This is a genomic window from Streptomyces sp. NPDC005263 (assembly GCF_042872365.1).
Taxonomy (GTDB): Bacteria; Actinomycetota; Actinomycetes; order Streptomycetales; family Streptomycetaceae; genus Streptomyces.
The window spans coordinates 686,350-887,313 of record NZ_JBIAKJ010000004.1 but is presented as its reverse complement, the minus strand read 5'-3'; the positions used below and the strand labels follow the sequence as shown (position 1 = coordinate 887,313).

The 200,964-nt window shown below is 70.4% G+C and carries 202 protein-coding genes, 1 tRNA gene and 1 riboswitch (1 of these 204 only partly in view); of the genes, 101 read left to right on the top strand and 102 right to left on the bottom strand.

What is annotated here, in order from left to right; translation table 11 throughout:
- Window positions 1-144: 144 nt before the first annotated feature.
- A complete protein-coding gene (locus ACFYRY_RS22645) occupies window positions 145-819 on the bottom strand; it encodes a response regulator (protein WP_389148313.1) in 675 nt (224 codons plus the stop codon).
- Window positions 816-2,099 (bottom strand): sensor histidine kinase, encoded by a 1,284-nt coding sequence (locus ACFYRY_RS22640; RefSeq protein ID WP_389148311.1) that lies wholly within the window; start codon window positions 2,097-2,099, stop codon window positions 816-818. Before ACFYRY_RS22640 ends, ACFYRY_RS22645 begins: the two co-directional genes overlap by 4 nt.
- 85 nt (window positions 2,100-2,184) lie before the next feature.
- On the opposite strand from ACFYRY_RS22640, the gene ACFYRY_RS22635 reads away from it, so the two are divergent.
- Window positions 2,185-2,739 (top strand): GNAT family N-acetyltransferase, encoded by a 555-nt coding sequence (locus tag ACFYRY_RS22635; RefSeq protein WP_389148308.1) that lies wholly within the window; start codon window positions 2,185-2,187, stop codon window positions 2,737-2,739.
- Between the two features lie 24 nt (window positions 2,740-2,763).
- Here ACFYRY_RS22635 and ACFYRY_RS22630 read toward each other — a convergent pair whose 3' ends face one another.
- The 10 genes from ACFYRY_RS22630 to ACFYRY_RS22585 all read right to left on the bottom strand — a co-directional run bounded on the left by ACFYRY_RS22630 (window position 2,764) and on the right by ACFYRY_RS22585 (window position 13,379).
- Window positions 2,764-4,401, bottom strand: coding sequence for a type VI secretion protein (locus ACFYRY_RS22630; RefSeq protein WP_389148305.1), 1,638 nt, complete (start codon window positions 4,399-4,401; stop codon window positions 2,764-2,766).
- Window positions 4,402-4,430: 29 nt separating this feature from the next.
- Window positions 4,431-5,846 (bottom strand): ATP-binding protein, encoded by a 1,416-nt coding sequence (locus ACFYRY_RS22625; protein WP_389148302.1) that lies wholly within the window; start codon window positions 5,844-5,846, stop codon window positions 4,431-4,433.
- Window positions 5,847-5,856: 10 nt separating this feature from the next.
- A complete protein-coding gene (locus ACFYRY_RS22620) occupies window positions 5,857-7,416 on the bottom strand; it encodes an SCO6880 family protein (RefSeq protein ID WP_389148300.1) in 1,560 nt (519 codons plus the stop codon).
- Complete coding sequence (locus ACFYRY_RS22615) at window positions 7,413-8,750, bottom strand: hypothetical protein (protein WP_389148297.1); 1,338 nt, start codon at window positions 8,748-8,750, stop codon at window positions 7,413-7,415. The genes ACFYRY_RS22620 and ACFYRY_RS22615 overlap by 4 nt, the downstream gene beginning before the upstream one ends.
- Entirely contained in the window at window positions 8,740-9,546 is an 807-nt protein-coding gene (locus ACFYRY_RS22610) for a hypothetical protein (protein WP_389148294.1), read from the bottom strand. The genes ACFYRY_RS22615 and ACFYRY_RS22610 overlap by 11 nt, the downstream gene beginning before the upstream one ends.
- Window positions 9,547-9,747: 201 nt before the next feature.
- Window positions 9,748-10,056, bottom strand: coding sequence for a hypothetical protein (locus ACFYRY_RS22605; RefSeq protein ID WP_356777353.1), 309 nt, complete (start codon window positions 10,054-10,056; stop codon window positions 9,748-9,750).
- Between the two features lie 421 nt (window positions 10,057-10,477).
- Complete coding sequence (locus tag ACFYRY_RS22600) at window positions 10,478-11,812, bottom strand: peptidase S8 (RefSeq protein ID WP_389148291.1); 1,335 nt, start codon at window positions 11,810-11,812, stop codon at window positions 10,478-10,480.
- Window positions 11,813-12,072: 260 nt separating this feature from the next.
- Window positions 12,073-12,342 (bottom strand): DUF397 domain-containing protein, encoded by a 270-nt coding sequence (locus tag ACFYRY_RS22595; protein ID WP_389148288.1) that lies wholly within the window; start codon window positions 12,340-12,342, stop codon window positions 12,073-12,075.
- Window positions 12,335-12,523 carry a DUF397 domain-containing protein gene (locus ACFYRY_RS22590; RefSeq protein ID WP_389148285.1) on the bottom strand — a complete coding sequence of 63 codons (189 nt, stop codon included), beginning with the start codon at window positions 12,521-12,523 and terminating at the stop codon, window positions 12,335-12,337. Before ACFYRY_RS22590 ends, ACFYRY_RS22595 begins: the two co-directional genes overlap by 8 nt.
- Before the next feature lie 10 nt (window positions 12,524-12,533).
- Entirely contained in the window at window positions 12,534-13,379 is an 846-nt protein-coding gene (locus tag ACFYRY_RS22585; RefSeq protein ID WP_389148282.1) for a helix-turn-helix domain-containing protein, read from the bottom strand.
- 154 nt (window positions 13,380-13,533) lie between these two features.
- Between ACFYRY_RS22585 and ACFYRY_RS22580 the strand changes: the two genes are divergently transcribed.
- Window positions 13,534-13,950 (top strand): ATP-binding protein, encoded by a 417-nt coding sequence (locus tag ACFYRY_RS22580; protein ID WP_389148279.1) that lies wholly within the window; start codon window positions 13,534-13,536, stop codon window positions 13,948-13,950.
- Window positions 13,951-13,961: 11 nt separating this feature from the next.
- Here the strand turns inward: ACFYRY_RS22580 and ACFYRY_RS22575 are convergent, their stop codons facing one another.
- Both ACFYRY_RS22575 and ACFYRY_RS22570 read right to left on the bottom strand, forming a co-directional pair.
- The gene (locus tag ACFYRY_RS22575; protein ID WP_389148276.1) at window positions 13,962-19,283 is read right to left on the bottom strand and encodes a caspase family protein; all 5,322 of its coding nucleotides are present in this window, start codon (window positions 19,281-19,283) and stop codon (window positions 13,962-13,964) included.
- Complete coding sequence (locus ACFYRY_RS22570) at window positions 19,280-19,642, bottom strand: hypothetical protein (protein ID WP_389148273.1); 363 nt, start codon at window positions 19,640-19,642, stop codon at window positions 19,280-19,282. The genes ACFYRY_RS22575 and ACFYRY_RS22570 overlap by 4 nt, the downstream gene beginning before the upstream one ends.
- A gap of 190 nt (window positions 19,643-19,832) precedes the next feature.
- Here ACFYRY_RS22570 and ACFYRY_RS22565 point away from each other — a divergent pair, with 190 nt between their 5' ends.
- The 3 genes from ACFYRY_RS22565 to ACFYRY_RS22555 all read left to right on the top strand — a co-directional run bounded on the left by ACFYRY_RS22565 (window position 19,833) and on the right by ACFYRY_RS22555 (window position 22,584).
- Window positions 19,833-20,672, top strand: a complete 840-nt coding sequence (locus tag ACFYRY_RS22565; RefSeq protein ID WP_389148419.1) for a trypsin-like peptidase domain-containing protein — start codon at window positions 19,833-19,835, stop codon at window positions 20,670-20,672.
- Window positions 20,669-21,676, top strand: coding sequence for an NlpC/P60 family protein (locus ACFYRY_RS22560; protein ID WP_389148271.1), 1,008 nt, complete (start codon window positions 20,669-20,671; stop codon window positions 21,674-21,676). The genes ACFYRY_RS22565 and ACFYRY_RS22560 overlap by 4 nt, the downstream gene beginning before the upstream one ends.
- Window positions 21,677-21,876: 200 nt before the next feature.
- Entirely contained in the window at window positions 21,877-22,584 is a 708-nt protein-coding gene (locus tag ACFYRY_RS22555) for a phosphatase PAP2 family protein (RefSeq protein ID WP_389148268.1), read from the top strand.
- A gap of 39 nt (window positions 22,585-22,623) precedes the next feature.
- Here ACFYRY_RS22555 and ACFYRY_RS22550 read toward each other — a convergent pair whose 3' ends face one another.
- The gene (locus ACFYRY_RS22550; protein WP_389148265.1) at window positions 22,624-24,189 is read right to left on the bottom strand and encodes an FAD-binding oxidoreductase; all 1,566 of its coding nucleotides are present in this window, start codon (window positions 24,187-24,189) and stop codon (window positions 22,624-22,626) included.
- A 403-nt stretch (window positions 24,190-24,592) separates the two neighbouring features.
- Between ACFYRY_RS22550 and pstS the strand changes: the two genes are divergently transcribed.
- The 4 genes from pstS (at window position 24,593) to pstB (ending at window position 28,738) form a co-directional block, all read left to right on the top strand.
- Window positions 24,593-25,717, top strand: a complete 1,125-nt coding sequence (pstS, locus tag ACFYRY_RS22545; RefSeq protein WP_389148262.1) for a phosphate ABC transporter substrate-binding protein PstS — start codon at window positions 24,593-24,595, stop codon at window positions 25,715-25,717.
- A 144-nt stretch (window positions 25,718-25,861) separates the two neighbouring features.
- Window positions 25,862-26,866 carry a phosphate ABC transporter permease subunit PstC gene (gene pstC / locus ACFYRY_RS22540; RefSeq protein ID WP_389148259.1) on the top strand — a complete coding sequence of 335 codons (1,005 nt, stop codon included), beginning with the start codon at window positions 25,862-25,864 and terminating at the stop codon, window positions 26,864-26,866.
- Window positions 26,863-27,921, top strand: a complete 1,059-nt coding sequence (pstA, locus tag ACFYRY_RS22535) for a phosphate ABC transporter permease PstA (protein ID WP_389148257.1) — start codon at window positions 26,863-26,865, stop codon at window positions 27,919-27,921. Before pstC ends, pstA begins: the two co-directional genes overlap by 4 nt.
- A gap of 40 nt (window positions 27,922-27,961) precedes the next feature.
- A complete protein-coding gene (gene pstB / locus ACFYRY_RS22530) occupies window positions 27,962-28,738 on the top strand; it encodes a phosphate ABC transporter ATP-binding protein PstB (protein WP_389148254.1) in 777 nt (258 codons plus the stop codon).
- 342 nt (window positions 28,739-29,080) lie between these two features.
- Here pstB and ACFYRY_RS22525 read toward each other — a convergent pair whose 3' ends face one another.
- Window positions 29,081-30,079: an anion permease gene (locus ACFYRY_RS22525; protein ID WP_389148251.1), complete on the bottom strand. Its 999-nt coding sequence runs from the start codon at window positions 30,077-30,079 to the stop codon at window positions 29,081-29,083.
- A 7-nt stretch (window positions 30,080-30,086) separates the two neighbouring features.
- Window positions 30,087-30,707: a DUF47 family protein gene (locus tag ACFYRY_RS22520; RefSeq protein ID WP_356767878.1), complete on the bottom strand. Its 621-nt coding sequence runs from the start codon at window positions 30,705-30,707 to the stop codon at window positions 30,087-30,089.
- A gap of 211 nt (window positions 30,708-30,918) precedes the next feature.
- Between ACFYRY_RS22520 and ACFYRY_RS22515 the strand changes: the two genes are divergently transcribed.
- Window positions 30,919-31,278, top strand: a complete 360-nt coding sequence (locus tag ACFYRY_RS22515; protein WP_356767876.1) for a metal-sensitive transcriptional regulator — start codon at window positions 30,919-30,921, stop codon at window positions 31,276-31,278.
- A 74-nt stretch (window positions 31,279-31,352) separates the two neighbouring features.
- On the opposite strand, the gene ACFYRY_RS22510 is transcribed toward ACFYRY_RS22515, so the two are convergent.
- The 6 genes from ACFYRY_RS22510 to ACFYRY_RS22485 all read right to left on the bottom strand — a co-directional run bounded on the left by ACFYRY_RS22510 (window position 31,353) and on the right by ACFYRY_RS22485 (window position 37,186).
- Complete coding sequence (locus ACFYRY_RS22510) at window positions 31,353-31,517, bottom strand: hypothetical protein (RefSeq protein ID WP_356767874.1); 165 nt, start codon at window positions 31,515-31,517, stop codon at window positions 31,353-31,355.
- Window positions 31,518-31,626: 109 nt separating this feature from the next.
- Complete coding sequence (locus tag ACFYRY_RS22505) at window positions 31,627-32,460, bottom strand: hypothetical protein (protein WP_389148247.1); 834 nt, start codon at window positions 32,458-32,460, stop codon at window positions 31,627-31,629.
- A gap of 348 nt (window positions 32,461-32,808) precedes the next feature.
- Window positions 32,809-33,243 carry an NUDIX hydrolase gene (locus tag ACFYRY_RS22500; protein ID WP_389148245.1) on the bottom strand — a complete coding sequence of 145 codons (435 nt, stop codon included), beginning with the start codon at window positions 33,241-33,243 and terminating at the stop codon, window positions 32,809-32,811.
- Window positions 33,244-33,266: 23 nt separating this feature from the next.
- Window positions 33,267-34,364 (bottom strand): CHAD domain-containing protein, encoded by a 1,098-nt coding sequence (locus tag ACFYRY_RS22495; protein ID WP_389148242.1) that lies wholly within the window; start codon window positions 34,362-34,364, stop codon window positions 33,267-33,269.
- Window positions 34,345-36,711: an RNA degradosome polyphosphate kinase gene (locus ACFYRY_RS22490; protein WP_389148239.1), complete on the bottom strand. Its 2,367-nt coding sequence runs from the start codon at window positions 36,709-36,711 to the stop codon at window positions 34,345-34,347. The genes ACFYRY_RS22495 and ACFYRY_RS22490 overlap by 20 nt, the downstream gene beginning before the upstream one ends.
- Before the next feature lie 34 nt (window positions 36,712-36,745).
- A complete protein-coding gene (locus ACFYRY_RS22485; RefSeq protein WP_389148417.1) occupies window positions 36,746-37,186 on the bottom strand; it encodes a GntR family transcriptional regulator in 441 nt (146 codons plus the stop codon).
- A 110-nt stretch (window positions 37,187-37,296) separates the two neighbouring features.
- Between ACFYRY_RS22485 and ACFYRY_RS22480 the strand changes: the two genes are divergently transcribed.
- The 5 genes from ACFYRY_RS22480 to ACFYRY_RS22460 all read left to right on the top strand — a co-directional run bounded on the left by ACFYRY_RS22480 (window position 37,297) and on the right by ACFYRY_RS22460 (window position 42,033).
- Window positions 37,297-37,839 carry an RNA polymerase sigma factor gene (locus tag ACFYRY_RS22480; RefSeq protein ID WP_389148236.1) on the top strand — a complete coding sequence of 181 codons (543 nt, stop codon included), beginning with the start codon at window positions 37,297-37,299 and terminating at the stop codon, window positions 37,837-37,839.
- A gap of 130 nt (window positions 37,840-37,969) precedes the next feature.
- Window positions 37,970-38,806 carry a zf-HC2 domain-containing protein gene (locus ACFYRY_RS22475; RefSeq protein ID WP_389148233.1) on the top strand — a complete coding sequence of 279 codons (837 nt, stop codon included), beginning with the start codon at window positions 37,970-37,972 and terminating at the stop codon, window positions 38,804-38,806.
- Window positions 38,807-38,966: 160 nt separating this feature from the next.
- Window positions 38,967-39,833: an ABC transporter ATP-binding protein gene (locus tag ACFYRY_RS22470; RefSeq protein WP_389148230.1), complete on the top strand. Its 867-nt coding sequence runs from the start codon at window positions 38,967-38,969 to the stop codon at window positions 39,831-39,833.
- Window positions 39,830-41,353, top strand: a complete 1,524-nt coding sequence (locus ACFYRY_RS22465; protein WP_389148227.1) for an ABC transporter permease — start codon at window positions 39,830-39,832, stop codon at window positions 41,351-41,353. Before ACFYRY_RS22470 ends, ACFYRY_RS22465 begins: the two co-directional genes overlap by 4 nt.
- Window positions 41,344-42,033, top strand: a complete 690-nt coding sequence (locus ACFYRY_RS22460) for an ABC transporter (protein WP_389148224.1) — start codon at window positions 41,344-41,346, stop codon at window positions 42,031-42,033. The genes ACFYRY_RS22465 and ACFYRY_RS22460 overlap by 10 nt, the downstream gene beginning before the upstream one ends.
- A 72-nt stretch (window positions 42,034-42,105) precedes the next feature.
- On the opposite strand, the gene mshD is transcribed toward ACFYRY_RS22460, so the two are convergent.
- On the bottom strand, window positions 42,106-43,032 hold the full coding sequence (mshD, locus tag ACFYRY_RS22455; protein ID WP_389148221.1) for a mycothiol synthase: 927 nt from the start codon (window positions 43,030-43,032) through the stop codon (window positions 42,106-42,108).
- Between the two features lie 171 nt (window positions 43,033-43,203).
- On the opposite strand from mshD, the gene ACFYRY_RS22450 reads away from it, so the two are divergent.
- Both ACFYRY_RS22450 and ACFYRY_RS22445 read left to right on the top strand, forming a co-directional pair.
- Window positions 43,204-45,039: a bifunctional metallophosphatase/5'-nucleotidase gene (locus ACFYRY_RS22450; RefSeq protein ID WP_389148218.1), complete on the top strand. Its 1,836-nt coding sequence runs from the start codon at window positions 43,204-43,206 to the stop codon at window positions 45,037-45,039.
- A gap of 92 nt (window positions 45,040-45,131) precedes the next feature.
- On the top strand, window positions 45,132-46,382 hold the full coding sequence (locus ACFYRY_RS22445; RefSeq protein WP_389148216.1) for a DUF2993 domain-containing protein: 1,251 nt from the start codon (window positions 45,132-45,134) through the stop codon (window positions 46,380-46,382).
- A gap of 92 nt (window positions 46,383-46,474) precedes the next feature.
- On the opposite strand, the gene ACFYRY_RS22440 is transcribed toward ACFYRY_RS22445, so the two are convergent.
- Window positions 46,475-46,792 carry a hypothetical protein gene (locus ACFYRY_RS22440; RefSeq protein WP_389148213.1) on the bottom strand — a complete coding sequence of 106 codons (318 nt, stop codon included), beginning with the start codon at window positions 46,790-46,792 and terminating at the stop codon, window positions 46,475-46,477.
- Between the two features lie 215 nt (window positions 46,793-47,007).
- Here ACFYRY_RS22440 and ACFYRY_RS22435 point away from each other — a divergent pair, with 215 nt between their 5' ends.
- Together ACFYRY_RS22435 and ACFYRY_RS22430 are read left to right on the top strand one after the other, a co-directional pair.
- Window positions 47,008-47,841 (top strand): helix-turn-helix domain-containing protein, encoded by an 834-nt coding sequence (locus ACFYRY_RS22435; RefSeq protein ID WP_389148210.1) that lies wholly within the window; start codon window positions 47,008-47,010, stop codon window positions 47,839-47,841.
- Complete coding sequence (locus ACFYRY_RS22430; protein WP_389148207.1) at window positions 47,838-48,056, top strand: DUF397 domain-containing protein; 219 nt, start codon at window positions 47,838-47,840, stop codon at window positions 48,054-48,056. The genes ACFYRY_RS22435 and ACFYRY_RS22430 overlap by 4 nt, the downstream gene beginning before the upstream one ends.
- 387 nt (window positions 48,057-48,443) lie before the next feature.
- On the opposite strand, the gene ACFYRY_RS22425 is transcribed toward ACFYRY_RS22430, so the two are convergent.
- Entirely contained in the window at window positions 48,444-48,575 is a 132-nt protein-coding gene (locus ACFYRY_RS22425) for a hypothetical protein (protein WP_389148422.1), read from the bottom strand.
- A 96-nt stretch (window positions 48,576-48,671) separates the two neighbouring features.
- Between ACFYRY_RS22425 and ACFYRY_RS22420 the strand changes: the two genes are divergently transcribed.
- The 3 genes from ACFYRY_RS22420 (at window position 48,672) to ACFYRY_RS22410 (ending at window position 50,597) form a co-directional block, all read left to right on the top strand.
- Entirely contained in the window at window positions 48,672-49,508 is an 837-nt protein-coding gene (locus tag ACFYRY_RS22420; RefSeq protein WP_389148204.1) for an alpha/beta fold hydrolase, read from the top strand.
- Window positions 49,501-50,088, top strand: coding sequence for a TetR/AcrR family transcriptional regulator (locus tag ACFYRY_RS22415; protein ID WP_389148201.1), 588 nt, complete (start codon window positions 49,501-49,503; stop codon window positions 50,086-50,088). Before ACFYRY_RS22420 ends, ACFYRY_RS22415 begins: the two co-directional genes overlap by 8 nt.
- 68 nt (window positions 50,089-50,156) lie before the next feature.
- On the top strand, window positions 50,157-50,597 hold the full coding sequence (locus ACFYRY_RS22410) for an SRPBCC family protein (RefSeq protein ID WP_389148198.1): 441 nt from the start codon (window positions 50,157-50,159) through the stop codon (window positions 50,595-50,597).
- A gap of 26 nt (window positions 50,598-50,623) precedes the next feature.
- On the opposite strand, the gene ACFYRY_RS22405 is transcribed toward ACFYRY_RS22410, so the two are convergent.
- A complete protein-coding gene (locus ACFYRY_RS22405) occupies window positions 50,624-51,553 on the bottom strand; it encodes a LysR family transcriptional regulator (protein ID WP_389148196.1) in 930 nt (309 codons plus the stop codon).
- Window positions 51,554-51,701: 148 nt separating this feature from the next.
- Here ACFYRY_RS22405 and ACFYRY_RS22400 point away from each other — a divergent pair, with 148 nt between their 5' ends.
- Window positions 51,702-52,613, top strand: a complete 912-nt coding sequence (locus ACFYRY_RS22400) for an SDR family oxidoreductase (protein ID WP_389148193.1) — start codon at window positions 51,702-51,704, stop codon at window positions 52,611-52,613.
- Window positions 52,614-52,688: 75 nt separating this feature from the next.
- Here ACFYRY_RS22400 and ACFYRY_RS22395 read toward each other — a convergent pair whose 3' ends face one another.
- Both ACFYRY_RS22395 and ACFYRY_RS22390 read right to left on the bottom strand, forming a co-directional pair.
- On the bottom strand, window positions 52,689-53,039 hold the full coding sequence (locus ACFYRY_RS22395; RefSeq protein WP_389148190.1) for a hypothetical protein: 351 nt from the start codon (window positions 53,037-53,039) through the stop codon (window positions 52,689-52,691).
- An 813-nt stretch (window positions 53,040-53,852) separates the two neighbouring features.
- On the bottom strand, window positions 53,853-55,046 hold the full coding sequence (locus tag ACFYRY_RS22390; RefSeq protein WP_389148187.1) for an MFS transporter: 1,194 nt from the start codon (window positions 55,044-55,046) through the stop codon (window positions 53,853-53,855).
- A gap of 51 nt (window positions 55,047-55,097) precedes the next feature.
- Here ACFYRY_RS22390 and ACFYRY_RS22385 point away from each other — a divergent pair, with 51 nt between their 5' ends.
- The gene (locus tag ACFYRY_RS22385; RefSeq protein ID WP_389148184.1) at window positions 55,098-55,844 is read left to right on the top strand and encodes an AraC family transcriptional regulator; all 747 of its coding nucleotides are present in this window, start codon (window positions 55,098-55,100) and stop codon (window positions 55,842-55,844) included.
- A 52-nt stretch (window positions 55,845-55,896) separates the two neighbouring features.
- Here the strand turns inward: ACFYRY_RS22385 and ACFYRY_RS22380 are convergent, their stop codons facing one another.
- The 3 genes from ACFYRY_RS22380 to ACFYRY_RS22370 all read right to left on the bottom strand — a co-directional run bounded on the left by ACFYRY_RS22380 (window position 55,897) and on the right by ACFYRY_RS22370 (window position 60,940).
- The gene (locus ACFYRY_RS22380; RefSeq protein WP_389148181.1) at window positions 55,897-57,657 is read right to left on the bottom strand and encodes an Imm49 family immunity protein; all 1,761 of its coding nucleotides are present in this window, start codon (window positions 57,655-57,657) and stop codon (window positions 55,897-55,899) included.
- Window positions 57,658-57,761: 104 nt separating this feature from the next.
- Window positions 57,762-59,858, bottom strand: coding sequence for a pectinesterase family protein (locus tag ACFYRY_RS22375; RefSeq protein ID WP_389148178.1), 2,097 nt, complete (start codon window positions 59,856-59,858; stop codon window positions 57,762-57,764).
- A gap of 119 nt (window positions 59,859-59,977) precedes the next feature.
- The gene (locus ACFYRY_RS22370; protein WP_389148175.1) at window positions 59,978-60,940 is read right to left on the bottom strand and encodes an aminoglycoside phosphotransferase family protein; all 963 of its coding nucleotides are present in this window, start codon (window positions 60,938-60,940) and stop codon (window positions 59,978-59,980) included.
- A gap of 396 nt (window positions 60,941-61,336) precedes the next feature.
- On the opposite strand from ACFYRY_RS22370, the gene ACFYRY_RS22365 reads away from it, so the two are divergent.
- The 7 genes from ACFYRY_RS22365 to ACFYRY_RS22335 all read left to right on the top strand — a co-directional run bounded on the left by ACFYRY_RS22365 (window position 61,337) and on the right by ACFYRY_RS22335 (window position 68,201).
- Entirely contained in the window at window positions 61,337-61,738 is a 402-nt protein-coding gene (locus tag ACFYRY_RS22365) for a hypothetical protein (protein ID WP_389148172.1), read from the top strand.
- 170 nt (window positions 61,739-61,908) lie between these two features.
- Window positions 61,909-62,877, top strand: coding sequence for a hypothetical protein (locus tag ACFYRY_RS22360; RefSeq protein WP_389148169.1), 969 nt, complete (start codon window positions 61,909-61,911; stop codon window positions 62,875-62,877).
- Window positions 62,878-62,934: 57 nt separating this feature from the next.
- Window positions 62,935-64,446 carry a peptidoglycan-binding protein gene (locus ACFYRY_RS22355; RefSeq protein ID WP_389148166.1) on the top strand — a complete coding sequence of 504 codons (1,512 nt, stop codon included), beginning with the start codon at window positions 62,935-62,937 and terminating at the stop codon, window positions 64,444-64,446.
- Window positions 64,443-65,162, top strand: a complete 720-nt coding sequence (locus ACFYRY_RS22350) for an ABC transporter ATP-binding protein (RefSeq protein ID WP_389148163.1) — start codon at window positions 64,443-64,445, stop codon at window positions 65,160-65,162. The genes ACFYRY_RS22355 and ACFYRY_RS22350 overlap by 4 nt, the downstream gene beginning before the upstream one ends.
- Window positions 65,159-66,454, top strand: a complete 1,296-nt coding sequence (locus tag ACFYRY_RS22345) for an ABC transporter permease (RefSeq protein WP_389148160.1) — start codon at window positions 65,159-65,161, stop codon at window positions 66,452-66,454. The genes ACFYRY_RS22350 and ACFYRY_RS22345 overlap by 4 nt, the downstream gene beginning before the upstream one ends.
- A gap of 172 nt (window positions 66,455-66,626) precedes the next feature.
- Window positions 66,627-67,136, top strand: a complete 510-nt coding sequence (locus tag ACFYRY_RS22340) for a SigE family RNA polymerase sigma factor (RefSeq protein WP_389148157.1) — start codon at window positions 66,627-66,629, stop codon at window positions 67,134-67,136.
- 54 nt (window positions 67,137-67,190) lie between these two features.
- Complete coding sequence (locus ACFYRY_RS22335) at window positions 67,191-68,201, top strand: hypothetical protein (RefSeq protein WP_389148155.1); 1,011 nt, start codon at window positions 67,191-67,193, stop codon at window positions 68,199-68,201.
- A 46-nt stretch (window positions 68,202-68,247) separates the two neighbouring features.
- On the opposite strand, the gene ACFYRY_RS22330 is transcribed toward ACFYRY_RS22335, so the two are convergent.
- The 6 genes from ACFYRY_RS22330 to ACFYRY_RS22305 all read right to left on the bottom strand — a co-directional run bounded on the left by ACFYRY_RS22330 (window position 68,248) and on the right by ACFYRY_RS22305 (window position 74,042).
- The gene (locus tag ACFYRY_RS22330; RefSeq protein WP_389148152.1) at window positions 68,248-69,711 is read right to left on the bottom strand and encodes a sensor histidine kinase; all 1,464 of its coding nucleotides are present in this window, start codon (window positions 69,709-69,711) and stop codon (window positions 68,248-68,250) included.
- Window positions 69,708-70,442 carry a response regulator transcription factor gene (locus ACFYRY_RS22325; protein WP_389148149.1) on the bottom strand — a complete coding sequence of 245 codons (735 nt, stop codon included), beginning with the start codon at window positions 70,440-70,442 and terminating at the stop codon, window positions 69,708-69,710. The genes ACFYRY_RS22330 and ACFYRY_RS22325 overlap by 4 nt, the downstream gene beginning before the upstream one ends.
- Window positions 70,443-70,546: 104 nt before the next feature.
- Entirely contained in the window at window positions 70,547-70,729 is a 183-nt protein-coding gene (locus ACFYRY_RS22320) for a hypothetical protein (RefSeq protein ID WP_389148146.1), read from the bottom strand.
- Between the two features lie 28 nt (window positions 70,730-70,757).
- Window positions 70,758-71,966, bottom strand: a complete 1,209-nt coding sequence (locus ACFYRY_RS22315) for a S1C family serine protease (protein ID WP_389148143.1) — start codon at window positions 71,964-71,966, stop codon at window positions 70,758-70,760.
- Window positions 71,967-72,144: 178 nt separating this feature from the next.
- Window positions 72,145-73,167 (bottom strand): LacI family DNA-binding transcriptional regulator, encoded by a 1,023-nt coding sequence (locus ACFYRY_RS22310; RefSeq protein WP_389148140.1) that lies wholly within the window; start codon window positions 73,165-73,167, stop codon window positions 72,145-72,147.
- A 95-nt stretch (window positions 73,168-73,262) separates the two neighbouring features.
- Entirely contained in the window at window positions 73,263-74,042 is a 780-nt protein-coding gene (locus ACFYRY_RS22305) for a winged-helix domain-containing protein (protein WP_389148137.1), read from the bottom strand.
- A gap of 171 nt (window positions 74,043-74,213) precedes the next feature.
- Here ACFYRY_RS22305 and ACFYRY_RS22300 point away from each other — a divergent pair, with 171 nt between their 5' ends.
- The 7 genes from ACFYRY_RS22300 (at window position 74,214) to ACFYRY_RS22270 (ending at window position 79,575) form a co-directional block, all read left to right on the top strand.
- Entirely contained in the window at window positions 74,214-75,134 is a 921-nt protein-coding gene (locus tag ACFYRY_RS22300) for an alpha/beta hydrolase (protein ID WP_389148134.1), read from the top strand.
- Window positions 75,135-75,171: 37 nt separating this feature from the next.
- A complete protein-coding gene (locus ACFYRY_RS22295) occupies window positions 75,172-75,426 on the top strand; it encodes a MoaD/ThiS family protein (RefSeq protein ID WP_389148131.1) in 255 nt (84 codons plus the stop codon).
- Window positions 75,427-75,428: 2 nt separating this feature from the next.
- A complete protein-coding gene (locus ACFYRY_RS22290) occupies window positions 75,429-76,682 on the top strand; it encodes a hypothetical protein (RefSeq protein WP_389148129.1) in 1,254 nt (417 codons plus the stop codon).
- A gap of 190 nt (window positions 76,683-76,872) precedes the next feature.
- Window positions 76,873-77,610 (top strand): DUF2993 domain-containing protein, encoded by a 738-nt coding sequence (locus tag ACFYRY_RS22285; protein WP_389148126.1) that lies wholly within the window; start codon window positions 76,873-76,875, stop codon window positions 77,608-77,610.
- Between the two features lie 428 nt (window positions 77,611-78,038).
- Window positions 78,039-78,878 carry a sulfurtransferase gene (locus tag ACFYRY_RS22280; protein WP_389148123.1) on the top strand — a complete coding sequence of 280 codons (840 nt, stop codon included), beginning with the start codon at window positions 78,039-78,041 and terminating at the stop codon, window positions 78,876-78,878.
- Window positions 78,879-78,918: 40 nt separating this feature from the next.
- Window positions 78,919-79,206: a DUF1416 domain-containing protein gene (locus ACFYRY_RS22275; RefSeq protein ID WP_007382995.1), complete on the top strand. Its 288-nt coding sequence runs from the start codon at window positions 78,919-78,921 to the stop codon at window positions 79,204-79,206.
- Between the two features lie 108 nt (window positions 79,207-79,314).
- Complete coding sequence (locus ACFYRY_RS22270; RefSeq protein WP_389148120.1) at window positions 79,315-79,575, top strand: DUF3099 domain-containing protein; 261 nt, start codon at window positions 79,315-79,317, stop codon at window positions 79,573-79,575.
- 24 nt (window positions 79,576-79,599) lie between these two features.
- Here the strand turns inward: ACFYRY_RS22270 and ACFYRY_RS22265 are convergent, their stop codons facing one another.
- Window positions 79,600-79,962 carry a DsrE family protein gene (locus ACFYRY_RS22265; protein ID WP_389148117.1) on the bottom strand — a complete coding sequence of 121 codons (363 nt, stop codon included), beginning with the start codon at window positions 79,960-79,962 and terminating at the stop codon, window positions 79,600-79,602.
- Window positions 79,963-80,253: 291 nt separating this feature from the next.
- Here ACFYRY_RS22265 and ACFYRY_RS22260 point away from each other — a divergent pair, with 291 nt between their 5' ends.
- Window positions 80,254-80,829: an FABP family protein gene (locus tag ACFYRY_RS22260; RefSeq protein ID WP_389148114.1), complete on the top strand. Its 576-nt coding sequence runs from the start codon at window positions 80,254-80,256 to the stop codon at window positions 80,827-80,829.
- Between the two features lie 57 nt (window positions 80,830-80,886).
- On the opposite strand, the gene ACFYRY_RS22255 is transcribed toward ACFYRY_RS22260, so the two are convergent.
- Window positions 80,887-82,116 (bottom strand): RNA-guided endonuclease InsQ/TnpB family protein, encoded by a 1,230-nt coding sequence (locus ACFYRY_RS22255; protein ID WP_389148111.1) that lies wholly within the window; start codon window positions 82,114-82,116, stop codon window positions 80,887-80,889.
- Between the two features lie 226 nt (window positions 82,117-82,342).
- Between ACFYRY_RS22255 and ACFYRY_RS22250 the strand changes: the two genes are divergently transcribed.
- Both ACFYRY_RS22250 and ACFYRY_RS22245 read left to right on the top strand, forming a co-directional pair.
- On the top strand, window positions 82,343-82,780 hold the full coding sequence (locus ACFYRY_RS22250; protein WP_389148108.1) for a Fur family transcriptional regulator: 438 nt from the start codon (window positions 82,343-82,345) through the stop codon (window positions 82,778-82,780).
- A gap of 10 nt (window positions 82,781-82,790) precedes the next feature.
- Window positions 82,791-83,756 carry a YgfZ/GcvT domain-containing protein gene (locus ACFYRY_RS22245; RefSeq protein ID WP_389148105.1) on the top strand — a complete coding sequence of 322 codons (966 nt, stop codon included), beginning with the start codon at window positions 82,791-82,793 and terminating at the stop codon, window positions 83,754-83,756.
- Window positions 83,757-83,787: 31 nt separating this feature from the next.
- On the opposite strand, the gene dtd is transcribed toward ACFYRY_RS22245, so the two are convergent.
- A complete protein-coding gene (dtd, locus tag ACFYRY_RS22240; protein ID WP_389148103.1) occupies window positions 83,788-84,213 on the bottom strand; it encodes a D-aminoacyl-tRNA deacylase in 426 nt (141 codons plus the stop codon).
- Window positions 84,214-84,372: 159 nt separating this feature from the next.
- Between dtd and ACFYRY_RS22235 the strand changes: the two genes are divergently transcribed.
- The 3 genes from ACFYRY_RS22235 to ACFYRY_RS22225 all read left to right on the top strand — a co-directional run bounded on the left by ACFYRY_RS22235 (window position 84,373) and on the right by ACFYRY_RS22225 (window position 87,631).
- On the top strand, window positions 84,373-84,963 hold the full coding sequence (locus ACFYRY_RS22235; RefSeq protein WP_389148100.1) for an aerial mycelium formation protein: 591 nt from the start codon (window positions 84,373-84,375) through the stop codon (window positions 84,961-84,963).
- Between the two features lie 71 nt (window positions 84,964-85,034).
- The gene (locus ACFYRY_RS22230; protein ID WP_389148097.1) at window positions 85,035-86,039 is read left to right on the top strand and encodes an asparaginase; all 1,005 of its coding nucleotides are present in this window, start codon (window positions 85,035-85,037) and stop codon (window positions 86,037-86,039) included.
- Window positions 86,040-86,368: 329 nt separating this feature from the next.
- On the top strand, window positions 86,369-87,631 hold the full coding sequence (locus ACFYRY_RS22225; RefSeq protein WP_389148094.1) for a GNAT family N-acetyltransferase: 1,263 nt from the start codon (window positions 86,369-86,371) through the stop codon (window positions 87,629-87,631).
- 203 nt (window positions 87,632-87,834) lie between these two features.
- Here the strand turns inward: ACFYRY_RS22225 and ACFYRY_RS22220 are convergent, their stop codons facing one another.
- Window positions 87,835-88,020 (bottom strand): hypothetical protein, encoded by a 186-nt coding sequence (locus ACFYRY_RS22220; protein ID WP_389148091.1) that lies wholly within the window; start codon window positions 88,018-88,020, stop codon window positions 87,835-87,837.
- Between the two features lie 183 nt (window positions 88,021-88,203).
- On the opposite strand from ACFYRY_RS22220, the gene ACFYRY_RS22215 reads away from it, so the two are divergent.
- Window positions 88,204-89,130, top strand: coding sequence for a winged helix-turn-helix domain-containing protein (locus ACFYRY_RS22215; protein WP_389148089.1), 927 nt, complete (start codon window positions 88,204-88,206; stop codon window positions 89,128-89,130).
- A gap of 45 nt (window positions 89,131-89,175) precedes the next feature.
- Here ACFYRY_RS22215 and ACFYRY_RS22210 read toward each other — a convergent pair whose 3' ends face one another.
- On the bottom strand, window positions 89,176-89,364 hold the full coding sequence (locus ACFYRY_RS22210) for a hypothetical protein (protein WP_389148087.1): 189 nt from the start codon (window positions 89,362-89,364) through the stop codon (window positions 89,176-89,178).
- A gap of 171 nt (window positions 89,365-89,535) precedes the next feature.
- Between ACFYRY_RS22210 and ACFYRY_RS22205 the strand changes: the two genes are divergently transcribed.
- From ACFYRY_RS22205 to ACFYRY_RS22185, 5 genes are all read left to right on the top strand, one after another.
- A complete protein-coding gene (locus tag ACFYRY_RS22205; RefSeq protein ID WP_389148084.1) occupies window positions 89,536-90,420 on the top strand; it encodes a GntR family transcriptional regulator in 885 nt (294 codons plus the stop codon).
- 29 nt (window positions 90,421-90,449) lie between these two features.
- On the top strand, window positions 90,450-91,163 hold the full coding sequence (locus ACFYRY_RS22200) for an HAD family hydrolase (RefSeq protein ID WP_389148081.1): 714 nt from the start codon (window positions 90,450-90,452) through the stop codon (window positions 91,161-91,163).
- Window positions 91,164-91,294: 131 nt separating this feature from the next.
- A complete protein-coding gene (locus ACFYRY_RS22195) occupies window positions 91,295-92,404 on the top strand; it encodes a phosphotransferase (protein WP_389148078.1) in 1,110 nt (369 codons plus the stop codon).
- Between the two features lie 53 nt (window positions 92,405-92,457).
- The gene (locus ACFYRY_RS22190) at window positions 92,458-93,063 is read left to right on the top strand and encodes a TetR/AcrR family transcriptional regulator (RefSeq protein ID WP_389148075.1); all 606 of its coding nucleotides are present in this window, start codon (window positions 92,458-92,460) and stop codon (window positions 93,061-93,063) included.
- A gap of 55 nt (window positions 93,064-93,118) precedes the next feature.
- The gene (locus ACFYRY_RS22185; protein WP_389148072.1) at window positions 93,119-95,215 is read left to right on the top strand and encodes a HelD family protein; all 2,097 of its coding nucleotides are present in this window, start codon (window positions 93,119-93,121) and stop codon (window positions 95,213-95,215) included.
- 71 nt (window positions 95,216-95,286) lie between these two features.
- Here ACFYRY_RS22185 and ACFYRY_RS22180 read toward each other — a convergent pair whose 3' ends face one another.
- The gene (locus tag ACFYRY_RS22180; protein ID WP_389148069.1) at window positions 95,287-96,129 is read right to left on the bottom strand and encodes a nitroreductase/quinone reductase family protein; all 843 of its coding nucleotides are present in this window, start codon (window positions 96,127-96,129) and stop codon (window positions 95,287-95,289) included.
- Window positions 96,130-96,335: 206 nt separating this feature from the next.
- Here ACFYRY_RS22180 and ACFYRY_RS22175 point away from each other — a divergent pair, with 206 nt between their 5' ends.
- The gene (locus tag ACFYRY_RS22175; protein ID WP_389148066.1) at window positions 96,336-96,965 is read left to right on the top strand and encodes an RraA family protein; all 630 of its coding nucleotides are present in this window, start codon (window positions 96,336-96,338) and stop codon (window positions 96,963-96,965) included.
- Between the two features lie 34 nt (window positions 96,966-96,999).
- On the opposite strand, the gene ACFYRY_RS22170 is transcribed toward ACFYRY_RS22175, so the two are convergent.
- Window positions 97,000-97,311, bottom strand: a complete 312-nt coding sequence (locus tag ACFYRY_RS22170) for a TetR family transcriptional regulator C-terminal domain-containing protein (protein ID WP_389148064.1) — start codon at window positions 97,309-97,311, stop codon at window positions 97,000-97,002.
- A gap of 28 nt (window positions 97,312-97,339) precedes the next feature.
- Window positions 97,340-98,191 carry a LysR family transcriptional regulator gene (locus ACFYRY_RS22165; RefSeq protein ID WP_389148061.1) on the bottom strand — a complete coding sequence of 284 codons (852 nt, stop codon included), beginning with the start codon at window positions 98,189-98,191 and terminating at the stop codon, window positions 97,340-97,342.
- 81 nt (window positions 98,192-98,272) lie between these two features.
- On the opposite strand from ACFYRY_RS22165, the gene ACFYRY_RS22160 reads away from it, so the two are divergent.
- Together ACFYRY_RS22160 and ACFYRY_RS22155 are read left to right on the top strand one after the other, a co-directional pair.
- Window positions 98,273-98,767 carry a cupin domain-containing protein gene (locus ACFYRY_RS22160; RefSeq protein WP_389148058.1) on the top strand — a complete coding sequence of 165 codons (495 nt, stop codon included), beginning with the start codon at window positions 98,273-98,275 and terminating at the stop codon, window positions 98,765-98,767.
- Window positions 98,768-98,843: 76 nt separating this feature from the next.
- A complete protein-coding gene (locus tag ACFYRY_RS22155) occupies window positions 98,844-99,203 on the top strand; it encodes a DoxX family protein (protein WP_389148055.1) in 360 nt (119 codons plus the stop codon).
- 50 nt (window positions 99,204-99,253) lie between these two features.
- Here the strand turns inward: ACFYRY_RS22155 and ACFYRY_RS22150 are convergent, their stop codons facing one another.
- On the bottom strand, window positions 99,254-100,102 hold the full coding sequence (locus ACFYRY_RS22150) for a helix-turn-helix transcriptional regulator (protein WP_389148052.1): 849 nt from the start codon (window positions 100,100-100,102) through the stop codon (window positions 99,254-99,256).
- A gap of 136 nt (window positions 100,103-100,238) precedes the next feature.
- Here ACFYRY_RS22150 and ACFYRY_RS22145 point away from each other — a divergent pair, with 136 nt between their 5' ends.
- The 4 genes from ACFYRY_RS22145 to ACFYRY_RS22130 all read left to right on the top strand — a co-directional run bounded on the left by ACFYRY_RS22145 (window position 100,239) and on the right by ACFYRY_RS22130 (window position 103,220).
- Window positions 100,239-101,093, top strand: a complete 855-nt coding sequence (locus tag ACFYRY_RS22145) for an NAD-dependent epimerase/dehydratase family protein (RefSeq protein WP_389148414.1) — start codon at window positions 100,239-100,241, stop codon at window positions 101,091-101,093.
- Between the two features lie 251 nt (window positions 101,094-101,344).
- Window positions 101,345-101,911, top strand: coding sequence for a helix-turn-helix domain-containing protein (locus tag ACFYRY_RS22140; protein ID WP_389148050.1), 567 nt, complete (start codon window positions 101,345-101,347; stop codon window positions 101,909-101,911).
- 77 nt (window positions 101,912-101,988) lie between these two features.
- Window positions 101,989-102,753 (top strand): hypothetical protein, encoded by a 765-nt coding sequence (locus ACFYRY_RS22135; RefSeq protein WP_389148047.1) that lies wholly within the window; start codon window positions 101,989-101,991, stop codon window positions 102,751-102,753.
- 131 nt (window positions 102,754-102,884) lie between these two features.
- Window positions 102,885-103,220 carry a DUF2516 family protein gene (locus ACFYRY_RS22130; protein ID WP_389148044.1) on the top strand — a complete coding sequence of 112 codons (336 nt, stop codon included), beginning with the start codon at window positions 102,885-102,887 and terminating at the stop codon, window positions 103,218-103,220.
- A 60-nt stretch (window positions 103,221-103,280) separates the two neighbouring features.
- Here ACFYRY_RS22130 and ACFYRY_RS22125 read toward each other — a convergent pair whose 3' ends face one another.
- The 3 genes from ACFYRY_RS22125 to ACFYRY_RS22115 form a co-directional block, all read right to left on the bottom strand.
- Window positions 103,281-104,864, bottom strand: coding sequence for a SpoIIE family protein phosphatase (locus ACFYRY_RS22125; RefSeq protein ID WP_389148041.1), 1,584 nt, complete (start codon window positions 104,862-104,864; stop codon window positions 103,281-103,283).
- 310 nt (window positions 104,865-105,174) lie between these two features.
- Window positions 105,175-106,266, bottom strand: a complete 1,092-nt coding sequence (locus tag ACFYRY_RS22120; RefSeq protein ID WP_389148038.1) for an NlpC/P60 family protein — start codon at window positions 106,264-106,266, stop codon at window positions 105,175-105,177.
- Window positions 106,267-106,470: 204 nt separating this feature from the next.
- Window positions 106,471-107,283, bottom strand: coding sequence for a class I SAM-dependent methyltransferase (locus ACFYRY_RS22115; RefSeq protein ID WP_389148035.1), 813 nt, complete (start codon window positions 107,281-107,283; stop codon window positions 106,471-106,473).
- Between the two features lie 228 nt (window positions 107,284-107,511).
- On the opposite strand from ACFYRY_RS22115, the gene mshA reads away from it, so the two are divergent.
- A complete protein-coding gene (gene mshA / locus ACFYRY_RS22110) occupies window positions 107,512-108,852 on the top strand; it encodes a D-inositol-3-phosphate glycosyltransferase (RefSeq protein WP_389148033.1) in 1,341 nt (446 codons plus the stop codon).
- The gene (locus ACFYRY_RS22105) at window positions 108,845-109,345 is read left to right on the top strand and encodes a YbjN domain-containing protein (RefSeq protein WP_389148030.1); all 501 of its coding nucleotides are present in this window, start codon (window positions 108,845-108,847) and stop codon (window positions 109,343-109,345) included. Before mshA ends, ACFYRY_RS22105 begins: the two co-directional genes overlap by 8 nt.
- A gap of 15 nt (window positions 109,346-109,360) precedes the next feature.
- On the opposite strand, the gene ACFYRY_RS22100 is transcribed toward ACFYRY_RS22105, so the two are convergent.
- On the bottom strand, window positions 109,361-109,912 hold the full coding sequence (locus tag ACFYRY_RS22100) for a hypothetical protein (RefSeq protein ID WP_389148027.1): 552 nt from the start codon (window positions 109,910-109,912) through the stop codon (window positions 109,361-109,363).
- Window positions 109,913-110,008: 96 nt separating this feature from the next.
- The gene (locus ACFYRY_RS22095; protein WP_389148024.1) at window positions 110,009-110,842 is read right to left on the bottom strand and encodes an AraC family transcriptional regulator; all 834 of its coding nucleotides are present in this window, start codon (window positions 110,840-110,842) and stop codon (window positions 110,009-110,011) included.
- A 49-nt stretch (window positions 110,843-110,891) separates the two neighbouring features.
- Here ACFYRY_RS22095 and ACFYRY_RS22090 point away from each other — a divergent pair, with 49 nt between their 5' ends.
- Entirely contained in the window at window positions 110,892-111,347 is a 456-nt protein-coding gene (locus ACFYRY_RS22090) for a DUF2000 family protein (protein WP_389148021.1), read from the top strand.
- 50 nt (window positions 111,348-111,397) lie between these two features.
- Here the strand turns inward: ACFYRY_RS22090 and ACFYRY_RS22085 are convergent, their stop codons facing one another.
- Entirely contained in the window at window positions 111,398-112,708 is a 1,311-nt protein-coding gene (locus ACFYRY_RS22085; protein WP_389148018.1) for an MDR family MFS transporter, read from the bottom strand.
- A 164-nt stretch (window positions 112,709-112,872) separates the two neighbouring features.
- Here ACFYRY_RS22085 and ACFYRY_RS22080 point away from each other — a divergent pair, with 164 nt between their 5' ends.
- Complete coding sequence (locus ACFYRY_RS22080; RefSeq protein WP_389148015.1) at window positions 112,873-113,634, top strand: phosphoglyceromutase; 762 nt, start codon at window positions 112,873-112,875, stop codon at window positions 113,632-113,634.
- A gap of 829 nt (window positions 113,635-114,463) precedes the next feature.
- Here the strand turns inward: ACFYRY_RS22080 and ACFYRY_RS22075 are convergent.
- From ACFYRY_RS22075 to ACFYRY_RS22060, 4 genes are all read right to left on the bottom strand, one after another.
- Window positions 114,464-115,714 carry a tyrosine-type recombinase/integrase gene (locus tag ACFYRY_RS22075; protein WP_389148012.1) on the bottom strand — a complete coding sequence of 417 codons (1,251 nt, stop codon included), beginning with the start codon at window positions 115,712-115,714 and terminating at the stop codon, window positions 114,464-114,466.
- 91 nt (window positions 115,715-115,805) lie between these two features.
- Window positions 115,806-116,093 carry a hypothetical protein gene (locus ACFYRY_RS22070; RefSeq protein ID WP_389148010.1) on the bottom strand — a complete coding sequence of 96 codons (288 nt, stop codon included), beginning with the start codon at window positions 116,091-116,093 and terminating at the stop codon, window positions 115,806-115,808.
- The gene (locus ACFYRY_RS22065) at window positions 116,090-116,497 is read right to left on the bottom strand and encodes a hypothetical protein (RefSeq protein ID WP_389148007.1); all 408 of its coding nucleotides are present in this window, start codon (window positions 116,495-116,497) and stop codon (window positions 116,090-116,092) included. Before ACFYRY_RS22065 ends, ACFYRY_RS22070 begins: the two co-directional genes overlap by 4 nt.
- On the bottom strand, window positions 116,494-116,742 hold the full coding sequence (locus ACFYRY_RS22060; RefSeq protein WP_389148411.1) for a PadR family transcriptional regulator: 249 nt from the start codon (window positions 116,740-116,742) through the stop codon (window positions 116,494-116,496). The genes ACFYRY_RS22065 and ACFYRY_RS22060 overlap by 4 nt, the downstream gene beginning before the upstream one ends.
- Before the next feature lie 957 nt (window positions 116,743-117,699).
- On the opposite strand from ACFYRY_RS22060, the gene ACFYRY_RS22055 reads away from it, so the two are divergent.
- Entirely contained in the window at window positions 117,700-118,284 is a 585-nt protein-coding gene (locus ACFYRY_RS22055; protein ID WP_389148005.1) for a hypothetical protein, read from the top strand.
- Window positions 118,285-118,582: 298 nt separating this feature from the next.
- Here the strand turns inward: ACFYRY_RS22055 and ACFYRY_RS22050 are convergent, their stop codons facing one another.
- Complete coding sequence (locus ACFYRY_RS22050; RefSeq protein WP_389148002.1) at window positions 118,583-119,218, bottom strand: hypothetical protein; 636 nt, start codon at window positions 119,216-119,218, stop codon at window positions 118,583-118,585.
- Between the two features lie 147 nt (window positions 119,219-119,365).
- Entirely contained in the window at window positions 119,366-120,277 is a 912-nt protein-coding gene (locus ACFYRY_RS22045; RefSeq protein ID WP_389147999.1) for an alpha/beta fold hydrolase, read from the bottom strand.
- Window positions 120,278-120,392: 115 nt separating this feature from the next.
- Here ACFYRY_RS22045 and ACFYRY_RS22040 point away from each other — a divergent pair, with 115 nt between their 5' ends.
- Complete coding sequence (locus ACFYRY_RS22040) at window positions 120,393-121,013, top strand: TetR/AcrR family transcriptional regulator (RefSeq protein ID WP_389147996.1); 621 nt, start codon at window positions 120,393-120,395, stop codon at window positions 121,011-121,013.
- A 155-nt stretch (window positions 121,014-121,168) separates the two neighbouring features.
- Here the strand turns inward: ACFYRY_RS22040 and ACFYRY_RS22035 are convergent, their stop codons facing one another.
- The 8 genes from ACFYRY_RS22035 to phoU form a co-directional block, all read right to left on the bottom strand.
- The gene (locus ACFYRY_RS22035) at window positions 121,169-121,438 is read right to left on the bottom strand and encodes a hypothetical protein (RefSeq protein ID WP_389147994.1); all 270 of its coding nucleotides are present in this window, start codon (window positions 121,436-121,438) and stop codon (window positions 121,169-121,171) included.
- A gap of 271 nt (window positions 121,439-121,709) precedes the next feature.
- Window positions 121,710-122,012: a hypothetical protein gene (locus ACFYRY_RS22030; RefSeq protein ID WP_389147991.1), complete on the bottom strand. Its 303-nt coding sequence runs from the start codon at window positions 122,010-122,012 to the stop codon at window positions 121,710-121,712.
- Window positions 122,013-122,079: 67 nt separating this feature from the next.
- Window positions 122,080-122,769, bottom strand: a complete 690-nt coding sequence (locus ACFYRY_RS22025) for a hypothetical protein (RefSeq protein WP_389147989.1) — start codon at window positions 122,767-122,769, stop codon at window positions 122,080-122,082.
- The gene (locus tag ACFYRY_RS22020; protein ID WP_389147986.1) at window positions 122,766-123,197 is read right to left on the bottom strand and encodes a hypothetical protein; all 432 of its coding nucleotides are present in this window, start codon (window positions 123,195-123,197) and stop codon (window positions 122,766-122,768) included. Before ACFYRY_RS22020 ends, ACFYRY_RS22025 begins: the two co-directional genes overlap by 4 nt.
- Before the next feature lie 18 nt (window positions 123,198-123,215).
- Window positions 123,216-125,690 (bottom strand): glycoside hydrolase domain-containing protein, encoded by a 2,475-nt coding sequence (locus ACFYRY_RS22015; protein WP_389147983.1) that lies wholly within the window; start codon window positions 125,688-125,690, stop codon window positions 123,216-123,218.
- A 176-nt stretch (window positions 125,691-125,866) separates the two neighbouring features.
- Window positions 125,867-127,192, bottom strand: a complete 1,326-nt coding sequence (locus ACFYRY_RS22010) for a serine hydrolase domain-containing protein (protein ID WP_389147980.1) — start codon at window positions 127,190-127,192, stop codon at window positions 125,867-125,869.
- Between the two features lie 116 nt (window positions 127,193-127,308).
- The gene (locus ACFYRY_RS22005) at window positions 127,309-128,316 is read right to left on the bottom strand and encodes a hypothetical protein (RefSeq protein WP_389147977.1); all 1,008 of its coding nucleotides are present in this window, start codon (window positions 128,314-128,316) and stop codon (window positions 127,309-127,311) included.
- Window positions 128,317-128,761: 445 nt separating this feature from the next.
- Window positions 128,762-129,463 (bottom strand): phosphate signaling complex protein PhoU, encoded by a 702-nt coding sequence (phoU, locus tag ACFYRY_RS22000; protein WP_389148408.1) that lies wholly within the window; start codon window positions 129,461-129,463, stop codon window positions 128,762-128,764.
- 234 nt (window positions 129,464-129,697) lie between these two features.
- Between phoU and ACFYRY_RS21995 the strand changes: the two genes are divergently transcribed.
- Window positions 129,698-131,053 (top strand): sensor histidine kinase, encoded by a 1,356-nt coding sequence (locus ACFYRY_RS21995; RefSeq protein WP_389147974.1) that lies wholly within the window; start codon window positions 129,698-129,700, stop codon window positions 131,051-131,053.
- On the top strand, window positions 131,050-131,730 hold the full coding sequence (locus tag ACFYRY_RS21990) for a response regulator transcription factor (protein ID WP_015659563.1): 681 nt from the start codon (window positions 131,050-131,052) through the stop codon (window positions 131,728-131,730). Before ACFYRY_RS21995 ends, ACFYRY_RS21990 begins: the two co-directional genes overlap by 4 nt.
- A 109-nt stretch (window positions 131,731-131,839) precedes the next feature.
- Here ACFYRY_RS21990 and ACFYRY_RS21985 read toward each other — a convergent pair whose 3' ends face one another.
- Entirely contained in the window at window positions 131,840-132,529 is a 690-nt protein-coding gene (locus ACFYRY_RS21985) for a DUF461 domain-containing protein (protein ID WP_389147971.1), read from the bottom strand.
- Window positions 132,530-133,164: 635 nt separating this feature from the next.
- Between ACFYRY_RS21985 and ACFYRY_RS21980 the strand changes: the two genes are divergently transcribed.
- The 6 genes from ACFYRY_RS21980 to ACFYRY_RS21955 all read left to right on the top strand — a co-directional run bounded on the left by ACFYRY_RS21980 (window position 133,165) and on the right by ACFYRY_RS21955 (window position 139,730).
- Entirely contained in the window at window positions 133,165-133,647 is a 483-nt protein-coding gene (locus ACFYRY_RS21980; protein ID WP_003953493.1) for a CarD family transcriptional regulator, read from the top strand.
- 276 nt (window positions 133,648-133,923) lie between these two features.
- Window positions 133,924-134,700, top strand: coding sequence for a 2-C-methyl-D-erythritol 4-phosphate cytidylyltransferase (gene ispD / locus ACFYRY_RS21975; protein ID WP_389147968.1), 777 nt, complete (start codon window positions 133,924-133,926; stop codon window positions 134,698-134,700).
- On the top strand, window positions 134,690-135,193 hold the full coding sequence (gene ispF, locus ACFYRY_RS21970; protein ID WP_389147965.1) for a 2-C-methyl-D-erythritol 2,4-cyclodiphosphate synthase: 504 nt from the start codon (window positions 134,690-134,692) through the stop codon (window positions 135,191-135,193). Before ispD ends, ispF begins: the two co-directional genes overlap by 11 nt.
- Window positions 135,194-135,358: 165 nt before the next feature.
- Window positions 135,359-136,774: a cysteine--tRNA ligase gene (cysS, locus tag ACFYRY_RS21965; RefSeq protein WP_389147962.1), complete on the top strand. Its 1,416-nt coding sequence runs from the start codon at window positions 135,359-135,361 to the stop codon at window positions 136,772-136,774.
- 111 nt (window positions 136,775-136,885) lie between these two features.
- Entirely contained in the window at window positions 136,886-137,827 is a 942-nt protein-coding gene (gene rlmB / locus ACFYRY_RS21960; protein WP_389147959.1) for a 23S rRNA (guanosine(2251)-2'-O)-methyltransferase RlmB, read from the top strand.
- Window positions 137,828-137,945: 118 nt separating this feature from the next.
- Window positions 137,946-139,730 (top strand): DoxX family protein, encoded by a 1,785-nt coding sequence (locus tag ACFYRY_RS21955; protein WP_389147956.1) that lies wholly within the window; start codon window positions 137,946-137,948, stop codon window positions 139,728-139,730.
- 172 nt (window positions 139,731-139,902) lie between these two features.
- Here the strand turns inward: ACFYRY_RS21955 and ACFYRY_RS21950 are convergent, their stop codons facing one another.
- From ACFYRY_RS21950 to ACFYRY_RS21940, 3 genes are all read right to left on the bottom strand, one after another.
- On the bottom strand, window positions 139,903-140,634 hold the full coding sequence (locus ACFYRY_RS21950) for an NDP-sugar synthase (RefSeq protein ID WP_389147953.1): 732 nt from the start codon (window positions 140,632-140,634) through the stop codon (window positions 139,903-139,905).
- Window positions 140,635-140,746: 112 nt separating this feature from the next.
- The gene (locus tag ACFYRY_RS21945; protein WP_389147950.1) at window positions 140,747-141,199 is read right to left on the bottom strand and encodes a hypothetical protein; all 453 of its coding nucleotides are present in this window, start codon (window positions 141,197-141,199) and stop codon (window positions 140,747-140,749) included.
- A 216-nt stretch (window positions 141,200-141,415) separates the two neighbouring features.
- Complete coding sequence (locus tag ACFYRY_RS21940; RefSeq protein ID WP_389147947.1) at window positions 141,416-142,552, bottom strand: ABC transporter ATP-binding protein; 1,137 nt, start codon at window positions 142,550-142,552, stop codon at window positions 141,416-141,418.
- Window positions 142,553-142,793: 241 nt separating this feature from the next.
- Here ACFYRY_RS21940 and ACFYRY_RS21935 point away from each other — a divergent pair.
- Window positions 142,794-142,867 (top strand) — tRNA-Thr (locus ACFYRY_RS21935).
- Window positions 142,868-143,105: 238 nt separating this feature from the next.
- On the opposite strand, the gene ACFYRY_RS21930 is transcribed toward ACFYRY_RS21935, so the two are convergent.
- Window positions 143,106-143,456: a winged helix-turn-helix transcriptional regulator gene (locus tag ACFYRY_RS21930; protein ID WP_389148405.1), complete on the bottom strand. Its 351-nt coding sequence runs from the start codon at window positions 143,454-143,456 to the stop codon at window positions 143,106-143,108.
- A 52-nt stretch (window positions 143,457-143,508) separates the two neighbouring features.
- On the opposite strand from ACFYRY_RS21930, the gene ACFYRY_RS21925 reads away from it, so the two are divergent.
- Window positions 143,509-144,396, top strand: coding sequence for an NAD(P)-dependent oxidoreductase (locus ACFYRY_RS21925; protein ID WP_389147944.1), 888 nt, complete (start codon window positions 143,509-143,511; stop codon window positions 144,394-144,396).
- Between the two features lie 78 nt (window positions 144,397-144,474).
- Here ACFYRY_RS21925 and ACFYRY_RS21920 read toward each other — a convergent pair whose 3' ends face one another.
- Both ACFYRY_RS21920 and ACFYRY_RS21915 read right to left on the bottom strand, forming a co-directional pair.
- On the bottom strand, window positions 144,475-144,960 hold the full coding sequence (locus ACFYRY_RS21920; RefSeq protein WP_389147941.1) for a GNAT family N-acetyltransferase: 486 nt from the start codon (window positions 144,958-144,960) through the stop codon (window positions 144,475-144,477).
- 9 nt (window positions 144,961-144,969) lie between these two features.
- Entirely contained in the window at window positions 144,970-145,857 is an 888-nt protein-coding gene (locus tag ACFYRY_RS21915; protein ID WP_389147938.1) for an aminoglycoside phosphotransferase family protein, read from the bottom strand.
- A gap of 34 nt (window positions 145,858-145,891) precedes the next feature.
- On the opposite strand from ACFYRY_RS21915, the gene ACFYRY_RS21910 reads away from it, so the two are divergent.
- Entirely contained in the window at window positions 145,892-146,545 is a 654-nt protein-coding gene (locus ACFYRY_RS21910) for a rhomboid-like protein (RefSeq protein WP_389147935.1), read from the top strand.
- 36 nt (window positions 146,546-146,581) lie between these two features.
- Here ACFYRY_RS21910 and ACFYRY_RS21905 read toward each other — a convergent pair whose 3' ends face one another.
- The 3 genes from ACFYRY_RS21905 to ACFYRY_RS21895 all read right to left on the bottom strand — a co-directional run bounded on the left by ACFYRY_RS21905 (window position 146,582) and on the right by ACFYRY_RS21895 (window position 150,371).
- Entirely contained in the window at window positions 146,582-148,120 is a 1,539-nt protein-coding gene (locus ACFYRY_RS21905; protein WP_389147932.1) for an MFS transporter, read from the bottom strand.
- On the bottom strand, window positions 148,117-149,127 hold the full coding sequence (locus ACFYRY_RS21900) for a zinc-binding dehydrogenase (RefSeq protein WP_389147929.1): 1,011 nt from the start codon (window positions 149,125-149,127) through the stop codon (window positions 148,117-148,119). Before ACFYRY_RS21900 ends, ACFYRY_RS21905 begins: the two co-directional genes overlap by 4 nt.
- An 83-nt stretch (window positions 149,128-149,210) precedes the next feature.
- On the bottom strand, window positions 149,211-150,371 hold the full coding sequence (locus ACFYRY_RS21895) for an NAD(P)-binding protein (protein ID WP_389147926.1): 1,161 nt from the start codon (window positions 150,369-150,371) through the stop codon (window positions 149,211-149,213).
- Window positions 150,372-150,514: 143 nt separating this feature from the next.
- Here ACFYRY_RS21895 and ACFYRY_RS21890 point away from each other — a divergent pair, with 143 nt between their 5' ends.
- Entirely contained in the window at window positions 150,515-151,210 is a 696-nt protein-coding gene (locus ACFYRY_RS21890) for a pentapeptide repeat-containing protein (RefSeq protein ID WP_389147924.1), read from the top strand.
- A 55-nt stretch (window positions 151,211-151,265) separates the two neighbouring features.
- Here the strand turns inward: ACFYRY_RS21890 and ACFYRY_RS21885 are convergent, their stop codons facing one another.
- Window positions 151,266-151,766, bottom strand: a complete 501-nt coding sequence (locus ACFYRY_RS21885; RefSeq protein WP_389147921.1) for a hypothetical protein — start codon at window positions 151,764-151,766, stop codon at window positions 151,266-151,268.
- A gap of 40 nt (window positions 151,767-151,806) precedes the next feature.
- Here ACFYRY_RS21885 and ACFYRY_RS21880 point away from each other — a divergent pair, with 40 nt between their 5' ends.
- The gene (locus tag ACFYRY_RS21880; RefSeq protein ID WP_389147918.1) at window positions 151,807-153,219 is read left to right on the top strand and encodes a M1 family metallopeptidase; all 1,413 of its coding nucleotides are present in this window, start codon (window positions 151,807-151,809) and stop codon (window positions 153,217-153,219) included.
- A gap of 109 nt (window positions 153,220-153,328) precedes the next feature.
- On the opposite strand, the gene ACFYRY_RS21875 is transcribed toward ACFYRY_RS21880, so the two are convergent.
- Complete coding sequence (locus ACFYRY_RS21875) at window positions 153,329-153,904, bottom strand: TerD family protein (protein ID WP_356767674.1); 576 nt, start codon at window positions 153,902-153,904, stop codon at window positions 153,329-153,331.
- A 147-nt stretch (window positions 153,905-154,051) separates the two neighbouring features.
- Here ACFYRY_RS21875 and arfB point away from each other — a divergent pair, with 147 nt between their 5' ends.
- Window positions 154,052-154,489: an alternative ribosome rescue aminoacyl-tRNA hydrolase ArfB gene (gene arfB, locus ACFYRY_RS21870; protein WP_389147914.1), complete on the top strand. Its 438-nt coding sequence runs from the start codon at window positions 154,052-154,054 to the stop codon at window positions 154,487-154,489.
- Between the two features lie 23 nt (window positions 154,490-154,512).
- On the opposite strand, the gene ACFYRY_RS21865 is transcribed toward arfB, so the two are convergent.
- Together ACFYRY_RS21865 and ACFYRY_RS21860 are read right to left on the bottom strand one after the other, a co-directional pair.
- Entirely contained in the window at window positions 154,513-154,986 is a 474-nt protein-coding gene (locus tag ACFYRY_RS21865) for a GNAT family N-acetyltransferase (RefSeq protein WP_389147912.1), read from the bottom strand.
- A 48-nt stretch (window positions 154,987-155,034) separates the two neighbouring features.
- Entirely contained in the window at window positions 155,035-155,619 is a 585-nt protein-coding gene (locus ACFYRY_RS21860) for a flavin reductase family protein (RefSeq protein ID WP_389147909.1), read from the bottom strand.
- 336 nt (window positions 155,620-155,955) lie between these two features.
- Between ACFYRY_RS21860 and cdgB the strand changes: the two genes are divergently transcribed.
- Together cdgB and ACFYRY_RS21850 are read left to right on the top strand one after the other, a co-directional pair.
- Window positions 155,956-157,611, top strand: coding sequence for a diguanylate cyclase CdgB (gene cdgB, locus ACFYRY_RS21855; RefSeq protein ID WP_389147906.1), 1,656 nt, complete (start codon window positions 155,956-155,958; stop codon window positions 157,609-157,611).
- Between the two features lie 121 nt (window positions 157,612-157,732).
- Entirely contained in the window at window positions 157,733-158,695 is a 963-nt protein-coding gene (locus ACFYRY_RS21850; protein ID WP_389147903.1) for a CBM35 domain-containing protein, read from the top strand.
- Window positions 158,696-158,707: 12 nt separating this feature from the next.
- Here the strand turns inward: ACFYRY_RS21850 and ACFYRY_RS21845 are convergent, their stop codons facing one another.
- From ACFYRY_RS21845 to ACFYRY_RS21835, 3 genes are all read right to left on the bottom strand, one after another.
- Complete coding sequence (locus ACFYRY_RS21845; RefSeq protein WP_389147900.1) at window positions 158,708-159,637, bottom strand: 1-phosphofructokinase family hexose kinase; 930 nt, start codon at window positions 159,635-159,637, stop codon at window positions 158,708-158,710.
- Between the two features lie 113 nt (window positions 159,638-159,750).
- Entirely contained in the window at window positions 159,751-160,881 is a 1,131-nt protein-coding gene (gene nagA / locus ACFYRY_RS21840; protein WP_389148402.1) for an N-acetylglucosamine-6-phosphate deacetylase, read from the bottom strand.
- 77 nt (window positions 160,882-160,958) lie between these two features.
- Window positions 160,959-161,930, bottom strand: a complete 972-nt coding sequence (locus ACFYRY_RS21835; RefSeq protein ID WP_389147898.1) for an ROK family protein — start codon at window positions 161,928-161,930, stop codon at window positions 160,959-160,961.
- A 147-nt stretch (window positions 161,931-162,077) separates the two neighbouring features.
- Here ACFYRY_RS21835 and ACFYRY_RS21830 point away from each other — a divergent pair, with 147 nt between their 5' ends.
- The 3 genes from ACFYRY_RS21830 (at window position 162,078) to otsB (ending at window position 164,712) form a co-directional block, all read left to right on the top strand.
- Entirely contained in the window at window positions 162,078-163,295 is a 1,218-nt protein-coding gene (locus ACFYRY_RS21830) for an ABC transporter substrate-binding protein (RefSeq protein WP_389148400.1), read from the top strand.
- Between the two features lie 61 nt (window positions 163,296-163,356).
- Complete coding sequence (locus ACFYRY_RS21825; RefSeq protein WP_389147895.1) at window positions 163,357-163,596, top strand: DUF3263 domain-containing protein; 240 nt, start codon at window positions 163,357-163,359, stop codon at window positions 163,594-163,596.
- A gap of 207 nt (window positions 163,597-163,803) precedes the next feature.
- Complete coding sequence (otsB, locus tag ACFYRY_RS21820; protein WP_389147892.1) at window positions 163,804-164,712, top strand: trehalose-phosphatase; 909 nt, start codon at window positions 163,804-163,806, stop codon at window positions 164,710-164,712.
- A gap of 111 nt (window positions 164,713-164,823) precedes the next feature.
- Here otsB and ACFYRY_RS21815 read toward each other — a convergent pair whose 3' ends face one another.
- Both ACFYRY_RS21815 and ACFYRY_RS21810 read right to left on the bottom strand, forming a co-directional pair.
- Complete coding sequence (locus ACFYRY_RS21815; protein ID WP_389147889.1) at window positions 164,824-166,212, bottom strand: trehalose-6-phosphate synthase; 1,389 nt, start codon at window positions 166,210-166,212, stop codon at window positions 164,824-164,826.
- A 52-nt stretch (window positions 166,213-166,264) separates the two neighbouring features.
- Complete coding sequence (locus ACFYRY_RS21810) at window positions 166,265-167,209, bottom strand: glucosyl-3-phosphoglycerate synthase (RefSeq protein WP_389147886.1); 945 nt, start codon at window positions 167,207-167,209, stop codon at window positions 166,265-166,267.
- A gap of 178 nt (window positions 167,210-167,387) precedes the next feature.
- Window positions 167,388-167,528, top strand: a riboswitch (SAM riboswitch).
- A 17-nt stretch (window positions 167,529-167,545) separates the two neighbouring features.
- On the opposite strand from ACFYRY_RS21810, the gene thrC reads away from it, so the two are divergent.
- From thrC to ACFYRY_RS21780, 6 genes are all read left to right on the top strand, one after another.
- Window positions 167,546-168,829 (top strand): threonine synthase, encoded by a 1,284-nt coding sequence (gene thrC, locus ACFYRY_RS21805; protein WP_389147883.1) that lies wholly within the window; start codon window positions 167,546-167,548, stop codon window positions 168,827-168,829.
- Between the two features lie 112 nt (window positions 168,830-168,941).
- On the top strand, window positions 168,942-169,217 hold the full coding sequence (locus ACFYRY_RS21800; RefSeq protein WP_164323599.1) for a MoaD/ThiS family protein: 276 nt from the start codon (window positions 168,942-168,944) through the stop codon (window positions 169,215-169,217).
- 430 nt (window positions 169,218-169,647) lie between these two features.
- A complete protein-coding gene (locus ACFYRY_RS21795; RefSeq protein WP_007493268.1) occupies window positions 169,648-169,854 on the top strand; it encodes a cold-shock protein in 207 nt (68 codons plus the stop codon).
- 420 nt (window positions 169,855-170,274) lie between these two features.
- Entirely contained in the window at window positions 170,275-171,900 is a 1,626-nt protein-coding gene (groL, locus tag ACFYRY_RS21790) for a chaperonin GroEL (RefSeq protein ID WP_389147880.1), read from the top strand.
- A 147-nt stretch (window positions 171,901-172,047) separates the two neighbouring features.
- Window positions 172,048-173,220 carry an NADH:flavin oxidoreductase gene (locus ACFYRY_RS21785; protein ID WP_389147877.1) on the top strand — a complete coding sequence of 391 codons (1,173 nt, stop codon included), beginning with the start codon at window positions 172,048-172,050 and terminating at the stop codon, window positions 173,218-173,220.
- Window positions 173,221-173,371: 151 nt separating this feature from the next.
- A complete protein-coding gene (locus ACFYRY_RS21780; RefSeq protein ID WP_389147874.1) occupies window positions 173,372-174,907 on the top strand; it encodes a carboxylesterase/lipase family protein in 1,536 nt (511 codons plus the stop codon).
- Between the two features lie 7 nt (window positions 174,908-174,914).
- Here the strand turns inward: ACFYRY_RS21780 and ACFYRY_RS21775 are convergent, their stop codons facing one another.
- The 4 genes from ACFYRY_RS21775 to ACFYRY_RS21760 all read right to left on the bottom strand — a co-directional run bounded on the left by ACFYRY_RS21775 (window position 174,915) and on the right by ACFYRY_RS21760 (window position 177,278).
- Complete coding sequence (locus ACFYRY_RS21775; protein WP_389147872.1) at window positions 174,915-175,481, bottom strand: hypothetical protein; 567 nt, start codon at window positions 175,479-175,481, stop codon at window positions 174,915-174,917.
- A gap of 156 nt (window positions 175,482-175,637) precedes the next feature.
- Window positions 175,638-176,162: a DinB family protein gene (locus tag ACFYRY_RS21770; RefSeq protein ID WP_389147869.1), complete on the bottom strand. Its 525-nt coding sequence runs from the start codon at window positions 176,160-176,162 to the stop codon at window positions 175,638-175,640.
- Window positions 176,163-176,248: 86 nt separating this feature from the next.
- Window positions 176,249-176,455: a DUF397 domain-containing protein gene (locus ACFYRY_RS21765; RefSeq protein WP_389147866.1), complete on the bottom strand. Its 207-nt coding sequence runs from the start codon at window positions 176,453-176,455 to the stop codon at window positions 176,249-176,251.
- Window positions 176,439-177,278, bottom strand: a complete 840-nt coding sequence (locus ACFYRY_RS21760) for a Scr1 family TA system antitoxin-like transcriptional regulator (protein WP_389147863.1) — start codon at window positions 177,276-177,278, stop codon at window positions 176,439-176,441. Before ACFYRY_RS21760 ends, ACFYRY_RS21765 begins: the two co-directional genes overlap by 17 nt.
- A 119-nt stretch (window positions 177,279-177,397) precedes the next feature.
- Between ACFYRY_RS21760 and ACFYRY_RS21755 the strand changes: the two genes are divergently transcribed.
- Window positions 177,398-177,790: a hypothetical protein gene (locus ACFYRY_RS21755; RefSeq protein ID WP_389148397.1), complete on the top strand. Its 393-nt coding sequence runs from the start codon at window positions 177,398-177,400 to the stop codon at window positions 177,788-177,790.
- Between the two features lie 10 nt (window positions 177,791-177,800).
- Here ACFYRY_RS21755 and murQ read toward each other — a convergent pair whose 3' ends face one another.
- Both murQ and ACFYRY_RS21745 read right to left on the bottom strand, forming a co-directional pair.
- Window positions 177,801-178,736: an N-acetylmuramic acid 6-phosphate etherase gene (gene murQ / locus ACFYRY_RS21750; RefSeq protein ID WP_389147860.1), complete on the bottom strand. Its 936-nt coding sequence runs from the start codon at window positions 178,734-178,736 to the stop codon at window positions 177,801-177,803.
- Window positions 178,737-178,855: 119 nt separating this feature from the next.
- Window positions 178,856-179,785, bottom strand: coding sequence for a MurR/RpiR family transcriptional regulator (locus ACFYRY_RS21745; RefSeq protein WP_389147857.1), 930 nt, complete (start codon window positions 179,783-179,785; stop codon window positions 178,856-178,858).
- Between the two features lie 55 nt (window positions 179,786-179,840).
- Here ACFYRY_RS21745 and ACFYRY_RS21740 point away from each other — a divergent pair, with 55 nt between their 5' ends.
- Both ACFYRY_RS21740 and ACFYRY_RS21735 read left to right on the top strand, forming a co-directional pair.
- Window positions 179,841-180,284 carry a hypothetical protein gene (locus ACFYRY_RS21740; RefSeq protein WP_389147854.1) on the top strand — a complete coding sequence of 148 codons (444 nt, stop codon included), beginning with the start codon at window positions 179,841-179,843 and terminating at the stop codon, window positions 180,282-180,284.
- The gene (locus ACFYRY_RS21735) at window positions 180,281-180,559 is read left to right on the top strand and encodes a DUF4031 domain-containing protein (RefSeq protein ID WP_389147851.1); all 279 of its coding nucleotides are present in this window, start codon (window positions 180,281-180,283) and stop codon (window positions 180,557-180,559) included. Before ACFYRY_RS21740 ends, ACFYRY_RS21735 begins: the two co-directional genes overlap by 4 nt.
- A 39-nt stretch (window positions 180,560-180,598) precedes the next feature.
- On the opposite strand, the gene ACFYRY_RS21730 is transcribed toward ACFYRY_RS21735, so the two are convergent.
- Complete coding sequence (locus ACFYRY_RS21730) at window positions 180,599-181,675, bottom strand: GNAT family N-acetyltransferase (RefSeq protein ID WP_389147848.1); 1,077 nt, start codon at window positions 181,673-181,675, stop codon at window positions 180,599-180,601.
- 27 nt (window positions 181,676-181,702) lie between these two features.
- Window positions 181,703-182,374, bottom strand: a complete 672-nt coding sequence (locus ACFYRY_RS21725) for a hypothetical protein (protein WP_389147846.1) — start codon at window positions 182,372-182,374, stop codon at window positions 181,703-181,705.
- A gap of 106 nt (window positions 182,375-182,480) precedes the next feature.
- Here ACFYRY_RS21725 and ACFYRY_RS21720 point away from each other — a divergent pair, with 106 nt between their 5' ends.
- The 5 genes from ACFYRY_RS21720 (at window position 182,481) to ACFYRY_RS21700 (ending at window position 186,829) form a co-directional block, all read left to right on the top strand.
- Window positions 182,481-183,182 carry a copper homeostasis protein CutC gene (locus tag ACFYRY_RS21720; RefSeq protein ID WP_389147843.1) on the top strand — a complete coding sequence of 234 codons (702 nt, stop codon included), beginning with the start codon at window positions 182,481-182,483 and terminating at the stop codon, window positions 183,180-183,182.
- Window positions 183,183-183,440: 258 nt separating this feature from the next.
- The gene (locus ACFYRY_RS21715; RefSeq protein ID WP_389147840.1) at window positions 183,441-183,962 is read left to right on the top strand and encodes a hypothetical protein; all 522 of its coding nucleotides are present in this window, start codon (window positions 183,441-183,443) and stop codon (window positions 183,960-183,962) included.
- Between the two features lie 83 nt (window positions 183,963-184,045).
- On the top strand, window positions 184,046-184,888 hold the full coding sequence (locus ACFYRY_RS21710) for a DUF4097 domain-containing protein (protein WP_389147837.1): 843 nt from the start codon (window positions 184,046-184,048) through the stop codon (window positions 184,886-184,888).
- A 73-nt stretch (window positions 184,889-184,961) separates the two neighbouring features.
- Window positions 184,962-186,014 carry an ATP-binding cassette domain-containing protein gene (locus ACFYRY_RS21705; protein WP_389147834.1) on the top strand — a complete coding sequence of 351 codons (1,053 nt, stop codon included), beginning with the start codon at window positions 184,962-184,964 and terminating at the stop codon, window positions 186,012-186,014.
- Window positions 186,011-186,829: an ABC transporter permease gene (locus ACFYRY_RS21700; protein WP_389147831.1), complete on the top strand. Its 819-nt coding sequence runs from the start codon at window positions 186,011-186,013 to the stop codon at window positions 186,827-186,829. Before ACFYRY_RS21705 ends, ACFYRY_RS21700 begins: the two co-directional genes overlap by 4 nt.
- 88 nt (window positions 186,830-186,917) lie before the next feature.
- Here ACFYRY_RS21700 and ACFYRY_RS21695 read toward each other — a convergent pair whose 3' ends face one another.
- A complete protein-coding gene (locus ACFYRY_RS21695) occupies window positions 186,918-188,963 on the bottom strand; it encodes a HelD family protein (RefSeq protein ID WP_389147828.1) in 2,046 nt (681 codons plus the stop codon).
- Between the two features lie 376 nt (window positions 188,964-189,339).
- On the opposite strand from ACFYRY_RS21695, the gene ACFYRY_RS21690 reads away from it, so the two are divergent.
- A complete protein-coding gene (locus tag ACFYRY_RS21690; RefSeq protein WP_356767605.1) occupies window positions 189,340-189,525 on the top strand; it encodes a hypothetical protein in 186 nt (61 codons plus the stop codon).
- Between the two features lie 47 nt (window positions 189,526-189,572).
- On the opposite strand, the gene ACFYRY_RS21685 is transcribed toward ACFYRY_RS21690, so the two are convergent.
- A complete protein-coding gene (locus ACFYRY_RS21685) occupies window positions 189,573-191,216 on the bottom strand; it encodes a DNA repair helicase XPB (RefSeq protein ID WP_389147825.1) in 1,644 nt (547 codons plus the stop codon).
- 90 nt (window positions 191,217-191,306) lie between these two features.
- Window positions 191,307-193,952 carry a helicase-associated domain-containing protein gene (locus ACFYRY_RS21680; protein WP_389147822.1) on the bottom strand — a complete coding sequence of 882 codons (2,646 nt, stop codon included), beginning with the start codon at window positions 193,950-193,952 and terminating at the stop codon, window positions 191,307-191,309.
- Window positions 193,953-194,128: 176 nt separating this feature from the next.
- Between ACFYRY_RS21680 and ACFYRY_RS21675 the strand changes: the two genes are divergently transcribed.
- A complete protein-coding gene (locus tag ACFYRY_RS21675) occupies window positions 194,129-195,268 on the top strand; it encodes a hypothetical protein (protein ID WP_389147819.1) in 1,140 nt (379 codons plus the stop codon).
- Between the two features lie 126 nt (window positions 195,269-195,394).
- Window positions 195,395-196,054 (top strand): HAD family hydrolase, encoded by a 660-nt coding sequence (locus tag ACFYRY_RS21670; RefSeq protein ID WP_389147816.1) that lies wholly within the window; start codon window positions 195,395-195,397, stop codon window positions 196,052-196,054.
- On the opposite strand, the gene ACFYRY_RS21665 is transcribed toward ACFYRY_RS21670, so the two are convergent.
- Entirely contained in the window at window positions 196,033-196,281 is a 249-nt protein-coding gene (locus tag ACFYRY_RS21665) for a hypothetical protein (RefSeq protein ID WP_389147813.1), read from the bottom strand. The genes ACFYRY_RS21670 and ACFYRY_RS21665 overlap by 22 nt on opposite strands.
- 162 nt (window positions 196,282-196,443) lie before the next feature.
- On the opposite strand from ACFYRY_RS21665, the gene ACFYRY_RS21660 reads away from it, so the two are divergent.
- On the top strand, window positions 196,444-196,827 hold the full coding sequence (locus tag ACFYRY_RS21660; protein WP_389147810.1) for a cold-shock protein: 384 nt from the start codon (window positions 196,444-196,446) through the stop codon (window positions 196,825-196,827).
- A 75-nt stretch (window positions 196,828-196,902) separates the two neighbouring features.
- On the opposite strand, the gene ACFYRY_RS21655 is transcribed toward ACFYRY_RS21660, so the two are convergent.
- The 4 genes from ACFYRY_RS21655 to ACFYRY_RS21640 form a co-directional block, all read right to left on the bottom strand.
- Window positions 196,903-197,775 (bottom strand): 1,4-dihydroxy-6-naphthoate synthase, encoded by an 873-nt coding sequence (locus ACFYRY_RS21655; protein WP_389147807.1) that lies wholly within the window; start codon window positions 197,773-197,775, stop codon window positions 196,903-196,905.
- Window positions 197,759-198,472, bottom strand: coding sequence for a futalosine hydrolase (locus ACFYRY_RS21650; protein WP_389147804.1), 714 nt, complete (start codon window positions 198,470-198,472; stop codon window positions 197,759-197,761). Before ACFYRY_RS21650 ends, ACFYRY_RS21655 begins: the two co-directional genes overlap by 17 nt.
- Before the next feature lie 19 nt (window positions 198,473-198,491).
- The gene (locus ACFYRY_RS21645) at window positions 198,492-198,986 is read right to left on the bottom strand and encodes a hypothetical protein (protein ID WP_389147802.1); all 495 of its coding nucleotides are present in this window, start codon (window positions 198,984-198,986) and stop codon (window positions 198,492-198,494) included.
- An 85-nt stretch (window positions 198,987-199,071) separates the two neighbouring features.
- Window positions 199,072-200,505 carry an MFS transporter gene (locus tag ACFYRY_RS21640; protein ID WP_389147799.1) on the bottom strand — a complete coding sequence of 478 codons (1,434 nt, stop codon included), beginning with the start codon at window positions 200,503-200,505 and terminating at the stop codon, window positions 199,072-199,074.
- 269 nt (window positions 200,506-200,774) lie between these two features.
- Here ACFYRY_RS21640 and ACFYRY_RS21635 point away from each other — a divergent pair, with 269 nt between their 5' ends.
- Window positions 200,775-200,964: the start of a DUF3027 domain-containing protein gene (locus ACFYRY_RS21635; RefSeq protein ID WP_389147796.1), read on the top strand. The gene runs 737 nt beyond the window's last position; the window shows 190 of its 927 coding nt (coding positions 1-190); the start codon lies at window positions 200,775-200,777; the stop codon falls past the right edge of the window.

The window sequence follows — 200,964 nt, the reverse complement described above, 5'->3', positions numbered from 1 at the left end:
CTGCAGGGGGGACCCTGTGGGAGAGTAGGACGCCGCCGAACAATTTTTGGGAAAACCCCCGTGCCTTGGGCACGGGGGTTTTCTGCGTTCCAGGGTCTTTCAGGGTTCCAGGGTCTTTCAGGACGGAATCAGGACGGAATCAGTTCAGGACGGATTCACCAGTCTTGTGTCGTAGGCCAGAATGACCGCCTGGATGCGGTCCCGGGAACCCGTCTTCGAGAGGACACGGCCCACGTGGCTCTTCACCGTCGATTCGGCCAGGTGGAGCCGAGCGGCTATCTCGGTGTTCGTCCAGCCCAGGCCGATGACGGTGAGGATCTCCCGTTCGCGGTCCGTGAGGGCAGTCAGGCGGGGGTCCGGCAGCTGCGGGGCGTCGGCGTGGGGATCCGGCAGCGGGAGGTGCTGGGCGTAGGCGTCCAAGAGGCGGCGGGTCAGGCTGGGGGCGACCACCGCGTCGCCCGTCGCCACCGAGCGGATGCCGGAGAGAAGATCCTCCGGCTGGGCGTCCTTCACCAGGAAGCCGGAAGCGCCGGCGCGCAGTCCCGCGTACGCGTACTCGTCCAGGTCGAACGTCGTGAGGATCAGGACGCGGGTGCGGTCGCCGACCGCGGTGATGCGGCGGGTGGCCTCGATGCCGTCCAGGCCGGGCATGCGGACGTCCATCAGGACGACATCGGGGTGGAACTCGGCGGCCAGACGGACCGCCTCGCTGCCGTTCGTCGCCTCGGACAGCACCGTCATGTCGTCCTGGCTCTCCAGCAGCATGCGGAAGCCGAGGCGTTGGAGGGGCTGGTCGTCGGCGATGAGGACCGTGGTCACTGCGGGGATTCCTCCGGGAGGTGAAGGTGGACACGCCAGCCCCGGTCGGGGGGTTGGCGGGGGCCGGCCTCAAGTGTGCCGTCGTACAGGGCCGTTCGCTCGCGCATGCCGGGAAGGCCGCGGCCGGTGGTGCCGTTCGGTGCGCCGCCCTGGCCGGTGTCGGTGACCGTGACGGTGACGGCGCCCTGGTCCTCGTAGGACAGCCTGATGTGGGACGTGGCCTCCGGGCCGGCGTGTTTCAGGGTGTTGGTGAGGGCTTCCTGGATGACTCGGTAGACGGTGAGCTGGCGGCCCGGGGGAAGGGTCGGGGTGCCGTGGACGGTGGTGTGGACGGGCAGGCCGGCGGAGCGTACGCCGGCTATGAGGTGGTCGAGGTCGGTCAGGGAGGGTTGCGGGGCGAGCTCAGGGGCGGCGGGGTCCTTGTTGTTGTCGTGCTCGTCGCGCAGGACGTCCAGGAGGCGGCGGAGTTCCGTCAGGGCTTGGCGGCTGGTGGTGGAGATGGCGTTCAGGGCCTCGGCGGCGCGTTCCGGGGTCTTCGTCGCGGCGTAGCGGCCGCCGTCGGCGAGGCCGGTGATGACGGAGAGGTTGTGGCCGATGATGTCGTGCATCTCGCGGGCGATGCGGGCGCGTTCGGCGGCGGCGGCGAGGCGGGCCTGCTGGTCGCGTTCGATCTCCAGGCGGCGGGCGCGGTCCTCCAGGGCCTCGGTGTAGTTGCGGCGGGTGCGGACCGTGATGCCGATCGCCGCGGCCACGATGATCGACATCAGCATGGGGACGATGCGCTGGTCAGGGCTCTCACGGGGGTGGTGCAGGGTCGTCACGGTGTCGATCGTGAGGATCAGGGCCGTCGCCCACCACAGGGTGCGCGGAGGGCGGCGCAAGGCCAGGTGGAAGACGACGAGCATCTGGAGCATGGCGACCTGGAGGGCCGCTCCGGTCCAGGCGTTGACCAGCGCGAACGGGGCCATCGTGAGGAGTGCGGCCCTGGGGTGGGCGCGGCGCTGGAGGAGGGGGAGCGAGAGGCCCAGGCTGAGAGTGAGGAGGAGCCAGCCGGGGAGGTCGGGGTTGCGGGTGACGTTGCGCCAGCCGCCGCCGAGGTAGTCGATCAGGGCCGCCGTCACCCAGAAGCCGGTCAGGTGCAGGTCCCAGAGGAGGGGGTGGCGCCGGTCGAAGGCGCGGACTCGTCGGCTGACGCGCTGGACGTACTCGGTGAGGGGTTCTGCCGCGCGGTCCTGAGCCAGCGGGCTCTGCGTCGCCTGTTCTTCCGCCACGAGATCCATAGTGAGGGGTGCGGTCGGCGTCGGCGCAGGTCCCAGGTCGTATATGCGATGAGCGGTGTAGTACCGAGGTACTAGCGTGGGACGTATGAGTAGCTACGTGATCCGGTCCGTGCGCGCTGACGAGTGGCCCGCCGCCAAGGAGTTGAGGCTTGCGGCGCTGCGGGATCCGGTCGCGCACCTCGCCTTCCTGGAGACCTACGAGGAGGCGGCTGCCAGGCCCGACGCCTTCTGGAAGGAGCGGACGGCCGGTGGCGCCGAGGGGGCGCTCGAGACGCAGCAGATCATCGCAGCTGACCCGGACGGGCACTGGGTGGGGACGCTGACGGTGCTGCTGGAGGAGCGCGGGACGACGGACTGGGCCGGGTTCCCGGTGGAGTTGCGGCAGGGCCACATCGTCGGTGTGTTCGTGCGTCCCGAGGAGCGGGGGAGCGGGCTGACCGAGGTGCTGTTCGACGCCGGCCTGGAGTGGGCGTGGGGGCGGGGAGCTGAGCGGGTGCGGCTCATCGTGCACGAGGAGAACGGGCGGGCGCAGCGGTTCTACCGCCGGGTGGGATTCGTGCCGACCGGGCGTACCGTGCCGTTGACGGCGGCGCCGGGGGAGAACGAGTTGGAGTTCGTGCTGGAGCGGGGCCGGGACTGACGCGGGTGCGTGTGGTGGCGGGGGTTATGCCGGGAGTTCGGCGTTCGGCCAGCGGGTCCTGGCCTGTTCGCGGGAGCGGAGCAGGGCCAGGGTGGGCAGGCCCCGGTGCGCTCCGGTGGCCAGCAGGTCCGGGAGTTGGGGAAGCGGGGCCACCGCGGCGACGTCGTCCAGGACCAGGGTGAGTGGTGGGTCGAGGCGACCGGAGGATGACCGTTCGGCCATGTGCCGGCCGCGCTCGACCACGCTTGAGGTGAGGGCCGTGAGGAGTGGCATCGCACCCGGGTTCGTCCGGGGGTCCTCGATGGATTCACCCACCACGTACAGCGTGCCCCCTTCGTCCACGAAGGAATCCAGGGCGAGGGCATCACTTCGGTTGGGAGTGCAGGCCTCGCGGATGTTGACCGTGGTGAGGGCGGAGAGAGCTCGGGCGGCCAACTCCTGGGCGATGTCGCGGCGTTCGGGGTGGGCGGTGAGAGCGGCCTCGAGTTCCCCCGCGGAGCCGGAGGCCGCCTTGGGGTTGGTACGGAGGGTTCGTACGGCGTCCTGGATCTGGAGGCCCTGGGACCAGCGGTGGACGTGGCGGATCGTGCGGCCGTCGATCGCGGCGGCGTGCAGGTAGCTGCGCAGGAGCGTCTCGGCCACGTCGGTGACGGCCTGGTCGATTTTCGCGGTGGGGCGGATGGGGGCGAGGAGCGCGGTGGCCGTGGCTGCCGCGGTCTGCTTGTTCTCGCAGCCGGCCGTGGGGGACCAGTGGAGGCGGGCCGGGGTGTCGCAGAGGTGGGCGGGGTCGTAGACGTGGACCGGGCCGAGTTTGGCGCGGGCGTCCTTGGTGTCCTGCCACAGGGCCGGGTTCGAGGTCAGGACGAGGGCGGGGCCCTCGGCGTCGCGTACGGCCTGGGTCGCGGTGGTGTGGCGGGCCGCCGGGGGGCCGTAGTGGACCGTGGCTTCGGTGCGGGGGGTTTCCCACGCGCCCGGGTGGTTGCTGGTGGCCAGCGGGGCGAGGGGCTGAGCGGCGAGAGGCTGAGCCGCGAAGGGTTGGGGTGCGAGCGGCTGGGCGGGCGCGGGCGTCGCGGTGAGGGGGGCCGTGGGGTGGGCGCTGGAGGGCTGCGCGGGTCGTGGCTGGTGGGCGTGTTCCTGCGCCATCGGTGCGGCCGGTGTGGGGAAATGTTCCAGCGGTGGCTGGTGGGGGGTGGCGGTGCCGGGATGGAGCGGCTCGGGCATCGGCCGCTGGGCCGGGACGTCGTAGGCGGTGGTGTCCGGTGTCGGTGCCGGGTGCGGTTCCCCTGTCCGCTTCCTCACCCGGACCGCTTTCCAGCGGGCCAGGGTGCCCAGGACGAACACCGTCAGGACGACCAGGATCATCAGCTGGCCGATGAACAGGCCCCAGAAGAGGCCGTAGCCGGAGACGTCGGCGGGGTCGGCGGTGGGCCAGGCGCCGGGGATGTCGTGGGGGCGGGCGATCAGGTGACGCATCGCCAGGGGGGTGCGGGTGAAGGTGACGCCGGTGGGCCAGGCGCCGTGCGCGAACAGGCCGGCCAGGCCGGTGGCCGTCCAGACCAGGACGGTCATGCCGAGGATGAAGGCGAGGATGCCGACCAGCATGCCGTCGGGCATGCCTCCCTGGCCGTCCGGTCGGCGGTAGCGCTCGTCACCCGGTCTCATGGTTGCCCGCTCCCCGCTCGTGCTTCGCCCTACGCCACCGTCGACTCGGAGTCACCGAGGTGCTGTTCCACGAACGCCGCCGCGCGTTCCTCCGCCTCCAGCTCGGCCGCGCGCAGGGCGTCGTCCACCAGCCGGTGGTCGGCGGACGACTCGGTCATGGCGCGGTCGGTGAAGACGAGTGGGCGTTCCGTCTCGGTGACCAGGTGTTTGACGACCTGGACATTGCCGTTGACGTCCCACACGGCGATGCCAGGTGTGAGGGACGGGATGATCTCCACGGCCCAGCGGGGCAGGCCCAGCACCCGGCCCGTCGCCCTCGCCTCGTCGGCTTTCTGGGCGTAGATGGTCCGGGTGGACGCCATCTTCAGGATCGCGGCGGCTTCCTTCGCCGCCGCTCCGTCCACGACGTCCGACAGGTGGTGGACGACCGCGACGAACGACAGGCCGAGGCGGCGGCCGAACTTCAGCAGCCGCTGGAAGAGCTGCGCCACGAAGGGGCTGTTGATGATGTGCCAGGCCTCCTCGACCAGGAAGATGCGCTTCTTCCGGTCGGGGCGGATCCAGGTGTGCTCCAGCCACACGCCGACGATCGCCATCAGGATCGGCATGGCGATGGAGTTGCGGTCGATGTGGGACAGGTCGAAGACGATCAGGGGCGCGTCGAGGTCGATGCCGACGGTCGTGGGGCCGTCGAACATGCCGCGCAGGTCACCGTCGACCAGACGGTCGAGGACCAGCGCGACGTCCAGGCCCCATGCCCGGACGTCCTCTATGTCGACGTTCATCGCCTCGGCCGACTCCGGCTCGGGGTGCCGTAGCTGCTCGACGATGTCGGTGAGGACGGGCTGGCGTTCGACGATCGTCTCGTTGACGAAGGCGTGCGCGACCTTCAGCGCGAAGCCCGACCGCTCGTCCAGGCCGTGCCCCATCGCGACCTCGATGATGGTGCGCAGCAGCGCCAGCTGTCCCGTGGTCGTGATCGCGGGGTCCAGCGGGTTGAGGCGGATTCCGTGGTCCAGGGCCGCCATCGGGTCGAGCCGGATGGGAGTTATCCCCAGCTCCTCCGCGACCAGGTTCCATTCGCCGACGCCGTCCTCGCCCTGTGCGTCCAGGACGACGACCTGGCGGTCGCGGAAGCGCAGTTGGCGCAGGACGTACGTCTTCTCCAGGGCCGACTTGCCGTTGCCGGACTCGCCGAGGACCAGCCAGTGCGGTGCCGGGAGCTGCTGGCCGTACAGCTGGAAGGGGTCGTAGATGTACCCCTTCCCGGAGTAGACCTCGCGGCCGATGATGACGCCGGAGTCGCCGAGGCCGGGGGCGGCGGTCGGGAGGTAGACGGCCTGGGCCTGGCCGGTGGAGGTGCGGACCGGCAGGCGGGTCGTCTCGACCTTCCCGAAGAGGAAGGACGTGAAGGCGTCGGTGAGGATGGACATCGGATCCCGCATGCGGCGGCCCCTACCTTCGAATGCCGGTGGCGAACGGAAGTGTGTTCACGAAGGCGCGATGGTGCTCGCGGTCGCACCACTCCAGTTTCAGGTACGACTTTCCGGCCGAGGCCCTGATGGTCCGCTTGTCGCGGGCCAGGGCCTCGGGGGTACGGGAGGAGACCGTGATGTAGCCGACCAGGTTGACGCCGGCTGCGCCGCTGGCGAGGTCCTCTCCGCGCTGGTCGAGGCGGTTGTGGGAGGCGACGTCGCGGGGGTCGACGGTCCGGTTCATCTTGGCGGCGCGGGACGCCTCGGCCTCGTCGTTGGTCTTCTCGGTGAGCATGCGTTCGATGGCGACCTCGGTGGGTTCGAGGTCCATGGTGACGGCGACCGTGCGGATGACGTCGGGGGTGTGGACCAGCAGGGGCGCCAGGAAGTTGACGCCCACCGGGGTCATCGGCCATTCCTTCACCCAGGCCGTGGCGTGGCACCAGGGGGCGCGGGTGGAGGACTCGCGGGTCTTCGCCTGGAGGTAGGTCGGCTGGGTGGCGTCCAGTTCGGCCGGCCAGGAGTTGCGTTTCGTCATCGCCTGGATGTGGTCGATGGGGTGGTCCGGGTCGTACATGGAGTGGATGAGGGAGGCGAGCCGTCCCTGGCCGAGGGGCTGGCGGACGCGGATGTCCGCCTCCTGGAGACGGGAGCAGATGTCCGTCAGCTCGCGGGCCATGACGACGGCGAGGCCGGCGTCCCGGTCGAGCTTGCGGCCGTTGTGGGGCCGTGCCGCCCGTGCCATGGTGTGCGCCTCGGCGGCCAGTTCCCGGGTGAAGTGCATGCAGGCGACGAGGTACGCGCGGTGCTGCTCGCTGCTGGTCGACACCATCGACTGCAGCTGGTCGTACGACTGCTGGAGCCACGGCGGTGCCTTCTCGTCCCCGCGTACGGCGACGTCCTTGGCGTGGGCGTCAGGGTCGGCGGGGAGGGTGCGGGCGAGCATCTGGAGGCGGGTGACGAAGCCGTCGCCGTTGGCCACGTGCTTGAGGAGGGTGCCGAAGCGGTCGACGAGGGCTTCCTGGTCCTCGCTGTCGCGCAGGCCGACGCCGGGGCCCTCGATCTCGATCGCCGCCGTCACGGTACGGCGGTCCGCGTGCAGCAGTACGGCGATCTCGTCGGGGCCGAACGGGGCGGCCAGCCAGGTGATGCGGCCGATGCCGGGCGGCGGGCCGATCTCCACCTCGCGGCCGTCGAGAGCGGTGCCGGCCTCGACGACGCCGGAGCGGTAGGTGGCGCTCTGCTTGAGGCTGCGCTTGTAGCTGCGGTTGATCTCGAACCACTTGTAGAAGGTGCGGCGCTTGTACGGCACGTAGACCGCGGCCAGCGCGAGCATGGGGAAGCCCGTCAGCAGCACGATGCGCAGTGACAGCACCGGGACGAGGAGCCCGCACATCATTCCGAGGAACGCGCCGCCGATGATGAGCGCGATCTCGCCGGATTCACGATTCCTGCCGACGATCGCGTTCGGCCGGGCGCGGCCGATCAGATATGTACGGCGGGGCGTGACCGGATGGGACACGTGGGACTCGGTCGTCAACGCCCTTCACCTCCCGTGCTGTTGGTGCTGCTGTTGCGGTTGTTGCTGGCGTGCGGGGTGTTCACCGGGCTGCCCGCGCGGGGTGCGGGGGCGGCGGAGGGGACAGATCCGCCGCCTCCGTTCGCGTTGCGCGAGCTGTGCGCGGCGACACCGCCGGACGCCGGGTTGCTCGGGCGCGCGCCGCCCGAGCCGCTCTGGCCGCCGCCGCTGTCGGCGCGGGTGCTGTGGGTCTTGATGCCCTGGGCGACGAAGGTCGCCGGGGAGGTCATGACGGCCGCGGCCTTGCCTTCCGCGCCCCGCATGATGCGGTTGTTGCGGGAGTTGGCGATCTCGTCGCCGAAGCCGGGGACGAAGCGGTAGATCATGCCGCTGGCGAAGATCGCGAGCAGGATGATGGCGAGGCCGGAGACGATCGCGGCGACCGAGTCGGGGCCGCCGTCGGAGGCCAGCGCCCCGGCGAGGCCGAGGACGATCACGATCACCGGCTTGACCAGGATGACCGCGATCATCACGCCCGCCCAGCGGCGGACGTGGCCCCAGAGGTTCTTGTCGACGAGGCCGGCGTAGACGACGACGCCGAGGAGGGCGCCGACGTACAGCAGGACGGCCCTCAGGTACAGCTCCAGGTAGAGGACCCCGGCGGCGACGATGGACACCAGCGACACCAGCATCAGCATGATCGGGCCGCCGCCGATGTCGTCGCCCTTGTCGAGGGCCTGCGAGAACGTGCCGAAGAACGCGTCCGTCTGGTTGCCCGTCGTCTTCGCCAGGACCTCGCTGACGCCGTCCGTCGCGGAGACGACGGTGTAGAGGATCAGTGGCGTGAAGGCGGACGCGAGCACGGTGAGCCAGAGGAAGCCGATCGCTTCGCTGATGGCGGTGGTGAGGGGCACGCCGCGTACGGCCCGCTTGGCGACGGCCAGCAGCCACAGCAGCAGCGTGAGGATCGCGGAGGCGGCGAAGACCACGGCGTACTGCTGGAGGAACTTCGGGTTGGTGAAGTCGACGTTCGCGGTCTCCTTCACGGCCTTGCTGAGCTGGTCGACGGTCCAGGAGGCGGCGTCGGCGCAGCCCTTTGCCAGGGAGGAGAGGGGGTCGAGGGTGTCGGTGAGGGGGTTGTTGCCGGTGGATCGGCGGGCGCCGCCGGAGCCGCTGTCGCCTTCGCAGTACTGCTTGGCGGGGCCGATCAGAAGGTCGCAGGGCTCGTTGCTGGCTGTCGGCGTCGGCGTCGGCGTCGGCGCCGCGAAAGCACGGGTGGCCAGCAGAACAGCACCTGTTTGTACGGCGGCTACCAGGCCGGTGAGCTGGAGCGCGCGGTGACGGCTACCGGGCATACGTGAACCCTCCGTACTCCTCGATGGCCTTGCTGATCTCGTCAGAACTGGCGGCCTTGTCGTCGCCCGGTACGGGAGCGGGCCCGTCTGTCTGCGTGTCCGAGGCGACCTTCCAGTCGCCGTCGACCCACTGCAGGTCGAATGTCCACGTCTTCCAGGTCGAGGTGACTGGATCGGTCGACGCCGTGCCGGACATGCCGATGAGGCCCATGTACCAGACCGCGACCTTCGCGCTGTTGTCACTGAACTGGGAGACCGTGGTGCCCACAGGGATGGTGCGGGACACAAAGGTGCTGCCCTCCGGCGCCTTGCCGTTCGCGTCGAGGCCCAACTTGCTGAGGAAGTCAGCCGAGTACGCCTGGTCCATGGCGTCTTGGAGCTTTGTTGCCGCGGTGGGGGTGTAGAGCGAGGTCACGATGGAGTGCCGGGTGCCCTTGTTGAACATGCCGGTCGAGCCAAGGGTCACCGCGTAGTTCGCTGCCGCGCTCTCCGCCCCCTGCTCATTCTGGGCGAAGCCCGACTTGACCGGCTTCGTTCCGCTTGCCGCCGTGCTGGAGGCGTCCGGCTGGGATCCTGAGGACGATGTCTTGTCGGGATCGTCGCCCCCGCGGTTCGCGAAGGCGATCGCGGCGATGAGGAGGACGACGACTCCGACGACCGTGACCAGGCTTCTTGAGGACGAGCGGCCGCGGCGGGCGCCGCCGTAGACGTCGGCGCCCCGGTCGGGCAGGCGGGTGCGGGTGTGGCCGGTGCCGCCGTAGCCGCCGGAGGTCCCCTGGTCGTCCTCGAGACTCATGCCGCGTACGCCCCCTCGACGTCGTGCGGAAACGCGTAGGAATACGCGTACGAGTACGACGGTAGCCGTGCTGGTTCCCGCGCGGGCGCGGTGTGGTGACTCGACATCAGGGAAACGCAACCTCAGCCGGTGGGCACGACGGACGGGTGGGGGTGGAGGGGGGACCGGGCGGGCGTGCCGCGCAGGGGCGGTGGTCGCCCGCTACACGGCCATGCCGTACACGATGGTGAACAGCGTGCCCAGTGAGCCGATGATGAATACGCCCGTCAGGCCCGCGATGATGAGGCCCTTGCCCTGTTCCGCGCTGAAGGTGTCCCGGAGGGCCGTCGCGCCGATGCGCTGTTTGGCGGCACCCCAGATGGCGATGCCGAGGCAGAGGAGGATGGCCACCGCCATCACGACCTCGATCATCACCTTCGCCTCGTTGCCCAGGCTGCCGAAGGGCCCCCAGTCCGGAGCGATCCCGCCGATGATGGTGTTGATGTCTCCCTTGTCGGCCGCAAAGAACATGTAAGTCACCGCCCCTGGTGGGTAGTTCCGCTCCCCCTGCCTTGGCGCAGAGGTCAGGCCTCATTGTCGCCGACAACGGCGCCGTCGCATGTCGACTTGGCGTCATTGATTGGCGGGTTTCGTACGAATACCTTGCCACTGTTCCGCGTCGGCCCCCAGGGAATCCCTCGAACAGACGTTGGAACGGTAATTAGGGAGTCGTATCGTCACTCTGTGTATCACGGTAGGTTACGCCGGGCAATGAGGACTGGGCGGAACCTGTGGTGTGGTTCCGTCGTTGTCCCCTCTTACGGCATGGTTCGGTGATCGCGCCGGTGTTCTGCGGGTGACCTCGGTGAGTCCCAGGTGAAGGCTAACGCGGGCATGGCGAACGGGCCGCGGCTGGGTGCCGCGGCCCGTTCGCCCATCTGGTGACAGGGGGTCAGCCGGTGAAGGCGCTCACCCCTGCCGGGGTGCCCAGGCCGGTGGGGCCGTCGTAGCCGGCCTTGGCGGTGCAGAAGTAGCTGGTGGTGCAGGTGCCGTTGTTGCCGGAGGTCACGTCGTTGAGGGCGGAGGTGTGCGCGTACGGGAACTGGGCCGGGTAGGAGCCGCTGGACGGGGTGCCGGCGAGGGCGTAGACGCTCGCGATGATGGGCGAGGAGGCGCTGGTGCCGCCGAAGGTGTACCAGCCGGCGGTGACACCGTAGGAGTCGTAGACGGAGACGCCGGTCGCGGGGTCGGCGACGGCCGAGACGTCCGAAATCATGCGCTTGGTGCAGCCGGTGTCGGTCTGCCAGCTCGGCTTGGCGTCGTACGCCGAGCAGCCGGAGCCGGTGCCCTCGGTGCTGCTGGTCTTCCAGACGGACTCGGTCCAGCCGCGGGTGGTGGAGGAGGTGGCGAGCTTGGTGCCGCCGACCGAGGTCACGTACTTGGAGGCGGCCGGGTATTCGGCGCCGTAGCCCTCGTCGCCCGCGCTGACGGTGATGGCGACGCCGGGGTGGTTGAAGTACGAGGAGTCGTACGAGGTGTCCGAGGAGGACTCCGAGCCGCCGTAGCTGTTGGAGACGTACTTGGCGCCGAGGGTGACCGCCTCGTTCACCGCCTTGCCGAGGTTGGCCATGGAGGCTGAGGAGGCCTCGACCAGCAGGATGTTGCAGTTCGGGCAGGTCGCGCTGGCCATGTCCAGGTCGAGGGAGATCTCCTGGCCCCACCCGCTGTCGGCGCTCGGCAGGGAGGTCGTCGAGCCGGTCTGGCCGACCTTCTTGAAGCAGCCGTTGGCGGTGGTGCAGGAGGGGAGGCCGTAGTACGAGCGGTACTTCGCGAGGTCGGCGGCGGCGTTCGGGTCGTCGTACGCGTCGACGATGGCGATGGTCCTGCCGGAGCCGCTGCTCGCTGCCGCGGCGGTCAGGCCGTAGGCGTCCTGGAGGTCGGACGGGCCGTAGCCGGAGGGGGTGGCGGCGTCGGCGGCCTTGGGGGTGACGCCGTCGAGTGCGGCCTGGTGCTTCTGGAAGGCGGTGACGCCGCCGGTGACGCGGACGGAGTTGCAGGCCAGCTCGCCCTTCTTCTTGGGCGTGGCGCAGGGGGTCGCCGCCCAAGTGACCGTGGAGGGAGCGGCCTTCGCGGCGGTGGAACCGCCAGTGGCTTCGGGGGCGGCGCTCGCCGGGGCGACCGCGGTGCCGAGTCCGGCGAACACGAGCGCGGCGGTGGCCGCGACGGTGGATCCGATTCGGGTCCATCTGGTGCGTATGGGGCGGGGTCTGGGGGGTGACGTACGCAACGGACTGCCTCCTGAGAGTGGTTGAACAGGGGCGGTGCGGGTGTTGCCACCGGTACGTGGTCCCCGGCAGCGGGCGGCGGCCCGCTGCCGACTGTGGCTTGTTGAGTACGCGACAACAAGACGCGTTGCGGAATCCTGACTTCCGCCTTACTCAAGGCGGTTGGGGGATTGCTGATCAGTGGCCGCGTGATGGGCGGCGGATGGCGGCGGCTTGACCCGGTCCACAGGGGACGCACAGGCTCGCGCCGACGCGCACGGTTCTATGCGTGCGGCGGGTCTTCCGGGTTCTCGACGAAGCCCTCCACGAAGTGGTCGAACTCGCCCGCCTGGACGCCGAGTACGAAGGCGTCCCACTTGCGGCGGTTCGTCGTGACGACGGTGTCCGGGTCGCTGGTCTCGCGGAGGTAGACGGGGGCGTCCCCGTCGTCCCCTTGGCTTTCGCCGAAGGCGATCTCGATCCAGGGGCCGGGTCCGGTGGCGTCGGGCGGGGCGGCGCGGGTCCAGGTGAGGTCGTCGGGCACGTCAGACACGGGGCGTTTCTTTCTTCAGGGCGGTGAGGAGGGCGTCGAAGGCGGCCGGGGTGGCCGTGAGTATCGCTGCGGTCGGGTCGCCGCTCTCGGTGAGGCGGATCGTTTCGGTGGTGACGGCGACGTGGACGCAGGAGTTGCCTTCCGGGCAGTAGGACGACCTCTGCCAGGTGAGCTTGGGCATCGGGGCTCCTTCACAGGCCCTTGAGGATGGTGTGGATGAACTGCTGGGACCGCTCGGGCGAGAGCGCCGCCGCCTCCATGCGCTCCAGGAGGACGCGGTACTTGTCCAGTTGGGCCTCGGCGTCCAGGAAGACGGGCCCGTGCGACTGGTCGAGGTTGACGGTGTCGAGCTGCGGCACGGGCCCCTCGGCGTAGTAGATCGACTGTCCTGAGCCCGGGAAGATGCTGGAGTCGAACGGCAGGACGTGGAGGGAGATGTTGTCCCGCTCGTTCATGTCCAGGAGGTACTTGAGCTGGTCACGGGTGACCGTCGCACCGGCGAACCGCATGCGCAGAGCGGCCTCGTGGATGATGACTTGCTGCGCTGTCGGCGGATCACGGAAGAGTACGGCCTGTCGCTTCACTCGGAACGACACCCGGTGTTCCACGGCAGGTGGCGGGAGTTGGGGAACGGCCTGGCGAAAGAGCTCGCGGGCGTACTCCGTGGTCTGGAAGAGGCCGGGGATGTGCACAGTCACCGCGGTGCGCAGTCGTACCGCGTGGTGTTCGAGTTCGGCGAGGTCGAGCAGTACGGCGGGCAGCAGCTCGCGGTACTCCTCCCACCAGCCCCGCCTCCGATCGGGAGTCATGGCGGCGAGCGCCTCGATCAGGGCCCGGTCCGAGCAGTCGTAGCTGCAGGCGATGGTGCGCAGACGGTCGGGGCTCACGCCGTGGCGGCCGGCCTCGATGTTGCTGACCTGGTTCTGCTTGATGCCCAGCAGCTGTGCCGCCTGTGTCGAGGTCAGGCCCGCACGTTCACGCAGCTTGCGCAGCTCGGCGCCCAGCCGGAGTTGGCGGCCGGTGGGGGTGCTTCTCATGGCCAACGTTCGAGTCCTCCACGTCACCCGCACGCGTGAATACTGAAGAGCTTCGCGAATCTGGGTCTAACAACTTACAACTTGCCGCTACCTTACGACTGGGCCTCTCACCCAGACCCCCACCCCCAACTCCCCTCAGTGACCGGAGACTTCCATGGCCACCGTAACCCCGCCCTGGGCGTACACCCTTCACCTCCCGCACGATCCACACGCGCCGGGGATCGCCCGCGCGACCCTCCGTACGGTCCTCGACGCCCACGGGCTCTCCGCCCTCGCCCCGACCGCCGAGCTGCTCGCCTCCGAACTGCTCACCAACGCCCACCTCCACACCACCGGCCCCTACGCCCTGCGTCTGCGCACGATGGAACCGGGTCGCCTCCGAGTCGCCGTATGGGACACGGACCCGAAGGTGCCGCCCGGATTCGAGACCGCCGGCGCCGTGGCCCCGTGGGACGCCGAAGGTGGACGCGGGCTGCACCTGGTGCGGGCCTGTGCGGACGCGGTGGGGGCGTCCGTGCTGGGGGACCTGGGCGCGTCGAAGGGCGGGAAGCTGCTGTGGGCCGAGTGTTGAGGGGCCCCGTTCTAGTTGGAAGCGGCAGTCGCCGTCGGCTCCGCCGCACCCGCGTCGGAGGGGCTGCCGGCCTCTCCCGAGATCCGCGTCGTGGGGATCGCCGGTCCTTCGCCCGGCGCCTCGCCCTGCGGGAGGCAGACCTCGAGCCGCCGCAGCTGTGCCTCGTCGAGCTCCAGCGAAAGGAGCGGGCCGAGGATCGCTTCCGCGCCCGGGGTGGCGAACGCCGTGGCGGTGCCGCCCGTATGGTGCTCCAGCCACTCCAGTGACCAGTCCACGACCCGACGCGTCTCGGCCGCCGAGAGATTCTCCAGCGCGAGCAGAGCTCCCAGGAGGAAGCGGCACCGCCAGTGCGGCATGTGGCGCTCCAGCCATGCGAGCGACCAGGAGATCTCCTTCGTGCGCTGGGCCAGCTTGACGTCCGTACGCGTCAGGCGGGGCGCCAGCACAAAACTGGCGTCGAACGCGGTGGGGTCCGCCGACACCCGGGTGGACACCAGCGATTCGACCGCCGCGGCCTGTTCGGCCGGCAGGTCCGAACGCTCGGCGAGGACGCTCAGCATGCGCCAGGTGCTCGCCGTCGTCTGCTGGGACATCCACCGCAGTCCGCAGTCGGCCAGCCTCCCGGCCTGCGCCTGGCTCAGATTCGCCGAGCCGAACAGCGACCGCAGCGTGCGGTGCAACTGTGGTGAGTGGCTGTGGCTCTCCAGCCATGCGATGCCCGTGTCCAGTACTTCGTCGAGGTCGGCCGCCCCGATCCGGTCGTGTTCGGCGAGCCCGGTCACGATGTGCCGCGCCGCACGGCTGGCCCCGTGGTCCCTCAACCAGCCCATCGCCTCCGGAAGAACCCACTCAAGCTCGTCCTCCGTCAGATCGTCCCGGGCCAGCAAGGGCTCGAGGACGAAGCCCGCCTCCTTCATCGCGCGATGACGGGTGAGCCAGATGCGGGTGAAGGCGACCGTGTCCCGCACCCGCTCCTCCACGAGGGTGGTGCATCCCAGCAGTCTCTCCATGAGGAGGTACGCGGCGGGTGCGGTTCCCCAGTACCGCAGCCAGCCGATGGCCAGCAGGGCACTCGCGTCGCGCTGCGCCTCGTCCAGACCGGTGTGCGAGAGCAGCAACTGCAGCACATGCCGGGCACGAGCCTGCTCCCCGTGCCGCACGAGCCAGCGCAGGCTGTACGTCACCGTGTCGACGAGGTGCCCGCCCGTCATCCCGGTGGACCGGAGCAGCGTCTGGATCAGGTGCGTGGCGGTGACCTCCGACCAGTGCTCCGCCAGCCAGGCCAGGGCCGAGGTGACGGCTCTGCCGGTGAGTTCCCCGGCCGGCTCGGAACGCCGCAGCATGGGATGCTCCAGCACAGCGGTCAGTACCGCCAGCGCCTCCACCTCCGTGGTGTTCCCCTCAAGCCACTCCACCCCGGAGACGAGCTCCCGCAGCTTCTCCTCGTCCGTACGCGCCATGGGGCCACGGAGCAGCCTCCGAAGTCGCTGAGCCTCCATCCGGGTGTCCGGGTTCCGCCCCTCCCAGATCTCGGAGAACGCGGTGGCCCGCGCACGCTGCTCGGGCGAGAGTTCGGCCCGCCCGAGCAGTTCCGGCAGGAGGCAATGGGTCCCGGTTCTCGGGCAGTTCCGCTCCAGCCACACCAGGCCCTCGTGCACGCCGGCGGCGGCCTCCTCCGCCGTGAGGTCGTCCCGCGCGAGCAGAGCACCGAGCAGATAGCCCGCGCTTGTCTCCTCGCGGTACCGCTCAAGCCATCGGGCGGTGCGGCCGGCGGCGGACCGCACCTGGCCGGGCGGGAGGTCGGCACGCAGGAGAAGTGGCCGCAGGACGCGGTCCGCCGTGTCGGTGAGACCGTGCACGCGCAGCCAGGACATCGCCGAGGTGATGGCCTGGTCCGCACCCTCCTCGGTGAGGTCGGGCCGGGCCAGCAGGGCAGGCAGGACATAGCTGGCGGCCGCGTCCTCCTTGTGCAGCGACAGCCATTCGTTGGCGAAGGTGGCGGCGCGGCGGGACTCGAAGGCGGGAACGTCCTCCCGCTTGAGCAGGTGTTGCAGTACGTATCCCGCGGCTTTTTCGTGTCGGTGGAGCTCCAGCCAGGACGTCGCCTGCCCTATGGCCAGCCGGGCCTGCTCGTCGGTGAGGTCGCCCCGGGTCAGCATCTTGGCCAGGATGAAGCTGGCGGCCGCCTCGGTCGCGTGGATGTCCAGCCACCGGTCCCCGAACCGGATCACCAGCTCCAGTTCCTCGGCGGTGAGGTCGTCGCGCTCCAGCAGCCCACCGATCAGGAAGTCGCCGTCCCGCTCCGTCGCGTGGGCCTCCAGCCAGCGACCCGCGGACCCGACGACGAGCTTGAGTTCCGAGGGAGTGAGATCGTCGCGCTCGAGCAGCCGGCCGATCAGGAAGTCGGCGTCCCTCTCCATGGCGTGGGACTTCAACCACCCGACCGCGTGGGTGACCGCCTGCCGCATCTGCCGCGTGGCCGCTCCCCGCATGCCCAGCAACGGGTGCAGGACCCGCCTGGCACGCAGTGAGTCCCAGTGGTGCCCCAGCCACTCGAGCGCCAGCTTGGCGGCGTAACGGAGCTCCTCGTGCGGAAGGTCGGAGTAGTTCAGCAGCGCGAGCAGAACCTTCGACGAGCTCTCGAGGGTGATGTGACGCCCCACCCAGGTGTAGGCCGCCGCGATCGCGCGGCGCTTCTCGGCGTCGGTCAGGTCGTCCCGGCCCAGCAGGGGCTGAAGGACCGCTCCGGCCTGCCGCGCGGCCATCGAGCGTTCGCACCACTCCAGGGCCGCCGGTACGGCCTTCCTTGCCTGCTGGACGGTGAGGTCCTCGCGAGCCACCAGGGCGCTCAGGACGAAGTGGGCCCCCTGGGAGTGGCTGTGGAGGTTCACCCAGCCGAGTGCGTTCTCCAGGGACGGGCTCAGTTCGGCCGGGAGTTCCGTTCTGCTGAGCAGCGGGCCCAGGACATAACTGGCGTCCTGCCGCCAGCCGTACATGTCGAGCCAGTGCAGTGCCGCCGGGACGAGCAGGGCCGCGTTCTCGGCGGGCAGGCGGGACAGGCTGCTGTGGAGCAGATGACGGGCGTCGGCCTCGCCGCCGTACTCCTCGAGCCAGGGGCCGGCGATCTCCTGCCAGTTCCGTACGGCCGCCTGCGACCAGGGTGGCCCGTAGACGAGCGCTCCGAGGGCGTAGCTGCCCGCGTCGGCGTCGCTCCGCATGAGGTCGCCGATGGCCGAGGAGTTGTCCGCGAACCAGCCTTCGAGCAGCTCCGACAGGGAGTCCCCGGGCTGGGACGCCAGGTCGTTCATCAACCGGGCGAGGTTCGTCGCGTAGCGCCCGAGGGTCCGGGGGCTGGTGAGAGAACCGCCCAGCAGGGACAGGGCCTTGCGCCGGTCCGGGCTCCGGGAACCGGACGGGAGGAGCACGGACTCGATGAGCTGGTCGCAGACGATGTCGTGGGCGGTGGCCAGCATGCCGGCCTGGCCTTTGCGCTGCAGCCAGCCCATGTCGAGCAGGGTCTCCACCACCTCCTCCGCCTCCGGTGTCTCCTTGGAGGCCTGGGGCAGCGCGGCCTTGGCGGACGCGACCACCTCCGCGTAGTCCTGCGGACAGGCGGCCGCGGCGGCCGCGGCGGCCACCAGCAGCTCGGAGGCCGAGGCCCGGTGGAAGGCGGTCGCCCGGTGACGGGGTTGCTGGTCCTGGACGACGGCGAGGTCGTCCTCCTCCAGCCGGTTCCTGAGCCAGGTGGACAGTTCGCCGCTCGCCCTCAGACCGGAGAGGTCCCGCAGGCTGCCGGCTTTGACCCGGCGCTCCACTTCACGGGCGACCAGCAGCGCGATGATGGGCCGGTGGCCGCAGATCTCCCACATCCGGTCCATGCCGAACCGTGTGATGGCCGTGTGCGCCAGCCTTTTCAGCGCCTGCTCCGCCACCAGCCGCTGGAATTCCTCGTCCTGCCGCAGGGGGAACTCGTCGAGGAGGTCGTGAAGGTGGATCTCTTTCGCCTTGAGCAGCCACCCGGGACGCGCCGTGGCGAGGAAGGCGACTTTGATTCCCTTGCGGCGCGCCTCCGGCAGAAGGTGGTGCCGCAGGGTGGTCAGGTCGAGCCGGGGGTCCTCGTCGTCCTTGCGGAAGCTGAAGTAGTCGTTGAGGTAGTCCATCACCACCAGGGCCGGGGTGTCCTCGGCGAGGACCTGTTTGATGATCTCGGCGGTCACCGGCTCCTTCCTGCTGGGACGCAGGTGCAGCACGCGCCAGCCCGCGTCCAGCGCCAGCCGTCCCACCTCGAGGACCGTACGGGTCTTGCCGGTGCCGGCCGCGCCGGTCAGCAGCACGCCCCGATCGTCGGACTCGCGAAGGCGGCGGAACAGCTGGGACCGCTCGGTCCTGTCGTCCTGCCCCGGGGACACGTAGGGGAGGCATTCCGGGGTGAGGTTCTGCTCGAACTCGCCGAGTCCCGCGACGAACTTCTCCTGAGGGACCACCGAGCAGAGCGGATCGGGATCGGGTGCCGGCGGCTGGTCGGTGGCACCGGCCGGGGCGGTGGCGGCGGGCTTCTCGCCGGTGTAGGCCCGGTTGCGGGCGAGCGGGATCCGGTATCCCTCGCCGCGGCAGGCGATGCGGGGTTCCGGTACCGGTTTCCCGCCCTCCACCCGGCCCGCCAGCTTGCTCCTGAGCACCCTCAGGACATCACCGGTCAGGAGGTGGCTCTGCTCCTCGCCTCTGCGCCCCGTGCCGTCCAGAGGCCCCTCGATGCCCTGCTTGAGTACGTCCACCAGCGCGAGGGTGAACACGCTGCCGGTCGGGAGGCAGATCGACTCCTCGGTCTCCGCGGCCGAGGTGAGGACGCAGGCCCCCTCGATGGCGAAGGCCTCGTCCTGCTCGGCCGGGCTCTGGCCGCCCATCCGTACGGCGAGCCCGCTGTGGCAGGAGTCGATGATGACGACCTTGTGCCGTGCCTCGGATTCCTCGACGAACTCCTTGAGCTTTCGGTACTCGACCGAGTAGAAGGTCCGCTGGTGACTGCTCTGCTTCGTGGCGAGGAGGAGTTCCTGCCCGTCCCGGGAGTAGTGACCGTGGCCTGCGTAGTAGACCAGAAGCAGGTCGGAGGCCTCTTCCGCGGCGGTGCACACGGCACCGAGGAAGTCGTTCTGCGAGCTGTACGCAGGGAGGACGTCGCAGTCCTCCCTGCGCAGCGCTTCCATCCCGGGGTCGGTCAGCTGGTCGAGCAGCGCGGGAATGTTCTTGGCGACTCCGTCGAGTCTGGGGAACGCCTCGTAGTCATGGACGCCTAACAGGACCGCCCGGGACCGCGGGGCCGGCCGGTCGGTCATGACTGGGTGGCACCGTCATCCGCGTCCCCGGCCTCCAAGCGGCGCAGCAGATCCGCCAACTGCTCCGGATCGAGGTGGCTGATGTCGACGGCCGTGCCCCAGAAGGTCAGGGTGCGCGCGCCCCGGCTCCCACCGCGACCCCGGGCGAGCCGCCAGCCGGCGTAGCCCACGGCGAAGTTCGCGATGTCGATGGTGGATCCCAGAATGACTTCCAGCGCGTCCAGCGTGCCCATGGTGGGCCCTGGCGTGGAGACGGGGGTGACGGTCAGACGCCGCGCCTTCGGGTCACGAGCCAGCCAGCCCTGAAGCTCCGTCAGAGCCTGCTTCTCGCCATCACTTTCGATGCGAACACGCATCATGGACCCCCCTTGTCCGTGTGTGAACAGGCGTCGATGGTAAGGGACCTACCCGAAAGAACTCGACCGAATGCGCCAGGTATGACCGTCTGTGACGTCTCACCCGTGCGCATCCCTCGCAGGCGAGCACGCCGTGGAGCCGAAGCCGACTTGGCCCGTTTCTCACCTTCGTACGGAACCGTGAGTTCCGATGATGAACCGCAACCCCCTCCATGTCCTCGCTCTCACCGTCCTGCTCGCCGTCACCTCGGCCTCGGAGGCGACCGCCGATGACGGGGCGGGGCCTGTCGGTGTGACCGCCGTGGCCGCTCCGACGGCGCGGAGTGCGCGGGTGGGGGCGTTGTTCGCCGGCGGGGAGCACTTCTGTACGGCGTCCGTGGTGCACAGTCCGGGACGGGATCTGATCGTGACCGCCGCCCACTGTCTCGACGGGAACGCGGAGGACGCCGTGTTCGTGCCCGGGTACCGGGACGGGCGGTCGCCGTACGGGGTGTGGAAGGTCGAGCGGCGGTTTCTGCCCGACGGGTGGGCCGAGGGGCAGGACGAGGAGGGCGAGGGCAGTGAGGACAGCGATGTCGCCTTCGCCGTCGTCGGGGAGGGGGGCGGGAAGCGGGTCGAGGACGTGGTCGGCGGCTATCGCTTCGTCACCCGTACCGCCACCGGGGCCACCGACGTCACCGTGACCGGGTATCCCGGCTCCCGCGAGGTGCCGATCAGCTGCACCAACCGGCCCACCCGCCACAGCCGTACGCAACAGCGCATCGAGTGCCCCGACTTCAGCGGGGGCACCAGCGGCAGTCCCTGGGTCAACGGGTACGGGGAGGTCGTGGGCGTCCTGGGCGGGCACGAGGAGGGCGGGGCCACGGCGGACGTGTCGTACAGCGTGGTTCTCGGGGCCCAGGCGGCGCGGTTGTACCGGGACGCGGCGGGAGATCCGCCGACCGCGGCCGGATCGCGCCTGGTTGCGCGGGTATCCCGGTGGGAAGCTCCTAGACTGACGCGGGCGGACTCCCAGGGGCCGAGGGGCGGTTGACGGTGCGTAAGGCGTGGGTCGTGGCGGGTGCCGTCGGCGGGGCGGGGCTCGGCCTCGTGATGCTGCTCGTCGTCGGCGTGTACGTGGTCGCCGGGAACCTGGCCAACGAGGTGGGCGGTGGCACCAAGACGCTGGCAAAGGGTGCCGTGCCCGCCGCCTACCGCGAGCTCGTGCAGAAGTGGGGCAACATGTGCCCCGCCATCAATCCGGCGCTGCTCGCCGCCCAGCTCTACCAGGAGAGCGGGTTCAACCCGAAGGCCCAGAGCGCGGCGGCGGCCCAGGGGATAGCGCAGTTCATTCCCGGGACGTGGGCGACGCACGGGGTCGACGGCGACGGGGACGGTGACAAGGACGTGTGGGATCCGAACGACGCGATCCCGTCCGCCGCGGCCTACGACTGCTCACTCGCCTCGTACGTGAAGAACGTTCGCGGGAATCTGACCGAAAACATGCTGGCCTCGTACAACGCCGGGGCCTACGCGGTCATCAAGTACGGGGGTGTGCCGCCGTACTCCGAGACCCGGAACTACGTGAAGACGATCACGACCCTGGAGGAGAGCTTCGCGGCTCCGGTGAGCCGGGTCGATCCGTCCGAGCAGGCGGCCGGCGCCATCTCCTACGCCCAGAAGAAGCTCGGCACGCCCTACCTGTGGGGTGGCGACGGAACCGCCGAGGACAACGGGCAGTTCGACTGTTCCGGGCTGACCAAGGCCGCGTACGAGAGCGTCAGGATCACGCTTCCGCGGGTCGCCAACGATCAGTACAACGCCGGTCCGCACCCGTCGCGGGACGAGCTGCTCCCCGGCGACCTGGTGTTCTTCTCGGACGACCTCGGCAACTCCCGGGCCATCCGCCATGTGGGGATTTATGTGGGTGGCGGATACATGATCGACGCGCCGAGAACAGGCGCTGTGATCCGGTTCGACCGCATTGACACCCCCGATTACTTCGGGGCCACGAGGGTCACCGAAGATGGCGCGAAAGCGCTCCCCACGACGGTCTGAACCGAGCGTGAACCCACCCCCTGAGCTGCGGCGATGTGTCTCTCTTCGATAACGTCTGAGTGATCATTCGGTGGAGTGTGGAACGTATTTACGGGAGTCGTGCGTTCCTGGTGACATAGCGAATCTGCAAACCAGCGGGGGTGGGCAGAAACGGCGTACGCAAGGGTGCGCCGAGAGAGACGACGAAGGGGCCGCGCACCATGGCTGGACTCGCAGAATCCGGGTCGAACCCTGACGTCGATCTGCTGTACGACATCAACGGCCTCGCCAAGGACGCCCCCGCCTGGTTCGACAAGGGCATGGAGTACGTCGGCGAGTACGGTCTGCTGCTCGCCATGGTGCTGCTCGTGCTGTGGTGCTGGTGGTCGGTGCGCCGACGGGGAGCCGAGGACGCGGCGTCGTCCGTCGCCTCGCTCGTCTGGGCGCCGCTGGCAGCCGGTGTCGCGGTCCTGGTGAACGTGCCGATACGGGGCTTCGTCGAGCGTCCCCGGCCGTTCCGCACCCACGAGGGGCTCGACGTCCTGGTCTCCGGCAAGACCGACTACTCGTTCGTCAGCGACCACGCGACCATCACCATGGCCATGGCGGTCGCCCTGTTCGTCGCCAACCGCAAGTTCGGACTCATCGGCCTCGGGCTCGCGTTGCTCGAAGGGTTCTGCCGGATCTACATGGGCGTGCACTACCCGACCGACGTCGTGGGCGGGTTCGCGCTCGGCACCGCCGTCGCGCTGCTGCTGTCCCCGGTGGCCACGGCCCTGCTGACGCCGGTCATCAAAGCGATCGAGCGGTCGCCGCGGGCCAGTTGGCTGATCCGGGCCCGGGGGCGCTCGTACGACGGGCGGGACGCGGTGCTCCCGGGTGCGCACAAGGAGCCGACGGGCACCGAGGAGCGGGACCTGGCCGCGTAGGGCCGCGCAGGACCTCTCCGGTCAGCGGCCCGCCCGGGGTCACAGCGCCTGGGGAAAGGTGAAGAAGCGGTTCGGGTCGTACTGCTTCTTGATCGCGGTCAGGCGGGTCGCCGCGGCGCCGTAGTACGCCGTGCGCCAGTCTTTCAGGGTCGGGTCCGTGTAGTTCTGGTAGGCCGCGCCGGAGGCGTACGGCTTCATCGCATCGTGGGCCGAGGTCAGCCAGGACTGGGCGGCCGCGCCGCTGGTGCCGGCCCGCCAGGAGGCGATGTACTGGGCCAGCATCCGCGAGCGGCGGTGGACGAACGCCGTCGCCGTCGGCGAGACCCGGTTGACCGCCCCGCCGAGCGCCGTGAACGCGATGCTGCCGGAGCCGCCGCGCACCGAGTTCATCTGCCTGAGCGCCGTCTGGATGCCGGCCGCGGAGAGTGAGCGGTCGAAGAAGTCGGAGCGGGCCGCGTAGGTCTCCCGGCCGAGCGCGCCCTGCGGTGAGCGGCCCGGCGTGGAGCCCGGCAGATGGCACTGCGCGTCGTTCGAGAAGCCCGAGCAGTGCGCGTAGATCTCCATCGCCTCCTTGTAGCCGCGGCGGCGCAGCGACACGCTGCTCGCCGGGGCGCCGACCTTGTCCGCGAGGCGGTCCACCGCGTTCTGGAGTTCGCCGTAGGTGCCGAGGGAGAAGGCGGCGACGGAGACGGTGGCGTGACCGCCGGGCGCGGCCGCCAGGTTCAGGGCGGACCAGATCTCGTCCGGCTGGGACGGGCCCCACTCCTGCCACGCCTTCATCACGGCGGCCGCCTTCGACCACGGCCAGGACAGGTACGCCGTCACCGCCTGCGGCGCCGGGTGGGTCTTGAACTGGAGTTCCGTCACGACGCCGAAGTTGCCGTTGCCCGCGCCCCGCAGGGCCCAGAAGAGGTCCTTGTGGTCGGTGGCGTTCGCGGTGAGCCGCTTGCCGTCGGCCGTGACCAGGGTGGCCTGGGTGAGGCTGTCGCAGGTCAGGCCGTACGCCCGGGAGACCACTCCGTGGCCGCCGCCGAGGGTGAGGCCGGAGACGCCGACGGTGGGGCAGGAGCCCGCGGGGATCGTGACGCCCTTCGCGGCGAGGGCACGGTAGACGTCGATCAGCTTGGCGCCCGCGCCGACGACCGCCGAGCCGCCGCTCGCCCGGACCCGGCTCAGCTTGGAGACGTCGATGATCAGGCGGCCGTTGCCCGAGGACCAGCCCGCGTAGGAGTGGCCGCCGTTGCGGATCGCCACGTGCAGGCTGTGGGCGCGGGCGTAGGACAGTGCCGTACGGATGTCGTCCTCGCCGGCGACGTAGGCGACCGCGGCGGGCTTCAGCGAGTCGAAGCGGGTGTTGTACAGCTGGCGGGCGGCCGGCCAGGCGGCGTCGCCGGGGCGGACCAGGGGGCCGTCGAGGTCGCGGGCGAGGGCGGACCAGTTGGCGGCGGCGGCCGCGCTGGTCGTCCGCAACGAGGTGCGGGTGGACGAGGTCGACGAGGTCGACGAGGTCGACGTACTCGCGGCGGAGCCGCCGCCCGTCTTGCAGCCCGTCACCAGTGCCGCGAAGGCGGTGGCGGTGCCCCCTATGAACGTGCGCCGTTCCATGTCCGTGCCTTCCGTCGACTACGTGGAACGAGACGGCCTCGTGAGCTCACGGGTTCCACCCGACCAGCGACACGGTTCCACATCGCGCCGGTTCGGCTACCTGTCGGTACCGTGAGAATTGGTGCCTCGCGGTACGAGTACGCAGGTCGTCCGCGCGGTTGCCGCGTCGAGGTGCCCGTGCCGGGACCTCGGTGTGCTCTTCCCGTAAGCGTTCCGTGACCTAACCGCACCGTCCTCAGGGGTTCACCCGCCGTTCACTTCCAGCCGTAGGCGCCTTCACCTGATCTGTCTAATTTCGGCCTTACGCGGTGCGGCCAGGTACTCCGAGTACGTGTTCGCATCACTCAGACTTCGCGCACGCCGCCGGATTCAGGACGGCGGCTCCTGGAAGGAATCCCCTCAAGTGAAGCTTCAGCGCATGAACCGGCGGGCCCTCACCCTCGGTGCTCTCGCCGTCTCCGGCGCCCTGGCCCTCACGGCGTGCGGCTCCGACGACACCAGCTCCGGCGGGAACAGCAGCGGCCCCTCGACGGCCGCGGCCGGCAACATCAAGTGTGACGACGCCAAGGGCCAGCTGCTCGCCGACGGCTCGTCCGCGCAGAAGAACGCGATCGACGCCTGGGTCAAGCAGTTCACCCAGGCCTGTGGCGTGCAGATCAACTACAAGGGCAGCGGCTCCGGCGCCGGTATCACCGCGTTCAACCAGGGTCAGGTCGCCTTCGCCGGCTCCGACTCCGCGCTGAAGCCCGAAGAGGTCACCGCCTCCAAGAGCGTCTGCAAGGGCGGCCAGGGCATCGACCTGCCGATGGTCGGCGGCCCGATCGCGGTCGGCGTCAACGTCCCGGGTGTGGACAAGCTCGTCCTGGACGCGCCGACCCTCGCGAAGATCTTCAACAACAAGATCACGAACTGGAATGACGCGGCGATCAAGAAGCTGAACCCCAGCGCGAAGCTTCCCGACCTCAAGATCCAGGCGTTCCACCGCTCCGAGGACTCCGGCACCACGGACAACTTCACCAAGTACCTGATCGCCTCCGCCAAGAGCGACTGGCCCTACGAGGGCGGCAAGGCCTGGCAGGCGTCGGGCGGCCAGTCCGCGTCCGGCTCCTCCGGCGTCGCCCAGCAGGTGAAGCAGACCTCCGGCGCGATCGGCTACATGGAGCTGTCGTACGCCAAGGACGGCATCACCCCGGCCAGCATCGACACGGGCGCCTCCGCCCCGGTCGACGCCACCGTGGAGAACGCCACCAAGGCCATCGCCGACGCCAAGGTCGTCGGCACCGGCAAGGACCTCTCGCTGCAGCTGAACTACGCGACCAAGGCCGACGGCGCCTACCCGATCACCCTGGTCACCTACGAGATCGCCTGCGACAAGGGCAACAAGGCGGACACCCTGCCCGCCACCAAGGCGTTCCTGCGCTACATCGCCTCCGAGGACGGCCAGAAGGTCCTCTCGGACAACGACTACGCGCCCATCCCCGACGACATCATCGCCAAGGTCCGCACCACGATCGATGGCCTGAGCTGACTGAGTGTGCGGTCCGGTCCGGGGCCTTGAGAAACCCCGGACCGGACCGCACCGTCCGGTGCACCGCCGCCAGGAGCCGCCGCCGACCGCGACCGGCTCCACTGGGCCGTACGGCGCGTACGGCTCCGCAGACCGGAGAACCCGATGGACATATCAACGAAGAACACCGAAGCCCCTCCACCCGCCCCACATCCCACGGCCGAGCAGAAGCGCGCGGCCCGCGGCGCGACCCGACCCGGTGACCGGGTCTTCCTCGGTCTCTCCCGTGGGTCCGGCATCCTGCTGCTCGTGATCATGGCCGCGATCGCGGTCTTTCTGACCTACCGTGCCTCGATCGCGATCGGCAAGGACGAGGCCAACTTCTTCACCGCCTTCGAGTGGAACACCAGCCTGCTGCCGCCGAAGTTCGGCATCGCCGTGCTGGCGTTCGGCACGGTGGTCTCCTCGATCATCGCGATGGTCATCGCGGTCCCGGTCGCCGTCGCGATCGCGCTGTTCCTCACCCACTACGCCCCGCGCAGGCTCAGCGGTCCCATCGCCTACGTGATCGACCTGCTCGCCGCCGTGCCGTCCATCGTCTACGGCCTGTGGGGCGCCCTGGTCCTGGTGCCGAACATGACCGGCCTCTTCGGCTGGCTGGACGAGTACTTCGGCTGGACCGGCATCTTCTCCTGGCAGGGTGGCGCGCCCCGCTCGATGCTGACCGTCGGCATCCTGCTCGCGATCATGATCCTGCCGATCATCACCAACGTCAGCCGTGAGGTCTTCCGGCAGGCTCCGCAGATGATCGAAGAGGCGGCCCTCGCCCTCGGCGCCACCCGCTGGGAGGTCATCCGCATGGCGGTGATCCCCTTCGGCCGCTCCGGCGTGATCTCCGCCTCGATGCTCGGTCTCGGCCGCGCGCTGGGCGAGACGATGGCCGTCGCCACCGTGCTCTCGCCGACCTTCGACATCCAGGCCAGCCTGCTCGACCCGGGCGGCGGCACCTTCGCCCAGAACATCGCCAGCAAGTTCAGTGAGGCCAGCGAACTCGGCCGGGACGCGCTCATCGCCTCCGGTCTGGTCCTGTTCGTCATCACGCTGCTGGTCAACGGCGCGGCGCGCATGATCATCGCCCGCCGCAAGGAGTACTCGGGGGCCAACGCATGAGCAACGCAGTCGCCGAAAAGCGCCCCAGCACCCTGCGCGGCGCCAGGCTCCCCAAGTGGGCCCCGTACGCCATCGCGGCGGGCTCCCTCGTCGTGGCGTTCGGCATCGGCCTGGCCGCCGGTCTGGACAGCAAGGTCCAGCAGGGCCTGATCGCCGCGATCATCTTCCTGCTCGCCACGTTCGGGATCGCCGCCCGCGTCGAGGGACGCCGACAGGCCAAGGACCGGATCGCGACCTCGCTGGTCTGGGTCGCCTTCCTGCTCGCCCTGATCCCGCTGGTCTCCCTGGTCTGGGTGACCGTCTCACGTGGTGTGAAGGTCCTCGACTTCTACTTCCTGACCCACTCGATGGGCCTGGTCGCCGACACCGACCCGGGCGGCGGTATCTACCACGCCATCATCGGCAGCCTGGAGCAGGTCGGCCTCGCCACGGTGATCGCCGCTCCGATCGGTGTGCTCACCGCGATCTACCTGGTCGAGTACGGGCGCGGCAAGCTGGCCCGCTGGGTCACCTTCTTCGTGGACGTCATGACGGGCATCCCGTCGATCGTCGCGGGCCTGTTCATCCTCAGCATCATGCTGATGTTCGAGATGCAGCCCTTCGGGTTCGCCGGGTCGCTGGCGCTGGCCATCCTGATGATGCCGGTCGTGGTCCGCTCCACCGAGGAGATGCTCAAGCTCGTCCCGAACGAGCTGCGTGAGGCCTCGCTGGCGCTCGGTGTCCCGAAGTGGCGCACCATCCTGAAGGTGGTCCTGCCGACCTCGATCGGCGGCATCGCCACCGGCATCATGCTGGCCATCGCCCGTATCGCGGGCGAGACCGCGCCGGTGCTGCTGCTGGTGTGGGGCAACTCGCTCATCAACACCAACCCCTTTGAGGGTGCGCAGCAGTCACTTCCGCTGTACATCTATCAGCAGTACGCGAACAGCGCGGGCTCCGGTGCGGCCTACGACCGCGCGTGGGCGGCGGCCCTGACCCTGATCGCGTTCGTGATGATCCTCAATCTGGTGGCTCGCGGGATCGCCCGCTGGAAGGCCCCGAAGACCGGTCGCTGACGCGGCCATACGGCGACTGATCTGGAAGCGAAGTACAAACATGGCCAAGCGAATCGACGTAAGCGGACTCACCGCCTACTACGGATCCCACAAGGCGATCGAGGACATCTCGATGACGGTCGAGCCGCGTTCGGTGACGGCCTTCATCGGCCCGTCCGGCTGCGGCAAGTCGACGTTCCTGCGCACGCTGAACCGGATGCACGAGGTCACCTCGGGCGGCCGGGTCGAGGGCAAGGTGCTGCTGGACGACGAGGACCTGTACGGGCAGGGCATAGACCCGGTGTCCGTGCGCCGCGAGGTCGGCATGGTGTTCCAGCGTCCGAACCCCTTCCCCACGATGTCGATCTTCGACAACGTGGCGGCGGGGCTGCGGCTGAACGGCAGCTACAAGAAGTCGGAGCTGAGCGACACGGTCGAGAAGTCGCTCAAGGGCGCGAACCTCTGGAACGAGGTCAAGGACCGTCTGAACAAGCCGGGCTCCGGGCTGTCGGGCGGTCAGCAGCAGCGTCTGTGCATCGCGCGGGCGATCGCGGTGGAGCCGAACGTGCTGCTCATGGACGAGCCGTGCTCGGCGCTCGACCCGATCTCGACGCTTGCCATCGAGGACCTGATCGGTGAGCTGAAGGAGCGCTTCACGATTGTCATCGTGACGCACAACATGCAGCAGGCGGCCCGGGTGTCCGACCGGACGGCGTTCTTCAACCTGGCGGCGGTGGGGCAGCCGGGGAAGCTGATCGAGATCGATGAGACGGAGAGGATCTTCTCCAATCCGTCGGTGCAGGCTACGGAGGACTACATCTCCGGGCGGTTCGGCTGAGTCTGCCTGTCTGTCTGCCTGCCGGTTTCGGCTGCGCCCGCTTGGGGTGAGCCGACGGTTGGTTCATGACCCCTCGCGGTGTTGCATGGCGGTGCCACCGCGAGGACGAAGAGGGCCCGCCCCTGGCTCCCAGGGGCGGGCCCGTCGTTTGTGGGGTGGGGTGCGGTGAGGTGGGGTGGGGCTGTGTGGGGTGGGGCTGTGTGGGTTCGCCCCCGCCGCCCCTACCCGTCCCGTCCTCAGGGGCTCTGCCCCTGGACCCCGCTGGGGCTCTGCCCCAGGCCCCGGTCGGCCCTGAAGGGGCCTCGTCCTCAAACGCCGGACGGGCTGGAGGGGGGTGCGGGCTTACAGGAAGGCCAGGTTTACGACGCCGAAGGCTCCCGCGGCTACCAGGGCCGCTGCCGGCATGGTGATGAACCAGCCGAGGATGATGTTCTTGGCCACACCCCACCGCACGGCGTTCACGCGCTTCGTTGCGCCGACGCCCATGATCGCGGACGTGATGACGTGGGTCGTGGAGATCGGGGCCTTGAAGATGAAGGCGGTGGTGAACATGATCGACGCGCCGGTCGTCTCCGCCGCGAATCCCTGGGGCGGGTCCAGCTCGATGATCTTCCGGCCGAGGGTCCGCATGATCCGCCAGCCGCCCGCGTAGGTGCCCAGTGACAGCATCACCGCGCAGACGATCTTGACCCATACCGGGATGGGGTCGCCGTAGTCCTGGACGTCCGCGATGACCAGCGCCATCACCACGATGCCCATGGTCTTCTGGGCGTCCTGGAGACCGTGTCCGAGGGCCATACCGGCCGCCGACACGGTCTGCGCTATCCGGAAACCGCGCTTGGCCTTGTGCGGGTTGGAGCGCCTGAAGAGCCACAGGATCGCCGTCATCACCAGGTAGCCGACGACCAGGCCCACCACCGGCGAGATGAACATCGGGATGACGATCTTGTCCAGCACCCCGCTCCAGTACACGGTCGTGCCGCCGGCCAGCGCGGCCCCGACCATCCCGCCGAACAGCGCGTGCGAGGAGGACGAGGGCAGTCCGAAGTACCAGGTGACCAGGTTCCAGGTGATCGCGCCGATCAGCGCCGCGAAGAGGATTCCCATCCCCTTGGACCCCTGGGGCGTCTGGATCAGCCCCTCGCTGACGGTCTTGGCCACCCCGGAGCCGAGAAACGCACCGGCAAGGTTCATGACAGCAGCCATCGCGAGTGCGGCCCGTGGGGTGAGCGCGCGCGTCGAGACCGACGTGGCGATCGCGTTCGCCGAGTCGTGGAAGCCGTTCGTGTACGTGAAGAAGAGCGCGACCGCGATGGTCACGACCAGAGCCAAGGTGTCCATGAAGAGGTCAGGACTCCTTGACGGCGATGGTCTCCACCGTGTTCGCCACATGCTCGAACGCGTCGGCGGCTTCCTCGAGCACATCCACGATCTGCTTGAGCTTCAGCACCTCGATGGCCTCGTACTTGCCGTTGAAGAGCATGGCCAGCAGCTTGCGGTGGATCTGGTCCGCCTGGTTCTCCAGCCGGTTGACCTCGATCCAGTACTCGGTGAGGTTGTCCATGGTGCGCAGGTTCGGCATCGCCTCGGCGGTCAGCTCGGCCGCCCGCGCCAGCACCTCGACCTGCTGCTCGACGCCCTTGGGCAGTTCCTCAACGTTGTAGAGGACGACCAGGTCGACGGCCTCCTCCATGAAGTCCATGATGTCGTCGAGGGACGACGCGAGGTTGTAGATGTCCTCGCGGTCGAAGGGCGTGATGAAGGAGGAGTTCAGCTGGTGGAAGATCGCGTGCGTGGCATCGTCACCTGCGTGTTCCGCGGCCCGCATACGCTCTGCGATCTCGGCCCGGGCGGAGGCGTCCGCCCCGAGCAGTTCCATGAGGAGTTTCGAGCCCGTGACGATGTTGTCCGCGGACGCGGCGAACATGTCGTAGAAGCTCGTCTCCCTGGGGGTCAGACGAAAGCGCACAAGGGGTCCTCGGGGTGCATGGGTTTCGGTCAGGGTGATGCTAGGTGCATCATCCGGCCACGGCTAATGGGCCGTCCCCCAGTGTCGCCCATGGTGCAGAGTGGTCGGCAGGGGGGCCGCCCGGAGGCCTTCTACCCCGGAAAGTTCGGTAGGATATACCCTGTAGGGGTATAAGTCTGTCCATGGTTCTGTCCATGATGTGGAGGACGCGATGACGACCACAGAGGCCGGTGCGCCGGCGCCCTCCGCCGCCGAGGAGTCCGGCGTCGTGACGGACCACGACCGCGGTGTGCACGGCTACCACAAGCAGAAGGACGAACACCTCAAGCGGCTGCGCCGCATCGAGGGCCAGATCCGCGGACTTCAGCGGATGGTCGACGAGGACGTCTACTGCATCGACATACTCACCCAGGTGTCCGCCTCCACCAAGGCCCTGCAGTCCTTCGCCCTCCAGCTCCTGGAGGAGCATCTGCGCCACTGCGTCGCCGACGCGGCCGTCAAGGGCGGCGCGGAGATCGACGCGAAGGTGGAGGAGGCGACGAAGGCGATCGGCCGTCTGCTGCGCACCTGAGCGCAGTGTGTGGCCGAAAACAGTCGGACCGGCTCATGGGGCTCATGGCCCCGGATGCGACCGGCCCGTGCGTCTCAGGCGCGTTCCTCGGCCACTCGCAGCACCTTGTCGATGCTCTCCAGGCTGAGCCGGCCCTCGCCGGCGGCCGAGGCCGCGATGATCAGCTCTCCGCAGAGCTCTATCTCGGCGAGGGCCACGTGGTCCTGAACTGCCGTACCGCCGACCGGAGCCACGCGCATCACCTCGTCTCTGCTGTCACCGGCTTCCTAGAGTAGGGAGCGGCCCATGTGCGGCGCATGGCACGGACGGGCTAGTTCTTGACGTCCGTCACGAGTCCGTGCAAGGCCGTCATTCCTCGGCGATCCGTCCGGCGTAGATGTCGCCGTCCGCCGGCAACCGTACCTTCGCGGGTGTCCCGAAGTCGTAGAGCAGGGTCGTCGAGGCGACCGCGACGGAGTCGTTCGGCTGTCCGCCGACGAAGCTGAACCGGTGGCGGAGCTTGCGGACGCGCCCCTGTTCGTCGAGGTAGACGTCGAAGGGCACGCTGGCCGAGGCGAACCCTTTCGCCGCTGCCGCCAGCGGCCCCCTGCTCCCGGCGGACGCCGCCCTGGCCGCCACCCCGAGATCCGCCGTCCCCCGGTAGTGCCGCACCGCGGTCCCGGCGACCTCGGTCTCGCCCACGTACGTCGCCGTCCGCGTCCCGCGCAGCACCTCGGCGGCGGCGAGCGGATCGGTGACCCCGCCGGTGACGAGGTTCCCGTCGGAGAGGGTGACGGTGTCGACCCGGACCCATTTGTCGGCGGGCACACCGGCGCCCCGGTTCTTCATGAACAGGGCGCCGGGTGCGAGGAGTTCGGTGATCGGCCGGTGCTCGACGGCGCCCGCCGGGTCCTGCGGCAGCAGCACCTTCAGCCGCCCGAGCTGCCGGCGGTAGTCGTACACGCCCTCGCCCCGGATGGCGACCCGGGTCCCGCCGTTGGCCATCTCCATCGACGTACGGGCCTTCGAGGTGCCGGCGTCCACCAGGGTGTCGGCGACCCGCCGCAGGGTGCCGACCGGGTCGGCCGAGCGGGCGTCCTCGGTGGCCGCCCCGCTGCCGCAGCCGGCGGTGCCGACGGATCCGCAGAGCAGGAGCCCCGCCACGACGACCGCACCACCGGTACGCCTCTGCCGCTCCGCCATCGCCTGTCTACCCCCAGCCGGTATGTCCGTCACGGGCCCCCGTGTCATTCCGCTTAACGACTCGTCTGAGGGCCCGTCACGCGCACACCCGCCGTTTACCTAGCCTGGGTAACGTTGTCAGGGTGGCGCAGCAGGACAGGATTCCCCCACCTCCCGACCGACCGGCACACCACACGCAGACGGTCGAGCAGGGCCGTTTCTGCCTTGCCCGCTGTAGCTGTGGCTGGCGCGGCCCGGCGCGCAGAGCCCGCAGCCAGGCCCGCGCGGACGCCGAGGGGCACTACCAGGACTGAGGGGTGGCCCTTCCGTCACGGACCCGCGGGTGCGTTCAGGCACCCGCAGATGCGTTCAGGTGCGTTCGAACACGCGGACCAGCAGCTCGTCGAGCAGGGCCCGGTCCCGGGGCTGGGTAAGGCGGTGGCGGGCCGCCGTCGGGGAGAGCCAGAGGATGCGGTCCACCTCGTCGTTCGGGACGAACACGCCCTCGGTGGCCTCGGCGGCCCAGTAGCGGACCTCCTTGGCGCGGTCGCCCGCCATGTAGCAGACGGTGGACAACTCGGCGCCCGGCGCGGCGTCGTAGCCCGTCTCCTCGGCGACCTCGCGCAGGGCCCCGGCGAGGTGGTCCTCACCGCGCTTCAGCTTGCCCTTGGGCCAGGACCAGTCGTCGTATTTCGGCCGGTGCACCAGACAGAGCTCCAGGGCGCCGTCCACCGGGGAGCGGCGCCACAGGACGCAGCCCGCCGCCTGGACGGGGGCTTCGGGGGCTTGCTCGGGTTGGTTCATGTCGTTCACCGCCTCCTGAGGGGTCAGGGCGTGCCGACCGTCTGCTTCTGCCAGGACTGCTGGAAGGCGAAACGGGCCGCCTCCACCTCGTGCCGCTGGTCCGCGTGGAGCACACCGAGGGCGTAGGCGGTCGCCGGCGCGATACGCGGGGTGCGGGCCGCCTGCGCCGCGGCCGCGGCCGCCTCGGAGGCGTCGCGGTGCCGGTCCAGCGCCTGGCCCGCGGTCAGCAGGCGTACGTCCACGGGGGCGTTCGTGCCCTGGATGACCTCGCGGGCGTAGCGGTGCAGGCGCAGCAGCAGGCGGACCTGGTGCCAGGGGGTGTCCTGGGGGTGCGGGGCGGGGTCGGGGGACAGGCCGTGGATCAGGGCCTCGGCGTTGTAAGGGTGGCCGGCCGTGACGAGGGGGAGGGCGGTCACCGCGTCGGTGAGCCTCTCCTGGGCCGCGGTGGCGTGCGGGTGCAGGTCGGTGGCGGCCCCGGTGGGCACCAGCGGGACCTCGCTGGCGAGTACCGCGATGTTGTCGGCGACCGCGTGGAAGCGGGAGGAGCCGAGGGCCTGGAGGGCGGTCGAGTGGGCGCGGGTCCTGGCCAGGGTCAGCTGGCGTTCGAGCAGGGCGCCCGCCTTGGCCGCGCCCACCGTGAGGTTGCCGCGGTCCGGGGCCGCCGGATGGGACGGCGGACCGGAGCCGCCGGCCTGCGCCGCGCCCACCGTGGCGCCCTTCGGCTGGGCCGGGAACACCGCCCCGGACAGCCGGTGCAGGGCCAGCAGCAGCCTCTCCAGGCGGGCCGCGTAGGCGTGTTCCATGGCCAAGGTGCCGGACAGCCAGGCCAGTTCGGGACGCATGGACTCCGACCAGTCCGCGTCCAGCAGGGGGCGGAACGTGTGCAGGCTGCCGCTGATGCGGCGGACCGCGCGGCGCAGGGCGCGGGCCGGGTCGACGGGATCCCCGGGGCTGCCGGGGCCCTGCGGGCCCGAGCCGTTCGCCGCGGTGCCGCCGGTCTCCCGGTGCAGCCGCAGGGCGCGGAGGAACTCCGTGGCCTGGGCCCGCAGGTAGTCCGCGAGGGCGTCCCCGGTCACCCGCCCGGCCAGCGGGTCCGTCGGGTCAAGGTGTTGCTGTGCCACGCCGGCGCCTCCGGGCGTCTATGAGCATCTCCTGGACGTTGCGCAGGGGTTGGCCGTCGGCGTCGGTCGCGTGCCTCGTCCACTCACCGTCCGGGCCCAGGTGCCAGGAGGAGGTGGTGTCGGACATGCCGGTCTCCAACAGCCGGTTGAGCGCCGCGCGATGGGCCGGGTCGGTGACCCTGACCAGCGCCTCGATACGGCGGTCGAGGTTGCGGTGCATCATGTCGGCGCTGCCGAACCACACTTCGGGTTCGCCGCCGTTGCCGAAGGCGAACACGCGGGAGTGTTCGAGGAAGCGGCCGAGGATCGAGCGGACCCGGATGTTCTCGGACAGTCCGGTGACGCCGGGGCGGACCGCGCAGATGCCGCGCACCCACACGTCGCACTCCACGCCCGCCTGGGACGCGCGGTAGAGGGCGTCGATGATCGCCTCGTCCACCATCGAGTTGACCTTGATACGGACGAACGCGGGACGTCCGGCCTGGTGGTGCTGGACTTCCTTGTTGATCCGCGCGATCAGGCCGTCCCGCAGGGACTTGGGGGCGACCAGGAGACGGCGGTAGGTCTCCCGGCGCGAGTAGCCCGACAGGCGGTTGAACAGGTCGGAGAGGTCGGCGCCGACCTGCGGGTCCGCGGTGAGCAGGCCGAGGTCCTCGTACAGCCGGGCCGTCTTCGGGTGGTAGTTGCCCGTGCCGACGTGGCTGTAGCGCCGTAGCGTGTCGCCTTCCTGACGGACCACCAGGGACAGCTTGCAGTGGGTCTTCAGACCGACCAGGCCGTAGACCACGTGGCAGCCGGCCTCCTCCAGCTTGCGCGCCCACTTGATGTTGGCGTGCTCGTCGAAGCGGGCCTTGATCTCGACCAGGACGAGGACCTGCTTGCCCGCCTCGGCGGCGTCGATGAGCGCGTCGACGATGGGGGAGTCGCCCGAGGTCCGGTACAGGGTCTGCTTGATCGCGAGGACGTCGTCGTCCTCGGCCGCCTGCTGGAGGAACGCCTGCACCGACGTCGAGAACGAGTCGTACGGGTGGTGCAGCATCACGTCCCGGGCGCGCAGGGCCGAGAAGATGTCGGGCGCGGACGCCGACTCGACCTCGGCGAGGTCGCGGTGGACGCCGGCGATGAACTTCTTGTACTTCAGCTCGGGCCGGTCGAGGGAGCCGATACGGAAGAGGCCGGTGAGGTCCAGGGGACCCGGCAGCGGGTACACCTCGGCCTCGCTGATCTTCAGCTCCCGGACCAGCAGGTCGAGCACCTCGCGGTCGATGTTCTCCTCGACCTCCAGGCGCACCGGCGGCCCGAAGCGGCGCCGCATCAGCTCCCGCTCCAGGGCCTGGAGGAGGTTCTCGGCGTCGTCCTCCTCGACCTCCAGGTCCTCGTTGCGGGTGACCCGGAAGGCGTGGTGCTCCAGCACCTCCATGCCCGGGAACAGCTCCTCCAGGTGGGCGCCGATGACGTCCTCCAGGGGGACGTACCGGCCCTGGGAGACCTCCAGGAAGCGGGACAGCAGCGGCGGCACCTTGACGCGCGCGAAGTGCGGGGTGCCGGTGACGGGGTTGCGTACCCGCACGGCCAGGTTCAGGGAGAGGCCGGAGATGTAGGGGAAGGGGTGCGCCGGGTCGACCGCCAGCGGGGTCAGCACCGGGAAGATCTGGTGGCGGAAGAGCGTGAAGAGGCGGGCCTGCTCCTTCTCCTCCAGCTCGCTCCAGCGGACCAGGTGGACGCCCTCCTCGGCCAGGGCGGGGGCGACGTCCTCGTGGTAGCAGGCGGCGTGCCGGGCCATCAGCTCGCGGGAGCGGGCCCAGATCATCTCCAGCACCTCGCGGGGCTGGAGACCGGACGCGGAGCGGGTGGCGACACCGGTGTGGATACGGCGCTTGAGACCGGCCACCCGGACCATGAAGAACTCGTCCAGGTTGCTGGCGAAGATCGCGAGGAAGTTCGCGCGCTCCAGCAGCGGCGTGTTCGGGTCCTCGGCGAGTTCGAGGACGCGCTCATTGAAGGCCAGCCAACTGCGCTCCCGGTCGAGGAAGCGGCCCTGCGGAAGCTGGGGCCCGTCGAACGGTGCCTCCTCGTACGCGTCGAGGTCGGCGTCGATGTCGGGCTCCAGGTCGGAGACGGCCGCCGACACGGTGTGCGGGCGGTGCGCGGCTATGGAACCCACGGAGGGCTGCGCGTGCTGGACCTGTGCCTGGGCGTTTGGCTGGTTCATGGACCCATTCTTCCGCGCCAGGAGCGAAACAGGCGCGTCGGACAGCGCCGGCGGGACCGCGGCGAGCCCGCGGGCGTCGCCGTTCCCCGCGGTTCCCCCGGGGGGAGGCGAAGGCTCTGGCGCGGCTGGCTTCATTCACTGAGCGTCGCAAGCCCGTCTGAACCAATGGTTACGGCGACATGGCGTGCGGGATATCTGGGGGCGGCTCCCGGACATCGACGGGATCTCCTGGATCCCGGTGGAAGTGCTTCTCGAGTGCGGCGGTGAACAGTGCGGCCACGTCGTCCCGGTCCAGCCCGGCCTCCCGGGCCCTCGCCGTCCACGCGTCCAGCTCCCCACGCAGGGGGGAGCCGGCCGGGGCGGTGCCCAGTGAGCGCCGGACGAAGGTGCCGAGGCCGCGGCGCGCCTCGACCAGGCCCTCCCGTTCCAGCTCACGGTAGGCCTTCAGGACGGTGTTCGGGTTGATGGCGGTGGCCTCGACGACCTCGCGGGCGGTGGGAAGCCGGTCGCCGGGCACCAGCAGGCCGAGCCGTAGGGCCTGCTTGGTCTGCTGGACGATCTGGACGTAGGTGGCCACGCCGCTGTGCCGGTCGATGCGGTACTCGACCATCGGGATCACCACTCTTTCACTAATTGAGTAGTGAAAGGGTGCTTATTGTTTTCTTCAAAGTCAAGCGTGATCGCGTGAACCGATCGACCCGGCTCGTCCGATGAGGAGACGTGAGCGAGACAAGAAGCGACGCGGAGCTGCTGCGGGCCATCGCGGCGGACGCCGACCGGCGCGCCTTCGAGGAGCTGTACCGGCGGTTCGCGCCGTGGCTCACGGCACGGCTGCGCGGCAGGTGTGCCGACGCCGGGCTCGTCGACGACGTCGTACAGGAGACCTTCCTGGCGGTGTGGCGGGGCAAGGCCCGGTACCGGCAGGAAGGGGACGTGGCGGGGTGGCTCTGGCGCATCGGGTCGCGGCGGCTGGTCGACGCGCTGCGCGGGGACGGGGCACGGGGGCGGCTGCGGCAGGCGCTGGCGCGACTGCGGCACCGGGACGAGGCGTCCGCGGAGGAACGCGTGCTCGCGGGGGTGGAGCACGGGGACCTCGCGGGCGCCCTGGTCCGGCTCTCACCGGAGCTGCGGGCGGTCCTGCAGGCGACGGTCATCGACGGCCTGACCACCCGGGAGGCGGCCGTCCTGCTGGGCATCCCGCCGGGCACGGTCAAGACCCGGGCGATGCGCGCCCGCCGGCAACTGCGGGAGGCGCTGGCATGAGGACGCGTGAACGACCGGGAGGCGGGGGCGTGACGGGACGTGAAGGCCTGCGGGGCGGGGGCGACGCGACGCGTGAACGATCGCGAAGGACCGGCATGAGGACGAGTGGACGACGGTGGGAGGTGGCCGCATGACCTGGCATGTGAGCGAAGAGGATCTGCGGGCCTACGCGCGCGGAGAGTTGGCGCCGCCCGTGCTCTGGGCCGCCGACACCCACCTCGGTGCCTGCGCCCGATGCCGGGCCGTGCTGGCCGACGTCGGCGACCCGGCCGCCCTGGACGCCGGATGGGACCGTCTGGACGCCGAACTCGACGCGCCCCGGCCCGGGTGGGCCGAGTCGCTGCTGGTGCGGGCGGGGGTCCCCGACCACATCGCGCGGCTGCTCGCGGCCACGCCGGTGCTGCGCGGGTCCTGGCTGGGCGCGGTCCTCGCGGTGCTCGGCATGAGCGTCTGGGTGAGCAGTGCGCTCCGGACCACGGACTCGCCCACGCTCTTCCTCGCCCTGGCCCCGCTGCTGCCGCTGGCCGGCGTCGCGCTCTCGTTCGGGCCCGTGCTGGACCCGACGTACGAGATGGCCGTGGTGGCCCCGCTGCACGGCTTCCGGCTGCTGATGATCCGGACGGTCGCGGTGCTCGTCGCCGGACTCGGCCTCGACGGCCTGGCCACGCTCGCCCTGCCCGGGTACGGGCTGCGGGCCCTCGCCTGGCTGCTGCCCGCGCTCGCCCTCACCGCGACCGGGCTGGCACTGACTCCCCGGCTGGGCCCGGTGTGCGCGCCCTCGCTGGTCGGCGGCGCGTGGATCGCGCTCCTGCTCGCCGCGCGCGCAGCCGATCCGGGCGTCGACGGGGCGTTGGTGCCGTTCACCGCGCTCGGGCAGGGAGTGGCCGCCGCGGTGGCCGCGCTCGCGACCGGGCTGCTGTTCGCCGGCCGGGACGGCTTCGACCGCTTCCTGGGGAGGGCCGTGTGACCGCGGCTCCTCGTGCTCCACGGGAGGGCCGTGTGACCGCGGCGACGGCCGTGTGCTTCTCACCTGTGCCGGCGCAGGTCCGTATGACCGTCGTTCCGCCTGTTCCGGGGCGGGCCCGGATGACTTTTGCAACCTTCGACCATCTTCTTGGGAGTGCCGTATGACCCCCACCGTCTCTGCCTCCGGGCTCAGTCTCCGCTACGGCGGTACGCGCGCCCTCGACGACGTGTCGCTGCGGCTCGCGCCGGGCGTCACCGGGCTGCTCGGGCCCAATGGGGCGGGCAAGACCACCCTGCTGCGGGTGCTGGCCACGGCCGTGCCCGCCGACCACGGCGCTTTCACCGTGCTCGGCCATGACCCGGGCACCTCGCGCGGCCGGCAGGAGGTGCGGCGGGTGCTCGGCTACCTGCCCCAGACCCCCGGCTTCCACCCGGACTTCACGGCCTTCGAGTTCGTCGACTACGTGGCGATCCTGAAGGAGCTCACCGACCGCGCCGCACGCCACCGTGAGGTGCGGCGCGTCCTGGACGAGGTCGACCTGGCCGACGTGCGCGGCAGGCGCATCAAGAAGCTGTCCGGCGGTATGCGGCAGCGGGTCGCGCTGGCCGCCGCCCTCGTCGGCGACCCCGGTTTCCTGGTCCTCGACGAGCCGACCGTCGGCCTGGACCCCGAACAGCGCATGCGGTTCCGGGAGTTGATCGCTCAGGCGGGAGAGGGCCGGACCGTGCTGCTGTCCACCCACCAGACGGAGGACGTGGCGATGCTCTGCCACCGCGTCCTGGTGATGGCCGGCGGCCGCGTCCGCTTCGACGGCACCCCGGCCGAACTGACCGCGCGGGCGGCCGGCCGGGTGTGGAGTGCCGCCGAGCGTGCCCCGGCCGCGAAGGCGGGCTGGCGCACCGGCACCGGCACCTTCCGCAACGTGGGTGATCCGCCGCCCGGCGCGGAACTCCTCGAACCCACCCTGGAGGACGGCTACCTGCTCACCCTCGACGGCGAGGACGCCCAGGAGGTGACGGCGGCATGAGCGCGGTCATGGAAGCGGCACCGACCGTGGTGCGCACCGAGCCGGGACGGCCGTGGCGGGCCGTGACGGACCTGGCCCTGTTCGAGGCACGGAGACTGCTGACGCGGATCCCGGTCCTCTTCGCGTTCCTGGTGTACATCGGCTGGATCGTGTGGCGGACCCGGCACTCCTTCGACGGCTTCCCGGCCCTCCAGGACGCCGACCGCGCCACCCAGGGCGGGCCGCTGCTCGTCGGTCTCGCGGTGCTGCTGAGCGCCAACCAGGCGGTGCTGCGCGCCAAGCGCCGTGACACGGAACGGCACTTCGCGGTTCTGGTGGTGCAGCCGTGGCGGCGTACAGCCGCACATGTGCTGTCCGTCGTGCTGGTGGCCGCGGTCGTCGCGTTGTGCGTGGCCGGGCAGTTCACCTGGGAGGCACTCAAGTCCGGGGCGGTCGGCCGCGGTTCGGTCGGCGAACTGCTCGTCGGCCCGCTGACCGTACTGCTGGCCGGGACCGCCGGGGTTCTCCTCGCCCGGCTGGTGGCGTCGGTGGTCGCGTCGCCGCTGCTGATCGTCTCCCTTCTCCTCCTCTTCCTCTTCAGCACCACCTCCACCGGCGAGGAGGACGGCACGCGCTGGCTGTACCCGGTGGTCAGCGAGAACGGCTCCAGCGCCCTCCCGTCCGACCTGCTGGGCCGGCCCGCCGCCTGGCACGCCCTGTACCTCCTGGCGCTCGCCCTGACGATCGGTCTGCTCGCCGTGCTGTGCGGCGGCGGGCGGCGGATCCGGACCGTGCAGGGCGCCTTCGTGGCCATGCTCGCGGTGACCGTGCTCGGCGCGTCCGCCCAGATGACCGGGGTCCCGGCCGCCACGACCGCCGCCCGCGAACGGGATTCGGCCACCCCGGAGAAGGAACAGACCTGCGTCGAGCGGGACGGGTCCACGTACTGCGCGTTCCCCGAGTGGACCCCGCGGGCCGGCACCTGGGCGCAGGCGGTGGACCGGGTCCGGTCCCTGGCGGGCGGCACCGCGCACGACCAGAAGCTCCTCGTCCGGCAGCGGATCGAGGCCCGCTACGGCCTGAACTCCGAGAGCACCCTCGCCCCGTCCACCACCCCGCACCAGGTGACCGTGGGCACCGACTGGGGCGGCAACCGTGTCCCCGAGTTCTCGGTCGCGGTCGCCGGCGTGCTGGTCGCGGGCGACGAGAAGAAGGCGACCGACGGCCTGTGCGACGGGCGGATGGTCACCATCATGTGGCTGGGCCTGGCCGACCGGCCCGACCCGATCGGCGACCTGGCCCGGGTCCGTCTCGACGACAGCGTCAGCGGCTCCGCGCTCGTCATCTCGCCGACCGACCCCCTGTACATGACGAACGGCCAGACCAGTGTCGTACGGCAGCTGCTCGACCAGCCCCGGCGGACCGTCGCCGCGCGCGTGAGCTCGCACTGGGCGCAGCTGACCGCGCCGAAGGTGACGACCGCCGAGGTCGCTTCGCTGCTGGGCGTCAAGGCGCCGAAGGAGGCGGACAAGTGCCTGTAGCGGCGACGGTACGGGTACCTGTGGTGGCGACGGTACGAGTGCTGCTGGTCCCCCTCGCGCGCACGATGCCGTGGCGGGCGCTGGGCGCGGCCGGTGCGGTGGGTCTGCTGGTGGCCGCCGTGCCCCGGCTGCTCGGCGACCAGCCCTCCGACTGGCTGGCGCTCAACCTGCTGCGGGCCGCAGCCCTCGCCCTCGCCGCGGGACTGGCGTTCCTCCTGGACGACCCGGCCCGCCACACCACGACCCCGGTACCGGTACGGCGGCCGGTCCGCCAGCTGCTGCGGGCGGTTCTGGTGGTCCCGTTCGCCGCGCTGTTCTGGACCGCGGCCGTGCTGCTGGTACCGGCGGCGGTCCGGCCGCCGGTGGGCGCGGTCACCCTGGAGGCGGCGACGGCGTTCGCGCTGGCGCTCGCTCTGTCCGCCGCGTCGATCCGCTTCCGGGAGGAGCCCCGGCCGGGGGCGGGGGTGACGGCGGTGCTCCTCACGGGGGCCGTACTGTCTCCGCTGCTGCTGCCGGACCGTTGGGCGCTCGTCGTGACGGTGACGGACGAGCGGTGGGCGGCCGCGCACGAGCGGTGGGGGGCGCTGCTGGCGGCGGCGTTGGCGGTGTTTGCGATGTGCGGGATGGAGCCGGTACGGCGACGGTGGGCGGCGGGTCCGTTGAAACCGTCGCGCACCTGAGGGCCCCGGTCCCGGTGACCGGCCCTGTCCCAGGGGCGGTCACCGGCTGTCCGTTACAGCCCGCGCGGGTCCTCAGCTCTCCGTGCGGTACATCAGGTCCGTCTCGTACGTCTGGAAGCCCAGTCGTTCGTACACCGAGACGGCCGCCTCGTTGTCGGCGTCGACGTACAGCATCGCCGTCGGCAGCCCCTGGTCCGCGAGGTGCCGCAGCCCGATGGTCGTGAGCGCCTTGCCCAGGCCGCCGCCCTGGGCGCCGGGCCGGACTCCGAGGACGTACACCTCACCGAGCTGTTCCGCCGCGTGGACCTTCGTCCAGTGGAAGCCGACGAGTTCGTCGCCGCGGAAGGCCAGGAAGAAGCCCGCGGGGTCGAACCACTGCTCGGCCATGCGGTCGTCGAGGTCCCGCTGGGTCAGGGACCCCTGCTCGGGATGGTGCGCGAAGGCCGCCGCGTTCACCGCGAGCCACGCCGAGTCGTCGGCGCCGGGGACGAAGGCCCGTACCGTCACTCCCTCCGGGAGCACCGGATCCGGCAGGTCCAGGTCGCCCAACGACCGCCGCATCTGCCGTAGTTCACGGAACAGGGTCAGGCCGAGCACCTGCGCCAGGTGACGGGCGGCGGAGTGGCCGCCGTGCGCCCACACCCGCAGCCGTTTCCCGGACGCGGCGAGCAACGCGGAGCCCAGCGCCCGGCCGTGGCCGTGGCCCCGGTGCGAGGGGTGGACGACGAGTTCCGCCGCCGGCGCCTCCACCGGGTCGGTGTCCTCCAGCTGGGCGTAGCCCACGAGTTCGTCCCCGACGGACAGCAGCAGATGGGCGACTCCGGTGCGCGGGCCGCCCCGCAACTGCAACCGGCCCTGTTCCGACACCGCCTGCTGCCCGTCGCTGTCCGCCGCCGTCGCGAGCAGCGCGAGCACCGACTCGGTCTGGTCCGGGGAGAGCTCGGTGCGGGTCTCGATGGAGCGGGGGATACCGGTGCGTGCGATGTCGTCGCTGGTCATGCGTACGAGGGTAAGGGGAGGTCCCGGCAAAGTGGCGGCAAAGAAGCAACCAGGATGTAACCGGGAAACCTCTGTCGCGCTACGCGCGTTGACCCTAGGCTGCGCCCGACGGGCCCCCACTTCACACCTACTCGCGGGGCCCACTTCCACACCTGAGTCACAGGGGGGCGTATGCCAGCCACATCCCACCCGCACCCGGAACGCGCCGTGCGCCGCAGACCTCGTACCCGCCGGTTCCTCGCCGCTGCCGCCGGTCTCGCCGCCGTCGCCACCGTCGGCGCGCTGGCCGCCGCGCTGCCGGCCGCCGCGAGCGCGGGCGAGAGCAAGGGGCGCCCCGGCGGTCACACGCCGGGCCGCTACCAGGACGTACAGTTGCTGTCCTTCAACGACCTGCACGGCAACCTGGAGCCGCCGTCCGGCTCCTCCGGCCGGGTCACCGAACTCCAGGCGGACGGCACCACGAAGACGATCGACGCGGGCGGCGTCGAGTACCTCGCCACCCATCTGCGCGAGGCCCGCAAGGGCAACCCGTACTCCGTCACCGCGGCAGGCGGCGACATGGTCGGCGCCTCGCCGCTGATCTCGGGCCTGTTCCACGACGAGCCCACCATCGAGGCGCTCAACAAGCTCGACCTGGACGTCACGTCCGTCGGCAACCACGAGTTCGACGAGGGCGCCAAGGAGCTGAGGCGGCTGCAGAACGGCGGGTGTCATCCGACCGCCGGCTGCTACACGGACAAGAAGTTCAAGGGCGCCGACTTCCCCTACCTCGCGGCGAACGTGCTGGACGAGAAGACCGGCAAGCCGATCCTCAAGCCGTACTGGGTGTGGAAGAAGAAGGGCGTCAAGGTCGGCTTCATCGGCGTGACCCTGGAGGACACCCCGGGTGTCGTCTCCGCCGAGGGCGTCAAGGGCCTGAAGTTCAAGGACGAGGTCGAGACGATCAACAAGTACGCCAAGGTGCTGCAGAGGCAGGGCGTGAAGTCGATCGTGGCCCTCATCCACGAGGGCGGGCTGCCGGCCTCCTCCTCGTACAACTACGACTGTGACGCCGGCGGCGCGGGCAACGGCATCTCCGGCCCGATCGTCGACATCGCGAAGAACATCACGCCGTCGGTGGACGCCCTGGTCACCGGCCACACCCACGCGGCGTACGTGTGCACCATCCCCGACCCGGCGGGCAAGCCGCGCATGGTCACCTCGGCCGCGTCGTTCGGCCGTCTCTACACGGACACCACGCTCACGTACGACCGGTGGACGGGTGACATCGCCCGGACGTCCGTGAAGTCGGCGAACCACGTGGTCACCCGGACCGTCCCCAAGGCGACGGACATGACCTCGCTGATCAGCAAGTGGAACACCCTCGCGGCGCCCATCGGCAACCGCGCCATCGGCCACATCTCCGCCGACGTGCCGAACACCGGCACCGAGTCCCCGATGGGCGACCTGATCGCGGACGCGCAGCTCTGGTACGGCCGTGAGCTGGACGCCGGGACCGACCTCGCGCTGATGAACCCGGGCGGCGTCCGGGCGGGCCTCACCTACGCGGCCAAGGGCAGCGAGGGCGACGGCGTGGTGACGTACGCCGAGGGCTTCACCGTGCAGCCGTTCTCCAACACGGTGAACCTCCAGGACTTCACGGGCGCCCAGGTGATCCAGGCGCTCAAGGAGCAGGTGAGCGGCGTGAACACGGCCGCGCCGAAGATCCTTCAGCCGTCCGCGAACCTGACGTACACCCTGGACCTGACGAAGACCGGCGCGGACCGGGTCGTCACGGACTCCATCAAGGTGAACGGCACGGCCATCGACCCCGCCGCCACCTACCGCGTCGCGACCAACAGCTTCCTCGCGGGCGGCGGCGACGGCTTCACCACCCTGGGCCAGGGCACCAACGACCTCGTCGGCGCCGACGACCTGACCGCCCTGGAGCAGTACCTGACGGCCAACTCCTCGGCGTCCGCGCCGATCGCGCCGCCGGTGACGAACCGGATCACGACGGTGCAGTAGCGAACGTTCCATGGGTCCGCGCATGGTGAGCTGAGTCGCACCGGGCCGGTTCGAGTTGCGGGTGGGGGGTACGCGCATGGTCGGATGGATCGATGCGCGCCCCCCATCACCATTCGACGCATCCCCCCGCAAACGCCTATGCACATCCGTACGACGATGTCGGTGCCCTCGGTGACGACGGCTCAGCCGGTCCACACGGACCACCGGAGGAGGCCCTCCAGCCGGGCTCCGAGCAGCGCTCCGCGGAGGACGACTCCTGGGCTCCGCCGCACCACGGCCGCAGCGACAGCAGCAACAACCGCCGTCGCAAGCGCGGCCGGTTCGCCGGACTTCCGTTCGCCCTGAAGGCGGTCTGCGGCCTCGTCGTCCTCGCCGCCTTCCTCACCATCGCCGACCGCTGGGCCCTGCTGTACGCCGAGAGCCGGGCGGCGGACACCCTCAAGGACCGGATGAAGCTGACCGCGGCGCCCGAGGTGGAGATCGGCGGATTCCCGTTCCTCACCCAGGTCGCCGACAAGCGGCTCGACTCGGTACGGCTGACCGTGCCGGACGTCGCCGCCGACCGGGTCTCGCTGGCCCGCGTGACGGCCACCGCGCACGACGTCCGTCTGAACGCGGACGGGCTGACCGCCATACGGGGAGCCGACATTTCCCGCCTCGACGGCGACGTGCTGCTCTCCTTCGACGATCTGAACCGTGAACTCGGCGCGTCCCAGGTGAAATTCACCGGCCAGGGCAAGGACCGGGTGCTGGCGCGCGGCACGTTGCCGGTCGCCGGGCACGATCTGCGGCTGCGCGCCGACGCGCACCTGCGGCGGGAAGGTGACCGGGGCATCGCCACCGAGATCGGCGGAATGCGTCTGGACATCGGCGACTTGGCGACGTACCGCCCCGGCAGCTCGGCCTCCGAGGGCCTCCACCTGACCCGCGAGGCCGCCGCCGACCTCACCCATGAGACCCGCAAGGCGAAGGCGCTGCTGGCGGTTCCGTCGGTGGTGCGGGCGCTGGGTGTGCCCGACTCCGAGGTGCGCGAGGCGGAGCGCTCCGACACCGCGCTGTCCCGGCTGACCGGGCGACCGGCCTTCGTACGGCAGGCCATGGGCCTCAACCTCGTCGACCTGGCCGTGGAACAGCCCGAGCTGCTGCAGCGCCTCGGCTTCGACCCCGCGCTCCTGGACGCCCTGCCCCGGCTGACCCGACCGGTCCTCGCCGACCGGTTGTCCCTCGGCTTCGAGGTGCCCGAGCCGGACCGGGGCCAGGTGCGGCTGCGGGACGTGCGGGTGCGGGAGGACGGCATCCAGGTCCGGATCGAGGGGTCGGGGTTGGCGGTGGGCGGGTCCTGAGGGGGCCTGGTGGCCCCGCCGGTCGCAGAACGGTCACCAACCCGGACGGGCTATCTCTGGGCAGCAGACCCGGCGAGTCTCTGGACGCGGCGTCATGGTTCGTCGCGCGGGACGCGCCGGTCCCGGCAGTTCGCGACGCGGAGGGCGTCTCCCAGGGATTCCACCGCTCTGGTGAGCGCGAAGCGCACCGCTCGCTCTCCCGCCCCGGGATCGGCGAGCACGTCCCTGGCTCCCGCGAGCACCTGTTCCCCGGAGGCGAGCTGAGCCGCCTCGATCTCGTCGGCTAGCCGGGAGAGCATGCTGCGGTCGTTGTCGGTACTGAGATAACAGGGCCTGCCGTCGGGCGTGGTCCAGGGCAGCAGGCGGAGACCTGCGGTGCCGTTCGTCGGCGGTTCGGCGGAGGCGGTCACGCGGGGACCTCCCACGCGTCGAGCGCCCGCACCATCGCCGGCTGTACCAACTCGCGTAATCCCGCGACTCGTTCCCTCATGCCGGTGCTCCTTCGCAACGGTGCTGCGCCTGACGAGCGGTGATTACCGTTCGTGTCTCCACTGTCACTGTCCGGACGTACGCTTCGGAAGGGGGTTGGCGTTGTCTGCGGCCCCAGGCAACGGGGAGGGGTGACGTGACCGAACAGGTTGACGAGGGGGTCGAGTCGGGGCGTGCGGCTCTAGGGCGGACGCTGCGGCTCCTTCGGGAGAAGGCGGGTAAGTCGCTGGGACAGTTGGCCGAGGACACCGCGTACGACAAGAGCTACCTGTACCGCCTGGAGACGGGAGAACGGCTGTCCAAGCAGACCGTCATGGAGGATCTGGACCTGTATCACGGCTCCGGTGACCTGCTCGTTCGCCTATGGAAGGACGCCCGCAAGGAGGTCGTCAAGGACAAGTACAAGGCGTTCATGGAGCTGGAGGCGACGGCCCGGGTCATGTGGAAGTTCCAGCTGCGTGTGCCAGGCCTGTTGCAAACCGAGAACTACGCCCGTGCGGTGTTGTCAGGGTTGTCCAGAGCCCAGACAACGGCTGGCAACGGTGATGAAGTAGAAGAGCAAGTCGCATTGCGCATGGGGCGGCAGGAGTTGCTGTACCGCGATCCGGCACCGAGCGTGCGCGTGATCCTTGACGAGGGGGCGCTGCGGCGTCCGGCGCCCGACACAAGGGTGTGGATGGACCAGCTGTCGCACTTGGTGGAGGCAGCGGAGTCGCCGTCGGTCGTGCTGCAGGTGTTGCCCTACACAGCGGGCCTCCATGACCTCATGAACAGCGACCTCACGCTGATCTGGCAGCGAGTCGGTGAGCCTGTGGCCTACGTCGAAGGCAACGGCTTCGGCGCCCTGATCGATGATCCGGACAAGGTTTTGGCGTTCCGCTTGTCCTACGATCTCGTCAGAGACGCGGCCTTGACTCCGGGTGAGTCGACGGCGTTCGTCAAGCGCCTTCTGGAGGAGTGCAGATCATGAACCGAGCTCCCGACCTCTCCACCGCCGTGTGGCGCAAGTCGTCCTACAGCGACGGAGGCGACTCGAACTGCGTCGAAATCGCCGACGGCAACCCCGGCCTCGTCCCCGTCCGCGACAGCAAGACCCCGGCCGCTCGTCCGCTGGTCTTCCCGGCCGCCGCATGGTCGGCGTTCGTGGAGCGGATCAAGGGTGACGAGGGTGTCTTCCGCGGGTGAAGCGGTGCTTGGAAGGAGCCTCCTGGCGGCGTCGATTGAGAGCCCGACGACCACGGCCTCGTACCCTCACGCGGAGGGCTGACCACCAAGCCGCACCTGGCGGTCGAGCAGGGACAGGAACCTTCGTCCCTTAGGGCTGTCCCGTAAATGATCTCCGAGCTGCCTCAGGAGTCCTGGGCCGTTGTGCGGGGCCCTCGTCTATCCGGCGAGGGAGAGGTTGTGCATCCGGGCGATGCCGAGCATGGCGTGGTGGACTCCGTCGCCTCTTAGTGCCTGTCTGGATTCCTAGCCGCCGTCTCCCGGCTCCATGCGAGGGCCGAGATCCGTGATGAGGACATCGTCAGGCTGTCCCTGCTCGAGCACCGCAACCCTGATCCTGCTCGGCCGCTACAGCTCTACCGCCTCGACTCCGGCCCCGGCGTCCTGCGTCCGCTGCGTGACCCGGTCGCCGTCCTCCAGCGCGGGAGCCTCGCAGGAGGAGTCGGCGGTGGCGATAACGAGGTCGCCCCTCAAGATCATTGCGGTATTGCCGGTATGTGCTTCGGACACTCTTGACCGCCGTAGCTAATACAGCTAGCTTTTAGTTACTGAGGTTAGCCATCCATGGAGGTCGTCGTGACCGAGCACCTGAGCATCGCCGGCAACACCATCGCCTACGACGTGACCGGAGAAGGACCGTTGGTCGTCCTCGCGCACGGCATGGGCGACAGCAGACACTCCTACCGTTTCGTCGCCCCGGCGCTGGTCGCGGCCGGGTACCGGGTCGCGAACGTCGACATACGCGGCTGCGGTGACTCCAGCCTGGGGTGGGACGGGTACAGCCGTACCGATATCGCCGGTGACCTGGTCGCCATCGTGCGCCACCTCGGTGGCCCGGCGGTGATCATCGGGCAGTCGATCAGCGGCGGCGCGGCGACCATCGCGGCCGCTACGGCGCCCGACGTGATCAATGGGGTCATCGAGCTGGCCCCCTTCACCCGCAAGCAGTCGGTGCCCCTGGGCGGGCTGTTGCGGGTCAAGCGCTACCGGGCCGGTTCCACCCAGCTCGGGATGACCATGCTCCTGGGAAGACTGTCAGCCTGGAAGAAGTACCTCGATCTGGCTTACCCCACCAAGCCCGCCGACTGGGACAGTGAGCTGGGCCGAATCGACACCAAAATGAGCGAGCCCGGCCGGATGAAGGTCCTGCAGGCCATGTGCAAGAGTGCTCCGACCGACGCCGGCGCCCAGCTGCCCAACGTCACCTGCCCGGTCCTGATCATCCAGGGCAGCCTCGACCCCGACTGGGCCGACCCGCGCGCCGAGGGTGAGAAGATCATCGCCGACCTGCCCACCGGCCTCGGCGAGTTGGCCGTCATCGAGGGCGCCGGTCACTACCCGCACGCCCAGACCCACGACAAGGTCCTCGCACTGGCCCTGCCATTCCTCGCCAAGACCCTGTCCCATGCCTAGGGCCGGGCTCAGCCCGGCGTCGGTCACCGAGGCCGGCGCCGCGCTGGCCGACGAGATCGGGTTCAAGAACCTCAGCATGGGCCTGCTGGCCGAGCGTCTCGGGATCAAGACCCCCTCGCTCTATAAACACGTCGCGAGCCAAGCTGACCTCGCCCACCGGATCGCCGTCCTGGCCATGAACGAACTCGCAGACGCCATCCGCGACGCCACCCAGGGACGTTCCGGCAAAGAAGCCCTCGTCGCCGGGGCGCACGCGATGCGGACGTACGTGCTGGAGCACCCCGGCCGGTACGCGGCGGGCAACGCCGCCATCGTCACCGGGCCCGACGACCCCCTCGTCCCAGCGGTCGGTCGCGTTCTCGCCTCCTGGACGGCCATGCTGCACGGGTACCGGCTGGACCCCGACCAGGAGATCCACGCGCTGCGGATGCTGCGCAGCATCCTGCACGGATTCGCAGCCCTCGAAGCGATCGGCAGTTTCCAGCTCAACGCCGACGTCGATGACAGCTTCACCTGGATGCTCGGTTTCATCGACCAGGGTCTGAAGGCGAAATGGCCCGACCTGCTTCCATCCCGCTGACCTGCTCACCCGTCGTCATTCAGTAATCGTCACCATTGAGTTCTGCTGAACCGTTATGGAGTGTGATTATGGGCTACGTCATCAACACCGAGGTCGACATCAACGCCAGTCCCGAAGCGGTCTGGGACGTCCTGGTCGACTTCCCCCGCTACGGCGAGTGGAGCAACTTCTCCCGTGTCGAGGGAACGGCCCAGGTGGGCAACAGGCTCTCGATGAAGATGCCCGGCTTCTCCTTCAGGCCCACCGTCACGGTCACCGAATCGGGTGAGCAGCTGCAGTGGTCCGGCACGCTCATATCCGAGCGGCTGTTCCTCGGCCGGCATTCGTTCATCCTCCGGGCCAAGCCGGACGGCACCACCCACGTCACCAACCAAGAAGAATTCTCCGGCGGCCTGACAACCCTGATCCAGCGCTTCATGAAGCAGAGCAACGACAACGGGTACACCGCATTCAACGCCGGCCTCAAGCGGCAAGTGGAACACCGCTCCATGCACCAGAACCGCACCTGAGAGTGTTGCAAGCCGTTGTCGGTCTGTCAGTGCATTTTCCCGAGGTTTGGGGAGCGCGTCGCGCCCCTACTGATGAGCTGGTTCACAGCAATGTCGAGGAAGTCCTCGACGAGCGGTCCACGGTCTTCGGCCCTGGTCGCAAGCACGACTCGGCACGGTTCGATTCCTTCAACGGGAATGGTCGTGAGGTCGTGTCGAAGGGGGGTGTGCTCGCCGCGGGCCGGCGCGAGGGCGAGGGCCTGGCCGCTGGCGATGAGTTCGAGTTTGTCTGCCGCGGATGCGACGAGTGGGCCTTCGGGTGTCGGGCGTCCATTCGGGCGTGGGTCGAGACGCCAGAATGCGTCATAGGCCGCGTCGGTGTACCGGACCAGGGCTTCGTCCGCAAAGTCGTCAATGGTGACCGACGTGCGGCCGGCGAGGCGATGGAAGGTGGGCACCAGGAGCACCCGGGGCTCCTCGTAGAGGGCCGTCACGCGCAGTTGGTCGGTCGGGAACGGTTCTCGGGCGAGGACCACGTCGACCCGGTAGTCCAGGAGGGCCGCCTTTACCTGGCTGAAGTCCAGATGCAGGGTGCGCACCTCGGCGTCGGGACGCCGGTTGCGCAGTTCGCGCGCCGCAGTGGTCACGATGAGGCCGCCCGTGTATCCGATGGTGAATTCGTCGGGGCCAACGGCGGCGCGGGTCGTCGCCACGGCTTGCCGGGCGGAGTGCAGGAGTGCGTGCGCCTGAGGCAGGAAGATCCGGCCCGCCTCGGTGAGGTGGCTGCCCTGTTTCGTGCGATCGAGCAGGCGGACGCCCATTCGTTCTTCGAGACGCTGAATCTGTCGGCTCAGCGACGGCTGGGCGAGGTGCAGGGCGTCGGCCGCGCGGTGGAAGTTGCGGTGCTCGGCGACGACCGTGAAGTACCGCACCAGGCGCAGGTCGAGGTCCGCCGAGGAGGAGGGATGGCCGGGCACGCCGCCAGGATACTCGTGATACCCATTTCGCATCACGCGGTGCGGAACAGGACTTGGACGCGGAGTGCCTGCGGTTCTTAGCGTTGAGGCACAAGCCCACCCCTCTCCATAGGCCGGGCTGACCCGAAGCCACAAGAGGACTGTCATCGTGCGCATTTTTGTCACCGGTGCCACCGGGTACATCGGATCCGCGGTTGTCCGCGAGCTCCTCGGAGCAGGCCATCAGGTCATCGGCCTCGCCCGCTCAGACTCGGCCGCCGCGACGTTGTCAGCGGTCGGCGCAGATGTGCGCCGCGGCGAACTGGAAGACCTCGACAGCTTGCGTGCCGGCGCCACTGCAGCGGACGGGGTCATTTACGCGGCCAACCAGCACATTACTGAGACCACGGATCCGGCCGCTCGCGCCCGGGTCGAACTGAGCGCCGTCGAGGCGATCGGGGCAGCACTTGAAGGCTCCGACAAACCATTCGTGGTGACCTCGGGAACCTTGGGCCTGACGTTCGGTCGCCTGGGCACGGAAGCGGATACCCCCGATGTAGAAAGGCTGGGGGCGTGGGCCCTGCGGGTTCCGACCGAGCACGCCGTGATCGCGATGGGAGAGCGCGGCGTGCGCTCAGCTGCGTTACGGCTCGCGCCGCTGGTGCACGGCGAGGGAGACCTGAAGGGTTTCACCCCGACTCTCATCGGCATCGCCCGCGCGAAGGGCGTGTCCGCCTATGTCGGCGACGGATCGAACCGGTGGCCTGCGGTGCACCGACTGGACGCGGCGCACCTGTACCGGCTGGCTGTGGAGGCCGCCCCTGCCGGTTCGCGTCTGCACGCAGTCGGCGATGAGGGGGTGCCGTTCCGGGAGATCGCTGAGGCCATCGGCCGTCAGTTGAAGGTCCCGGTCGTCAGCGTCGCGGCCGAGGACGCAGGCAACCACTTCGGTTTTCTCGGCCCCCTGGTGTCGATCGACAGCCCGACGTCGAGTGCAGTGACGCTGGAACGCCTGGGATGGCGGCCGACGCGTCCCACGCTGATCGCGGACATCAAGGAAGACCACTACTTCAACGATTGACGATTCATCTTGGAGAGCACACTGGGTGGACCCGTGGGCAGGGCTTCGGCGAGTCGCATGGCGTATGCGGCTTGATCATGTGAGCCCGAGGAGAGCGAGCGGGCGGTCCGCGTTGCGGGCGTTGTACCGCAGGGCGGCGGCGATGTTGGTCGCGCCAGCCAGCCGCAGGGCGCCGATGGCGAGGTTGCGCCAGGTGGCCATGGCCCGGGGCGCATTGCAGGTGCGCAGTTGAGAGGCGTCCTCGGCGAATGTCGTGTCTCTCACGTGGTGCCGGGCCTCGACCCGCCAGCGGTCACGGATCAGGAGCGGATCGGGCACCTGGGTGAGGCACTCCAGCAGCCCGGGCACGTCTTCCGGCGCGACCGCGGGATGCTCGCGGAGTTGGTCAGGGGCAGGCGGGATCAGCGGTGACGCGTCGGCAGGCACGGTCTTCCAGGCAGGGCACGGGGCGTCGAGAACTCCATGATCTTGGATGCCGTGCCTGTCCCGCTCTTCCGGCCGATCAACCTGGCAGACCGTCATGAACCGGACGCCAGCCGACTACGCCGAAGCCCTGGCGGGGTGCGTACGGTTTCTGCCCCCTCTTCGCGTCCTTGGTAGGTTTGAGCTGCTGTCACACATACCCAATGCTTCGGCACGTCACTGTGGGCAGAGAGCATGGCTGATCAGGACGGCACTCGCTGAGGCGTGTGTCGGCAGCACCTCGGCGCGATGCCCACTTTGTTTCCTTCCGTTCGCTGCATGGCGGTGAGCGTCCGGTGGGAAATCCCGCCTCGCCGATGGTCGGCAGTAGCGTGTGGGCCTGCTTCCTGAGCGGTGGAGCCGCCGGATGGTCAGCTCTTCCTGGCCCACTGCGGGTGGGGCCCTCTGCGGGTAATCCTGCGGGTCATCAGTGTGCTGAGTGCCCAGGTCAGGTGGGCTTCTGAGTGTGGTGGGAGACGTTCGTAGTCGCGGACGTTGCGTCGGGCTTTCATGGTCCAGCCCAGGGTGCGCTCGACTTTCCAGCGTCGGGGCAGGACGACGAAGCCCTTGGCGCCGCGGGGCCGGGTGACTGTTCTGAGGGTCATGTGCAGGAAGTCGTCGGACCAGTTGGTGCGCTGGCCGGCGTAGGCGGAGTCGGCCCAGACCTGTGGCGGGTCGGGCTTCCATCAGAGCAACGCGGACCAGGTCGCCGTAGTGCATGCTCAGCGGCTGGCCCATCCGGATGGGCACGTGCGTGGTCACGGGGCCGTGCGGGCGTTACGCGTCTTGTTGTGCCGGTGCGGAGGGTGTGACGGGTGCGACGGGTTGGGGCTCGGGGGCGGTGGGCTCGGGCAGGGCGTGGAAGAGCAGCCAGCTCAGCGCGGGCATGGCGATCAGGGGTGTCAGGGCCATCTGCAGGGACGTGGTGTCGGCCAGGCGTCCCAGGAGGGGGCTGATCAGGCCGCCGATGCTGACGGTGAGGCCGAGGGTGACGCCGCTGGCGGTGCCGATGCGGGAGGGCAGGTAGTCCTGGCCGAGGGTGACCTGAAGCGAGAAGGGGACATACAGGCCGGTGGAGGTGAGGGCCACGAAGAGGAGCATGGCCGGACCGGGTGTGTAGATCACTCCGGTGACGGCGGCGATGGAGAGCAGGTAGGACCAGCGGGAGACACGGACCCGGTCGTAGCGGTTGGCCAGGGAGCCACCCAGGACCGAGCCGACGGCGCCGCCCAGGAACAGCAGGAACAGGGCCACGGTCCCCGCGGTGGTGCTGCCGTGCATGCGCTGCTGGGCGTAGAGGGAGATGAAGGTGCTCAGACCGGTGAAGACGATGGAGCGGAAGACCACGGCCAGGGACAGTTTCACGAACGAGGCCACGTCGTCGGCGCCGGTGACCGTCGCCGCCTTGGCGGCACCGGCCTGATGTCGGCCGAGTATGTGAAGCACTGGGACGCACAGTGCGGCGCCGACCAGGGCGGGCAGGATCAGTACCGGCGTCCAGCTCAGTGAGCCGTGTCCGATCGCGACCGACACCATGATCGGGGCGAGTGCGAAGCCGATGTTGCCGCCGAGGGAGAACCAGCTCATCGCGCTGTGGCTGCCCTGGCTGGCCAGCCGGGCCACGCGGGCGGACTCGGGGTGGTAGGCGGCTACCCCGACTCCGGAGATGGCGACGAAGACGAGGGTGAGCCCGTAGGAGCCGCTCAGACCACTCAGCGCGATACCTGTGCCGCTGAGCAGGGTGCTGACCGGTAGCAGCCACGGCATCGCCCACCGGTCGGTGAGCGCGCCGAACACCGGCTGGGCCACCGACGACAGCACGGACGCCGCCAGCACGATGCCGGAGGCGACGGCGTAGCTGTAGTGGCGGTCGGCCACAAAGAAGGGGATCAGCGCCGCGACGGCGCCCTGGTAGATGTCGACGCAGGCATGCCCCACGGACAGCAGAGAGATCGTTGCTTTTCTTCGCACCCGTCCATGCTGGGAGGGGCGACAGGTGTCCCGCTTTCGATAGATTGCCAGATGATGAAGGAAATCCGCCACGAGCCGGTCGCGCCGACGCGGACCCAGCGTCTTGCGTCCGGCGGCGAGATCGACACGCACCGCCACGACGACCACCAGATCGTCTACGCCAGCCAGGGCGCCATCGCCGTCACCACCGACGCCGGCTCATGGATCGCCCCCGCCACCCGCGCGCTCTGGATCCCAGCGGGCACCGTCCACCGACACCAGGCTCACGGTGAACTCGACCTCCACCTGGTCGGCCTGCCCGTCACCGAGAATCCCCTCGACCTCGACACCCCGGCCGTCCTGACCGTCAGCCCCCTGCTCCGCGAACTGATCGTCGCCTACACACGCGCCCCCGACGACAACAGCCCGCCCCACCTGCGGCTGCGCGCCGTCATGCTCGATCAGCTCAGAACGTCCCCCGAGCAGCCGCTCCACCTGCCGACCCCCACCAGCCCCTTGCTCCGGGAACTGCACGAGATCCTGCGCGCCGACCCGGCGGACAATCGCTCCCTCGACGAAATCGGCCGGCAGATCGGCGCCAGCGCCCGCACCCTCTCCCGCCACCTCCACGACGGCCTCGGCCTCACCTACCCCCAATGGCGCACCCAGGTCAGACTCCACCACGCGTTGATCCTCCTCGCCGACAACACCCCCGTCAGCACCGTCGCCCTCCGCTGCGGCTGGTCGTCGGCAAGCACCTTCATCGACGTATTCCGCCGCACCTTCGGCCACACCCCAGGCTCCCGCCCCACGACCTGACGCTGGCGGGCGTGTCAATCCCTTCTGCCGCGTTCACGACTCCGCTCGCGCCCTAGAACGGCTCCGCCGCCGCCAGGATCCGGGCCGGGAGGTACGGGGACGTGACTTTGATCTGCCAGCCGCGGCGGCGGGCGTGGCAGGTGAGGGACAGGATGTCGAGGTTGATCGCGGCGTCGCAGTCGGTGGCGCGGTCGGCGACGCGGTGGTGGTCGCGGTGGGCCTCGAGGGCGTCGAGGAGGGCCAGGTTGAAGCTCTCCTCGTCGCCTTCGACGAGCTGGGAGAACAGGACGGCCGGGGGCGGTAGGAACGCCTGGTTCTGGGCCTTCGCGCAGTCCAGCAGGGCCTGGTCCGTGGCGGGTTCGGGGTCCTCGCCGCGCAGGTAGTCGTGCAGGGCCTGCCGGTACGAGGCGAAGGCGGACCCGTCGGCACAGACGCAGGTCGGGCCCGCGAGGACCAGCGGCGCCAGGTCCTCCCGGCGGCCCGTGATCAGGGCGAGGTTCACCGCCCGGTGCCAGGCGCCAGGACCGGCGTCCTCGTCACGGCAGGCGGGATACGTGACCGTCGTCCCGTCGATCGTCACCTCGACCTCGGTGCCCGGCTCCGCCAGCGTCGTACGGAACAGTGCGGCGCCCAGCTCCGCGGCGAGCCGCAGATTGCCGAACTGGAGGTCACTCGCGTCGGCGGAGTGCGAGGCGCGGGTCTTGAAGAGGATCTCTTGGTCCGTGACGGCGTGCGCCAGCTCCCACGCGGCGAGCGGTTCCCCCGGCACCGGGGTGAAGGCCTCCCGGGTGTACCGCTCGAACTGGGCCTCGCTCTCCGGGCTGAGCGGCTGCGGATCCACCGGCCGCTCCAACTCCACCACCGAGCAGGCGAGTTCGGCGACCGCGTCGGGGCGCCGGTCACGACCGTACGCCCCCACCCGCGGCGGGGGCGTCTCGAAGCCGGTGACCAGCGCGTGCGGCAGATACCCGGAGTCGACCGGCGGCTGCCAGCCCTCGCGGCGGTACGCCAGAGCCGTCAGCGCGAGCGGCAGCAGCGGCAGCAGAGTGCCCGGACGCGCCCCCGGGCCGGGAATGTCGGAGAGCGGCAGCAGCAGCCGTACCACCGCCGAACCGAACGCCTCCCGGTCGCCCGCGGTGAGCGCACGCAGGGCTTGCAGGCCGAGGCTGTGCGGATGGTCGACCAGGTCCTCGGCGGTCTCCGCCTCCAGGGCCCGGATCCGGGCGATCGCCGCGTCGATCGCGGTGAGCTTCTCCTCGCGGGAGGGCGGATAGTTCGCCTCGTCGTCCCCGGTGTCGCCGATGACGTACGCCATGAAGCCGTTGATCAGTTCGGCGTCGGGTCGTCCGGCCCCGCCCCGTTGCGGGGCCTCGCGGGCGAAGTGGAAGGCCTCGCCGTGCCATTCGGCCTTGGAGCCCAGGACGGACAGACAGAACGCGTCCAGCCACTGGCCGGCCCGGACCGACTCCGGGGTGCCCTCGGACTCGGGGTCGTAGACCATGCCCCAGTTCACGTAGTTGAGGAAGACCTGGAAGTGGTTGTGCGGGAAGTACGCCGCGTACGCCACCGCCCCCGCGGCGGCCTCCACGGCGTCCTCCAGCACCGCCTTCGCCTCCGGCGTGTGCAGGTCGGGCGTCTCGACGGAGAGCGCGCCCAGGTACTCGACGAACTCCTCGGCGAGCAGCCACCACTCGTACGAGGTCACCGGACCGGCCTTCGACATCGACCGCACCTGCGAGCCGATCCGGTTGGCGAAGTCCTCGCGGACCGCCGCGACGGCCGCCTCCCCGACCCGGTGCCGCTCTATTCGCACTGTCGCGCTCCCCCGTCGTTCCCCGATTCCATGATCCGGCCTGCCCAAGCCTAGATCGATCGCGGACCGCTGGGGGAGCGATGGGTGTCAGTCGGGCGTCGGTCTCAAGAAGCCGTGGGAGTCCAGTCGCCCAGCCAGTCGGCGACCTCCTGGCCGGTGGCCTGGGCGTCGGTCAGCTGGGGGCGGTCCGAGCTCGCGGCGCCCGCGCCCGCTCCGGTGTTCTTGTACTCGGCGAAGCGGTCGTCCTTCCAGGAGAAGCCGCTCATGTCGGTCCACGGGGTGCTCCTGATCGCGGCGCTGAGGGAGGTGTTGCGGACGGTGGTCTGCGGGTCGAGGCTCGCGTCGCCGCCCGCGTGCCAGGGGCGGCCGAGGTAGAAGCCGCGGTCGGAGACGTCGCCGTTGATGGTGGAGTTGGCGATCAGGATGCCCTTGCGGTTCGCGGCCGTGCTCGGGGCGGTGACGTAACCGGCCGAGGTGCCGTTCCAGCGCTTCTTGAGGGTGATGACGGACTTGTCGATCACGGCGGTGGCCCGGCCGAAGATGAAGTCGACGTTGCCGATGACGTACGAGTTCGTCATGTAGACACGGCCCAGCTTGTCCTTGGACGCCGTGTCCACCAGCAGGGTGTCCTGGTCGCCGCTGACGATGACGCCGTCGAGGAACACCTTGTCGGCGGCGGTGCGCAGGGCGACCGCCTGGTTCGCGATGTCCTGGTGCGCGGCCTCGTCGAAGTCGTTGGAGATGGTCAGGTTGCGGGCCTGGAAGTCGTCCGCCTCGACAGCGACGCTGGCGCTGCCGCCGGTGCCGTACGTGCCGCCGCCGGGCTTGGGGGTGCCCGAGGCGTTGTTGTAGACGATCGTCGTGTCCTTACGGCCGGCCCCCGTCCCCTGGATGGTGACGTGCGGCTTGTTGGACGGGACCTTGACCAGCTCGCGGTACGTGCCGGGCTTCACGGCGATCACGACGCGGGAGGCGTTGTTGGCGGGTACGGCGTTCACGGCGGCCTGGACGGTCGTGTACTGACCGCTGCCGTCCTTGGCGACGGTGAGGGTGGTGGCCGCGGCCGCCTTCGTCGTGGCCGCGGTCCCTATGGACGCGCGCGGACCCACGCCCGACTTCAGCAGCGCGGGGACGTCGGCCGCCTTGTCCGGCGTGTACGCGTAGTACGTCCGCGGGTCCCAGGCCGCACCCGAACCGCCGCTCTCGTTACGGCCACTCGTGCCGGAGAACACGTTGCCGCGCTGCACGACGGTGGCCGTGGCGTCGCGGGTCACCGGGTTCTTCATGCCCTGGAAGTACGAGTTCTCCAGGACCATGTTCGTCCTGCCGCGCGAGTAGTTGCCGTACGAGGAGGTGATGGAGGTGCCCGCCTCGTCCTCCAGGTAGTTGTTGTAGAGGTGCGCGTGGGCGACGTTGTCCGTGGAAGGGTTGCGCTGCTCGGTCTCGCGGATCCAGTTGTGGTGGATCGTCATGTCCGCGGTGACGTTGTCGGTCCAGCCGATGCCGAACGCCTTGTTCTCCTGGCTCAGTTTGTTCCAGGAGACGGTCAGGTACGTGGTGTCCTTGCGGCTGTCGATGAGTCCGTCGGCCATGTGCCGCAGGTCGTTGTGGTCGATCCACACATGGTGCGCGCCGTCCATCTGGATGGCGTCGAAGTCGTGCTCCTTGTCGTTCCACACGCCCTGGTAGGCGTCCCGGATCGTCAGGTTGCGGATGATGACGTTGTGCACGCCCTGGCCGAGGAAGAAGCCTCCGCCGACGATGTGCCCGGAGGTTCCGGCGCCCACGATGGTCTTGTCCGACTGGACCTTGATCTCTTTCCCGACCGGGTCCATGGTGATGGCCGCGGCGACGACGATCACGTACGGCTCGGGCGCGGTCGCGTACTTCTCCAGCTCGGCGAGCGTCCTGACGGTGACGGTCCTGCCGTCCCGGCCGCCGTAGGTGCCGTTCTGACCCAGCGCGTTGACGGAGGCGAAGCCGTCGGCGGTGGCGGCGGCCCAGGCGGGGGCGGCGGTGGCGGCGCCGGCCCAGGCGGGGGCCGCCGTGGCCGCGGACGCCGTCAGCTGCGCGTCCGCGCCGAAGACACCGAGGCCGGTGCCGAACGCCATGGCCCCTGCGGCGGTCAGTGCGACGGGCACACTCACCGCCGGCGTGGTCTTCCTTCTGCGCCGACGGGTCCTGCTGCGGGTTTCACTCACGGCTGCTTCCGATCAAGTGGGGGGCGGGTAGCGACACTTGGCAGTCGCAGCCGATGACGGAAACGTTGCCGTGCTCCCGTCACGACCCGGGCGGGCGGGCCCTGCTGGGGCGCGGGGACTCAACGCCGGTACTGAGGGGGCTGCGTGAGCAGGCACGCCAACTCGTCGGCGAACCGGATGATCCAGTCCAGCCGTGCCCCGCCCCGGGCCATCCGGAACCCGTGCCGACGCCCGTGGAAAGCCGCCTGCACCGCGTGGAACTGGGCCCAGCGGCTGACCCGTTCCCGGTCGAGTTCCGCCGCCTCCGCGAACACGTCCAGGGCGCGACGCACGGCCCGGCCCAGGTCGGGCGCCTCAAGGAGCGCCAGAGCTCGCGACTTGAGCAGGGTGCCGCCGTCGTAGGCCGGGTCTCCCACACAGCCCTTGGGGTCGACGGCCAGCCAGGGCTCCCGGTCGGCGACCAGGATGTTCCGGGCGTGCAGGTCGCCGTGGACCAGGACGTCCGGCTGGTCCGGGCCCAGCTCACGGAGGGTCGCCAGCGCGGCGTCGAGCACCCGTTGGGGCAGCTCGTGTTCCACCTCGCTCGCGTCCGTGCGCAGCTCCTCCTCCCAGGCCCCGGTCCGCTCCCGCAGCTGGGGCAGCCGCGTCTGCCCGGTGGGCGCGGGCACGGCCAGTCGGCGACTGAGGCGCGCGGCCACACCGACGATCACGTCCTCGTCGCCGGCCTCGACCTCCGCGAGGGTCCGCGTGCCGGCACGCTCCAACAGCATCGCGAACCGGTCGTCGTCCCGCTCGTACAACTGGACGGCACCCCGACCGCCCCACGCGGCGAACGCGTCCGGCTCGTGCACGTTGCCGGGGTGGGGAAACGAGACCTTCAGCACGGCGGTGGCTTCGGCGGCGCGCCGCAGCACCGGGACGATCAGGCCGACCCCGCCGTGCGTGACCGCGCCGTCCGGCACGCAGTCCCAGCGGTCCAGCAACTCATCGACCGTGTCCGGGAGTTGGGCGATCCACTCCGCACCTCGCTCTCCCTCGCGCTCGACGGTGCTCCGTACGAAGGTCTCCGGTACCGCGATCATCCGGGCACCCTACGCGCCGCCGGGCGGGACCTGCCGTGGCCGTTCGGCGGCGGTGACGGGTGAAACCGGCCAAGCTTGCTGGGAAACATGGGGTGGAATTATATGTTCCACTGTCCTAGTAAGTGGGGCTTTTTCTGATATCGGGGATATTTGGGCCAGGTTCTCCCGGCTTCCCCTTATCCGGATTCCGTGGCGCTGGCCAGCGGATCGGTGACGGCTCGGCGACTCCGCGTCAGCAAGAGGGGGGCAGGGGTCGGCTTTTGGCCACCCCCGCTTATCGCCTTTCAGTCAGACGTTCGATCTATGTACGTTCCGGTCGCAGCGGACGCCACGGTTCTTGTAACGCGCCGCGGTGTCCGGAGCGTCATGTCGGCATGAACCTACGAAGGGAACTTCATGCGCATCAGAACCCTGGTCGCCGCCGGAGCGGTCGCTCTGGCCGGCTTCGGTGTCTCCCTCGGCACGGCCGGCTCCGCCAGTGCCGCCGAGTCCTGCACGTCGGGCTACGCCTGCCTGTATTACAACAGCGACTACAAGGGGGCCTTCTACCGCCAGTACTTCGACATCCCCGACTACGCCAACTACTACTTCAGCGCCAGTGCGGCCGGCAGTGCCGGCGCCGGCGTGGCGGTGAAGAACAACACCGCCTCGGTGGACAACTGGGACTTCGACTGGGGCATCCGCGAGTACTTCAACCGCAACTATGCCGGTGCCTCCCAGGCGATCCCGGCCGGCGGCGCGGCCAACCTGAACGCCACGCTCAAGAACGACAACGCGTCCGGCAGGTTCTACAACTAGTCCGCCGCGCGACACGGGCCCAGGCCCGGGTCACCTCAACAGGCAAGGGGTGCGCTGCCCAATGCAGCTGGGCAGCGCACCCCCGCGCCCGGATTCTATTGCCTGTCGCGGCACCAGCCGACGGCCCCCGTCACCCGCACCGGACCAGCCAACCAAGGATGAGCATCACGATGCGTACCCGTCGCTTCACCGCCCCGCTGACCGTTCTGTGCGCCGCCGTGGCGCTGTCCGGGATCGCGGGCTGCGGTTCCTCCGACTCCGGATCCGGGGACGAGGGCAAGCCGGCCGCGGCCGCGGGCGCGCCCGACGTCTCCTCGATCCCGAAGCTGGTCTCGGTGACGGACAAGTCCCTCCCGATCGAGGCGTACCTGCTCAGCCCCGAGGAGAGCAAGCAGATCCTGCAGGCCGAACTCGTCCTCAGGGAACGGTGCATGTCCCGGTTCGGCATCCCCTACCAGGCTCCCCAGCAGGCGGCCCTCTTCCAGCCGAAGAGCCTCACCCAGCTCCGATACGGCCCCACGGACGCCGACGCCGTGGCCGGCCACGGCTACAAGCCGGCGGGTTCGGAGAAGGCGGTGGGCAAGCCGAAGCCGCAGGAGCTGGCCCCGGCCGCCGCGATGGTGCTCAACGGCACCAACAACCCGAACGTGAAGCCGGGTTCGGCCCAGGCCAAGGGCGGTCAGGACTACAACGGCCAGAAGGTCCCGGTGGGCGGCTGCATCGGCGAGGCGAAGACCAAGCTGGGCTACTCCGCCGACCAGGAGCCGTCCAAGGACGGCGCCCCGCCGATCGCCGACAAGGTCAACACCGACAGCTGGGCCAAGTCGTACGAGGACGCGCGGGTGAAGGCCGTCTTCGGGAAGTGGTCGGCCTGCATGAAGGAGAAGGGCTACACCTACGCCGACCCGATGAAGGCCAACGACGACCCGCAGTGGCAGGAGACCTCCCTCGCCACCGCCAAGGAGAAGCAGGTCGCCTCGGCCGACGTCGCCTGCAAGGCCAAGTACAACGTCATCGGCACCTGGTACGCCGTGGACGCCGCCTACCAGGAACAGATGATCGAGCAGAACGCGCAAGCGCTCGCCGAGGTCAAGAAGGCGAAGGAGAAGCAGCTGAAGTTGATGGCCGAGGTTCTGTAACGCCCGGTGCCCCGCAACGCGTCCACAGAGAAAACCAGTCGGCCCCGGAGAGACGCAGTGTCCGAAGCAGAGCAGTCCGTCCCGACGCAGGGGTACGAGATGCCCGGCGGTGTCGGGATGCCCGACGGAACCGAGTTGTCCGGCGGGGCGGAACCATCCTCCAGGTCCCGCCGTGCCGCGGACTCCGGGCTGTCGCAGAAGCGCAAGTGGGTGGCCGCGGTCGCGGTGGCCGCGATGCTGCTGACCGGTGCCGGGATCGCCGCCTCGTTCGTGGTGAAGTCGCCCGCTCAGGCGGCGGCCGAAGCCGAGCCGCCGCCGCAGGACGTGCTGACGGCGCCGGTGGAGAACCGCGTGCTCAAGGACTCCGTCATCATCCGCGGCACCGTGGTCGCGGGGCAGTCGGTGGACGTCGCCCCGTCCGGCGCGAGCGGCGAGGGGACGACCGGCGCGGTGGTCACCAAGGCGCCCAAGCCGGTCGGCACGGAGGTCAAGGCCGGGCAGGTCCTGGCGGAGATCTCCGGCCGCCCGGTGTTCGCCCTGAAGGGCCGCGTGCCCGTCTACCGGGACCTCAAGCCGGGCTCCACCGGCGATGACGTGGCCCAACTCCAGTCCGCGCTAGACGCGTTGGGACACGGCACCGGAAGCGACGCCCGGGGCACCTTCGGCGCCGGCACCAAGGCCGCCCTCACCGCGTTCTACGCGTCGATCGGCTACAACCCGGTCTCCGCACAGCCCGAGGGAACCGCCACCGTCCAGGACGCGCAGGACGCCGTGACCGCCGCCGAACGTGCCTGGCAGGACGCCGTGGACGCGCGGCAGGACGCCTCCAACGAGGAGACGCAGAAGGCCGTCGACCGTGCCGCGCAGGACCTCGAACGGGCCCGCACCCGGCTCACCGAGGCGCAGGTGGCGGCCGGCCCCATGCTGCCCGCGTCCGAGGTGGTCTACCTCTCCGGCTTCCCGGCCCGGGTGGACAGCGTGAACGCCGTGCTGGGATCCGCGCCCACCGGCAAGCTGATGACCGTCTCCGCCGGGAAACTCGCGGTCGACGGCTACCTCCAGGAGTCCCAGAAGGGGCTCGTCCGGGTCGGGCAGAAGGTGGAGATCCTGTCCGAGACGACGGGGGTCAAGGTCACCGCCTCGGTCCGTTCGGTGGCGGACACCATGGCCACCGCGCAGCAGCCCACCACCACCGACCAGGCCCAAGGAGGCGGGGCCGCCGGCAGTGGGAACGCGGCCGCCGCGCCCGAGGGCTACCTGGTGGTCGTCGAACCCGACAAGGCCCTGCCGTCGAACACCGTGGGCCAGGACGTCCGGCTGACCGTCGAGGCCGCGTCGACCAAGGGCAAGGCACTGGTCGTACCGGTGACCGCGATCACCGCCGGATCCGACGGCAAGACCGTGGTCACCGTTCTGGAGGCCGGTGACCGGCAGCGCCGGGTGGAAGTCACCACCGGCACCACCGGCGACGGCTACGTGGAGGTCAGACCGGCCGCCGGGGCCGAACTGGCCGAGGGCGACAAGGTCGTCACCGGCGTCAACTCCGGTACCGCGGGGGGCAAGCGATGACCGACGGCACGCCCCCGGCACCCGGCCCGCACCACCGGCCCCCGGTGATCGAGTTCCGCCGGGTCGGCCTCACCTACCCCGGCCCGCCGCCCGTACCGGCGTTCCGGCCCTGCGACCTGACCATCGAGCAGGGCGAGTTCGTGACCGTGATCGGCCCCTCCGGCTCGGGGAAGTCGACGTTCCTGAACATCGCGGGCCTGCTGGACGCCCCGACCGAGGGGACGTACCTCCTGGACGGCATCGACACCGGGGCACTGAAGGACGGGGACCGCACGGCCCTGCGCGGACGCCGGATCGGCTTCGTCTTCCAGTCCTTCCACCTGCTGCCGCACCGCAGCGCCCGGGAGAACGTCCAGCTGGCCATGGTCTACAACGGCGCGCCCCGGGCCGAGCGCGCCGGGCGGGCCCAGGAGGCCCTGGAGCAGGTCGGCCTCGGCCACCGCCTGGACTCCCTGCCGACCCGGCTGTCCGGTGGTGAGCGCCAGCGGGTGGCGATCGCCCGCGCCCTGGTGTCCCGTCCCTCGCTGCTGCTGTGCGACGAGCCGACCGGAAACCTGGACAGCCGTAATGCCGAGTCCGTCCTCGGGCTCCTTGAGCAGCTGCACGGCACCGGGATGACCGTGCTGGTCATCACCCACGACCCCGCCGTGGCCTCCCGGGGCGTGCGCACGGTCGCCATCCGCGACGGCGTACTGCGCGAGCAGGTGGCGGTATGAGCCACCGCAGGCCCAGAACGCCTCCCCGCGGCCTTCGGCGGCTGACCTCGCGCGGGAGCCGCGCGCGGACCGCCGCAGTGGAACCCTCCGTCTTCACGCCGCGGGATCTGCTCGGAGAGTCACTCGCCGGCATGCTGCAACGGCCGGCCCGCTCCGCGCTGACCGCCCTGGGCACCGTCCTCGGCGTCGGCACCTTCGTCGCGATCCTCGGGCTGACCGCCACCACCTCGTCGCAGATCGACTCCCGCTTCAACGTGCTGACCGCCACCGAGGTCAACGTCGAGGACATCGGGATCGAGCAGAACGAGTTCGTGCCGCTGGCCTTCCCCAAGGACGCCGACGCGCGCGTGCAGCGGCTCGGCGGGGTCGAACACGCCGGGGTCTACTGGACGGTGGACACCCGCACCACCAACGCGACCATCCGGTCCTCGCCGGTCGGCGACGACTCCACCGGCGAACGCGCCGCCATCGTCGCCGCGTCACCGGGCGTCATCGAGGCGGCCGTACCGCACGTGGTCCAGGGCAGGATCTACGACGCCTACGCCGAGCGGACCGCGCAACCCGTCGTCATGATCGGCTCGGGGATGGCGGCCCGGCTGGGCATCACCACGCTGCAGACGCGCCCCGCGCTGTTCATCGGCGACCAGCCGTTCACCGTCGTCGCGATCATCGACGACGTGAAACGCAAGGCCGACCTGTTGCTGTCGGTCGTCGTACCGCGTTCCACGGCGGAGAAGATGTGGGGCGAACCGGCCGCCGGCGGTGCAAAGATGCTGGTCTCCACGAAGATCGGAGCCGCGCAGCAGGTGGCGAGACTGGCGCCCACCGCGCTGCGGCCGGACCACCCCGAGTACTTCAAGGCGGTGCCGCCGCCCGACCCGAAGACGCTGCGCGGGAACGTCACCGACGACCTCCAGCAGCTCTTCCTGCTGCTGGCCGCGATCTGCCTGGTCATCGGTGCCGTCGGGATCGCCAACACCACCCTGGTCGCCGTGCTGGAACGCACCGGTGAGATCGGGCTGCGGCGGGCGCTCGGCGCGCGCGGCGGGCACATCACCATCCAGTTCCTCGCCGAGTCCGGTTCGCTGGGCGCACTGGGCGGACTGATCGGCACCAGCCTCGGCACCCTGACCGTGGTGGGGGTCGCCATCGCCCGGGACTGGACACCCGTGGTGCATCCCACGACGGTCGCGGCGGCTCCGGCCATCGGTCTGGTCACCGGTCTGGTCGCCGGCCTCTACCCGGCTTGGCGGGCGTCACGGATCCAGCCGGCCGAGGCGTTGCGCAGGTAGCGCGCCAAGTAGCGCCCCAGGTAGGGCGCCAGGTAGCGCTCCCCACCGTCCGCGAGGCAGGCTCCCCGTATGCGGGGGGCCTGCCTTTTTTCGGTCCCGGGTGTAACGCGACGGCGGGCCTGGAGCGTCAAGGACATGTGAGCGCGGACGTGTTACCGGGAGGGGAACCCACATGGCCAGATCGTCGCACCGGTCGGAGGAGATCGAGGCGTTCATGCAGGCCGTGAGCCCCCGCCTCTTCCGTGCCGCGCTGCTGGTCTGCGGTGACTGGCATCTTGCGGAGGACCTGGTGCAGACCACCCTGGGCAAGGCGTTCGTCTCCTGGGGCCGGGTCCGCAAGGCCGACAGCCCGCACGCCTATGTGCGCACCATCCTGATGCGTACGTATCTCTCGCATGTCCGGCTGCATCGGACGTACGAGAGACCCGTGGGCGAGCTGCCGGAGCAGCCGGCCACCACCCACGACCCGGCCCTGCGGCTGGCGCTGACCCAGGCGCTGGCGTTGTTGTCGCCGCAGGACCGGGCCGTGGTGGTGCTGCGCTACTGGGAGGACAGAAGCGTCGCGCAGACCGCGGCGGAACTCGGTCTGAGCGCTGGGAACGTGCGCATCCGCAGCATGCGGGCACTGTCGACGCTTCGTACGTCGCTGGGCGGCGAGCACGACGTTCTCGCCGGTCGCTGACCGGCATCACATCATCGCCGCGGCACCACCTCGGTGGGGAAGGGCTGGAATCGCATGGAGAACATGGGGCAGATGGAGCGCGACGAGCGGGAGTTCGGCCCCCGCCTGGGGAGCATGCTCGACGCGTACGCCGACGAACTGCCCGCTCCGGCAACGGATCTGGTGGGCGGTGGACTCGCCCGCGGCCGACGGCTGCGCAGACGCCGGCAGACGCTGTGGGGAGCGGCCGTGTTCACCTTGGCGACCGTAGTCGCGGGCGGCGCGGTGCTGGCCGGGGTGATCCCGGACGGTTCGGGCGACGGCAGGAACAACGAGGCCGCCGACACAGCCGTGACCATTCCGGACTTCTCCCTGGCGGCCGCCCGGACGTCGGCACCGGCGGGCAAGGTCGCGGTCACCGGCAAGGCGACCGTCGCGACCCTGCGGGACCTGCTGCCCGGCAAGCCCACGACCAGTGGGTACCAGTGGTGGGACGGCAAGCAGGGCGCCGACTCGGTCAGCGCCGGGGGACGACTGCTCGTCCAGGGCCGGGCGGAGACGACGGTCAGCGTCCAGGGCGCCTTCCAGCTCACCGCGTTCGACGCGCTGGACAAGGACGCGGCCCGCGAGGCGGCAGGGAAGTCCGGGCAGGGGGAGCCCGACAAGAGCGGACGGACGGCACCGGACAAGTCCGCGGCGGCGAAGGAGGCCGCCGGCGGGGGGCCGGACAAGAAGGCCCGCCCCGCCACCAAGGCGGAACTCCAGACGTTCTACTCCTGCGCGGACCGGGCGGAGGCCAAGGCCACCCAGTCCTCGTGCCGGGCCCGCAACCTCGACGACGGCTCCGTCCTGATCAGCTACGAGGAGAAGTCCGGCACGCTGACCCGCCGTACCGCCGACCTGCTCCGCAAGGACGGCACCCGGATCGTCGTGGTCACCTCCAACAGCACGGACACCAAGCGCGGCCCCGCGGACGTCACCGCGCCGCCCCTGACCCTGGCCCAGCTCACCGACATCGCGACCAGCGCGGACTGGCAGGCGTGGGTGGAGCCCTCGGTGAACGACGCGGCGAAGGGCGTTTCCTGATGTCCTGACCTCGTCAGTGCGGCGGCCCGGCTTCCACCGAGCCCCGTCACGGCACCTCGGGCGGCGGCACCGGCGCCCCCGGCAGCCGTACCGTGACCACCGTGCCGCCCCCCTCCGCGCGGGCCAGCGTCACCTCGCCGCCGGCCTGCTGGACCGTGCGGGCGACGATCGACAGGCCGAGGCCCGAGCCGGGCAGCGCGCGGGCGCTCGGGGAACGCCAGAAACGGTCGAAGACGTACGGGAGTTCCTCGGCGGGGATGCCAGGGCCGTGGTCGCGGACCGTCAGCACACCCTCGTTCAGCCGCACGTCGATCGTGCCGCCCTCGGGGCTGAACTTCACCGCGTTGTCCAGGATGTTGACCACCGCGCGTTCCAGCGCGGCCGGTTCCGACCGGACGTACCAGGGCTGGAGGTCGGCCGTGATGGTCAGCTCGGGCCCCCGCAGCCGTGCGCGGCGCAGCGCCGACTCGGCCGTGTCCGCCAGCGAGATCACCTGGACCCGCTCACCCTGCTGCCCCTGCGAACGCGACAGCTCCTGCAAGTCGCCGATCAGCGCGGCCAGTTCGGTCATCTGCGCCTTCACCGAGTCGAGCAGGGCCTTGCGGTCGGCGGCGGGGATGGGGCGGCCGGTCTCCTCGCTGCGGGTGAGGAGTTCGATGTTGGTACGCAGGGAGGTGAGGGGGGTGCGCAGTTCATGGCCGGCGTCCGCGATGAGCTGTTGCTGGAGTTCGCGGGAGTTGGCCAGGGCGGACGTCATGGAGTTGAAGGAGTGGGAGAGCCGGGCCACCTCGTCCTCGCCGGCCTCGTCGACCGGGATGCGGATGCTCAGGTCCTCGGTACGGGCGACGTGTTCGACGGCCTCGGTGAGCTTGTCGATCGGACGCAGACCGGCGCGGGCCACGGCCAGACCGGCGGCCCCGGCGCCGAGGACTCCGACGCCGGAGACGAGGAGCAGGATCAGGGCGAGGTCGTTGAGGGTGGACTGGGTGTTCTTCAGGGGAACCGCGACGAGGAGAGCCGTGTCGGGGTAGACCGCCGGTGGGCTTCCGGGGCCCTGGCTCACCAGCAGGGGGACGGTCAGAACGCGTACGGCGTTTCCGTTCTTGTCGGTGCCGTTGCGGAACGTGCCCTGCTCCGGGTCAGCGTTCTTGATCACGTTCTTGTCGGCGCCGGTGGTCTCGACCATGCCCTCGGAGTTCGAGGACACGCAGGACTTCCCGTCCGTCTCGACCAACTGGAGGTACACGCTGTTGTGGGCCCGGAGGTCGCTGGCGTTGTCCGTCTGCGGAGCCTGCGGGCATGCGCGGAGCAGGAGTTGGACCTCGCCGAGTTGCTGAGGCTTGGCCCCTTGCTGCAGATCGGCGTCGACCTGGTCGTACAGCTTTCCCTGCACGATGAACCAGCAGGTCACCGCCACCGCCGCCACCGCGAACGCCACCGCCGCCGCCACCAGCAGCGCCAGCCTGGACCGGATGGGCAGCGTACGGAACCTGCGTACGACCTTCCTCACTCCGCGCCGCCCTGACGCAACACGTACCCCACACCTCGCACCGTGTGCACGAGCCGCGGCTCGCCGCCCGCCTCCGTCTTGCGGCGCAGGTACATCACGTACACGTCGAGCGAGTTGGACGACGGCTCGAAGTCGAAGCCCCACACCGCCTTCAGGATCTGCTCACGCGTGAGGACCTGACGCGGGTGCGCCATGAACATCTCCAGGAGCGTGAACTCGGTACGGGTCAGCTCCACCGGCCGCCCGGCCCGCGTCACCTCACGGGTCGCGAGGTCCATGCGCAGGTCGGCGAAGGTGAGGGCCTCGTCGTCCTCCACCACGCCCGCCGCGGACGCCGCGTACGAACTGCGCCGCAGCAGCGCCCGGACGCGGGCGAAGAGCTCGTCGAGTTCGAAGGGCTTGACCAGGTAGTCGTCGGCGCCCGCGTCGAGTCCGGTGACCCGGTCGCCGACCGTGTCGCGGGCCGTGAGCATGAGGATCGGCGTGGTGTCACCGGCCCCGCGGATGCGCCGCGCGGCGGTCAGACCGTCCATGCGGGGCATCTGGATGTCCAGGACCAGCAGGTCGGGCTGGTAGGCGGTCGCCTTCTCCAGGGCGTCCGCGCCGTCGACCGCGACCTCGGTGTCGTAGCCCTCGAACGCGAGGCTGCGCTGGAGCGCCTCGCGTACCGCGGGCTCGTCGTCGACGATCAGGATGCGCTGGGGGTCACGGTCGCCTTCGGCGGGGCTCATGGGTGTGGATTCCTCGGGTGCGGTGGAACGGCGGGGCTGACATGGATGAACGCTTTCAGCCTCGCACGGTTCCCGGCTGATGCTGCGGGAAGAGTCGGGTGTGCTCAGCCGCGTACCGTGCGGCGCCGGCCGCGGGCGGCGGCCGTCGAGCGGCGGCCCGTGCCGGCGGAGAGCGCCACCTCCGGAGCCCGCGGCGCCGGCTCGTGCAGCTCGTACGCCACCTCCAGGGCCAGGGCGAGCCCGGCCGGGTCGGTGCCGACCACCGTGTGCGAAACCTGCTCGATCATGACGTTCTCCCTACGACCGGGTGCGGGGTCAGTTGTTGTCGGAGCCGCCGGCCCGCAGTGTGGCCAGGTCCGCCTTGACGGTGTTGATCGGGATGGCGAAGCCGAGGCCCACGCTGCCCGCGTCGGACGACGACGATCCGGAGGCGGCCGAGTACATCGCCGAGTTGATGCCGACGATGTTGCCGTTCATGTCGATCAGGGCGCCGCCGGAGTTGCCGGGGTTGAGCGAGGCGTCCGTCTGGAGCGCCTTGTACGTGGTCGTGGACGAGCCGGTGTCGCCGTTGAACTCCCGGCCGCCGAACTCGAACGGCCACTGGTCGTTGCCGCCGCCCTGCTGTTGCTGTTGCTGCTGGCCCTCGTCCGTGGAGACGGTGACGTCGCGGTTCAGGGCGGAGACGATGCCGCTGGTGACGGTGCCGGTCAGGCCCTCGGGGGAGCCGATCGCCACGACCGTGTCACCGACCTGCACGCCGCTGGAGTCGCCGAGGGTGGCCGTCTTCAGGCCGGAGGCGTTCTCCAGCTTGATCAGGGCCAGGTCCTTCTTGCTGTCGGTGCCGACGACCTTCGCGGTGTAGGTCTTGCCGTCGCTGGTGGTCGCCTTGACCGTGTCGGCCCCGGCGATGACGTGGTTGTTGGTGATGATCTCGCCGTCGCTGGTGATGATCACACCGGAGCCGGTGGACTCACCGGCGTTCGAGGTGGCGTTGATCTCGACGATGCTCGGGCTGACCGCCTTGGCCACCCCGGAGACCGTGCCCTTGGCGGAGGACGGCACCACGTTCGTGCTGGTGCTGCTGGAGGTGACCGCGGCGTCGTTGCCGGTCAGCTCCTGGATGCCGTACGCGGTCCCGCCGCCTATCGCCGCGGCGACGATCGCCACGGCGGCCAGCAGGGCGAGCGGACCCCGGGTGCGCTTCTTGGGGGCCGGTGCCGGTGCCGCCGTCATCACGGCCGTACCGCCGCCGCCGTCACCACCGTGACCACCGCCGTGACCACCGCCGTACGCGCCCTCGGTCGGGAACCCGGCCGACGCGGGCGCCTGGGCCGACGCCTGGGCCGACGCCGGGGTCGGTGTCTGGGCCGGCGGGGGCGGCCACTCGGGGTTCACGGGGGAGGACTGCTGCTGCGCGTACTGCTGCTGGGAGTACTGCTGCTGGGGGTACGCGGCCTGCTCGCCGTGACCCTGGACGTGCTCGGGGTTCTCGTACTCGCCGCTGCGGCGGAAGCTCTCGGTCATGACACTCAGCTTGTCCGCCGACCATGAGAGCTTGCTGAGTGCTCCCTGAGAAGCCCGGCAGAACCTCGTTCGTCCGATATAAAGACGCGTCTCGCAGCTTTCGGGGCTCTCTCAGAAAGCCCTCAGAAAGCCCTCAGAAAGCCCCCCAGAGAGCTGCCTCGGTGAAGCGCGCGGTCTCTCACACGCAGCCGCAGGACCTGCGCAGCACCAGCCGCGACGGGAACTGCTTCAGCCGCTCCTGCCGGGAGCCGGCCACCCGCAGCCCGTCGTCGAGGACGAGGTCCACCGCGGCCCGGGCCATGGCGGAGCGGTCCGACGCGACCGTTGTCAGAGGCGGGTCGGCCAGCGCCGCCTCCTTGATGTCGTCGAACCCGGCCACGGCCAGCTGGCCCGGCACGTCGAGCCGCAGCTCACGCGCCGCGCGCAGCACGCCGATGGCCTGGTCGTCGGTGGAGCAGAAGATCGCCGGCGGCCGCTGCGGTCCGGACAGGACGTCGAGCGCCACACGGTAGGCGTCGTAGCGGTTGTACGGAGCCTCGAAGACCCGGCCCTCGGTGGGCAGCCCGGCTTCCTGCATCGCGCGCCGCCAGCCCTCGACGTGGTCGGAGACCGGGTCGCCGACGGCGGGGGTCTCCGCGGTGCCGCCCATGCAGGCGACGTACTCGTAGCCGTGCTCCAGCAGGTGGCGCACGGCGAGCTGGGCGCCGCCGAGGTCGTCCGTGACGACGGCGACGTCGTCGATGGCCTCGGGCCGCTCGTGCAGCAGCACCACCCGGGCGTCCCAGGCGTCGATCTCGGCGGCGGCGTTGTCGTTCAGCGCGTGGCTGACCAGGATGAGGCCGGAGACCCGCATGCCGAGGAAGGCACGCAGGTAGTGGACCTCGCGCTCACCGATGTAGTCGGAGTTGCCGACCAGCACCATCTTTCCGCGCTCGGACGCGGCCTGTTCGACGGCGTGCGCCATCTCCCCGAAGAAGGGCTGGCGGGCGTCCGGCACGATCAGGCCTATGAGGTCGGTGCGCCGCGAGGCCATCGCCTGGGCGACCCGGTCGGGCCGGTAGCTCAGTTCCTTGATCGCGGCGAGGACTCGCTCGCGGGTGGCCGGGGCGACCGGCCGGGGTCCGTTGTTGATGACATAGCTGACGACGGCGGTGGACGTCCCCGCCAGCCGCGCCACGTCATCCCTGGTTACCTTGGCCACGCGCGGAGTCTACGCGGATGGACCCGCTCTGGGCAGGGCGTGTGGAGGCCTGCCCGAGCGGGACCGTACGCGCGTGATGACCTGGGCACCTGCCCCTACGCCTCGGCCGCGATCTCAGCGGCGTCCAGAGCACCCACCTCGTCCGCATCGTCCGTGTTTGTCACGGTCGCCTTGGCCTTGGTGTCGTCCGTGGCGCGCTCGCCCTTCTCGGGAGTAACGAATCGATAACCGACGTTCCGGACGGTTCCGATCAGCGACTCGTGCTCCGGTCCGAGCTTGGCGCGCAGTCGTCGTACGTGGACGTCGACCGTCCGGGTGCCGCCGAAGTAGTCGTAGCCCCAGACCTCCTGGAGGAGCTGTGCGCGTGTGAAGACACGGCCCGGGTGCTGGGCGAGGTACTTCAGGAGCTCGAACTCCTTGAAGGTGAGGTCGAGGACCCGGCCCTTGAGCTTGGCGGAGTAGGTGGCCTCGTCGACCGAGAGGTCGCCGTTGCGGATCTCCATCGGGGCGTCGTCGTTGACGATCTGCTGGCGGCCCATGGCCAGCCGCAGACGGGCCTCGACCTCGGCCGGACCGGCGGTGTCCAGCAGTACGTCGTCGATGCCCCAGTCGGCGGTGACGGCCGCGAGGCCGCCCTCGGTCACGACGAGGACGAGCGGACAGCCGGGCCCGGTGGAGCGCAGCAGCTGGCACAGGCTGCGGACCTGCGGCAGGTCACGGCGCCCGTCGATCAGGATGACGTCGGCACCCGGGGTGTCGACGAGGGCGGGGCCCTCCGCCGGGGCCACGCGGACGTTGTGCAGCAGCAAACCGAGAGCGGGGAGCACCTCCGTCGACGGCTGGAGGGCATTGGTCAGGAGCAGCAGAGAACTCATATGTCTGGTTCCTCCTCGGTCCCTGCGAGGACGTGTGCGGTGCGGCACTGCTCTGCGATCCCGGTGGCCCCGTACACCTGCGGTTTCCCGCTTCGTATACAACGCTTCCGAAAGCACAAAAGGACCCGGGGGCTACGTTGCCCGAGTCCTCTGCCCAGCAGAATAGCCCACATGAGTACCGGCCCGGCAGGTCATGTGGCGCGATCCACCGATCGTCCGCACTCAGCTACCAGCAGACCTACACCTTTGCGGACGTTTCTGCACGCCGCCGACGGGGTGACGATCGATTCCGTATACGACCCGGGGGACGCCGTATACGACGCCTCGGCGTCACCTTCCGGTATCCCGGTGTTCGTGATCGCGCACGGATTCACCGGCGACGTGGACCGCCCGCACGTCCGGCGAGTGGCCAGAGCGTTCGCGCGCCACGGCGCCGTGGTCACGTTCTCCTTCCGGGGGCACGGCGCCTCCGGCGGGCGCTCCACGGTCGGCGACCGGGAGGTGCTGGACCTCGCCGCCGCGGTCGAGTGGGCCCGTTCGCTGGGGCACCCCCGTGTGATCACCGTCGGTTTCTCCATGGGCGGCTCGGTGGCCCTGCGACACGCCGCGCTGTACGGCCCGAATCCCCCGAAGGAGGGGCCGGAGTACGAGTGGCGCATGGACGCGGCGGCGGATTCGGCGACGGGTTCGGAGGCGGAGGCGGCGGCGGACGCCGTGGTTTCGGTGAGCGCCCCGGCCCGCTGGTACTACCGGGGCACCGCCCCGATGCGCCGGCTGCACTGGCTGGTGACCCGCCCCGAGGGACGGATGGTGGGCCGCTACGGATTCCGGACGCGCATCCACCACCGTGCGTGGGACCCGGTGCCGCTGTCGCCGGTGGAGGCGGTCCCGAGGATCGCGCCGACGCCGCTGCTGATCGTGCACGGCGACCAGGACGGCTACTTCCCCGTCGACCACCCCCGCATGCTGGCCCACGCCGCCGGCGACCACGGCGAACTCTGGATGGAGCCCGGCATGGGCCACGCCGAACACGCGGCCACGGACGACCTGCTGGCCCGTATCGGGGACTGGGCTGTCGGTCGGGCGGGCTAGCCTGACCGTGTACACCGCCGATTGATTGAGGAACGGGATGGCAAAGGTCACGGTGCGCTACTGGGCGGCCGCGAAGGCCGCGGCCCAGATCGCCGAGGAGCCGTTCGACGCGGACACCCTCGCCGAGGCGCTCGACGCCGTGCGCGGGCGGCACCCCGGCGAACTCGTGCGTGTCCTGCGCCGATGCTCGTTCCTCGTCGACGGTGACCCCGTGGGCACCCGCGGACATGAGACGGTACGGCTGGCCGACGGCGGCACGGTCGAGGTGCTCCCGCCGTTCGCAGGAGGGTGACGATGACCAACCAGCCGTACGAGGGGCCGTACGACGGGCCGTACGAAGGACAGCAGTACCAGCGGAGGCAGCAGCAGTACCAGGGCGAGCAGCACGAGCGGCAGCAGTACCAGGGGGAGCCGCACGGACAGCAGCCTCAGGGCCACGCACCCCAGGGGTACCCACCCCAGGGGTACGGCCCGCAGGGTCACACCCCGCAGGGTCACACCCCGCAGGGCTACGACCCGTACTGGCAGCAGGCATACGAGGATCCGCAGGCGGCCCAGCAGTACACGCAGCAGTGGCAGGGGCAGACCTGGGAGACCCAGGTGCACCAGCCCGTGTCGGCCGCCGAGACGGCGTATCTGCCGCAGCAGCCGCAGGCTCCCGGCGCTCAGACCCACCCCCACGCCCACACGCACGCTCCGGCACAGGCACAGGCACAGGCACCTGAGCCCGTTCCGGCCGCCGAGGGGCCGGTCTCCGGGTACGGCCCCGCCTCCGTGGCCGGCAACGCCCGCATCACCGACGCCCAGCGGGCGCGCCTTGAGGGGCGCTCGCCGGTCATCGAGCCCGGCATGCAGCCCGCCGCGCTCACCGCGCTCCTCGGTCTGCTGCTGTCCGCTACGGCGGCCGTCGGCTCGTACGCCCTCGTGGTTCCCCTCGTCGTCCTCCAGGCGGTCACCGCCGCGGGCTGGTTCCGGCTGAACGGCATGTGGCCGGCCCGGCAGGGCATCGCGCTGGCGTTCCTCGGGGCGCTGGTGGCGGACGCGGTGCTGCTGGTGGCCGGGCGGGAGAACGGGCCCGCCGCGATCCTCGGCACGCTGGGCGTGTGGGTCCTGCTCTCCCTCGTCCTCCAGCTGCGCTCGCACGCCGACCCGGACGAGCGGATGGCCGGCCTGATGGCGACCGTCGCCTCGGCGGCGCTGTCCATCGTCGCGGCCGGACACCTCGCGGCCGACCCGGACGCGGTGACGGTCGGCGCGGCGGCGGTCGCGGTCGCCGTCCTGGCCCGCGCGCTGCCCCTGCCGACCCCGGCCTCCGTGGTGGTCGCCCTGCTCGCCGCGGCGGGCGCGGGCATCGCGGTCGGCGGGATGACCGGCCTCGGCGCGAAGGGCGCGCTGCTGGGCGCGGGCGCGGCGGTGTGCGCGCTGATCGGGCACCGGGTGGCGAGTTACGACTACCCGTCGAGGTTCGTGCACTTCACGGCGGGAGTGGCCCTGCCGCTGGCCGCGGCCGCCCCCGCGGTGTACGTGCTGGGGCGGGCGCTGGGCTGACGCTGTCGCGGCGGGTGCTGGTCAGGCACGTCCATGGCGCCCGGCCGCTCCCCTCCCGGCCCCGGGCCTGTCCTGTCACGAATGATCGACAATTTGCCGATCCCTTACGGGCCCGGGGTTACTCTCGCGCTCGGCGGCCACCCGGTCCGTCAACCGACCGTCATCTGACCGCCGTCGTGGGGGACACCGCATGCGCGCACTGCGAATACTTCTGATACTTGTCGTGATATTCGGGGGCCTCTTCGTGATAGCCGACCGCGTCGCGGTCAACTTCGCGGAGGGGGAGGTCGCGGACAAACTGAAGACCAGCGAGAACCTGGACACCACCCCGGACGTCTCCATCAAGGGATTCCCCTTCCTCACCCAGGTGGTCGGCGGCGCACTGGACGACGTCCAGGTCGGTATCGCGGACTACGAGGCGGACACCGGCTCGGGCGGCAAGACCATCCGGATCGACGACCTCGAAGCGAACATGAAGGGCGTCGAGTTCTCCGGCGACTACAGCTCCGCCACCGCGTCCACCGCCACCGGCACGGCGTCCGTCACCTACGACGAGCTGCTCAAGGCCGCCAAGGCCGAGCCCACCCAGGTCGCCCCCGGCGTCACCGCCAACATCGTCGGGCTCTCCGACGGCGGCAACGGCAAGATCAAGGTCGCGGTCGAGGCGACGGTGTTCGGCACCAAGCTGCCGAACCCGGTGGACGTGCTCAGCACCGTCACCGCCAAGGGCGACACCGTGCGGGTGCACGCGGACAATCTGCCGTCGTTCGGTGGCGTCGAGATCGCCGAGAACCGGGTCCGGGCCATCACCGACTTCGAGCAGAAGATCGAGGGGCTGCCCGGCGGCATCCAGCTCGACAAGGTGCAGGCGGCGAGGAGCGGCGTGGAGATCACCGTGAAGGGTTCGAACGTCAAGCTCGCGGGGTAGGACGGGCGGGGGACGAGACCGGTCGCGAGTGACCGCGGGGCCGTCCGATGGGCGAGACGCCTCAGTCCGTAGAACAGCTGTGGAGACGACCGTATCCGCCCGGGAACCGTGGGAACACGGCCCGGGCGTTGTTGTGTTCTCACATTGCGGACGATCGCGTCTCAGAATACGACACCCCGGTGACATGGCCGCCTGTCCGTCCCTACGATCGACACCTATGAAGCGACAGGCGGATCTCACGAAGCGGCGGGCAGTAGACCTGTGCCGCGTCGCCGCCATGCTCTGTCGCATCTTCTGAGCGGAAGCGCAGACCTCCGCATCCAGCCCGCCCCTCAGCAGGGCATCCGTGCGCCCGCGCCGATCCGGGCCCGACCGCGCACCCCTCTCACTCGCACGCCCCGCCGCAACTGCCCCGGAGGAGAAAGAGCATGAGCCGCAGCGACGTACTGGTAGACGCCGACTGGGTCCAGGACCACCTGGACGACCCGACCATCGCGATCGTGGAGGTGGACGAAGACACGTCCGCCTACGAGAAGAACCACATCCGAGGCGCGATCCGCATCGACTGGACCGACGACCTGCAGGACCCGGTCCGCCGTGACTTCATCGACCAGGAGGGCTTCGAGAAGCTCCTCTCCGCGAAGGGCATCGCCAACGACACGCTGGTGATCCTCTACGGCGGCAACAACAACTGGTTCGCGTCGTACGCCTACTGGTACTTCAAGCTGTACGGCCACGAGAACGTCAAGCTTCTCGACGGCGGCCGCAAGAAGTGGGAGCTGGACGCCCGCGAGCTGGTCGAGGACGTGCCCGAGCGCCCCACCACCACGTACACGGCCAAGCCGCAGAACAAGGCCATCCGCGCCTTCCGCGACGACGTCGTCGCCGCGATCGGTTCGCAGAACCTGGTCGACGTCCGCTCGCCCGACGAGTTCTCCGGCAAGCTGCTCGCCCCCGCGCACCTGCCGCAGGAGCAGTCGCAGCGTCCGGGGCACGTCCCGTCCGCGCGCAACATCCCGTGGTCGAAGAACGCCAACGACGACGGCACCTTCAAGTCGGACGACGAGCTCAAGGAGCTGTACGCCGAGGAGCAGGTGGACCTCGCCAAGGACACCATCGCTTACTGCCGCATCGGTGAGCGCTCCGCGCTGACCTGGTTCGTCCTGCACGAGCTGCTCGGCGTGGAGAACGTCAAGAACTACGACGGCTCCTGGACCGAGTACGGCTCCCTCGTCGGCGTGCCGATCGAGCTCGGCGCCAACAAGTAGTCCACCGACCGACCTCTCTAGACCTCTTCAGGAGTACGACATGTGTGGAGCGAAGGCCGGCGGCCCGGACGCCTCGACGATCAAGCCCGGTGAGACCACCATCCAGGGTCAGGTGACCCGCGACGGCGAGCCGGTGGTCGGCTACGTCCGTCTGCTCGACTCGACCGGTGAGTTCACCGCGGAGGTCCCCACCTCCGCCACGGGTCAGTTCCGTTTCTACGCGGCCGAGGGCACCTGGACGGTCCGCGCCCTCGTCCCCGGTGGCACCGCCGACCGCACGGTCGTCGCCCAGCAGGGTGGCCTGGCGGAGGTCGCGATCGCGGTCTGACGACGGCCCGTCGAACCAGGCACTGAAGGGCCGCGCCCCAAGGGTTGGACACCCGGGGCGCGGCCCTTCGGTACGCCTGCCCGACCGCCCCGGGCCTACCCTGGACGTATGTACGCACGGCGGCGTCACACGTACTTCGCCATGATGGGCGTCTGCATCACGCTCTTCGTCCTGGCCTGGGGAGTGGTACGCATCTGGTCGGTCCCGGTGGCCGTCGGGATGTGCGTGGTCGCGATGCTCATCCCGCCGTTCGCGGCGATGGTCGCGAACCGACGCGGCCCCGACGACCGCTGGTGGGACGACCCCTCCGGCGACCCGAAGTCCGACGAGTGGTGGGACGAGCTGGACGGTCGGAAAGGGCCGCGCTGAGTCGTCTGAGTCGTTTGAGTCGTCTCAGTAGACGAGCGCCTGTGTCTCGTCCCCGAGGGCCTCCTGGACGAAGACCTGGGCGCCGGCGATGCGTACGCCCTCGATGACGTCCTTCTCCGTGATGTCCCGGCGGGCCGCGCACTGGGTGCACAGGGTGACCCGGCCGGCCGACATGATCGAGTCGAGGAGATCGGGCAGCGGCGCGGCGTGCGGAAGGTCGAACTCGGCGGCCCGGCCCGGGAGCGCGAACCAGGCGGACTCGCCGGTCAGCCACAGGGACACATCGACACCGCTGGCCACGGCCACCGCCGCCACCGTGAACGCCTGCGAGCACCGCTCGGGGGCGTCCGCCCCCGCCGTCACCTTGATCACGAGCTTCTTCGCCATGCCCGAATCGTAATCAACTCCTCCCCGGCCCGTCGGCCGCCGCCCGGGCCCGCCGCTGCCGGGCTGAGCCCGCAGGCCTACCTCCCCCCGAGCCCCGGGCCCCGGCCGCGTAAGCTGGGGCCCGGCTCTGTGTACCGCCCCATAACGATCGTCCGAGGAGCACTCCGTGCTTGAGGTTTTCTTCGAAACCCTGCTGGTCCTGGTCTGCGTCGGAGTGCTCGGCTTCGCCTGGCTGACCGTGAAGAAGCTGTACCAGGGCCAGCGCTGACCCACGTCTAGGAACTGCCACTCATGATCGAGATCCCGTCCGACCTCCACAAGGACCTCGTGCCCCTCGCCTTCCTGCTCGGCAACTGGGCCGGCGCGGGTGTGCACGACTTCCCCGGCTCCGAGAAGTGCAACTTCGGACAGGAGGTCTCCTTCGCCCACGACGGCCGGGACTTCCTGGAGTACCGCTCGCACACCTGGGTGCTGGACAGCGACGGCAACAAGGTCAGGCCGCTGGAGTCGGAGTCCGGCTTCTGGCGCATCGACGCCGACCGCAAGGTAGAGGTCACGATGACCCGCGACGACGGCGTCGTCGAGATCTGGTACGGCGAGCTGGCGCACCAGAAGCCGCAGATCGACCTGGTCACGGACGCGGTCGCCCGCACCGCCGCCTCCGGCCCGTACACCGGCGGCAAGCGTCTGTACGGCTACGTCAAGTCCGACCTGATGTGGGTGGGCGAGAAGCAGACCCCCGAGGTCGAGCTGCGCCCCTACATGTCGGCCCACCTGAAGAAGGTCGTCACCCCGGAGGACGTCGAACGCTGGGCCAAGGCCCTGCCCGACGACATGCCGGACGACGGCATCGCGTTCTTCAATTGACATGCTCCTCGGGCTGAAGCCCGAGGATTCTGGCCGTCCCCACCCGAACCTGTGGCGCTACGCGGCACAGGTTCGGGTGGGGGTTCCGTGGCTTCCTGTTTCTTCGCGCTGTGCCGGGACGAGTCCCGGTCTTACCGGCGCTCCGCAGGCCGATACCGCCAGTCCGGCGGCCTGTCTGACGTTGATCGCGGCGTTGTGGTCCCGGTCGTGGAGCGTGCCACACATGGGGCAGGTCCATTCCCGTACGTGCAGGGGTTTGGGCCCGTCCCGGTATCCGCAGGTGGAGCACGTCTGGCTGGTGGGTTCGAACCGGCCGATCTTGATGAAGGTCCGGCCGTACCTTTTCGCCTTGTACTCCAGCATGCCAACGAACTGGGCCCAGCCCGCGTCGTGCACGCTTTTGGCCAGCCTGGTGCGCGCGAGCCCGGCCACCGCCAGGTCCTCCACCGCGACCGCTTGGTTCTCGCGGATCAACTTCGTGGAGAGTTGCTGGTGGAACTCCTTGCGCGCATCGGCCACAGCCGTGTGGGCACGGGCAACCTTCCGGCGTGCCTTGGCCCGGTTCTTCGATCCCTTCTGTTTGCGGGAGAGCTCCCGCTGGGCTTTCTTCAGCTTCTTCTCCGCCCGGCGCAGAAACCGCGGCGAGTCAATCTTCGTGCCGTCGGAGAGGACCGCGAAGTGCGTCAGGCCCAGGTCGATACCGATCGCGGCCTCAGGGCTTGGCTCCGTCCAGCGGGTCCGGTCGGTGTCGGGATCGGTGTCGATGACGAAGCTGGCGAAGTACCTGCCCGCCGCATCCAGGATCACCGTCACACTCGACGGCACGGCGGGCAGGATCCGTGACCACTTGACCTTCACCTCACCGATCTTCGGCAGGGACAGCCGCCCGCCCTTGGTGATTTTCCAGCAGGCGTTCGCGGTGAACCGGATCGCCTGCCGGGAATCCTTGCGCGACCTGAAACGCGGCGCACCCACCCTCGGACCTCGGCGCTCGCCCTTCAGCGAGGCGAAGAAGTTCCGGTACGCGGCCTCCACGTCCCGCAAGGCCTGTTGCAGGACGACCGAGGAGACCTCACCCAGCCAGGAACGTTCAGGGGTGTTCTTGGCCCGGGTGATCAGCTGCTGGGACAGGACAGCAGCACTGGGGTAGGGCTCCTGGGTCGTACGGGCATCCTCACGGGCGCGTACCGCGTCGTTGAACACGACGCGGGCGCACCCGAACGCCCGTGCCAACGCGGCGCGTTGACCAGGCTCCGGGTACAAACGGAAGGCGTACCGAAGCTGCATTCGGTGATCGTAAGAACAGACGACACCCGATGTCGCCGGGAACACCCGTTCCCTACCTCACCCCCCCTGGTCGCAGCGCCCGACTCCGCCCGACGACACCGCGACGCAACCACGAGATTCGCTTCACCATCGGGCTGAAGCCCGATGCACTACGAATGGAAATCGGTAGCCGTCCGCCCGCTGCCGCCCGGCCCCTGATCGGCCTCGGGCTCATACACTGGGTGCTGTGGTGAGCACCGACTGGAAGAGCGACCTCAGGCAGCGCGGCTACCGGCTGACGCCGCAGCGGCAACTCGTGCTCGAAGCCGTGGACACCTTGGAACACGCGACCCCCGACGACATCCTCGTGGAAGTACGGAAGACGGCGTCGGGGGTCAACATCTCCACGGTCTACCGGACCCTGGAGCTGCTGGAGGAGCTCGGGCTGGTCAGCCACGCGCACCTCGGGCACGGCGCGCCCACGTACCACCTGGCCGATCGACACCATCACATCCACCTGGTCTGCCGGGACTGCACGAACGTGATCGAGGCGGATGTGAGCGTGGCCGCCGAGTTCACCGCCAAGCTCCGCAGCGAGTTCGGCTTCGACACCGACATGAAGCACTTCGCGATCTTCGGCCGGTGCAAGGACTGTTCGCTGAAGGGTGCACCTACCGAGTCGTAGGCTTATGCATATGAAGAGCCCTCTGCTGACCCTGCCCGGCGCCGTCCCCGCCGAAGGCGTGGACGAAGGTGTCGCCGCCCACTACGGCGACCTGTTCCGCGAGCAGCGCGCCCTCGCGGACGGCACCGGCTTCGTCGACCTCTCGCACCGCGGAGTCGTCACCGTCTCCGGCGACGACCGGCTGGCCTGGCTGCACCTGCTGCTCACCCAGCACGTCAGCGACCTGCCGACGGGACAGGCCACCGAGGCGCTGATCCTGTCCGCGCACGGCCACATCGAGCACGCCCTGTACCTGGTGGACGACGGCTCCACGGTCTGGGCGCACGTCGAGCCCGGCACCCAGGACGCACTGATCGCCTACCTGGAGTCGATGAAGTTCTTCTACCGGGTCGAGGTCGCCGACCGCACCGCGGACATCGCGGTGGTCCACCTGCCCGCCGGTTCGATAGCCGAGGTCCCGGAGGGCGTCGCCGTACGCGAGACGGCGTACGGCCGTGATCTGTTCCTCCCCCGGGCCGACTTGGAGGCGTACGCCGAGAAGGCCGGCCCCCCGGTCGGCATCCTCGCCCACGAGGCCCTCCGCGTCGAGCAGCACCGGCCCCGCCTCGGCTTCGAGACCGACCACCGCACCATCCCGCACGAGCTGGGCTGGATCGGCAGCGCGGTCCACCTCCAGAAGGGCTGCTACCGCGGCCAGGAGACCGTCGCCCGCGTCCAGAACCTGGGCAAGCCCCCGCGCCGGCTGGTCTTCCTCCACCTGGACGGCAGCGAGGTCCATCTGCCGCCGGCCGGCACCGAGATCCGCCTCGCGGACGACGAGCCCGACGGCCGCAAGATCGGCTTCATCACGACGTCCGTACGGCACCACGAGCTCGGCCCGGTCGCCCTGGCCCTGGTGAAGCGGAACGTGCCGCTGGACGCGCGGCTGATGGCGGACACGACGGCGGCGGCCCAGGAAGTCGTCGTGCAGCCGTAGGGGTGAACAACCCCGCCGGACAGGCCCAGCCCTAGATCTCGACGAGCACGGTGAACGGGCCGTCGTTCGTCAGTGAGACGCGCATCTGCGCGCCGAAGCGGCCCGTCGCCACCGTCGCGCCCAGCGTGCGGAGTTGGGCGACCACCTCGTCGACCAGCGGTTCGGCCACGTAGCCGGGGGCGGCCGCGTTCCAGGTGGGGCGGCGGCCCTTGCGGGCGTCGCCGTACAGGGTGAACTGGCTGATGACGAGGAGCGGCGCGTCGATGTCGCTGCAGGACCGCTCGTCCGCCAGCATGCGGATCGACCACAGCTTCCGGGCGAGCTGGGCCGCCTTCTCCTTGGTGTCCTCGTGGGTCACCCCGACGAGGACACACAGTCCCTCGCCGTCGATCTCCCCGACCGTCTCACCGTCCACGACGACGCTCGCGCCGTCCACCCTCTGCACCACCGCACGCATCCGACCATCATGCCCGGTGGCCGGCGGTGCTCCGCACGGGCCTTCTTTTTTTGGCTGCTTACCCCCCATCTGGGGCGGATCGGGGGCACTCGGTCACATAGTGGCCACTTGGGGTGGCACGATGCTTGCACACGCCGGTCGAGGGGACGGTAGAGGCACATGAGCACACCGATTACCGGGCAGTTGGGCACCCAGCGGCCGCCCGTGCAGCGCACCGACAGTCCGCGGATGCCCGCCGACCCGCCCGAGCCCGGCCTTGACGTGCTGAGCCTGCCCGCACTGCGCACCCTGCGCCGGGACGCGCAGCGCGACGAGGCCGACCTCAGCTACCTGCGGCGGCTGCTTCAGGGCCGTATCGACATCCTGCGGGCGGAACTCGGGCGGCGGTCCCCGACGGGATCGGCCGCCGTCGTGACCGTGGAGGAGGCATCCCTGGTCGAGCGGCTGTCGGAGATCCTCACCGACGCCCCGGCCCGGCACCGCTCCTCCGCCCGCCATGTGACGCTGGGCACGCCGCACAGCGAGGAGTACCGGCTGCTGGCAGCGGAGGCGCTCGCCGAGGTCGAGCTGTCGGACCTGGAGGCGCGCACCGACCAGGAGTTGAGCACGGCGATGGGACGGCTCGTACGGTACGAGCAGCGGGTGTCCCGGCGTCGGCAGCGGCTGCAGCGGACGGCGGACGACTGCAGCGCGGAGATCGCCCGCAGGTACCGTGAAGGGGAAGCCCAAGTCGACGACCTGCTCATCTGACACGGCGGCCGTACCGGAGATCCCGGACCCGCTGTCGGGGCGGGTCCCCTCTCTCCGGAAGGCCACCGCCGATGTCCGCGTCCGCCGCCAAGTCCGCCTCCGCTTCCGTGCCGCCGCCCATACCGCCCGTGCCGTCCGTACCGCCGGTTCTCGCCGAGGTCGTCCGCTCCGGGTTCGTCGAAGGGCGGCACCGGGGCAGCCTGGTCGTGCTGGACGCCGCCGGAGACGTCGAACTGGCCCTCGGGGAGGTGACGGTCCCGGTCTTCCCGCGCTCCTCCAACAAGCCGATGCAGGCGGCGGGCGTGCTGCGGGCGGGCCTGGACCTGGCGGGCGAGCGCCTCGCACTGGCCGCGGCCAGCCACTCCGGCGAGCCCTTCCACCGTGACCTGGTCCACAAGATGCTGGACGAGTACGGGCTGGACGAGGAACTGCTCCAGTGCCCGCCCGACCTCCCGTTGGACGCGGAGGAACGGGAGACGTACCTGGCGTCGGGCGCGGTCCGCTCCCGCGTGACCATGAACTGCTCCGGCAAGCACACGGCGATGCTGGCCGCGTGCGCGTTGCGGGAGTGGCCGCTGGACTCCTACCTGGACCCGTCCCACCCTCTCCAGCAGCTCATCCACAGGGGTGTGGAGGAGGTGGCGGGCGAGCCGGTGACCGCCGTGGGCACCGACGGCTGTGGTGCGCCCCTGCTGGCGATCACCCTCACCGGCCTGGCCCGCGCCTACCGCTCCTTCGCCCTGGCCGCCCCGGACACCCCCGAACACCGCGTCGCCACCGCCATGCGCGCCCACCCCGAGTACGTCGCCGGCACCCGCCGCCCCGACACCTGGCTGATGCGCGAAGTCCCCGGCGCCCTGTCGAAGATGGGCGCGGAGGCCGTCCAGGCCCTCGCCCTCCCCGACGGCCGAGCCCTCGCCTTCAAGGTCGAAGACGGCAGCCTCCGCTCCCTGGGCCCCGTACTCGCCCGCGCCCTCAACCTCATGGGCATCGACTCCCCCGTCGTCGAACGGATCGGACGGGCACCGCTGATGGGCGGAGCGGAAGAGGTGGGGGAGATCCGAGCGGCTTTCTGAGGGGAGCGACGGTCGGGGGCGGGGCCCCTGGTTGGGGGCTGGGGCGGTGCCTCGGTTGGATCGCCGCGTGGCGCCTGGGCAGGGGTGCAGGGGGCGTTGTCCCCGCCGGGGTCTGGGCGGCGCCCCTGATGGGGGGCCGGGCGGCGCCCCGGATGGATCGAACGTGGCGCCCGGGCAGGGGTGCAGGGGACGTAGTCCCCGCCGGGGGCCAGGGGCGGAGCCCCTGGTGGGGTCTTAGGGGCGGAGCCCCTGGGGATGGGACGGGTAGGGGCGGCGGGGGCGAGAAAAAATCCCCGCGGCACCCGCACCCGCCCACCTACCGTGACCCCATGACGCACCCGCACCCCGACACCGACGTACGCCACATCACCGAACCCGAACTCGCCGACTGGCTCCGCGCCGTGAACACCGGATTCCTGCGCGCCCCCACCGTCCCGGACCACGACCTCGAAGCCCGCCGCGCCCAGTTCGAACCGGCCAGGTTCCTCGGCGCGTTCGACCGCGACAACGGCGGCCGGTGCGTCGCGACCTTCCGTTCCTTCGCCCAACAGCTCACCACCGTCGGCGGCGCGACCGTCCCCGCCAACGCGATCAGCGCCGTCACCGTCACCGCCACCCACCGCCGCCGCGGCCTGCTCACCCGCATGATGGCCCAGGACCTCGCGGCGGCGAAGGACCGCGGAGACGTCGTCGCGACCCTGATCGCCGCCGAATACCCCATCTACGGCCGCTACGGCTTCGGCCCCGCCACCTGGATGACCGAGTGGACGATCGACGTCCCCCGCACCGGCCTCGACCCGCGCCGCCCCGTCCCGGACGACGGCGGCCGTATCGACCTGGTGGACGGTGAGGACGTCCGCAAGCTGGGCCCCGAACTCCACGAGCGGGTACGCCGAACCCAGCCGGGCGCGATCAGTCGCGAGGAGTTGTGGTGGCGGGTCCACACGGGTCTCGTACGGTTCGACCCGACGTGGACCGAGCCGTTCTACGCCGTGTACCGCTCGCCGGAGGGCGAGGTGGAGGGGCTGGTCACGTACACGGTGGACGACAACTGGCACGACAAGCAGCCGCACAACACCGCGACCGTGAAACAGCTGCTCGCCTCGACCCCGGCCGCCGAGCGGGCCCTGTGGCGCTACCTCTGCTCGATCGACTGGACCACCCAGGTCAAGAGCGGCTGGCGAGCCCCCGACGACCTGCTCCCGTTGTCGCTGCCCGACCCGAGGGCGGCCAGGATCACCGCGCAGTCGGACTGGCTGTGGGTGCGGATCCTGGACGTCGTACGGGCGCTGGAGACGCGGACGTACGAGACGGAGGGGGCGCTGGTGCTGGAGGTGACCGACCGGGCCCAACTGGCCGGCGGCCGCTACCGGTTGGAGACCTCGTCGGAGGGCGGCTCCTGTACCCGCACGACCGCCGACGCCGACCTCACGCTCGATGTGGCCGACCTGGCCGCGCTGTGGCTCGGCGACGAGTCGGCCGTGCGGCTGGCGGCGCTGGGGCGGGTGCGGGAAGAACGAGCGGGCGCCGGCCGGTCGGCCGACGCCCTGCTGCGTACGTCCAGGCGTCCTTGGTGCCCGGACATGTTCTGAGGCTCCCTCCTGTCGGGGACAGGTGCTGCTCCGCATCCGTAGCGAGCTGTTCAGTTGTGGCTGTGCCGGTCCTGACGGTGTTGAGTTGTGGCAGTGCGTCCGTAGCGAGCTGTTCGGTTGTGGCTGTGCTGGGTGTCGACCGTGTTCAGTTGTGGTTGTGCGGGCCGACCGGGCTCCCGGCTCCCCTCCGGAAGGGAGCCCGGTCAGCCGGACTGGGCGAGCAGCATCACGAGGATCACCCCTCCGATGCCGCCGATCGCGACGCTCTTGGACTTGATCCCGGCGGTGAGGGCGACCAGGGCGACGATGCCCATGGTGCCCAGCTGCCACTGGACGAGCTGTTCGAAGCCGACGGCGAGGGCGGCGATGGCCAGGGCGATCAGCGGCATGTCGGTCCTCCTTCGGGGCGGTGGTCCCCATCGGTCGCCCACCTGGCCAACCTTTCGAAAGTTTGACCATGTTGACCACGTTGCTTAAGTTGGCGACCAACTTCACAGTACTTATCTCCACTTGGATACGTCTCATAACCATCCTTCGAAGATCTGCTCAAAGATGGCGGGAAGTTGTAGTGTTTGGTCGTGGACCCTAAACACGCCGCCGTCAATGGGCGGAAGAGGGCACAGCGGCCACAGCGGCCACAGACGTCACATCACCAGGTGGCCGACGAACTGCGCGCCCGGATCCGCTCCGGGCAGCTGCGGTCGGGCCAGCGCATGCCCACCCAGGCCAAGCTGGCCGACGAGTTCGGGGTCGAGCGGGGAGTCGTACGGCAGGCACTACAGATCCTGCAGTCGGAACGGTTGCTGACCAACGTATCCAAGGGCAGCCCCGCGACCGTGGCGCCGGATCCGGGACCGGGCAGCAGGCCGGTCGGCCCCGGCGCGCCCCCGCTGCCCACCACGGTGGCCCTCGCGCCCCGCATCGCGGCCGCCTTCGCCGCCCCGCACGTCGAGATCGACGCCCTGTGCCTGACCGCGGTCTCCCTCACCCTCGCCATGGGCGAACCGCTGCGTGAGATCCACGCCGGGCGACTGAATCCGGCCAAGGTCGACGTCCGGGTCCTGCTGCCGAGCCGGGACATCGACCTCGCCTTCCCGGTGCCGGTGGAGGGGCGCGGGGACGACGACCCCGTGCACGAACGCTGGCTGGCCATGCGCAACGCCCAGGGGCAGGTGCTCAAGCACAACCTGCTGGCCCTGCGCGCCACGCACGGCATCGATGTGCGCGTCACCTTCCGCGCGCTGCCCTTCACCCCGCCGGTGAAGCTGTACCTGCTCAACGGGGAGGAGGCGCTGTTCGCCTACTACACGCTGGGCCGCCATGAGGCGGAGATCGACCACGAGTACCTGGAGACGTACGACGCGGAAGGCACCCAGTCGATGCTGTTCGCCTTCGAGCAGGGCGCCGGCCTGCGGGACACGACCTTCGTGGAGCAGTCCCACCTGTGGTTCAACGCACTGTGGGAGACGATCAGTTCGGAGCTGACGCTCACGAGCTGATGTCTCCCACAGTGGGCTGACCGGGGTGCCGTCGACCTGGTCGACTCATAGGGCGGGCCCCGCGACGAGCAGTGCGAGGACGACGGCTCCGAGAGAGCTGACGGTCGGGTTCTTGGCTTTGATGCCTATGGTGAGCAGGAGCACGCCGACGACACCGATGGCTCCGTACTTCCACTTGACGGTCTGTTCGACACCGACGACGAACACGGCGGCGAGGAGGGCGATGACAGGCACGGTGGTTCCCCCTTCAGGCGGTCCGGCAGGGGCCTTGCTGGCGAGAGGAGGCGAAGCGCTCGCCAACCGGGACCAAGTTGGTAACCAACTCTAAGGTAGTTGTCCCCACTTGGTACCTAGTCATAAACAACTTTCAAACAACTCCACATAGATGGATCAAAGTTGTAGCGTTTGGTCGTGACTCAGGAGAACGTGGCAGTGAACGGCAGCAGAAGGCTCTCGCCCCAGGAGATCGCCGATGTCCTGCGGGAGCGGATCCGCACCGGCGACCTCAAGGCGGGCGACCGCCTGCCCACCCAGGCGGAACTCGCCGAGGAGTTCGGTGTGGAACGCGGCACCGTGCGTCAGGCCCTGCGCGTCCTCCAGGACGACGGCCTCCTGAGCAACGTCAGCAAGGGCAGCCCACCGCGCATCGCGGAACCGCCCCGGTCGACGGGGGAGCAGCCGCAGCCCACGATGGTGGGCCTCGCGCCCCGCCTGACCGAGGCGTTCGCGGTCCCGCACGTCCGGGTGGCCGCGGCCTGCCTCACCGCCGAGTCCCTGATGCTGGCCCTGGCGGCGCCGATCCGCCTGATCCACGAGGGCCGCATCCGCCCCGAGTCGATCGACGTCCGCATCCTGCTGCCCTCCCGCGAGATCCCTCTCGCGTTCCCCGTCCCGGTGGAGGGCCGGGGCGAGGACGACGACCCGGTCCACGAGCGCTGGCTGGCCCAGCGCAACGCCCAGGGCCACGTCCTCCAGCACAACCTCCGCGCCCTGCGTTCCTCGCACGGCATCGACGTCCAGGTCAGGTTCCGCGCGCTGCCCTTCACCCCGCCGGTGAAGCTGTACCTGCTGAACGAGGAGGAGGCGCTGATCGCGTACTACATGATCACGCGCCGCGAGGAGGCGTCGGACAGGGGCACGCTCGACATGTACGACGTGCTGGGCACCGAGTCCCTGCTGTTCTCCTTCGTGCAGAAGGACGGTAGGCGCGAGGCGGCGTTCGTGGAGGAATCCCAGAAGTGGTTCGACGCCCTCTGGGAAACCATCACGAGGGACCTGACACTCTCCTAGTGACTTCTGATACGACGCGGACTGAACCCATGGCAGCGGAGACCGAGTACGACACGGAGCGGCTGCGGGCCCTCGTCGCGCGTGCACGGGTCGTCCTGTGGGACTTCGACGGGCCGATCTGCGGTCTCTTCGCGCAGCACTCCTCGCAACGCATCGCCGAGGGTTTCGTGGAGTGGCTGGACACGCTCGGTCTGTCCCATCTCCTCACCGAGGAGGAACGAAAGGACGAGGACCCGCAGGCCGTACTGCGCGCGGTCGACAGCCGGCACTACGGCAGTGACCTCGTGGCGGAGATGGAGAAACGTCTCACCCAGGAGGAGCTCAAGGCCGCGCCCGGCGCGATGCCGACCCCGTGGGCGGACCCCCTGATCCGTACCTGGACAGCCGTGGGTTCCCGGCTGGCCGTCACGACGAACAACTCCCCCGAGGTGGTCCGCGGATACCTGGAGAGCCGTGGCCTGCTCTCCTGCTTCACCCCGCACATCTACGGCCGTACCCGGGACCTCGGCCTCCTCAAGCCCGATCCGCACTGCCTCAACCGCGCGTTGAACGCGCTGGGTGCCGCCCCGTCCGACGCCCTGATGATCGGTGACACGCCCTCGGACCTCGCGGCCGCGCTGGAGGCCGAGGTGCCCTTCCTCGGTTACGCGCGTAACGAGAAGAAGGAGAAGCACCTGAGACAGGCCGGGGCCGAGGACGTCGTCCGGTCCCTGGAGCCCCTGCTGCGGGTGCTGCGAGGTTAGCCCGCCGGTTGGTCCGAGGGGGCGAGCCGGCCCGTCAATTGCCGGGGTTCTCCCTCGGCGCTTGACTCTGTGGTAGTAACGTGCGTCCCCCCAACCCCAGCAGCACGACCAGAACGGCCTGAAATCAGCACATGACATCCCCCTCGGTCCCCGACGACCGGCAGCGAGCCGACGAGTGGAGCGCCCGTCCACGCCTCGTCAGCAGCACGCTGAAGGGACATCACCATGTGCTGCACGTGTGGCCGCTGGAGGATCGGACCTGGGTCAAGTGCCGTGAGCCGCGCGCGGAACTGCTGTGGTTCGACCGCAGGTGCTTCAGGTCGGAGGAGCAACTGCTCCGGGCCCTGAAGGAACACCGGATCGAGTGTGTGCCGGACGTCGTGGACATCGGCGGGGTGGACTTCCAGGGCTTCATCGAGGGGCGGACCGTCGGTACCCGACGGTGGTGGTCGAGCCGACGCGTACCCGACGCGATCTTCGACCAGCTCGTCGACCTGTTCCGCGAGACGGTACGGATCACGCCGGACATGCTGAAGGCCGAGCGGCGCTGCGAGTCCCAGGACCGTCCCGAGGACGGTGACACCGACAGCTTCCTGGAACGTCTGATCGTCTTCATGCAGGAGCAGGTCTACGAACCGAACCGGCCGGTGTTCGAGGGGCTGTTCCGGGAGCTCGGTGTCGGGGACGAGTCGTTCGACCGGCTCAGGAAGCGTGTGTACGGCCTGACCCGGCGGCCTTTCTGTCTGCTGCACGCGGATCTGCACCGGAAGAACCTCATCGTCGATCCCCGGGGGCGGCTCTGGGTGATCGACTGGGAGTTGGCGATGCTGGGCGACCCGCTCTACGACCTCGCCACCCATCTCTACCTGATGCGTTATCCGGCCCATCAGGAGAACCGGATGATCCAGGAATGGTGTCGGGTCGTCGAGCACATCCGCCCCGGAAGCTCCCTCGGGTGGGAACAGGATCTGCCGCGGATCCTCGAGTTCAAGAGAGTGCAGTCGGTGTTCACCGATGTCATCCGGGAGTCCTTGAAACTGCGTCAGCGAGACGATCTCAACTGGGCGGGGCTTCCCCTCGCCGCCGCCAGACTGCACAGAATCCTGACCGCGGCCGCCGAGCCGCTGGGTTCGAAGACGGTGCCGGCCCATCCGCAGATCATGGCGGCGCTGGTGCGCTGGCACCGGCAGGCGGGTACGCGGACGGGCACCCGGCCGAAGCCCGTTCCCGACGCCTCGTAGGCGGCCGTCGAGGGGGGCCGGTGGGTGGGCCGGTCGGTGGTTACCCTCATTTCATGAGCGAGACCGGTCTGCGTGAGCGTAAGAAGCGGCGGATGTACGAGGTGGTGTCGGAGGTCGCGATCGGCCTCTTCCTGGAGAAGGGGTTCGACGCGGTGTCCGTCGCGGAGGTCGCCGCCGCGGCCGAGATCTCCAAGCCGACCCTGTTCCGGTACTTCCCGGCCAAGGAGGACCTCGTCCTGTACCGGATCGCCGATCACGAGGAGGAGGCGGCGCGCGTCGTCGCCGGGCAGGCCTCTCCGCTCGGCGCGCTGCGGCGGCACTTCCTGGACGGGCTGGAGCGCCACGATCCGGTCACCGGGCTCAACGACGATCCGCGGGTGCTCGCCTTCCACACGCTGCTGTACGGGACTCCCGCGCTGGCGGCCCGTGTGTACGCCTACCAGGAACGGTCCGAGGCCGCGCTCGCCGAGGCGCTCGGCGGCGGCCTCGAGGCCAGGCTCGCAGCCGGGCAGATCATCGCCGTGCGCCGCATCCTCGCGCTGGACAACTGGCGGCGGATCTCGGAGGGGGAGCGGGTGGCGGACGTACGGGCGGACGCGGTGGCCGCCGCCGAGCGGGCCTTCGGGAACCTGGCGGCCGGGTTGCCTCACCTCACATGAGTGAGTCTGAGTAAAGAATGTTACTCAGTAACGACATTCCGGTACGCTCGGTGGAATGACGTCACCCGACCCCGCGCTCAAGGACACCCTCCACAGTTCCCTCCGTCAGGAACGCGGCCACCACGACCGTTGCCGCACCGCCCTCGCCGCCATGGTGGACGGGGCCCAGGAACACGTCGTCACCGCCGTGGACGTCTCCGCCTCCGGGGCCGACGCCGAGGTTCTCGGGTACCGCCTGCGCAGCCAGGCCAAGCAACTGCGGGAACTGCCCGAAGGGCCCCTGTTCTTCGGGCGGCTGGACTTCGGCCCGGACGCGGGGGACCACCGCGGGCAGCGGTACCACATCGGGCGCCTGAGGATCAGCGAGCACCCGGCCGTGCCGCCCCTCGTCGTCGACTGGCGGGCCCCCGTCGCCCGCGCCTTCTACCAGGCGAGCGCCCATGAGCCACAGGGCGTCGCGGTGCGCCGCCGGTTCGGCTGGGCGCCCGGCAGCCGGGGCGAGTCCGCCGACCTGACCGGGCTGGAGGACGAGCACCTCGGCCGGGGGGAGTCGCGGGCCAGCGGCATTGTCGCCCAGGAGATCGAGCGGCCCCGGGTCGGCCCCATGCGGGACATCGCCGCGACCATCCAACCCGAGCAGGACGATCTGGTACGGGGGGACCTGCCCGTCTCGCTGTGCGTGCAGGGCGCCCCCGGCACCGGGAAGACCGCCGTCGGACTGCACCGGGCCGCGTACCTGCTCTACACCCACCCGCAGCGCATCCGCCGCGGCGGACTGCTGATCCTCGGGCCCAACCGGACCTTTCTCTCCTACATCGCGGAGGTGCTGCCCGCGCTGGGCGAGACCGGCGTGCGGCAGTCCACCCTCCAGGAGGAGATCGCACCGCACCGCCGGACCACCGCGGCGGCCCGGGCGGCCGGCCCCGCGGTGGACGACGAGCGGACCGCCCTGGTCAAGCACGACGCCCGGATGGCGGAGGTGCTGCGGCGGGCGCTGTACGCGCGGGTGCCGGGCGGTGACGGCGCGGGCGGGGACGGCATCGGTGTCGCCCTCGTGGTGCCCGACGGGACGTATCGGTGGCGGGTGCCCGCCGGCGAACTGGCCCGGATCCTGCGGGACGTACGGACCGAGGAACCGCCGTACGCGGTCGGGCGGGAGCGGGTGCGCGGCAGGATCGTGCGGTGGGTGCAGGCTCAGGCCGAGCGGCGGGCAGGGCCGCAGAGCAACTCCTGGGTGCGGAAGATCGAACGGTCGCGCGCGGTCGGGGCGTACCTGGACGCCGTATGGCCCCGGGTGCGGGCGGAGGAGGTGGTGGCCGAACTCCTCACCGACCCGGCGGTGCTGGCGGCCGCGGCGGACGGACTGCTGGACGCCGACGAGCAGCGGGCGCTGCTGTGGGGGAAGCCGCCGCGGTCCTGGAAGTCGGCGCGCTGGTCGGCCGCGGACCTGGTCCTGCTGGACGAGGTCGGCGGGCTCGTCGAGCACCCGGAGGGGTATGGGCATCTCGTCGTCGACGAGGCACAGGACCTCTCTCCGATGGAGTGCCGGGCGATCGCCCGCCGGGCCGCCTTCGGGTCGCTCACGGTCCTCGGTGACCTGGCGCAGGGGACCACGCCCTGGGCGGCGCGGTCGTGGGACACGGTGCTGCGGCACCTCGGGAAACCGGACGCGGCCGTGGTGCCGCTGACCACCGGGTTCCGGGTGCCGGAGGCGGTGGTGGCGCTGGCGAACCGGCTGTTGGGGAGGCTGGAGGTGGACGTACCGGCGGGGCGGTCGCTGCGCCGGGACGGCGAGCTGCGGATCCGGGAGGCGACCGCGGGCGGGCTGCTCGACGTGGTCGTCGACGCCACCCGGGACGCGCTGGCCCGCGAGGGATCGGTCGGGGTCGTGGCGGCCGACGCGGAGGTGGACCGGGTGCGCGCCGCGCTCGACGCGGCCGGGATCGCGGCGGCGGGCCCCGAGGAGCTGGGCGCCCGGCTGACCGTCGTCCCGGCGAGCCTGGTGAAGGGACTCGAGTACGACCATGTCGTCGCCGTGGAACCGGCCGCGATCGCGGAGGCGGAGCGGCGAGGGCTGCACCGGCTGTACGTGGTGCTGACGCGGGCGGTGTCCCGGTTGGACGTGGTGCACGGGCGGCCGCTGCCGTTCTAGTTCCGGGCCGTCGCCCAGGACGGGAGGTGCCCTGCCCTGTCCTGTTCTGTCCTGGGCGACGTTTCGTCGGGTCAGGTGGTGGCGTCCAGGAGCGGGATCAACTGCTGCTCCTCGTACGTCAGATGGGCTTCCAGCTCCGTCGTGAGGCGCTCCACCTCCGCGCGGGCCGTGTCCCGGTCGGTGTCCTCGGCACTCACCGCGCGGCGCAGGTCCTCGGCGAGGGCCGCGATCCGCTGGTGCTCCTCGCGCAGACGGGCGAGCGCGGGGGCGGCGCTCGGATGGCGGTCGGCGAGGAGCGGGAACATGCCGAGGTCCTCGCCGGTGTGGTGGTTGTGCAGGCCCTGGCAGAACGTCAGGCAGTTCACCCGGAGCTGGGCACCGAGCGTGGACGTACCCGAGCTCATCTCCTTGCGGATCTGCGCGAGTTCACGGCGGAAGGCGTCGTGCACCACCTTGATCGCCTCGCCGAAGGAGCCGGCGTTGATGTTCGGGGGGCCGTCCTGGGCGATCTCGTGCAGGGCGACCACCGGGATCACCCGGTCCGTCTTCTCCTGGTACGCCGCCCAGCCCTCATCCGCCTCCACGGCCCGCGCGAAGGCCTGGTCCCGCTCCTCGCCGGTGAGCGGCTCGGCCCGCGCCCGGTACGTGAACGCGCCGCTCTCCACGGTGACTTCGGGGTGCGCGAGGAGGTTGCGGTACCAGTCGGGGTGACGAGGCGCACCGCCCGCCGAGGCGATGACGAGGATGCGGTCACCGCCGTCGGGGAGGTAGCCGACGGGGGCGGTGTGCGGGGTGCCGGTGCGGGCGCCGGTGGTGGTGAGGAGGATCAGCCGGGCGCCCTCGAAGGGGCCGCCCATACGGCCCTTGTTGGCGCGGAACTCCTCGATGACCTGCTCATTGAAAGGGTTGGGCACGCTGTCTTCTTTCTCTTTCTCGGTCGCTGGACTCTTCGGAACGTCGAAGGTGGCGCGGAGAAAGAGGCGGGCCCCTGGCCCTCCCCCACGTGCGGATTCGCTCGAGCGGGGGGACCCCCGTCGGCCTCACTCAGAGGCCGGGCACCCAACTCGCTCACGGCACAAGGCCGACCCGGCAGTCATGGGTGAACGGTAGCGTCCTCGTCGTGATCGAAGCCATGGAGTTTCTGGACATCCCCACGACCACCCTGGCCGACCTGCTGGGCCGCGAGCGGGTCATGGACATCGGCATACGACCGCTGTGGGATCCGGTACCGCGGATCGCCGGGCCGGCGTTCACCGTACGGTGCCCGCCGGGCGACAACCTGATGCTGCACGCGGCGATCCACCGGGCCGAGCCCGGCTCCGTGATCGTCGTGGAGTCGGGCGACCTGGACTACGCGCTGGCCGGCGGCAACGTCTGCGCCGTGGCCCGGCGCCGGGGCATCGCGGGCTTCGTCGCCGACGGGCTGATCCGCGACCTCGCCGAGGTACGGGAGATGCGCTTCCCGGTGTTCGCCCGGGGCGTCATCCCGATCCCGGCCGCCAAGTCCGCGGTGGCGCCGTTCGGCGAGCGGGTGCGCTGCGGCGGGGTGCCGGTGGACGCCGGTGACGTGGTGGTCGCCGACGAGGAGGGCGTCGTGGCCGTCCCCGGGGCCCGCCGCCGGGAGATCCTCACCGCCGCCCGCGCCAAGCTGGCCGAGGAGGCGACGCAGACACTGGACGACTGGGAGAGGGCTCATCGGTCTCGGATCGACGAGATCCTTGCCAGGGGCGGGTTCGAGGGGACGCTCTGATACCGCCGACGGTCCCTCGCGTCAGGGATTCGCGTCAGGGATGCCGTAGAAAGCGTTCGAGGATCAGGCGCAGGGTGGGGAGCTGTTCCGCGGGGCGGAAGGACGGGTCGGTGGCCGTGCTGGTGTAGAGGGCGGCGATGAGGGCCATGACCCACGCCGCCGTGTCGTCCGGGTCCAGGGCGGGATCGATCTGCCCGGCCGCCGCGGCCCGGCGCAGCAGCGCGGTGACGGTGGACCGCTCCTCGTCGTTGTCACGGCTCAGCAGCGCATCGAGTTCGGGGTCGCGGTAGGCCTGCACCATCGCCTCCATGACCAGGGCGGGGACGTGCGGCTCAGAATTGTTCACGGAAAGCGGCAGCGCCGGTCGCCGGTGCTCAGTGGCGGTACGCGGCTGTCGCGATCTCGACGAAGGATCGGATCAACGGGTTGGTGTCACCTTCGTTCCACGCCGCGACGACCCGGCTCGGCGCCATGTCGATCAGGGGTACCACGGCCAACTCCGCGGGCAGGTCGTGTCCGAGCGGGGCCAGGCCGATCGTGCCGTTCCACAGCACGGCCTGCAGGCATTCCTGGACGGCGCGCACGACTGGGCCCTCGCGCGGCCTGTCGCCGTTCCAGTACGACTGCCAGAGGGGGTCAGTGCCCTGCGGGAACTGGAACCAACGGCGGTCGCTCAGCTCGGCAAGCCGCAGCCGGTCGCGGCGGGCCAGCGGATCGTCGGCGCGCAGGACCACGCCGACCGGATCGGTGCGCAGCGCACGCACCGTCAGGGCCGTCTCGTCGAACGGTGCCCGGGTCAGGGCGATGTCGACCAGTCCGGCGCGCAGCCCGCACGTCGGGTCGGTCAGGTCGGTGTCGCGGATGCGGATGTCGATGCCGGGATGGCTTCGGCGGTAGGCGTCGGCCAGCCTGGTCACTCCCGGGTCTGTGCCGTCGCCCAGGATGCCGACGGTGAGGGTCGCGACGCCGGCCGCCGCGCTGACGCGTACACGGACGCGGTCGGCATGCTCGAGCAGAGCCCGCGCCTCGTCGAGCAGCACCAGGCCCACCGACGTGAGCGTGACGCCGGTGGGCGAGCGGGCGAAGAGCAGGGCCCCGACGTCGGCCTCCAACTGCTTGATCGCCCGGCTCAGCGGCGGCTGACTCATGTGCAGTCGGGTGGCGGCCCGGCCGAAGTGGAGTTCCTCGGCGACCGCCACGAAGTAGCGCAAGATCCGTAGCTCCACGCTGCAACGATACCCACGAGGTATCGGTTCCGCGGGATGGGTCTTGGACACCGGCAGGCCCCTGGCGGTGCACTCGTGAGCATGACCGAAGAAGTCAGGACCAGCGAGCCGCAGGCCCACCCCACCGTATCGGTGGTGGGTCCCGGCGACGGCGAGACGATCATTCTGGGCACCACGCGCATGCGCGTCCTGGAGGACGGCAGCCACACCGGGCACCGCCTCGCGATCGCCGAGTCCGTCCTCGCCCCGCACACCCAGGGACCGCCGCAGCACCGCCATGCCCGCCACGACGAGGGCTTCTACATCCTCTCCGGCACCGTCCGGTTCACCGTCAGGGACGAGGACCACGACGCCACCGCGGGCACGCTCGTGATGGTTCCGCCCGGCACCCCCCACACCTTCGCCAACCCGACCGACCAACCCGCCGTCATGCTCAGCACCTTCACCCCCGACCTGTACGTGCAGTACTTCCGAGACCTCCAGAAGGTGCTCGCCGCCGGCCGACCGCTGACGCCACAGACCAACATCGACACGATGAGCCGCTACGCGACCGAACCCGCCACCGACCTCACCTGAGGCCGACGGGTGGAACGGCCGGCCGCCGTCTTCAATCGACAGGTCCCCGTGAACCGGTGACCCATGAACGGGAATCATGAACATCGTCTACTGGATCGTCGCGGGACTTCTCGCCCTGTTCTACTTCTACGCGGGCACGCTGAAGGTGACCCGCAGCCGCGATCAACTGCGGCCGATGATGGCCTGGGTCGACCGCATCCCCTTGCCCGCCCTCAGGGCCCTGGGGACGGTCGAAATAGTCGGCGCGACCGGCCTGGTCCTACCACCGCTGACCGGCATCGCACCCTCGCTGGCGATGGCCGCGGCCATCGGCTTCGTCCTCCTTCAGACCGGTGCGATCGCCGTCCACCTCACCGGAGAAGACCGCCGGATCGCACTCAACGTCGGGCTCACCGCCACCGCGGCCGCGACCATCTGGCTCTCCACCACCCTGTGACCGAGCACAGCCCTCGGCACCTCCTCGGGTGCACTGAGGCGCGCACGCGGTCAGGGGCCCGTCGGCGTCAGGTCCTGCAAGCCCACCACCTGCAGCAACTGCAAGCGCTCGTACGACTCTGTGCCTGGGCGAGCCGTGTGGATGACGAGTTGCTGGTTGTGGTCGGAGTTGACGAGGACCTCGCAGTCGAGTTCGAGGATGCCGATCGTCGGGTGCCGGAAGCGTTTCGTGGCGGCGCGGCGTACGGCGACCTCGTGTTCGTCCCAAAGGTGGGCGAACTCCTCGCTCGCCGTGCGTAGTTCGGCGACGAGGGCGGCGGGTTCGGGGTCCGTGGGGCGGGCCGAGGCCACCGCTCGCAGCGCGGCGACCTGCTCGCGGGCGCGCTTTGGGCGGTCCTCGGGCGGGAACAGCTCCTGGGCCGCCGGGTCCAGGAAGAAGCGGCGGATCATGTTGCGTCCTCGGGGCGGGCGGGCGAGGACATCTCCGCTCAGCACCCGCGACAGCGCGTTCTGGGCCAGGACCTCGCCGCAGTCGGTCACCACCATCGCCGGGGTGTCGTGCAGCCGGTCCAGCACCAGGAGCAGGCCCGGGCGCACGTGCGTGCTGGTCGCCTCCCCGCGCGGCGGCTGTTCACCGGTGAGGTGGAAGAGGTGGTCGCGTTCGTCCTCCGTCAGGCGCAGGGCACGGGCCAGCGCGGTGAGCATCTGGCGGGACGGGCGCGGGCCCCGGGACTGTTCCATCCGCGTGTAGTAGTCCACGGACATGCCGGCGAGCTGGGCCACCTCCTCGCGGCGCAGCCCCGGCGTCCGGCGTCGGGCTCCGGCCGTGAGGCCCACGTCGGAGGGGCCGAGGCGGGCGCGAGCGCGGCGCAGGAAGTCGGCGAGTTCGGCTCGGTTCACCTCTCCAGGGTGCGGGAGGCCGGCCGGCTTATCCAGGGACTTGCGATCCCCTGATGCGGAGGTCTCTCCCGGTCGTCCCCGCATCCGCCGAGGCTGGTCGTCAACGACAGGCGACACCGTGCGTGAGGAGCACATGATGCTGACTTTGGTGACCGGTACGACGGGACAGGTCGGACGCCGCTTCGTGCCGAGGCTGCTGGCCCAGCGGCAGTCGGGCGAGCAGGTGCGGGTCCTGGTGCGGGACGCGGCCCGCGGCGAGCGCTTCGCGGAGCTGGGCGCCCACGTCGCCGTAGGAGATATGCGCGACGAGGAGACACTCGGCAAGGCGCTCGCCGGTGTGGACGCCGTCGTGAACGTCGCCGCCTCCTTCCGCGGGGTGCCGGACGAGGAGGCGTGGGCCGTCAACCGGGATGCCGCGGTGGCCCTGGGCCGCGCCGCGCAGGCCTCCGGTGTGGAGCGGTTCGTGCAGGTCAGCACGAACAATGTGTACGGCGTCGGACGGGGCCGCCCGCTGACTGAGGAGGACGAAAGCCGGCCGGGCGGCGAGATGTGGGGCGCCTACCCCGAGTCCAAGGCCGAGGCCGAGCGTGAACTGCTCGCGCTCAAGGGCCTGGACGTACGCATCGGGCGGCTCCCCTTCGTCTACGGTGAGGGCGACCCGCACCTCGCCAACGTCTTGCACTGGGCTGCCGGTTGGGCGCCGCACCAGCGCCTGCAGATGGCCCACCACGCGGATGTCGCCCAGGGTCTGATGCGTTTGCTGTACGCGCCGGGTATCGCCGGCCGGATCTACAACATCGCCGATGATGCCCCCGTCACGACGGTCGAGCTGTACCAGCTCAACGGAGTCGAGGTGCCCGCCGGGCTCCATGAACTCACGGACTCCGACCCGTGGTTCGGGATCGTGTCCACCCAGCGGATCCGCCGCGAGCTCGGCTTTCGACCCATCTACCCGAGCGTCTGGACGGCCCGGGACGCCGGGGCCCTGTGACGGTCACTGCGCCCGGTCCGTCCACCCCTGTCATTCGCCCAACCAGCATCCGGCTGCCGGAACTCTTCAGGACTCGCTTACGCATGACCGGGACCCAGCCGCACCTGCCTGCGGAAGCGGGGGACTGCCTACGCGTCGCAGAGACAGGACCACACCGAGGTTGGAGCACACGGGTGGACCTCGGCGTGGTGTGGCGCACTATTGCAAGCGGGTGCTTGCAATAGTTAGCGCGGGTGGTGCAAGGTGGACGTATGGCATCTCTCAACGTCGGCAACCTCGGTGACTACCTGCGTGAGCAGCGGCGTACCGCGCAGCTCTCGCTCAGGCAGCTCGCCGACGCCGCCGGGGTGTCCAATCCGTATCTGAGCCAGATCGAGCGCGGGCTGCGCAAGCCGAGCGCGGAGGTGTTGCAGCAGGTCGCCAAGGCCCTGCGGATCTCCGCCGAGACGCTGTACGTGCGGGCCGGCATTCTCGACGCCGAGCGGGACCGGGACGAGGTGGAGACACGTGCGGTCCTCCTCGCCGATCCCACGCTGAACGAGCGGCAGAAGCAGGTGCTGCTCCAGATCTACGAGTCGTTCCGCAAGGAGAACGGGTTCGGGATCGGCGAAGCGGGTGACGAGGGCGTGGCCCACTGGACGGATGAATACGCTCAGGCCACCGCTCCCGGTGACGATGCTCTGAGTGACGGTGTCCTGGGCACCCAGGACGGCGACCCCGTCGTACGAGAGAACGGTCCGGCGGACGGACGCGAGTCCCTCCGTCGTACCCGCACGACCGGCGCCAGCGACGCCGATCCGCAGCAGACGGCCAGTTGAGCCGGACCAGGGCGCCGGCCGCCTGACTGCGGACCACAAAACCCTCAGCCGAACGCGAATCCGGGAGGACCAACACCATGGCCATCACCGACGACCTGCGCAAGACCCTCAGCGACCCGACTCCGCTCTACTTCGCCGCCGGCACCGCCGACCTGGCTCTTCAGCAGGCCAAGAAGGTGCCCGGTCTGGTCGAGCAGCTGCGCGCCGAGGCCCCTGCGCGGATCGAGGCCGTGCGCAACACCGACCCCAGGACCGTGCAGGAGAAGGCCCAGGCCCGTGCCAAGGAGGCCAGTGTCAAGGCCAAGGAGGCGCAGGAGAGCATCCAGGCGAAGGTCGGCGAGTTCTTCGGCACCCTCGACGGTGACCTCAAGAAGCTCGGCAGCACCCTCGACGCCGACCTGAAGAAGCTCGGCGAGAGCGCCCAGGACTTCGCCCTGCGCGGTGTCGGCGTCGCCGCCGAGTACGCCGTCAAGGCCCGCGAGACCTACGAGAAGGTCGCCGAGCACGGCGAGCAGACCGTGCGGACCTGGCGCGGTGAGGCCGCCGAGGAGATCGAGGACCTGGCGATCGCCGTCGAGCCGTCCGCCGAGCCGAGCGCTCAGCCGAAGCCGACGCCCGCCGCGGCCAAGCCCGAGCCGAAGACCGCCGCCGTCAAGTCCGAGCCGAAGCCCGCCGTGGTCCGGACCGTGCCGAAGCCGGCCGAGACCAAGACGGTGCCCGCGCCGGCGAAGCGGCCGGAGGCGAAGCCGGCGGAGGCGAAGAAGCCGGAGGCGAAGAAGGCCCCGGCCCGCAAGGCCACCCCGACCAGCACCGCGAAGAAGACCACGCCGCCCGCCAAGTGAGGCATCGCGGTACGGATCACGGGCCGGGCACTCTTGGAGTGCCCGGCCCGTTCTGCGGGTAGCGGCGTCCTGGGAAACGGGTACGGTGACCGCGTGACGACAAGCCGAGTCTGGTGGTGGACGAAGTGCTGATGCAGGGTTTCGCAGGGTTCATGTGGCTGCTGAGCGTCGCCCTGATCCTTTTCAGCGCCTTCGCGCTGATCGACGCCGCCACGCGTCGCGAGGACGCCTACCGCGCGGCCGACAAGAAGACCAAGCCCTTCTGGCTGATCGTCCTGGGTCTCGCCTTCGTGGTGAACCTGATCTTCAACATCCTGTCGTTCCTGCCGATCATCGGTCTGATCGCGACGATCGTGTACATGGTCGACGTACGACCGGCCCTGCGGGGCCTGCCGGGCGGGGGCCGCAGCCGACGCGGTGGCTCCAGCAGCGACGGTCCGTACGGCCCGTACAACGGCGGCCGCTGAGGCGCTCCGAAGGGGATGTGCCGGAGGTGACGTGCCGGAAGTGACGTGACCGGGTGTCGCTCAGCCCGTCCGGTCCAGCAGCAGCACCGCCACGTCGTCCGTCAGCTCGCCGCCGTTGAGGTGGCGCGCCTCGTTCACGGTGGCCCGCAGCAGTGCCTCTCCGTGCAGGCCCGCGGCGAGTTGCCGGCGGACCATCTCCACCATGCCGTCCTGGCCGAGCCGCTCCCGGCCCTGGCCGATATGGCCCTCGATCAGACCGTCGGTGTAGAGCATCAGGCTCCACTCGGGACCCAGCTCCACCTGCGTCCGCGGCCACCGGGCGCCGGGCAGCAGGCCGAGGGCGGGGCCGTTGTTCTCGTACGGGAGCAGTCGTGCGGGCCGGCCGGGGCGGGCGATGAGCGGGGCCGGGTGGCCCGCCAGGCACAGGCCCGCGCGGCGGCCGTCGGGGGCGATGTCCACCGTGCACAGCGTCGCGAAGATCTCGTCGTCGGAACGCTCGTGTTCCAGGACCTGCTGGAGCGTGCCAAGCAGCTGGTCGCCGCAGAGACCGGCCAGTGTCAGCGCCCGCCAGGCGATACGCATCTCGACGCCGAGCGCCGCCTCGTCCGGGCCGTGCCCGGAGACGTCACCGATCATCGCGTGGACCGTGCCGTCCGGGGTGCGGACCGTGTCGTAGAAGTCGCCGCCGAGCAGGGCGCGGGAACGGCCCGGCCGGTAACGGGCGGCGAAGCGGAGCGAGGAGCCCTCCAGGAGGGGCGTGGGCAGCAGGCCGCGTTCCAGGCGGCGGTTCTCCTGGGCGCGCATCCGGCCCTCGGCGAGCCGACGCTCGGCCGTGTCGGAACGCTTGCGCTCCACCGCGTACCGGATCGCCCGGCTCAGCAGCCGGCCGTCCAGCTCGTCCCGGAACAGGTAGTCCTGGGCGCCCACCCGCACCGCTTCGGCGCCACGCTCGGCGTCGCCGGACGCGGTGAGCGCGAGGACGGCGTGCCGGGGCGCGAGCTCCAGCACACGCCGGAGTACGGCGAGCTCGTCGTCGCCCTCGGCCCGGCCGGCGGCGGGCAGCGCGAGGTCCAGCAGGATGCAGTGGACGTCGTCGGTGAGCAGCCGCGCCGCTTCGGTGAGGTTGCGGGCGGTGCGTACCCGGATCGGCTTGCCGGCCGAGTCCCGCAACTCGGGCACCGCCGTGGAGCCGCCGGGGTCGTCCTCGATCACCAGCAGGGTGAGGCTGGTGCCGGTGGGGGCGATGACGCCGGAGGGTTTGGGTGCGCCGGTGCCAGTGCCGGTGCCGGTGCCGGTGCCAGTACCGGTGCTGGTGGCGGCGGCGGTGCTTGCGCTGGCGGCGGGGCCGCTGGGGCCGCTGATGCCGCCGAGCGAGCCGGGCCCGCCGGGCTGGCCGGTCGCGTCGGTCCGGCCGGCCGGGCGTGTGCCGTCGGCGGAGCCGCTCGGGTCGGCCGGGCCATCAGGGCCGGTCATGGCGGTGGCGGTGGCAGCGATGCGGCCGGTGGGCTCGGTCGCGGTGCTCCCGGGCGGGGCCGGCTCACGCGGGGCCCCTTCCTTCGAGGGGCCGGTGCCTGAGGACGCGGCCTGCGCCTGACCACTCTCCACGGCCGGGATCGCTCTCTGCCGCGGTACGGGTACGGGCATCGTCTTGGGTTCCTTCCCTCCCCCCGAGGGCATGGCAGGGCGAGGGACCTCGACCTACCGACGGGGACCATAGCGGTAGTCGGCGCCGCAACGGAATGGCGTACGGCACGCTGCCCGCACGCTGGCCGCTGTCATATGCCGCGTTCCGTACCGCAGTTGGACAGGTCGGCTGCCGCGCCGGAATGACGAACGTCACGTCGGCGACAGGTTTGAGGTGCGCCAGATCACGTGGGAGAGGCCACCCGCTCACGCACCCGCCCGCACCGCCCCGCGCCCGCTCACCCACCCGACGCCGTCACGCCGCGCACCCTCACGCGCCCGGCCGCACCACACCCAGTATCGGCATCGTCCCCGCTCCGGCGAGGGTCACCGTCCGCCCCGGCCGCGGGGCGTGCACGATCGCGCCGTCGCCCACGTACATCGCGACATGGCTGGCGTCGTCGAAGTAGATGATGAGGTCTCCGGGGCGCATGTCCTTGACGGGCACGTGCTTCAGCTGCTTCCACTGCTCCTGCGAGGTGCGGGGGATCGCGTGGCCGGCGCTCGCCCAGGCCTGTGAGGTCAGTCCGGAGCAGTCGTACGTCTTCGGGCCCTCGGCACCCCATTCGTACGGTTTGCCCATCTGGGCCGTGGCGAACTTCACCGCCTTCTCGCCCTGGGCGGAGGCGTCGTCCTTGATCTCGCCGAGGATGCCGGAGTCGACCCAGGCGGTCTGCGCCTTCTGCGCGGCCTTCCTCTCCAGCTCGGCGAGGCGCTCCTTCTCCTTCTTCTCCAGCTGGGACTCGAGCTTCTCGGCCGCCGAGATCTGCTTCTCGATCTCCTTCTTGGCCGCCGCCTTGGCCTTGCGGCCCGCTTCCAGCTTCTTCCACTGGGCGGAGGCGTCCTTGGAGTACTGCTCCAGGTCCTGCTGGGTGCGGGACATGTCCCCGATCAGGCCCTTGGTCGCACGGTGGCCCTGGATCACCCGGCCCGCACCGTCCAGGAACTGCTGAGGGTTGTCGCTGAGCATCAGCCTGGCCTCGTCCGGCAGTCCGCCACCGCGGTACTGGGAGCGGGCCGCGGCGCCCGCGCGGTCCTTCAGCCGGTCCAGTTTCTTCTGGCCCTCGACGATCTTCTTGGCCAGTGCCACGATGTCGGCCGACTGCTTCTCGGCCTTCTCCTCGGCGGCGTTGTACGCGTCCGTGGCGACCGCCGCGTCGTGATACAGCTCGTCCAGCTTCTTGCGTACGGCCTCGAGGTCCTTGTCCCGCGGGGCCGCCGCGGGCGAGGTCGTGGTCGAGGACGGTGTGGGGGCCGGTGTGGGGGCCGGAGCCGCGAACGCCGTACCCGGCGCCGCCAGCACGGTGACCGCGCAGACGACGGTCACGGCCGCCGTGATCAACCCTCGCTTGCCCGCTCGCATACGTGTGCCCCCAAAAACTGATTTACCGTCAGTAACATACGGACGCCAGGGGATCGTGTCACGTAGGCGTGCAGAACGACAGAGGTCGTCGCGCGCGTCGACCGGCCGAGTTCCTCCCCCCTCCCCGTCCCCCGTGGCATCTCCCCGCCTGTGTGACGAACGGTTCACGGAGATCGTTCCCGGCGCGCCGGAAAGCCGGCCGGGTCAGGTGTGAGGCGCCAACGCCTCCCAGGCCACGGTCACTTCACCCTGCCGCCAGCGTGCCGGTCCGTCCGTCACCGGCCAGTCGGCCGTGAGGTCCCGCACCGCCCGGAGCCAGCGTTGGCGGGCGCCGTAGGAGGCGTAGGGGGCCGCGGCGGCCCAGGCGCGGTCGAAGTCGCGCAGGAAGGTGTGCACCGGTTCACCGGGGATGTTGCGGTGGATGAGCGCCTTCGGCAGCCGTTCCGCGAGGTCCGAGGGGCGCTCCAGGGAACCCAGCCGGGTCGCGAAGGTGACCGTGCGCGGCCCCTGCGGACCGAGCGCCACCCACACGTGCCGGCGCCCGATCTCGTCGCAGGTCCCCTCGACGAGCAGCCCGCCACGGGAGTGCCCGGCGGCCGGGGCGAGGCGGGCGCACAGCCGCTCCCACACGGCGGCGACCTCGCCCTCGTCGTACTGGCGCAGCACGTTGGCGGCCCGGATGAGCAGCGGCCGCCCGGGCACCGGGATCTCGAAGCCGCCGTGCCGGAACACGAGTCCGTCCCGTTCGTACGGCCGTGCCGCCGCCACCCGTGCCGGTTCGATCTCGACGCCGACCACCCGTGCGCGGGGCGCTGCCGTGCGCAGCCGGGTGAGGAGTTCGACCGCCGTCCAGGGGGCGGCGCCGTAGCCGAGGTCGACGGCCACGGGGTCGACGGCGCGGCGCAGCTCGGCCCCGTGCGTGGCCGCGATCCAGCGGTCCATGCGGCGGAGGCGATTGGGATGGGTGGTCCCGCGCGTGACCGTGCCCACGGGGCGGGTCGCTGCGCGGGATGTCATGGCTATGAGGGTATGCGGCCGTGTGCACAAGCACTCAGCCCACTGGCTTCGGCGTAGGGCCCTGACCGCACGCCCCACGCGCCCCATCCTCGAACGGTTGAGCGAAAGCCGGTAATACCTCGGCAAAAACCCTCCCGCCCGGAATGGGAACCCCTCACTCCGGCGTTGCCGTCCTTGGAGCGTGCACCGCACCCTCCGTTCGGCCTGCCCGCAGCTAGGAGGAGCCACGTGAGCCAGTACGTCAGCAGGCTCGGGCGACGCTCTGTGGCGGCACCCACGCGACTGCGGCTACCGCACCGTCGCCCCCGCCGCGTCGCCATGCTCTCCGTGCACACCTCACCGCTCCACCAGCCCGGCACCGGCGACGCCGGCGGCATGAACGTCTACATCGTGGAGCTCGCGCAGCGCCTCGCCGCGATCAACATCGAGGTGGAGATCTTCACGCGCGCGACGACGGCCGCTCTCCCGCCGACCGTCGAACTCGCGCCCGGCGTCCTGGTCCGGCACGTCGACGCGGGCCCCTACGAGGGCCTCGCCAAGGAGGAGCTCCCCGCCCAGCTGTGCGCCTTCACGCACGGCGTGATGCAGGCCTGGGCCGGCCACCGCCCCGGGTACTACGACCTCGTGCACTCCCACTACTGGCTCTCCGGCCACGTCGGCTGGCTCGCCGCCCAGCGCTGGGGCGTCCCCCTGGTGCACGCCATGCACACCATGGCCAAGGTCAAGAACGCCAACCTCGCCGACGGCGACACCCCCGAACCCGCCGCCCGCGTCATCGGCGAGACCCAGATCGTCGCCGCCGCCGACCGCCTGATCGCGAACACGGACGAGGAGCGCGAGGAACTCGTACGGCACTACGCCGCCGACCCCGCCGACGTAGCCGTGGTCCACCCCGGCGTGAACCTCGACCGCTTCCGCCCCGCCGACGGCCGCGCCGCCGCCCGCGCCCGTCTCGGCCTCCCGCAGGACGCCCTGGTCCCCCTCTTCGCCGGCCGCATCCAGCCCTTGAAGGCGCCGGACGTGCTGCTGCGCGCGGTCGCGGTCCTCCTCGACGAGCGTCCCGACCTGCGCTCGCAGATCGTCGTCCCGGTCGTCGGCGGCCTCAGCGGCAGCGGTCTCGCCAAGCCGGAGGGCCTGCAGAAGCTGGCATCCCGGCTCGGCATCGCGGATGTCGTACGGTTCCAGCCGCCCGTCGGCCAGGAGCAGCTCGCCGACTGGTTCCGGGCCGCGTCGGTGCTCGTCATGCCGTCCTACAGCGAGTCCTTCGGCCTGGTCGCCATAGAGGCGCAGGCGGCCGGAACGCCGGTGCTCGCCGCCGCGGTCGGCGGACTTCCGGTGGCCGTACGCGACGAACAGACGGGTGTGCTCGTACGAGGACACAATCCCGCCGACTACGCGCGCGTGCTGCGCGACTTCGCCGACGACCCCTCGCGCCCGGCGCGGATGGGCGAGGCCGCCGCCCGGCACGCGCAGTCCTTCGGCTGGGACACCGCGGCCGCCGCCACGGCGGACGTCTACACGGCCGCGACCCAGTCGTACCGCCGTCGCGTACGCTCCCACCATGGCTGATGCAGAGAAAACGGCGCAGGTCATCGAGGGTTTCCTGAAGGACGCCGAACTCGACTGGGAGAGCCCGCAGCCCGGCAACTACGTCGTGAAACTCCCCGGCACCCGCAAGCTGTCGACGACGGTCTCCCTCCTCGTGGGCCGGCACTCCCTGTCCCTGAACGCCTTCGTCATCCGCCACCCCGACGAGAACGAGTCAGGCGTCCACCGCTGGCTCCTGGAGCGCAACCTCAAGCTGTACGGCGTGAGTTACGCCGTCGACCCGCTCGGCGACGTCTACGTCACCGGCAAGTTCCCCCTCGCCACTGTCACCGCCGACGAGATCGACCGCCTGTTCGGGCAGGTCCTGGAGGCATCGGACGGCAGCTTCAACACCCTTCTGGAGCTGGGGTTCGCCTCCGCCATCCGCAAGGAGTACGCCTGGCGGGTGTCCCGGGGCGAGTCGACGCGCAACCTGGACGCGTTCGCGCACCTCACACAGCGGTCGGCCGACTGACCCCGGGCTGCCACGTCAGTTCCGGTGCGGCGGCAGGGAGGAGTCCGGCTCGGGCCCGTCGGTGGGGTCGGGGTCGTCGGCGGACCCGCCGGACGATCCGTCGGGCTGGTCGAGCTTGTCGGCGAACGCGCGCAGGGCGTCGGCCAGTTCCTTCTTGGTGGGCAGCTCGTCGACCTTCCGGTCGAGCTCCGCGACCCGCCGGTTGAGCTCCTCCAGGTCGGTGCCCGCGGGCGGGGTGGCCGGCGGCTCGGAAGGCTGACCGGGGTCGTCCGGGCTGGTCGGGCTGGGGGCGGGGTCGCTTCCGGTGTCGCCGCCGCTCGCGCCGGCCGTGCCGCCCGGGTCGCTGCCCTCGTCGCCGGGGTCGGTGGTCGGCGGGTCGGTGAAGACCGCACTGGGGCTGGGGGACGGCGAAGGGCCGTCGTCCGAGGCGGCCGCGAGAGCGGCTCCGACGCTTAAGGCCACCAGGGCGGCCGCGCCCGCTACGGCGGTGGAGACCCGCCGGAGTCTCAGAACGCGCTGACGGTTGTCGGTGTTCAGGGTGCTCTGGGTGTTCTGTGAGTCGTCCATGGAGTGACGCTAGGTGGCTCTTACCGGTGGACGGACGACTTCCGCCGAATCTCTCGAACGAACGTCCGCAATGGTGGGTGGAATGACGTCCCGACGTCACATGGAGCCGTGCCGGTATCGCCCGGGGGTCACTCCCACCAGCTTCTTGAAGTGGCGGGTGAGGTGCGCCTGGTCGTGGAAACCGGTCAGCGCGGCGACATCGGCCGGACGGTGGTCCGTGAGCAGCAGGCGACGGGCCCGATCGACCCGCCGGGCGTTCAGGTACTGGTGCGGGGCGATGCCGTACGCGCCGCTGAACGCCCGTACCAGATGCGCGGGATGAGCTTGCAGCAACCGTGCGCCCTCGTCCAGCGAGAGGCCCTCGACGACGCGCTCGTCGAGGAGTTCGCGCAGCCGGCGGGCGAGCGTGGGGTCGGGGCGTGCGGACGGACGCGGGGAGAGACGACTGGTGCGACTCCCGCCCGCCGGGCGCAGATGCGTCCGCAGCCGTTCGCCCACCAGCGTCAGCCTGCTCTCGGCCTCCAGCTCGTCGCCGGGCCGGGTGAGCGCGGTATGCACCTGTCCGACGCGCCGCCGCAGCAGGGGATCACGCAGATCGGGTGCGTCGACGGCGGGCCCGATCAGATCCTCGCCGAGGCGACTGCTGTCGAGGTACAGCACCCGCTTGCGGAAGCCGCCCGGGGTGGCGGGGGAGCCGTTGTGCGGGACGTGCGGCGGCAACAGCGAGACCGTGTCGTGCGGGGTTCCGTGCTCGTGCCGGTCCAGGTCGTACCGAACGGCCCCGTCGTCCACGATGAGCAGCGTCCACGCGTCGTGGACGTGCATCGGGTACGCGTACTCGGTGAAGTGGGCGTGGAAGACCTCCACGACGCCGGGGATGCGCGGGCGCCAGGCGGAGACCTCCTGCTGTACCGCTGGTTTGGCCGCCATGCATAGAACGTACAAGACGCCGCCGTACGACGCCCCGCAGTCTCGTCGCATGAGCACTGAACCCATGCCGACCGAGGCCTCGCGAACCGAACCCGTGCGCTTCGACACCAAGATCGCCGTACTGCTGCGGGAGGACCTGGAGACCTGGCAGCGGCTGAACGTGACGGCGTTCCTGGTCAGCGGCCTCGGCACCCAGGTCCCGGAGGTGATCGGCGAGCCGTACGAGGACGCGGACGCGGTGGCCTATCTGCCGATGATCCGGCAGCCGGTCCTGGTCTTCGAGGCCACCAAGGAGACCCTGCGCGCGGCCCACACCCGGGCCCTGTCCCGAGCCCTGCCCCGGGCACTCTTCACGAGCGACCTCTTCACCACGGGCAACGACCGCGACAACCGGGCGGCGGTGCGGGCCGTTCCGACGAGCGACCTGGATCTGGTGGGGCTGGCGGTGTACGGGCCGCGCAACGGGGTGGACAAGGTGCTGAAGGGGGCACGGATGCATCCCTGACGGGCGGGCGCCGGGCGGGCTACGGGCGGGCGACGGGCGGGCGACAGGGGCTAGGCCGCGCTGACCTCTGGCTTGGTGGGGGACGCGGGTTCATTCGGTTCCCCGCCCGACCCCTCGCCCGATACATGGCTCGGTTCCTGGCTCGGTTCCTGGTTCGGATCCTCGTTCGGCATCCGCCGCATCAGGGCTCCGTACCCGATCGCGGCCGCTGTCCCGATGACCGCGCACGCCCCCCACAGCCACTCGGCGCCGAAGCGGTCGATGACGACGCCGGACATCAGGGGCGCCACCAGGGCCGCGACCGACCAGGACAGGGTGTACATGCCCTGGTAACGCCCGCGACCGTGAACCGGGGAGAGCCGGACGACGAGACCGGTCTGGGTCGGCGCGCTGATCATCTCGCCGAGCGTCCACACGCAGACGGTGAGGGCGAACAGGCCGATCGACCCGGCGAAGGCGGTGAGTCCGAAGCCGTATCCGGCGAGGAGCGACGAGACGACCAGCAGCCGCTTGGTGTCCCGGTGTTCGATGAACCGGGTGATGGGGATCTGCAGCGCGACGATCAGCACGCCGTTGACGGCGATGGCGACGCCGTAGTCGGCCGGTGTGAACCCGGCCTCACCCATGGCGACCGGCAGACCGACCGCCCCCTGCTGGAAGATCAGCGCGACCAGGAAGGACAGCCCGACGACGCTCATGAACCGCCCGTCGCGCAGGACCGTACCGAGGCCGACCTCGTCGCCCGCTTCCTCGCTCCGGTGCTCGACGGGCCGGGACTCGGGCAACTTCAGGAACACCACGACCGCGCAGACCGCCGTCATGCCCGCCTCGATCAGGAACCCGGCACGGTAGCTGAACTCGGCGATGAACCCGGCGGCCACCGAGGACACGGCGAACCCGAGGTTGATGGCCCAGTAGTTGAGGGAGAAGGCACGCACCCGGTCCTCGGGCCGCACGATGTCGGCCATCATCGCCTGCACGGCCGGCCGGGAGGCGTTGGACGCCATCCCCACCAGGAAGGCGACACCGGCGATGGCGACCGGATGGTGCACGAAGCCGAGCAACGCGACCGACGCGGCGGTCGACGCCTGGGCGATGAGCAGCGTGGGCCGCCGCCCGAGCCGGTCGGCCATCACGCCCCCGCCCAGCGAGGAGACGACCCCGCCCAGCCCGTACAGCGAGACGACCAGTCCGGCGTAGGAGGCGGAGTACCCGCGGTCCAGCGTGAGGTACAGGGCCATGAACGTGGCGACGAACGCGCCGAGTCGGTTGACGAGCGTGCTGGTCCACAGCCACCAGAACTCACGGGGGAGCCCTGAGACGGTCTCCCTGGCGGCACGCCTCAGGTCGGCGACAGACATGACGGATCCCCCACGGATGTAAGTGCCCCAAGCGGTGAGCACAACTTACGAGAGGGAAGTTGTCGGAGGCCACTCAATTAACAGATCCCGTCAACCGTGCGTTCCGCGGTCCGCCTGGCGAGCGGACGTACAACGGATCAGAGCCTTCCATTACGCTCGTCCGCATGGCCGACGCACCGTACAAGCTGATCCTCCTCCGCCACGGCGAGAGCGAATGGAACGCGAAGAACCTGTTCACCGGCTGGGTGGACGTCAACCTCAACGAGAAGGGCGAGAAGGAGGCAGTCCGCGGCGGTGAGCTGCTCAAGGACGCCGGCCTGCTCCCCGACGTGGTCCACACGTCCCTCCAGAAGCGCGCCATCCGCACCGCCCAGCTCTCCCTCGAGTCCGCGGACCGCCACTGGATCCCCGTCCACCGCTCCTGGCGCCTGAACGAGCGCCACTACGGCGCCCTCCAGGGCAAGGACAAGGCCCAGACCCTCGCCGAGTTCGGCGAGGAGCAGTTCATGCTGTGGCGCCGCTCCTACGACACCCCGCCGCCGGCGCTCGAGGACGGCACGGAGTTCTCCCAGTCCGACGACCCGCGCTACGCGACCATCCCCCCGGAGCTCCGCCCCCGCACGGAGTGCCTCAAGGACGTCGTCATCCGCATGCTCCCGTACTGGTACGACGGCATCGTCCCCGACCTCCTCACCGGCCGCACGGTCCTCGTCGCCGCCCACGGCAACAGCCTCCGCGCCCTCGTCAAGCACCTCGACGGCATCTCCGACGCCGACATCGCGGGCCTCAACATCCCCACCGGCATCCCGCTGTACTACGAGCTCGACGCCGACTTCAACCCGGTGACCCCGGGCGGCACGTACCTCGACCCGGAGGCGGCCGCGGCGGCCATCGAGGCGGTCAAGAATCAGGGGAAGAAGAAGTAACTCGACACCTGGAAGCCCCCAACCAGCGGGTTCTCCGCTGGTAGGGGGCTTCCAGTCTTGTGTGGGCCGTCTAAGGGCCGTCAGTCGATCCTGCTTGGTAGTTGAGAGGCGCTTGAGGCGGAGTGCTTGGCGGGCACTGCCTTCGAACGTGCCGTAGGTATGCCGCCCACCGTCGTATGTGGCTGGCGCCTTGAGTAAGCGCTGCCGCATCAGGGTGTGCGCGGCAGTCCTCCCAAGGACTCACACGGCATGCGGGACAGGGCACCTTGCGGACTATCCCGTCTTCGCACCACTCCATGAAGTCGGGAATGTCCCTGACGTCATTCCTAACAGCCCAGGACCACAGAGCGTGCTCCTCATCATGATCAACGTTGAGCAGGTCATGTCCCGCCGACGTCTGCTTGAAGATCTCGTCTCTCTCAGCTATGAAGAGATTCTCTCCATAACCATAGGTCAGGGCACCCATGAGCGGGTCTTGTCCTAGGTCCGCTATCCAGCGACCCACCGGTGAACGGAGTGCTCGACGGTGCTCTGCCAACCGAGACATTGGGGTTCGTGTCGTCACGCCTACGTACCGGAGTTCGTAGCTCTGCGGGTCCCAAAGCCCGTACACGACGCCACTACGCGTTTCGATAGTGATCCGGCGCATAGCTTGCCGCAGGCGTTCGGCAGGATTCCCAGGGTCATCCTTCTCGTAGCGCGGGTAGCCATTCCGTACCCAAGCGGAGTAAACCGAAGCAGCATCAGCAAGGTCGTCCGCGAGCTCCGCAGGGTCCGCTCTCTTCCTTGTCACGCTTGGAAGCTATCGCCTGCCTCTGACAGCGATGACTCACGAGTCCATCGGTACCAAGGCTGATAGAGCGTTGTAAACGCTGGCGACAGCTTTTCCGGTTCGCTCGCGGCTGGACGGCATCAGGTGCGCGTACACGCGGAGCGTCAGACCGGGGTCTGAGTGGCCCAAGTACTCGGCAAGGGCCTTGATGTTCTCTCCGGCATCCAGAAGCACCGAGGCGTAGAAGTGCCGGAGCGCGTGCATGCCGTTCTCGCGGGACTCGGCGTACGGCTGTCCACGCGCGGGGACCGGGATCACCCCAGCGCCAGCCAGCGCCCGCTTCCACGCTTCCTCGTTGAGCGACGTGCGCCAGACATGACCCCCGCGCGGCCCGGTGAAGATCAGCCGCTTGGTCACCGGGGGACCGTCCGCGACCTTCCACGGCAACGTGATCTCGACCGGCGGGAACTCCTTCATGTGCGCCCGGAGAGCGTCAGCGACCGGCCCGGGGAGCGGCACGTCCCGGAGCTTTCCACCCTTCGGCGGAGCGAACACGGCCTTGCTGCGGCTCAGCTTGAGTTGCTGGACCACGTGGAGCGTGCCCGACGGGAAGTCGATCGCGTCGACGGCCACGCCGAGAATCTCGCCCTGCCGGAGCCCACAGCCGGCACCCAGATCGACCGTCGCCCGGAAGCGCTCGGGCATGGCCGCACGAACAGCGAAGACCCGTTCCGGCGTCCACGGCGTGACGCGCTTGGTGTCGACGGTCGGCGGTCGGACAGAACGAGCCGCACACGGATTGCGGGGGAGATGCCCGTCATCCACGGCCGCGCTCAACGCAGCGCGCACGTTGGAGTAGATCGTCCGGGCGTACGAGCCACGGATGCCGTTCGCCTGGAGCTGCCGCACCCAGTCGCGGATGTGCGCGGGTTGGAAGGAGCCGAGTGGGCGCGTACCCAGGTACGGGAAGGCGTGTAGCCGAAGCTGCGACTCCATCGAGGCTTGGGTGTTCGGGTCGGAGCCCTGAGAGGTAACCCAGTCCTCCGTGTACTGCTGGAAGGTGATCCGGGCCGCGCGAGGGTCGATGTACTGACCTCGCGCCATGTCCGCCTCGATGTGCGCGAGCCACTGATCGGCAAGCCGCTTCTGCCGGTCGGGAAAGCTCTTGGCCTTCTCCGTACCGTCCGGGCCGATGTAGCGGGCCTTGTAGCGAAGCCCGGAACCGTAGCGGTCGCTCTTGACCTTGCGGAGCTTGCCGTCCGGGCCGGGCTCGCTTTTGTACCAGCGGTCCTGGATGTGGCCGGCCATAGCGGGCGCGGCAGGTCGCCGAGAATCCAGACAGGGAGAGGGTCCCCACCACTGCCTGAGTAGGAACTTCCTCGGCGCTTGATGGTAGTGGCTACACGTAGCGGTCTATCGGCTCCGCGACATACGTGCCATCCGGCAACTGAGCCTTGGTCAACTCGAATCGTTCAGGCCCCCGACCAACGTCGCGCCTGATGACAGTGCCTGGGCGCCGGGTCGTGACGTGCAAGACAGGATTCCCTTCCAGGTCCGTGCTGTTGAGCAGAGTGTATCGGTGTACCTGGCCGTTCTTGCGACTGATCAGCCAGGTGATGATAGCGAGAACGATCGCGACGGCGAGGCCGCCGAAAAACTCCGGTAGCGCGTCGGAGAAGACGTTCACGCCGGCTCCTTCTCTCGGCTGGCACGTACCGTGTACGCGTACTTCGGCATCGCGATGAGCTGGGAAAGCATCCAGGCCCAGCGTTTCCGGGGTGTCGACAGGTCAGCCAAGTAGCTCCGCTGCTCTTCCAGCCACTCGCCTCGCTGTGCAACCGGCAGCAGTCGAGTGGCGAGCCGCAGCGGTGCCGTGACGTGGTTGTGTAGAGGCTTGGCGGTCGCCCTGCCCACCCATTCATTCCGGGTGAAGATTGTGTAGCGCTCGATTTCCCTGAACTTGCGATCGTCAGTCTCGTCTTGGAGGAACTTCACTACGACGCGGGGCTTGTTGACGCGGAAGCTCATTTGCCTTTCGGCATCCTTGACCGTCACTTCGAGCTCTTGCGGCTCGTCCGTGGCTCCCTTCACAACGCACCTCCGGCCAGCCCGGGACGCGAGGTGCCGGAACTGCTGGCAGTCGACCCGTTGGCGGTGACAGCAGCGAGAGCGTACGGGGCTCTTTCCGCACCCTTGTTGGTGAGGCGATAGAAACGGCGCCGGGGGCGGCCCTCAGCTTCGCCGATGTCGTCAGCCTCCCAGTAGCGCTCTACCCATCCGGCTTGACGGAGGCGTTCGAGAAGGGGGAAGAGCGTGCCATTGGGGAGTTTCGTCATCTTTGACAGCTCCAGCCCGTATAGCCCCTCTGCAAGCACCACAGTGCGACGCTCACCGTCGACGTCTCGGCCGAGTAGGGCGCGCAACACCGTCTGTGTGTGCGGGGTCAACTTTGGGTCTGCCATGCCGTTAATCTACCTAGGTAGTCGATACTTGTCTACCTAGGTAGGGTCGTGGGGGGTGGTAGCCGTTGCTGTCCAGCAACGAAGTACAGCAACCCCAGCAATCGCCAGCGATCGACACCGGCCCGCACGGCCCTCCTCGTAGCCCGTATGACCTTCAATGACCGATCTCTCCAGAGCTACGGATCAGGAGGTTGTGAGGGAGGGGGGCGGGTACGGAGCCATTCGGGGTCCTGAGACCCAGTGGTCCGGGGACTCCTATCCGGCCACCCCCCTTAGCCGCGTGTTCCTCGGCGAGAACATCGAACCGGCTCATCTCTGCCACGGAAGCTAACAGCCCCCACTGACAACGCCGTTGGGCAAGCGACCAGGCACCCACGACACTCGTGCCAGAACCGTGCCAGGTGGTGCGGGGAACCACGGGGAACACCGGGGACCAACTCAGCAGTCAGCTGAGACACAGACACCCTCGATCGCAGGTCAGCACGGGAGACGGAGCCAAAGCACACGAGCTTCCCAAGCTGAGGTTCGGAAGCGTCTATGCACAGCTCGTCTGGCGCCGTGGTTGGTTCAGTGCAATTGGCACGTTGCGAAGTGCGCTGCGGCACCATGCGTCACGTGTCATTAGAAGGAGTAGTAGCCGTAACGACTGTTGTGACAGCGTTCATTACTGTCCCGGCCACCTTGGTTGCCGCGCACTGGTCCAGACGAAGCGCGGACAGAGCGGCTGATGCCGCAGTAGCCGTTGGACTTGGCCAGTCCGAGGCTGCGGTGCAGGCCGCTCGGCTCCAGGGGCGTGCTGGTCGCGAGCATGCGTTACAGAGTGAGCGTCGCGTGGCGTACACGCAGTTTCTACGTGCAGCAGACCTTCTCGTACGGACGGGGCGAGAGCTACCAGCTATTCCTCACGAGTCCCGCAAGGTCCTACTAGATCAGAAGGTCACCGGAGTGGTTGAAGCCCAGGCAGGTGTTGCTGTGCTGGGACCGCCGGCCATCACGGCCCGAGCACGGGATGTACTTGAGCAGAGCTTGGGGCTGGAGAAGTTGGCTCTGCCGAGAGCTGTGCTTCGCTCAGCGGTAAGCGCTTTGGAAGCCCACTGGTGCCCGCGTAATGCAGAATCGTGCGAGGACCCGCACCATGGTTCGGCGTTCGTTGCCTTGCAGCTCCTAGTTGAGTGGGGAGGCCTAGACGACGATGAGCGGTGGGAGCAGCTTGATTTTCTGCAGTTCACGCTGCAGGAAAGCCGCTCCCTCACCACGGAGCAGATAGATCAGGTGCTTGATGTGGCCAAGTCCGTTGTGTGTTGGGACCGCATGATGGGCGGGTGGGTCCGTGATCCGTTGCTGGAGCGGTTTCAAGCGGTTCGTGACGAGTTCGCCGATGCCGCCTGTGGCGCCCGGGGAAGCCTTGTCGTCTAGGCAAGCGAAGCGCAGCGAGACGGGCTGACCGGCGGAGCGAGGACCTCGGTCCGGGCCGTCCCTGGGCCGTCCGAGGTCGCTCGACAGTGGCCAATGACGACCAACGACGACCACCAGGCGCACGATCCCACCGCCCCTGACCAGCAAAAACCCAGCTACCCAAGATCCCCGACAAGACCCAGGGGAAGAAGAAGTAACCAGCCCCGAAAAGCCCCCTACCTGAGAGTTTGTCGTCAGGAGGGGGCTCTTTCATGCGCTTGGGCGCACGGGCGCGGCCGGGCCGGTCGGCGGGTGTGGATCAGCAGGACTCCTCGAACTTCACCGCGGTGAGCGTCACGGGCTGGCCGTCGAGCTTGGCGCCGGCGGTCGGTTCCTGTGTGCACACCTGCCAGTTCGACTCCATGAGGACCATGCGGTCCTGGCCGGACGCGTCGTTGACGGTGATGCTCGTGGAGCTGTCCAGGGCCTGGCGGGCGACCTTGACGGCCTTGCCCTTGAAGTCGGGCATGGTGGATCCAGCTGACTCGGGCGCGGCACCTGCGTCCTTGGCCGGGCAGCTCTCTTCCAGCTTGACCGTGGCGAAGTCGACCTTGGTGTCCGTGGGATGTTCGCCGGCCTTCGGAGTCTGGGAGCAGACCTTCCAGTTGCGGTCGAAGGCCTGCATGCGATCGCGGCCGAGCGCGTCGTGGGAGGTGAGGCTGTAGAAACCCGCCTCTTGGGCCTGGTCCTGGGCGGACTGGAGGCCCTTGCCGGTCATGTCGGGCAGGTTGGCGGTCTCGGTCTTCGCCGTGTCGTTGCTTTTGGCCGCTGTGTTGTTGGCGTCCTGGCTGCTGCCGGCTTTGCTGGAGCCGCTGCTCGTGTCGGTGCCTTCGCAGGCGGTGAGCGTGAGCAGTGCTGCGACGGCGAATGCAGGTGCGGCGATGCGGGTGCGCATGGTGTCCCCCAGGCATGTGAGCTGAGTGAGCATCATGCGCGACGTGCGGGATGTGTGGAGGTGGACTGATGCTCCCGTGACACGAACGGGTGTCGAGTATGGCCAAGGCCCGCGCGGCGAAGCTGGGGCGCTCGGCGTGGGAGGTTGTCAGTCGACGGAGGCCATGAAGTTGAGCATCCTGCGATTGATCTCCTCCGCGTGGTCGATCTGCGGCCCGTGGCCCGTGCTGGAGATGATCTCGGCTCGGGAACCGGGGACCAGGCGTGGCACGCGCTCCGCCTGCCGTTGCGGGTGCACGAGGAGGCTTCGCTTGCCGAGCACCAGATAGAGCGGAGTGCGGATGGTGGACAGTTCCTCCTCGGACAAGGGAAGCGGAGCCGGCCGGCGTATGCGGTAGGCGCGAGTCGCCGTTCTGACCATCGCGCGCAGTTCCGACACGACGAGGACCGGCTGTTCGAGCCAGGCAGCCAGTCGTGGGCGGAGCGCCTTGGGGGCGGAGGTCGCGAAGAGGCTGGCGAAGATCCAGACGAAGAAACGCAGCCCCACTTTCTCCAGGCCGCCGGGGTCGAGCAGGGTGACCGAGGCGAGGCGGCCGGGCCTGCGGTGCGCCTGGTTCAGGGCGAGCCAGCCGCCGTAGGAGGAGCCGACGAGGTGGACGCGGTCGAGTCCGAGCCCGGCGAGCGTCTCGTCCAGCCACTGCGCCGCGTGGTCGGGCTGGTGGATGGGTTGGTGCTGCACGCTGCGGCCGGGATCGCCCGGGGTGTCGATCGCGTAGACCGGGCGGTCCGCGCTGAGGTCGGGGGTGTTCGGGTACCACATGGCGGAGCAGGAGCCCGCCCCGTGCACCAGGACGACGGGGGTGCGGGATCGGGCGGCCTCGTTCGCGGGGCCATAACGGTAGACGTGCGTGGTGCCGAAGGACGTCTCCACGTCCTCTTCCGCGAGTGCGGGCGCCCCCAGTGCGTAGACCGCGTCGCAGGCCGTGAAGTGGCGCTCCCGCCAGGCATCGCTCACATAGCGGCCGACATCGGCCTGGCGTTGGGCAGTGGTCTCGGGCATGGCCACCTCCGGCGTCTCGGTTTTGTGATACGAACGTACCATGTAAGTGGTACAGCTGTATCATCAAAGGGTCATGTGGGGGCCGTAGCAGGAACGACGAGCGGAGAAACGGCCGATGCCGAAGCGCGTAGATCACGCAGAACGGCGCACCGAGATCGCCGAGGCCCTCGTCCGGGTCGCCGGCCAACGCGGGCTGCATGCCGTCGGGATGCGCGATGTGGCAGCGGAGGCGGGCGTATCACTGCGGCTGGTGCAGTACTACTTCCAGACCAAGGAGAAGTTGCTGCTCTTCGGGCTCGAGATTCTGGCGGAGAGATTCGGGGAGCGGGTCTCCGCCCGCGTACGGGCTGCCGGGGACAGTCCTGGTCCGCGCGCGACGGTCGAGGCGCTGCTGATGGCGGCGCTGCCGACAGACGACGAGAGCCGGACCTTCCACCACCTCTACACGTCATACGCGGTTCTGGCCGTGAACGACCCGGCGCTCGCAGCCCAGCCCTTCATCAAGAACCCTGATGCAGCCGAAGACGCCCTGACCGAACTCCTTCAGCAGGCGCAAGAAGCGGCACTGCTTGAGCCCGGTCTGGACGCACGGTTGGAGGCAGCCGGCCTTCTTGCCATGTCTGCGGGACTCGGCACCAGCATCCTCGTCGGCCAGCGCAGCCCGGAGTCCGCGACCGCGGTCCTGCACCACCATCTGAACCGAATCTTCAGCACCGGTGATGCGGTCCTGACATGAGCTCAATGGCCGGGCGGACCAAGGGCGGATCACTGCGTTGATGAAGCGGTACCGAGCGCAGAAGCGGTAGGCACCGGCCTGTCGACGGCCTCGATTCGAGGGCCGACTGGTCGCCGCGGGCTAGCCGCAGCGTTGATCGATTACACGGCCGCAGGTCAGAGACCTGGCCCTTCGCTCTTCGGGTGCTGACCGTCTTGCAGTCCCTCGAACACAGCCAAAGAGCCGTCCCGCTCGAACCGCAGCACGCGGGGCCGGGGAGCTTCCTGGGCCGAGTCCGGCTCAGGATGAAGCTCTCTGTAGCGCTGATGGTAAAGATCAACCGCTTCGCGGATCGAGCATCCTTGTGCCTCACGAATCGTCTTCACGGCGAGGATGGTGCGCCCCTCCAGAATGTCGCGATCTACACTCTCCGGCAGTTCTGCCACAGGTCCTCCCCCGGTCCGGCATAGCAGTAGAGCAACGTCGGCTCCTCCGGTCAACTGAGTTGCGCAGCCGACCACAGAAGCCCTCGACGGTGCCCGCCTGCGTGCCCGTCTGACGGGTTACCTGCGGATGATCGGGACTGAGACAGTCGACGGCACCAGGACCAGGCACTACAAAGGAACCGTCACCGGCCGAGGACACCACCGCTCTCGCGGACGCCGCGCAGGGAAGCTGAAGGGGCCCCGGGGTGGGAGAGGCGGAGTGCGAGGTCCACTACCCCTGGACGGGAAGGTCCGGGTGGGTGGCGAGAAAGACCATGTAGGCGACGGCCGCTGTCCCTCCCAGGAGGGACAGCGCACCACCGACCACGGCTCGCGACCTGCTCGCTCGGCCACGCGCTGACGCCTGGTACTCGACGTAGGCCCGCACAAGGCCGACGAGAGCGATGGGCAGCGCAAGGAAGCAGACGAGTATCCAGAAGGGGCAACAGAACCAGACCGCCACGGACGCTCCGCCGCACCAGACCGCGAGCTCCTTTGTCTCTTGTGTCTCGTCCGGGGCGTCAACGGAAGTCATGGGCGGATTCAAGCAGAGCCAGCGCGTTCGCCTGGACGCCAGGGCCATGCCAGGCCGATGGCGCGGGTCAGGCCGCCGTGCGACGCGCGAAGGTGCGGGCGTGTTTCTGGCGGGCGGCGTCGAAGGCGTCGGTCGCGCCGGCGCCCTCGTTGCCGGGGCCGGTGTTCCAGGCGGTGATCTTCCGGGCGATGTTCTTCACCTTGGGGTGGCCGGGCTTGAGGGCGATCTCGAAGTGGGACTCCTTGGGGACCGGGAAGTCGCCGCCCCACGCCACCACGCCGTCCAGTTCGGCGAGGACGTCGCGGATCACGACGAGTTCCTGGGGGTAGAAGCCGGCCCGCGCGCCCAGCGGGTAGGAGGGCTCCCTGATGTCGATCGCCGTGCCGGAGAGGTAGTTCGACTCGTAGGGCTGCTCGACCTGGCGGGAGGTGCGGTGCCCGCGCACGTCGCCGGCCCTGAGCTGGTCGATCTCGTAGTGGAAGCGGCGGGCCACGTGCAGCAGGATGGTGGCGGCGTCTCCGTCGGCGAGGCGGACGGACCTGCCGCTGCCCTCGATGCCGTACGACGTGGCCTCGTCCAGTATCTTCCAGCCGTTGGCGGACCGGGCCTTGGTCCACGCGGTCGCCTTGCCCGAACCAGCGGGCGTGGCGGCCCGGTCGGCGGCCGTGGCGGGAGCGGAGCCCAGTCCGCCGAGCACGGTGGCGCCGGCCAGGGCGGTGGTGGCACCCAGCACGCGGCGTCTGCTCAACTCGTTCACGGTGTTCCCTTCTTGGTGCGTCGATGGAGGACGGCCAGCCGTACGGCGTAGGCCAGGCAGGCGACAGCCAGGACGGGCAGGACGACCAGGGTCGGGTTCACCCAGCCCGGCACCAGGTCGTAGCCCGCGTTGCACTTGTCGTGGAGCGGGAACCACTGCGTGTACTCGTCGAAGTTCGCCCTGCGATAGGCCCGGTCGTAGGTCTCGCCGCGGGAGTGGCACGCCTCCTCCGGGTCCAGGTTCGCTCCGGCCAGGGAGCCGACGAGGTAGACGGCACCCGCCCCCAGCACGAGCAGTGCCGCCGTCAGGGCGAACCAGCCGGTGCTGTGCCGCCACCGGCCGCCCGCCAGGGACCGGCACCAGAACCACAGCCCCGGCCCGACGAGTACCAGGACCAGCAGCACGAGGAGGAGGAGAAGGAGACCCATGGGCTAACCCTGCACGTTCTACCCGTCGGCCCGGCGCGCGGCCCGCTTCGCCGCCTGCTCGCGGTAGGTCCGGAGGTTCTGCCGGTACTTCGGGGCCAGGGTGTTCTCCAGCCCGATCAGGGCGAGCTGCCGGTCGGCGAATCCCTGGCAGAAGTCGTCGAACTTGGCCCCGTTGCCCGGCACCAGGATGTAGTCCCCGGGCAGTACGGCACCGGCCCCCGTGATGAGCGCGAAACGGGCTGGGCTGATCTTGGAGTCGATGGCACCGTAGAGGAGGTTGCTGCAGGACGACTTGGCGTTGCCCGCGGTCTGCCAGCGTCGGTCGAAGTGGGAACGGAAGCGGGACAGCGCGCCCCCGTTGTTGTAGTGCGAGGTCATCCAGTCGGCGATGTTCCCGTTCGCCGCGACGTGCTTCGCCAGCAGGTATCCGTCGACGTCCTCGATCATGTCGGTGTAGCCGAAGCTGGACACGGTACCGGGGATCGCCAGCTTGGCCCGGCAGAAGGTGAGCGGGGAGGCGTACTCCTCCACGGAGTTGCGCCAGTCCGCCCAGAAGGTCATGATGTCGCCGCCCCAGCCCGCCACGTCACCGCCGGTCGCGTCCCCCTTGTCGTCGGGGTCGGAGTTCTCAAGGAAGCCGTTGGCGGTGGCCATCAGGTGGGTCGCGTCGAGTTCGTAGCCGGTGATGGTGTCGGTGAAGGAGTCGATCACCGACTCGCCCCGGCTGTTGCAGTAGTTCACGAAGTCACCGTCGTAGCTGTTGGCCAGCCACCACCACTTCAGACCGTTGTACTTCTCGTGCCGGATGTACTCCATCACCAGCCGGCTGGCGTTGGTGCCGACGTTGTTCGCGCTCTTGTAGGCGAGGGCGTGGTTGTAGAGCCGTTGCACGTAGGCGATGAAGGCGTCGGCGGGGCCCGTCGGCCGGTTCACGGAGTTGCTGCCGGGCTCGCCGTTCAGCCGCCAGACGTCCCGGTCCAGGTCGAAGGTGTCCGAGCCGTTGGTGACCTTGAACTCCTTGATCTGGTTGATCGCCCAGTTCGGCGGCAGGGAGTAGCCGAGGTTCCCGGAGAAGCCCCAGGACATGCCGGAGACGAAGGAGAAGCGGGCGCCGGTCTTCTTGGTGACGTTGATGCAGACGTTGCGGGAGCCGTACACGCCGTGGAAGTACTTCTTGCCCCGGCTGGCCAGGCCCGCCACCACCCCGTTGAAGTACGTGATGATGCCCTCGGGGTAGCTGTCGATCTCGCCCTGCTGCGCGTCGTAGTCCACCGCGAAGTAGATGGTGGTGCCCCGGTTGAAGCCGTACTGGCTGGCCAGGTCATGGGCGTTGAGCGCGTGCGAGAAGCCGTGGCCGTAGGTGAAGTCGGCCAACTGGCGGGCGTTGTCCTGGTAGATGGGGAAGACCCTCAGCCCCGCGTCGAAGATGGTCTGCAGCTCGCCCGGCTTGATCTCCTTGTCGAGGGTCGATCCCGGCGGGTCGTACAGGTACCGGCCGACGAGTTGGTAGCCGTTGTCACGCATCCAGCGGGCGCGTGACGCGGTGATCTCGAAGCGGGTGTCCGACCCGGTCGCCCTGCGGTCCGCGTTGCCCATGGACACCAGCAGCTGCGCCCAGGTGTCGTACTCGCCCACGCCGTAGTTGGCGTCGCCCTTCTGGTACAGCTGGGAGAAACCCTGGAAGATCTCGACGAACTCCCTGGTCTTGGAGTCGAAGCTGTCCTTGAAGGTGGTGCGCACCTCGGTGTCGTCCAGCCCGCGCAGGATCACCGGCTCGTTGAAGACACAGGCGGCCGTGAAGAGTTGGACGAAGATGCCGGAGCTGCCCTCCCGGACGGGATGCGCGCGCAGGCCGTCCTGGGTGGCGGGACCGAAGTTGCCGTTGGGCGCCGAGATCCCCAGCTCGTACTGGAGGGCGATCACCAGGGACTTCTGCACGTCTCGGGAGTAGATCCCGTCGGCGGGCCCGATGTTGTAGGCGCTGCGCTGCCAGTAGCGGCCGTTGAGCCACCGCTGGATCTCCCGGATCTTGTCGGTGCCGCCGGCCACGACGACGTACGCGTCCATGTTGAGGATGCACTTGAAGATCTTCGCGGTGGTGACGCCGCCGACAGTGCCGGTGCCGCCGTCGGGCAGGCCCATGTCCACGCGGAGCGCCTTGACGGCCTCGGTGGTGACGGCGCCGTACTCGCCGTAGCCGTTGGCTCCCCAGTAGCCCTTGCAGAACAGGCCGTGCTGGAGGATCCGGACGATGTTCGCGTTCTTGTTCCATCCGAACCCGATGTCACCGAGCGCCTCCAGCTTGGACATCGTGGTCGGCCCGAAGCTCGCGACGAGCGGCGAGATGCCGAGCTCGTGCTGGAGCCCCATCACCAGGGCGTACATGGTGGACCAGCCCGTTCGGCCGTCCTCCGGACAGCGGACGTAGCCGCTGTACCCACCGTAGGTGGAGTTGACCCACTTCTGGGCCTCCAGAACCTTGTCGTCGGCCATACCCGGGCCTTCCTCTCGTAAGCGTGCAGGAGGCGCAACTGAGGGGGGAAGAAGCGGCCTGACCTGCACCGTTGCTCGGGTACAGGTCAGGCGGGCTTATGGAGGGACCCTAGGGGGACGGTCTCTCCGCGCTCTCTTCGCAGGGGCGGGCGACGCGGGCCCGGACGGCCCGGGTCTCAGCGCCGGCTGACCCACTGACCGGGGGACAGGTCCGTGCCGGGCAGCCCCTCGGAAGGCAGCCGCGGGGTGGCCCCGGTCAAGCCGGGGGACTGCGGCGTCGGGCAGAGTGCCCTGACGATGTGTTCGTTGATGGCGTCGTCGATCGGGCTCGGCTCGAAAGCCGTACCGTCGGCGGTCAGACGCTGGTACTTCATGAGGTTCCAGCCCATGGCGAGTTGGCGCTTGCCGTCGGGGCTGGACAACGCGATCGTGCCGGCACCGAAGACCGCCCCGTCGTGGCCCCAGAAGCGGCCGCAGCCGGGCAGGTCGAGCGCGTAGATGCCGAGGCCGTAGTTGATGCGCGCGCCGCCCGCGTTGACGGTGACGGTGCTCAGCATCTCGTCCAGGGCGGCCGGTCCGATCAACTTGCCCGTCAGCAGGGCGCGGTAGAAGCGGTTCAGGTCGTCGGTGGTCGAGATGATCGAGCCCGCGGTGGACGCCCAGGACATGTTGTAGACGCTGTAGTCACGGGGCGGGTCGATCAGGCCGTAGAACGACTCGTACATCCGGGAGTGCGGGCCCTTGATGTACGGGGTGCGCGCATAGGAGGTGGCGCGCAGCCCGGCCCGGTGTATGACGTTGCGGGTGATGTACGTCCCGGCGTCCTGGCCGGTCACCTTCTCCAGGATCAGCCCGGCGATCACGTAGTTGGTGTTGGAGTACGAGCCCGGCTGCTCGCCGGGCCGTCCCGTGGCGGGTGCCTCCAGACCGAGCCGCACCAGTTCCTCGGGCCGTATGGAGCGGAAGCGTTCCTCGTCGAGGCTGGCCGTGGAGTTGGCGGCGAGGGACGGGAAGGCGCCCAGGATGTAGTCGCCGATTCCGCTGGTGTGGTTGAGAACCATCCGTACGGTCACGTCCCGGCCCCGCTCCCCCTTGACGAGGTCGGGGAGGTAGTCGCCGACGGGCGCGTCGAGCCGGATCCGGCCGCGTTCCACCTGCTGGAGCACCGCGACGGAGGTGAACGTCTTGCTGATGCTGCCCACTCGGTGCCGCATGCCGGGCCTGACCGGACGCCGGGTGTCCACGTCGGCGACCCCGGACGCGCCGGTCCACCGCTCAGCCCCGTCACGAACGGACGAGTAGAGGCCGTACATGCCCGCTTCGTGGGCGGCGTCCAGCGTGGTGCGCAGGGCGGCACGGTCCAGGGACTCGGCCGTCGGTGGGGCGGTTGCGGCTGACGCCGTCGGTAGGGCGGTTCCGGCGTCGGCTGATGCCGTCGGCACCGCGGCGGCTAATAACAGCGTGGCGCCGAGGGCGGTTCCGACGAGTCGGGTGATGCGCAAGGCTTGTCCCTTCCTGGTGTCGAGCCAAGGTCGACGTAATCCTCATGGATCACCGACGCGCCTTACATCCTTCCTGCGGATGATCAGCGGCCTCACCGGCTCGGGCCGTACTCAGGTCACCTCGCGACGAGAACGTTCGTGCCCTGTGCGTCATGCGTGACGCCCGTCGGCTGCTCCGGGTCGGAGGGCCACCAGGGGGCCGTGACCGCCGCGAACAGGACGGCGCCGACCTGGTCGGAACTGCTTGCCTCGGCGCCGGCCGGCAGCGCGAGGCGGATCCGGACGGTCCGTGACTGGCCGGGAGCGAGGTCGAATGCGTCCGTCTCGACGTGGGTGCGGCCCGTCAGGTCGGTCCAGTGGCCCTGGCGGTTGATCGACCAGTGCAGTCGCCGTACGGATCCGCCGATCTCCCCGGGCGCGAGGGAGACGGCGACGCGCAGGTCGGAACGGGTGCGCTTGCCCGCGGCGTTACGGACCTTCACGGACCACTCCACCGGCGGGCCGCCCCCGGTCGCCCGGAGAATCTGCGGGACCTCGACGGTGAGATGCGTGGGGTCGACGGGCAGCCGCAGGCGCGCAGCGGAGGCGGACGGGTGGATGTCCGGGGAGCGGGGATCCTGGGCCATCTGCGCGGCCACCGTTTCGGTGACGGCGGGAGTCCTGCCGTCCACGGAGTCTCTCCGCTGATCGGCGGTGAACATCCGCAGGTCGAGCCGTGTGCGGGCCTTGCCGCGGTACGAGAGCGGCAGTATGCCGGCGAACTCCCCGTTGTCGTCCTGCTCGTTGGTCCACTGGAGCGGCACGTCGTGCCAGGAGCCGTTCTCGCGGATCTGGACCTTGTCGGGGACGATGCCGATGTACAGCGCCACCTGGCGTCGCAGGGCCTGCCCGGCGGTCAGGCCCGCGACGGAGAGGTGGAGGGGGAGGGGCGGGCCACCGGGGACCAGGGCGTCACCGTCCGCGCTGAGACGCACGACCGGATGAGGTGCGGGTGCGGACCCGCTCGCGGAGGGGTTCTTGGCCGACGGCGCCGACGTCCGGCCACCGCACCCGGCGAGCGCCGTCATCGCGACAACCGAGGCAGCCACCATGAGCGCAACGGCCGGTCGGGGCTTTCGAGTCATGGGCGGTCCTCCGCGGCGGACTCTACCGGCGGCCGCGGCCGGCAGCGGGGCCATCAGGGAAACCCGCCCGCCTACGACGTCCTACGCCGTCCGATGTAGTCCGGCGACGGTGAGGGCCCCGGCGTCACACCGGGGCCCTCACCGTCGTACGAGATTCACCGCACCGTCAGCCGCACTGGCACGGATTGCCCGACTGGCAGCCGCAGCCGCACCCCGAGCCGCAGCCGCACGCGCCGAAGAGCGGGAGGCTCCTGATCTCGGCGGGCTGCTGCGTCGGGTGTTGCCGCGTGGGGTCGGGTGGGGGAGTGCTCGGGGATTCGGCCATGGACCCTCCTCAAGACTGGTACCTGTGCCCATGGGACGCCCGCCGGGCCGGGCGCATCAACGGCGCACTGTGGCTCGCGGGCACGCGGGCGGCCCCCTCCCGAGCTGACCCCCGCCGGGCTCAGGCCCCCTCCGCCTCCTGTACCGGCTGGATCTCCGGCTGCACGTCCTGCTGGATCTCGTCCGCGTGCTCACCCGTCACCAGGAACACCACCCGCTTCGCCACCGACACCGCGTGGTCGGCGAACCGCTCGTAGTAGCGGCCGAGCAGGGTGACGTCCACGGCCGTCTCGATGCCGTGCTTCCAGCGGTCGTCGATCAGGTGCTGGAAGAGGTGACGGTGCAGGAGGTCCATCTCGTCGTCGTCCTGCTCCAGCTGGAGCGCCAGGTCGACGTCCTTGGTGATGATCACCTCGGCGGCCTTCGCCATCAGGCGCTGCGCGAGCTGGCCCATCTCCAGGATCGTCGCGTGCAGGTCGTGCGGGACCGCGCGCGACGGGAAGCGCAGCCGGGCCAGCTTCGCCACATGCTGGGCCAGGTCGCCCGAGCGCTCCAGGTCCGCCGACATCCGCAGCGAGGTCACGACGATACGGAGGTCCGTCGCGACCGGCTGCTGGCGGGCCAGCAGAGCTATCGCACGGGCCTCCAGGTCGTGCTGGAGCTCGTCGACCTTCTGGTCGGCCTCGATCACGCTCTCGGCGAGCTTCAGGTCGGAGTCGAGGATCGCCGTCGTGGCGCGCCCGATCGCAGAGCCGACCAGCCGGGCCATCTCCACCAGACCGTCGCCGATCGAATCCAGTTCCTCGTGGTACGCGTCCCGCATCAGGGTTCCCTCTCGTACGTCGTCTTCGGGGGCTCGCCGGGGGCCGGGGCCCGGCGCGAGTGTCTTGAAACCGGTGCTTCGCACCCCACGCTCCCACGTTCCGGCCTGTACGCGTCCGTTTCCGGCACCCCAAATGAACCAATCCTGGCTCCAAGGTGAACTCTGGGCGACGAGTGTTCGAGGTCGCACTCGGATGGCTGTGGCCAGGCGGGATCCCGTGCCTAACCTGAGTGCATGGACGTGAACGCGGCGGTCGCCGCAGCGGCAGCGATCGCCGGTGTACTCACCGGTGTCATCGCCGTGCTGGCGTTCCGCTGGAGCGAGCGGGAGCAGAAACGCCCCACCCGCACCTCCCTGCACACCGACCCGGTGCTTCCGCCGGGCGTGGACACCGTCCTGTCGGTGCTGCGCTCCTCCGCGGTGGTCCTCGACGAGGCCGACGCCGTGGTCAAGGCCAGCTCCGCGGCGTACGCCCTCGGGCTGGTCCGCGGCGGCAAGCTCTCCGTGGAGCCCATGCTGCGGATGGCCCGGGACACCCGCAGGGACGGGGAGATACGCCAGGTCGAGCTGGATCTGCCCAGGCGGGGGACCGGGCGGGGCGAGGCTCTCGCCGTTTCCGCGCGGGTCGCCCCGCTAGGATCCCGGCTGGTGCTGCTGCTGGTCGAGGACCTCACCGAGGCCCGGCGGATCGAAGCGGTGCGACGTGACTTCGTCGCGAACGTCAGCCACGAGCTGAAGACCCCCGTCGGCGCGCTCTCCCTCCTGTCCGAGGCGGTGATGGGCGCCTCCGACGACCCGGAGGCGGTGGAACGCTTCGCCGGCCGTATGCAGATCGAGGCGACCCGGCTCACCAACCTGGTGCAGGAGCTCATAGACCTGTCGCGGGTACAGAACGACGATCCCCTGGAGGACGCCGAACCGGTACGCGTCGACGAACTGGTCGCCGAGGCGATCGACCGCTGCCGCCACCAGGCCGGCAGCAAGAACATCACCATGGCCGCCGGCGGAACCGACGACCTGCACGTCTGGGGCAACCGCGGCCAGCTCGCCGCCGCCCTCGGCAACCTCGTCGAGAACGCCGTCAACTACTCGCCCGCCCGCACCCGGGTGGGCATAGCCGCCCGCAAGATCAACGGGCCTGGCGGGGACATGATCGAGGTCGCCGTCACCGACCAGGGCATCGGGATCTCCGAAAAGGACAAGGAGCGCGTCTTCGAGCGCTTCTACCGGGTCGACCCGGCCCGCTCCCGTGCCACCGGCGGCACGGGCCTCGGCCTCGCCATCGTCAAGCACGTGGTCGCCTCGCACGGCGGAGAGGTCACCGTGTGGAGCGCCGAGGGGCAGGGCTCCACCTTCACCCTGCGGCTGCCGGAGGCGGGCGTGGCCCGCGACCGCGCGCTCCAGCACCCCGACCTCGACGACCCCGACGGTCCCGACGACCTCGACGGTTCCGATGATCTCGACGGTCCCGAGGGCCTCCGCGATCGCGACGGTCTCGACGAGGAGACCGGTCGACGCACTGCCTCAACCCCCCCATCACGTTCATCATCTTCTTACGAACCGCATCCCGCCCCGGAGGTCCTTCCGTGACCCGTGTGCTCGTCGTCGAGGACGAGGAGTCCTTCTCCGACGCCCTGTCGTACATGCTCCGCAAAGAGGGCTTCGAGGTCGCCGTCGCGACCACCGGGCCCGACGGACTCGACGAGTTCGAGCGCAACGGCGCCGACCTCGTCCTCCTCGACCTGATGCTGCCCGGCTTGCCGGGCACCGAGGTGTGCCGCCAGCTGCGCGGTCGCTCCAACGTCCCCGTCATCATGGTGACCGCCAAGGACAGCGAGATCGACAAGGTCGTCGGGCTGGAAATAGGAGCCGACGACTACGTGACCAAGCCGTTCTCCTCCCGCGAGCTGGTCGCCCGCATCCGCGCGGTCCTGCGCCGCCGCGGCGAGCCGGAGGAGGTCACCCCGGCCGCGCTGGAGGCGGGCCCGGTCCGTATGGACGTGGACCGCCACGTGGTGACGGTCTCCGGCTCCAAGGTCGACCTCCCGCTCAAGGAGTTCGACCTCCTGGAGATGCTGCTGCGCAACGCCGGCCGTGTCCTGACCCGCATGCAGCTCATCGACCGGGTCTGGGGCGCCGACTACGTCGGAGACACCAAGACCCTCGACGTCCACGTCAAGCGCCTGCGCGCCAAGATCGAGCCCGACCCGGGCGCGCCGCGGTACCTGGTGACGGTCCGCGGACTCGGCTACAAGTTCGAGCCGTAAACCGCCCGCTGACGCCGACGCCCACGTAAGAAGGGCGGGACCTCTCCACGAGGTCCCGCCCTTCTTTCGTACGGCCGTCCGTACGACCGCTCAGTGCCCGTACGCCGCCTCAGTGGCCCGCGGCCGGCGACTCGCTGGTGCTCGCGGAGGCCCCGTCGGACGGGGTCGCCTTGTCGGCCGGGGTGTTGGACGCGCTGGGCGAGCCGCTCGCGCCGGCGCCCGGTTCGGTGCTGGTGCCCGGCTTGGCCGTGCCGCCCGGCTTGCCCGCGCCGCCCGGGGCGGACGGCATCTCGGTCGGGCCCCACTTGGTGAAGTAGTACTCGGCCGGGACCACGAAGGCGCGCAGGCTGATGTCGCCGGTCTTGCTGAAGGTGAAGGTGACCTTCTGCGCGTTGCCGTTCTTGACGGACGCGCCGATCTCGTTCAGCGCGGCGGAGGCGTTGCCCTGGCCGCCGAGGATGACGGAGCCGCCGGCCGGGACGGTCAGCGCGCCCTTGCCCTTGGCGGGCGTGAGGTCCGCGGAGCCGCCGCCGTCGACGTTCACCGAGTCCAGGGTCTGCGCGGTGTTGCCGCTGTTGAACACCGTGGCGGAGATCACCGCCGGGCCCGTGGACTCGTCGTTGGGCTGGGTGATGACCATGACGTTCTGGAGCTTGATGTCCCCCAGACTGGTGGCCGCGTTGTCCGGCTTGACCTCCAGGGTCTGGGCGTTGTTGCCGGCGCCGCACGCGGCGAGCGAGGCGATCGAGAACGCGATGGCGGCGGTGGCGAGGGCACCGCGTCGAAGGCTGCTGCTCACGGCGGCGGCAACTCCTTGAGCTCGAGCGAGGCGGCCCATGAAGCCGCGCTAAGTGTCTGTCAGCGGCCTCAGGTTACCGAGCCGGTCCGATCACACTGCACCCGACCCTCCCCGAACGTCCGCTCCTCACGGCAAGGCGCAGGAACACCGGTAGTCGCAGGACTGGACATGCGCGTAGTCACACGAGGCACAACCGCCTCTCAGGTCACATTGTGGTGACGCTCGTCTGCCATTCACATAAGTTCCCCCGCTTGGCCCCGGGGATTTTCCGTGGAGGAATCCGTGAACCCCGGAATTGATCACCGTCCGGGTGGTCGGGCGGCTCGGTGATCAATTCCGGATTCGTCTCGTACCTCACTCCCGGCACCGAACGGAGTAGCGGAAGTCGCACGCTTGCAACCGGACATATGGGGATGTTCGGCCACTCGAGAGGGTCTTCGGATGCGTGTAACGTACGCGTTTCACCTCCCCCGGAGAGCCGCTCCCACCTGCGAATACTTTCTTCCGCTCGGCTCGCGCAGCACGTTCCTGTTGCTGTTGTCAAGCCCCGAGATATGCCCTGACCTGCGAAAACGCCATTCAGAACCCGCAGTTTCCGTGTTACCCTGGATAGCCACGGAAGGGGTACCTGTCACATGACGTTCAAGGTTGGCGACACCGTGGTCTATCCCCATCACGGGGCCGCGCTGATCGAGGCTATCGAAACTCGCCAGATCAAAGGCGTGGACAAGACCTACTTGGTGCTGAAGGTCGCCCAGGGTGATCTGACGGTACGTGTGCCAGCGGACAATGCGGAGTTCGTCGGCGTGCGTGATGTGGTTGGTCAGGATGGACTGGACCGGGTCTTCGAGGTGCTGCGCGCGCCGTACGCCGAGGAGCCCACGAACTGGTCGCGTCGTTACAAGGCAAACCTGGAGAAGCTCGCCTCCGGCGATGTCATCAAGGTCGCGGAAGTCGTACGTGACCTGTGGCGTCGTGAGCGCGAGCGCGGACTCTCCGCCGGTGAGAAGCGCATGCTCGCCAAGGCCCGCCAGATCCTGGTGAGCGAGCTCGCGCTCGCGGAGAACACGAACGAAGACAAGGCGGAGGCCCTGCTCGACGAGGTCCTGGCGTCCTGACGCCGGCGCAGGCCGCACCACGCAGCCCGCTCAGCTCAGCACACTGAAATGCCGCGGTGCCCGATGACGTAGTGATGTCGCCGGGCGCTGCGGCATGTTCGCGTTTCGGCGCCGTACGCGTGTTCACCTCGGGGGTGACACCCCCGATACTCTGCGTGCCGGGCCCGGGCAGCCGACTCGACCAGGGTCACGGAAGGGTTCTGGTCACGGTTGTCGTACCCGGCACGCTGAAGGCCATACCCACGTATGCCGAGCACACAAACCTGACAGGAACCGATGTCTGACGATTCGCGTCCCTCGCCCGCCGAAGCACGCCCGGCGGCCCGGCCGGCCGCCCGGACCGCCGCCGTGATCCCGGCCGCCGGCCGCGGCGTGCGCCTCGGCCCGGGTGCCCCCAAGGCGCTTCGCGCACTGAACGGCACGCCCATGCTCATCCACGCGGTACGCGCGCTCGCCGCGTCCCGAGCGGTGTCCCTGGTCGTCGTCGTGGCACCGCCCGACGGCGCGCCGGAGGTCAAGTCACTGCTCGACGCGCACGCGCTGCCCGAGCGGACCGACTTCCTCGTCGTCCCGGGTGGCGAGAGCCGTCAGGAGTCCGTGAGGTTCGGCCTGGACGCGCTGCCGCCCGAGTACGACATCGTCCTCGTCCATGACGCAGCCCGGCCCCTCGTCCCGGTCGACACGGTGGACGCCGTCATCGAGGCCGTACGCGAGGGAGCCACGGCCGTCGTCCCGGCGCTGCCGCTCGCGGACACCGTCAAGGAGGTCGAGCCCACCGCGACCCCGGGCGAACCGGAGCCCGTCGTCGCCACGTTGGACCGGGCCCGCCTGCGTGCCGTCCAGACCCCGCAGGGCTTCGACCGCGTGACCCTGGTCCGCGCCCACGAGACGGTCACCGAGGACGTCACCGACGACGCGAGCATGGTCGAGCAGCTCGACGAGACGGTCGTGACCGTGCCCGGCCACGAGGAGGCCTTCAAGGTGACGCGCCCCCTCGACCTGGTCCTCGCCGAGGCGGTCCTGGCCCGCAGGAGGCTCAACGATGGCTTCTGAGACTCCGCCGTACGTGCTGCCCCAGGTCGGTATCGGCACCGACATCCACGCCTTCGAGGAAGGCCGCGAGCTGTGGTGCGCCGGCCTGAAGTGGGAGGGCGAGGGCACCGGCCTGGCCGGGCACTCCGATGCGGACGTGGTCGCGCACGCCGCCTGCAACGCGCTGTTCTCGGCGGCCGGCCTCGGCGACCTCGGCCGGCACTTCGGCACCGGGCGCCCCGAATGGTCGGGCGCCTCCGGCGTCACGCTGCTGACGGAGGCCGCCCGGATCGTCCGCGAGGCGGGCTTCACCGTCGGCAACATCGCCGTACAGGTCGTCGGACCGCGCCCGAAGATCGGCAAGCGGCGGGACGAGGCCCAGAAGATCCTGTCGGAGGCGGCCGGCGCCCCGGTCTCGGTCTCCGGCGCGACCACGGACGGCCTCGGCTTCCCCGGGCGCGGCGAGGGCCTGATGGCGGTGGCGACGGCACTGGTGGTGCGCACCGCGACCTGAGCCGACCCACCGGCGGCACGGACCGCGGGCGCGGGCCGGAGGCCGAGGCGACGACCCCCGTTCCCAGGGCTCGAGCCCGGCTCCGGCCGCGGCCGGACGTCACGAATAAGCCCAGCTTGAGTTGAAGGTCGCGGGGCACTCCCCGAGGCCTACTACCCTGGACTCGTGACTATTCGCCTGTACGACACCAGTGCCCGGCAGATTCGCGACTTCACCCCGCTCCAGCCGGGTTGTGTCTCGATCTACCTGTGTGGTGCCACCGTGCAGGCCGCACCGCACATCGGGCACATCCGCTCGGGCCTGAACTTCGACATCATGCGCCGCTGGTTCGCCTACCGCGGCTACGAGGTCACGTTCGTCCGCAACGTCACCGACATCGACGACAAGATCATCACCAAGTCGGCCGACCAGGGCCGCCCCTGGTGGTCGATCGGCTACGAGAACGAGCGCGCCTTCAACGACGGCTACACCGCCCTCGGTTGCCTGCCGCCGACGTACGAACCGCGCGCGACCGGCCATATCACCGAGATGGTCGAGATGATGCGCGGCCTCATCGAACGCGGCCACGCCTACGAGGCCGACGGCAACGTCTACTTCGACGTGAAGTCGTTCCCGGAGTACCTGCGCCTGTCCAACCAGGAGCTGGACAACCTGCTCCAGCCCTCCGGCGAGGGCGAGACCGGCAAGCGGGACCCCCGCGACTTCGCCATGTGGAAGGCGGCCAAGCCCGGCGAGCCCAGCTGGGAGACCCCCTGGGGTCGCGGCCGGCCCGGCTGGCACCTGGAGTGCTCGGCGATGGCGCACAAGTACCTGGGCACCGTCTTCGACATCCACGGCGGCGGCCTGGACCTGATCTTCCCGCACCACGAGAACGAGATCGCCCAGGCCAAGGCCTACGGCGACGAGTTCGCCCGGTACTGGGTGCACAACGCCTGGGTCACCATGAGCGGCGAGAAGATGTCGAAGTCGCTCGGCAACTCGGTGCTCGTCTCCGAGATGGTCAAGGCCTGGCGCCCGATCGTGCTGCGCTACTACCTCGGCACCCCGCACTACCGCTCGATGATCGAGTACAGCGAGGAGGCCCTGCGCGAGGCCGAGTCCGCGTTCGCGCGGATCGAGGGCTTCGTGCAGCGCGTGGTGGAGAAGGCCGGGGGAGCCGTCGAGCCCGCCGCCGACGTGCCGCCCGCCTTCGCCGAGGCGATGGACGACGACCTGGGCGTCCCGCAGGCCCTCGCCGTCATCCACACCACCGTCCGGCAGGGCAACTCCGCGCTGGCCGCCGACGACAAGGAAGCCGCGGTGGCCCGCCTCGCCGAGGTCCGCGCCATGCTCGGCGTCCTCGGCCTGGACCCGCTCGACCCGCACTGGGCCGGCGAGGCCGACCGCGGCGACACCGTGCTCAACAAGAGCGTGCACGGGGTCGTCGACACCCTCGTACGCCTGGTCCTCGACCAGCGTGAGGCGGCCCGCGCACGCAAGGACTGGACCACCGCGGACGCCATCCGTGACCAGCTCAACCAGTCCGGACTCGTCATCGAGGACGGACCGCAGGGACCCCGCTGGAGCCTCGGCCCGCGCTGAGCTCTTTCTTGATCGATTGTGCCGCCCGGCCATCCGGGCGGCACACTGCATATACGTACGAACGCATGCCTCGGATTCCCCGGGGCTTCTCCGCGAACAGACAGGTAGGTCATGGCAGCCAACAACCGCCGCATGTCCGGCAAGAAGGGCGCGCAGGTCGGCAGTGGCGGCCAGCGACGCAAGGGCCTGGAGGGCAAGGGACCGACCCCGCCCGCGGAGGCGCGCAAGGGACACAAGAAGAACCGCATCGCGGGCGCCAAGGCGAAGCAGGCGGTACGCCGTCCCACGCCCCGCGGTCGCGGCGGCCGGTCGACGTCCGAGCTGGTCGTCGGCCGCAACCCGGTCGTCGAGGCGCTGCGTGAGGGCGTGCCCGCGTCCACGCTGTACGTCCAGCAGTTCATCGACAACGACGAGCGGGTGCGCGAGGCGCTCCAGCTCGCCGCCGAGCGCGGCGGGATCAACCTCATGGAGGCCCCCCGCCCCGAGCTCGACCGCCTGACCAACGGCCTCAACCACCAGGGCCTCGTCCTCCAGGTCCCGCCGTACGAGTACGCGCACCCCGAGGACCTCGCCAACGCCGCCTACGACAACGGCGTGGACCCGCTCATCGTCGCCCTCGACGGCGTGACCGACCCGCGCAACCTCGGCGCCGTCGTCCGGTCCGTCTCCGCCTTCGGCGGTCACGGTGTCGTCGTACCCGAGCGGCGCGCGGCCGGCATGACCGCCGGTGCCTGGAAGACGTCCGCCGGTACCGCCGCCCGTACGCCCGTCGCCCGCGCCACGAACCTGACGCGAGCCCTGGAGGCGTACCAGAAGGCCGGCATCGTGGTCGTCGGCCTGGCCGCCGACGGTGAGTCCGAACTCGGCGACCTGCCCGCCCTGGACGGCCCGGTCGTCATCGTCGTCGGCAGCGAGGGCAAGGGCCTGTCCCGGCTCGTCGGGGAGACCTGCGACTTCCGGGTGCGGATCCCGATGCCCGGCGGTGCCGAGTCGCTCAACGCCGGTGTCGCGGCGGGCATCGTGCTGTACGAGGCCGCCCGCCGACGCGCCTGAGCGACTGTTCGACACAGTCACCCACACGAGGCATTCCTGGCGTCCAGGACAAGCTTGACGGGGTCCGGACACATCCGCCCGGTCAAAGCAGTGTCCTAAACACACGTCACTCGGTTAGATGAGTGTGGACACCAGAACACCCCGCACACCCACGGGGGACGGCCCGTCGGGCTACGACGACGCTCCCGCGCTGAGCATGGTGAAGGTGCCGAGCGATCCGGCGCAGATCATCGTCAACCATGCGAGCTTCCGCGTGCAGTTGGGCGCGTCGTCCCGGCGTTCCCGATCACCGCGGGTCGCACGGCACCTGAGCGCCGCCGATGACACCGCGCGCATGCCCGCCGTCGGCGCGGGCGGCAGACCGGGCGCGAGCGTGGGCGCCCGTCGCCGCCCCGTCGTGTGGAGCGGCAAGTCCGCCCCCGACGACACCGGCGCCCACCGCCTGCTCCAGGCGGTGCGAGGCAGCATCCGCCACGGCGAGGAACCGGCCCCGTCCGCCGATGCCGGAGCCACCCAGGTCATCCCCCGCGTCGACGTCAACGGCGGCTACGGCGGCCCGGGTTACGCCGACGGCGGCTACGGCGACCTCGACCAGACCGTCGAGACCCCGGTCGTGGGCGCCCAGCGCACCCCCGTATCCGAAGGCACCCGGCTCCTGCCGAACATGCGGACCGTGGGCAGCGCCTACGACGAACCCGCATACCAGGAACCCGGCTACGACGACCCCGCGCACCACGAACCCGGCTACGACGAACCGGCCTACCCGGGCGAGGAGTTCGACGAGTACGAGGACACCGGCGCGGGCGCCGACCGCGACCACCGGGCCAGGCGCCACGGCGACGACCCCGCCCGGCACACCTACTACCCGGGCCGCCGGATGAATCTCGGCGTGGTCCTGCTCCCGCTGCGGGTCTTCCTCGGCTTCATCTCCATCTACGCCGGCATGGGCAAGCTCTGCGACCCCGTCTACTTCGACGGCGGCGAACGCGGCTCCATGGTCAAGTGGCTCAACACCCTGCACCCCTGGGAAGTCGCCGAGCCGCTGCGGCAGTTCGCCCTCCAGCACCCCGTCGGCGCCGGGCTCGTCATCGCCTTCTTCCAGGTCATCGTGGGCGTCCTCACGATCCTGGGCTGCTGGCAGCGGGTCGCGGCGGTGGTCGGCGCGGGCCTGTCGGCCGCGCTCCTGGTCACCGTCAGCTGGGAGAGCGTCCCCGCCTACGACACCCCCGACATCATCTACCTCGCCGCCTGGTCCCCGCTGATCATCGCGGGCGCACCCGTCTACTCCATCGACGGCCGCCTGGCCGGCAGTGCCTGGCGCCGCCTCGGACCCCGCGCCGACATCTGGGAGCTGCGCCAGTACGTCCTGCGTCGCGGCGCCCTCATCACCGCCATCACCACCGGGGTCACCCTCCTCATCGGCTCACTGCTCGGCGGTGCCGTCCGCGACGCCGACCGTGTGATCGTCCCCGGGCCCGGCGAGGCTCCGCGCAACGAACTCCCCGGCTCCCCGCTCCCGCGGGACCCCGCCAAGCGCCACAAGGCGACCCCGTCCGCCTCCGGTTCGCCCACCCAGGGCGCCACCGCCGGAACGGCCGGCACCCCGACCGCCGACGCCACCACCCCGGGCGCCACCCGGGACGCCGGCACCACGACCGGCGGCATGCCCAGCCAGACCCAGGGCACCACCGGCCAGGTCCCGCCCCAGCAGGCCCCCCCGGTCCAACAGGTACCCAGCACCAGCTCCGGCCCCACCTCCGGGGGCAGCGCCACCGGCGGCGCCGGTTCAACCGGCTCGACCGGCGGGGCGGGCGGCTCCGGCAGCTCGGGCAGCACCGGCGGCACCGGTGGCTCCGGCTCTACCTCCGGCCAATCCGGCCTGGTGGGCGGCCTGTTGGGGTAACCCAGCCGGTGGGCGGAATCCTGGGCAGGCCCGCCGGCTGAACAACACCTCGCCCACGACGACGAAGGGGCCCCGCACGAGTCGCTGTGCGGGGCCCCTTCGGCATGCGCGGGGTCCAACCGGCATACGGCGTACGGCATCCGGCGTCTGGCATCGGGCGTCCGGGATCGCCTCAGCGCCCCATCGCAGCCAGCTCCTTCGCCGCCTCCGTCAGATCCTTCGCGGTGTCGATGGCCCGCCAGTACGCCCCCTGCGGAATCGGGAACCCGGCCAGCCGGAGCTCCCGCGCCAGGTGCGGGAACGTCGTCCGCTCATGGTCCCCCCGCTCGGGCAGCAGATCGACGAACTCCGGCGAGAACACATAGACACCCGCGTTGATCTCGAACGTCGACGGCGGCGCCTCGATGAAGTCGGTGATGTGCCCGAAGCCGTCCGTCTGCACCGCTCCCCACGGGATCCGCGGACGGGCCAGCGCGAGGGTCGCGACGGCGTCCCGCTCGGTGTGGAAGTCCGCCATGTCGCGCAGCGAGAAACGGGTCCAGATGTCGCCGTTCGTGGCGTACCAGGGGCGATCCGGGTGGGGGAGATGCGCGGCGGCGTACTTGAGGCCCCCACCGCGGCCCAGCGGCTCCGACTCGACGACGGTCCGCACGTTCACCGGCAGATCCGCGGAGTCCAGCCACTGCTCCAGAACGTCGGCGAGGTGGCCGCAACTGACCACCACGTCCGTCACGCCCTCTTCGGCGAGCCACATGAGCTGATGGCCGATGATCGGAGTCCCCGTACCGGGAATCTCCACCATCGGCTTGGGCCGGTCGTCCGTGTAGGGGCGCAGCCGGGAACCCTGGCCACCGGCCAGGACCACGGCTTGAACGGGGCGGGACGCGGCGTTCGGATCGGTCATGATTCGAACTGTACGTGGCGCCCCGCCCCCGGCCGGGTCCGGCAACGATTCCTTGATCAGCCGTTATCGCCCGCCCTCCCCGGCCGGGCGGGCGGTAACGGACTTCGGGCGCTCAGCTGCGCGCCGCCGCGACGCCCGTGGCGAAGGACGTGTCGCAGACCGGGCGGGTGTACGACTGGGCGCGCGTGGGCCCGTACACACGGACCGCGGCACGGCCCAGCGCCCTGGCGATGGACACGCAGTGCTCAGCCAGCGACGGACGGCCGTTGACGGCCTCCTGGAGGTGTGTGAGGGCGATGCCGGGGTCCTTCTCCTGGAGTTCTGTCAGGAGCCGGTCCCGCAGCACCTCCTGCGGGGCCCTGGGGGCGCGCGGCTTGGCGTCCGACAGTGCGGCGTCGGATGCCATGAGGACGGAGTTCGAGGGATTCCCCGACCAGTTGACTCGGGTGACCGCGAGGGTCCCGGAGAGCACCAGGACGACGGGCAGGACGAGGGCGAGGGAGCGGCCGATCCGGCGGGCGGGGCCCCGGCCGCGTCGCGTCTGTTGGTTAGTGGAGTACTTCACGCGAGTGAGGGTAGCGTGGGGTAATCTTTTGGCGACATTTAGTCACCGGTTCGGGGGATGAACTGGTGCCTTTTCTGGGTGACGGGTTGACGCACACCGCTCGAAATGACCGGTCTGCCGGGGTATTTGTCGACAACGAAGAGGGCCCCGCGGCAGACCGCGGGGCCCTCTTCGTCAACCAGGGTGGATATCACCCCGGTCGGTCGCTCTGTTGGCTCAGTCGGTGAGGCGCTCGCCCGTGGAGGTCGAGAACACGTGGGTCTCGCCCGGACGCGGCACGACGTGCAGCGTGGCGCCCTTGTCCGGGACCGCACGGCCGCTGACGCGGACGACCAGGTCCTTGAGGTCGTCGCCGACCTTGGCGCTGCCGTAGACGTAACCGTCGGCGCCGAGCTCCTCGACCACGTTCACGGAGACCGCGAGACCGGCCGGGGCGTCCTCGGTGTCCTTCGACAGCGCGGACGCGGCGGCACCGTTGTGCTCGACGATGTCGAAGTGCTCGGGACGGACACCGACCGTGACGGTGCGGTCGCCCTTGTCGGAGGCGGCCTTCAGCGCGTCACGGTTGACCGGGACGACGCTGTTGCCGAACTTCACACCGCCGTCGGTGATCGGGACCTCGACGAGGTTCATCGCCGGGGAGCCGATGAAGCCGGCGACGAAGAGGTTCGCCGGACGGTCGTACATGTTGCGCGGCGAGTCGACCTGCTGGAGCAGACCGTCCTTGAGGACGGCGACCCGGTCGCCCATCGTCATGGCCTCGACCTGGTCGTGGGTCACGTACACGGTGGTGATGCCGAGACGGCGCTGCAGCGACGCGATCTGCGTACGCGTCGACACACGGAGCTTGGCGTCCAGGTTGGACAGCGGCTCGTCCATGAGGAACACCTGCGGCTCACGCACGATGGCACGACCCATGGCGACACGCTGGCGCTGACCACCGGAGAGGGCCTTCGGCTTGCGGTCCAGGTAGTCCGTGAGGTCGAGGATCTTCGCGGCCTCCTCGACCTTCTGCCGGATCTCCGTCTTGTTCACGCCGGCGATCTTGAGCGCGAAGCCCATGTTGTCGGCGACGCTCATGTGCGGGTAGAGCGCGTAGTTCTGGAACACCATGGCGATGTCCCGGTCCTTCGGCGGCAGGTGCGTGACGTCACGGTCACCGATACGGATGGCGCCGGCGTTCACGTCCTCGAGCCCCGCGAGCATGCGGAGCGAGGTGGACTTGCCGCAGCCGGACGGACCGACCAGGACGAGGAACTCCCCGTCCTCGATGTCGATCTCAAGGGCGTCGACGGCGGGCTTGGTGGAACCCGGGTATACGCGGGTCGCCTTGTCGAACGAGACAGTGGCCATGGTTACAGGGCCCCCTTCTACCGGCAGGAACGTGCCGGACGATCCGTTGTAGGAAGGTGGTGAGCCGCCCCGGGCGAGCCCAGGGTGGTGTAGTCCACACGCGTGAACTGGGTCAGGACGGTACCTGGCGTTCGCCCGCCTGTCAGTACCTGGCGGACGGTGAACTTCGCGGAAATTTTCGACAGGGCCGGTCCTCGGGGTGGGTACACTGCGTGGGCACGTAGGCGCCAGGCGCGTACGGGCCTCCTTAGCTCAGTTGGCCAGAGCAACGCACTTGTAATGCGTAGGTCGTCGGTTCGAATCCGACAGGGGGCTCTGCTGAAACCCCAGGTCGGATCGCTCTGACCTGGGGTTTCGTCGTCTGCGCGGTGCAGTCCGGTGGGCAGGGTCCGAAGCGGTGCGAAGGCGGGGCCTCCTCTTTGGCCATGACTCCCAGGGCGTGCTCAGTACCCACTTTTTTGTGGGTACTTGTCGGTGCAGGGAGCAGGGCGGAACCTGATCACACGGCGGCGTGAGGGGCGCCGTATCCGAGTGAGGCGGGAGTGGCCATGCGTCAGGAGGCCGACTGCGCCTGGGCGAGCTTCTCCAGGCGGCGGTGGCCCCAATCCGAAACGGGCCCCAGGGCCTCCGAGAGCTCGCGGCCGAACGGAGTGAGGGAGTACACCGTTTTCAACGGCAGTTCGTCATGCACCGCCCGGTGCACCAGTCCGTCAGCCTCCATCTCGCGGAGCGCCTGAGTCAGCACCTTCTCGCTGAGGCCCGGCAGCCGACGCCGCAGCTCCCCGGGGCGCCACGGGCCGGATTCCAGCAACCACAGCAGAACGGTCTTCCACTTGCCGTCGATCACGGCAATCGCGGCTGTCACTCCGCAGACGTTCGTGTCCCTGGCGCGACTTTGCGTCACATGAGCCCCTTTCATCACTTTCTTCCGATACTTCTGCAGAGGCTGAACCAACATGTCTTCACACCCCCAACAGTCTGCCGTCACCGTGCTGGGTCTCGGGCCCATGGGCCGAGCTTTGGCCGGAGCGTTCCTGGACGCCGGCCTGCGGACGACGGTCTGGAACCGGACGCCGGGCAGAGACCGCGATCTGGTCGAGCGAGGCGCAGTCGGCGCCCGATCCGCCGAAGAGGCGGTCGCCGCGAGCGGGCTGGCCGTGGCCTGCGTGGTGAACTACGACGCTGTGGACGCCATTCTGCGGCGCGAGGCGGTTACCGACGCGCTCAAGGGCCGCACGGTGGTGAACCTGACCGCCGACACCCCGGCGCGGGCCCGCGACACGGCGGCCTGGGCGGCCGGGCACGGCATCCAATACCTGGACGGCGCCATCATGACACCGACCACGACCATCGGAACGCCTGCCGCTGTCTTCATCCACAGCGGTCCCGAGGAGCTCTACCGCAAGCATCTACCTGCCCTTGAGGCGCTGGGCGGCACCCACACCCATCTCGGCGAGGAGATCGGTCGGGCGGCCGCCTACGACATCGCGCTGCTGGACATCTTCTGGACTGCCATGGCGGGCTATGCCCACGCCCTGGCGGTGGCCAAGGCTGAGGGTGTCACCGCGCAGGAGCTGGCCCCGTTCGCCAAGGGCATAGGCGCGATCATCCCGCCAGTCTTCGAGCAGGCCGCGGAGGACGTGGACAGTGGCGACTTCTCGGGCGAGGGCAACCCGATCACCTCGGCGGCCTCGTCCATGGCCCACATCGTGCAGACCTCTGAAGGTCATGGCATCGACGCGGGCGTGATGCGCGCGGCAGAGGGCATGGCCCGCCGCGTCATCGGCCTGGGCCACGGCACGGATGGGTTCATCCGCATCGCCGAGGTACTGGGTCGCCGCTGAGGAAGCGGCAGGCGGCCGGGCCCCTGGCCGCGGCTGCGGCGACCACTTCTGACCTGGGCTTTCGTATGGTCTGGGTGTTCAGTGAGGGGGCATGCGTGACAGGTTCGCCAGGGCTTCGTCTGTGAGGCGGTACACGGTCCACTCGTTCTGGGGGCGGGCGCCGAGGGATTCGTAGAAGGCGATGGAGGGGGTGTTCCAGTTGAGGACGGCCCATTCCAGGCGGGCGTAGCCGCGGTCGACGCAGATGCGGGCCAGTTCGGTGAGGAGGGCCTTGCCGTGGCCGGCGCCCCGGGCGGTGGGGCGGACGTAGAGGTCCTCGAGGTAGATGCCGTGGACGCCGCGCCAGGTGGAGAAGTTGAGGAACCAGATCGCGTAGCCGACCGGTTCGCCGGTGGTGTCGTCGGTGGCGATGAGGGCGTGGGTCGCCGGGTGGTCGCCGAAGAGGGCGTCGTGGAGTTGTCGCTCGGTGGCCTTGGCTTCGGGCAGGGCCTTCTCGTAGTCGGCGAGTTCGCGGATGAGGGCGTGGAGGGTGGGGACGTCGGCGGGGGCGGCGGGTCGGATCATGGGCGCAGGCTAGCGGGGGGAGCTTTTGAGGCGTTTGGCGATGTCCAGCTGTTGCGGCTGGAGTGGGCGGCCGTCCTCGATCTCCCACAGGCAGTTCTGCAGGACGCGGCCCAGGGACCAGGCGCGGGCCCGGGCGCGGTCGAGGGCCAGGACCTCGGTCATCGCGTCGAAGCGCCAGCAGGTCTCGGCGGGGTCGTAGCGGTTGTCGAGGGCGGGGAGCAGGTCGAAGCCCGGGTCGCCGGCCAGCGGTTTGGGGTCGATGGCGAGCCAGGGGGCGCGGTCGGCGGCGAGGACGTTGTCGTAGTGGAGATCCCAGTGCAGGAGGCGGTCGCCGGGGTCGGCGATCACTTCGCGTACGGCGGCCGCGCAGTCGGCGAGCAGGCGGCGGGCCTGGGGATCGGGGACATGCGTCAGGGCTCGAGGGGTCTCGTCGAGCATCGCTTGCGCGATGTCGGCGAGGCGGCGCAGGCCGGGCGGTGCCGGGGTCGCGGTGAGGTGGGCCAGCAGCCGGGCGATGACCAGGGCGGCCGCACGGGAGTCGGGCAGCCGCGACAGCATGCGGGCCGGGTCCAGGCGTTCCAGGAGCATGGTGCCGGTGGTCGCGTCGTGGTCGAGGAGACGTACCGCTCCGTCGCCGTTCCAGACGCGCAGGGCGACTGGTTCGCCGACGCTTTCCTCGTCCAGGAGTTGCAGCTTCAGCACGGCCTCGGTGCCGTCCGCGCGGACGACCGGAAGAACCAGGGCGGAGACTCCGTGCATCGGCCGGCCGTCGAGCCGCAGTTCCCAGCGGTTCAGGAAATCGGCCGCCAGCTCTGGCAGGCGTGCGATGAAGGCACGCCCTGCCTCTCCGTTGTACTTCGCCTGAGACGCTGCGAGGTCCTCCGGAATGTCAATCACGGTGCGGACCCTACCCGTGTGGGTGAATCAGTCCATGCGCATCAAGCGGGGTTTCCACAGGGTGTGGACGTACGTCCGCAGCGCCCCCGGCACCTATGTCTGGTTGGCGTTGCTGCTCGTGAGTACCGTCGCCGTTCATCTCATGTCGCCGGAGTTCGAGCGGGAGTTCCTGCTGGAGCGGTCGACGAACATTCAGCGGTTGTCGGAGAACCCGGTGCGGGTGTTGTTCGCGAGCGCGTTCCTGATCGACGGTGGGATCTGGCTGCCGTATGTGGCGTTCTACAGCTTCATTCACGCGCCTGCGGAGCGTTGGCTCGGGACGTGGCGCTGGTTGGTGGTGTGTGTGACCGCGCATGTGCTGGCGACGTTGATCAGCGAGGGCGGGGTGCTGGTGGCGATGTGGGACGGGAGGGCGCCCTCGTCGACGGCGGACACGGTGGACATCGGGGTGAGTTACGCGTTGGCGGGGGTGGTGGGGGTGCTGGTGTACCGGATCGCGCGGCCGTGGCGGTTCGGGTATCTGGCGGTGGTGTCGCTGGTGTACGGGGTGCCGTTGGTGGTGGGGCGGACGTTCACTGATTTCGGGCATTTCGTTGCGTTGTTGATCGGGTTCGCCTGTCATCCGGTGACGCGGGGCCGGGGAGGGGTGTGGGATCCGCGCGGGGTGGTGGCTTCGTGGCGGGGGTGAGGTCGGGCGCCGGGCACACCGGCTGACGTCCCGGTCTCAGGCGACCGACTCCGGTATCGGTGTGCCGGTGGGGGCGCCGTGTTTCGGGGGTTTGGTGGTCACCATGAGGCCCGCGACCAGACCGGCCAGCAGCATGATGCCGGCGGCCCACCAGATGGCGACGGTGTAGCCGTGGACGACGCCTTCGTTCACCACCAGGGCTCGCTTGGCGGGGTCGGTGAGGTGGGCGGCGATATAAGTGGCGCTGCTGGTGGTGGCGACGGTGTTGAGCAGGGCCGTGCCGATGGAGCCGCCGACCTGTTGTGAGGTGTTGACGGTCGCCGAGGTGACGCCGGAGTCCTGGGGGGCGACGCCCGCGGTGGCGGTGGAGAACACCGGCATGAAGGTGAGGCCCATGCCGAGGCCCATCAGGAGCAGGGCGGGCAGGATCTCGGTGGCGTACGACGAGTGGATCGTCATCTGCGTGAGGATCACCATGCCGCCGGCGGCGAGGACCATCCCGGGGACCATCAGCATGCGGGGGGCGACGTGGTCGAGGAGGCGGGCGGAGATCTGCGTGGAGCCGATGATGATCGCGACGGTCAGGGGGAGGAAGGCCAGGCCCGTCTTCACCGGTGAGTAGCCGAGGACGACCTGGAGGTAGTAGGTCATGAAGAGGAACAGGCCGAACAGGCCGATGACGGCGAGGCCCATGGTGAGGAAGCAGCCGGCGCGGTTGCGGTCCTTGATGACGTGCAGGGGCAGCAGCGGCATGGGTGCCCTGGCCTGCCACCACACGAACGTCACGAGGAGCGCGACGCCCACCGCGAACAGGGTCAGGACCAGCGGGTCGGTCCAGCCGCGGGGCTGGGCCTCGCTGAAGCCGTAGACGATCGCGACCAGGCCGCCGCAGCCCAGCAGCGCCCCCGGCACGTCGAGGCGGGCGCCGGCGTGGCCGGGGCGGTCGTGCAGCAGGGCGAGCGCGCCGAAGACGGCGATGAGGGCGATCGGTACGTTGACGTAGAGGCACCAGCGCCAGCTCAGGTACTCGGTGAGCAGGCCGCCGACGATGAAGCCGATCGCGGCGCCGCTGCCGGCGAGGGCGCCGTAGATGCCGAAGGCCTTCGAGCGTTCCTTGGGGTTGGTGAACGTCGTCGTCAGGAGGGACAGCGCGGAGGGGGCGAGGAGGGCGGCGAAGGCGCCCTGGAGGGCGCGGGCGCCGAAGAGCATGCCCTGGGAGGTGGCCGCGCCGCCGAGTGCGGAGGCCGCGGCGAAGCCGACGAGGCCGATGACGAAGGTGCGTTTGCGGCCCACCAGGTCGGCGATGCGGCCGCCGAGCAGGAGGAGGCCGCCGAAGGCCAGGGTGTAGGCGGTGATGACCCACTGCCGGTTGCCGTCGGACATGCCGAGGTCGTGTTGTGCGGAGGGGAGCGCGATGTTCACGATCGTCGCGTCCAGGACGACCATGAGCTGCGCGAGCGCGATGATCACCAGGCCCCACCAGCGGCGGGGGTCGGCGGCGGAGTCACCTGGGCGGGTGTCACTCACCTGGCCAGAAGACCACGGATCGGGTCGGGTCGCATCCTTCGAGGTCATGGCTCCAGTACCACCTTTCCGGTTGTGCCGCGGGTTTCCAGGGCGTGGTGCGCGGCGGCAGCGGCGGCGAGTGGGAAGCGCTGGACGGCTGGGGTGAGGCGGCCTGCGGCGGCCTTGGTGAGGGCGCGTAGTTCCAGGGTGCGGACGGGGTTGGGGCCGCCGGCCTTACGCATCATCACGGGCCCGAGGACCTGCTGGGAGACGCCGTCCACGAGATACGGTTCGCCATCGCGCAGGCCGGCTCCCGACCAGCCGAAGACGAGGTGTGTGCCGCCGGGGCCGAGCAGGTCGACGGCCGCGCGGGCGATGTCGCCGCCCACGCCGTCGAAGACGACGGTGGCGGCGCGGGGGGTGCCGGATCCGGGCCGGGACGGGAGGCCGCGCAGGTGGGCGCGGACCGTGTCGGGCCAGCCGGGGTCGGTGTAGTCGACGGCGAGGTCGGCGCCGTTGGCGCGGACGCGGGCCGTCTTCTCGGGGCCGCCGGCGAGGCCGATGACGGTGGCGCCCGCGTTCTTGGCGTACTGCACGAGGAGGGTGCCGATTCCGCCGGCGGCGGCCGGGATCACGGCCACCGAGTGGGGGCCGAGTTCGGCGAACTGCAGGATTCCCATCGTCGTACGGCCCGTTCCGATCATGGCGACGGCCTGGGCGGCGTCGAGGTGGGGCGGGATCTCGTGGACGCGATCGACGTCGGTGACGGCGAGTTCGGCGTAGCCTCCCGGGGCGAAACCGAGGTGGGCGACCACGCGTCGGCCGAGCCACAGGCCGGCGACGCCCTCGCCGAGGGACTCGACGGTGCCGGCCACCTCCCGGCCGGGGATGGTGGGCAGGGTCGGCGGCTCGGGCAGCGGGCCCTGGAGGCCCTCGCGCAGGGCGGTGTCCAGGAGGTGGACACCGGCCGCGGCCACGGCGATACGGACCTGGCCGGGGCCGGGTACGGGGTCGGCGACCTGTTCGAGTGTGAGGTTGTCGGCCGGGCCGAAGGTGTGCAGGCGGATGGCGTGCATGGGGTCCCCCGTCGGTGGTGGTGTCCATCGATGAGCGGCACTCTCGTGCCGCTCGCTCGCTTCTGATGGCCCACTCTTCGACCTCAAGCTTGCTTGAGGTCAAGGGTGTGGTGGCCCAGGGCGAGGGAGACGGCGGTGAGGGCGCTGTTGAACGACACCTCGGACAGCACGCCGGGGGCGGCGACCTGGTCGCCCGCCAGGAAGACGCCGTCGCCGCGGTCGATCGCGGGCCGGTCGCGCCAGCTGGTGCCGGGCAGGTCGACGGCGCCGGTGCGGCCGTTCGCGACGGCTTCGCGTCGCCAGGTGACGCGTCCGCGCCAGCCCTCGAAGGCGAGGTCGAGCAGCTGTTCCGCGCGCGCGACGCCGTCGGCCCTGGTCTCGTGCGGGGCGAGGGGGATCTGCCCCTGGAGGAGCTGCTCGCCGGCGGGGGCGAGTGACCGGTCCTGGGCGGTGAACCGTTCGATCCAGCCGGGGGAGTCGAGGTCGGACACGGCGAACGCGTCCCCGCGCCGACTGCGCACGGCGAGGTCGAGGAGTGTCGTACGGCCGCTCGGCCAGGTCAGCGAGTCGTCGCCGATCAGGCGGCGGGCGGCGTCCAGGGAGGTGGCGACGATGACGGGCGTGTCGGTGGGGAGGGTGTCGACGCGGGCGAGCGTCTCCATGCGGACCCCCAGGTTCCAGGCCCGCGCGGCCATCCGGTCGATGAGGCTGCCCCAGCCGCCGCGCGGATAGTGGGCCTCGGGCGGGAGCTTGGTGGCGCGGCGCAGGCGTTCCTGGACGAACGCGGCGGACAGCGCGCCCGGGTCGTGGTGGAAGAGGGCGACGGCGGAGTAGTTGGCGGCGGCCCGCGCGCCCTCCGCGCCGGCCTGTTCGGTCGCCCAGGTCAGGAAGTCGACGTCGACGGGTGCCTGCCGGGCTCCGGGGCGCAGCAGTTTGAGCATGGCGAAGGGCGGGGTGCGGCGCAGTGCGCCCTTGTGGCGCAGCCGCAGCCGGGCCGCTTCCAGCGGGGGTATGGGGGCCAGCGGTCCGATCAGGTCGCGCTGCCTGAGCCAGGTCCAGTGCGGGCCGCCGTTGTAGAGGGCGTGCGGCCCTTCGTTCGTGCGGTAGGGCCCCTCGGCGGTCCGGGCCCGCCCGCCGAGGGTGTGGTGGGCCTCGTGGACGGTGACCTTGGCGCCCGCCTCGGCCGCGGTGATGGCCGCGGTCAGTCCGGCGAAGCCGCCGCCGACGACGGTGATGCGGTGCATGTCTGTGGTCTCCCTCGGGGGTCGGGTGTCGCCCTTCTGTTTTTCTGTTCTGTGGAGAGGACCGATCTGCGGCCCGGAATGTGACATGGGCGGTGTTTTCGCAGGTCGGGGCGATTGTCAGTGCTGGGGTGCAGCATGGGGGCATGGCGAGGAGAGCGGTCGGCGGGAGTGCTGGGGCCGGTGGTTCCGGGGTGAAGGCGGCGCGGCGGCCGGAGGTGCGGCTGCCGTCGCTGGATCCGTTCGACGGAGGGGGGCTGGAGCCGGACGGGGACTATGACGGACTGGAGTTCCGGGAGGGGGATTTCGCCGGGCAGGACGGCGGGGGCGCCCGCTTCATGGACTGTGCGTTGAAGGAGTGCGTGCTGGACGAGACCCGTCTGACGCGCGCCCGGATCCTGGACTCGGTCCTCACCGGCCCGCGCGGGGTGGGCACCGACCTCGCGGAGGCGACCCTGCGGGACGTGGAGGTGGTCGACGCGCGGATGGGCGGGGTCCAGTTGCACGGGGCGGTCCTGGAGCGGGTCCTGATCCGCGGCGGCAAGATCGACTATCTGAACCTGCGTACGGCCCGGCTCACCGACGTGGTCTTCGAGAGCTGTGTCCTGGTCGAGCCGGACTTCGGGAGTGCCCGCCTTGAGCGGGTGGAGTTCGTGGACTGCGCGGTGAAGGGGGCGGACCTCACCGGGGCGACCCTCCGGGACGTCGACCTGCGCGGGGCCGCGTCACTGGAGATCGCGCGAGGGGTGGAGCGGCTGGCGGGGGCGGTCATCAGCCCGGCTCAACTGCTGGATCTGGCACCGGTGTTGGCGGGGGCGCTGGGGATCCGGGTGGAGGGGTGACGGCTTCCCGTGCGGGCTGGTCCGTCCGTCCCCGGACTCACCGCACTCACCACACTCACCGCAGTCTGGGAAACCGGGCCTGCAGTGTCCAGATCGCCGGGTTGTCGCCCAGGTCGTCGTGGAGGTCCACCAGGTCGGCGATCAGGTCGTGCAGGAAGTCGCGGGCCTCGCGGCGGAGCGCGGTGTGGGAGAAGCTCAGCGGGGGCTCCTCCGCCGGCATCCAGTCGGCCTCGATGTCGACCCAGCCGAAGCGGCGCTCGAAGAGCATCCGGTCGGTCGACTCGGTGAAGTCCAGTTCCGCGCGCTGGGGGCGGGCGGCGCGGGAGCCGGCCGGGTCGCGGTCGATCCGTTCCACGATGTCGCACAGCGCCCACGCGAAGTCGAGCACCGGCACCCATCCCCAGGCTGTGGACAGTTCCCGGTCCGCCTTGGTGTCGGCGAGGTACACGTCACCGCAGAACAGGTCGTGGCGCAGGGCGCGGACGTCCGCGCGACGGTAGTCGGTCTGCGGGGGGTCGGGGAAACGGTTGGAGAGGGCGTAGCCGATGTCGAGCACGTACGTGATGGTGCCACGCGGTTCTCATAGGATCACTGGCGTGTCCCGATCCGTCCGAGTTGCCCCGGCCTGCGCCGCCGTCCTCCTCGCCGTGGCCCTGACCGCGTGCGGGGCGGGGGCCCACGGCACGCTCGGCGGCTTCGGTGTGCGTGACCCGTTCTTCCCGAAGGCGGGCAACGGCGGCTACGACGTCACGCACTACGGCCTGACCCTCGCCTACGACCCGCGCACCTCCCGCCTGTCCGGTAAGGCGGCGATCACCGCGCGCGCCACCCAGGACCTCTCCGCGTTCGACCTGGACCTCAGGGGCCTGCACGTGGAGAGCGTCACCGTCGGGGACCACAGCGCCCGCTGGGACCGCGCCGGGCAGGAGCTGACCGTCCGCCCGCGGGACGAGCTCGACGACGGTGAGACGTTCCGGGTGACCGTCCGCTACTCCGGCATCCCGGAACCGATCACCGACCCGGACGGCTCCCAGGAGGGTTGGCTGCGGACGGCCGACGGGGCGCTGGCCCTCGGTGAACCCACCGGCTCCATGGCGTGGTTCCCCGGCAACCACCACCCCTCCGACAAGGCGTCGTACGACCTCGCCGTGACCGTGCCGAAAGGGCTGGGGGCCGTCTCCAACGGGGAGTTGACGGGGGAGAGGACCACGGCGGGCCGCACGACGTACACCTGGCACACCGCGGAGCCGATGGCGAGTTACGTCGCCACGCTCGCCGTCGGCCGCTACGACATCCACCGCTACGACATCACCCGTTCCACCGCCCCCGCCGGCCTGCCCGTGTACGTCGCCGTGGACCCGACAAAGGCGGCGGCGAGCAAGAAGGTGCTCGCCGGGATTCCCAAGATCATGGAGTGGGCCGAGTACAACTTCGGCCCCTACCCGTTCTCCTCGACGGGAGCGATCGTCGACCGTGACGCCGACGCCGACTACGCCCTGGAGACCCAGAACCGGCCGGTCTTCCCCGGCGCGCCTGACACCGGGACCCTCGTCCACGAACTGGCCCACCAGTGGTTCGGGAACTCCGTCACCCCGAAGACCTGGCGGGACATGTGGCTCAACGAGGGTTTCGCGACGTACGCGGAATGGCTGTGGGACGAGGACCACGGCGGCGACAGCGCCCAGAAGACCTTCGACGCCCTCTACGACCACGGTGCCGACATCTACGAGGACCTCTGGGACTTCCCGCCCGCCCGGCCGACGAGCGCCGCGCACATCTCCGACAGTCCGGTCTACCAGCGGGGCGCGATGGTCCTGCACCGGATCCGGCAGACCGTCGGCGACGACACCTTCTACGACATCGTCCAGGGCTGGGCGGCCGCCCACCGTCACGGGAACGCGGACACCGCCGACTTCACCGCGTACGTCGAGAAGCAGGCACCCGACGAGGACTTCAGCGGGATCTGGGAGGAGTGGCTGTACGGGGACGGGAAGCCGGCCAAGGGCTGAGCGGGCCGGGGATGTCGTGGCCGGGGGAGAGGGCGAGCGGGGTCAACCTACCGGGGGACATGCGGGGACCCCCGGCCGGAGCCGGGGGTCCAGCGCAGCGAGGCGCTCGTCAGACGCTGACGCCGAAGTCCTGGGCGATGCCGACCAGGCCCGAGGCGTAACCCTGGCCGACCGCGCGGAACTTCCACTCGGCGCCGTTGCGGTAGAGCTCGCCGAAGACCATGGCCGTCTCGGTGGCCGCGTCCTCCGAGAGGTCGTAGCGGGCGATCTCGGTGCCGCCGGCCTGGTTGACGATGCGGATGTAGGCGTTGCGGACCTGGCCGAAGTTCTGCGAGCGGTTCTCCGCGTCGTAGATCGAGACCGGGAAGACGATCTTGTCGACGTCGGCCGGGAGACCGGCGAGGTTGACGTTGATCGCCTCGTCGTCGCCGGCGCCCTCGCCGGTGCGGTTGTCACCGGTGTGGACGATGGTCTGGTCCGGCGTCTGCTTGTTGTTGAAGAAGACGAAGTGGCCGTCCGAGTAGACCTTGCCCTGCGGGTTGACCGCGATCGCGGAGGCGTCGAGGTCGAAGTCCGTGCCGGTGGTGGTGCGGACGTCCCAGCCGAGGCCCACGGTGACGGCGGTCAGGCCCGGAGCCTCCTTGGTGAGCGAGACGTTGCCACCCTTGGACAGGCTTACAGCCATTGTTGGGAGTCCCTTCCCTCGTTATCTAACGGGCACGAAGCTACAGCTACCCCCTTGAACGCGGCGAGGGGTGGCCATGGTTCCCCGTGTCTTTACTTTCTTTACCAAGGGATATTGGGGTGACGTGGACCGGTCAGGAGCGGGAACATGGACAGCATGTCCGGTCCCTATCTCATCCGCGGCTCCGTCTCCCTGCCCGAGGCCGAGCTGATCTGGCGTTTCTCGCGGTCGTCGGGGCCGGGCGGGCAGCACGTCAACACCAGCGACACGCAGGTCGAGCTCCGTTTCGACCTGGCGCGCACCGAGGCACTGCCCGAGGTGTGGAAGCAGCGGGCCCTGGCCAAGCTGGCCGGACGGCTGGTGGACGGCGTGGTGACCGTCCGCGCCTCCGAGCACCGCTCCCAGTGGCGCAACCGCGAGACCGCCGCGGTACGTCTGGCCGCCCTGCTCGCCGAGGCGACGGCCCCGCCGCCCAAGCCGCGCCGGGCCACCCGGATCCCCCGGGGAATCAACGAACGCCGCCTGCGCGAGAAGAAGCAGCGCTCGGACACCAAACGGGGGCGCACCGGCCGCGACTGGGGGTGACGGTCCCACCCTGACCGGGCCCCTCAGGCCGGCTCCAGCACCCCGACCGTCTCGCCCCCGCTCGTCTCCCCGTTCGGCCGGAAGCCGAGCCCGAGGTAGAAGCCCTCGGGGCCGTCCGGCCCGGGATGCCAGGTGACGTACAGCTCCTTGCCGCCCCGGCGGCGGATCTCGGCCGCGACGGACTCCACGGCGAAGCGGCCGTAGCCCCGGCCCTGTTCCCCGGCCGCGATGTTCAGGCGCCACAGGCCGGAGCGGAAGAGGGTGCCGTCCCCCTTCCAGTCGATCTCGAAGAAGGCCATCAGGAAGCCGACGGGACGCTCGCCGTCGACGATCAGGCGGGGCCAGGCGACACCGGCGGGGTGGACGTACGCCTCGGCGAGGGACTTCATCACGGGGGAGACCGCGAATTCCTGTTCCGGGCGGACCTTTATGCCGGTCGCGGCCTCGAAGTTACGGGGAGTGACCTCGACGAGGCGGGGCGCGGAAATCGTCGTCATGCGGGCACCCTAGGAAGAAGGATCCCTCGACGGCGAGTGAATTCCCCGTCAGTCCAACTGCCGGTACCGGCCCCGGAAATACGTCAGCGGGCCGCCGTCCGCGCTCGGTACGGCGGCCGTCAGGACCCGTCCGACGACCAGGGTGTGGTCGCCGGCCGTCATGCGCTGTTCCGTCCGGCACTCCAGGGTGGCGAGGGCGCCGCCCACCAGGGGGGCGCCGCTGGCCTCGCCGCGGACGTACGGGATGTCCTCGAAGAGCAGGCGGTCGCTGATGCGGCCCTTCATGGCGAAGCGGCCGGCGATGTGCCGCTGGCTCTCGGACAGCACCGACACCGCCCACAGGGGCTGCTCGTCGAGCAGGTCGTCCATGCGGGAGCCTTCGCGCACGCTGACCAGCACCAGCGGGGGGTCGAGGGAGACCGACATGAACGCCGTCGCCGTCATGCCGACGTCCTCGCCGGCCGGTGCGCCGGGATCGTCCGGGTCGAGTGAGGCCTCCCGGGCGGTCACCAGGACCACTCCGGCGGCGAGCCGGGACATGGCGGCGCGGAACTCGTCGTTGCTCACCCCCACAGCATGCCCGGAGGCGGGGGAGGGAACGGGGGCGGAGGGGGCGAGAGAAGTGTTCGGCACCCTGGAAACGCTAATCTTCGACCCGCGCGGACCGCATCGGGCCCGGGACGGAGCCCGGTCCTAGGACTCATGGCGGAGTTTCCGTGCGGCGCCCGGGCGTTGCCCACATCCACCCAAACTTTGCGTTCAGTAAACGCACAGGGAAATCGCAGAAACCCCACTCAATTGTTCATCTTTGGCTGTGACTTGAGTCACAAGAGGGACTAATTGTTGACCCTGTGTACCGAGTGGGCAGCGCGCTGTGATTCAGTGGCGGAGAAGATGCAGGAGCACTACTGACCAGAAGCGCCGAAGAGAACCCTTGATTCACTGCGAGGTCTCGGGGGGAGGGCGAGCATGGAGACCGAGTCGGAACCCTACGTCCGTCTTGCGTCCCTGCGACAGCTGCACCAGGTCATGGCCGACATGAACACGGCCCGCAGCCTCGCGGACACTCTGCAGACCGTGGCCGACGGCGTGGTCCAGGCCCTCGGGTACGAGCTGGCGTGCGTCAACCTCGTACGCCCCGACGGCGACCTCGTCGTCGCCGCCTTCGCGGGCAACCCCGCCGCCGAGGCGCTGATCACCGGCCGGGTGGGCTCGCGCGAGTCCTGGGAGCGGCGCCTCGGCATGGGTGAGCACTGGGGTGACCTGGTGTTCATCCCGCACACCGAGGGCTGGGTCCTCGACGACGACGACGTACCGCAGTGGTACACCGACGGCCCCGCGCCCCGCTTCGAGAACGAGTGGCACCCCTCCGACCGGCTCTTCGCCCCGATGTACACGCCCGCCGCGCCGGGTGGCGGCTCGTGCGGCGAGCTGATCGGCGTGCTGTCCGTGGACCGGCCGCGCAACGGCCGCCATCCGGGCGCATGGGGACGCGAAGCGCTCCAGATGTACGCGTTCCAGGCCGCCATAGCGATCAGTAACGCGCGACTGCGCGCCAACATGCAGCGTGCACTGGTCAGGCTCGAAAGGGAGCAGCAGGCCCTGCGCGCCAGTGAGGAAAGCTTCCGGCAGGCCTTCGAGTACGCCCCCTCCGGCATGGCCATCGCCGAGATGGGCGGCGACCAGCACGGCCGGATCCTGCGCACCAACGACGCCCTGTGCCGGCTGCTTGGCCGCCCCGCGTCCGCGATGCGCCGCTACTCCTTCTCCGACCTCGTCCACCCCGAGGACGTGAGCACCCTGCTGCGGACCTCCGCCGAGGGCGGTCGCGCGGAACTACGGCTCGGCCGCCGCGACGGCACCTACCTGTGGGTGTCGCTGCGCAACTCCGTCGTCGCCGACGCCGCAGACGGGCCCCGCTTCCTCCTCACCCACGTCGAGGACATAGAGGACCGCAAGCGCCGCGAGCTGCAGCTCGCCCACCGCGCCTCCCACGACTCCCTCACCGGCCTGCCGAACTCCGCCGAGCTGCGCGCCCGGCTCTCCTCGCGGCTGTGCCGACGCGCCACCCACACCGGCGAGCTGGAGTCCGTCGACGCGGCCTTCGGCCACCCCGCCTTCGACGCGGGGGGCGACGGTTTCGACTTCCGGCCGGTCACCCAGACCCTCGACGGCTACGACCGTCATGTGCACGCCGTCACTCCTGAGGGTGAGCGGGACGACGGCACCAAGGGGCTCGCGGTGCTCTTCTGCGACCTCGACGGCTTCAAGTCGATCAACGACCGGTTCGGCCACAACGCGGGCGACGCGGTCCTCATCGAGGTCGCCAGACGGCTGTCCAGGGCCGTCCGTGACGGCGACACCGTGGCCCGGCTCGGCGGCGACGAGTTCGTCGTGCTGGCCGACGGGCTCGGCCGGGCCGACGCCCAGGACCTGGCCGTACGCCTGCGCAACGAGATCATCCAGCCCATCCGGGTGGACGGACGGGTCATGCGGGTCGGCGGCAGTTTCGGCATCGGCTGGGCCCACTGCGGAATGACTGCGGACGAAGTGTTGAAATCCGCTGACGAGCGGATGTACGTCGAGAAACGATCTCGTCCCAAACAACACAGACGCGCGGGCTGATCCCCAGGCCGACGAGCTGATGCGATCTGAGTCACCCGTTTGGGTCATCAGGAGCGGGTAGGCTCGCCATTCTGACCCTACGTATCGCATCCGATCCGCACCTGTTTGAGGAGTACAAGGGATGACGTCCGGCAACAACGGGGCGAGCACGCCCGAGGACGAAGACCCGTTCGGTTACCTCTACGCCGACGGCCAGGCCAACGGGGCCCAGCCGCCATCCAGTGTCGGCTACGGCTACCCGAACTCCGTCAACCGGACGCGTGCGGTCGGTCAGCGGCAGTACGGCCAGCAGCAGGCCCCGGCCGCCGCGACCGCGCCCTACGGGCAGGTCCCCCAGCAGAGCCAGGCCACCCAGGGCCAGCCGAACAGCCACTACGCGGCCCCCGAGACGCTTCCGGGCGGCGCCCCGACCACCCAGCAGTCGTCGTACGACGGCGGCAGCGGTGGCGGCCGTCGCGGCCCCAACACCAAAGGCCTGCTGATCGGCGCGATCGCGGTGGTCGCCGCGGTCGTCATCGGTATCGGCGTGGCCATGATGAACGGCGGCGGCGACGACGACAAGAAGACCGACAACCAGGCGGCCACCACGCCGACCACGTCGCAGAGCTCCGAGCCGAGCCCGTCGAGCAGCAAGGGCGAGACGAGCGAGGGCGACCTGCCGACGACCGACGCGAAGGCACTCAGGCTCTCGCCGGGCATGGCGACCTCCACGGACGTCAAGGGAGCCCAGGCCGACGGCGGCACCTACGTCACCGGGTTCAACCAGGTCGGCGCCTCGGTCACCTGGGCGGCCAACGGCATCCCCAAGGACGGCAAGTACACCCTGTACGTCGGTTACAGCGTCCCCGGCAAGGACGCCAACGCGACCCTCACGGTCAACGGCACGGTCGCCAGCACCCCGGTCAAAATGGAGAACTACGCGAAGGGCCCCGAGGGGGACTACGCGAAGGGCTGGACGAAGACGTACAACTACGTCCAGCTCAAGAAGGGCACCAACACCTTCAAGGTGTCCTGCGAGCAGGGCAACCAGTGCGACGCCCTGCTGGACCAGCTGTGGCTGGTGAAGGGCTGGGTCGGCCAGTAGCCCTGGAGCCACTCACGCCGCGCTGACCTCCCCCGTCACCGCGACCCGCCCCACCAGCTCCTCGTACGCCGCCCGGTCGAACTCGCCCGCCACCGGGGCCAGGACCGTCGCCGCCGACAGTGCGACCGCCCGGGACAGCCGGTCCGGCCAGGGCAGGTTCTCCACGAGGCCGGACAGCAGGCCCGCGACCGCCGAGTCGCCGGCGCCCGTGGGGTTGCCGTGGATGGGGGCGGGCGGGGTGGCGCGCCAGCGGCCCTCCGGGGTCACCGCGAGCAGGCCCTTCGCGCCGAGGGAGGCGATCACGGCGCGGGCGCCGCGTCGCCGTGCGTCCTGGGTGGCGCGGGACGGCTCGTGGGAGCCGGTGAGTTCGGCCAGTTCGTCGGCGTTGGGTTTCACGATGTCGGGGCGGGCTGCCACCCCGCGGCGCAGTGCCTCGCCGCTGGTGTCGAGGAGGACGGGGACCCCGGCCGCCTTCGCGGAACGGACCAGCCCCGCGTACGCGCCCACCGGCACGCCCGGCGGCAGGCTGCCGCACAGGGCCACCGCTGCCATGGACGGGACGAGGTCCTCGTACGCCTTCTGGAAGGCCTGCCACTCGGTGGGGGTGACCGTCGGGCCGGGCTCGTTGAGCTGGGTGGTGTCGCCGCTCAGCTCGTCCACGACGGCGATCGTGCGCCGGGTCGGGCCGTCGACCGGGACCAGGGCGTCCACCAGCCCGGGCACGCCGGTGAGTTGCTCCCGTACGGAACGCCCGGTGGCACCGCCGACGAGGCCGGTGACCGTCACCTCGTGTCCGAGGGCGGCGAGCACCCTGGCCACGTTCACGCCCTTGCCGCCGGGCCGTTCGGTCGCCTCGATGACCCGGTGGGAGGTGTGCGGGCGCAGCGAACGTACGCGATAGGTGATGTCGAGAGCGGTGTTCAGCGTGACTGTCAGGATCACCCGAGCGACCTCCCCTGCCGTCTGCCGTCTGCCGTCCGGAGAGTGATCATGCCAAAAGGACGACGGTCGTCCCAGTTTCGCAGCACGGCACTCGCCCTCAATGGCGGGACATATCAACCCAGTTGGGGATCGACCACCCATTCTCCCCGGCGCATGACGCCCTTGAGGGCGAAGTCGGCGTCGAGCAGGACCAGGTCGGCGTCCTTGCCCGGTTCCAGGGAGCCGATGCGGTCGTCCATGCCGAGCAGCCGGGCCGGGTTGGCGGAGAGGGCCGCGACCACCGCCTCCACCGGCAACCGGTCGACCGTCACCGCCCGTTGGAAGGCCCGGTCCAGGGTGAGGGTGGAGCCCGCGATGGAGCCGCCCTCCACCAGGCGGGCCACGCCGTCGGCGACCTCGACCTCCAGCGGGCCGAGCCAGTAACGGCCGTCGCCGAAGCCGGCCGCGTCCATCGCGTCCGTGATGAGCGCGACCCGGTCCGCGCCCGCGTGATGGAACGCCAGTTCAAGGGCGGCGGGGTGGAGATGCGTGCCGTCGTTGATCAGCTCGACGGTGACGCGCTCGTCCTCCAGCAGGGCCGCGACCGGGCCGGGGTGGCGGTGGCCGAGCGTCGGCATCGCGTTGAAGAGGTGGGTGGCCACCGTCGCGCCCGCGTCGATCGCCGTCTTCGTCTGCTCGTACGTCGCGTCGGTGTGCCCGATCGCCGCGATCACGCCGTGCTCCGCGAGCAGCCGTACGGAGTCGATGCCGCCGGGCAGTTCGGTGGCGAGGGTGACCATCTTCGCCCGGCCCCGCGCCGCGTCGATCAGCTTGCGCACCGCCGCCGGGTCCGGCTCCCGCAGCAGCGCCTCGGAGTGCGCGCCCTTGCGGCACGGGGAGATGAACGGTCCCTCGAAGTGGATCCCGGCGATCTCGCCCTGCTCGGCCAGCTCGGACAGCAGGCCGGCCCGCTGGGCCAGAAAGTCCATGTCACCGGTGACGGTCGAGGCGACCAGGGTGGTGGTGCCGTGCAGTCGGTGGGTGTGGATGCCCGTGAGGACCTCGTCGACCGTCCCGGAGGTGAACGAGGCTCCGCCGCCGCCGTGGTTGTGGATGTCGACGAAGCCGGGCACAAGCCAGTGGCCGCGGACGTCGATGACGTGGGCGTTCTGTGACGGCGTGCCGGTGATGCGGGTGCCGTCGACGATCACCTGGCCGCCCGTGACGGTCCCGGTGGGCAGGACCACGTCGGCGCCGGCGAGGATCGTGGGCGCTTCGGCTGGTCGCGTGGACGCGGCGGAGCCGCGTGGTGTCGCGTCCCGCGCCCCGAGGGGGGTGGCCGTCACGTGGGCTCCTCCGGCGTCGTAGGTGTGGTGTCGAGCAGGTCCCAGGCCAGCAGGCCCGCCCCCAGACAGCCGGCGCTGTCCCCCAGGGCCGCCGGGACGATCGTCGGCAGCTTCTGGAAGGTGACCCGGCGCCGGACGGCGTCCCGCAGTGGTGTGAACAAGGTTTCCCCCGCCTCCGCGAGGCCGCCACCGATGATCAGGGTGCGCGGGTCCAGCAGAGTGAGGGCGGTGAGCAGGCCGTCGGCGAGCGCGTCCACCGCGTCCTGCCAGACTCGTACGGCGTTCGGGTCGCCGGACTCGACGGCCTTCGCGCAGTCGGCCGCGTCCGCATCGGGGTTCCCCGAGGCCGCTGCCCACGCCTCGCTGACGGCCGCCGCGGACGCGTACCGCTCCAGGCAGCCGCGCTGCCCGCACGGACAGGCCGTCCCGCCGGGCCGTACGACGATGTGGCCGACCTCACCCGCGAAGCCGTGCGCGCCCGCCTCGACCCGGCCGCCGATGCCGATGGCGCCCGCGATGCCGGTGCCCAGCGGCACGAACAGGAAGCGGTCGGCGCCCCGGCCCGCGCCGATCCGGCCCTCCGCCAGGCCGCCGGTGCGCACGTCGTGGCCGAGCGCGACCGGGGCACCCAATCGGTGGGCGAGCAGCTCCCGCAGCGGTACGTCCCGCCAGCCCAGGTTGGCCGAGTAGGCGGCGACGCCCCGCTCCTCGTCGACGATGCCGGGGACGGCGACACCGGCCGCGGCCGCGGGCTTGCCGAGCTGCCGGGCTCCGTGCGCGCGCAACTCGGCGGCGAAGTCGAGGATCTCCTCGACGACCGCCTCCGGTCCGCGCTCGCGCCCCGTGGCCCGGCGGGCGCGGTGCAGCAGTTCGCCCGCCGGCCCGACCAGGGCGGCCTTCATCCCGGTGCCGCCCACATCGAGGGCGATGACATGTCTCACGGGGACTAGTGTGGCCCGCGGACCCATGAGAGGTCTAGTCCACTTGCGTGGTGTAGACCCTTCATGGAATATGTATGACCTTTCGAGAGTTTCGATCAATGATCTTGGGGCGGTTGGCACGTGGCACGGCGGCGGGGTAGGACGGGAACGATCGCGGTGGTGTCCGTACTGGGCATGACGGCGGTCCTGGGCGGCTGCGGCCTCACCGGGGGCGGGGACGAGGTGACCCTGAAGCTGGTGGCCGCCGACTACGGCGACGGCCGCGCCAACAGCTCCCAGAAGTACTGGGACAGACTCGCCGCGGCGTACGAGTCGAAGCACGAGGGCGTGAAGGTCGACGTCACCGTTTACTCGTGGAACGACGTCGACAAGAACGTCAAGAAGATGGTCGCCGCGGGTGACCCGCCCGACATGGCGCAGATCGGCTCGTACGCCGACTACGCGGCCAAGAACCTCCTCTACTCGGCCGATGACCTGCTCTCCATCTCCACCCAGGCCGACTTCGTCTCCCAGCTGGGGCGGGCGGGACAGGTCAACGGGGTGCAGTACGGCATCCCGTTCGCCGCCTCCACCCGCGTGCTCTTCTACAACAAGACCCTCTTCGCCAAGGCGGGCCTGGACGCGCCCACCACCTGGGACGAACTCGCCGCCGACGCCGAGACGTTGAAGGCGCGCGGGGTGAAGTACCCGTACGCGCTGCCCCTCGGTCCCGAGGAGGCGCAGGCCGAGACCATGCAGTGGCTGCTCAGCGGCGGGGGCGGCTACACCTCGGAGAGCGGTGGTTACGCCCTGGACTCCAGGGAGAACGCCAACACCTTCACCTGGCTCAAGAGCGAGCTCGTCGACAAGGGCCTGACCGGGCCGGTCGCCCCCGGTGACCTCAACCGTGCCGCCGCGTTCAAGGCGTTCACCGACGGGGACGTCGGCATGCTCAACGGACACCCCTCGCTGATGAAGATGGCCGACGACAAGGGTGTGAAGTTCGGCATGGTGCCGATGCCCGGCCAGGACGGGCCCAGCCGGGAGTCGATGGGCGTCGCCGACTGGATGACCGCGTTCAAGAAGAACGGCCACGCCGAGCAGATCGGCGACTTCCTCGACTTCGTGTACGACGAGAAGAACGTCCTCGCCTTCTCGCGGGAGTACGACCTGCTGCCGGTGACCACGTCCGCGTCCCAGGTCATGAGCGGGGCGAAGCAGGACGCCGACCTCAAGCCGTTCCTCGACGAGCTGCCCGTCTCCGAGCTGTACCCCGCCGGGCAGACCTCCTGGGCGGAGGTCAGCGCGGACATCAAGCAGCGGATCGGCCGGGCCGTCGCCCCGAACGGCAGCCCCTCGGCGGTCCTGGACCAGCTCCAGGCGGCGGCGACGACGGCGCAGAGCGCGGAGTAGCCGGTCCCTGCGGTGCGGTGCGCGCTGGTCGCTGTCGGTGGTGGCGGCTAGCGTGCCGGGCATGGACGAGGAGCAGGGGCGGCTCGACCGCCGGGAGCGGGACATCCTCGCGCTGGAACGCCGGGGCTTCAGCGGGCCCGGCGCGAAGGAGCGGGCGATACGGGAGGAGCTGGGGCTGGCGCCCGTGCGGTACTTCCAGCTGCTCAACGCCCTGCTGGACGACGAGCGGGCGCTGGCGTCCGATCCGGTGACGGTGAATCGGCTGCGGAGGGTTCGCGACGCTCGGCGGGGTGAGCGGTAGGCCGGTGAACGGTGGGATGTCGGCACCGGTGCTGGTGCGGGCGCTTGCTGGGGGCTCCGCCCCCAGGCCCCCGGCCCGGTGCCCGCCCGTTGCCCGGCTCGGTGGGTGGAGACGTGGGCGTCTTGGGGGCTTCGCCCCCTAGGCCGTGGACGGAATTGCCCGAGGTGTGTCGAGAATGCTCGGGTCGTTCGTGGATAAGGTCGGTTCATGGGCAGCCACTCGGACTCCACGGACCCGCACTCCACTGACCCGCACGTCACTGAGCCCCTGCCGAAGCCTGCGACTGCCGCTGGGCGGGACGGGCTGGACGCCATCCTCGGGCGGCCGGACCGGGCGGTGATCGCGCTCGACTTCGACGGGACGCTCGCGCCGATCGTGGCGGACCCCGAGCAGGCCCGGGCCCACCCGGACGCGGTGTCCGCGCTCGCCGCCCTCGCGCCGAAGGTGGCCGCCGTCGCCGTGGTCACCGGGCGCCCGGCCGGCGTCGCGGTCCGGCACGGTGGCTTCGCGGGCGTCCCGGGGCTGGAACGTCTCGTCGTCCTCGGTCACTACGGTGCCGAACGCTGGGACGCCGTCACCGGGACCGTCAACGCCCCCGCCGAGCACCCCGGCGTCGCCGCCGCCCGCGCCGAACTGCCCGGCTTCCTCGACCGGATCGGCTCCTGGCAGGGCACCTGGATCGAGGAGAAGGGCCGCGCGCTCGCCGTCCACACCCGCAGGGCCTCGGACCCGCAGGCCGCCTTCGAGGCCCTGCGTGCCCCGCTCACCGAGCTGGCCGCCCGGCACGGACTGATCGTCGAACCCGGCCGGATGGTCCTGGAACTGCGCCCGCCCGGCATGGACAAGGGCGTCGCCCTGCTCGAGTACGCCCGCGAGATCTCCGCCGGGTCCGTCCTCTACGGCGGCGACGACCTGGGCGACCTCCCCGCCTTCGCCGCGGTCGACACACTCCGCGCCGACGGCACCCCCGGCCTGCTGGTGTGCAGCGGCAGCGACGAGGTGACCGAGCTGAGCAAGCGGGCGGACCTGGTGGTGGACGGCCCGGCGGGGGTCGTGGCGCTGCTGCGGTACCTGGCGGCGCACGCGAGCCCACCCCCCAGCCCGTCCGGCGTTTGAGGACGAGGCCCCTTCAGGGCCGACAGCGGGGGTCCGGGGGCGCAGCCCCCGGGGACGGGACGGGTAGGGGCGGCGGGGGCGGAAACCAGGCCGTGAGCGCCCCCGCGGAAATCAGCCCTTCAGCGCCCCCAGCTGATCCAGGAACCACTGCGCCGGCGGCAACGCCGTGGCCGCCGCGGCGAGCCGCTTCGTCCGCTCGGCCCGGTCGCCCGCCGGCAGGGTGAGCGCCTCGTGCAGGGCCCGGGCCGTCGCCACCACGTCGTACGGGTTCACCGCGATCGCGTCGTCCCCCAGCTCCTCGTACGCCCCCGCCTCCCGCGACAGCACCAGCACGCAGCCCTCGTCGGAGACCACCGGAATCTCCTTGGCGACGAGGTTCATGCCGTCCCGGATCGGGTTCACCAGGGCCACGTCGGCCAGCCGGTAGGCCGCCAGCGAGCGCGCGAAGTCGTCCTTGACGTGCAGCACGACGGGAGTCCAACCCGGCGTCCCGTACTGGGAGTTGATCTCCTCGGCCAGCCGCTGCACCTCGGCCGTGTAGTCCCGGTACACCGCCAGGTCCTGCCGCGAGGGGTACGCGAACGCCACGTGCGCCACCCGCTCGCGCCACTCCGGGTGGTCGTCAAGCAGCTGCCGGTACGCCAGCAGGCCCCGCACGATGTTCTTCGACAGCTCGGTGCGGTCCACCCGGACGATGGTCCTGCGGCCCTCGCCGATCTCGGCCCGCAGCGCCGCCATCCGCTCGTCGACGTCCGCCTCGTGCGCCCGCCTGCGCAGGAAGTCCGCGTCCGCACCGAGACCGTGCACACCGATCCGCGTGCTCCCGAGCCCCCCGGCGAACTCCTCGGCGCACGCGGTGAACGCGTCCGCCCAGCGGTGGGTCAGGAAACCCAGCCGGTCGGCGCCCAGCATGCCCCGCAGGACCTGCCGACCGATGTCGTCCGGCAGCATCCGGAAGTACTCCGGCGGCGCCCACGGCGTGTGCGAGAAGTGGCCGATCCGCAGATCCGGGCGCAGTTCCCGCAGCAGGCCCGGGACCAGCGTCAGGTGGTAGTCCTGGACCACCACCGACGCCCCCGGTGCCGCCTCCTCGGCCAGCGCCTCGGCGAACGCCCGGTTGTACGTCTCGTACGACGCCCACTGGCGCCGGAACTCCGCGTCGAAGACCGGCTCCAGCGGGGTCTGGTACAGCATGTGGTGCACGAACCACAGCACCGAGTTGGCGATGCCGTTGTACGCGTCGGCGTGCACGTCGGCCGGGATGTCCAGCATCCGTACGCCGTCCTCGCCGACCCCGCGCCACACCGCCTCCCGGTCGCCGTCATCCAGCGCCGAGCACACCCACAGGGATCCCGCGTCCGAGCCGATCGCGGACAGCCCCGAGACCAGCCCGCCGCCGCCCCGTTTGGCGTGCAGCGAGCCGTCCTCGCGTACCTCGTACGAAACCGGGCCGCGGTTGGACGCGACCAGTACCTGAGCAGCACCGCTGGTGGAGGACATACGCCTCAACCTAGCCCGGCCCGGAAACGCTCAAACGTACGGATGACATTCGTCAGGCGACCTTGCGGGCCGCGTACTCCGCGATCTGCGCCATCGGCGGGCGCTCCTCCGTGTCGACCGAGTAGGTGCGTGGCTCGAAGCCGTCCCGCGTCCGTTCGAACTGGGTGAGGGCGGGCCGGATGAGGTGGCCGCGGGCCAGCCGGAGCTGGGCGGTGCGGTAGATCGCGGCGGACATCCGGCCCAGTGCCTGTCCGTCCTGGTGGCGGTGGATGCGCACGCCCAGGTCGACCTGGGCGAGGGCGTCGAGGCCCACCAGGTGCAGGGCGTCGACCAGCATGCCCAGCTCGACGCCGTATCCGACGGGGAACGGCAGCTGTTCGAGCAGGGAGCGGCGGGCCGCGTACTCGCCGCCCAGCGGCTGTACGAAACCGGCCAGCTGCGGCCAGTGCATGTTCAGCAGCGGGCGGGCCATCAGTTCGGTGACCCGGCCGCCCTGGCCGGGCGCGCCGCCCAGTGGACGGTCGTACATGCCCTTGACCAGGTCGACCCCGGGTTCGGTGAGCAGCGGGCCCACGATCCCGGAGACGAAGTCGGAGGAGAACTCCTTCAGGTCGGCGTCGATGAAGCAGACGATGTCGCCGCCGGTGACCAGCAGCGAACGCCACAACACCTCGCCCTTGCCGGGGGCGGCCGGGATGCGGGGCAGTATGTCGTCGCGGTGGACGACCCTGGCCCCGGCCGCGGCGGCCACCTCGGAGGTGCGGTCGGTCGATCCCGAGTCCACCACGACGATCTCGTCGACGAGCGGGACCTGCCGCATGAGGTCGTGACGGATCACGGCGACGATGTCACCGACCGTCTCCTCCTCGTTCAGCGCCGGCAGCACCACGCTGACCGACTGGCCGGTGGCGCGTTTCGCTGCCAGGATCCTGTGGAGCGGGCGATCGTTCTTCGACCAGGAGCGGGTGTTCAGCCAGCGCTCGACTTCGTTCAGCACAGTGCGCGGCTCCTCTACGTTCTCTAGGCGAGTCAGTGATCCACGTGCTAGGTGATCCATCTCGCGGTTCGGACGACTATCTCAACTGTCCTGGCCTTCGGTTACAGTCTTGAACAACGCGGATGACCATCGCACGTCGTGGGTCACTGCTTCGTTACATCGATCAACAACCACATACCGCTCATCCAGAGGGGCAGAGGGATACGGCCCGATGAAGCCCCGGCAACCCTCCAGTCGGTTCTCGTCACCAGCGAGGCTCCCGACTCGGGAAGGTGCCAAATCCGTCTCACGGCGAAGTGCGTCGTGAGGAAGATGAGGAGAAAGGGCCTCGCCTCCATGGCTGTGCAGACTGATGCAAGCACCACGAACACCGTAGACCTCGGCCCCGCCGCCGCGCTGAGCTGCCGCGAGTGCGGACACCGCGTGCCCCTCGGCCCGGTCTTCGCGTGCGAGGAGTGTTTCGGCCCGCTCGAGATCGCCTACGACTTCTCCGCCTACGACGCCGAGGAACTCCGCAAGCAGATCGAGGCGGGCCCCGCGAACATCTGGCGCTACGCGCCGCTGCTGCCCGTCCCGGCGGACGTGGCGGACCAGCCCAACATCAACCCCGGCTGGACCAAGCTCGTCAAGGCCGACAACCTGGCCCGTGAGCTGGGCGTCGAGGCCGGCAAGCTGTTCGTCAAGGACGACTCCGGCAACCCGACGCACTCCTTCAAGGACCGCGTCGTCGCCCAGGCCATCGAGGCCGCCCGCGTCTTCGGTTTCACCACCCTCTCCTGCTCCTCCACCGGCAACCTCGCCGGCGCGGTGGGCGCCGCCGCCGCCCGGGCCGGCTTCCGTTCCTGCGTGTTCATCCCGCACGACCTGGAGCAGGGCAAGGTCGTCATGGCCGCCGTCTACGGCGGAGAGCTCGTCGGCATCGAGGGCAACTACGACGACGTGAACCGGTTCTGCTCCGAGCTGATCGGCGACCCGGCCGGCGAGGGCTGGGGTTTCGTCAACGTGAACCTGCGGCCGTACTACGCCGAGGGCTCCAAGACCCTGGCGTACGAGATCTGTGAGCAGCTCGGCTGGCGGCTCCCGGACCAGCTGGTCGTCCCGATCGCCTCCGGCTCGCAGCTCACGAAGATCGACAAGGGTCTGCAGGAGCTGATCAAGCTCGGGCTCGTCGAGGACAAGCCGTACAAGATCTTCGGTGCGCAGGCCGAGGGCTGCTCGCCGGTGTCCGTCGCCTACAAGGCCGGGCACGACGTGGTCCGGCCGCAGAAGCCGAACACCATCGCCAAGTCGCTGGCGATCGGCAACCCGGCCGACGGTCCTTACGTTCTCGACATCGCCCGTCGCACCGGCGGCGCGGTGGAGGACGTGAACGACGAGCAGGTCGTCGACGCGATCCGGCTGCTGGCGCGGACCGAGGGCATCTTCGCGGAGACCGCCGGTGGTGTGACGGTGGGTGTGACGCGGAAGCTGATCGAGAACGGTCTGCTCGACCCGACGAAGACCACGGTGGTTCTGAACACGGGTGACGGTCTCAAGACGTTGGACGCGGTGGCCGACACGGGGCTGACCGCCAAGATTCGGCCGAACCTGGAGTCGTTCCGCGAGGCCGGCCTCGGCTAGCCGTTTTTTGTCGGCGGGCCGGTGGGGGCTGGACGCGCCCACGCGGCGGCAGCCGCACATTCCACACAGCCCCGCGCCCCTGGGCCCGTAACCCTGACCGGAGGTCATGAGCATGAGCGTCAACGTCCGCATCCCCACCATCCTGCGCACCTACACCGGTGGCCAGGCCGAGGTCGCCGCCGAGGGGGGCACCCTCGGTGAGGTCATCGCCGACCTGGAGAAGAACCACACCGGCATCGCCGCGCGCGTTCTCGACGACCAGGGCAAGCTGCGCCGGTTCGTCAACGTGTACGTCAACGACGATGACGTCCGCTTCGAGCAGGGTCTGGAGACCGCGACTCCGGACGGCGCCGGTGTCTCCATCATTCCGGCCGTCGCCGGCGGCTGAATATTACCTTCGGTAACGTCAGTTACCGAGCGTTCATAGAATTGCCCCCTCCGTGAGAGAAGCGGAGGGGGCAATTCAATGTGGTTGAGCGCGGTACAGTTGGGGAACGCGTTGCCGCTTCACAGGTCGCCAGACCTTGTTTCTGCCGTGCGCCCGACGAGATGTAGCCAAAGTGTGTGCCTCGTTCGTGGCTTTTGTGTGCTTTGCGGGGCCCGACTTGCCCTGAATTCAGGCGAATTCTCGCCACATTCCGGATCGTGTGCGTCCAGAATTCTCGTCCGATTGACCTGTTGCAGACGGCAGTTGGACAGATACATTCGGCCGCGGTCGACGCGTTCCGGCGCACGCCCCCAATCATGTGGGGGGTGAGGTCTGACCCGGATCCACGAAGTGTGGGTCTGTGCAAGGGCCAGTAATAGGGGAGTTAGGCATGGCTCAGGGCACCGTCAAGTGGTTCAACGCGGAGAAGGGGTACGGCTTCATCGCGGTCGACGGTGGTGCGGATGTTTTCGTCCACTACAGCGCCATCCAGATGGACGGGTACCGCACCCTGGAAGAGGGGCAGCGGGTCGATTTCGAGATCTCACAGGGTCAGAAGGGGCCGCAGGCGGACATGGTCCGTCTGGCGACCGGCTGAATCGCGCCGGGTAACTGCACGCGACGTTCTTCTGTTCTTCTTCGAAGGGCTCGCACCTCTCACGGGGTGCGAGCCCTTCGGTGTGTCCGGGGTGCGAGCCACCCGTCCCCCGGTCCCCCGGTCCCCCGTCCGCCCGTCCGCCCGTCCGCCCGTCCGTCTGCGCGGGGCCGCGACGGACGCGCCCCGGGGCACGGCCGGGTGCACTGTTCACCTGCGGATCCCCCCGAGGCGCTTGCACTCGGCATGGGCGAGTGCTAATCATTGGCGTTAGCACTCTGAAGGTGAGAGTGACAAAGAAGGACCGAGTCGGTGAGGCCCGCAGGCCAGGTGGGGCAAGGAACCACAGGCATGCGAGCCGTCCGTCGCGGGCGCGGGCGCGGTCCGAAGGAATCACCCCCAGTCCTGGAGGGACCACTTCACATGGCCAAGATCATCGCGTTCGACGAGGAGGCACGGCGCGGCCTCGAGCGCGGCATGAACCAGCTCGCGGACGCCGTCAAGGTGACGCTCGGCCCCAAGGGCCGCAACGTCGTCCTCGAGAAGAAGTGGGGCGCCCCCACGATCACCAACGATGGTGTCTCCATCGCCAAGGAGATCGAGCTCGAGGACCCGTACGAGAAGATCGGCGCCGAGCTGGTCAAGGAAGTCGCCAAGAAGACGGACGACGTCGCTGGTGACGGTACGACCACGGCGACCGTCCTCGCCCAGGCCCTGGTCAAGGAAGGCCTGCGCAACGTAGCCGCCGGCGCCAACCCGATGGCCCTCAAGCGCGGTATCGAGAAGGCCGTCGAGGCCGTCTCCGGTGCCCTCCTCGAGCAGGCCAAGGATGTCGAGACCAAGGAGCAGATCGCTTCCACGGCCTCCATCTCCGCCGCCGACACCCAGATCGGCGAGCTCATCGCCGAGGCCATGGACAAGGTCGGCAAGGAAGGCGTCATCACCGTCGAGGAGTCCCAGACCTTCGGTCTGGAGCTGGAGCTCACCGAGGGTATGCGCTTCGACAAGGGCTACATCTCGGCGTACTTCGCCACCGACATGGAGCGTATGGAGGCGTCGCTCGACGACCCGTACATCCTGATCGCCAACTCCAAGATCGGCTCCGTCAAGGACCTGCTCCCGCTCCTGGAGAAGGTCATGCAGTCGGGCAAGCCGCTGCTGATCATCGCCGAGGACGTCGAGGGCGAGGCCCTGTCGACCCTGGTCGTCAACAAGATCCGCGGCACCTTCAAGTCCGTCGCCGTCAAGGCCCCGGGCTTCGGCGACCGCCGCAAGGCGATGCTGAACGACATCGCCATCCTCACCGGCGGCGAGGTCATCTCCGAGGAGGTCGGTCTCAAGCTCGAGAACACCTCCATCGACCTCCTGGGCCGTGCCCGCAAGGTCGTCATCACCAAGGACGAGACCACCATCGTCGACGGTGCCGGCTCCTCCGACCAGGTCCAGGGCCGGGTCAACCAGATCCGCGCCGAGATCGAGAACAGCGACTCGGACTACGACCGCGAGAAGCTGCAGGAGCGCCTGGCGAAGCTCGCCGGCGGTGTCGCGGTCATCAAGGCCGGTGCCGCCACCGAGGTGGAGCTCAAGGAGCGCAAGCACCGCATCGAGGACGCCGTCCGCAACGCGAAGGCCGCCGTCGAGGAGGGCATCGTCGCCGGTGGTGGCGTGGCCCTGCTCCAGGCCTCCTCGGTCTTCGAGAAGCTGGACCTGGTGGGTGACGAGCAGACCGGCGCCAACGCCGTGAAGCTCGCGCTGGAGGCCCCGCTCAAGCAGATCGCCGTCAACGGTGGTCTCGAGGGTGGCGTCATCGTCGAGAAGGTGCGCAACCTGCCCGTCGGCCACGGCCTGAACGCCGCGACCGGTGAGTACGTCGACATGATCGCCGAGGGCATCATCGACCCGGCGAAGGTGACCCGTTCCGCGCTGCAGAACGCCGCCTCCATCGCCGCGCTGTTCCTCACCACCGAGGCCGTCATCGCCGACAAGCCGGAGAAGGCGGGCGCTGCCCCGGCCGGCGGCGGCATGCCGGGCGGTGACATGGACTTCTGATCGACCTGAGGGTTGATCAACCGTCCTTGACCGAGGGCGGCACTCCCTGGAGACAGGGGGTGCCGCCCTCGGGCGTGTCCGGGCTCACAACGTCAGCGGAATGCCGGAGCGGGTGCGCCGGTTGACGTCTACGCAACGTATATGCGCATGCACATACCGACCGGTTTTTCCCGCTCTGTCCTGAGGAGTCCCCACGTGACCGTCGCCGCCTCCGCCTCCCGCGCGGCCGAAGTCCTCTCCCGGCCCGTTTCCCTCAACGGCCTGACCGTCCCCAACCGCATCGCGATGGCGCCAATGACCCGCGCGTTGTCCCCGGGCGGCATCCCGGGCGCGGACGTGGCCTCGTACTACGCGCGCCGGTCCGCCGCGGGCGTCGGCCTGATCGTCACCGAGGGCACCTACGTCGGTCACGACTCGGCCGGGCAGAGCGACAGCATCCCGCGCTTCCACGGCGAGGAGCAGCTCGCGGGCTGGGCGAAGGTCGCCGAGGATGTGCACGCGGCGGGCGGCACGATCGTCCCGCAGCTGTGGCACATCGGCATGGTGCGTGAGCAGGGCCAGCCGCCCTACGCGGACGCCCCCGCCGTCGGCCCCTCCGGACTGCGGATCGGCGCCGACGAGGTCACCGGCAAGGCGATGACCCAGCGGGACCTCGACGACGTCATCGGCGCGTTCGCCGAGGCCGCGGCCGCCGCCGAGCGGATCGGCTTCGACGGTGTGGAGCTGCACGGCGCCCACGGCTACCTCATCGACCAGTTCCTGTGGGCGGGCACCAACCGCCGCACCGACGCCTACGGCGGTGACCCGGTGGCCCGGGCGAAGTTCGCCGAGGAGATCGTGGCGGCGGTCCGCGAGAGCGTCTCGCCCGAGTTCCCGATCCTCTTCCGCTACTCCCAGTGGAAGCAGGAGGCCTACCGCGCGCGCCTCGCCGAGACCCCGGAGGAGCTGGAGGCCATCCTCGCCCCGCTCGCCGCGGCCGGCGTCGACGCCTTCCACGCCTCCACCCGCCGCTACTGGCTCCCCGAGTTCGACGGCTCCGACCTCAACCTGGCCGGCTGGACCAAGAAGCTCACCGGCAAGCCCGTCATCACCGTCGGCTCGGTCGGCCTCGACGGCGACTTCATCAAGGGCTTCATGGGCGAGGGCGCTCCGGTCAAGGGCATCGACGACCTGCTCGACCGTCTCGAGGCCGAGGAGTTCGACATGGTCGCCGTGGGCCGCGCGCTGCTCCAGGACCCGGAGTGGGCGGCGAAGGTGCTCGCGGGCCGCTTCGACGAGCTGAAGCCGTTCGATGCGGCGGCGCTGGCGACGCTCAGCTGAGTCCGACTCCAGGCGCAGGGCCTCGGTGACGAAGTCATGGATGACAAATCCAGACGAAGTCCTGGATGACAGAGTCATGGGTGACAAAGTCATGGGTGGCAGCAATGATTCAGGCGAGCAACCATCGGCCTGACCGCGAGGAGCGCCCACCGTGACGACAACCGAGGCCCGAAATCCAGAGGTCCGCACCGCGTCGGGTGCGGTGCGCGGGCGCCCGGAGGACGGGCTGGCCGTCTTCCGCGGCATCCCGTTCGCCGCGCCACCGGTCGGCGAGGCCCGCTTCCAGGCGCCCCGCCCGCCCGAGGCGTGGGACGGCGTCCGGGACGCGTACGCCTTCGGGCCGCCGCCCCCGCAGGACGCGGCAGGACTGGGCGAGGGCGTCCCACCCGATGTGCCCCTGGGCGACGACTGGCTGACGGTCAACGTCTGGACGCCCGACCCGGATCCGGCCGCCCGCCGCCCGGTCATGGTGTGGATCTACGGCGGTGCCTACAAGATCGGCCACACGGGCAGCCCCGGCTACGACGCCCACCGCATCGCGCGGGACGGCGATGTCGTGGTCGTCACCCTGAACTACCGCGTCGGCATCGAGGGTTTCACCCGCATCGAGGGGGCGCCCGCCAACCGGGGTCTGCTCGACCAGGTCGCCGCGCTGGAGTGGGTACGGGACAACATCACGGCGTTCGGCGGCGACCCCGGTCAGGTGACCGTCTTCGGCGAGTCGGCGGGCGCCGGATCGGTGGCCTCCCTGCTCGCCATGCCGAGCGCGTCCGGGCTGTTCCGGCGGGCCATCGCGCAGAGCGTGCCGGGCACGTACTTCTCCGACGCGCTGGCCCGTGATATCGCGACGGCGATCGCCGCGGAGGCGGGCCTGCGTCCGACGGCCGCCGACCTGTCCGCGGTCGACCCGCGCCGGCTGACCTCGGCGGGCGCGGCACTGGGCGAGAAGATGCTCCAGTACGTCGACAGGTGGGGCCAGGCCGCCCCCACGGTGACCCCGTTCTCCCCGGTGGTCGACGGCGAGGTCCTGCCGGTCACGCCCTGGGAGGCGCTGAAGGCCGGGGCGGGGCGGGACGTGGAACTGGTCGTCGGCCACAACCGGGACGAGTTCCGGCTGTTCCTGGCGATGAGCAGGCAGCTGGGCAGGATCACGGAGGAGCAGGCGCGGGGGGCGCTGCGGATGTTCGCGCCCGCTGCTGCCGGTGACTCGGGTGAAGCCAGGTACCGTGCCGCGTTCCCCGACGCCTCGCCGGGTGAGCTGTTCGAACGCGTCCAGACCGACTGGCTGTTCGGCATGCCGAGTCTCCAGCTGGCCGAGGCGCAGGTCGCGGGCGGCGGCCGGGCCCACGTCTACGAACTGACCTGGTCGGCGCCGGCTCTCTCCGGCGCCATGGGTGCCTGCCACGGCCTCGACATCCCGTTGCTCTTCGGCACGTTCGGCGCCGATCTAGGTCTGCTGCTGTTCGCCGGGGAGGTCACGGCGGAGGCCGAGGCGCTGTCGGCCCGTTTCCGGCAGTCCTGGACGGCGTTCGCGAGGACCGGCGACCCGGGCTGGCCGGCGTATGACACTGAGGCGCGGCTGGTGCAGGTGCTGGACGCGGAGCCGCAGGTCAGGGCGTACCCGGAGGAGACGTCGAGGCGGCTGTGGGAGGGGTACGAGTTCGCGGCGCTGCCGTTGCTGGGGTGAGCGCGGCTCAGAGGTTGCCGAGCGGTTCGATGTCGACGCGTATCGGGGTGCCCCAGACCCGCACCACCTCGTAGTCGGTGAACTCGTGCACCAGCCGGTACGCCATGGCGGCGCGGGGGCCGCGGCGCTGGGCGTTGAGGTACAGCTCGGCCTCGCGCCGGTCCCGGCGCGGGGTTCCGCACAGCTGCCACACCTGTCCGTTCCACAGCTCCGGCAGCCACCGCTGCTGGGGCTGCGGCCGGTCCTCCCGTACGCCGTACCGGGAGGGCGTGGGGTCAGGGGCGTGCGCGGGCGCGGGTCCGTTGATCTCGGAACGCCGGGCCGCCCGCCGCCGGGTCTCGCACAGCAGACACAGGTCGGGGGCGTTCTCGTCGACCGGCCCGTTCGGGTGCTCCGCGCACCGGGTGGAGGGCGCGGCGCCGCTGACGCTGTCGTCCAGCAGGTCCAGGGCGCGCTTGAGGTCGGCCTTGACCTCGTGGAGCTTGGTGTCGGGGGTGTCGGCGGTCAGGGCGTCGCCGTGTTCTCCGAGAACCCGGAGGGCGCGCCCCAGGGCGGTGAGCTGGGCGTGGTTCATGGGGTGCGGCTCCGGTCGTCGCGGGGACCCTGAAAACTGTACACATCTGCGACTGTCGATCTCGTAGGTCAAGCCCCCGCCAGGTGTTGCTGCACCTGGCGGGGGCTGTTCTGTCTCGTTGACTGGGAGAGGGCTCGGCGCGGTGCGGTCGGTGGGTCAGCCCATGCTTTTGGCGCCGTCCAGGGACTCCCGGATGATGTCGGCGTGGCCGGCGTGCTGGGCGGTCTCGGCGATGATGTGCAGCAGCACCCTGCGGGCCGACCACTGGGCCTCGGCCTCGAACCACGGGGCCTTGGGCAGCGGATGCGCGGCGTCCAGGTCGGGCAGGGCGGCGACCAGCTCGTCCGTCCGGTCGGCCGTCTCCGCGTAGGCGGCCAGTACGCCGGCCAGGGTCTCGCCGGGCAGCATCCGGAACTCGTCGGCCCGCCGGGCCCAGTCGGCCTCGGTCATGGCGGTGAAGTCGCCCATCGCCGACGGGCCGTTCTGGATGAAGTCCACCCAGTTGCGTTCCACGGACGTGACGTGCTTGATCAGGCCGCCGAGGCACAGTTCGCTGGCGGTGGTTCGCTGCCCGGCCTGCTCGTCGGTGAGATCGCGGGTGGTGAAGCGCAGGAAGTGCCGCTGCTTGGCCAGCGCCTCCAGCAGGTCGGTGCGCTCGGTGGTGGTCAGGGTGGTGTTCATGGCGTGGGCCCTCCGTGGATTGCCGTTCCGTCGGTAGGGCCTCACGTTAGGAGTCATGTAGGTCAGATCCTGACCTCTTGGTCGCGTCAGGTGCGCTTGAGGTTGTCGACGAACGCGGACCACGCCTCCGGCCGGAACGCGAGCTTCGGGCCGGAGGGGGTTTTTGAGTCGCGGACGGGGATGAGGGTGGGGTTGCCGTCGGCGACTTCGAGGCAGTCATTCCCCCCGCCGCCACTGTAGGTCGACTTGCGCCAGGTGGCCGTGCTCAGGTCGTAATCAGGGGTGTTTGTCATGAGCGTAATCCTGCGCCTTCGCCTCGATCAGGGCCAGGGACTTCTCCGGAGAGAGCGCGGAGGCCGTGAGGAGGTCGAAGGTGAACCTCTGTTGGGCGACTGTGGCCGGGTCGTCCTCCAGTCGTCCTGTGCCGGGCCCCTCGAAGTAGATCAGCGGAGGGGCGTCCTCAAAGTCCATCAGCTTCAGCGAGCCCTCAGTCGCCTTGTGCGCTCCAGCGCTGAACGGCAGGACCTGCACGATGATCCGGCTCCGGCGGGCCAGGCCCGCGACGTGGCGCAGCGCCTCCGCCATCACCGCCCGGCCACCCGTCTCCCGACGCAACACCGCCTCGTCAAGCACCAGCCACAACAACGGCTTTGTTGGGTGGTCCAGCAGACGGGTCCGCACCATTCGGCCTTCGACCCACTCGTCGATGGTTTCCTCCGGCGCCGTCGGATCGTAGGCGCGGTTCACAGCCCGTGCGTACGCGGGCGTCTGGACCAGGCCGGGGATCAGCATCGGCGCGTACTGGCGGATAGCCGTGGCAATCGTCTCCGCCTCCGCCGCCTCGGCGAAGTGCTCGGGGTAGCGGGATTTGTTCGCTGCCCCGCAGTTCCGTTGGAAGAAGTCACCCGTATCCAGCGCCTCGTCCAACAGTCGCGCGTACTCCGGCTGCATCCGTCGTGTCGCCGCCTCCAGCTGGCCGATGAACGACCCGCTCACGAACAACCGTGCCCCCAGGTCCTCCTGGCTCAGTCCGGCCTTCTCCCTGGCGTGACGTAACTCTGCCCCGAGAAGTGCGCGAGGCGAAGACGACGGGTCGAGGTCCTTCGGTCCAGCCATGGCAACTCCCTGTCCGACAGATGAGGTTGTTGGGTCGTCCTGTCTGGCCAGGTTAGAGCCGTACCGGACACGCTGTGTGGTGAACCGTCAACTCAGCGTGGAGGTAGAGAGAGATGGCCGTGCGGGCGACCGAAGAAGTCGTGCGAACCCTGCGGGAGGCCCTCGTCGGCGTCGGCGTCGTCCTGCCGTCGCTGTGCGTGGATCCCGTGACCGGCGCGAGCGACGAGCCGTTCGCCCTGGTGGAGCTGGGGCGCTGCAACGTCCGTACGGCCGAGCGGCTGGCGTCCGTGCTGCGGGGGGAGCGGCCCGCGGTCGGTACGCATGTCGTGGACGTGCGCGACGGGCGGCTCGGGGAGGTCATGGGGCATGTGGGGGGCAGGGTGCAGTTGCGGCCCGTCGCCGGGGGCCGGGAGTGGGACTGTCCGCCGGAGTCGACGGGGCCCGCGCCGCGGGCGGAGGTACTGCGGGCCCGGGTGCGGAGAGTCAACGAGGACGGCCGGCTTCCCTCCTGATCCCGTGGGGTCAGCGGGCCGCCGCCGCCAGCGCCGCGCGCAGATGGCCGCCGGAGTCCTCCAGGAGCCGGGTGGCCGTCGGGCCGTCGACGTCGGCGAGGATCGTCAGGATGGCGGGCTTCACCCTGCCGTCGCTGGCGGCGAGGGCCCGGTCGATCTCGGCGTCGTCCGCGCCCGTGGCGAGGGCGACGATACGGCGGGAGCGGGCGCGGAGCTTGTCGTTGGAGGCGCGGACGTCGACCATCAGGTTCCCGTACGTCTTGCCCAGCCGGATCATCGTGATCGTCGACAGCATGTTGAGGACCAGCTTCTGTGCCGTGCCGGCCTTCAGGCGGGTGGAGCCGGTGAGCAGCTCGGCGCCGACGACGATCTCGATGCCGTGCTCGGCCGCCGCCGCGAGCGCGCTGTCCGCGTTGCAGGCCAGCCCGATGGTCAACGCGCCCTGCGCGCGGGCGTGTTCCACCGCGCTGATGGCGTACGGGGTACGGCCGGACGCGGAGATGCCGACCACCGTGTCGTCCGGGGTCAGCGTGAGCGCGTCGAGGTCGGTCCGCGCCAGCTCCGCCGAGTCCTCGGCGCCCTCGACCGAGGTGGCCAAGGCTGCCGGGCCGCCCGCGATCAGGCCGACGACCTGTGAGGGGTCCGTGTTGAAGGTGGGCGGGCACTCGGAGGCGTCCAGGACGCCCAGCCGCCCCGCGGTACCGGCGCCCGCGTAGATCAGCCGTCCGCCGCGCGCCATCCGCTCGGCGACGGCGTCGACCGCGGCGGCGATCTCCGGCAGCCGCTCGGCGACGGCGCTCGCCACGGAGGCGTCCTCGCCGTTCATGAGGCGGGCGATGTCGAGGGTGGGCAGCCGGTCGATGTCGGCGAGCTCGGGGCGGAAGGCCTCGGTGGTGAGGGACCCCAACTGGGCCTGGAGCTCACGGGGGTCGGAGGTGGAGGTCATGGTGAGGGTCGGCTCTTTCCCAGGTGCGGTGTGATGTCGTACGGACAGGGGCGCGGGGAACTGCGCGACCAGTCGCAGCGGCCCGCAGATCACCACGAACGGTCGGAGCTGCGGTCCGGCTAACGCCGATGCCGATGCCGATGCCGATGCGCCAACGCCTCGTAGGACGCCGACAGCGCGGGCCCCGCCGTCTCGTAGGTCCGCTGCGCCACCCCTACCAGCAGACAGTCCACCACCAGCAGCTGACTGGTCCGCGACGACATCGCCGCCGGCCGAAGTTCACTCTCCCGCGCGGTGGAGGTCGTCAGTACGTGGTCGGCGTACTGCGTCACCGCGGCGTCCGGCCGTCCGGTGATCGCCACCGTCGTCGCCCCGTGTTCGAAGGCGACCCGGAGCGGTTCGATGACGTCGCCGGTCGAGCCGGAGTGCGTGATCGCGATCGCGACGTCCCCCGGGCGCAGCTGCACCGCGGTGGTCACCGCCAGGTGGGGATCGCTGTGCGCGTGGGCGATCAGCCCTATCCGCAGCAGCTTCTGGGTGAGGTCCTGGGCGACCAGCCCGCTGGCCCCGACGCCGTAGACGTCGGTCCGGCGGGCGCCGGCCAGCGCCGTCACGGCCGCCCCGAGCTGCACGGTGTCCAGGCCGGCCGCCGTGTCCGCGAGGGTCTGCTGCTCGTCGTAGGCGAGTTTCGCGACGACGTCGCCGATCGGGTCGTCGACCGCGATGTCCGTCGTGATCGCGGGCGCCCGGCCGGACTGCTGCTGGGCGGCGAGGCCGGCCAGCGCGAGGCGCAGGTCGCGGTAGCCGGGGTAGCCGAGCAGCCGGGCGGTGCGGACCACGGTCGCCTCGCTGGTGCCGGTGAGTTCGGCGAGGCCGGTGACGGTCAGGGCCGCGCAGCCGGCCGGGTCGCTCGCGACGGCCTCGGCGACCCGCTGCATGGAACGGGTCATGGACGGAGCCAGCGTGCGCACCTTGGCGGCGAGGGCGGCGGGGACGGGCGGCGGGCCTCCGCTGCCCTGGCTGAAAACTTCCTTCACTTCACGCGTCACGATTGAAAGATATTTTCGGATCGGTATCTCGGTCAAGAGTGCGCACAATGGGGGCATGGACCGCAGCGACGACCCCAGCGACGACCCCAGTAGTGCGCCCGGCAGCGACCCCATCAGCGACCCCGTCAGCCCCCTGGAGCAGGCGCTGCACGCGGCACGCGCCCTCGTGCTCGCCGACCTGGCCTCCAACGAGGTCGCCGCCGCCGACGTGGTGTCGATGGTCGAGGACTCCGTCGTCCAGCGCCGCTGGTGGGTCGAGCAGTGGCCGGAAGGCGTCGAGTTCGTGGCCGGATTGGTCGCGCAGGACGTGCAGGACGCCCTGCTGGAGGCCTACGGCCGCTGGCCGCTGTGCCCGGTGTGCGGAGCCGGCGACCCGCACGCGCTGGAGGTGGAGCCGGAGCTCGGCCCCGATCCGCGCTGGGTGTGCCACAAGGCGGGGGTGAAGGTCGCGGCGGTCGGCTCGCTGGGGTCCGCCATCGGGGGACCGAGCCCCTCGTGACGGTCTACATCGACCCGCCGACCTGGCCGGGCCACGGACGCATGTGGTCGCACCTCGTCAGCGACGTCTCCTTCGCCGAACTGCACACCTTCGCCGAGCGGTTGGGCGCCCCGCCCCGGGCCTTCGAGCGGGACCACTACGACATCCCGTCCGACCGGTACGCGGACGCGGTGGCGGCGGGCGCGGTGGAGGTCAGCAGCCGGGAGGTGGTCCGGCTGCTGCACGGGGCGGGACTGCGCAGACCGAAGGGGCGGACGCTGCCGCACGGTTCGTGAGCGGGCGGACACTGCCGCGCGGTTCGTGAGCGGGTGGAGTCAGCCCCGTAGTTGGTAGGCCAGCAGCCCCTCGTCGTCGAAGTCCTCGCTGACCTGCCTGAACCCGACGCGGGAGAGCACCGCCTGGGACGGGGCGTTGTCCGCCTCCACGGTCGCGAACAGGGACCGTACGCCGTCCCGGGCCAGCGCCCACTCGCTCAGCGCGCGCAGAGCCTCGGTGGCGTAGCCCTGGCCGCGGGCGCCTTCCACCAGGTCGTAGCCGACCTCGGCCTGGCCCTCCTCGTCCGGTACCCCGTGGAAGCCCATGCCGCCGACCGCGCGGCCGTCGCTCCGCCGTACCAGGGCGAACAGGCCGAACTCCGGGCGGTGCACGCCCGCCTCGTACGCCTTCAGCACCATCCCGGCGGCCTCCAGCGTGCCCTCGAAGGGGCCGCCGTCCAGCCAGTCGAAGCCGCCGTCGCCGCCCGCGCACAGGTCGGCGACGGCCGCGGGGGTGACGCCCTCCAGGGTGAGGCGGTCGGCGGGGAGGACCAGGTTGTTGGACCAGCGCCACTCGGTGACCGGGTCACGGCCGGGCAGCTCACCGCGGCCGGTGGCCCACAGCAGGGTCTGCCAGGGGTCGGGGCCGGGCCGGACGGTCGGGAAGATCCGGGTCAGGACGTACTCGGCGAGCTCGGGGGCCGGCGTGTACGTCAGCCCGAGGCCCTCGGCGATGTCCCGGGTGTGCAGCAGCGTCTCCGCGACGCCCATCGCGGCGAAGCCCTCACGGTTCGCGCTGCGGAAGGGGAACGGGTGGAAGGCGCGCGCCCGGCGGGGTGTGGCGCGGAACGCGGCGACCAGCAGCGCTGCGGCCGTCTCGACGACGTCCAGCAGGCCGTCCTGGTCGGTGCCCTCGTCCAGGGTGATCTCGAAGGGGACGTACGCGTCCCGCGGTCGGCTCGCCAGCTGGCCCGCGTAGGCGAACAGCGCGCCCGCGAGGTGCTCGGCGGTGCGATGGCAGCTCCACTCCAGCCGATCGGCCCGCACCCCGTCCCAGTCCCGGTCCGTCGCCGTCCGCAGCAGCGCCAGCGCGCCCGCGACGGCCTCCTCCACCCGTTCCCCGCCCAAGTCCCTCATGAGGGGCAGGGTATGGGGGCCGGTGTCTCAGGTCGACAGCATTTCCAGCTCGGCGGCCAGGTTGTAGCGGGCCGTCGCCTCCCACTCATCCCGGCCGTGCGGGGTCCGGAACAGCGCGGGCAGGTCGAGGAGTTGGCGCAGGATCGCGGCGCGGCCGTCGCGGAAGGCGTCCGGGGGGACGAAGCCGTACTCCTCGCGGACGGCGGCCGTGTAGGCGGCGTACGCGGCGGGCGGCGCGGCGAGGATCGCCAGGTCGGCGTCGCACAGCACCTGGCCGTCGCGGTCGTCGTCGGCCGGGTCGTGGGTGACGGTGAGACGGACCAGGCGGGCCACCTCGGCCGTCTTCGCGGCGGAGACCCCGGCCTCGGGCAGGGCACGCTCGGCGAGACGGGCCGAGCGTTCCTCGTTCTCGGAGCGGTCGGGGTGGTAGACCGCGTCGTGGAACCAGGCGGCCAGGCGTACGACGTCCGGGTCGGCGGCGTGCTCCTCGAGGACGTCGATGTGGTCGAGCACCGCGGTCAGGTGGGTGAGCGTGTGGTAGCGGCGCTGCGGCTCCTGCCAGCGGGCGAGCAGGTTGTCGGCGTACGGCGCGGGGTCGGGGGCGGGACCGGGGCCGGGCTCGGGGCCGGTGGCCTTGGGGGTGCGGGCTCCTTCCAGGGCGCGGGCGAAGCGGGTGCGCAGGGCGTCGGGGTCGGCCATGGGGCCATTCTCCTCGTGGCACGGGCGGGGTGTGGATCGCGGGGCGTACTCTTAAATTGGACTAGACCTGTTGTCGTCGTTGAACGCCGCCGTTGATTGGGGCCCCATGAGCAACCGTGCAGTCCTGGAGGTGATCGCCCTCGACGTCGAGGACGCGGTCGCCGCTCAGGCCGGAGGCGCGAACCGCCTCGAACTGGTCACCGACATGGCGGCCGACGGGCTGACCCCGTCGCCCGGCACCGTCGCCGGGATCCGGGCGGCCGTCGACATCTCGCTGCGGGTGATGCTGCGGCTGACGGACGGGTTCGCGGCCGGGGGCGACGCCGGGGTGGACCGGGTGGTCCGGGCCGCCGGGGACCTGCGGGAAGCCGGGGCCGAGGAGTTCGTGCTGGGGTTCCTCGACGCGGACGGCGGGGTGGACCTGCCGGCCGTGGAGCGGGTGGTGGGCGTGCTGGACGGTTGCCCGTGGACGTTCCACCGGGCCATCGACCGCGCCGCCGACCGGGACGCGCTGCGCAAGCAGCTGGACGGCCTGCCCGGCCTCGACACGTACCTGACGGCCGGTGCGGCCTCGGGCGTCGACGACGGCCTCCCCACGCTGCTCGCGGAGGCGGCGCGGCGCGGGGAACCGGGGTACGAGCAGCGACTGCTGGTGGGCGGCGGGCTGCGGCTCGATCACGTACCGCGGCTGCTGGCCGCCGGTATCGACGGCTTCCACATCGGCGGGGCGGCGCGGCCGGACGGCTGGGGGCGACCGGTGTCGGTGGACGCGGTGGCGCGGTGGCGGCGGGTGCTGGACGAGGGGTGAGGGGTGGGTGGCGCCACGTGGTGTTGCGGGTGGCACCGCCTGGCGCCATCCGGCGTCATATGGCGCCAGGTGGTGCCATGTGGTGCCACTGAGCCTCGTTCCGTGTCTTCAGAAAGCGGATGCACCAGCGTGGCGTCATGATGGCTCAAGTCGATCCCGTCACGTTTCCCCAGTTCAGAGGTACTCCGTCGATATCCGCTCCACGCAAGGCGCCACTCCCGCTTGCGTATGGCGCCATAGTGCTGCCATGATGGCGTCATGGACCTCACCCCGTATGTCGACACCCTCCGCCGCGAACTCGCGGTGGCCGCCGAGGCCGGCGGCGACGAAGCCCGCGAGCTGGCGGAGAGGCTGACCGCTCCCCTGGAGTCGGCGACCCGGCTGACCATGCTCAACGTGCTTTCCGCCGCGATGGACGAGATCACCCGTGAACTCGCCCCCGGCTCGGTCGACGTACGGCTGCGCGGGCTCGACCCCGACTTCGTGGTGACACCGCCGCCCACCTACGGCGACGCCGCCCCCGCCGAGCCGACCGCGCCCGTCGAACCGCCCAGGGCCCCGGCCCCGGCCGACGGTGACGAGGGCGGCACCGCCCGCGTCAATCTGCGTCTGCCGGCCCACCTCAAGACGCGCGCCGAGGAGGCCGCGAGCCGCGAGGGCCTGTCGGTCAACGCGTGGCTGGTGCGGGCCGTGTCGGCCGCGGTCGACGGCGGCACCCGGCCCCGTACGCCGGAGAAGGTGCAGACCCTCGGACAGAGCTTCACGGGCTGGGTGCGCTAGCCGCGCCCCGCCCGTACCCCTTCACACCCACACCACGTCCCACCAGCGGGGACGGCCCGAAGAGCCAAGAGGACGGGACAGCCATGCCTTCTTTCGACACCTCCGAACCGATCTCGGTCACCGCGCACGTCGGGGCCGGTTCCATCCAGTTCACCGCGGGCGACCGCCTCGACACCGTCGTCGAGGTACGGCCCCGCGACCCGAAGGGCACCAAGGACGTGCGGGCGGCCGAGCAGACCGAGGTCACCTACGCGGGCGGCGTCCTGACCATCAGGACGAAGGAACGCCGCGTGATCGGGCCCACCGGTGCCGTCGACGTGACCGTCGAGCTGCCCACGGACTCGCACGTCGACCTGACCGGCGCCTGGGTCCAGGTCCTCGGTGAGGGACGGCTCGGCGAGGTCCGGGTGAAGAGCTCCACCGGCGATGTCCGCCTCGACACCACCGGCCCGCTGCAACTGACCGTGTCGCACGGTTCGATCACCGTGGACCGGGTCGAGGGCAAGGCCGAGATCACCACCAGCTCCGGCAGTCTGCGCGTCGGCGTCGTCGACGGCCCCGCCGTCCTGAAGAACTCGAACGGCACCACGACCGTCGGTGCCGTGCTGGGTGAGCTGCGGGTGAACGGCGCCAACGGCGGCATCGACATCGCGCGCGCCGAGGCCTCGGTCACCGGCACCGCCACCAACGGCTCCCTTCGCGTCGCCGAAGTCGCCCGCGGGGACGTCCGGTTGGAGACCTCCAACGGACCCATCGAGATCGGCATCCGCGAGGGCACCGCCGCCTGGCTCGACGTCAGCTCCAACCGCGGGCAGGTACGCAACACGCTCACCGCCTCCGAGGCCCCGGCGCAGACCGAGGACACCGTCAAGGTCCACGCGCGGACCAACTGGGGCAACATCGACGTCCGCCGCGCCAAGGCCTGAGCGCCACCTCCCCAACCGGCCCCGCCCGCCGCCCACTTCAGCACCCACCTCAGCCTTCGAAAGGGAGGGCCCCATGCCTTCATCTGTCATGCCCACGTCCAGGCCGGGCGAGGGTCACCCGGCCCCGGCCGCCGTCACCTCCGTCGGTCTGCGCAAGTCGTACGGCGACAAGGTGGTGCTCGACGGCATCGACCTGCGCATCCCGGCCGGCTCGGTCTTCGCGCTGCTCGGCCCGAACGGCGCCGGCAAGACCACCGCGGTGAAGATCCTGTCCACCCTCATCACCGCCGACGGCGGACAGGCCCAGGTCGCCGGCCACGACATCGCCACCTCACCGGACGGAGTGCGCGCCGCGATCGGCGTGACGGGTCAGTTCTCCGCCGTCGACGGGCTGATCACCGGCGAGGAGAACATGCTCCTGATGGCGGACCTGCACCACCTGTCCAAGCGCGAGGGACGCCAGGTCGCCGCCGACCTCCTGGAGAGCTTCGACCTCACCGACGCCGCGAAGAAACCCGCCTCCACCTACTCCGGCGGCATGAAGCGCCGCCTCGACCTCGCCATGACGCTGGTCGGCAATCCGAGGATCATCTTCCTCGACGAGCCCACCACCGGCCTCGACCCACGCTCCCGCCACAACATGTGGGGCATCATCCGCGAGCTCGTCGCCGACGGCGTCACCGTCTTCCTCACCACCCAGTACCTGGAGGAAGCCGACCAGCTCGCCGACCGTATCGCCGTACTCCACGACGGCCGGATCGCGGCCGAGGGCACCGCCGAGGAACTCAAGCGGCTCATCCCCGGCGGGCACATCCGGCTCCGCCTCACCGACCCCGCCGCCTACCGGTCCGCCGCCTCCGCGCTGAGCGAGGTCACCCTCCACTCCCTGCCGCGCCCGGCCGGGAGGACCTCCGGCGACGAGGCGCTCACGCTGCACATCCCCAGCGACGGCAGCCAACGCGAACTGCGCTCCATCCTCGACCTGCTGGACGCGGCCGGCATCGAGGCCGACGAACTGACCGTGCACACCCCCGACCTCGACGACGTCTTCTTCGCCCTGACCGGCCCGGCGGACCTCCCCAGCCAGCCCAACCAGCCCAACCAACTGAAGGAGAACCACCGATGAGCGCCCCCCTGGCCCCCGCCCGCCCGTCCCGGATCTCCCTCGCCGTCCGCGACTCGCACACGATGCTGCGCCGCAACCTGCTGCACGCGTGGCGCTACCCGTCCGCGACGCTGAACCTGCTGCTCACGCCGATCATGATGCTGCTGCTCTTCGTCTACATCTTCGGCGACGTGATGAGCGCGGGCATCGGCGGCGGCGGCGCGGACCGCTCCGACTACATCGCCTACATCGTCCCGGGCATCCTGCTGATGACCGTCGGGAGCACCGTGATCGGGGCCGCGGTGTACGTCTCCATGGACATGTCCGAGGGCCTCATCGCCCGCTTCCGCACGATGGCGGTCTACCGCGGCTCGGTGATCGTCGGACACGTCGTCGGCAGCGTGCTGCAGTGCCTGGCCAGCGCGCTCCTCGTCGGCGCCGTCGGTGTGGCCATCGGGTTCCGGTCCACGGACGCCACCGTCGTGGAGTGGCTGGCGGCGTTCGGGCTGATCGCGCTGTTCGCCCTGTCCCTCACCTGGATCGCGGTCGGGATGGGCATGGCCAGCCCGAACGCCGAGGCCGCCAGCAACATGGCCATGCCGCTGATCCTGCTGCCGCTCATCTCCAGCGCCTTCATCCCGGCCGACACGATGCCGGGCTGGTTCCAGCCGATCGCCGAGTACCAGCCGTTCACACCCGCCATCGAGACCCTGCGCGGCCTGCTGCTCGGGACCGAGATCGGCAACAACGGGTGGATCGCGATCGCCTGGTGCGTGGGCCTGACGGTGCTCGGCTACCGGTGGTCGATGGCGCAGTTCAACCGCGACCCGAAGTAGCCGGTACGACCGCGCGGCCGCCCCTCGGCGAGGGGCGGCCGCGCGTGCTGCCGCCACCCGCCGGGCCCGCCTGTCTCTGTGAACCGGGTCAGTCCGCCAGCTGCGGCGGCAGCGGGGCCGTGTGGGTCACGATCAGGCCCGAGACCGCCCGGGTCAGGGCCACGTAGAGGCGGCGCAGGCCGGTCCGTTCGTCGGGTTCGCCGTCGACCACGGCCCGGGGCTCGTCGAGCACCACATAGTCGTACTCCAGACCCTTGGCCAGGGAAGCCGGGACCAGGGTCAGGCGGGTCTCCCGCGTGGTCTCCTCGCCCGGGGCCAGGTAGCCGATGCCCGCCGCCGTGAGCGCCTCGGCCAGCGCCGGGACACGGGCGTCGGCGGTGATCAGGCCCGTCGAGCCCTCGTTGCGCAGCAACTCCTCGCAGGCGGCGACCACTTCGTCGGTACCGGTGACCGGGCGGACGTCGAAGAAGCCCGGGTTCTCCCGGACCGACGCGACCGGGGTCAGGCCCGGCGCGATGTGGGGGAGCAGCCGGGAGGCGTACGTGATGACGTCGGTCGGGACGCGGAAACCGGCCGTCAGTTCCTCGATGACGCCGTCCGACTTACCGAGGTGGGCCAGCGCCTCGTCCCAACTCCGGGTCGCCCAGGGGGTGGTGCCCTGCGCGAGGTCGCCGAGGACGGTGGCCGAACCGGTGGTGCAGCGGCGGCCGACGGCCCGGTACTGCATGGGGGAGAGGTCCTGCGCCTCGTCCAGCACCACATGGCCCAGGGAGTGGGTGCGCTGGATCAGGTCCTGCGCCTCGTCGACCAGCACCGCGTCCGCGGGCGACCATCTGGCCGACTTGACGCTGCGGACGGGCTTCACCCACAGGATCGTCTTCTGCTCCTCCTCGGTGAGGACGCCCTCAGCGTGCTCGGCGAGGAAGTCCGCGTCCGTGAGCAGACGCAGCACGAGTTTCGCCGGGTCGATGGGCGGCCAGACCTGCTTGACGAGCGCCTTCACCGCCGGGTTGCGGGCCACCGCGTCCTGCACCCGGTCGTCCGGTGCCTCCCCCGCCCGCTCCATCTGCACCAGCACGGCGTGCGCGATGCGCTGCGGGAGGGCCTCGCGGGCGGCGCCGTAGCGGATGCCCCGGCCCAGCAACTCCCGGACGATCTCCTCGACCTCGTACGCGGCGACCCGCCAGCGACGGGAGCCCCGCACCACCACGACCGACTCGGTGGGCATGGTGACATGCGAGTAGGCGGCCCTCCTCAGTACGTCCGCCATTCTCGCGTCGCCCTTGACGACCGCCGCCGCCGCGTCGTCCGTGCCGCGCACCTCGACATGCCCGACCAGGTCGTCGACGGTCGCCTGACTCACCGACAACTCACCCAGCGCGGGCAGCACTTGCTCGATGTAGTGCAGGAAGGACCGGTTCGGCCCGATGACGAGGGTGCCGGTGCGGGCGAGCCGCTCGCGGTGGGCGTACAGGAGGTAGGCGACCCGGTGCAGACCGACGGCGGTCTTCCCGGTGCCGGGTCCTCCCTGCACACAGACCGTCCCGCCCAGTCCGCTGCGGACGATCTCGTCCTGCTCGGGCTGGATGGTCGCCACGATGTCCCGCATCGGGCCGACACGCGGCCGCTCGATCTCCCGCTGGAGCAGTTTGCTCGTCTTCGCCGCCTCGGCCGGGTCCAGCAGATGCTCGTCCTCGTACGCCGTGAGGTCACCGCCGGTGTAGCCGAAGCGGCGGCGCAGCGCGATGTCCATCGGGTCCTTCTTGGAGGCCCGGTAGAACGGCTGCGACACCGGTGCCCGCCAGTCGATGACCATCGGGTCGCCGTCGTGGTCGTGCACGTGCCGCCGCCCGACGTAGAACCGCTCACCCTCCGCACCCTCGGCCTGCTCGGCGCCGGGAGCGTGCAGGTAGTCGAGGCGGCCGAAGAACAGCGGGGTCTCGCTCAGGTCGGCCAGGGCCTTGATGCGGTCGTCGATCTGGCGGGAGAGGACCTCGGCGTTGACCCAGTTCGCGGTGACATCACTGATGTCGAGGGACTCGACGTCCTCCCGCATGGCCCGCAGGGCGGCACGGGAGCCGGCGAGGTGGGAGCGTTCTCGGGCGAGCGGATCGTCGCCAACGGGCGTGGACAAGGCGGTGCCTCCGGTGGACCAGCGGATACAGGGCTGGGAGAAGTGCGGCTGCGAGGTACGCGGCTGCGGAACGCGTGACTGCGAATGCCGCCCGGTTTCCGTCCGGGCGGCCGCACTCCGTACGGGAGGCGGGCAAGAGCGGAGATTCTAGGCGAGCGGGGGAAGCGGGGGCCAATGGATTTTCGCGGACCTGGGCTGCGGGAGCAGAGCGCGCCCGCGGCTCCCCCTGCGCCCCCGCGGCTCCCCCTAGGGGAAGAAGTCAGGGGCCCCCTCCACCCTGAGGCCAGCCCCTCACCCGCAAGTACTACGCGGGGACCACGCGGGTCGGTCCCCCAGACCGATGCCGTCCTTATGCCGGGAGAGCCACCATGGAGGCATGAGCGCAGCAACCATCACCCCAGCTCCGCGCCCGCCCCGGCCGGCCGGTGCCACCCCCGTCCTGGGCAGCCACCGGCACGTCCTCGGTGAGGCCCTGCGTGCCGTCAAGGTGTTCGCGGGCGCCGCTTTCGATGTCGTCGTGCTCGGCGAGTACGGCGAAGAGGCGGGCGTCCGCCGCAGGTGATCGCCGCAGGTGATCGCCGCCCCCGCCGGCTCGCCGTCAGGTGTGGATCAGCTCTCCGTCAGCAGCTCGTCCGCGTCTACGATCCGGTAGGCGTAGCCCTGCTCCGCCAGGAACCGCTGCCGGTGCGCGGCGAAGTCCTGGTCGATGGTGTCGCGGGCGACGACCGAGTAGAAGTGGGCCTGGTGCCCGTCCGCCTTGGGCCGCAGCACCCGACCCAGGCGCTGTGCCTCCTCCTGCCGTGACCCGAAGGTCCCCGACACCTGGATGGCGACCGTCGCCTCCGGCAGGTCGATCGAGAAGTTCGCGACCTTCGACACCACCAGCACGCTGATCTCGCCCTCCCGGAACGCGTCGAAGAGCTTCTCGCGCTGGGCGTTGCTGGTCTCCCCCTTGATCACGGGCGCGTCCAGGTGCTCCCCCAGCTCGTCCAGCTGGTCGATGTACTGCCCGATGACGAGGATCTGCTGCCCGGCGAACCGCCGCACGATCGCCTCGGTCACCTTCCGCTTGGTCGCGGTCGTCGCGCAGAAGCGGTACTTCTCCTCGGTCTCGGCGGTGGCGTACGCGATCCGTTCGGAGTCGGTCAGGTTGACCCGCACCTCGACACAGTCGGCGGGCGCGATGTAGCCCTGCGCCTCGATCTCCTTCCAGGGCGCGTCGAAACGCTTCGGCCCGATGAGGGAGAACACGTCCGACTCGCGCCCGTCCTCACGGACGAGCGTCGCGGTCAGACCGAGCCGCCGCCGGGCCTGCAGATCCGCCGTGAACTTGAAGACCGGCGCGGGCAGCAGGTGCACCTCGTCGTAGAGGATCAGCCCCCAGTCCCGGGAGTCGAACAGTTCCAGGTGCGGGTAGACGCCCTTCCGCCGGGTCGTGAGCACCTGGTACGTGGCGATGGTGACGGGCCGGATCTCCTTCCGGGTCCCGCTGTACTCGCCGATCTCCTCCTCGGTCAGCGACGTCCGCTTCACCAGCTCGTGCTTCCACTGCCGGGCCGACACGGTGTTCGTGACGAGGATGAGAGTGGTCGACTTCGCCTGCGCCATCGCCCCGGCGCCGACGAGCGTCTTGCCGGCCCCGCAGGGCAGGACGACGACGCCGGACCCGCCGTGCCAGAAGTTCTCCACCGCCTGCTTCTGGTACGGCCTGAGGGCCCACCCGTTCTCGGCCAGCTCGATCGCGTGCGCCTCACCGTCGACGTACCCCGCGAGGTCCTCGGCGGGCCAGCCCAGCTTCAGCAGCGTCTGCTTGATCTGCCCGCGCTCGGAGGGGTGCACGGCGACGGTGTCGGGGTCGATGCGGTTGCCGACCAGCGGGGCGATCCGCTTGGAACGCAGCACCTCCTCCAGCACCGGACGGTCGGTGGAGGTGAGCACCAGCCCGTGCGCGGGGTGCTTGCTGAGGGTCAGCCGCCCGTACCGGTCCATCGTCTCGGCGATGTCCACGAGCAGCGCGTGCGGCACCGGATACCGGCTGTACTGCACCAGCGCGTCGACGACCTGCTCGGCGTCGTGCCCGGCCGCCCGGGCGTTCCACAGGCCGAGCGGCGTCACCCGGTAGGTGTGGATGTGCTCGGGGGCCCGCTCCAGCTCCGCGAACGGCGCGATGACCCGACGGCAGTCGTCGGCCTGCTCGTGGTCGACTTCCAGGAGCAGGGTCTTGTCGGACTGGACGATGAGGGGACCATTCACGCGCGGCTGCCTTTCTGCGGTACCTGCGTGGCTCTGCAACGGCTCTGCACGGCCAAACGTCCAGTGTGCCTCAACCGGCGACGATCAAGGTCAGTCGTCCGCGAGCTCCGCGACCCCGGTGATCCGGTGCAGCGGATACGTCCTGACCTCGTCCGCGGTGTGGTCGAAGGCCGTGACGTAGCCGCCCTCGACGCGGATCGGGGCGATGACGCGCTGTGTGGCGGAGCCCTCGGCGTTGACGTAGCCGATCCACAGGGCCTCGCCGGTGAGGACGGCCGCCTGCACGGTCGCGAGGGTCTCGGCGGCACTGGTGCGGGGGAGTTCACCCGAGCCGACCGGGGCGGCGGTGTCCTTGCGGGGCGTGGTGGAGGCGAGGTCACCGGCGCGGATGGCGCGGACCGCGGCGGCGAGCAGGGTCGCGTCCGGGGCCGGGGGACCGTCCGGGACCGGCTCGGGCGCCGTGCGCGGCGGGGTGCGGTGGGCGAGGGCGCGGGTGATCACCACATCGCCCTCGGCGGACTCGGCGGCCGGGGCGAACCCCATCTCGCGCAGACCGTCGAGGAGCGTGGCCGGGTCGGCCTGGGTGGCCAGCACGGTCGGCGCGAGGCGACGCAGCCGCAGGACCCCGGCACGCTTGTCGGCCATGATCTCGTTGAGTATCGCGTCGTCGTCGCAGCGGACGTACGCGGAGGCGGCGCCCACCCGCAGGTGGCCGTGCTTGCGGGCCACGTCGTCGATCAGGTACGCGAGAGGCTGCGGAACCGGCGTACGCGAGTGCGCGGCGAGGAAGGCGTGCAGGTCGGAGGCGGCCCGGCCGGAGTCCAGGGCGCGGCGCACCGACCCGGGCGTGAACCGGTAGACGGTGGCCCCGCCCTTCGACTCCACATCCGCGAGCGCGTCCAGCATCTCCGCCAGCGGGCGCTGGAGCGGGCCCGGCGCCACCGCCGTCAGGTCCGCCTGGAGCAGGACGTGGTCCAGGGGCTCGGGGAGGAGAGGGGCGAGCAGCCGGGCGGCGGTGGCGGAGGCGGTGGCCTGCTCGGCGGGCGAGAGGGGCGCCAGGGGCGGGCGGGGCCCCGCGAGGGGCTGCACGAGGGCCGGGCGATGGTGGACGGGCAGCTTGTCGCCGGGGACGGTCGGGTCGGGGGTCGAGGTGGCGGAGGTGGCCGAGGAGTCGGATGAGGCGGTCGAAGTGGCTGAGGCGGTCGAGGTGTTCGGCACGCCCTCAGCCCCCGGTGCGGGCGCGCCCAGCAGGGCCCGCCCGTGTGCCGACAGCGCGCCCCGGCCCGTCACACCCAGCAGCTCCGCCTCGGACAGGGCCCACCGGGCGAGCCGGGCGCGCAGGTCGTCGTTGCCGCTCGGCTCGCGCGGGGGGACCCCCACCGGGCCGCGCGGCGGGCGCTCCCAGCGCAGCCGGGCGAGCACCGACTCGGCGGACGGGGCCGCGCCCTCCGGAAGCTCCGCCAGCAGGGCCAGCACCCGGTGCCGTACCTCCGGCGCGGCGGAACGGTCGAGCCCCGGCCCGAGCGCCGACAACGCCCGTTCCTTCGCGTCCCGCCCGCCCACCAGACCGGACGTGCGGGTCGCCGTGAGCCAGACCTCCGCGAGGCGGGCCCAGCGCAGGCCCGGGGGCTGCTCCAGCCAGTCGTCGTAGGCCGGGGTCGCCGCGTACCGCTCGGCACTCTCGCCGTCGGAGGCGATCAGCCCGGCCGCGTAGGCGAGTTCCACCCAGAACGCGGCGACCGGCTCGGGCAGGTCCAGGGCGACGGCGGTGCGCTTCAGGTCGCGGACGCTGAGGCCGCCCGCCCGCAGCACCGCCGGGCCGCCCTCGTCCCAGTCCTTCAGCAGTTCCTCGACGGTCGCCAGCGCCGTGTACGCCTGCCCCGCCGCGGTCGCGTCCACAACCTGTGGACGGTGCGTGACGGTGACCTCGACCACCGGCGGCAGCGGCTCGGTGGCGCGGTGCGCGCGCCCGCCCCGCAGGTGCAGGGCCACTTCCCGGGGCAGTACGACCGTCCCGGGCGCCGTCGGCAGCAGCAGCCCCCGGTCCAGGAGCCACCGCAGATGGGTCGCGGGGTCGGCGGTGACCTGCCCGTACGGCGGTCCCCAGACGAGCCGGGCGAGCACCTCCGTGGCGTCCTCGGGGGCACCGGCGAGCAGCTTCGCCATCCGTTTGCGGCTGGTGAACAGCCTGGTGAGCGCGGTGACCGCGGACACCGAGTCGTGCGTCGAGCGGAGCCCGGCCGCCGTCACGATCTCCTGGATACGGCCCGGCGACATGCCCGCCGTCGCCTCCCGCACGGTCGGTCCCAGGCCGGTCGGCGACGGGTGCTGCGGTGAGGGCGCGAGCAGCTCACGGGCCGTGCGGACCAGCCGCAGCCGGTCGTCAGCGCCCCACACCAGGGCCTGTTCGCGCAGGGTGTCCAGGGCCCTGGGCAGCGCGGCGGCGACCGCCGCGTCCTCCTGGTCACCGGCCATCAGACCCAGCAGTTCGGCGTACGACGCCGGGTCCGCCGCCACCGCCAGCGCCTGGGCGGTCTGCGACGTGAACCGGTCCAGCCGTTCCAGGGCCCGGACGACCGACGCGCGGGTGCCGGCGCGGGTCGCGAGCTGGGTGAGGTCGGTCGGCACGGGGGCGATGAGATCGGGACGGGCCCGCAGCAGGGCGGCCAGGGACGCGTCGTCCCGCACGCGGAGTGCCTCTGCGAGGGAACGGGGCGAGGTGGCCGGGGTGCTCATCGAACCCACGTTAGCGGGTGCCCCGGTCCGCCCGGCGTTCGAGGACGAGGCCGTGCGCGCCGAGGCGGGGTCCGCGAGGGCACGCCCGGTGACCCCCGCACCGGCTCCGGACAGCCGCACCGACGCGGTACGGTCATCCAACGGGGTCTCAATGCGCTGCCCCCCGGAGGAACTTCGTGGGTATCGAGAGCGATCAGGTCGTCTACGAGTATCTGAGCCGCGTCGGCGACGTGGCACAGCAGCGTCAGCTGCCGTCGTCCACCCGTATGCGTCTGGTCTCGGAACTGCGCAACGAGATCGACCGGCGACGCGCCAAGGCCCCGGTCGACAGCCCCGCCGCCGTCCGCCGCATCATCGCCCGGCTCGGCAGCCCCCACGAGGTCGTCGACGCGGCGGGTGGCGGCGCCGGCGGCACCGGCACCGGGAGCGCTCCGCAGGCCCCGGCCGCCGCCGTTCCCGTACAGCGAGCCGCGCACGACGAGGCCAGGGAGGCCAGCGGGGACAGCGAGGACACCGGGCGGTCGAAGCGGCTGCGGCGGATGGTGCCGCGCCCGCGCCCCGCCCAGACGTCGGCCGATTCCGCGCCCGACGACCACATGTCCTCCTCGCCGCACCTCGCGGGCGTGGACGAGCTCGGTGACAGCGCGACGCAGCCCGACTGGTGGCGGGTGGACAGCAGCCCCTTCGGAGTGGGGGACAGCGTGCCGGGGTTCGTCGGCGGGGTGGAGATCCCGGAACTGCTCAGGCCCCCGCCGCCGAAGGAGGTCCCCGGGGCGGAGAAGGAGACCGCCGGGCAGACTGCCCCGGCGGTGGAGAAGGCAGCCGGGGTCGGCGAGGCCACGGGGAAGCCCGCGAGGTTCGGGAAGCTCCGGTGGCGGCCCAAGGCGGGGGCCGCGAAGGCCGCGGCCGCGAAGGCCGGGGAGGCCGTCGTGGACGCCCCGCTGCCCGCCCGGCGCCGGTTCCTGCCCGGCGGCGCGGGTGGCTGGAGCAACCCCTTCCTGCTGGTCGCCGCCGGACTCCTGGTCGCCGGTGCCGTCCTCGGCAACTGGATCGCCCTGGTGCTGGGATGGGCCATCGCGTACGCCTCCCGGCGGCTGAGCGACGCCGAGACGAAGTGGGCGGTCATGGTCCTGCCCGGCCTGTCCGTCGCGGCCGGTCTGGTCTGGCTGTGGGGCCGCACCGAGGGCCGCTGGGGCGCCCCCATCGCCGAGGGCCACATGAACGACGCGATCTCCGAGACCTGGCCGTGGGTCGTCCGGGGGGCGGCCGTCGCGTCGGCTCTGTTCCTGGTGTGGCGGTCACAGCGACGGCGGTAGGCGGACGGCGACGGTGGGACGTCGGCCTGGCTGCCGCAGGTCGGCGGTAGGCGGACGGCGGCGCATGCGGCAGGCCGCCACCAGGTGGACGCCTGTCTGTCACCGGCCCTGGGCACAATGGCCCCTATGGCCTCGACGACCGAACCCGCATCCTCCGCCTCTCCCGCGTTCTCCGCTCCGACCGTCGGTTTCGACCTCGACATGACCCTCATCGACTCCCGGCCCGGCATCCGCGCCTGCTTCCTGGCGCTGGCCGAACGCACCGGGACGTACATCGACGCCGACCTGGCGGTCACGAGGCTGGGCCCGCCGCTCGCCCAGGAGCTGGCCCACTGGTTCCCGGCGGACCAGCTCGCGGCCATGGGTGACCTCTACCGGTCGATGTACCCGGCGATAGCCATCGAGCCGACGACCGCGCTGCCCGGCGCCCGCGAGGCGATCGCGGCGGTGCGCACCGCCGGTGGGCGGGCGGTCGTCGTCACCGCCAAGCACGAACCCAACGCCAAGCTGCACCTGGAGTACCTCGGCATCGAACCGGACGCGGTCGTCGGCGACCTGTGGGCCGAGCAGAAGGCGGAGGCACTGCGCGAACACGAGGCCGGCGTCTACGTCGGCGACCACGTCGGGGACATCCGGGGCGCCCGGGCCGCCGACGCCCTCTCCGTGGCCGTCGCCACCGGCCCGTGCGACACCGCCGAACTGACCGAGGCCGGCGCCGACGTGGTCCTCGCCGACCTCACCGAGTTCCCGGCCTGGCTCTCCGCCTACCGAGAGACCCGCGCCTGACGGCGCCCCGCCGCGATCGACCGCAGCATTCCCGCGGCGGCGAGGACGAAGCCGACGCCCATGAGCATGCTCAGGCCGAACATGTACGTCGGAAAGGGCGTCGTACCGAGGAGGAACGGGGCCACCGTGACGAGTGTGGCCACGGCACCGATGAAGAACACCAGCGCACCGGCGCGGATCAGTCGGTCACCGGGCTCGGCGGAATTCGTTTGGGTTTTGTCGCGCACCGGACCAGGGTAGTTCCCTGCGCGAAGGAACAAGCCGGTGACGTCTTGTCACCGGCTTGGAGACCATTAGCCTTGGTACCGGCGGGTCCCGACGACCCGCCCAAGTGCTATCCAGAGCCGTTTCAGAGCAGTTTTCCGACGAGTACGAGGACGAGGACAGGCATGCCTACCGGCAAGGTCAAGTGGTTCAACGGCGAGAAGGGCTTCGGCTTTCTCTCCCGCGACGACGGCGGTGACGTCTTCGTCCATTCCTCGGTCCTCCCCGCCGGAGTCGAGATGCTCAAGCCCGGTCAACGGGTGGAGTTCGGAGTGGTCGCCGGACAACGCGGTGACCAGGCGCTTTCGGTCGTGATTCTCGACCCGACGCCGTCGGTCGCGGCCGCCACGCGCAGGAAACCGGACGAACTCGCGTCCATCGTCCAGGATCTGACAACACTTCTCGAGAACATCACACCGATGCTGGAGAAGGGCCGTTACCCCGACAAGGCCTCCGGCGCGAAGATCGCGGGCCTGCTGCGCGCGGTCGCCGACCAGTTGGACGTGTGAGACCGCGTCTGCCGGACGTGTGAAACCGCGTCTGTCAGACGTGTGAAACCGCGACCGGACGGGTGCGCCCGCGGTTTACGGAAAATCGAGCGCGTTCGGGCCGAGGGGCGGTACCAGTCCCTCGGCCGCCGCGCGGGTGAGCAACCCCCGGATCGCCGCATAGCCGTCCTCACCGAGGTCGGCCGTGAACTCGTTGACGTACAGCCCGATGTGCTGGTCGGCGACGGCCGGATCCATTTCCTGCGCGTGCTCCATCACATACGGGCGGGAGGCCTCGGGATCGTCCCAGGCCGCCCGGACCGACGTACGAATGGAATCGGCCAGCAGCGTCAGCTGTTCCGCCCCCAGCGACCGCTTCGCGATGATCGCGCCCAGCGGGATCGGCAGCCCGGTCGTCGCCTCCCAGTGGGCGCCCATGTCCGCGAGCTTGTGCAGCCCGTAGTTCTGGTACGTGAAGCGCGCCTCGTGGATGACGAGTCCCGCGTCGACCTTCCCGTCCCGCACGGCGGGCATGATCTCGTGGAACTGCATGACCACGATCTCGCCGACCCCGCCCCGGATGGTGTCGGCGGCCCACAGCCGGAACAGCAGATACGCCGTCGACCTCTCGCTGGGCACCGCGACCGTCCGGCCGGTCAGGTCGACGCCCGCCTCCCGGGTCAGCACCAGCGGGCCGCAGCCCCGGCCCAGCGCGCCCCCGCAGGGCAGCAGGGCGTACTCGTCGAGGACGTACGGCAGCACCGCGTACGACACCTTCAGCGCGTCGAACTCGCCGCGCTCGGCCATGCCGTTGGTGATGTCGATGTCCGCGAAGGTCACGTCGAACGCGGGCGCACCCGGCACCCGGCCGTGGGCGAGCGCGTCGAAGACGAAGGTGTCGTTGGGGCAGGGGGAGTAGGCGATCTTCAGGGGCTCGGTGATCTTCACGGGCTCAGTGAGGGGGCTCATGTGCATTCCAACTCTCCAGTACCGGCGCTAGCTTCCCGAAGCCCGCCGTGAGGGCTGTCAGCGCGTCGCCGATACGCCAGGCGGCCCGGTCGCGCGGACCGACCGGGTTGGACACCGCGCGCAGCTCCAGCACCGGCACCCCGTGGGCGGCGGCGGCCTCGGCGACCCCGAAGCCCTCCATGGCCTCGGCCAGCGCGTGGGGATGGCGGTCCCGCAGCGCGGCGGCCCCGGCGGCGGTCCCGGTCACGGTCGACACGGTCAGGACGGTGCCGGCGCGTGCCCCGGTCGCCGACACGACCTCCCGTACGAGTGATTCCGGTGGACGGTGGGTGACGGTGCCGAAGCCCAGCTCGGTCACCGGCACGAACCCGTCGGCCGTCTCGGCGCCCAAGTCTGCCGCGGTGATCTCGTCGGCGACGACCAGCGAGCCGACGGGCGCGTGCGGTGCGAAACCACCGGCGATCCCGGCGGAGACGACCAGGTCGTAGGGGGCGCCCTCGAGGGCGGCCGCGGTGAGCGCGGCGGCGGTGGAGGCGGCGGCGAGGGCGGGGCCGACACCGGCGGCGAGGAGGTCGTACCCGCCGGGCAGCCGGTGCGCGACCGCCCCGGGCAGCCGCACCTCCCGGGCGGTCCCCGGGAACGCGTGGGCCACCGCGTCCCGTTCGGCCGGGACGGCGGTGGCTACGAGGACACGCATGACGGGGTGCGGGCGCCGGTCAGGCGTCCGCGTTCTCCAGCTTGAAGTTCCACACACCCTTGAAGTCGGTGCTCTCGGCGGCCTTGTTCTGCTGGACGACGCTGATGTACAGCGTCTTCGGCGCGGCCTGCCCCTGCTGGTCGGCGAACAGGTCGACGCCCTGGAAGGAGTAGTACGTCTTCTTGTACACGCTGGTGACCTGCTGGCCGTTGATCCACAGGGCCCAGCCGGTGTCCGCGATCTTCGGGTCGACGCCGATGCGCAGGGTCTCGCTCTGCGGCACCTCGATCGAGTCCGACGACTTCTTCAGCGCGCACTTGGTGGCCTCTTGGCGGCCGAGGTTCTTGCCGTCGTCGTAGCACTTGGCCTCGGCGCTCACCGAGCTCCCGCCGACCGTGACGGTGGTGCGCGGTGTCGGCTTGTCACAGGCCGACAGGACGAGCAGTCCGGCGGATACGGCGCCGGCGGCGGCGACGGCGCGGCGGCGTCGCACAGCGGATTGCATCGTGGTCATGGGCGAAGGCTATCGGGCAGGCCCCCACACTCCCGTACGCGGGGTACGACGCGGCGCGGGTCGGTGCCCCCGGAAGGGAAGGGCCCTACGCCACCCTCGGCCTCGCCGGTCCTCCGTGGCGGGCCGAGCTCAGCAGGCCACGGACCGTGGTCAGCCAGCCGACGGCGACGAAAGCGGCGCCGACGAAGAGCCCCAGCGTGCCGTTGAGAGGCATCACGATCCCGACCGCGCCGCCGAACACCCAGGACACCTGAAGCAGCGTCTCGGAGCGCGCGAACGCCGACGTACGCACCTGCTCGGGCACGTCCCGCTGGATCAGCGCGTCCAGCGACAGCTTGGCGAGGGCCTGCGCGAACCCGGCGACCGCCGCCAGACACGCCACCAGGAACGCCCCGAAGAAGATCGCCGCCGTGATCGCCACCCCGAGCACGAACGCCACCACCGTCACGATGATGATCTCCGGCGCCCGCGACCGCAGCCACGCCCCGACCGCCGTACCGAGCGCGTTTCCCGTCCCCGCCGCGACGCCCACTATGCCCAGCGACACCGCGGCGCTCTCACCGGTCAGCGGATGCTCCCGCAGCAGGAACGCCAGGAAGAAGATCAGGAAGCCGGAGAGACAGCGCAGGGCGGCGTTGGCGCCGAGGGCGTGGGTGACCGCGATACCGACCGTGCGCAGCCCGGGCCGCTTCACCGGCTTCAGGTGCGGCCCGTGCAGATGGTCCTCGTCCGCGGCGAGCAGCGCCACGTCCTCGCCCTTGGCCGAGTCCACCTTCGGCGGCAGGGAGAAGGACAGGAACGTCCCCGCGACGAAGATCACGAAGGCGCCGTAGAGCGGCCAGCGGGGGCCGATCGCCTGGAGCCCCGCCCCGATCGGCGCGGCGATCCCGGTCGCCAGGAGCCCGCCCAGAGTGACCCGGGAGTTCGCCTTCACCAGGGAGAACTTGGGTGGCAGCAGCCGGGGCACCACGGCACTTCGCACCACGCCGTACCCCTTCGACGCGACCAGCACGCCGAGCGCCGCCGGATACAGCTCGATGCTGCCGGTGACCACCGCGCCGGACAGGACCAGCGCGAGCAGCGCCCGCGCGAGCATCGCGCCCGCCATCGCCGCGCGGCGGCCGTGCGGGAGACGGTCGAGGAGCGGGCCGATCACCGGGGCGAGGATCGTGAAGGGCGCCATGGTGATCGCGAGGTACAGCGCGACCCGGCCCCGCGCCTCGTCGGTGGGGACGGAGAAGAACACGGTGGAGGCGAGCGCGACCGTGATCATCACGTCCCCGGCGCCGTTCACGCCGTGAAGTTCGATGAGTTTGCCGAGCCCGGACTCGCCGGCCCCGTGCGCGTGGGTCACCTTGCGGATGCCGCGGGCGGGTCCGGTCACCGGGCGGTGCAGGGCATGACCGATCGAGCGGAGAGCGCCGCCCACGCGGCCCGATCCGCTGCCTCGACTGCTCCCCCTGATCCCTTTGGACCCACCGACCCCGGTGGCACCTTGGGGCGACTTCGCGGCTGCCACCCCGTCATAGTGCCCCGAGAAAGCCCCGCGTAGTGCAGTTACCGCGCGTATGGACGCGCACTTCTGACGGTGAACAGTCCCGTCGGTGTAGGCCAACCGGCGACGAACAGGTAGCGTGCGTATCTCAGCCATCCCGCAGAATGGGTGGTACAGGTGCGCCCGAGCGTGAGCGGGCGTGGACGTTGACGCGGTCCCCGGGTCCGCTCCGTCCGCCCCGTCGCCGACAGGCAGACGCACCCGAGAGACGGCGTAGGAGAGAAGCGATACCTGTGAGCGCAGCGACCACGCGAAGCCGCACCCCCGACCGCCTGTGCGCCGAGGCCGTCGACCTCGCACGCACCGCCGCCGAGGAGGCCGCCGCGCCAGGCGTGGTCGGCGAGCACTCGGGCCTGATGTCCGAGGGTGACCGGGTCGTCACGCACTTCTTCGAGTGCAAGGAACTCGGGTACCGGGGCTGGC

Bases quoted from the DNA above. Each gene is read 5' to 3' on its own strand.
- ACFYRY_RS22060 (WP_389148411.1), bottom strand. From the start codon at position 116,742: ATGACGAAACTCCCCAATGGCACGCTCTTCCCCCTTCTCGAACGCCTC.
- pstA (WP_389148257.1), top strand. From the start codon at position 26,863: ATGAGCAACGCAGTCGCCGAAAAGCGCCCCAGCACCCTGCGCGGCGCC.
- ACFYRY_RS21730 (WP_389147848.1), bottom strand. From the start codon at position 181,675: ATGAGGGACTTGGGCGGGGAACGGGTGGAGGAGGCCGTCGCGGGCGCG.
- ACFYRY_RS21890 (WP_389147924.1), top strand. From the start codon at position 150,515: ATGGCGAGGAGAGCGGTCGGCGGGAGTGCTGGGGCCGGTGGTTCCGGG.
- ACFYRY_RS21825 (WP_389147895.1), top strand. From the start codon at position 163,357: ATGGACGAGGAGCAGGGGCGGCTCGACCGCCGGGAGCGGGACATCCTC.
- ACFYRY_RS21770 (WP_389147869.1), bottom strand. From the start codon at position 176,162: ATGAACACCACCCTGACCACCACCGAGCGCACCGACCTGCTGGAGGCG.
- ACFYRY_RS21910 (WP_389147935.1), top strand. From the start codon at position 145,892: ATGCGCATCAAGCGGGGTTTCCACAGGGTGTGGACGTACGTCCGCAGC.
- ACFYRY_RS22225 (WP_389148094.1), top strand. From the start codon at position 86,369: ATGACGCACCCGCACCCCGACACCGACGTACGCCACATCACCGAACCC.
- ACFYRY_RS21895 (WP_389147926.1), bottom strand. From the start codon at position 150,371: ATGCACCGCATCACCGTCGTCGGCGGCGGCTTCGCCGGACTGACCGCG.
- ACFYRY_RS22550 (WP_389148265.1), bottom strand. From the start codon at position 24,189: ATGGAACGGCGCACGTTCATAGGGGGCACCGCCACCGCCTTCGCGGCA.
- ACFYRY_RS22100 (WP_389148027.1), bottom strand. From the start codon at position 109,912: ATGGACGACTCACAGAACACCCAGAGCACCCTGAACACCGACAACCGT.
- ACFYRY_RS22155 (WP_389148055.1), top strand. From the start codon at position 98,844: ATGAACATCGTCTACTGGATCGTCGCGGGACTTCTCGCCCTGTTCTAC.
- ACFYRY_RS22625 (WP_389148302.1), bottom strand. From the start codon at position 5,846: ATGCGGGATCCGATGTCCATCCTCACCGACGCCTTCACGTCCTTCCTC.
- ACFYRY_RS21715 (WP_389147840.1), top strand. From the start codon at position 183,441: ATGGACCTCACCCCGTATGTCGACACCCTCCGCCGCGAACTCGCGGTG.
- ACFYRY_RS21850 (WP_389147903.1), top strand. From the start codon at position 157,733: ATGACGTCCGGCAACAACGGGGCGAGCACGCCCGAGGACGAAGACCCG.
- ACFYRY_RS22525 (WP_389148251.1), bottom strand. From the start codon at position 30,079: ATGGACACCTTGGCTCTGGTCGTGACCATCGCGGTCGCGCTCTTCTTC.
- ACFYRY_RS22490 (WP_389148239.1), bottom strand. From the start codon at position 36,711: ATGAAGCCAGCCGCGCCAGAGCCTTCGCCTCCCCCCGGGGGAACCGCG.
- arfB (WP_389147914.1), top strand. From the start codon at position 154,052: ATGGACAGCATGTCCGGTCCCTATCTCATCCGCGGCTCCGTCTCCCTG.
- ACFYRY_RS22450 (WP_389148218.1), top strand. From the start codon at position 43,204: ATGCCAGCCACATCCCACCCGCACCCGGAACGCGCCGTGCGCCGCAGA.
- ACFYRY_RS21900 (WP_389147929.1), bottom strand. From the start codon at position 149,127: ATGCACGCCATCCGCCTGCACACCTTCGGCCCGGCCGACAACCTCACA.
- thrC (WP_389147883.1), top strand. From the start codon at position 167,546: ATGGCTGTGCAGACTGATGCAAGCACCACGAACACCGTAGACCTCGGC.
- ACFYRY_RS22040 (WP_389147996.1), top strand. From the start codon at position 120,393: ATGCCGAAGCGCGTAGATCACGCAGAACGGCGCACCGAGATCGCCGAG.
- ACFYRY_RS21875 (WP_356767674.1), bottom strand. From the start codon at position 153,904: ATGGCTGTAAGCCTGTCCAAGGGTGGCAACGTCTCGCTCACCAAGGAG.
- ACFYRY_RS22295 (WP_389148131.1), top strand. From the start codon at position 75,172: ATGGCAAAGGTCACGGTGCGCTACTGGGCGGCCGCGAAGGCCGCGGCC.
- ACFYRY_RS22465 (WP_389148227.1), top strand. From the start codon at position 39,830: ATGAGCGCGGTCATGGAAGCGGCACCGACCGTGGTGCGCACCGAGCCG.
- ACFYRY_RS22505 (WP_389148247.1), bottom strand. From the start codon at position 32,460: ATGGCGGAGCGGCAGAGGCGTACCGGTGGTGCGGTCGTCGTGGCGGGG.
- ACFYRY_RS22220 (WP_389148091.1), bottom strand. From the start codon at position 88,020: ATGCCGCTGATCGCCCTGGCCATCGCCGCCCTCGCCGTCGGCTTCGAA.
- ACFYRY_RS22270 (WP_389148120.1), top strand. From the start codon at position 79,315: ATGTACGCACGGCGGCGTCACACGTACTTCGCCATGATGGGCGTCTGC.
- ACFYRY_RS22430 (WP_389148207.1), top strand. From the start codon at position 47,838: ATGAACCGAGCTCCCGACCTCTCCACCGCCGTGTGGCGCAAGTCGTCC.
- ACFYRY_RS21785 (WP_389147877.1), top strand. From the start codon at position 172,048: ATGCACATACCGACCGGTTTTTCCCGCTCTGTCCTGAGGAGTCCCCAC.
- ACFYRY_RS22385 (WP_389148184.1), top strand. From the start codon at position 55,098: ATGATGAAGGAAATCCGCCACGAGCCGGTCGCGCCGACGCGGACCCAG.
- ACFYRY_RS22615 (WP_389148297.1), bottom strand. From the start codon at position 8,750: ATGCCCGGTAGCCGTCACCGCGCGCTCCAGCTCACCGGCCTGGTAGCC.
- mshD (WP_389148221.1), bottom strand. From the start codon at position 43,032: ATGACCAGCGACGACATCGCACGCACCGGTATCCCCCGCTCCATCGAG.
- ACFYRY_RS22080 (WP_389148015.1), top strand. From the start codon at position 112,873: ATGGCCGACGCACCGTACAAGCTGATCCTCCTCCGCCACGGCGAGAGC.
- ACFYRY_RS22005 (WP_389147977.1), bottom strand. From the start codon at position 128,316: ATGACTCGAAAGCCCCGACCGGCCGTTGCGCTCATGGTGGCTGCCTCG.
- otsB (WP_389147892.1), top strand. From the start codon at position 163,804: ATGGGCAGCCACTCGGACTCCACGGACCCGCACTCCACTGACCCGCAC.
- ACFYRY_RS21775 (WP_389147872.1), bottom strand. From the start codon at position 175,481: ATGAACCACGCCCAGCTCACCGCCCTGGGGCGCGCCCTCCGGGTTCTC.
- ACFYRY_RS22345 (WP_389148160.1), top strand. From the start codon at position 65,159: ATGAGCCACCGCAGGCCCAGAACGCCTCCCCGCGGCCTTCGGCGGCTG.
- ACFYRY_RS22610 (WP_389148294.1), bottom strand. From the start codon at position 9,546: ATGAGTCTCGAGGACGACCAGGGGACCTCCGGCGGCTACGGCGGCACC.
- ACFYRY_RS21995 (WP_389147974.1), top strand. From the start codon at position 129,698: ATGGACGTGAACGCGGCGGTCGCCGCAGCGGCAGCGATCGCCGGTGTA.
- ACFYRY_RS22145 (WP_389148414.1), top strand. From the start codon at position 100,239: ATGCTGACTTTGGTGACCGGTACGACGGGACAGGTCGGACGCCGCTTC.
- ACFYRY_RS22190 (WP_389148075.1), top strand. From the start codon at position 92,458: ATGAGCGAGACCGGTCTGCGTGAGCGTAAGAAGCGGCGGATGTACGAG.
- dtd (WP_389148103.1), bottom strand. From the start codon at position 84,213: ATGCGTGCGGTGGTGCAGAGGGTGGACGGCGCGAGCGTCGTCGTGGAC.
- ACFYRY_RS22075 (WP_389148012.1), bottom strand. From the start codon at position 115,714: ATGGCCGGCCACATCCAGGACCGCTGGTACAAAAGCGAGCCCGGCCCG.
- ACFYRY_RS21795 (WP_007493268.1), top strand. From the start codon at position 169,648: ATGGCTCAGGGCACCGTCAAGTGGTTCAACGCGGAGAAGGGGTACGGC.
- ACFYRY_RS22085 (WP_389148018.1), bottom strand. From the start codon at position 112,708: ATGTCTGTCGCCGACCTGAGGCGTGCCGCCAGGGAGACCGTCTCAGGG.
- ACFYRY_RS22115 (WP_389148035.1), bottom strand. From the start codon at position 107,283: ATGACATCCCGCGCAGCGACCCGCCCCGTGGGCACGGTCACGCGCGGG.
- ACFYRY_RS21740 (WP_389147854.1), top strand. From the start codon at position 179,841: ATGGACCGCAGCGACGACCCCAGCGACGACCCCAGTAGTGCGCCCGGC.
- ACFYRY_RS22235 (WP_389148100.1), top strand. From the start codon at position 84,373: ATGAGCACACCGATTACCGGGCAGTTGGGCACCCAGCGGCCGCCCGTG.
- phoU (WP_389148408.1), bottom strand. From the start codon at position 129,463: ATGCGGGACGCGTACCACGAGGAACTGGATTCGATCGGCGACGGTCTG.
- ACFYRY_RS22130 (WP_389148044.1), top strand. From the start codon at position 102,885: ATGCAGGGTTTCGCAGGGTTCATGTGGCTGCTGAGCGTCGCCCTGATC.
- ACFYRY_RS21920 (WP_389147941.1), bottom strand. From the start codon at position 144,960: ATGATCCGACCCGCCGCCCCCGCCGACGTCCCCACCCTCCACGCCCTC.
- ACFYRY_RS21670 (WP_389147816.1), top strand. From the start codon at position 195,395: ATGGCCTCGACGACCGAACCCGCATCCTCCGCCTCTCCCGCGTTCTCC.
- ACFYRY_RS22265 (WP_389148117.1), bottom strand. From the start codon at position 79,962: ATGGCGAAGAAGCTCGTGATCAAGGTGACGGCGGGGGCGGACGCCCCC.
- ACFYRY_RS22580 (WP_389148279.1), top strand. From the start codon at position 13,534: ATGGCCACCGTAACCCCGCCCTGGGCGTACACCCTTCACCTCCCGCAC.
- ACFYRY_RS21710 (WP_389147837.1), top strand. From the start codon at position 184,046: ATGCCTTCTTTCGACACCTCCGAACCGATCTCGGTCACCGCGCACGTC.
- ACFYRY_RS22570 (WP_389148273.1), bottom strand. From the start codon at position 19,642: ATGATGCGTGTTCGCATCGAAAGTGATGGCGAGAAGCAGGCTCTGACG.
- ACFYRY_RS21835 (WP_389147898.1), bottom strand. From the start codon at position 161,930: ATGGGTCCGCGGGCCACACTAGTCCCCGTGAGACATGTCATCGCCCTC.
- ACFYRY_RS22290 (WP_389148129.1), top strand. From the start codon at position 75,429: ATGACCAACCAGCCGTACGAGGGGCCGTACGACGGGCCGTACGAAGGA.
- ACFYRY_RS22245 (WP_389148105.1), top strand. From the start codon at position 82,791: ATGAAGAGCCCTCTGCTGACCCTGCCCGGCGCCGTCCCCGCCGAAGGC.
- ACFYRY_RS21940 (WP_389147947.1), bottom strand. From the start codon at position 142,552: ATGGCCACTGTCTCGTTCGACAAGGCGACCCGCGTATACCCGGGTTCC.
- ACFYRY_RS22370 (WP_389148175.1), bottom strand. From the start codon at position 60,940: ATGATCGCGGTACCGGAGACCTTCGTACGGAGCACCGTCGAGCGCGAG.
- ACFYRY_RS22135 (WP_389148047.1), top strand. From the start codon at position 101,989: ATGGCCATCACCGACGACCTGCGCAAGACCCTCAGCGACCCGACTCCG.
- ACFYRY_RS21950 (WP_389147953.1), bottom strand. From the start codon at position 140,634: ATGACCGATCCGAACGCCGCGTCCCGCCCCGTTCAAGCCGTGGTCCTG.
- ACFYRY_RS22300 (WP_389148134.1), top strand. From the start codon at position 74,214: ATGAGTACCGGCCCGGCAGGTCATGTGGCGCGATCCACCGATCGTCCG.
- ACFYRY_RS21680 (WP_389147822.1), bottom strand. From the start codon at position 193,952: ATGAGCACCCCGGCCACCTCGCCCCGTTCCCTCGCAGAGGCACTCCGC.
- ACFYRY_RS22565 (WP_389148419.1), top strand. From the start codon at position 19,833: ATGAACCGCAACCCCCTCCATGTCCTCGCTCTCACCGTCCTGCTCGCC.
- ACFYRY_RS22475 (WP_389148233.1), top strand. From the start codon at position 37,970: ATGACCTGGCATGTGAGCGAAGAGGATCTGCGGGCCTACGCGCGCGGA.
- ACFYRY_RS22255 (WP_389148111.1), bottom strand. From the start codon at position 82,116: ATGCAGCTTCGGTACGCCTTCCGTTTGTACCCGGAGCCTGGTCAACGC.
- ACFYRY_RS22125 (WP_389148041.1), bottom strand. From the start codon at position 104,864: ATGCCCGTACCCGTACCGCGGCAGAGAGCGATCCCGGCCGTGGAGAGT.
- ACFYRY_RS22350 (WP_389148163.1), top strand. From the start codon at position 64,443: ATGACCGACGGCACGCCCCCGGCACCCGGCCCGCACCACCGGCCCCCG.
- ACFYRY_RS21700 (WP_389147831.1), top strand. From the start codon at position 186,011: ATGAGCGCCCCCCTGGCCCCCGCCCGCCCGTCCCGGATCTCCCTCGCC.
- cdgB (WP_389147906.1), top strand. From the start codon at position 155,956: ATGGAGACCGAGTCGGAACCCTACGTCCGTCTTGCGTCCCTGCGACAG.
- ACFYRY_RS22260 (WP_389148114.1), top strand. From the start codon at position 80,254: ATGATCGAGATCCCGTCCGACCTCCACAAGGACCTCGTGCCCCTCGCC.
- ACFYRY_RS22195 (WP_389148078.1), top strand. From the start codon at position 91,295: ATGACATCCCCCTCGGTCCCCGACGACCGGCAGCGAGCCGACGAGTGG.
- ACFYRY_RS21760 (WP_389147863.1), bottom strand. From the start codon at position 177,278: ATGGCTGGACCGAAGGACCTCGACCCGTCGTCTTCGCCTCGCGCACTT.
- ACFYRY_RS21645 (WP_389147802.1), bottom strand. From the start codon at position 198,986: ATGACCACGATGCAATCCGCTGTGCGACGCCGCCGCGCCGTCGCCGCC.
- ACFYRY_RS22185 (WP_389148072.1), top strand. From the start codon at position 93,119: ATGACGTCACCCGACCCCGCGCTCAAGGACACCCTCCACAGTTCCCTC.
- ACFYRY_RS22575 (WP_389148276.1), bottom strand. From the start codon at position 19,283: ATGACCGACCGGCCGGCCCCGCGGTCCCGGGCGGTCCTGTTAGGCGTC.
- ACFYRY_RS22515 (WP_356767876.1), top strand. From the start codon at position 30,919: ATGACGACCACAGAGGCCGGTGCGCCGGCGCCCTCCGCCGCCGAGGAG.
- ACFYRY_RS21815 (WP_389147889.1), bottom strand. From the start codon at position 166,212: ATGTCCTCCACCAGCGGTGCTGCTCAGGTACTGGTCGCGTCCAACCGC.
- ACFYRY_RS22410 (WP_389148198.1), top strand. From the start codon at position 50,157: ATGGGCTACGTCATCAACACCGAGGTCGACATCAACGCCAGTCCCGAA.
- ACFYRY_RS21925 (WP_389147944.1), top strand. From the start codon at position 143,509: ATGTCTTCACACCCCCAACAGTCTGCCGTCACCGTGCTGGGTCTCGGG.
- ACFYRY_RS22320 (WP_389148146.1), bottom strand. From the start codon at position 70,729: ATGATCGAGCAGGTTTCGCACACGGTGGTCGGCACCGACCCGGCCGGG.
- ACFYRY_RS22280 (WP_389148123.1), top strand. From the start codon at position 78,039: ATGAGCCGCAGCGACGTACTGGTAGACGCCGACTGGGTCCAGGACCAC.
- ACFYRY_RS22445 (WP_389148216.1), top strand. From the start codon at position 45,132: ATGCGCGCCCCCCATCACCATTCGACGCATCCCCCCGCAAACGCCTAT.
- ACFYRY_RS21660 (WP_389147810.1), top strand. From the start codon at position 196,444: ATGCCTACCGGCAAGGTCAAGTGGTTCAACGGCGAGAAGGGCTTCGGC.
- pstC (WP_389148259.1), top strand. From the start codon at position 25,862: ATGGACATATCAACGAAGAACACCGAAGCCCCTCCACCCGCCCCACAT.
- ACFYRY_RS22340 (WP_389148157.1), top strand. From the start codon at position 66,627: ATGGCCAGATCGTCGCACCGGTCGGAGGAGATCGAGGCGTTCATGCAG.
- ACFYRY_RS22315 (WP_389148143.1), bottom strand. From the start codon at position 71,966: ATGACCGAGAGCTTCCGCCGCAGCGGCGAGTACGAGAACCCCGAGCAC.
- ACFYRY_RS22365 (WP_389148172.1), top strand. From the start codon at position 61,337: ATGCGCATCAGAACCCTGGTCGCCGCCGGAGCGGTCGCTCTGGCCGGC.
- ACFYRY_RS21650 (WP_389147804.1), bottom strand. From the start codon at position 198,472: ATGCGTGTCCTCGTAGCCACCGCCGTCCCGGCCGAACGGGACGCGGTG.
- ACFYRY_RS22140 (WP_389148050.1), top strand. From the start codon at position 101,345: ATGGCATCTCTCAACGTCGGCAACCTCGGTGACTACCTGCGTGAGCAG.
- ACFYRY_RS22105 (WP_389148030.1), top strand. From the start codon at position 108,845: ATGGCTGATGCAGAGAAAACGGCGCAGGTCATCGAGGGTTTCCTGAAG.
- ACFYRY_RS21865 (WP_389147912.1), bottom strand. From the start codon at position 154,986: ATGACGACGATTTCCGCGCCCCGCCTCGTCGAGGTCACTCCCCGTAAC.
- ACFYRY_RS22120 (WP_389148038.1), bottom strand. From the start codon at position 106,266: ATGCGAGCGGGCAAGCGAGGGTTGATCACGGCGGCCGTGACCGTCGTC.
- ACFYRY_RS22500 (WP_389148245.1), bottom strand. From the start codon at position 33,243: ATGAACCAACCCGAGCAAGCCCCCGAAGCCCCCGTCCAGGCGGCGGGC.
- ACFYRY_RS22030 (WP_389147991.1), bottom strand. From the start codon at position 122,012: ATGACTTCCGTTGACGCCCCGGACGAGACACAAGAGACAAAGGAGCTC.
- murQ (WP_389147860.1), bottom strand. From the start codon at position 178,736: ATGACCTCCACCTCCGACCCCCGTGAGCTCCAGGCCCAGTTGGGGTCC.
- ACFYRY_RS22590 (WP_389148285.1), bottom strand. From the start codon at position 12,523: ATGCCCAAGCTCACCTGGCAGAGGTCGTCCTACTGCCCGGAAGGCAAC.
- ACFYRY_RS21905 (WP_389147932.1), bottom strand. From the start codon at position 148,120: ATGACCTCGAAGGATGCGACCCGACCCGATCCGTGGTCTTCTGGCCAG.
- groL (WP_389147880.1), top strand. From the start codon at position 170,275: ATGGCCAAGATCATCGCGTTCGACGAGGAGGCACGGCGCGGCCTCGAG.
- ACFYRY_RS22415 (WP_389148201.1), top strand. From the start codon at position 49,501: ATGCCTAGGGCCGGGCTCAGCCCGGCGTCGGTCACCGAGGCCGGCGCC.
- ACFYRY_RS22630 (WP_389148305.1), bottom strand. From the start codon at position 4,401: ATGAGACCGGGTGACGAGCGCTACCGCCGACCGGACGGCCAGGGAGGC.
- ACFYRY_RS22015 (WP_389147983.1), bottom strand. From the start codon at position 125,690: ATGGCCGACGACAAGGTTCTGGAGGCCCAGAAGTGGGTCAACTCCACC.
- ACFYRY_RS22605 (WP_356777353.1), bottom strand. From the start codon at position 10,056: ATGTTCTTTGCGGCCGACAAGGGAGACATCAACACCATCATCGGCGGG.
- ACFYRY_RS22020 (WP_389147986.1), bottom strand. From the start codon at position 123,197: ATGGGTCTCCTTCTCCTCCTCCTCGTGCTGCTGGTCCTGGTACTCGTC.
- rlmB (WP_389147959.1), top strand. From the start codon at position 136,886: ATGGCAGCCAACAACCGCCGCATGTCCGGCAAGAAGGGCGCGCAGGTC.
- ACFYRY_RS21705 (WP_389147834.1), top strand. From the start codon at position 184,962: ATGCCTTCATCTGTCATGCCCACGTCCAGGCCGGGCGAGGGTCACCCG.
- ACFYRY_RS21830 (WP_389148400.1), top strand. From the start codon at position 162,078: ATGACGGCGGTCCTGGGCGGCTGCGGCCTCACCGGGGGCGGGGACGAG.
- ACFYRY_RS21955 (WP_389147956.1), top strand. From the start codon at position 137,946: ATGAGTGTGGACACCAGAACACCCCGCACACCCACGGGGGACGGCCCG.
- pstB (WP_389148254.1), top strand. From the start codon at position 27,962: ATGGCCAAGCGAATCGACGTAAGCGGACTCACCGCCTACTACGGATCC.
- ACFYRY_RS22305 (WP_389148137.1), bottom strand. From the start codon at position 74,042: ATGAGTTCTCTGCTGCTCCTGACCAATGCCCTCCAGCCGTCGACGGAG.
- ACFYRY_RS21765 (WP_389147866.1), bottom strand. From the start codon at position 176,455: ATGACAAACACCCCTGATTACGACCTGAGCACGGCCACCTGGCGCAAG.
- ACFYRY_RS22360 (WP_389148169.1), top strand. From the start codon at position 61,909: ATGCGTACCCGTCGCTTCACCGCCCCGCTGACCGTTCTGTGCGCCGCC.
- ispD (WP_389147968.1), top strand. From the start codon at position 133,924: ATGTCTGACGATTCGCGTCCCTCGCCCGCCGAAGCACGCCCGGCGGCC.
- ACFYRY_RS22050 (WP_389148002.1), bottom strand. From the start codon at position 119,218: ATGCGCACCCGCATCGCCGCACCTGCATTCGCCGTCGCAGCACTGCTC.
- ACFYRY_RS22045 (WP_389147999.1), bottom strand. From the start codon at position 120,277: ATGCCCGAGACCACTGCCCAACGCCAGGCCGATGTCGGCCGCTATGTG.
- ACFYRY_RS22425 (WP_389148422.1), bottom strand. From the start codon at position 48,575: ATGATCTTGAGGGGCGACCTCGTTATCGCCACCGCCGACTCCTCCTGC.
- ACFYRY_RS22230 (WP_389148097.1), top strand. From the start codon at position 85,035: ATGTCCGCGTCCGCCGCCAAGTCCGCCTCCGCTTCCGTGCCGCCGCCC.
- ACFYRY_RS21980 (WP_003953493.1), top strand. From the start codon at position 133,165: ATGACGTTCAAGGTTGGCGACACCGTGGTCTATCCCCATCACGGGGCC.
- ACFYRY_RS22485 (WP_389148417.1), bottom strand. From the start codon at position 37,186: ATGGTCGAGTACCGCATCGACCGGCACAGCGGCGTGGCCACCTACGTC.
- ACFYRY_RS21655 (WP_389147807.1), bottom strand. From the start codon at position 197,775: ATGAGCCCCCTCACTGAGCCCGTGAAGATCACCGAGCCCCTGAAGATC.
- ACFYRY_RS22640 (WP_389148311.1), bottom strand. From the start codon at position 2,099: ATGGATCTCGTGGCGGAAGAACAGGCGACGCAGAGCCCGCTGGCTCAG.
- ACFYRY_RS22160 (WP_389148058.1), top strand. From the start codon at position 98,273: ATGACCGAAGAAGTCAGGACCAGCGAGCCGCAGGCCCACCCCACCGTA.
- ACFYRY_RS22090 (WP_389148021.1), top strand. From the start codon at position 110,892: ATGAGCACTGAACCCATGCCGACCGAGGCCTCGCGAACCGAACCCGTG.
- ACFYRY_RS22635 (WP_389148308.1), top strand. From the start codon at position 2,185: ATGAGTAGCTACGTGATCCGGTCCGTGCGCGCTGACGAGTGGCCCGCC.
- ACFYRY_RS21720 (WP_389147843.1), top strand. From the start codon at position 182,481: ATGAGCAACCGTGCAGTCCTGGAGGTGATCGCCCTCGACGTCGAGGAC.
- ACFYRY_RS22200 (WP_389148081.1), top strand. From the start codon at position 90,450: ATGGCAGCGGAGACCGAGTACGACACGGAGCGGCTGCGGGCCCTCGTC.
- ACFYRY_RS22335 (WP_389148155.1), top strand. From the start codon at position 67,191: ATGGAGAACATGGGGCAGATGGAGCGCGACGAGCGGGAGTTCGGCCCC.
- ispF (WP_389147965.1), top strand. From the start codon at position 134,690: ATGGCTTCTGAGACTCCGCCGTACGTGCTGCCCCAGGTCGGTATCGGC.
- ACFYRY_RS22275 (WP_007382995.1), top strand. From the start codon at position 78,919: ATGTGTGGAGCGAAGGCCGGCGGCCCGGACGCCTCGACGATCAAGCCC.
- ACFYRY_RS21690 (WP_356767605.1), top strand. From the start codon at position 189,340: ATGAGCGCAGCAACCATCACCCCAGCTCCGCGCCCGCCCCGGCCGGCC.
- ACFYRY_RS22585 (WP_389148282.1), bottom strand. From the start codon at position 13,379: ATGAGAAGCACCCCCACCGGCCGCCAACTCCGGCTGGGCGCCGAGCTG.
- ACFYRY_RS22470 (WP_389148230.1), top strand. From the start codon at position 38,967: ATGACCCCCACCGTCTCTGCCTCCGGGCTCAGTCTCCGCTACGGCGGT.
- ACFYRY_RS21725 (WP_389147846.1), bottom strand. From the start codon at position 182,374: ATGGCCGACCCCGACGCCCTGCGCACCCGCTTCGCCCGCGCCCTGGAA.
- ACFYRY_RS21800 (WP_164323599.1), top strand. From the start codon at position 168,942: ATGAGCGTCAACGTCCGCATCCCCACCATCCTGCGCACCTACACCGGT.
- ACFYRY_RS22510 (WP_356767874.1), bottom strand. From the start codon at position 31,517: ATGCGCGTGGCTCCGGTCGGCGGTACGGCAGTTCAGGACCACGTGGCC.
- ACFYRY_RS22285 (WP_389148126.1), top strand. From the start codon at position 76,873: ATGCGCGCACTGCGAATACTTCTGATACTTGTCGTGATATTCGGGGGC.
- ACFYRY_RS22095 (WP_389148024.1), bottom strand. From the start codon at position 110,842: ATGGCGGCCAAACCAGCGGTACAGCAGGAGGTCTCCGCCTGGCGCCCG.
- ACFYRY_RS22325 (WP_389148149.1), bottom strand. From the start codon at position 70,442: ATGAGCCCCGCCGAAGGCGACCGTGACCCCCAGCGCATCCTGATCGTC.
- ACFYRY_RS22555 (WP_389148268.1), top strand. From the start codon at position 21,877: ATGGCTGGACTCGCAGAATCCGGGTCGAACCCTGACGTCGATCTGCTG.